The organism is Mesorhizobium sp. M0088, assembly GCF_040322895.1.
GTDB lineage: Bacteria > Pseudomonadota > Alphaproteobacteria > Rhizobiales > Rhizobiaceae > Mesorhizobium.
Genome location: NZ_JAMYUI010000012.1, coordinates 1 through 215,302, shown reverse-complemented (window position 1 = coordinate 215,302; position 215,302 = coordinate 1). Strand labels below are relative to the sequence as shown.

210 protein-coding genes, 1 tRNA gene and 1 pseudogene are annotated in these 215,302 nt (G+C 63.9%); 123 read left to right on the top strand and 89 right to left on the bottom strand.

What is annotated here, in order from left to right; translation table 11 throughout:
- Positions 1-600 precede the first annotated feature (600 nt).
- From NKJ67_RS16685 to lpdA (NKJ67_RS16670), 4 genes are all read left to right on the top strand, one after another.
- Positions 601-1,833, top strand: a complete 1,233-nt coding sequence (locus NKJ67_RS16685; protein ID WP_128308638.1) for a 3-methyl-2-oxobutanoate dehydrogenase (2-methylpropanoyl-transferring) subunit alpha — start codon at positions 601-603, stop codon at positions 1,831-1,833.
- 3 nt (positions 1,834-1,836) lie between these two features.
- Entirely contained in the window at positions 1,837-2,850 is a 1,014-nt protein-coding gene (locus NKJ67_RS16680; protein WP_127271317.1) for an alpha-ketoacid dehydrogenase subunit beta, read from the top strand.
- 1 nt (position 2,851) lies between these two features.
- Positions 2,852-4,252 carry a dihydrolipoamide acetyltransferase family protein gene (locus tag NKJ67_RS16675; protein WP_352581978.1) on the top strand — a complete coding sequence of 467 codons (1,401 nt, stop codon included), beginning with the start codon at positions 2,852-2,854 and terminating at the stop codon, positions 4,250-4,252.
- A 250-nt stretch (positions 4,253-4,502) separates the two neighbouring features.
- Positions 4,503-5,900 (top strand): dihydrolipoyl dehydrogenase, encoded by a 1,398-nt coding sequence (lpdA, locus tag NKJ67_RS16670; protein ID WP_352581977.1) that lies wholly within the window; start codon positions 4,503-4,505, stop codon positions 5,898-5,900.
- Positions 5,901-6,131: 231 nt separating this feature from the next.
- Here the strand turns inward: lpdA (NKJ67_RS16670) and NKJ67_RS16665 are convergent, their stop codons facing one another.
- Positions 6,132-7,235 carry a saccharopine dehydrogenase family protein gene (locus tag NKJ67_RS16665; RefSeq protein WP_352581976.1) on the bottom strand — a complete coding sequence of 368 codons (1,104 nt, stop codon included), beginning with the start codon at positions 7,233-7,235 and terminating at the stop codon, positions 6,132-6,134.
- 115 nt (positions 7,236-7,350) lie between these two features.
- On the opposite strand from NKJ67_RS16665, the gene NKJ67_RS16660 reads away from it, so the two are divergent.
- Positions 7,351-7,779, top strand: a complete 429-nt coding sequence (locus NKJ67_RS16660) for an Lrp/AsnC family transcriptional regulator (RefSeq protein WP_127329250.1) — start codon at positions 7,351-7,353, stop codon at positions 7,777-7,779.
- A gap of 164 nt (positions 7,780-7,943) precedes the next feature.
- Here the strand turns inward: NKJ67_RS16660 and NKJ67_RS16655 are convergent, their stop codons facing one another.
- The 3 genes from NKJ67_RS16655 to NKJ67_RS16645 form a co-directional block, all read right to left on the bottom strand.
- Positions 7,944-9,314: a HAMP domain-containing sensor histidine kinase gene (locus tag NKJ67_RS16655; RefSeq protein ID WP_352581975.1), complete on the bottom strand. Its 1,371-nt coding sequence runs from the start codon at positions 9,312-9,314 to the stop codon at positions 7,944-7,946.
- Entirely contained in the window at positions 9,311-9,988 is a 678-nt protein-coding gene (locus NKJ67_RS16650; protein ID WP_127383177.1) for a winged helix-turn-helix domain-containing protein, read from the bottom strand. Before NKJ67_RS16650 ends, NKJ67_RS16655 begins: the two co-directional genes overlap by 4 nt.
- A 171-nt stretch (positions 9,989-10,159) precedes the next feature.
- Positions 10,160-10,957, bottom strand: coding sequence for a COG4705 family protein (locus NKJ67_RS16645; RefSeq protein WP_352581974.1), 798 nt, complete (start codon positions 10,955-10,957; stop codon positions 10,160-10,162).
- Between NKJ67_RS16645 and NKJ67_RS16640 the strand changes: the two genes are divergently transcribed.
- Positions 10,956-11,213 (top strand): hypothetical protein, encoded by a 258-nt coding sequence (locus tag NKJ67_RS16640; RefSeq protein WP_352581973.1) that lies wholly within the window; start codon positions 10,956-10,958, stop codon positions 11,211-11,213. The genes NKJ67_RS16645 and NKJ67_RS16640 overlap by 2 nt on opposite strands.
- A gap of 9 nt (positions 11,214-11,222) precedes the next feature.
- Here NKJ67_RS16640 and NKJ67_RS16635 read toward each other — a convergent pair whose 3' ends face one another.
- Positions 11,223-11,708: a hypothetical protein gene (locus NKJ67_RS16635; RefSeq protein ID WP_352581972.1), complete on the bottom strand. Its 486-nt coding sequence runs from the start codon at positions 11,706-11,708 to the stop codon at positions 11,223-11,225.
- A gap of 221 nt (positions 11,709-11,929) precedes the next feature.
- Here NKJ67_RS16635 and NKJ67_RS16630 point away from each other — a divergent pair, with 221 nt between their 5' ends.
- Complete coding sequence (locus NKJ67_RS16630) at positions 11,930-12,295, top strand: RidA family protein (protein WP_352581971.1); 366 nt, start codon at positions 11,930-11,932, stop codon at positions 12,293-12,295.
- A gap of 28 nt (positions 12,296-12,323) precedes the next feature.
- Positions 12,324-13,556 carry an amidohydrolase/deacetylase family metallohydrolase gene (locus NKJ67_RS16625; protein WP_352581970.1) on the top strand — a complete coding sequence of 411 codons (1,233 nt, stop codon included), beginning with the start codon at positions 12,324-12,326 and terminating at the stop codon, positions 13,554-13,556.
- Between the two features lie 94 nt (positions 13,557-13,650).
- Here NKJ67_RS16625 and NKJ67_RS16620 read toward each other — a convergent pair whose 3' ends face one another.
- Together NKJ67_RS16620 and NKJ67_RS16615 are read right to left on the bottom strand one after the other, a co-directional pair.
- On the bottom strand, positions 13,651-15,501 hold the full coding sequence (locus NKJ67_RS16620; protein ID WP_352581969.1) for a flavin-containing monooxygenase: 1,851 nt from the start codon (positions 15,499-15,501) through the stop codon (positions 13,651-13,653).
- A gap of 199 nt (positions 15,502-15,700) precedes the next feature.
- A complete protein-coding gene (locus NKJ67_RS16615; protein WP_352581968.1) occupies positions 15,701-16,645 on the bottom strand; it encodes a MurR/RpiR family transcriptional regulator in 945 nt (314 codons plus the stop codon).
- A 337-nt stretch (positions 16,646-16,982) separates the two neighbouring features.
- On the opposite strand from NKJ67_RS16615, the gene NKJ67_RS16610 reads away from it, so the two are divergent.
- From NKJ67_RS16610 to NKJ67_RS16590, 5 genes are all read left to right on the top strand, one after another.
- Positions 16,983-17,810: an ABC transporter ATP-binding protein gene (locus tag NKJ67_RS16610; RefSeq protein WP_352581967.1), complete on the top strand. Its 828-nt coding sequence runs from the start codon at positions 16,983-16,985 to the stop codon at positions 17,808-17,810.
- Positions 17,807-18,655, top strand: coding sequence for an ABC transporter permease (locus NKJ67_RS16605; RefSeq protein ID WP_127267335.1), 849 nt, complete (start codon positions 17,807-17,809; stop codon positions 18,653-18,655). Before NKJ67_RS16610 ends, NKJ67_RS16605 begins: the two co-directional genes overlap by 4 nt.
- A 71-nt stretch (positions 18,656-18,726) precedes the next feature.
- A complete protein-coding gene (locus tag NKJ67_RS16600; protein WP_352581965.1) occupies positions 18,727-19,890 on the top strand; it encodes an ABC transporter substrate-binding protein in 1,164 nt (387 codons plus the stop codon).
- Positions 19,891-20,153: 263 nt separating this feature from the next.
- On the top strand, positions 20,154-21,245 hold the full coding sequence (locus tag NKJ67_RS16595; protein ID WP_352581964.1) for a Gfo/Idh/MocA family protein: 1,092 nt from the start codon (positions 20,154-20,156) through the stop codon (positions 21,243-21,245).
- Positions 21,246-21,446: 201 nt separating this feature from the next.
- Positions 21,447-22,883, top strand: coding sequence for an amidase (locus NKJ67_RS16590; protein ID WP_352581963.1), 1,437 nt, complete (start codon positions 21,447-21,449; stop codon positions 22,881-22,883).
- Positions 22,884-22,928: 45 nt separating this feature from the next.
- Here the strand turns inward: NKJ67_RS16590 and NKJ67_RS16585 are convergent, their stop codons facing one another.
- Positions 22,929-24,173 (bottom strand): M24 family metallopeptidase, encoded by a 1,245-nt coding sequence (locus NKJ67_RS16585; RefSeq protein ID WP_352581962.1) that lies wholly within the window; start codon positions 24,171-24,173, stop codon positions 22,929-22,931.
- 68 nt (positions 24,174-24,241) lie between these two features.
- Positions 24,242-24,808, bottom strand: a complete 567-nt coding sequence (locus tag NKJ67_RS16580) for an invasion associated locus B family protein (protein ID WP_245481823.1) — start codon at positions 24,806-24,808, stop codon at positions 24,242-24,244.
- 258 nt (positions 24,809-25,066) lie between these two features.
- Between NKJ67_RS16580 and NKJ67_RS16575 the strand changes: the two genes are divergently transcribed.
- From NKJ67_RS16575 to NKJ67_RS16550, 6 genes are all read left to right on the top strand, one after another.
- Positions 25,067-37,438, top strand: coding sequence for a beta strand repeat-containing protein (locus NKJ67_RS16575; protein WP_352581961.1), 12,372 nt, complete (start codon positions 25,067-25,069; stop codon positions 37,436-37,438).
- A 194-nt stretch (positions 37,439-37,632) separates the two neighbouring features.
- Positions 37,633-38,133, top strand: a complete 501-nt coding sequence (locus NKJ67_RS16570) for a phage tail protein (RefSeq protein WP_127267580.1) — start codon at positions 37,633-37,635, stop codon at positions 38,131-38,133.
- A 12-nt stretch (positions 38,134-38,145) separates the two neighbouring features.
- Positions 38,146-38,652, top strand: a complete 507-nt coding sequence (locus NKJ67_RS16565; RefSeq protein ID WP_352581960.1) for a phage tail protein — start codon at positions 38,146-38,148, stop codon at positions 38,650-38,652.
- Between the two features lie 9 nt (positions 38,653-38,661).
- Positions 38,662-39,186, top strand: coding sequence for a phage tail protein (locus NKJ67_RS16560; protein WP_023810880.1), 525 nt, complete (start codon positions 38,662-38,664; stop codon positions 39,184-39,186).
- A gap of 31 nt (positions 39,187-39,217) precedes the next feature.
- Positions 39,218-40,540, top strand: a complete 1,323-nt coding sequence (locus tag NKJ67_RS16555) for a DUF8189 domain-containing protein (RefSeq protein WP_023810881.1) — start codon at positions 39,218-39,220, stop codon at positions 40,538-40,540.
- Between the two features lie 3 nt (positions 40,541-40,543).
- Positions 40,544-41,137, top strand: a complete 594-nt coding sequence (locus tag NKJ67_RS16550; protein WP_023810882.1) for a GNAT family N-acetyltransferase — start codon at positions 40,544-40,546, stop codon at positions 41,135-41,137.
- 106 nt (positions 41,138-41,243) lie between these two features.
- On the opposite strand, the gene NKJ67_RS16545 is transcribed toward NKJ67_RS16550, so the two are convergent.
- Both NKJ67_RS16545 and NKJ67_RS16540 read right to left on the bottom strand, forming a co-directional pair.
- On the bottom strand, positions 41,244-41,513 hold the full coding sequence (locus NKJ67_RS16545) for a DUF6916 family protein (RefSeq protein ID WP_352555984.1): 270 nt from the start codon (positions 41,511-41,513) through the stop codon (positions 41,244-41,246).
- A 32-nt stretch (positions 41,514-41,545) separates the two neighbouring features.
- Positions 41,546-41,821, bottom strand: a complete 276-nt coding sequence (locus NKJ67_RS16540) for a hypothetical protein (RefSeq protein ID WP_352555982.1) — start codon at positions 41,819-41,821, stop codon at positions 41,546-41,548.
- A 57-nt stretch (positions 41,822-41,878) separates the two neighbouring features.
- Here NKJ67_RS16540 and NKJ67_RS16535 point away from each other — a divergent pair, with 57 nt between their 5' ends.
- Complete coding sequence (locus NKJ67_RS16535) at positions 41,879-42,697, top strand: SapC family protein (protein WP_352581959.1); 819 nt, start codon at positions 41,879-41,881, stop codon at positions 42,695-42,697.
- Between the two features lie 33 nt (positions 42,698-42,730).
- On the opposite strand, the gene NKJ67_RS16530 is transcribed toward NKJ67_RS16535, so the two are convergent.
- Both NKJ67_RS16530 and NKJ67_RS16525 read right to left on the bottom strand, forming a co-directional pair.
- Positions 42,731-43,294, bottom strand: a complete 564-nt coding sequence (locus tag NKJ67_RS16530) for a type 1 glutamine amidotransferase domain-containing protein (RefSeq protein ID WP_352581958.1) — start codon at positions 43,292-43,294, stop codon at positions 42,731-42,733.
- Positions 43,295-43,470: 176 nt separating this feature from the next.
- A tRNA-Gly gene (locus NKJ67_RS16525) sits at positions 43,471-43,545 on the bottom strand.
- A gap of 230 nt (positions 43,546-43,775) precedes the next feature.
- Here NKJ67_RS16525 and NKJ67_RS16520 point away from each other — a divergent pair.
- From NKJ67_RS16520 to NKJ67_RS16505, 4 genes are all read left to right on the top strand, one after another.
- Entirely contained in the window at positions 43,776-44,273 is a 498-nt protein-coding gene (locus NKJ67_RS16520) for a prolyl-tRNA synthetase associated domain-containing protein (protein ID WP_128304309.1), read from the top strand.
- 84 nt (positions 44,274-44,357) lie between these two features.
- Entirely contained in the window at positions 44,358-45,359 is a 1,002-nt protein-coding gene (trxA, locus tag NKJ67_RS16515; RefSeq protein WP_352581957.1) for a thioredoxin, read from the top strand.
- Positions 45,360-45,462: 103 nt separating this feature from the next.
- Complete coding sequence (locus tag NKJ67_RS16510; RefSeq protein WP_023810888.1) at positions 45,463-46,134, top strand: LON peptidase substrate-binding domain-containing protein; 672 nt, start codon at positions 45,463-45,465, stop codon at positions 46,132-46,134.
- Positions 46,135-46,331: 197 nt separating this feature from the next.
- Positions 46,332-46,574, top strand: a complete 243-nt coding sequence (locus NKJ67_RS16505; protein WP_127261272.1) for a Trm112 family protein — start codon at positions 46,332-46,334, stop codon at positions 46,572-46,574.
- Positions 46,575-46,799: 225 nt separating this feature from the next.
- Here the strand turns inward: NKJ67_RS16505 and NKJ67_RS16500 are convergent, their stop codons facing one another.
- The 3 genes from NKJ67_RS16500 to NKJ67_RS16490 are packed head-to-tail and all read right to left on the bottom strand — an operon-like array spanning position 46,800 to position 52,613.
- Entirely contained in the window at positions 46,800-50,147 is a 3,348-nt protein-coding gene (locus NKJ67_RS16500) for an error-prone DNA polymerase (RefSeq protein ID WP_352581956.1), read from the bottom strand.
- On the bottom strand, positions 50,144-51,619 hold the full coding sequence (locus tag NKJ67_RS16495) for a DUF6504 family protein (protein WP_352581955.1): 1,476 nt from the start codon (positions 51,617-51,619) through the stop codon (positions 50,144-50,146). The genes NKJ67_RS16500 and NKJ67_RS16495 overlap by 4 nt, the downstream gene beginning before the upstream one ends.
- A complete protein-coding gene (locus tag NKJ67_RS16490) occupies positions 51,561-52,613 on the bottom strand; it encodes an ImuA family protein (RefSeq protein ID WP_023810892.1) in 1,053 nt (350 codons plus the stop codon). Before NKJ67_RS16490 ends, NKJ67_RS16495 begins: the two co-directional genes overlap by 59 nt.
- A gap of 183 nt (positions 52,614-52,796) precedes the next feature.
- Here NKJ67_RS16490 and NKJ67_RS16485 point away from each other — a divergent pair, with 183 nt between their 5' ends.
- From NKJ67_RS16485 to NKJ67_RS16475, 3 genes and pseudogenes are all read left to right on the top strand, one after another.
- Complete coding sequence (locus NKJ67_RS16485) at positions 52,797-53,219, top strand: metallopeptidase family protein (RefSeq protein ID WP_023763026.1); 423 nt, start codon at positions 52,797-52,799, stop codon at positions 53,217-53,219.
- Positions 53,220-53,226: 7 nt separating this feature from the next.
- A complete protein-coding gene (locus NKJ67_RS16480; protein WP_127267292.1) occupies positions 53,227-53,652 on the top strand; it encodes a hypothetical protein in 426 nt (141 codons plus the stop codon).
- Between the two features lie 53 nt (positions 53,653-53,705).
- Positions 53,706-53,818, top strand: a pseudogene (locus NKJ67_RS16475) (metallopeptidase family protein); the annotation flags it as partial.
- A gap of 115 nt (positions 53,819-53,933) precedes the next feature.
- On the opposite strand, the gene NKJ67_RS16470 reads toward NKJ67_RS16475, so the two are convergent.
- The 3 genes from NKJ67_RS16470 to NKJ67_RS16460 form a co-directional block, all read right to left on the bottom strand.
- Positions 53,934-54,203, bottom strand: coding sequence for a GIY-YIG nuclease family protein (locus NKJ67_RS16470; protein WP_127267291.1), 270 nt, complete (start codon positions 54,201-54,203; stop codon positions 53,934-53,936).
- Positions 54,204-54,383: 180 nt separating this feature from the next.
- Positions 54,384-54,590 carry a DUF1737 domain-containing protein gene (locus NKJ67_RS16465; RefSeq protein WP_127267290.1) on the bottom strand — a complete coding sequence of 69 codons (207 nt, stop codon included), beginning with the start codon at positions 54,588-54,590 and terminating at the stop codon, positions 54,384-54,386.
- 50 nt (positions 54,591-54,640) lie between these two features.
- Positions 54,641-55,516: an HpcH/HpaI aldolase/citrate lyase family protein gene (locus NKJ67_RS16460; RefSeq protein ID WP_352581954.1), complete on the bottom strand. Its 876-nt coding sequence runs from the start codon at positions 55,514-55,516 to the stop codon at positions 54,641-54,643.
- A 529-nt stretch (positions 55,517-56,045) separates the two neighbouring features.
- Between NKJ67_RS16460 and NKJ67_RS16455 the strand changes: the two genes are divergently transcribed.
- Genes NKJ67_RS16455 through NKJ67_RS16440 form a run of 4 tightly spaced genes read left to right on the top strand, consistent with a single transcriptional unit; the run spans position 56,046 to position 61,068 of the window.
- Positions 56,046-57,584 carry a DUF4153 domain-containing protein gene (locus NKJ67_RS16455; RefSeq protein ID WP_352581953.1) on the top strand — a complete coding sequence of 513 codons (1,539 nt, stop codon included), beginning with the start codon at positions 56,046-56,048 and terminating at the stop codon, positions 57,582-57,584.
- Positions 57,585-57,587: 3 nt separating this feature from the next.
- Entirely contained in the window at positions 57,588-58,280 is a 693-nt protein-coding gene (locus tag NKJ67_RS16450; protein WP_127271328.1) for a response regulator transcription factor, read from the top strand.
- Complete coding sequence (locus NKJ67_RS16445; RefSeq protein WP_352581952.1) at positions 58,271-59,872, top strand: ATP-binding protein; 1,602 nt, start codon at positions 58,271-58,273, stop codon at positions 59,870-59,872. The genes NKJ67_RS16450 and NKJ67_RS16445 overlap by 10 nt, the downstream gene beginning before the upstream one ends.
- Before the next feature lie 29 nt (positions 59,873-59,901).
- Positions 59,902-61,068, top strand: a complete 1,167-nt coding sequence (locus NKJ67_RS16440) for an NAD(P)/FAD-dependent oxidoreductase (protein ID WP_352581951.1) — start codon at positions 59,902-59,904, stop codon at positions 61,066-61,068.
- Between the two features lie 193 nt (positions 61,069-61,261).
- Here the strand turns inward: NKJ67_RS16440 and NKJ67_RS16435 are convergent, their stop codons facing one another.
- On the bottom strand, positions 61,262-61,687 hold the full coding sequence (locus NKJ67_RS16435; RefSeq protein ID WP_127271072.1) for a GNAT family N-acetyltransferase: 426 nt from the start codon (positions 61,685-61,687) through the stop codon (positions 61,262-61,264).
- 127 nt (positions 61,688-61,814) lie between these two features.
- On the opposite strand from NKJ67_RS16435, the gene leuD reads away from it, so the two are divergent.
- The 6 genes from leuD to NKJ67_RS16405 all read left to right on the top strand — a co-directional run bounded on the left by leuD (position 61,815) and on the right by NKJ67_RS16405 (position 66,188).
- Positions 61,815-62,420, top strand: coding sequence for a 3-isopropylmalate dehydratase small subunit (leuD, locus tag NKJ67_RS16430; protein WP_023810900.1), 606 nt, complete (start codon positions 61,815-61,817; stop codon positions 62,418-62,420).
- A gap of 61 nt (positions 62,421-62,481) precedes the next feature.
- On the top strand, positions 62,482-63,411 hold the full coding sequence (locus tag NKJ67_RS16425; RefSeq protein ID WP_352581950.1) for an Ivy family c-type lysozyme inhibitor: 930 nt from the start codon (positions 62,482-62,484) through the stop codon (positions 63,409-63,411).
- Between the two features lie 283 nt (positions 63,412-63,694).
- Positions 63,695-64,078 (top strand): RidA family protein, encoded by a 384-nt coding sequence (locus NKJ67_RS16420; RefSeq protein ID WP_352581949.1) that lies wholly within the window; start codon positions 63,695-63,697, stop codon positions 64,076-64,078.
- Between the two features lie 13 nt (positions 64,079-64,091).
- The gene (locus NKJ67_RS16415; protein WP_127271319.1) at positions 64,092-64,442 is read left to right on the top strand and encodes a VOC family protein; all 351 of its coding nucleotides are present in this window, start codon (positions 64,092-64,094) and stop codon (positions 64,440-64,442) included.
- Positions 64,443-64,603: 161 nt separating this feature from the next.
- Positions 64,604-65,707: a 3-isopropylmalate dehydrogenase gene (leuB, locus tag NKJ67_RS16410; protein WP_352581948.1), complete on the top strand. Its 1,104-nt coding sequence runs from the start codon at positions 64,604-64,606 to the stop codon at positions 65,705-65,707.
- Between the two features lie 4 nt (positions 65,708-65,711).
- Entirely contained in the window at positions 65,712-66,188 is a 477-nt protein-coding gene (locus NKJ67_RS16405; RefSeq protein ID WP_352581947.1) for a GNAT family N-acetyltransferase, read from the top strand.
- Here NKJ67_RS16405 and NKJ67_RS16400 read toward each other — a convergent pair.
- Positions 66,185-66,847: a DUF805 domain-containing protein gene (locus NKJ67_RS16400; protein WP_352581946.1), complete on the bottom strand. Its 663-nt coding sequence runs from the start codon at positions 66,845-66,847 to the stop codon at positions 66,185-66,187. The genes NKJ67_RS16405 and NKJ67_RS16400 overlap by 4 nt on opposite strands.
- Positions 66,848-66,910: 63 nt before the next feature.
- Positions 66,911-67,624: a DUF805 domain-containing protein gene (locus NKJ67_RS16395; RefSeq protein ID WP_352581945.1), complete on the bottom strand. Its 714-nt coding sequence runs from the start codon at positions 67,622-67,624 to the stop codon at positions 66,911-66,913.
- Positions 67,625-67,759: 135 nt separating this feature from the next.
- Between NKJ67_RS16395 and NKJ67_RS16390 the strand changes: the two genes are divergently transcribed.
- Positions 67,760-69,175, top strand: a complete 1,416-nt coding sequence (locus NKJ67_RS16390) for a glycosyltransferase (RefSeq protein WP_352581944.1) — start codon at positions 67,760-67,762, stop codon at positions 69,173-69,175.
- 121 nt (positions 69,176-69,296) lie between these two features.
- Here NKJ67_RS16390 and NKJ67_RS16385 read toward each other — a convergent pair whose 3' ends face one another.
- Entirely contained in the window at positions 69,297-71,171 is a 1,875-nt protein-coding gene (locus tag NKJ67_RS16385; RefSeq protein ID WP_128289598.1) for a DEAD/DEAH box helicase, read from the bottom strand.
- Positions 71,172-71,367: 196 nt separating this feature from the next.
- Between NKJ67_RS16385 and NKJ67_RS16380 the strand changes: the two genes are divergently transcribed.
- A complete protein-coding gene (locus NKJ67_RS16380) occupies positions 71,368-71,499 on the top strand; it encodes a hypothetical protein (RefSeq protein ID WP_281040148.1) in 132 nt (43 codons plus the stop codon).
- Between the two features lie 107 nt (positions 71,500-71,606).
- On the top strand, positions 71,607-72,641 hold the full coding sequence (locus NKJ67_RS16375; RefSeq protein WP_256747762.1) for an aspartate-semialdehyde dehydrogenase: 1,035 nt from the start codon (positions 71,607-71,609) through the stop codon (positions 72,639-72,641).
- A 162-nt stretch (positions 72,642-72,803) separates the two neighbouring features.
- Here NKJ67_RS16375 and NKJ67_RS16370 read toward each other — a convergent pair whose 3' ends face one another.
- Positions 72,804-73,211 (bottom strand): ACT domain-containing protein, encoded by a 408-nt coding sequence (locus NKJ67_RS16370; RefSeq protein WP_352581943.1) that lies wholly within the window; start codon positions 73,209-73,211, stop codon positions 72,804-72,806.
- A 162-nt stretch (positions 73,212-73,373) separates the two neighbouring features.
- Here NKJ67_RS16370 and NKJ67_RS16365 point away from each other — a divergent pair, with 162 nt between their 5' ends.
- The 3 genes from NKJ67_RS16365 to NKJ67_RS16355 all read left to right on the top strand — a co-directional run bounded on the left by NKJ67_RS16365 (position 73,374) and on the right by NKJ67_RS16355 (position 75,223).
- Positions 73,374-74,303, top strand: coding sequence for a bestrophin family protein (locus NKJ67_RS16365; protein ID WP_245482884.1), 930 nt, complete (start codon positions 73,374-73,376; stop codon positions 74,301-74,303).
- A gap of 111 nt (positions 74,304-74,414) precedes the next feature.
- The gene (locus NKJ67_RS16360; RefSeq protein WP_127329323.1) at positions 74,415-74,825 is read left to right on the top strand and encodes a DoxX family protein; all 411 of its coding nucleotides are present in this window, start codon (positions 74,415-74,417) and stop codon (positions 74,823-74,825) included.
- A gap of 134 nt (positions 74,826-74,959) precedes the next feature.
- Positions 74,960-75,223: a YMGG-like glycine zipper-containing protein gene (locus NKJ67_RS16355; RefSeq protein ID WP_127382303.1), complete on the top strand. Its 264-nt coding sequence runs from the start codon at positions 74,960-74,962 to the stop codon at positions 75,221-75,223.
- Positions 75,224-75,302: 79 nt separating this feature from the next.
- On the opposite strand, the gene rpsP is transcribed toward NKJ67_RS16355, so the two are convergent.
- The 7 genes from rpsP to NKJ67_RS16320 all read right to left on the bottom strand — a co-directional run bounded on the left by rpsP (position 75,303) and on the right by NKJ67_RS16320 (position 82,199).
- Entirely contained in the window at positions 75,303-75,704 is a 402-nt protein-coding gene (gene rpsP / locus NKJ67_RS16350) for a 30S ribosomal protein S16 (RefSeq protein ID WP_013528800.1), read from the bottom strand.
- 51 nt (positions 75,705-75,755) lie between these two features.
- Positions 75,756-76,082, bottom strand: coding sequence for a chorismate mutase (locus tag NKJ67_RS16345; RefSeq protein WP_023811329.1), 327 nt, complete (start codon positions 76,080-76,082; stop codon positions 75,756-75,758).
- A gap of 7 nt (positions 76,083-76,089) precedes the next feature.
- Positions 76,090-77,700 carry a signal recognition particle protein gene (ffh, locus tag NKJ67_RS16340; RefSeq protein WP_128289594.1) on the bottom strand — a complete coding sequence of 537 codons (1,611 nt, stop codon included), beginning with the start codon at positions 77,698-77,700 and terminating at the stop codon, positions 76,090-76,092.
- A gap of 277 nt (positions 77,701-77,977) precedes the next feature.
- On the bottom strand, positions 77,978-78,928 hold the full coding sequence (locus NKJ67_RS16335; protein WP_352581942.1) for a CPBP family intramembrane glutamic endopeptidase: 951 nt from the start codon (positions 78,926-78,928) through the stop codon (positions 77,978-77,980).
- A 172-nt stretch (positions 78,929-79,100) separates the two neighbouring features.
- Positions 79,101-79,700, bottom strand: a complete 600-nt coding sequence (locus NKJ67_RS16330; RefSeq protein WP_127269501.1) for a DUF1236 domain-containing protein — start codon at positions 79,698-79,700, stop codon at positions 79,101-79,103.
- A gap of 63 nt (positions 79,701-79,763) precedes the next feature.
- Entirely contained in the window at positions 79,764-80,861 is a 1,098-nt protein-coding gene (locus tag NKJ67_RS16325) for a zinc-binding metallopeptidase family protein (RefSeq protein ID WP_352581941.1), read from the bottom strand.
- A 90-nt stretch (positions 80,862-80,951) separates the two neighbouring features.
- Positions 80,952-82,199, bottom strand: coding sequence for a flavin monoamine oxidase family protein (locus tag NKJ67_RS16320; RefSeq protein WP_127271188.1), 1,248 nt, complete (start codon positions 82,197-82,199; stop codon positions 80,952-80,954).
- Between the two features lie 141 nt (positions 82,200-82,340).
- On the opposite strand from NKJ67_RS16320, the gene NKJ67_RS16315 reads away from it, so the two are divergent.
- Positions 82,341-83,138: a lytic murein transglycosylase gene (locus NKJ67_RS16315; protein WP_127329335.1), complete on the top strand. Its 798-nt coding sequence runs from the start codon at positions 82,341-82,343 to the stop codon at positions 83,136-83,138.
- 72 nt (positions 83,139-83,210) lie between these two features.
- On the opposite strand, the gene NKJ67_RS16310 is transcribed toward NKJ67_RS16315, so the two are convergent.
- Positions 83,211-83,732, bottom strand: a complete 522-nt coding sequence (locus tag NKJ67_RS16310) for a hypothetical protein (protein ID WP_352581940.1) — start codon at positions 83,730-83,732, stop codon at positions 83,211-83,213.
- Positions 83,733-83,737: 5 nt separating this feature from the next.
- Positions 83,738-84,961, bottom strand: a complete 1,224-nt coding sequence (locus tag NKJ67_RS16305; RefSeq protein ID WP_127271182.1) for an argininosuccinate synthase — start codon at positions 84,959-84,961, stop codon at positions 83,738-83,740.
- 298 nt (positions 84,962-85,259) lie between these two features.
- On the opposite strand from NKJ67_RS16305, the gene NKJ67_RS16300 reads away from it, so the two are divergent.
- Both NKJ67_RS16300 and NKJ67_RS16295 read left to right on the top strand, forming a co-directional pair.
- The gene (locus tag NKJ67_RS16300; RefSeq protein WP_352581939.1) at positions 85,260-87,335 is read left to right on the top strand and encodes a putative bifunctional diguanylate cyclase/phosphodiesterase; all 2,076 of its coding nucleotides are present in this window, start codon (positions 85,260-85,262) and stop codon (positions 87,333-87,335) included.
- A gap of 125 nt (positions 87,336-87,460) precedes the next feature.
- Positions 87,461-88,102 carry a LysE family translocator gene (locus tag NKJ67_RS16295; RefSeq protein WP_352581938.1) on the top strand — a complete coding sequence of 214 codons (642 nt, stop codon included), beginning with the start codon at positions 87,461-87,463 and terminating at the stop codon, positions 88,100-88,102.
- Positions 88,103-88,108: 6 nt separating this feature from the next.
- Here NKJ67_RS16295 and NKJ67_RS16290 read toward each other — a convergent pair whose 3' ends face one another.
- From NKJ67_RS16290 to rlmN, 3 genes are read right to left on the bottom strand one after another with little or no spacing between them, the layout of a single operon-like run.
- The gene (locus NKJ67_RS16290; RefSeq protein WP_352581937.1) at positions 88,109-88,588 is read right to left on the bottom strand and encodes a hypothetical protein; all 480 of its coding nucleotides are present in this window, start codon (positions 88,586-88,588) and stop codon (positions 88,109-88,111) included.
- On the bottom strand, positions 88,585-89,001 hold the full coding sequence (locus tag NKJ67_RS16285; protein ID WP_236382957.1) for a hypothetical protein: 417 nt from the start codon (positions 88,999-89,001) through the stop codon (positions 88,585-88,587). The genes NKJ67_RS16290 and NKJ67_RS16285 overlap by 4 nt, the downstream gene beginning before the upstream one ends.
- A gap of 35 nt (positions 89,002-89,036) precedes the next feature.
- Positions 89,037-90,272, bottom strand: a complete 1,236-nt coding sequence (gene rlmN, locus NKJ67_RS16280) for a dual-specificity RNA methyltransferase RlmN (protein ID WP_127271171.1) — start codon at positions 90,270-90,272, stop codon at positions 89,037-89,039.
- Between the two features lie 158 nt (positions 90,273-90,430).
- On the opposite strand from rlmN, the gene NKJ67_RS16275 reads away from it, so the two are divergent.
- On the top strand, positions 90,431-91,786 hold the full coding sequence (locus tag NKJ67_RS16275; RefSeq protein WP_127271175.1) for a chloride channel protein: 1,356 nt from the start codon (positions 90,431-90,433) through the stop codon (positions 91,784-91,786).
- A 68-nt stretch (positions 91,787-91,854) separates the two neighbouring features.
- Here NKJ67_RS16275 and NKJ67_RS16270 read toward each other — a convergent pair whose 3' ends face one another.
- The 3 genes from NKJ67_RS16270 to NKJ67_RS16260 form a co-directional block, all read right to left on the bottom strand.
- Positions 91,855-92,358, bottom strand: a complete 504-nt coding sequence (locus NKJ67_RS16270; protein WP_127268363.1) for an invasion associated locus B family protein — start codon at positions 92,356-92,358, stop codon at positions 91,855-91,857.
- A gap of 269 nt (positions 92,359-92,627) precedes the next feature.
- Positions 92,628-92,990: a YkvA family protein gene (locus NKJ67_RS16265; RefSeq protein WP_128307367.1), complete on the bottom strand. Its 363-nt coding sequence runs from the start codon at positions 92,988-92,990 to the stop codon at positions 92,628-92,630.
- A gap of 123 nt (positions 92,991-93,113) precedes the next feature.
- Entirely contained in the window at positions 93,114-93,410 is a 297-nt protein-coding gene (locus NKJ67_RS16260; RefSeq protein ID WP_023811314.1) for a 4a-hydroxytetrahydrobiopterin dehydratase, read from the bottom strand.
- 50 nt (positions 93,411-93,460) lie between these two features.
- On the opposite strand from NKJ67_RS16260, the gene NKJ67_RS16255 reads away from it, so the two are divergent.
- Positions 93,461-93,979: a low molecular weight protein-tyrosine-phosphatase gene (locus NKJ67_RS16255; protein ID WP_256747776.1), complete on the top strand. Its 519-nt coding sequence runs from the start codon at positions 93,461-93,463 to the stop codon at positions 93,977-93,979.
- Here the strand turns inward: NKJ67_RS16255 and thpR are convergent.
- Both thpR and NKJ67_RS16245 read right to left on the bottom strand, forming a co-directional pair.
- Positions 93,883-94,479, bottom strand: coding sequence for an RNA 2',3'-cyclic phosphodiesterase (thpR, locus tag NKJ67_RS16250; protein ID WP_127268359.1), 597 nt, complete (start codon positions 94,477-94,479; stop codon positions 93,883-93,885). The two genes, NKJ67_RS16255 and thpR, sit on opposite strands and share 97 nt — an antisense overlap.
- A 125-nt stretch (positions 94,480-94,604) precedes the next feature.
- Positions 94,605-95,249: an arylesterase gene (locus NKJ67_RS16245; RefSeq protein ID WP_127268358.1), complete on the bottom strand. Its 645-nt coding sequence runs from the start codon at positions 95,247-95,249 to the stop codon at positions 94,605-94,607.
- Between the two features lie 85 nt (positions 95,250-95,334).
- On the opposite strand from NKJ67_RS16245, the gene NKJ67_RS16240 reads away from it, so the two are divergent.
- The 4 genes from NKJ67_RS16240 (at position 95,335) to NKJ67_RS16225 (ending at position 100,266) form a co-directional block, all read left to right on the top strand.
- Positions 95,335-96,030 (top strand): ABC transporter ATP-binding protein, encoded by a 696-nt coding sequence (locus NKJ67_RS16240; RefSeq protein WP_127296344.1) that lies wholly within the window; start codon positions 95,335-95,337, stop codon positions 96,028-96,030.
- Positions 96,030-98,579 carry an ABC transporter permease gene (locus tag NKJ67_RS16235; RefSeq protein ID WP_352581936.1) on the top strand — a complete coding sequence of 850 codons (2,550 nt, stop codon included), beginning with the start codon at positions 96,030-96,032 and terminating at the stop codon, positions 98,577-98,579. Before NKJ67_RS16240 ends, NKJ67_RS16235 begins: the two co-directional genes overlap by 1 nt.
- 228 nt (positions 98,580-98,807) lie before the next feature.
- A complete protein-coding gene (locus tag NKJ67_RS16230; protein ID WP_127271172.1) occupies positions 98,808-99,587 on the top strand; it encodes a Bax inhibitor-1/YccA family protein in 780 nt (259 codons plus the stop codon).
- 106 nt (positions 99,588-99,693) lie between these two features.
- Positions 99,694-100,266, top strand: coding sequence for a GNAT family N-acetyltransferase (locus NKJ67_RS16225; RefSeq protein ID WP_352581935.1), 573 nt, complete (start codon positions 99,694-99,696; stop codon positions 100,264-100,266).
- A gap of 122 nt (positions 100,267-100,388) precedes the next feature.
- On the opposite strand, the gene NKJ67_RS16220 is transcribed toward NKJ67_RS16225, so the two are convergent.
- Positions 100,389-100,775 (bottom strand): DUF2794 domain-containing protein, encoded by a 387-nt coding sequence (locus tag NKJ67_RS16220; protein ID WP_023811306.1) that lies wholly within the window; start codon positions 100,773-100,775, stop codon positions 100,389-100,391.
- 606 nt (positions 100,776-101,381) lie between these two features.
- Entirely contained in the window at positions 101,382-102,182 is an 801-nt protein-coding gene (locus NKJ67_RS16215) for a DUF1223 domain-containing protein (protein WP_352581934.1), read from the bottom strand.
- Between the two features lie 172 nt (positions 102,183-102,354).
- Between NKJ67_RS16215 and NKJ67_RS16210 the strand changes: the two genes are divergently transcribed.
- Positions 102,355-103,032, top strand: a complete 678-nt coding sequence (locus NKJ67_RS16210; protein WP_256747778.1) for a ceramidase domain-containing protein — start codon at positions 102,355-102,357, stop codon at positions 103,030-103,032.
- Between the two features lie 42 nt (positions 103,033-103,074).
- Here NKJ67_RS16210 and acnA read toward each other — a convergent pair whose 3' ends face one another.
- Positions 103,075-105,765, bottom strand: coding sequence for an aconitate hydratase AcnA (gene acnA / locus NKJ67_RS16205; protein ID WP_127273510.1), 2,691 nt, complete (start codon positions 105,763-105,765; stop codon positions 103,075-103,077).
- A gap of 280 nt (positions 105,766-106,045) precedes the next feature.
- Between acnA and ccmA the strand changes: the two genes are divergently transcribed.
- The 5 genes from ccmA to NKJ67_RS16180 all read left to right on the top strand — a co-directional run bounded on the left by ccmA (position 106,046) and on the right by NKJ67_RS16180 (position 108,586).
- Positions 106,046-106,669, top strand: a complete 624-nt coding sequence (ccmA, locus tag NKJ67_RS16200; protein WP_352581933.1) for a heme ABC exporter ATP-binding protein CcmA — start codon at positions 106,046-106,048, stop codon at positions 106,667-106,669.
- A gap of 25 nt (positions 106,670-106,694) precedes the next feature.
- A complete protein-coding gene (ccmB, locus tag NKJ67_RS16195) occupies positions 106,695-107,360 on the top strand; it encodes a heme exporter protein CcmB (RefSeq protein ID WP_127330149.1) in 666 nt (221 codons plus the stop codon).
- On the top strand, positions 107,360-107,737 hold the full coding sequence (locus NKJ67_RS16190; RefSeq protein WP_292458583.1) for an Imm50 family immunity protein: 378 nt from the start codon (positions 107,360-107,362) through the stop codon (positions 107,735-107,737). The genes ccmB and NKJ67_RS16190 overlap by 1 nt, the downstream gene beginning before the upstream one ends.
- A 106-nt stretch (positions 107,738-107,843) precedes the next feature.
- Positions 107,844-108,011, top strand: a complete 168-nt coding sequence (ccmD, locus tag NKJ67_RS16185; protein WP_127268184.1) for a heme exporter protein CcmD — start codon at positions 107,844-107,846, stop codon at positions 108,009-108,011.
- Complete coding sequence (locus NKJ67_RS16180) at positions 108,008-108,586, top strand: DsbE family thiol:disulfide interchange protein (RefSeq protein ID WP_127320938.1); 579 nt, start codon at positions 108,008-108,010, stop codon at positions 108,584-108,586. The genes ccmD and NKJ67_RS16180 overlap by 4 nt, the downstream gene beginning before the upstream one ends.
- A 157-nt stretch (positions 108,587-108,743) precedes the next feature.
- Here the strand turns inward: NKJ67_RS16180 and NKJ67_RS16175 are convergent, their stop codons facing one another.
- Entirely contained in the window at positions 108,744-108,911 is a 168-nt protein-coding gene (locus NKJ67_RS16175; RefSeq protein WP_013528833.1) for a hypothetical protein, read from the bottom strand.
- 261 nt (positions 108,912-109,172) lie between these two features.
- Here NKJ67_RS16175 and NKJ67_RS16170 point away from each other — a divergent pair, with 261 nt between their 5' ends.
- A complete protein-coding gene (locus tag NKJ67_RS16170) occupies positions 109,173-110,093 on the top strand; it encodes an SMP-30/gluconolactonase/LRE family protein (protein WP_352581932.1) in 921 nt (306 codons plus the stop codon).
- A 91-nt stretch (positions 110,094-110,184) separates the two neighbouring features.
- Positions 110,185-110,391 carry a tautomerase family protein gene (locus NKJ67_RS16165; protein WP_023811297.1) on the top strand — a complete coding sequence of 69 codons (207 nt, stop codon included), beginning with the start codon at positions 110,185-110,187 and terminating at the stop codon, positions 110,389-110,391.
- Positions 110,392-110,416: 25 nt separating this feature from the next.
- Here NKJ67_RS16165 and NKJ67_RS16160 read toward each other — a convergent pair whose 3' ends face one another.
- The 8 genes from NKJ67_RS16160 to NKJ67_RS16125 form a co-directional block, all read right to left on the bottom strand.
- The gene (locus NKJ67_RS16160; protein WP_256747783.1) at positions 110,417-110,947 is read right to left on the bottom strand and encodes an NADPH-dependent FMN reductase; all 531 of its coding nucleotides are present in this window, start codon (positions 110,945-110,947) and stop codon (positions 110,417-110,419) included.
- Positions 110,948-110,986: 39 nt separating this feature from the next.
- Entirely contained in the window at positions 110,987-111,607 is a 621-nt protein-coding gene (locus NKJ67_RS16155) for a pyridoxamine 5'-phosphate oxidase family protein (RefSeq protein ID WP_127320935.1), read from the bottom strand.
- Positions 111,608-111,702: 95 nt separating this feature from the next.
- Positions 111,703-112,377, bottom strand: coding sequence for a septation protein A (locus NKJ67_RS16150; protein WP_127268190.1), 675 nt, complete (start codon positions 112,375-112,377; stop codon positions 111,703-111,705).
- 61 nt (positions 112,378-112,438) lie between these two features.
- Positions 112,439-114,394 (bottom strand): signal recognition particle-docking protein FtsY, encoded by a 1,956-nt coding sequence (ftsY, locus tag NKJ67_RS16145; protein ID WP_352581931.1) that lies wholly within the window; start codon positions 114,392-114,394, stop codon positions 112,439-112,441.
- Positions 114,395-114,405: 11 nt separating this feature from the next.
- Positions 114,406-115,719: a tRNA (N(6)-L-threonylcarbamoyladenosine(37)-C(2))-methylthiotransferase MtaB gene (gene mtaB, locus NKJ67_RS16140; protein ID WP_352581930.1), complete on the bottom strand. Its 1,314-nt coding sequence runs from the start codon at positions 115,717-115,719 to the stop codon at positions 114,406-114,408.
- The gene (gene dapF / locus NKJ67_RS16135) at positions 115,719-116,603 is read right to left on the bottom strand and encodes a diaminopimelate epimerase (RefSeq protein ID WP_352581929.1); all 885 of its coding nucleotides are present in this window, start codon (positions 116,601-116,603) and stop codon (positions 115,719-115,721) included. The genes mtaB and dapF overlap by 1 nt, the downstream gene beginning before the upstream one ends.
- Positions 116,604-116,698: 95 nt before the next feature.
- Entirely contained in the window at positions 116,699-116,860 is a 162-nt protein-coding gene (locus NKJ67_RS16130) for a DUF1328 family protein (RefSeq protein WP_013528842.1), read from the bottom strand.
- Positions 116,861-116,943: 83 nt separating this feature from the next.
- Positions 116,944-117,963 carry an MBL fold metallo-hydrolase gene (locus NKJ67_RS16125; RefSeq protein WP_352581928.1) on the bottom strand — a complete coding sequence of 340 codons (1,020 nt, stop codon included), beginning with the start codon at positions 117,961-117,963 and terminating at the stop codon, positions 116,944-116,946.
- A 262-nt stretch (positions 117,964-118,225) separates the two neighbouring features.
- On the opposite strand from NKJ67_RS16125, the gene NKJ67_RS16120 reads away from it, so the two are divergent.
- From NKJ67_RS16120 to lpdA (NKJ67_RS16065), 12 genes are all read left to right on the top strand, one after another.
- Positions 118,226-118,765 (top strand): protease inhibitor Inh/omp19 family protein, encoded by a 540-nt coding sequence (locus tag NKJ67_RS16120; protein ID WP_127296327.1) that lies wholly within the window; start codon positions 118,226-118,228, stop codon positions 118,763-118,765.
- A gap of 53 nt (positions 118,766-118,818) precedes the next feature.
- Entirely contained in the window at positions 118,819-120,018 is a 1,200-nt protein-coding gene (gene zapE, locus NKJ67_RS16115; RefSeq protein WP_292337413.1) for a cell division protein ZapE, read from the top strand.
- Between the two features lie 406 nt (positions 120,019-120,424).
- Positions 120,425-121,393, top strand: coding sequence for a malate dehydrogenase (gene mdh / locus NKJ67_RS16110; protein ID WP_013528846.1), 969 nt, complete (start codon positions 120,425-120,427; stop codon positions 121,391-121,393).
- Between the two features lie 43 nt (positions 121,394-121,436).
- Entirely contained in the window at positions 121,437-122,630 is a 1,194-nt protein-coding gene (sucC, locus tag NKJ67_RS16105) for an ADP-forming succinate--CoA ligase subunit beta (protein WP_352581927.1), read from the top strand.
- A gap of 4 nt (positions 122,631-122,634) precedes the next feature.
- Entirely contained in the window at positions 122,635-123,006 is a 372-nt protein-coding gene (locus NKJ67_RS16100) for a cupin domain-containing protein (RefSeq protein ID WP_023811285.1), read from the top strand.
- 41 nt (positions 123,007-123,047) lie between these two features.
- On the top strand, positions 123,048-123,950 hold the full coding sequence (gene sucD / locus NKJ67_RS16095) for a succinate--CoA ligase subunit alpha (RefSeq protein WP_256747791.1): 903 nt from the start codon (positions 123,048-123,050) through the stop codon (positions 123,948-123,950).
- A 125-nt stretch (positions 123,951-124,075) separates the two neighbouring features.
- Positions 124,076-127,063, top strand: coding sequence for a 2-oxoglutarate dehydrogenase E1 component (locus NKJ67_RS16090; RefSeq protein ID WP_127267775.1), 2,988 nt, complete (start codon positions 124,076-124,078; stop codon positions 127,061-127,063).
- Positions 127,064-127,110: 47 nt separating this feature from the next.
- Entirely contained in the window at positions 127,111-128,391 is a 1,281-nt protein-coding gene (gene odhB / locus NKJ67_RS16085) for a 2-oxoglutarate dehydrogenase complex dihydrolipoyllysine-residue succinyltransferase (RefSeq protein ID WP_292458572.1), read from the top strand.
- A gap of 95 nt (positions 128,392-128,486) precedes the next feature.
- Complete coding sequence (locus NKJ67_RS16080) at positions 128,487-129,185, top strand: DUF4241 domain-containing protein (RefSeq protein ID WP_352581981.1); 699 nt, start codon at positions 128,487-128,489, stop codon at positions 129,183-129,185.
- 51 nt (positions 129,186-129,236) lie between these two features.
- On the top strand, positions 129,237-129,704 hold the full coding sequence (locus NKJ67_RS16075) for a hypothetical protein (RefSeq protein WP_352581926.1): 468 nt from the start codon (positions 129,237-129,239) through the stop codon (positions 129,702-129,704).
- Entirely contained in the window at positions 129,701-130,456 is a 756-nt protein-coding gene (locus NKJ67_RS16070; protein ID WP_352581925.1) for an SDR family oxidoreductase, read from the top strand. The genes NKJ67_RS16075 and NKJ67_RS16070 overlap by 4 nt, the downstream gene beginning before the upstream one ends.
- A 55-nt stretch (positions 130,457-130,511) precedes the next feature.
- On the top strand, positions 130,512-131,942 hold the full coding sequence (lpdA, locus tag NKJ67_RS16065) for a dihydrolipoyl dehydrogenase (protein WP_352581924.1): 1,431 nt from the start codon (positions 130,512-130,514) through the stop codon (positions 131,940-131,942).
- A 98-nt stretch (positions 131,943-132,040) separates the two neighbouring features.
- On the opposite strand, the gene NKJ67_RS16060 is transcribed toward lpdA (NKJ67_RS16065), so the two are convergent.
- Positions 132,041-132,382: a hypothetical protein gene (locus tag NKJ67_RS16060; RefSeq protein WP_352581923.1), complete on the bottom strand. Its 342-nt coding sequence runs from the start codon at positions 132,380-132,382 to the stop codon at positions 132,041-132,043.
- A gap of 77 nt (positions 132,383-132,459) precedes the next feature.
- Between NKJ67_RS16060 and NKJ67_RS16055 the strand changes: the two genes are divergently transcribed.
- Entirely contained in the window at positions 132,460-133,053 is a 594-nt protein-coding gene (locus tag NKJ67_RS16055) for a DUF2867 domain-containing protein (RefSeq protein WP_352581922.1), read from the top strand.
- A 10-nt stretch (positions 133,054-133,063) separates the two neighbouring features.
- On the opposite strand, the gene NKJ67_RS16050 is transcribed toward NKJ67_RS16055, so the two are convergent.
- Positions 133,064-134,134: a TraB/GumN family protein gene (locus tag NKJ67_RS16050; protein WP_352581921.1), complete on the bottom strand. Its 1,071-nt coding sequence runs from the start codon at positions 134,132-134,134 to the stop codon at positions 133,064-133,066.
- Between the two features lie 380 nt (positions 134,135-134,514).
- Positions 134,515-135,453 (bottom strand): tyrosine recombinase XerC, encoded by a 939-nt coding sequence (locus NKJ67_RS16045; RefSeq protein ID WP_352581920.1) that lies wholly within the window; start codon positions 135,451-135,453, stop codon positions 134,515-134,517.
- 400 nt (positions 135,454-135,853) lie between these two features.
- On the opposite strand from NKJ67_RS16045, the gene rimM reads away from it, so the two are divergent.
- On the top strand, positions 135,854-136,453 hold the full coding sequence (gene rimM, locus NKJ67_RS16040) for a ribosome maturation factor RimM (RefSeq protein ID WP_352581919.1): 600 nt from the start codon (positions 135,854-135,856) through the stop codon (positions 136,451-136,453).
- A complete protein-coding gene (gene trmD, locus NKJ67_RS16035) occupies positions 136,450-137,154 on the top strand; it encodes a tRNA (guanosine(37)-N1)-methyltransferase TrmD (protein ID WP_352581918.1) in 705 nt (234 codons plus the stop codon). The genes rimM and trmD overlap by 4 nt, the downstream gene beginning before the upstream one ends.
- On the opposite strand, the gene NKJ67_RS16030 is transcribed toward trmD, so the two are convergent.
- A complete protein-coding gene (locus NKJ67_RS16030; RefSeq protein ID WP_127267362.1) occupies positions 137,136-137,888 on the bottom strand; it encodes a sulfite exporter TauE/SafE family protein in 753 nt (250 codons plus the stop codon). The genes trmD and NKJ67_RS16030 overlap by 19 nt on opposite strands.
- A gap of 328 nt (positions 137,889-138,216) precedes the next feature.
- Here NKJ67_RS16030 and rplS point away from each other — a divergent pair, with 328 nt between their 5' ends.
- The 7 genes from rplS (at position 138,217) to leuC (ending at position 144,086) form a co-directional block, all read left to right on the top strand.
- Positions 138,217-138,768 (top strand): 50S ribosomal protein L19, encoded by a 552-nt coding sequence (rplS, locus tag NKJ67_RS16025; RefSeq protein ID WP_013528861.1) that lies wholly within the window; start codon positions 138,217-138,219, stop codon positions 138,766-138,768.
- A gap of 156 nt (positions 138,769-138,924) precedes the next feature.
- A complete protein-coding gene (locus tag NKJ67_RS16020) occupies positions 138,925-139,338 on the top strand; it encodes an organic hydroperoxide resistance protein (RefSeq protein WP_127267363.1) in 414 nt (137 codons plus the stop codon).
- Positions 139,335-139,844 carry a MarR family winged helix-turn-helix transcriptional regulator gene (locus NKJ67_RS16015; protein WP_352581917.1) on the top strand — a complete coding sequence of 170 codons (510 nt, stop codon included), beginning with the start codon at positions 139,335-139,337 and terminating at the stop codon, positions 139,842-139,844. The genes NKJ67_RS16020 and NKJ67_RS16015 overlap by 4 nt, the downstream gene beginning before the upstream one ends.
- A 177-nt stretch (positions 139,845-140,021) precedes the next feature.
- Positions 140,022-140,819 (top strand): basic amino acid ABC transporter substrate-binding protein, encoded by a 798-nt coding sequence (locus NKJ67_RS16010; protein ID WP_127382870.1) that lies wholly within the window; start codon positions 140,022-140,024, stop codon positions 140,817-140,819.
- A gap of 66 nt (positions 140,820-140,885) precedes the next feature.
- The gene (locus tag NKJ67_RS16005; RefSeq protein ID WP_352581916.1) at positions 140,886-141,698 is read left to right on the top strand and encodes an amino acid ABC transporter permease; all 813 of its coding nucleotides are present in this window, start codon (positions 140,886-140,888) and stop codon (positions 141,696-141,698) included.
- A gap of 55 nt (positions 141,699-141,753) precedes the next feature.
- Positions 141,754-142,389: a class I SAM-dependent DNA methyltransferase gene (locus tag NKJ67_RS16000; RefSeq protein WP_256747804.1), complete on the top strand. Its 636-nt coding sequence runs from the start codon at positions 141,754-141,756 to the stop codon at positions 142,387-142,389.
- Positions 142,390-142,676: 287 nt separating this feature from the next.
- Positions 142,677-144,086, top strand: a complete 1,410-nt coding sequence (gene leuC / locus NKJ67_RS15995; protein ID WP_127267368.1) for a 3-isopropylmalate dehydratase large subunit — start codon at positions 142,677-142,679, stop codon at positions 144,084-144,086.
- Between the two features lie 40 nt (positions 144,087-144,126).
- Here leuC and NKJ67_RS15990 read toward each other — a convergent pair whose 3' ends face one another.
- Positions 144,127-144,444: a hypothetical protein gene (locus NKJ67_RS15990; RefSeq protein ID WP_127267369.1), complete on the bottom strand. Its 318-nt coding sequence runs from the start codon at positions 144,442-144,444 to the stop codon at positions 144,127-144,129.
- Positions 144,445-144,604: 160 nt separating this feature from the next.
- Here NKJ67_RS15990 and NKJ67_RS15985 point away from each other — a divergent pair, with 160 nt between their 5' ends.
- Both NKJ67_RS15985 and NKJ67_RS15980 read left to right on the top strand, forming a co-directional pair.
- Entirely contained in the window at positions 144,605-145,801 is a 1,197-nt protein-coding gene (locus NKJ67_RS15985) for a GGDEF domain-containing protein (RefSeq protein ID WP_352581915.1), read from the top strand.
- Positions 145,802-145,876: 75 nt separating this feature from the next.
- Entirely contained in the window at positions 145,877-147,085 is a 1,209-nt protein-coding gene (locus NKJ67_RS15980) for a GGDEF domain-containing protein (RefSeq protein WP_352581914.1), read from the top strand.
- Here the strand turns inward: NKJ67_RS15980 and NKJ67_RS15975 are convergent.
- Complete coding sequence (locus tag NKJ67_RS15975) at positions 147,069-147,431, bottom strand: hypothetical protein (protein WP_352581913.1); 363 nt, start codon at positions 147,429-147,431, stop codon at positions 147,069-147,071. The genes NKJ67_RS15980 and NKJ67_RS15975 overlap by 17 nt on opposite strands.
- A gap of 263 nt (positions 147,432-147,694) precedes the next feature.
- Here NKJ67_RS15975 and NKJ67_RS15970 point away from each other — a divergent pair, with 263 nt between their 5' ends.
- The 6 genes from NKJ67_RS15970 (at position 147,695) to NKJ67_RS15945 (ending at position 152,690) form a co-directional block, all read left to right on the top strand.
- On the top strand, positions 147,695-148,123 hold the full coding sequence (locus NKJ67_RS15970; protein ID WP_352581912.1) for a hypothetical protein: 429 nt from the start codon (positions 147,695-147,697) through the stop codon (positions 148,121-148,123).
- Between the two features lie 260 nt (positions 148,124-148,383).
- A complete protein-coding gene (sdhC, locus tag NKJ67_RS15965) occupies positions 148,384-148,803 on the top strand; it encodes a succinate dehydrogenase, cytochrome b556 subunit (RefSeq protein ID WP_032900823.1) in 420 nt (139 codons plus the stop codon).
- Between the two features lie 2 nt (positions 148,804-148,805).
- A complete protein-coding gene (sdhD, locus tag NKJ67_RS15960; RefSeq protein WP_352581911.1) occupies positions 148,806-149,201 on the top strand; it encodes a succinate dehydrogenase, hydrophobic membrane anchor protein in 396 nt (131 codons plus the stop codon).
- Between the two features lies 1 nt (position 149,202).
- The gene (sdhA, locus tag NKJ67_RS15955) at positions 149,203-151,038 is read left to right on the top strand and encodes a succinate dehydrogenase flavoprotein subunit (RefSeq protein WP_127382862.1); all 1,836 of its coding nucleotides are present in this window, start codon (positions 149,203-149,205) and stop codon (positions 151,036-151,038) included.
- A 9-nt stretch (positions 151,039-151,047) separates the two neighbouring features.
- Positions 151,048-151,827, top strand: coding sequence for a succinate dehydrogenase iron-sulfur subunit (locus NKJ67_RS15950; RefSeq protein WP_127382861.1), 780 nt, complete (start codon positions 151,048-151,050; stop codon positions 151,825-151,827).
- Positions 151,828-152,060: 233 nt separating this feature from the next.
- Positions 152,061-152,690 carry a YceH family protein gene (locus NKJ67_RS15945; protein WP_352581910.1) on the top strand — a complete coding sequence of 210 codons (630 nt, stop codon included), beginning with the start codon at positions 152,061-152,063 and terminating at the stop codon, positions 152,688-152,690.
- A gap of 51 nt (positions 152,691-152,741) precedes the next feature.
- Here NKJ67_RS15945 and NKJ67_RS15940 read toward each other — a convergent pair whose 3' ends face one another.
- Entirely contained in the window at positions 152,742-153,167 is a 426-nt protein-coding gene (locus NKJ67_RS15940) for an OsmC family protein (protein ID WP_127322672.1), read from the bottom strand.
- A 230-nt stretch (positions 153,168-153,397) separates the two neighbouring features.
- Here NKJ67_RS15940 and NKJ67_RS15935 point away from each other — a divergent pair, with 230 nt between their 5' ends.
- The 3 genes from NKJ67_RS15935 to NKJ67_RS15925 all read left to right on the top strand — a co-directional run bounded on the left by NKJ67_RS15935 (position 153,398) and on the right by NKJ67_RS15925 (position 154,648).
- Complete coding sequence (locus tag NKJ67_RS15935; RefSeq protein WP_352581909.1) at positions 153,398-153,628, top strand: hypothetical protein; 231 nt, start codon at positions 153,398-153,400, stop codon at positions 153,626-153,628.
- Complete coding sequence (locus tag NKJ67_RS15930; RefSeq protein WP_127322673.1) at positions 153,625-153,981, top strand: YciI family protein; 357 nt, start codon at positions 153,625-153,627, stop codon at positions 153,979-153,981. The genes NKJ67_RS15935 and NKJ67_RS15930 overlap by 4 nt, the downstream gene beginning before the upstream one ends.
- A gap of 139 nt (positions 153,982-154,120) precedes the next feature.
- Positions 154,121-154,648, top strand: coding sequence for a hypothetical protein (locus tag NKJ67_RS15925; RefSeq protein WP_352581908.1), 528 nt, complete (start codon positions 154,121-154,123; stop codon positions 154,646-154,648).
- 114 nt (positions 154,649-154,762) lie between these two features.
- On the opposite strand, the gene NKJ67_RS15920 is transcribed toward NKJ67_RS15925, so the two are convergent.
- Complete coding sequence (locus tag NKJ67_RS15920) at positions 154,763-156,040, bottom strand: ubiquinone biosynthesis hydroxylase (RefSeq protein ID WP_352581980.1); 1,278 nt, start codon at positions 156,038-156,040, stop codon at positions 154,763-154,765.
- Between the two features lie 97 nt (positions 156,041-156,137).
- Here NKJ67_RS15920 and tesB point away from each other — a divergent pair, with 97 nt between their 5' ends.
- From tesB to NKJ67_RS15885, 7 genes are all read left to right on the top strand, one after another.
- Entirely contained in the window at positions 156,138-157,013 is an 876-nt protein-coding gene (tesB, locus tag NKJ67_RS15915) for an acyl-CoA thioesterase II (RefSeq protein ID WP_352442082.1), read from the top strand.
- A 217-nt stretch (positions 157,014-157,230) separates the two neighbouring features.
- Complete coding sequence (locus NKJ67_RS15910) at positions 157,231-157,569, top strand: P-II family nitrogen regulator (protein ID WP_013528889.1); 339 nt, start codon at positions 157,231-157,233, stop codon at positions 157,567-157,569.
- A 31-nt stretch (positions 157,570-157,600) separates the two neighbouring features.
- On the top strand, positions 157,601-159,022 hold the full coding sequence (locus NKJ67_RS15905) for an ammonium transporter (RefSeq protein ID WP_352581907.1): 1,422 nt from the start codon (positions 157,601-157,603) through the stop codon (positions 159,020-159,022).
- A gap of 255 nt (positions 159,023-159,277) precedes the next feature.
- The gene (locus NKJ67_RS15900; RefSeq protein ID WP_013528891.1) at positions 159,278-159,553 is read left to right on the top strand and encodes a hypothetical protein; all 276 of its coding nucleotides are present in this window, start codon (positions 159,278-159,280) and stop codon (positions 159,551-159,553) included.
- A gap of 261 nt (positions 159,554-159,814) precedes the next feature.
- Positions 159,815-162,472, top strand: a complete 2,658-nt coding sequence (locus NKJ67_RS15895; protein ID WP_352581906.1) for a DNA translocase FtsK — start codon at positions 159,815-159,817, stop codon at positions 162,470-162,472.
- Positions 162,473-162,623: 151 nt separating this feature from the next.
- The gene (locus NKJ67_RS15890) at positions 162,624-163,307 is read left to right on the top strand and encodes an outer-membrane lipoprotein carrier protein LolA (protein WP_127260135.1); all 684 of its coding nucleotides are present in this window, start codon (positions 162,624-162,626) and stop codon (positions 163,305-163,307) included.
- Positions 163,308-163,474: 167 nt separating this feature from the next.
- Positions 163,475-164,281, top strand: coding sequence for an exodeoxyribonuclease III (locus NKJ67_RS15885; protein ID WP_352581905.1), 807 nt, complete (start codon positions 163,475-163,477; stop codon positions 164,279-164,281).
- 29 nt (positions 164,282-164,310) lie between these two features.
- On the opposite strand, the gene NKJ67_RS15880 is transcribed toward NKJ67_RS15885, so the two are convergent.
- The 4 genes from NKJ67_RS15880 to NKJ67_RS15865 form a co-directional block, all read right to left on the bottom strand.
- On the bottom strand, positions 164,311-164,985 hold the full coding sequence (locus NKJ67_RS15880) for a DUF8692 domain-containing protein (protein WP_352581904.1): 675 nt from the start codon (positions 164,983-164,985) through the stop codon (positions 164,311-164,313).
- Between the two features lie 183 nt (positions 164,986-165,168).
- Complete coding sequence (locus NKJ67_RS15875; protein ID WP_352581903.1) at positions 165,169-166,251, bottom strand: glycosyltransferase family 9 protein; 1,083 nt, start codon at positions 166,249-166,251, stop codon at positions 165,169-165,171.
- 254 nt (positions 166,252-166,505) lie between these two features.
- On the bottom strand, positions 166,506-166,961 hold the full coding sequence (locus NKJ67_RS15870) for a cyclic nucleotide-binding domain-containing protein (protein ID WP_023811239.1): 456 nt from the start codon (positions 166,959-166,961) through the stop codon (positions 166,506-166,508).
- Positions 166,962-167,081: 120 nt separating this feature from the next.
- Positions 167,082-167,765, bottom strand: coding sequence for a response regulator transcription factor (locus NKJ67_RS15865; RefSeq protein WP_013528898.1), 684 nt, complete (start codon positions 167,763-167,765; stop codon positions 167,082-167,084).
- 144 nt (positions 167,766-167,909) lie between these two features.
- Between NKJ67_RS15865 and NKJ67_RS15860 the strand changes: the two genes are divergently transcribed.
- Positions 167,910-168,446: a L,D-transpeptidase family protein gene (locus NKJ67_RS15860; RefSeq protein WP_206638052.1), complete on the top strand. Its 537-nt coding sequence runs from the start codon at positions 167,910-167,912 to the stop codon at positions 168,444-168,446.
- A gap of 72 nt (positions 168,447-168,518) precedes the next feature.
- Here the strand turns inward: NKJ67_RS15860 and NKJ67_RS15855 are convergent, their stop codons facing one another.
- Entirely contained in the window at positions 168,519-168,785 is a 267-nt protein-coding gene (locus NKJ67_RS15855; RefSeq protein WP_023811237.1) for a hypothetical protein, read from the bottom strand.
- Positions 168,786-168,916: 131 nt separating this feature from the next.
- Here NKJ67_RS15855 and gcvA point away from each other — a divergent pair, with 131 nt between their 5' ends.
- On the top strand, positions 168,917-169,852 hold the full coding sequence (gene gcvA, locus NKJ67_RS15850; protein ID WP_023811236.1) for a transcriptional regulator GcvA: 936 nt from the start codon (positions 168,917-168,919) through the stop codon (positions 169,850-169,852).
- 143 nt (positions 169,853-169,995) lie between these two features.
- Here the strand turns inward: gcvA and NKJ67_RS15845 are convergent, their stop codons facing one another.
- From NKJ67_RS15845 to tsaD, 6 genes are read right to left on the bottom strand one after another with little or no spacing between them, the layout of a single operon-like run.
- Entirely contained in the window at positions 169,996-170,412 is a 417-nt protein-coding gene (locus NKJ67_RS15845; protein ID WP_352581902.1) for a DUF1761 domain-containing protein, read from the bottom strand.
- Between the two features lie 52 nt (positions 170,413-170,464).
- The gene (locus tag NKJ67_RS15840) at positions 170,465-171,121 is read right to left on the bottom strand and encodes a class I SAM-dependent methyltransferase (protein WP_128306098.1); all 657 of its coding nucleotides are present in this window, start codon (positions 171,119-171,121) and stop codon (positions 170,465-170,467) included.
- Positions 171,118-171,543 carry an EVE domain-containing protein gene (locus NKJ67_RS15835; protein WP_128306097.1) on the bottom strand — a complete coding sequence of 142 codons (426 nt, stop codon included), beginning with the start codon at positions 171,541-171,543 and terminating at the stop codon, positions 171,118-171,120. The genes NKJ67_RS15840 and NKJ67_RS15835 overlap by 4 nt, the downstream gene beginning before the upstream one ends.
- A gap of 37 nt (positions 171,544-171,580) precedes the next feature.
- Positions 171,581-171,877, bottom strand: a complete 297-nt coding sequence (locus NKJ67_RS15830) for a YciI-like protein (RefSeq protein WP_128306096.1) — start codon at positions 171,875-171,877, stop codon at positions 171,581-171,583.
- 34 nt (positions 171,878-171,911) lie between these two features.
- On the bottom strand, positions 171,912-172,934 hold the full coding sequence (locus tag NKJ67_RS15825) for an NAD(P)H-dependent glycerol-3-phosphate dehydrogenase (protein WP_352581901.1): 1,023 nt from the start codon (positions 172,932-172,934) through the stop codon (positions 171,912-171,914).
- Entirely contained in the window at positions 172,931-174,016 is a 1,086-nt protein-coding gene (tsaD, locus tag NKJ67_RS15820; protein WP_352581979.1) for a tRNA (adenosine(37)-N6)-threonylcarbamoyltransferase complex transferase subunit TsaD, read from the bottom strand. Before tsaD ends, NKJ67_RS15825 begins: the two co-directional genes overlap by 4 nt.
- 101 nt (positions 174,017-174,117) lie before the next feature.
- On the opposite strand from tsaD, the gene hemC reads away from it, so the two are divergent.
- The 6 genes from hemC to NKJ67_RS15790 all read left to right on the top strand — a co-directional run bounded on the left by hemC (position 174,118) and on the right by NKJ67_RS15790 (position 180,247).
- The gene (gene hemC, locus NKJ67_RS15815) at positions 174,118-175,044 is read left to right on the top strand and encodes a hydroxymethylbilane synthase (RefSeq protein WP_127397168.1); all 927 of its coding nucleotides are present in this window, start codon (positions 174,118-174,120) and stop codon (positions 175,042-175,044) included.
- 1 nt (position 175,045) lies between these two features.
- Entirely contained in the window at positions 175,046-175,762 is a 717-nt protein-coding gene (locus NKJ67_RS15810; RefSeq protein WP_352581900.1) for a uroporphyrinogen-III synthase, read from the top strand.
- A 110-nt stretch (positions 175,763-175,872) separates the two neighbouring features.
- Positions 175,873-177,387 (top strand): COG4223 family protein, encoded by a 1,515-nt coding sequence (locus NKJ67_RS15805; protein ID WP_352581899.1) that lies wholly within the window; start codon positions 175,873-175,875, stop codon positions 177,385-177,387.
- 10 nt (positions 177,388-177,397) lie between these two features.
- Entirely contained in the window at positions 177,398-179,002 is a 1,605-nt protein-coding gene (locus NKJ67_RS15800) for a heme biosynthesis protein HemY (protein WP_352581898.1), read from the top strand.
- 36 nt (positions 179,003-179,038) lie between these two features.
- A complete protein-coding gene (locus tag NKJ67_RS15795) occupies positions 179,039-179,518 on the top strand; it encodes a tellurite resistance TerB family protein (RefSeq protein ID WP_127268697.1) in 480 nt (159 codons plus the stop codon).
- A gap of 15 nt (positions 179,519-179,533) precedes the next feature.
- Positions 179,534-180,247: a glutamine amidotransferase gene (locus NKJ67_RS15790; protein WP_127268698.1), complete on the top strand. Its 714-nt coding sequence runs from the start codon at positions 179,534-179,536 to the stop codon at positions 180,245-180,247.
- Between the two features lie 103 nt (positions 180,248-180,350).
- Here NKJ67_RS15790 and NKJ67_RS15785 read toward each other — a convergent pair whose 3' ends face one another.
- The 8 genes from NKJ67_RS15785 to NKJ67_RS15750 form a co-directional block, all read right to left on the bottom strand.
- Positions 180,351-180,659 carry an NIPSNAP family protein gene (locus tag NKJ67_RS15785; protein WP_027037386.1) on the bottom strand — a complete coding sequence of 103 codons (309 nt, stop codon included), beginning with the start codon at positions 180,657-180,659 and terminating at the stop codon, positions 180,351-180,353.
- A 51-nt stretch (positions 180,660-180,710) separates the two neighbouring features.
- Positions 180,711-181,949 (bottom strand): MFS transporter, encoded by a 1,239-nt coding sequence (locus NKJ67_RS15780; protein ID WP_027037385.1) that lies wholly within the window; start codon positions 181,947-181,949, stop codon positions 180,711-180,713.
- A gap of 161 nt (positions 181,950-182,110) precedes the next feature.
- Complete coding sequence (locus NKJ67_RS15775) at positions 182,111-183,211, bottom strand: pyridoxal phosphate-dependent aminotransferase (protein WP_352581897.1); 1,101 nt, start codon at positions 183,209-183,211, stop codon at positions 182,111-182,113.
- 120 nt (positions 183,212-183,331) lie between these two features.
- Positions 183,332-183,793, bottom strand: a complete 462-nt coding sequence (locus NKJ67_RS15770) for a Ros/MucR family transcriptional regulator (protein ID WP_352581896.1) — start codon at positions 183,791-183,793, stop codon at positions 183,332-183,334.
- Positions 183,794-184,008: 215 nt separating this feature from the next.
- The gene (locus NKJ67_RS15765; RefSeq protein WP_352581895.1) at positions 184,009-184,728 is read right to left on the bottom strand and encodes an ROK family protein; all 720 of its coding nucleotides are present in this window, start codon (positions 184,726-184,728) and stop codon (positions 184,009-184,011) included.
- Positions 184,729-184,740: 12 nt separating this feature from the next.
- Positions 184,741-186,117, bottom strand: coding sequence for a glucose-6-phosphate dehydrogenase (zwf, locus tag NKJ67_RS15760; RefSeq protein WP_352581894.1), 1,377 nt, complete (start codon positions 186,115-186,117; stop codon positions 184,741-184,743).
- A gap of 22 nt (positions 186,118-186,139) precedes the next feature.
- Positions 186,140-187,153, bottom strand: a complete 1,014-nt coding sequence (gene gnd, locus NKJ67_RS15755; RefSeq protein WP_352581893.1) for a phosphogluconate dehydrogenase (NAD(+)-dependent, decarboxylating) — start codon at positions 187,151-187,153, stop codon at positions 186,140-186,142.
- Positions 187,154-187,218: 65 nt separating this feature from the next.
- On the bottom strand, positions 187,219-189,639 hold the full coding sequence (locus NKJ67_RS15750) for a glucan 1,4-alpha-glucosidase (RefSeq protein ID WP_352581892.1): 2,421 nt from the start codon (positions 189,637-189,639) through the stop codon (positions 187,219-187,221).
- A 331-nt stretch (positions 189,640-189,970) separates the two neighbouring features.
- Between NKJ67_RS15750 and NKJ67_RS15745 the strand changes: the two genes are divergently transcribed.
- From NKJ67_RS15745 to NKJ67_RS15705, 9 genes are all read left to right on the top strand, one after another.
- Positions 189,971-191,245: a GAF domain-containing sensor histidine kinase gene (locus tag NKJ67_RS15745; RefSeq protein WP_352581891.1), complete on the top strand. Its 1,275-nt coding sequence runs from the start codon at positions 189,971-189,973 to the stop codon at positions 191,243-191,245.
- Positions 191,245-191,967, top strand: coding sequence for a response regulator transcription factor (locus tag NKJ67_RS15740; RefSeq protein WP_127412272.1), 723 nt, complete (start codon positions 191,245-191,247; stop codon positions 191,965-191,967). Before NKJ67_RS15745 ends, NKJ67_RS15740 begins: the two co-directional genes overlap by 1 nt.
- Positions 191,968-192,081: 114 nt before the next feature.
- A complete protein-coding gene (locus tag NKJ67_RS15735; protein ID WP_352581890.1) occupies positions 192,082-193,050 on the top strand; it encodes a YihY/virulence factor BrkB family protein in 969 nt (322 codons plus the stop codon).
- 196 nt (positions 193,051-193,246) lie between these two features.
- A complete protein-coding gene (locus NKJ67_RS15730; RefSeq protein ID WP_352581889.1) occupies positions 193,247-194,137 on the top strand; it encodes an SMP-30/gluconolactonase/LRE family protein in 891 nt (296 codons plus the stop codon).
- A gap of 96 nt (positions 194,138-194,233) precedes the next feature.
- The gene (locus tag NKJ67_RS15725) at positions 194,234-195,247 is read left to right on the top strand and encodes an ABC transporter substrate-binding protein (protein ID WP_027037375.1); all 1,014 of its coding nucleotides are present in this window, start codon (positions 194,234-194,236) and stop codon (positions 195,245-195,247) included.
- A 49-nt stretch (positions 195,248-195,296) separates the two neighbouring features.
- Positions 195,297-196,766: a sugar ABC transporter ATP-binding protein gene (locus NKJ67_RS15720; RefSeq protein ID WP_352581888.1), complete on the top strand. Its 1,470-nt coding sequence runs from the start codon at positions 195,297-195,299 to the stop codon at positions 196,764-196,766.
- A gap of 1 nt (position 196,767) precedes the next feature.
- Positions 196,768-197,748 (top strand): ABC transporter permease, encoded by a 981-nt coding sequence (locus NKJ67_RS15715; RefSeq protein ID WP_164761591.1) that lies wholly within the window; start codon positions 196,768-196,770, stop codon positions 197,746-197,748.
- Positions 197,749-197,751: 3 nt separating this feature from the next.
- On the top strand, positions 197,752-198,699 hold the full coding sequence (locus NKJ67_RS15710) for an ABC transporter permease (RefSeq protein WP_127383038.1): 948 nt from the start codon (positions 197,752-197,754) through the stop codon (positions 198,697-198,699).
- A gap of 126 nt (positions 198,700-198,825) precedes the next feature.
- Positions 198,826-200,898 carry a 3-hydroxyacyl-CoA dehydrogenase NAD-binding domain-containing protein gene (locus tag NKJ67_RS15705; RefSeq protein ID WP_352581887.1) on the top strand — a complete coding sequence of 691 codons (2,073 nt, stop codon included), beginning with the start codon at positions 198,826-198,828 and terminating at the stop codon, positions 200,896-200,898.
- Positions 200,899-201,244: 346 nt separating this feature from the next.
- Here NKJ67_RS15705 and NKJ67_RS15700 read toward each other — a convergent pair whose 3' ends face one another.
- Positions 201,245-202,048, bottom strand: a complete 804-nt coding sequence (locus tag NKJ67_RS15700) for a helix-turn-helix transcriptional regulator (protein ID WP_352581886.1) — start codon at positions 202,046-202,048, stop codon at positions 201,245-201,247.
- A 114-nt stretch (positions 202,049-202,162) separates the two neighbouring features.
- On the opposite strand from NKJ67_RS15700, the gene NKJ67_RS15695 reads away from it, so the two are divergent.
- From NKJ67_RS15695 to NKJ67_RS15670, 6 genes are all read left to right on the top strand, one after another.
- Positions 202,163-203,299, top strand: a complete 1,137-nt coding sequence (locus NKJ67_RS15695; protein ID WP_292337376.1) for an ABC transporter ATP-binding protein — start codon at positions 202,163-202,165, stop codon at positions 203,297-203,299.
- Complete coding sequence (locus NKJ67_RS15690) at positions 203,280-204,443, top strand: ABC transporter substrate-binding protein (protein ID WP_352581885.1); 1,164 nt, start codon at positions 203,280-203,282, stop codon at positions 204,441-204,443. Before NKJ67_RS15695 ends, NKJ67_RS15690 begins: the two co-directional genes overlap by 20 nt.
- A gap of 64 nt (positions 204,444-204,507) precedes the next feature.
- Positions 204,508-205,371 carry an ABC transporter permease gene (locus NKJ67_RS15685; protein ID WP_127266978.1) on the top strand — a complete coding sequence of 288 codons (864 nt, stop codon included), beginning with the start codon at positions 204,508-204,510 and terminating at the stop codon, positions 205,369-205,371.
- Complete coding sequence (locus NKJ67_RS15680; RefSeq protein WP_127266977.1) at positions 205,371-206,183, top strand: ABC transporter permease; 813 nt, start codon at positions 205,371-205,373, stop codon at positions 206,181-206,183. Before NKJ67_RS15685 ends, NKJ67_RS15680 begins: the two co-directional genes overlap by 1 nt.
- Positions 206,184-206,193: 10 nt before the next feature.
- Entirely contained in the window at positions 206,194-206,955 is a 762-nt protein-coding gene (locus tag NKJ67_RS15675; protein ID WP_127266976.1) for an SDR family NAD(P)-dependent oxidoreductase, read from the top strand.
- A gap of 298 nt (positions 206,956-207,253) precedes the next feature.
- On the top strand, positions 207,254-208,018 hold the full coding sequence (locus tag NKJ67_RS15670; RefSeq protein WP_128308501.1) for a hypothetical protein: 765 nt from the start codon (positions 207,254-207,256) through the stop codon (positions 208,016-208,018).
- 146 nt (positions 208,019-208,164) lie between these two features.
- Here the strand turns inward: NKJ67_RS15670 and NKJ67_RS15665 are convergent, their stop codons facing one another.
- The 8 genes from NKJ67_RS15665 to NKJ67_RS15630 form a co-directional block, all read right to left on the bottom strand.
- The gene (locus NKJ67_RS15665) at positions 208,165-209,673 is read right to left on the bottom strand and encodes an aldehyde dehydrogenase family protein (protein ID WP_352581884.1); all 1,509 of its coding nucleotides are present in this window, start codon (positions 209,671-209,673) and stop codon (positions 208,165-208,167) included.
- Positions 209,674-209,693: 20 nt separating this feature from the next.
- Positions 209,694-210,038 carry a cupin domain-containing protein gene (locus NKJ67_RS15660; protein WP_013528939.1) on the bottom strand — a complete coding sequence of 115 codons (345 nt, stop codon included), beginning with the start codon at positions 210,036-210,038 and terminating at the stop codon, positions 209,694-209,696.
- A gap of 23 nt (positions 210,039-210,061) precedes the next feature.
- On the bottom strand, positions 210,062-210,403 hold the full coding sequence (locus tag NKJ67_RS15655; RefSeq protein WP_127266973.1) for a cupin domain-containing protein: 342 nt from the start codon (positions 210,401-210,403) through the stop codon (positions 210,062-210,064).
- 17 nt (positions 210,404-210,420) lie between these two features.
- Positions 210,421-210,771 (bottom strand): cupin domain-containing protein, encoded by a 351-nt coding sequence (locus tag NKJ67_RS15650; RefSeq protein ID WP_352581883.1) that lies wholly within the window; start codon positions 210,769-210,771, stop codon positions 210,421-210,423.
- Positions 210,772-210,997: 226 nt separating this feature from the next.
- Positions 210,998-212,272: a glycosyltransferase gene (locus NKJ67_RS15645; protein ID WP_352581882.1), complete on the bottom strand. Its 1,275-nt coding sequence runs from the start codon at positions 212,270-212,272 to the stop codon at positions 210,998-211,000.
- A gap of 13 nt (positions 212,273-212,285) precedes the next feature.
- Positions 212,286-213,359: an ABC transporter ATP-binding protein gene (locus NKJ67_RS15640; RefSeq protein ID WP_352581881.1), complete on the bottom strand. Its 1,074-nt coding sequence runs from the start codon at positions 213,357-213,359 to the stop codon at positions 212,286-212,288.
- Complete coding sequence (locus NKJ67_RS15635) at positions 213,356-214,150, bottom strand: ABC transporter permease (RefSeq protein ID WP_352581880.1); 795 nt, start codon at positions 214,148-214,150, stop codon at positions 213,356-213,358. Before NKJ67_RS15635 ends, NKJ67_RS15640 begins: the two co-directional genes overlap by 4 nt.
- On the bottom strand, positions 214,143-214,985 hold the full coding sequence (locus tag NKJ67_RS15630; RefSeq protein ID WP_127811298.1) for an ABC transporter permease: 843 nt from the start codon (positions 214,983-214,985) through the stop codon (positions 214,143-214,145). Before NKJ67_RS15630 ends, NKJ67_RS15635 begins: the two co-directional genes overlap by 8 nt.
- Between the last annotated feature and the right edge of the window lie 317 nt (positions 214,986-215,302).

Here is a 215,302-nt window from a genome sequence, read left to right as displayed (position 1 = left end):
CCTGGTCATCCTCAATGCAAAAGCACGCGATGCGCGCAACGAGTTCGTAATTGCAACTTGACACCCCAGATAGTCGCTCTCCCCCGATCGACGGGGGAGAGGAAAGGCGCGAGTTGGCCAGCCTTGGCTCCCTTCCTCTCCCTCCGGAGGGGGGAGAGGTGGCGCTGCGAAGCAGCGACGGAGTGGGGGAAGCCATCAGCCAAACGCGCCGTCGTCGCAGGACAGGCACAAGCCGGCGAGCAGGCAAGGCGGCAATCAGCGGGAGCATTGCGTTGACGAAGATCGAGCTTCGCTCTGTCGAGCCGATAGATGGGTAGCAGTTCGAACCGGATAGATGGGTAACACTTCTCCCTGATCGACGGGACAGGCGCGAGTTCGTCGACCAATCACCTTATCTGCCAGAAAACCCGGCCCAACCTTCTCTCTAATTGCGCATCCTCGCCCAACATCGACAAGAAATTTCGCGGACATATCTTCATCTTGGTGCGTGGGAGGCTGGATCGGCCGGCGCGACCGGGTCCGTGGGCTTGCCCGACGAATTCGCACTGGCCTGGCGGCGCAGATATGCAAATATCCAGGCAACATTGGAGGACAAAGGTCATGGCCGATGCTGGGATGTTGCGTTTCCACGTTCCGGAACCGGAAGTGCGGCCGGGCGGAACGCCTGATTTTTCCAATGTGCCGATCCCCAAGGCCGGCTCGGTGCCGCGCCCCGAAATCGATGTCGATCCGCGCACCATCCGCGATCATGCCTTCTCGATCATCCGCGTGCTGAACCGCACGGGCGAGGCCGTCGGTCCCTGGGCCGGACTGCTTTCCGATGAGGAACTTCTGGCCGGCCTGCGCCACATGATGACGCTGCGGACCTTCGATGCGCGCATGCAGATGGCGCAGCGGCAGGGCAAGACCTCGTTCTACATGCAGCATCTGGGCGAAGAGGCGGTGGCTTGTGCCTTCCGCAAGGCGCTGGCGCCGGGCGACATGAATTTCCCGACCTATCGCCAGGCAGGGCTGCTCATCGCCGACGGCTATCCGATGGTCACGATGATGAACCAGATCTATTCCAACGAGGCGGATCCGCTGAAGGGCCGGCAACTACCGGTCATGTATTCGTCGAAGGAGCACGGCTTCTTCTCGATCTCCGGCAATCTGGCGACGCAGTACATCCAGGCGGTCGGCTGGGCGATGGCCTCGGCGATCTCGAACGATTCGCGCATCGCAGCCGCCTGGATCGGCGACGGCTCGACGGCCGAATCCGATTTCCACTCGGCGCTGGTGTTCGCCTCGACCTACAAGGCGCCGGTCGTGCTCAATGTGGTCAACAACCAGTGGGCGATCTCGACCTTTCAGGGCATTGCGCGCGGCGGCTCGGGCACATTCGCGGCAAGGGGCCTCGGCTTCGGCATCCCGTCGCTGCGCGTCGACGGCAACGACTATCTCGCCGTCCATGCGGTGGCCAAATGGGCGGCGGAGCGGGCGCGCAGCAATCTCGGGCCGACGCTCGTCGAATATGTCACCTACCGTGCCGGGGCGCATTCGAGCTCGGACGACCCGTCCGCTTACCGGCCGAAGACCGAATCCGACGCCTGGCCGCTCGGGGATCCGATCGTGCGGCTGAAAAACCATCTCATTCAGCTTGGCGTCTGGTCGGACGAGCGGCACGCGCAGGCCGAGGCGGAAATCCTCGACACGGTCATCGCGGCGCAGAAGGAAGCCGAAAGCCACGGCACGCTGCATGCCGGCGGCAAGCCGTCGACGCGCGACATGTTCGAGGGCCTCTACGCCGAGATGCCGCCGCATCTCAGACGCCAGCGCCAGCAGGCGGGAGTCTGAGCCATGCCGAGACGGACCATGATCGAGGCCATTCGCGATGCCATGGATGTATCGATGGGGCGCGACGACAAAGTCGTCGTGTTCGGCGAGGATGTCGGCTTCTTCGGCGGCGTCTTCCGCTGCACGCAGGGCCTGCAGGCCAAATACGGCAAGAGCCGCTGCTTCGACGCGCCGATCAACGAATCCGGCATTGTCGGCTCGGCCATCGGCATGGCCGCCTATGGGCTGAAGCCGTGCGTGGAGATTCAGTTTGCCGACTACATGTATCCGGCCTACGACCAGCTGACCCAGGAAGCAGCTAGGCTGCGCTATCGCTCGAACGGCGATTTCACCTGCCCGATCGTGGTGCGCATGCCGACCGGCGGCGGCATTTTTGGCGGCCAGACGCACAGCCAGAGCCCGGAAGCGTTGTTCACACATGTGTCGGGGCTGAAGACCGTGGTGCCGTCCAACCCACACGACGCCAAGGGGCTCTTGATCGCGGCGATCGAAGACCCCGATCCGGTGATCTTCCTTGAGCCGAAGCGGCTCTACAATGGTCCGTTCGACGGCCATCACGACCGGCCGGTGACGCCGTGGTCGAAACATGAGCTCGGCGAGGTCGCCGACGGCCACTACACTGTGCCGCTCGGCAAGGCGGCGATCCGCCGGCCGGGTTCCGCCATCACGGTGCTCGCCTACGGCACCATGGTCTATGTCGCGCAGGCCGCGGCCGAGGAAACCGGCATCGATGCCGAGATCATCGATCTCAGGACGCTGCTGCCGCTTGATCTCGATACGATCGTCGCTTCGGTGAAAAAGACCGGGCGCTGCGTCATCGTGCATGAGGCGACGCTGACGTCCGGCTTCGGCGCCGAACTGTCGGCGCTGGTGCAGGAAAACTGTTTTTATCACCTCGAAGCGCCGGTTGCTCGCGTTGCCGGCTGGGACACGCCCTATCCGCATGCGCAGGAGTGGGATTATTTCCCCGGCCCCGCCCGTGTCGGCCGTGCCTTGCTTGAAACCATGGGGGCCTGAGATGGGCGAACACATCATCAAGCTGCCCGATGTCGGCGAAGGTGTCGCCGAGGCCGAGCTGGTCGAGTGGCACGTCAAGATCGGCGACATGGTACGCGAGGACACGGTGCTCGCCGCCGTGATGACCGACAAGGCGACAGTCGAAATCCCGTCGCCGGTCGACGGCGAGATCCTGTGGCTGGGCGCCGAGATCGGCGACACGGTGGCGATCGGTTCGCCCATCGTGCGGCTGAAGGTGGCGGGCGAGGGGAATGTTGTCGCAGACACGAAATCGCCAGAGGTCACAGCGGCATCTACCCCCACCCCTAACCCCTCCCCACAAGGGGGAGGGGGAGGCGCCACAGCCTCCAAGGGCGGAGCAAAACCCACCTCATCGTCATCAGCAAATTCCAAAGGAATCGAAGGCGGGGAAGCGGCGGCGACCGAATCCCCCTCCCCCTTGTGGGGAGGGGCTAGGGGTGGGGGTACGGCGTCGACATCTCAAGTTGCCACGCCCGCCGGCGCACCGCGTCCCGAGGGCGAAAGACCGCTGGCTTCGCCTGCCGTGCGTCTGCGGGCAAAGGAAGCCGGCATCGATCTCAGGCAGGTTGCGGGATCCGGCCCTGCCGGCCGCATCGGCCATGAGGACATCGAAGCGTTCCTGGCGCGCGGGCCGCAGGTTGCCAGGACATCCGGCCTCGCCCGCAACGATGCGATCCAGGATATCAAGGTGGTGGGCTTGCGGCGCAAGATCGCCGAGAAGATGTCGCTGTCGAAATCGCGCATCCCGCACATCACCTATGTCGAGGAGATCGATGTTACAGCACTCGAGGAATTGCGCGCCGCGCTCAACAAGGAGAAGCGCCCAGGTAGGGGTGGCGTGGAGCGGCCGAAGCTGACGCTGCTACCGTTCCTGATGCGGGCCATGGTCAAGGCGATCGCGGACCAGCCCAACCTCAATTCGCTGTTCGACGACGAGGCCGGCATCATCCACCAGCATGGCGGCATCCATATCGGCATTGCCGCGCAGACGCCGACGGGGCTGGTGGTGCCTGTGGTCAAGCATGCCGAGGCGCACGATATCTGGGAGTGCGGCGCAGAAATCATCAGGCTGGCCGAGGCGGCCAAGTCCGGCACGGCGACACGCGACGAGCTGTCTGGCTCGACCATCACCATCACCTCGCTCGGCGCCATGGGTGGCGTGGCGACGACACCGGTCATCAATCATCCCGAAGTGGCGATCATCGGCGTCAACAAGATGATGGTGCGGCCGGTGTGGGACGGCACCCAGTTCATCCCGCGCAAGATGATGAACCTGTCGTCGAGCTTCGACCATCGGGTGATCGATGGGTGGGATGCGGCGGTGTTCATCCAGCGGATCAAGACGCTGCTGGAAACGCCGGCGCTGATTTTCGTGGATTGAGGGGCGGGACAATCGAGATGCCGGCGGGACAGCGCCCCCCTCTGCCTTGCCAGGCATCTCCCCCTCAAGGGGGGAGATCGGCAGCTTCGCCATCCCCGCCTCTCTTTAAGTTTTGGAGATTGGCGAAAGCCGAGGTGACATCCAATCTCCCCACTAGAGGGGGAGATGTCCGGCAGGACAGAGGGGGGCGCGAAGGATCGCTACAGAGGGCTCTTCTTGAGCGGACGCGACAACGAGCTAGGATGCCAACATGAAAGAAATCTCCTGCAAGCTGCTCGTCATCGGCGCCGGTCCCGGGGGCTATGTCTGCGCCATCCGTGCCGGGCAGCTCGGCGTCGATACGGTGATCGTGGAAGCCGGCAAGCCGGGCGGCACTTGTCTCAATGTCGGCTGCATCCCGTCCAAGGCGCTGATCCATGCGGCGGAGGAGTTCGAGAAGGTGTCGCACATGGAAGGCGGCAAGAGCCCGCTTGGCATCTCGCTCACCGCACCGGCGCTCGACCTGGCGAAGACGATCGCCTGGAAGGACGGCATCGTCAGCCGGCTCAACAGCGGCGTCGCCGGCCTGCTCAAGAAGGCAGGCGTCAAGACCGTGCATGGCTGGGCGAGCTTTCGCGACGGCAAGACCGTCGCGGTCGAGACCGAGACGGGAAGCCAAGTCATCCGCGCCGAGACGATCGTCATTGCCACCGGCTCGGCGCCGGTGGAGCTGCCGTTCCTGCCCTTTGGCGGTCCGGTGATTTCGTCCACCGAGGCGTTGGCGCTGAGCGACGTGCCGAAAAAACTCGCTGTCGTCGGTGGCGGCTATATCGGGCTGGAACTCGGCATGGCCTTCGCCAAGATGGGCGCCAAAGTGACCGTTGTGGAAGCCCTGCCGCGGGTGCTGGCGCAATATGACGCGGAGCTGACCCGGCCAGTGGTCAAGCGGCTCACTGCACTGGGCGTCGAGGTGATGCTGGGCGCCAAGGCCAAGGGGCTGTCGACCAAGGGTGATGCGCTGCTGGTCGAGACGGCGGATGGCAAGAGCGCCAAGGTCGCCGCCGAAAAAATCCTGGTCACGGTCGGCCGCAAGCCGGTGACCGAAGGCTGGGGGCTCGACCAGATCGACCTCGACAGGGCAGGCAAATTCATCCGCATCGACGACCAGTGCCGCACCTCCATGCGCGGCATCTTCGCCATCGGCGACGTCACCGGCGAGCCGATGCTGGCGCACCGGGCGATGGCCCAGGGCGAGATGGTCGCCGAGATCGCCGCCGGTCACAAGCGCAACTGGGACAAGCGCTCGATACCCGCCGTCTGCTTCACCGATCCGGAACTTGTGACGGCAGGCCTGTCGCCGGAAGAGGCCAAGGCGCTCGGCGGCGAGATCAAGATCGGCATGTTCCCGTTCGCTGCCAACGGCCGGGCGATGACCAAGCTCGGCGAGGACGGCTTCGTCCGCGTGGTGGCGCGGGCGGACAACCATCTGGTGCTCGGCATCCAGGCGGTCGGGCAGGGCGTGTCGGAACTGGCGGCGGCTTTTGGCCTGGCGCTGGAGATGGGCGCCAGGCTGGAGGACATTGCCGGCACCATCCATGCCCATCCGACGCAAGGCGAGGGATTCCAGGAAGCGGCGCTCAAGGCGCTGGGGCACGCGCTGCATGTTTGATTCGTGACAGTGCAAAGGCGGTGATGCCGGCGGGACACTCGCCCCCCTCTGTCCTGCCGGACATCTCCCCCTCAAGGGGGAGATCAGCAGTTTCGGGCAACCCGCCTCTTCCAAGACTTTGAAAATTGGCGAAATCTAAGATGACAGCCTATCTCCCCCCTAGGGGGGAGATGCCCGGCAGGGCAGAGGGGGGCACTGTCCCGCCAGCCTCTCACAAGAGAGAGACGCTGATCACCCCGCCAGCCGGCTCACCATCTCATGCTGCGCATAGGCGCGGCCGAAGCGGTTGGCCAGAAACGCGTCGAGCGCGATGTCTTCCTGCTTGATGAAGCCCGTGGCCGGCAGGCTGCCGTCGGCGAGCATGTCGAGCACGGCGCAGATGCCGGAGGCGGTGGTGATCTGGATGGCGCTGCGCACCTGATCGCCGATGCGCCTGGAGTAGATCTTGTTGGCGTAGGTCTCCTGCAGCAGGCGGCCGTTCTTGCGGCCGGAGACGGTGACGAAGACGATGACCACGTCCTGCAGCGTCGCCGGCAGCGCGCTCTCGAAAATGTCTTTCAGCACGTCACGGCGGTGGCGCAGGCCGAGATCGTTGAGCAGCGCCTTCATGATCGCGGCGTGGCCGGGATAGCGGATGGTGCGGTAGTTCAGCGTGCGCACTCTGCCCTTCAGCGTCTCGGCCAGCGTGCCGAGCCCACCGGAGGTGTTGAAGGCCTCGTAGGTGACGCCGTCGAGCGAGAACTCCTCGCGCTCTTCCAGTGGCGGCACCTCGACCAGCTCGCCTTCGACGATCGCCTCGCAGGGCTCGCAATATTCGTTGATGACGCCGTCGGTGCTCCAGGTCAGATTGTAGTTCAGCGCATTGGAGGGATATTGCGGCAAAGCGCCGACGCGCATGCGCACGCTCTCCAGCGAATCGAAACGGCTGGCGAGATCGTTGGCGACGATCGAGATGAAGCCCGGCGCCAGGCCGCATTGCGGAATGAAGGCGTTCCTGGCCGAAACCGCCAGTTCCTTGACGCGGCGGGTCGAGACGACATCCTCGGTCAGGTCGAGATAGTGCACGCCGGCACAGGCCGCCGCTTCGGCGATGCGGGTGGTCAGATGGAAGGGAGCGGCGCTGAGCACCGCGAATTTGCCGGCGAGTGCGGCTTCAAGCGTGCCGGATGCTTCGATGTCGAGCTCAAGCGTCGCAACCGTGGCCGGCAGTTCGGCAGCAGCGAGCTGTGCTGCCGAGCGGTCGACGAGCGTGACCTGATAATCCCCCGTGGCGGCGAGCATCTCGGCAATGGTCGAGCCGATCTTTCCGGCGCCGACAACTACAATTTTTTTCATGACCGATCCCTCAATGATTGTGAGCTCAGATTCGCAGCTTGCCCGTCGAATGGAAGCGTGGTTTTGTTCGAAACGAAACCGTTGATTGGACAGTCTGCCGAGAAGAATCGTCGAAATGCTCAGTGACGCCGAACAGGCCCTGCTGTCCCTGCTGCGCGAGAATGCGCGCGCCTCGACCGCCGAGCTGGCGCGGCGGCTTGGCGTCTCGCGGACCACGGTACAGAGCCGGATCGAACGGCTGGAGCAGCGCGGCATCATCTCAGGTTATGGTGTGCGACTGGCGCCGGACTACGAGCAGGGGCTGGTGCGGGCGCATGTACTGCTCACCGTGACGCCCAAGCTCGCCGACAAGGTGGTGCGCGGCCTGCGCGCCCTGACGACGGTCCGGACGCTGCATTCGGTCAGCGGCAATTTCGACATGATCGTCATCGTCGACGCACCATCGATCCGCGACCTCGACATGCTGCTCGACCAGATCGGCGCCATGGATGGGGTCGAGCGGACCCTGTCGTCAATCATCCTGTCGACGCGGATTGATCGGTGAAGCTGCTGGTCTCCCCCCTCGAGGGGGAGATGGCCGGCAGGCCAGAGGGGGTCGGTCCGACCGGATGCGACCTCCTTGCGACAGATGGAGGCTGGCGCTTCACGCGAGGCGACCCCCTCTGTCGCCTTCGGCGACATCTCCCCCTCAAGGGGGGAGATCGGCCTCTAACCCGTCGCCAGCGGAAAACTCACCGCCACCGCAAGCCCGGGCTGCCCATCGCCCAGCGTGATCGATGCGCCATGCAGATCGGCAATCGCTCGCACAAGGCTGAGACCCAGCCCGCTGCCCGATGTCGACCGGCTATGGTCCAGCCGATAAAGCCGCTGAAACACTTTTTCATGTTCGTCGGCCGGAATGCCGGGACCGTTGTCGGCGACGCCGGCAACGACGCGTTCGTCCTGGCGCGCCGCCGACAGCTTTATCGTCGTGCCCGATGGACAATGGCGCAGCGCGTTCTCGACCAGATTGGCGAACATTTGCGTCAACAGCTCGCGATCGCCATGGATCCGGTCCGTCGTTTCCTGTGGTTGCGCCAACGACAGCGACTTTCCGTCGTCTTCGGCAACATCGGCATAGATCTCGGCGATGGTCTGCAGCACCTCGCCCAGATCGACATCGGTGAACCGCGCCCGGCGCGCGCCGGCTTCGATCTGCGCGATGCGCAGCAGGGCATCGAAGGTCTCGTTGATCTGCAGGCTTTCGGCATGCGCGTCGGCCAGTTCGCGGGCGACCTTTTGACCTGACAGGTTCTTTTCGGACGCGGTGTCGAGGATCATCTGCAGCCGGTTGAGCGGCGTCTTCAGGTCGTGGGCGATGTTGGCGCTGACCTGTTTCATGCCTTCGACCAGTGCCGACAGGCGGTCGAGCGCGGCATTGACCTGGCTGGAGACGATGTCGATGTCGTCGCCCTTGCCGGTCAGCGGAATGCGGGTGTCCAGCCGTCCGTGCGAGACATCCACCATGGTGGCGGCGATGCCGTCGAGACGGCGCTGGACCCGCGAGGCCAGCAGGGCGCCGCCGGCGACCGCCAGCCCGGTGATGATCAGGGTTCCCCAGCCAAAGCTCATCAGCACGATCCTCTCCAGCTCCTCCGTCTCGGAAAGGCTGAAGGCGACGGTCAGGGTGTTGCCGCCGACCGGGCCGGAATAGGCGCGGTACTCGGCGCCGGGCGGCACGCCGGGCATTTCGGTGTCGAACATCGAGAAGCCGTCGGGAAGCCCTGCCGCGGTGAAGTTGCCGGCCAGGCGATTGCCCGTCGCGTCGGTCAGCGAAAACAGCTGCTCCTTTTTGAGGCTGCGCAGGGAGTGGCTGCCGACGGTCTCAACCAGCTCCTTGAGATCGTTCTCGGCATAGGTCGCGGCGACGACCGCGTAAGTCTCCTTGATGGTGTCGTCGAGCCGCTCGGCAAGATCGGCGCTCATCATCTGGTAGACGATGGCGCCAGACAGGACGAAGGCCAGCACGAACAGGAAGGCGAAGGTCAGGGCCAGCCGGAACGGCGTGCTGCGCAGCAGGCGGGACCATGTTCCGGTCATGACGGCGCGTGCAGGCTGTAGCCGGTGTTGCGGACGGTGTGGATGAGCTGGGTTTCGAAGGGCTTGTCGACCTTGGCCCGCAGCCGGCTGATATGGGTCTCGACGACGCTGGTCCTGGGATCGAAATGAAAATCCCAGACACGCTCCAGAAGCATGGTGCGGGTGATGACGCGGCCCTCGCCGCGCATCAGCACTTCCAGCAGGCTGAATTCCCTGGGCTGCAGGTCGATCGGCTGGCCCCGCCTCGTGACCCGCCGCATGATCAGGTCCATTTCGAGATCGGCGACCCGCAGGACGGTTTTCTGCTCCTGCGCCGCCGGCCGCCGGCCAAGCGCGTTGATGCGGGCGAGAAGTTCGGAAAAGGCGAAGGGCTTGACCAGATAGTCGTCGCCGCCGGCCTCCAGCCCCTCGACGCGATCGTCGATGCCGCCGACGGAGGTGAGAAAGATCGCGGGCGTCCGTACGCCCGCGGCGCGCACCGCCTTGATCATCGACAGGCCGTCGAGGCCGGGGATCATCCGGTCGGCGACGATCACGTCGTAATTGCCCCGGGTCGCCGCGAACAGCGCGTCATGTCCGTTGCGAAGGAGGTCGCAGACATGGCCGGCCTCGGTCAGTCCCCTGACGATATAGTCGGCCGTCCTGTGGTCGTCCTCGACGAGAAGCAGTCGCATGAAAGGTCCGGTCCGTTGCCGAGATGGAGAGGCTATCACCGGCACGGGCTTGTTCCTAGGATGTCACGAAGGCGCAGGCATTCGGAGCGGCTTCTCCCAACTTCGTCATCGTCGGGTCCGCGCTGCGTCGCTACGCTCCTTGCTCCGCGCGCGGATGACGAGGCCAAGGCTTCAGTCCAGGTCCAGCAACAGTTCATCGGCCTCGTCGGTTGCCTCCTTCAGGGTCATGTGCAGGACAAGCGCAAAGATACAGCCAAGGAAGAGCAGGCTGGTGAAGATGGTGCCGAGACCCAGGCCGCCATGCCTGGCCGACCGCGACAGCAGGTCGCCGAACGAAGCGCCAAGCGGTCGCGTCAGGATATAGGCGAGCCAGAAGGCCAGGATGCCGTCGAGACTGAGCAGCCAGTAGGCGAGCGCTATCAGCGCGATGACGCCGCCGAACAGCAGCCCCGATGTGAGATAGCCCATGTCGAAGCTTTCGGCGACGAGGTCGCCGGCAGCGGTGCCGAGCGCGAAGGTCAAGAGGATCGCCAGCCAGTAGAAGATCTCGCGCCTGGTGGTGAAGATGGTGTGGATCGACAGCGTCCTTTCGCTGGCGTACCAGACCGCGAATGTCGCGGCGAGCGCGACCGAGAAGGCGATGGTTGCCGTCTGCAGGCGCACGCCGAAACTGTCGACGAGGCTGTCCGTCACCAGCGTGCCGACGATGCTGATCAGCACTACCGCCGGCCAATAAGCCCACGGCACGTAACGCTTCTGCGCAAACTGCAGGACAAGGGCCGCGATCAGGATGCCGGTCATGATCAGCGAGGTGACGGTCAGCCCAAGCCCGATCGTGTCGGCAAGATAATCCGCCGCGGTCTCGCCCGTGGTGACCGCCATCAGCTTGACCAGCCAGAAGTCGAGGGTGACGTCGGGAACCCTGTTGTGGCTCGGTGCGGCGGGTTGCTGCCTGTTGGGCGCGAGCATGGTTGAAGTCCAGAGGTCGACGGTTGCGGCGGGGCGGTTGCGATCCGCTCCGTGCATCGTAAGCAAACGAGTTCACACCGGCCTGTCCGGCGGCATACAAATTCGTAAGAATGGGCGCAAAAGGCATTGCCAATGTCTGGCGATGCGTTTGATGGAATGCGGCGCCTTGCATCCGCCATCGCTGTTCAACGGCGCGCCGATGGCGGCCGCGGTGCCGGGCCGCACGTTCGGCCCGACCCATCCTGCGCTCTGGTGATCGGTGGTTCTAGCTGCCGAGCGGATGCGGCATGTAGCCGACGAAGCCTGATATCTTCCAGCTGCCGCCGACCTTGCTGCAGAAATACAGCGTCTGCCATTTCAAGCGGTCGACGCTGCCGTCCGCCTTGGCAACCGAGCCGTCGAATTTCTTGTGCAGCACGGCGCGGTCGCCGTCGACATCGATGTCGCGCATGTTGGTGACGCGAAACAGCGCCTCGCGCAGCGGCTCGGCGAATTTGGTCGCCGCCGTCTCCCTGGCCTGGCGCAGCCATTCGTCGCGGTAGATGTCCAGCCTTGGAAACTGCAGCCGCCAGGCATCGGCATTGCTGAGGAAATGCGCGTGCATGCCGAAGAAGCTCTCGGCGACGAAATCCTCCTCGACCATGGCCCAGTCCTGGCCGATGAAAGCGTCGATGTCGCGCCGCACCAGCATTTCCCAGAGCGCGTGGCGATCGGCATCGCCTGATGGAAACGGGTTCTTGTCGTAAGTCATCGCTGGGTGTCTCCGCTCTGGCAAATGCGTCTGTACGTTGCGGCTTCCAAGCCGCCCGTCAGCGCGTACGATGCAAGCGCTCTTGTAATAAAGCAACACGGATTTCGAAGAATGTTGCTTTCCAACAAGGCCCCTATGAGGATCGCCCCGATCGGCGTAAATGTCGATCGAAGCGGGCGCTGCCATGGCACCCCGTCCTGTCATCAGAGGAGGCTTGTCCCTTGCCGAAACAGTGTTTTGGAACATCGCATGTGCCGTTGTCGCCAGCCGTGCGGGCCGGCGATCTCGTCTATGTCTCGGGCCAGGTTCCCGTCGGCAGCGACGGCATCGTGGTCAAGGGCGGCATATCGGAACAGACCGAGCAGGTGCTCGCCAACATCAAGGCCGCGCTGGCGCTGGCCGGCTGCACCATGGACGATGTGGTGAAGACCACGGTCTGGCTGGAAGATGCGCGCGATTTCGGCGCCTTCAACGCGGTCTATGCCCGGCATTTCTCCAAAAACCCGCCGGCCCGCACCACGGTCGAATCGCGGCTGATGATCGATATCAAGATCGAGGTCGAGGCGGTCGCTTACCGGCCTCTGTAGGCAAAGCAACGAAGCGGAGGTGACCGCAATGCAATTCGACCTCCTGCTGAAGGGCGGACGGCTGATCGATCCGGCCGCTGGCCTCGACGCGCCGCGCGATGTCGCCATCGCCAATGGCCGCGTTGCCGCAGTCGATGCCGATATCCCGGCGGACAGCGCAGCGCAGATCGTCGATGCCGGCGGCTGCATCGTCACGCCGGGCCTGGTCGACCTGCACAGCCACGTCTATTGGGGCGGCACGTCGCTTGGCGTCGATGCCGACCGGCTGGCCGCCAAGAGCGGCACCACCACCTTCATCGATGCGGGCAGTGCCGGCGCCGGCAATTTTCTCGGCTTCCGCCGCCATGTCATGGAGCGGTCGAAGGTCCGCATCCTGGCCTATGTCAACATTTCCTTTGCCGGCATTTTCGGCTTCTCGCAGACAGTGTCGGTCGGCGAGTGCAGCGACCTCAGGCTGTGCGAGCCGCGCGAGGTGGTCGCGGCGGTGCGTGAACACCGCGATGTCGTGGTCGGCGTAAAAGTCCGCTCCGGCAAACATGCCGGCGGCACCAGCGGCATCGCCCCGGTGGATCTGGCGCTGGAGGCCGCCGACCAGGCCGGCCTGCCGCTGATGGCGCATATCGACGAGCCGCCGCCCGGCCGCTCGGAAGTGCTGCCGCGCCTGCGCAGGGGCGACATCCTCACCCATTGCTTCCGGCCGTTTCCCAATGCGCCGGTATTTGCTTCCGGCGCGGTGCGGCCGGACATGCGGCTGGCGCGCGAGCGCGGCGTCATCTTCGACATCGGCCACGGCATGGGCTCGTTCGATTTCGCCGTTGCCCGCGCCATGCTCGAGGAAGGACTGGCGCCGGACGTGATCTCGAGCGACGTGCATCTCTACTGTATCGACGGTCCCGCCTTCGACATACTGGTCTGCATGTCGAAGCTGCTGGCGCTCGGCATGCCGCTGGTCGAGGTCCTGCGCGCCGCGACGCAAGCGCCGGCGCGGGCGATCGCCAGGCCTGACCTGGGCACGCTGGCGGTCGGCACCGTCGGCGATGTCGCCGTGCTCCGGCAGCGCCCGGGCCGCTTCACCTTCGTCGATGCGGTCGGCGCGTCATTGGTCGCCGACCAGCGGCTGGTGTCGGAAGGCATCGCCATCGGCGGCACCTGGTGGCCGAACGAGGCGGCTGATCACAACGAGACCGGGCGTTTCGTGGCGCAGGCGTCGCATACGCATGTCGAGGTGGCGGCGAGGCACTTCGGGCACCGGCACGATTAGCTGATCTCCCCCCTTGAGGGGGAGATGGCCGGCAGGCCAGAGGGGGTCGGTTCGACTGGATGCGACCTCCTTGCGGCAGATGGAGGCTGGCGCTCTACGCACGGCGACCCCCTCTGTCGCCTTCGGCGACATCTCCCCCTCGAGGGGGGAGATCAGCAGCGCCTGAATTGCTCGGCTTCCCGTAAACCGGCGTCTCAATGCCTTCCATCCGCGCCTTGATCTGCAGCGCCACATATTTCGAATAGAAGCGCGACAGCGCCAGATTGCCGCCGTGGAACCAAAGCGCTTCCTGCGCGGTCGGCTTCCACATGTTGCGCAGCTCGCCTTGCCAGGGTCCGGGATCGCCCTTGACGCCCGAGCCAAGCCCCCAGCAGGGGCCGACCTTGTCGGCGACTTCGCGCGAGACGATCGAAGCCACCGTCTCGTTCATCGACTGATAGCCGGTGCAGGCGATGATGGCGTCGGCGGCGAGTTCACTGCCGTCCTCGAACAGGATGCCGCTCGGGGTCAGCGACTTGATGGCGACGCCGCTGCGGATGCCGATCTTGCCGCCGATGATCAGGTCGGAAGCGCCGACATCGATATAGTAGCCGGAGCCGGTGCGGTAGGCCTTCATCAGAAGGCCGGTCTCGTCGTCGCCGAAATCGATGGCGAAGCCGGCGGCGCGCAAGCGGTCGTAAAAGGCCGCGTCGCGCGCCTTGATCACCTCGTAAAGCGCCCGCTGGCCCTTGGGCACCAGCGCGAACGGCGTCGAGGCGACGATCATGTCGGCCTTCTCGGTGGTGATGCCGCGCGCCAGTGCGTCTTCCGAGAAGATCTCGAAGCCGACTTCCATCAGCGTGTCCGATTTGACCACCGTCGTCGGCGAACGCTGGATCATGGTGACCTCGGCGCCGCTTTCCCAGAGGTCGACGCAGACATCGTGGCCGGAGCTTGCCGCGCCGATGACCGCGACTCGTCTGCCGCGGAATTTGTCGCCGCTGGCATACTGGCTGGAGTGCAGCAACTCGCCCTTGAACCGGTCGGCGCCCGGCAGATCGATCCGCCGTGGCGGACCGTAGGCGCCGGTGGCAAAGACGATGTGCTTGGGCTTCAGCGTGATCTGGCGGCCGACGCGGTCGACCACCACGGTCCAGACTTTTTCGGCCTCATCATAGGACGCGCTGAGACATTTGGTGGCGACCCAATAGTTGAGTTCCATGACGCGCGTGTACATTTCCAGCCAGTCGCCCATCTTGTCCTTGGGCGTGAACACCGGCCAGTTTTCGGGGAAGGGAATGTAGGGCAGATGGTCGTACCAGACCGGGTCGTGCAGCACGAGCGTGCGGTAGCGGTTGCGCCAGGAATCGCCCGGCCGCGCATTCTTCTCGATGACGATGGTGGGCACGCCGAGCTGGCGCAGCCGCGCCCCCAGCATGATGCCGCCCTGGCCGCCGCCGATGACCAGGCAGTAGGGCTGTTCATCGGAGCCGAGCTCGCGCGTCTCGCGCGCCCGCGCCTCCGACCATGTCTCACGCTGGGGATCGGCCTTGTGGCGCACGCCGAGCGGCCGCCCCGCCCCCTTGCGCTCCTCGAAGCCTTTCAGGTCCGTCATTGCCGTGAACAGCGTGCGGCAGCGCCCGTCGCGCAGCCGTATGATGCCCTCTCCCCTGGCCACCGCGGTTTCGAAGCTGAACCAGGCCTCGATGATGCCCTCGTCCGAGGTCGCCTCGCCGGTCAGGTGCCACGCGCTGGGCTTGGCCGTCGCCAGCGTCGCCGCCAGCATACCGGCGATCGCCTCGCGGCCTTCCATGGTGGTGATGTTCCAGGTGAAGGTCAGGAGATCGCGCCAGTAGCAATCGTCGACGAACAGGTTGCTCGCCGCCGCAGCGTCGCCGGCTGCGAGCGCCTGCGCCAGGGATTCGAGCCATGCGGCTGCCTTTTTCGTCGGTGCTATTTCGAGCATTTCTTTCCTCTTTCGTTTCACATTGGCGCTGTCCGGTCTTCCCTTCTCCCCCTGTGGGAGAAGGTGGCCTCACGAAGTGAGGTCGGATGAGGGGTGCTCCAGCTTGGCGCCGACGGCACTCCGTCACCCACCCCTCAACCGTCTCGGCGCTACGCGCCGATCCACCTTCTCCCACAAGGGGAGAAGGAAAAGCGCAGCCCTAATCTCCGAGCGGCTCCATCTCCTTGCCGGTGCGGTGGATCTGGGCGTTGTATTTGATGCGGCGCACGGTCTCGCGGGCCGAACCGTCGAGCTTGTAGGCCGAGGCCACCGCCAGAAGGTCGATCGCCGCCAGGAAGGCGAAGCGCGAGGCCGTCGGCTTCAGCGTGTCGGGATATTCCGGGACCGCCACCGTCAACCTGACGTCGCAGGCGCGGGCGAGTTCGGTGTCGGGCGCGGTTACGGCGATGGCGTTGGCGCGGTAGTGCTTGGCGAGATCGACGGCCTCGATCACCTCGCGGGTGCGTCCGGTCGCCGAAATGGCGATCACCAGATCGCCCGGCTTGAGCGTCGAGGCGGTCATGCGCATCAGATAGGGGTCGCACTGGGCGCTGACGGTGATGCCGTAGCGGAACAGCCGGTATTGGGTTTCCTGCGCCAGCGCCGAGGAGCTGCCGCCGAGGCCGAACACGGTGACCTGGCGCGCCTTGGCGATCAGATCGGCGGCTTTCTGCAGCTGCGCCGGGTCGAGCTGCCGCTCGGCCTCCTGCAGCGCCCGGCGCGCCTCGCCGAAGACGGCGTTCCAGAACGGCATGCCATTGTCATTGCTGACGGAGGGCGACTTGGCCAGATAGAGCGCACCGACGACGAGGCTCTGCGCCAGCTTCAGCTTGAAGTCGCGCACGCCCTCGCAGCCGATAGCGCGGCAGAACCGGGTCACCGTCGGTTCGCTGACCCCGGCGCGCTGGGCAAGGGCGGCGTTGGACGCGTCGACGGCATATTTGACGTCGTCGAGCACGACATCGGCGACACGCCGTTCGGCCGGGCGCAATTCGCTGTAGGAATCCTTGACCAGCGAGATGATGTCGGGAATGCGCCGGACAGGATCGCGCCCCTCGGTATCCTGGCCTGGAACAGGCTCGTCCTGGCTGCCAGCTTCGTTCATGGGGTCCTGGTCTTTCCCTGGGTTGCGAGGCTGCCGTCTTAGCATGTTTGCACGCCCTGGCTCCACGCGCCCGACCGCATCGCAACCGCAGCGTGTCGTAGGGTAAAGATCACCTTCCTCCGGTCCTCTCCGATCCGTGTCAGTTCCGAAGTATGTAGGAAAGCAACATGCATTTCAAGGCCGCAAAACCGATATTAAAACAATCAGATAGGCATACTAATCGATTTTCCTGATACGGTGGCCATCGTCGGTGCTTGACAGGAAAGTAGGATAGTTACAGACTGATTTTCGCTGGGGATGAGCCAATGGATCATCGCGCAATCTTCCCGGGGGGCAGATGAATACGGGCGATGCAAAAAAGCCGAAGCTTGGCGTGCAGGCAGCGACCAAGATCTATCACACCGCCTCCGGCGACCTGCTGGCGCTGGACCGCTGCAGCCTCGATGTCAGCGCCAATGAAATCGTCTCGATCGTCGGCCCTTCCGGCTGCGGCAAGACCACGCTCTTGTGGTCGATGTCGGGCCTGCACAGCCTGACCAGCGGCGAGATCCGGCTCGACGGCAAGGCGATCACCGGTCCGCATCCCGATATCGGCATCGTCTTCCAGGAGGCGAACCTCCTGCCGTGGCGCAATCTCGACGCCAACATCCGCTTTCCCTTCGAGATCAAGGGCGAGAAGCCGGACCGGGCGTGGATCGCGCATCTGCTCAACCGCGTCGGTCTCGACGGCTTCGGCGGCAAGTTTCCGCGCGAGCTTTCCGGCGGCATGCAGCAGCGCGCGGCGATCGTGCGGGCGCTGGCGCTGAAGCCCTCGGTGCTTTTGATGGACGAGCCGTTCGGCGCGCTCGACAGCTTCACCCGCGAGGAGATGAACCGGCTGGTCGAGGAGATCTGGCTCGACACCAAGACAACGATCGTCTTCATCACCCACTCGATCGAGGAGGCGATCTTCCTCTCCGACCGGGTCGTGGTGCTGAGCGCCCGGCCGGGCCGCGTCGCCAAGGAATACCGCGTGCCGTTTGCGCGGCCACGCTCGCTGGAGATCATGGCGACGAAGGAGGTCTTCGACCTCACCAACCGTATCAAGATGGACATTGTCGGCGAACGCATGCGGCCAAAAGCGCCGGAGCGCGCGAGCGCCGAGATCGTGAGGATCAGGCCGTGAGCGGAGGCGACGCCATTCCGGAATTCTCCAAATCCAAGTCTGCCGACGGCCACGAGGTCAGCCTGACCAATCTGTCGGCCTTCGCCAGCGGCCCCGGCATCAAGTCGGGCAAGGAGGTGGCGGCCATTCTTGCCGTGGCGGTGATCATCATCGGCGGCATCGAACTGGCGCTGCGGCTGTTCCACGTGCCGCTCTACATCATGCCGCCGCCGAGCTCGATCGCCTATGCGCTGTTCGACGAGTTCCCGCTGATCGCGCCGCATCTCGGCTACACGCTGGTCGAGCTGGTGTCCGGCTTCACCATCGGCGCCATCATCGGCCTGGTGCTGGCCGCCGTCATCACCCAGTTCCCCTTCGCCGAGAAGATCGTCGCGCCCTACATCCTGCTGCTGGTCACCACGCCGATGCTGGCACTGGTGCCGCTTCTGATCCTGCGCTTCGGCTTCGGCTACACGCCGCGCATCATCGCGGTGGCGCTGGCCGCCGGGCCGATGGTGATGATCAACGCCGCCACAGGCTTTCGCCGCGTCGACAGCGCCAAGATCGCGCTGGCACGCTCCTATGGCGCCAGCACCCTGCAGATCTTCTGGAAGATCCGTGCGCCGATGGCGCTGCCGATGATCCTGGTCGGGCTGATGATCGGCGCCATCTTCGGCCTGTTGACCGCGGTCGGCGCGGAGATGGTCGGCGGCGGCTTCGGCCTCGGCAACCGGCTGACGACCTATTCGTCGATGATCCAGATGCCGCAGTTCTTCGCCGTGGTGCTGATCCTGTCGACGCTCGGCATCCTGATCTACGTGCTGTTCTTCCTGATCGGCAAGAAATGGGCGAGCTGGGAGGCTTGAACACAAAAGTACAGACGGCGCCCGGGAGGCGGGCGGCAAGAGATTGACATCAAACAAAAAAGGGGAATGCCATGACCAAAGAAAACTCCATCAGCCCGGCGGGGATCAGCCGCCGCACTTTCCTGCAGGTGACCGGCGCCGGGCTGGTGACCGCGACGGCGCTTGGCGCCACCGGGCTGAAGGCCAGGGCCGAACCCTACGGAAAATTCACCTGGATCTCGCCGCGCGGCACGCTCGAAGTGCTCGACGACTATCCCTACTGGGCAGCCAAGAAGGCCGGCTATTTCGATGGGCTGGACACCGACATGCAGCCGGGGCCGTCGGACGGCACCGCGACGGTGAAGTTCGTCGATGTCGGCCAGGCCGATATGGGCTTCCCGTCGCCCGGCGTGTTCTCTTTCGCCATCCAGAACGGCATGAAGCTGAAGTCGGTGTTCCATATGGGCGCCCGCGACACGTTCAGCATCGCCTTCCGCAAGGGCGAGGGATCGAACGATCTGAAGAAGCTGGAAGGCAAGACCATACTGCTCGGCTCCGCCGCCTGGCAGTCGATCACCGACCCGCTGCTGGCGGCGCAGGGCGTCGACATCAAGAAGGTCAAATATGTCGAAGCCGGCTGGCCGACATGGGGCACGGCTCTTGCCGGCGGCCAGGGCGACGCTGCCCTGTCGTGGGAAGGCCTGCGCGCCGAATGGATCGCCAAGGGGCTCGACTTCGAATACTGGCTCGGCGTGCAGAACTCAAAGCTGCCGGCCAATACTTTCGTCGTGCGCGCCGCCGATCTGGAGGACGCCGACAAGAAGGCGTTGCTGGAAAAGTACCTGCGCGGCTGGGCGATGGGCCTCGAATTCGGCTACCAGAATCCCCGCGCGGCGGTCGAAGCGGTGTTCGAGCAGTTCCCGACGCTGGCCAAGAATCTCGGGCCGGAGCTCGGCACCACGTCGATCCTGCAGCAGATCAACGTCTTCCGCGGCGACATGGACAAGCGCGGCGGCTGGGGCTCGCACGACATGGCGAGCTGGCAGGGCTTCTTCGACGAGATCCACAAGATCGGCCAGATCACCGCTCCGGTGAAGGCCGAGGATGTCTGCACCAACGATTTGATCGGCCCGGCCAATGATTTCGACAAGGCCAAGGTCAAGGCCGATGCCGACGGCGTCAAGCTGTCGGAAGGTTTTGCCGCGCTCGATGTCGAGAAGATCAAGGCGCATCTGTTCGATTCGGCGGTGAAGTAGGGCTGGCAATTGTCCAGGTCAGCGCCGCCCCTCACCTGCCTGCCGGCATCCTCTCCCCGTAAACGGGGCGAGGGGACGCTGTCGTTGATGATTTCGCCAATCGCCAACATTGCGGCCAGCCCTTTCTCCCCGTCACTATACGGGGAGAAATGCCCGGCAGGGCAATGAGGGGCGGCGCCAACCTAAGGTGATTGTCCTGGATAAACATGCGGGCGACGGCAACAGCGCCGCCCAAGATTCAATGAAGAATTTGGGAGGCAGCGGTGTCCGACAGAGTAAAAGTGCTGGTGGTGGGTCTCGGCAATATGGGTGCGTCGCATGCCAGCGCGTATCACCGGCTCGACGGTTTTGAGATCGTCGGCATTATGAGCCGCTCGATCAAGAGCAACACGAAGATTCCGGGAGAGTTAGCCGGCTACCCACTCTACGAGGATTTCGACCAGGCGCTGAAGGAAACAAAACCGGACGCGGTGTCGATCAACAGCTGGCCGAACACCCACGCCGAATATGCGCTGAAGGCAATCGCCGCCAACTGCCATGTGTTCATGGAAAAGCCGCTCGCCACCAACAATGAGGATGCCGAGAAGGTTGTCGCGGCGGCGCGGGCGAAGAACCGCAAGCTGGTGCTCGGCTATATCCTGCGCGTCCACCCGTCATGGATCAAGTTCATCGAGGTCGGCAAGACGCTCGGCAAGCCGCTTGTGATGCGGCTCAACCTCAACCAGCAGAGCAGCGGCAGCGCCTGGCACTGGCACAAGAACCTGATCGATTCGCTGATCCCGATCGTCGATTGCGGCGTCCACTATGTCGACGTCATGTGCCAGCTGACCGGCGCCAAGCCGGTGCGCGTGCATGGCATCGGCGCCAAGCTGTGGGCGGAAGCCGACAAGCAGAATTACGGCCACCTGCACGTCACCTTCGATGACGGTTCGGTCGGCTGGTACGAAGCGGGCTGGGGCCCGATGATGAGCGAGACGGCCTATTTCGTGAAGGACGTGGTCGGCCCCAAGGGCGCGGTGTCGATCGTCGCCGGCCAGCAGGCGAACAGTGCTGCCGAACTGGCAGAGGTTTCGAGCTCCGCCGACATCGACCGCCACACCAAGACCGATGCGCTGAAGATCCATTATGCTCAGGTCGACGGCGACAAGAATTTCTCGAAGCTCGACGAGATCGTCAGCATGGAGGACGAGCCCGGCCACCAGGAGCTCTGCGACCGCGAGCAGGCCTTCTTCCTGCGCGCCATCCGCGAGGATCTCGATTTGACCGAGCAGATGGATGCGGCAGTCAACAGCCTGCGCATCGTGCTGGCCGCCGAACAGAGCATCGCACTGGGGCGGACCATCGACCTGGCCTGACGCAATCCGGCTGCTGGCGGCAATCGTTTCAGGCCGGCGCTGCCCCTCACCCTTACCCTCTCCCCGTGAAGAACGGGGAGAGGGGGTCGTCAGCGTTGGAGCGTCTCCCTTCTCCCCGTCACTATACGGGGAGAAGGTGCCGGCAGGCGGATGAGGGGCGGCGCCAACGTTGGCAAGATCAACGAACGACGGGAGAGAGACATGGTCACCGACAGTCTGCTGAAAACCTATGCCGAGTCCGACGCGCTCGACCTTGCGGCACTTGTGAAGCGGGGCGACGTTTCACCGGGGGAACTGGTGGAGGCGGCGATCACGCTGGTCGAGCGGCTCAACCCGACGCTCAATGCGGTCATCCATCGCCTCTACGACATGGCGCGCGCCCAGGCCGAGACAATCGACACATCAGCGCCCTTCGCCGGCGTGCCGTTCCTGCTCAAGGAGCTGGCCTCGTCCTGGACCGGGGCACCGAACACCAACTCCTCATTCTACCTCAGGGATGTCGTTGCCGATTTCGACACCGAGGTCGTTCGCCGCATGAAGGCGGCCGGGCTGGTTCTGGTCGGCAAGTCGAACGCGCCGGAAAATGGCTGGTCGATCACGACGGAGCCGAAGCTCTATGGCGTCACCAAGAACCCGTGGAAGGAAGGCATCACGCCCGGCGGCTCGAGCGGCGGCGCTGCCGCGGCCATCGCTTCGCGCATGGTGCCGATCGCCGAGGCCAGCGATGGCGCCGGCTCGATCCGCATCCCGGCCTCCTGCTGCGGTATCGTCGGCCTGAAGCCGTCGCGCGGCCGTGTCAGTCTCGCGCCGTTCGGCGACTATTGGTATGGCGGCGCGTACTTCCTGTGCTGCTCGCGCACCGTGCGCGACACGGCAGCCTATCTCGATGCGGTGGCTGGCGCGCTGCCCGGCGACCCCTATACGCCGCCGGTTCCTGATGGCAGCTGGCTCAGCCTCTCAGCGCGGGCGCCAAAGAAGCTGCGCATCGGCTTTTCCGTCACGCCACCCAACGGCACGGCGATCGATGCGGAGGTGAAGGCGGCGGTGCTGGCAACCGTGGCTGCGCTCGAGCGGCTCGGCCACGACGTCGAGGAGCACGATATGCCGCTCGACGCGAACGCTGTGTGGAAGACCTACACCAACATGACCTGCGTGCAGACGGCGGCGACGTTCGACTACCTTGAGACGGTGATCGGCCGGCCGGTGACGCCAGGCGATGTCGAGGCGGTGACTTGGGCAATCATCGAGCGCGGCCGCTCGACCAGCGGCACCAGGCACATCTCCGATGTCGAGCAGCTCAGGCAGGTCGGCCGCGACATCGTCGGCGACCTCGGCGCCTACGATATCTTCATCACCCCGACCCTGACGCAGCTGCCGCGTCCGTTCGGCTATTACGACATGTCGGAGACGGACATCGACCGCTACAACGCCAAGTGGGCGGATTCGGTGTTTGCGTTCCCCTTCAACATCTCCGGCCAGCCGGCGATCTCGCTGCCGCTCGGCTGGTCGAAAGACGGCGTGCCGATCGGCGTGCAACTGGTCGGCCGCTACGGTGACGAGGCAACGGTGCTGGCCGCGTCGGCGCAGCTGGAGCAGGAGATGCCGTGGAGCGATCGGCGGCCACCGGTGAGTGGTTAGGTGCTGGCGGATGGCGCGCGGCCTGCGTTGCAGACTTGAAGCCGGCTACCCAATCCTCTCCAGCCGCCTCGGCAGGCGGTTCATGGCGACAGGCCCGTCCGGCGTGATCAGGAACTGGTCCTCGAGATTGAAGCTGGCGAGGCCGTCTATGTAGAGCGGGATCTCGAAGGCCAGCACCATGCCGGCTTCGATGACGACATCGCTATCGGCGGCGATGAACGGCCATTGCTCCGAGAAGACCGACTGGCCGACGCCATGGCCGAAATGACCGCGGCGGTAGGTGCGCAGCCCTTGCCGCGCCAGGCTGTCGGTGGCGACGCGATGCACGTGGGCGAGCGTGGCTCCCGGAACAAGCGCGGCCAGCCCGTCGTCAAAGGCCCGCTCGGCGATCGCGTGCAGTTCGGCCTGCTCGGCGGATGGCGATCCGAAGGTGAAGTTGCGCGACATGTCGGAGGCGTAGCCGCCGACCGTGCAGACCATGTCGCACTTCAGCGGATCGCCAGGCATGGCTTTCGCATCGGTGCTTTTGGCCTTCGCGCCAAGCGTCACATATTCGGCTGTGGCGACCGGATGGGACAGGCCGGACGCGGCCGTGGCGACGCCTTGCCGATAGAGGGCAATGAGATCGCCCTGACGCATGCCGGCCATGGCATCGACCTGCAGCCGCTCCAGCCCGGCTTCCGACAGGATGATGCCTTGCTGGAGCAGATCGATCTCGCGCGGCGACTTGATGGCCCGCAACCTGTCGAGCACGGCCGAGCCGTCGACCATCGTGCAGCCCGGCAGCAGCGCCTGGATGACCGAGAGATCGGCGGCGGGAATAAAATCGAGATCGACGCCGATCCTTGCGCGCTCAAGTCCGAACCCGCTCAGGATCTCCTTCAGTTCGCGGACGGAACGGGCAAGTTCGAATGTTGCCGGCCGGGAAAAGCCAGGCGCCCGGCCAGACGAGGCAAGGCCGGCCTCGACGCGTTGCGCCAGCCCTTGCCCTGCGGTCGAGGCGTCAAGCGTGGCGGTTTCGATCCAGATCGGGTGGCTGCGGATGACGGCATCCGACAGAGCCAGTTGCAGCTGTCCCGCATTGAAATCCGCCACCACGACGCCCATCGGCAGGTCTCGGCCAGCCGGGATGACGACGAAGCCGGCGCCGGCGCGCCGGAACAGTCCCGACGGCCCGATCGCGGCTCCGGTCGCATAGTGGAAGGCCTCAGGCGCGCACAGCACCAGCGCCGCGATGCCGGCGCGGTCCATCAGTTGCGCCGCGCGCTGGCGATCGACAAAGCCTGTCATGGGTTTCTCCACTGTCCGAAGCGGCAACGGAGCATTCCGGGCATCGACAATCAAGCCGCTGGCAGCAGCTACTTGATCGATTCCAGCTTGGCCACGGCGGCGGTGAAGCCGGCCAGCGACACCGGGATGGTGACCGGCTTGCGGGTGACCGATTCCATGCCGATGTTCAGATTGGTCCCGGACTTCATGGCCTTGATGAGATCCGCCGACAGCGGCGTGGCGGCATAGGCGCCGTTCTGGTCGCTGGTCTGGATGGCAATCGTCGTCTTCTGGCCCTGGTCGATCTGGAAGGAGGCGCCGGACGGCAGGAACAGGCCGTGCGGCAGGGCAAGCAGCATGGCGAGGCTGCCATTGCCGTTGTCGCGGCGCACGGTCACGGTCAGCACGCGCTGCCCGGTCTTGGCCTCGGTCAGGTTCTGCGACACCTGGCACTGAAGCTCGGTGGTCGCCGAACCGCTGGAGCAGTTCACCGCCCACGGATTGGCATCGGCCGGTTTTGCATTGCTTTCAGCCGGCTTTGGCTGGGCCGGCTTGGCATCTTCGGCAAGGGCTGGGCCGGCGGCCAGACCAAGCCACAGGGCGGCCAGCCCCGCGGCCATGCCAAGTAAATTAGACTTGTCTAAAGTAAGTGCCATGTTGTTTTGCCGGATGCCTTGCATGTTTCCTCGCCGCGCCCCGGTATTCTCCCGAGCATGGCTTGATACAACACACGCGACTGTTCCGAAAGCCGAGCCGGAGGCAAGCAAGCCGGCGAAATTACTGTGGCCTTTCAGACACAGCGAGCAATTTTGCAGGAAAGCTCTAGAAATCGGATCGGCCAGGACTCGCTATACAATAGAATTCGAGTAAGAATCTACACGGGGCGCGTGTAGTCCCCGAAGGACTCGCCAGGGATGGGAACTACCGAGACTTCTCGGCAAGTTGGTGAGATAGCGGCGCGTGGGGAGGATTTCCACGTTCGCGCTGGCTATCGCCGTTCGCAAATCGCCAGGCATCTTTGGAAGACGACGGCGCTGACGACGCTGGCGCTCGGCCTTTCCGGTCTGACGGCCCATGCCGATCCGAACGGCCTGTGGCAGCCGCAGATCCGCGCCATCATCGGCGCCGACAACAATGGCGGCAACGCCGCGCTCGAAGGTTTCATCCCGCTCAAGCAGACGGCCGAATCCGTGCTGTTCCTGGATGTCCGGGCCAAGCATGATTTCAAGGATGGTTCCGGCCAGGATGTCGGCCTCGGCATTCGCCGCATCGTCAACCCGGACCTGATGATCGGCGGCTACGCCTATCTCAACCTCGAGAACTACAACTCCACCCAGTTCACCGCCGCCACGCTGGGCGCCGAGGCGATCACGCCACATTTCGATGCGCATGTGAACGTCTATCTGCCGATCAAGGGCGATTCGACGGATCACTCGACCAGTTCGACCCTGTCGATGGTCAGCAACCAGCTGATCGAGCAGATCTCGGTCCTTGACCACCGCGACTACGCCGCGTGGGGCATCGAGGGCGAGATCGGTGCGCAGGTGCCGGTCGCCCTGCCCGACAAGCATTCGCTGCGGCTCGACATCGGCGGCTATCATTTCGAGGACCCGCACGGCGACGACGGCAGCGTCACCGGCGCCAAGGCCGGGTTCGAGTATACGATCGGAGATGTCTTCGGCAGCAAGACGGAACTGGTCTTCGCCGGCGAGGTCCGCAACGACAATCGCGACGACACCCAGTTCGCCGGCAGTGTGCGGCTGAACATCCCGTTCAATCCCGGCAGCGGCTCGGACAATGGAGCCGAAAATGGGGCCGATAGCGGGCCGGAGCCGGTCTATCCGGTCAGCGAAGGCCTGCGCAAGCGCGTCAACGAACGCGTGCGTGGCGATATCGGCGTCCGCGTCCAGTCGCAGACGCTGACCGGCGGCTCGACGACGCGTGTCGCGATCAACGCCGCCACCAATGCCGCCTTCGGCAAGTTCTATTTCGCCGATGGCGACCTCGCCGGCGCCGGCACGCTGGCCGACCCGACGACTCTGGACGACGCCGTGACCAAGTCGGGTGCGAACGGCTTTGTCGTCGCGCTTGGCGGCAACGGCAATCTGACGACCGGCGGCGTGACGCTTGCCAATGGACAGACCGTCATCGGCGGCGGCGAAAGCGTCACCGCCAGGCTTTTCGGCGGCGGCACCAGCACCTTCAACCTGGGCGGCAGCGATGGCACGATCCAGGGCACCAACGTCGCCAACCCCGTCATCACGCTCGGCAACGGCAACACGCTCAACGGCATCACCATCACCGGCGGCGCCGACGGCATCTTCGGCAACAACATCACCGGCGCGACGCTGACCAATGTGACGGTCACCGGTGCGGGCGGCAACGGCGCCGACTTCACCGGCAGCTCGACCGGCATCACCGGCTCCAACTTCACCGCCACGGGCAACGGCCTCGATGGCCTGCATATCGACGGCGACGGCACCTACAATTTCACCGGCACGACGCTGCTGCAGGGCAATCTCGACGACGGTCTCGATATCACCGGCAAGGGCACCTACACCTTCGCCACCGTCAATGCGCAGGACAATGCCGATCGCGGCATCACCGTGCAGGGCACGTCGACCGGCGGGACGTTCACAACCACCGGCGGCACAATATCGGGCAATGGCGGCACCGCCGTCTTCATCGATCCGATCACCGCTCATGTGGTGCTGGACTCGATCAGCCAGAGCGGCGGCACGTCGGGTGTCGTGCTCGAGAATGTCGCCGGCAGCTTCACCGTCAACGGTGCGACGACGATCTCCGACACGACCGGACCGGCGATCGCCATTTCGGATTCGCCGGCGGCGATCCGCTTCGGCGACATCAACATCACCAATCCCGGCGCCGATGGCATCTCGTTTGCCGGCGTCAATGCGGCGGTGGTCGCCGGCAACATCGTCATCTCCGGACTGGGTGTCGGCACCGGCCTCGACTTCGCCGGCAGCAAAACCAATTTCACCGCGCAGTCGCTCAACATCACCGGCACCGGTGCGGCCGGCTCGATCGGCATCGACCTGACCTCGCCGAGCGTCGGCGGCGCGGTGATCACCATCACCGCTGGTGGCGTCATCGCCAATGTCGATACCGGCGTGCGGCTGGGCATTGCCGGCACGCCGGGGGCCACGGCCAACGCCGAGTTTACCTTCGGCGGCGGTTCCAGCTCCATCTCCGGCATCACCGCCTCGCTCGATGCGCGCGGGCTCAATGAGGGCAGCGGCCACTACGCCTTCGGCACGACGCAGTTTACCGGCCCGCAACTCTACGATATGCGCAATTACATCTTCGTCGCGGCCGGGGCTTCGGGCGGCGGCACGTCGATCACCGATCTCGCCTCGATCGATTATGCCGACAGCATTACCGCCAGCGACGCCATCATTGTCCTGGTCAACCGCGGGACGATCGACGACGCCACCGGCTTCTCGCTGAGCGACGGACAGGAACTGGCGTCGTTCGGCAACGGCCGTGAGTTTTCGCTCGGCGGGGTGCCGTTGAATGTCACCGGCACCAACGTCCATCATGACGAATCCATCTCGGATTCCGCGGGCGCGGCAACGCTGACCAGTTCCGGCGGCGGCGATATCGTGACGCTGGGCAACGGCAACACGTTGCTCGATTTCAATATTTCCGGGGGCGCCGCCGCCGGCATCCACGGCGTGGGCATCAATGACCTGACCGTCCAGGGCGTGACGGTCAGCAATGTCGCCACCGGCCTCTTACTCGATGGAGTGACCGGTACGGTCTCGGTCGACGACCTGACCGTCCAGACCGCATCTGAAATCGGCATCGTGCTTGTCGGTTCGAGCGCGACCGTCAATTTCACCGGCAACACCAAGATCACCAACGCCACCAGTGCGGCGCTGTCCGCCAACAATTTCGACGGCATCGCCACCTTCGACGATCTCGACATCACCGGCGGCGGCGTAGGCATAGGCATCGTCGGCAGCTCCAGCGGAACCTTGACCTTCGGGGTCGGGAGTTCCATCGCCAACACGAGCAGCAACGCCTTCTCCATCAGCAACTCGACGCCCAACGTCACCTACAACGGCACCATCAACCAGACCGCTGCTACCAGCGCGGTGGGGATCTCCGGCATGAGCGGCGGCAGCGCCACGTTCGGTGGAGCGATCACCGCCAGCACCGCCACCGCCTTTGCCATCAACCTGAGCGGCAACACCGGCGGCACAATCAAGTTCACCGGCGGGCTGGATCTGACCACGACCACCGGCACCGGCTTCAGCGCCACCGGGGGCGGCACGATCACAGTCGCGGCCGCAGGCACGGAGCAGATCACCACCGGCACCGGCCACACGATCAATCTCGACGGCGTCACCATCGGCACCGGCGGCATGGCGTTCGACAGCATCACGACAGGCGTTGCGCAAGCCACGGCGCTCAACTTCAATGCCGTCTCGGGCGGCCCCTTCCTGGGTGGCAATGTCACCATCGGCGGCACCGGTGGCGGCATCAACGGCCTTGCAATCAACGCTTCGTCATCGACCTTCACCATCACCAATCTGGTGACGACCAATGTCGCGGGCACCGATGTCAGCCTGACCAACAACACCGGCTCGATCGCGATCCTCGGTGGCGCCATCGCCAATTCGGGCACTGGCGACGGTGTCGTTGTTTCCGGCGGCAGCGCGACAATCGGTGTGGCGGCCAACATCTCCAGCTCGGCAACCGTGCCAGGCATAGCGGTCAAGGTCGACGGCACCACCGGCGGCTCGGTGACCTTCAGCGGCAGCGTCACCTCGACCGGCACCGGCAATCTTTTCGCGATCGGCTCGACGCTGCCCCCGGTCGGCGGCGCGATCAGCTTCATCGGCTCGACGCTGTCTGCGACGGGCGGCGGTGGCGCCGTCGTCACCGGCCTTGCCGGAACCGCGACGCTGAACGTCACAGCTCCGCTGTCGATCACCGGCGCCACTGCCACCGGCCTGGCCGTCGCCAATGTCGCCAGCACCGCATCGGCGACCTTCGGGGCGGTGACCGTGTCGGGCGCCACGGGCAATGGCATCGACATCACCAACAATGCCGGCGCCGTCACCTTCGGCACCACCAGCGTGACGATGGGTTCGACCGTCGGTCCAGCCGGCATCAACTTCGCCCTGACCAATGCCGATGTCACATTTGGAACAACCAATGTGACGATGGGCTCCGGCGCCAACCAGACCGGCATCGACTTCAGCGGTTCATCGACCACGGCCGATTTCGGCGTGACAACGATCACCGGCACCGGCGACCTCACCTCGCGCGGCATCGACCTGTCATCGACGACGGGCAACAAGACCATCACCTTTCTGCAGGGCTCCAGCATTTCCAATGCTGGTGTCGGCGTCGAACTGTCGTCGGGCGGCACGACGGCAACGTCGGCCAACGCCAACTTCACCTTCGGCGACGGCGACGCGACTGTGCTGCAATCCTCGATCACAGCGGCCAGTGGCGGCTACACGGTCAACACGATCGGGCTCGATCCGACGCTCGGCAATTATGATTTCGACGATGTCGCCTTCACCGGCAGCGCCAATCTGGCCAGCGCGGTCGGCGGGGTCGTCATGATTTCCCAGGACGGTGGCGTGATCGCTGCCGGCACCAACGGGCTCAGCGCCGCGGTGACCACGGTCACGGCCGCTCAGGCCGATGCCATGACCGGCACACTGACCTTCGCCTTTGTCGGCACGGTCGATCTGAGCGCCACGCCGTTCACGCTCGATTCGGGCCAGTCGATCACCGGCTTCGGCAACGGCAGTTCGATCATCACCTCCGGCACCATCCAGCCGATCAATGTCCAGGGCAATCTCGGCGCCACCGGTGGCAACGTCACCGGCAATGAGGGCGTGGTCAAGAGCACGGGCGGCGATACGTTGCAGCTGCTCGGCAGCAACCAGGTGCGCGACACCGCGTTCGACTTCACCGGCGGCAGCGGTTCGGTCTTCACCATCGACCAGAATGCTGCCGGCTTCAGCAATGTCGGCGGCATCGTCATCCAGGGCGTCACCGTCAGCAATGTCGCCACCGGCCAGACGGCGTTCAAGGTCGCCGGTCTCGACAGCAATTTGTCGATCACGGACAACAACGTCAACGTCGCCGGCACGCTGCTCGACGTCGATGGCGGCGCCGGCAACATCACGGTCACGCGCGGCACCTTGCCCAACAGCGGACCGGCGGGCACGCTGACCGGCGGCGGCATCTCGATCGCCAACCGCACCGGCGGCACGATCAACTTCACCGACAAGGTCACAGTCAACGGCAATGGCGCCTCGCTCACCAACAACGCTGGCTCTACGGTCACCTTCGCCGATCTGGACATCACCACATCGGGCGTGACAGCGTTCAGCGCCATCGGCGGCGGCACGGTCAATGTCGTGACCGGCACGATCAACGCCACCAACGCGCAGGCGGTGGCGCTCGATGGCATCACGGCCGGTATCAACTTCGCCTCGACAAGTGCCACATTCGCTTCCGGCAGCGGCATCGACCTGCAGAACCTGGCCGGCACGGCAAGCTTCGGCACCGGTACGCTGACCAACACCGGTTCGGGCACGTCGTTCAATGTCGGCTCGGGGACCGCAGCCAGCGGCGGCAACGCGACGACTTCCTATGGCGGCACGATTGCCAGCAACGGCACGGGCGCCGCGGCGTCGATCCAGAGCATGACCGGTGGCTCGGTGACGCTGTCGGGCAATCTCACCGATGCCAATGCTGCGGCCGGCGGCAACATTTTCGTTGCCGGCAACGACGCAGCCGCGATCACCTTCTCGGGCACCAGCAAGGTGATCAGCTCGGGCGCGACGGACGGCGTGAGCTTGGGCATCATTGGCAATTACGGCTCAGGCGCCCCGGCACTCAATACCAACAGCACGATCGACTTCACCCATGGCGGCCTTGATATATCGACAATGGCCGGGGCGGGCTTCGTCGCAATTGGCGATTTAGGCCCGGCTGGCGCAACCTCCACCATTATTACCGTCACCGGCGCGGGCAACAAGATCAATGCCGGCAGCGACGGGCTTGCTGTGTATGGTGCCAATGTCGGCAGCGCCGGCATTACCTTCGACAGCATCTCGGCGGACTCCACGATCCCCCTTCCCGGCGACCCCGGCGGTGCCGGAGTGACACTGTTGGGCGCCAATCTCGTCGGGGATGTCAACATCGGCGGCCTGAGGGATACTGGATACACCGGCGCCTGGCTGTACGCCCTGAGTGGCACCGGAGAGGTCAATTTCACCGGGACGATCGATCTCGACGTCCAATATGCCGGGTTCAATATCGGCGGTCCCGAGGTTGGTACCGTCAACATCGCCAATGTCGCCGGATCCACCCTGACCATCGATGGCGGCCAGTTCGGCATCATACAGAGCTCGCAGGGCGGGACCGTCAACGTCGGCATCAACGGCAGCGCCAGCATCACGAACACCACCCTCTCGGCTATCAGCCTCGGCGGCGGCAATGACCTGGCCTTCACCACGCTGACCTACAAAGGTTCGATCACGGTCGGTGTGGGCGCGGTGTTAAGCGCCACGGGCGATGCGACCCGTCTGAACATGAGCGGTTCCGTCGTTTCCACCACGTCATCGACGGCCTTCGACTTCTTTGGCCATGCCGAAGGCATATACGATATTTCGAGCACCATCGATCACAGCGGTGGCGAGGGTGTCGCCATCGGCGGCTCGGCCAACGGCACGGTCACCTTCTCCGGCACGTCGAAGATATTCAACACCGGCGCCAACGATGCCATCGTCAAGGCACCGTCGTACGTGATGGACCCGCAGACCAAGGGCACGCTCGCCTTCACCAATGGCGGCCTTGTCATCACCACCAGCAGCGGCGCCGGCTTCACCGCCAGCACCTTCGGTTCGGGAACAGTCAGCGTCACCGGCGCCGGCAACACCATCACGACCACGAACGGCGGCACGGCGCTGAAGCTTGGCGACGCGACGGCGGTCGTCGCCGGGGCGAAAGGCGCGACGGTTGGTGCCGGTGGTATCAAGTTCGATACGATTTCGGTCAATGGCGCGGCGACCGGCATATCGCTCAACAATGTCAGCGGCGGCGTAATCGATCTCGGCACGGTCAACCTGCTAGGCATCACCGGTGCCAATGCGCGCGGTGTCGACATTTCCGACACGCTCGGCTCGACGTTGAATTTCGCCAGCCTGAACATCGGGCTTGGCGCGGCGAACACCATCGGTCTCGACCTCAACGGCGCGTCGCTCGGCGCGAGCAACATCACCGCTGGCGATTTCGACGTCGACGGCGGCGGTTTTGCCGGCACGATCGGCATCGACATGGCCGACACGACCGGCACCGGCACGATCCAGCTCGGCGACACGGTCAACAACAATCCGGCGGGACAGACCTCCAAGATCGAAAATGTAGGCTATGGGGTCCAGTTCTCCAGCGCCACCAACGCCCAGCTCGTGTTCGGCGACGGCGCCGGCCCGGCCGAATCGTCGATCAAGACCACAGGCGGCCAGGTCATCCACGCCACCGACACTTTGCCGACCAACGGCGACTACAATTTCAACGACGTCAATTTCGATGGCGACATTTCGAACCTGTCCTCCTACAAGGTCTACTATGTCACGGCCGATGCCACCGCCCTTGGCGACGGCAGTCTGCTCAATCCAGGCACCTACGCCAACGCCCAGACGTCTTCGGCCAATGTCATTGTGCTGATCGACAAGACCGTCGACGGCGGCCAGGCGACGATCGACCTCGGCGCGACGTCGTTCCAACTCGATGACGGACAGGTGCTGCTCGCCTTCAAGAGCAACGACGCGGCGATCGATGTCTCCCAGCTCGGGGTCGACACCAGCGCCGGCGCGTCGCCGGCGTTCCACTTCACCACGGTGCAGAATTCGCCCATCATCGCGGCGCCGGCGGGCATCGACACGCTGCGGCCGGTCCTGCAGAGCAATAACGCCACGCAGGTCATCAATCTGGCGACATCAGGCAGCGGCATCTTCACGGGCGGCATCCAGAACCTGATCGTCAGCAATCTCGGTTCCGGTGCGGGCGTTGCCGCCAACGCGACCGGCGCCTCCAGTTTCTTCGTCAGGAACAACACCATCACCGCCGGCGGCAACGCGCTCGATTTCTCCACCACGGGAGCTCCGGCCAATACGCTTCTGCTTTCGATCGACGGCAACACGCTCAGGTCGACCGCGTCCGGACTGGCGGCGTCGTTCACCGGCCAGAACATCGATGCCGACCTGAATTCAATTGCGATCAGCTCGTTTGCCGGCAATACGGTGACCGGGGGCGCCGGCAGTGGCGGCATCGCCTTCAGCAATGTCCGCTTCGATTCCGACGGCGCCGGCGGCACCGTCAGCGCCGGCACGCTCGGCATCGGTAACCCAGGCGCTCGCGTCCAGGGCAATGGCCTCAGTTTCACCAACACCAGCGGTACCCTTAATCTGGGCACGCTCAGCCTTGCCAACAATGGCGGCACCGGTGTCATCGCCAACACCAAAACCACCACCTTCACGCTGAACAACACCGGTGGCGTGGTCACCACCACCAACGGCGCGGCGTTCGATCTCGATCCGCTGACCGTCAACATGACGTTTGCCACCGTAAACGCCAGTGGCGGCGCGAGCGGCATCATCTTCGACGGCGTCGCTGGTACCTTCACCGTTACTGGCGCGACCGCCATCGGCAACACGACAGGCTTTGGCATCGATGCCGTCAACACCAACACCAACACCGGCACCTTCAACTTCAACACGGTGACGGTGAACAATGCCACCGTCCCCAACACAGGCGGCGGCATCCGAGTCCAGACCGGCACGCTCAACGTCACCGGCCTCGCCAACATCGACACGACCAGCGGCGTTGGCCTCTCGCAGGCCGGCGGCACAACCAGCTTCACCAACGGCTTGACCATCGACACCACCGCCGGCACCGGCATTCTCGCCACCGGCGGCACGATGGGCATCACCGCTACGGCTGCCGCCCAGACGGTGAACGCAACCGGCGGCACAGCGATCAATCTCTCCGGTGTCGCCGCCACCATCGCGCTCGATTCGACCTCGTCGGCCGGTGGCATCAACAATGTCAGCCTGACCGATGTCACGGGCATTGTTGGACTTGGAACTGGTGCGCTGAGCGGCGCAACGGGCGCGTCGTTCAATGTCGTCGGCGGCACGGCTGCCGTGAGCTATTCGGGCACGGTCAACAATTCGGGCGCATTCAGTCCGGCGCTGAATGTCCAGAGCCGGCTTGCCGGCGCCGGCATCGTCGCCCTGAGTGGTAATCTGACGGCCAGCGGGCTGGGCGTATCGCTGAACAACAATGCAGGCGGTACGGTGACGGTGTCCGGCGCCTCGAACAGCTTTACCGGTGGAGGCACCGGCATATCGATCACCGCCAACACCGGCGGCACCTACAACATCAGCGGCGCCAGCTACGCCATCGGCATGAGCAGCGGCGGGCTTGGCGTCGATATTGCCGGCAACAGCGCCCCGGTGACGGTCAATTTCAACGGCGGCGGGCTGGCGATCGTGACCTCGGCAGGCGCCGGCTTCAATGCCACGGGCTCCGGCACGATCAGCGTCACCGGCGTGGGCAACTCCATCGCCACGGGCACCGGTGTGGCGATGAACCTGAGCGGCGTCACCGTCGCGGCCACCGGCATGAATTTTTCCTCGACCAGCAACGGCGCCGGCGGCAACAGCGCCGTCGTCCTCACCAACGTGATCGGGTTGGGGACGATCAATCTCGGCGCCGGCACGCTGGTCGGCGGCAGCGCGGCAACCATCGCTGTCAGCGGCGGCACCGCCAACCTCAACTATACCGGCAATGTCAGCCAGTCGAACAATGCCACCCTCGTCAGCGTCACGGGCGGGCACAGCGGCTCGCTCAACTTCGCTACCGGTACGCTGTCGGCGACGAACGGTACCGGCCTGCAGTTCGACAATGCGGACGGCATCTACAGTTTCGTCGGCACGACGACGCTCAATGGCGGCAATGCCAGCGTCGACATCCTCAACGGCTCGGGCGGCACGTTCAATTTCGGCACCGGCACCTCGATCATCAGCCCCAGCGGCACGGCGTTCAACGTCAATGGCGGCACCGCCACCGTCACCTATGCCGGCACGATCACGCAAGCCACCGCCGGCCAGCGCATGATCGTCGTCGCCGACACCGCCGGCGGTTCGGTGAATTTCACCACTGCCGTGGCGAACGGGCTCAACGACACCGGCGGCACCGGCATTGTGATCGACGGCGCGGCGGGCAGCGTCACCGTCAACAATGCCAGCCTGACGGGCACGGCCGGCATCACCATTCTCGGCGATTCGACCAACAATGCGACCGGCACCTACACTTTCAACAATGTCGCCATCCAGACCGACGCGGGGGCTGCGAACAATGCCTTCGTCGTCGATGGCGACCAGGGCACGCCAGGCAATGACGACGTCAGCGCGGTCGTCAACCTGAACAATGTCGACATCACCAACCCTGGCGGCAATGTCGCCAACATCCGCGGCATGGCCGGCGGCTCGGTCAATTTCGACAGCGCCAGTTCGATCACTCGCAACGACGGCGGGCTGGGCATTGCCGTGCTCAGCAACGTCGGCGGCACGATCAACTTCGGCGGCGCGGTCAAGACGCTCTCGACCGGTGTCAACGCCGCCGTCATCATGACCAGCAACCCCGGCGCCACCATCAACTTCACCAATGGCGGGCTGGTTATCACCACAACGAGCGGCGACGGCTTCAACGCGACCGGCGGCGGCACGGTGACGGTGCAGGGCACCGGCAACACGATCACCTCCGGCACAGGCACGGCGCTCAACGTCGTCAACACGACGATCGGCGCCAGCGGGCTGAATTTCCAGAGCATTTCGGCGAATGGCGGCACCAACGGCATCGTGCTCAACAATACGGGCTCGGGTGGATTGACCGTTACAGGTGTCGGCACCACCGCCGGCTCGGGCGGCACAATTCAGAACACAACCGGGCGCGGCGCCAGTTTCATCAGCGCGAGCAACATCACGTTGAAGAACATGAATTTCACCAATGCCGGCACCGACGATCTCGATGCCGACAATTCGGGGCTTTCGACTGGTGACAACCTCACGACCAACGCGGCCATCCATCTTCAAAACGTCTCTACGGCGACGCTGGACCGGATCGCCATTTCGGGCGGCGCCGAGCAAGGCATCAACGGCAATACGGTTTCGAACTTCACGCTCAGCAACAGCAGCATATCGAATGCGGGCAATGGAGCGGACGAAGATGGCATCCATTTCTACAACATGTCCGGCACCAGCGCGGTCACCAACACCACGATCACAGGCAGCGGCGACGACAACTTCCAGCTGCAGACCCAGTCCGGCACGCTCGCGCTGACGATTTCAGGCGGCAGCTCGACTGGCGCCGTGCTTGGCAGCGGGTATCTGTTCGGCATCCGTGGAACGTCGAACGCCACGATCAACTTCTCGGGTGCCAATTCGAGCAACAACTTCAGCGGTGGCATCGTCGCCGATGCATTCGACAACTCCACAATGAACCTGAACGTCATCAACAGCACTTCGAGCAGCAACAACGATCAGCTGTCCGTCAGCGCCGGGGACAACAGCGATGTGAGCCTCGTCGCCACCGGCAACACGCTGAGCAGCACGGCGGCGGGCGACTTCGTCGTGGTGAGCCTGCTCGGGTCGGCGTTCGACAACGGCTTTACTTTTGACGCTCGACTTGAAAGCAATACCATCACGGTCGCAAACGGGCTGACAGCGGATGGCATATCCGTATTCAATGCCGGCGGCGGCGCCATGCGGGTCGGAATCAAAAACAACTCCATCGACTATGCCGGCACGCAACGCGCCATCCTTGTCCAGACCGGACAGGACGGCGCCGGCAGCATCCTGGCCCAGATAACCGGCAACGCGATTGACATCAAACTGGATGGGACCGGAGATGCGGCTGCTGGCATTCTCGTCCAGTCAGCCGTCACGGACCCGGAGGGAAATGGTGCATCTGTCGATCTGAGCATAGGCGGCGCCGGCGCGCTCGCGAACATCTTTACGCATTCGCTTGGCGGCACCATGGCGGCTGGTGACATCCGGGTACGTCAGCGCAACAACGGGACGATCAACCTTAGCGGCTATGCTGGGGGCGCCATGGATACTGCTGCCGTGATCGCTTATCTGAACGGCCGCAATACAGTTGTTTCTGCATCTACCGCGACGGCGCAAACGAGCGGATTTACCGGGCTTGCCACGCCGCCGTTCCCATGATGGCTACGTTGATGAGGTAGAAAGGCCACCATTTGGTGCGACGATCTACAACCCTGGGTATACACTGCCTTCCTGCGCCTCTCGTTATTTAAATACTGTCTATTATTTTATAATAGTACTTGGTTTGTTAGAAACCCAAGTAGACTTCTATGTCGTTCCGTGTATTCTTCTGGTATCTAATGAGGGCGCGAGACATGGCCGAGCCATTTCTATCGGAAATCAGGATTATGTCCTTTGTCTTCCCGCCCAAGGGTTGGGCGCTCTGTAACGGGCAGCTTTTGCCGATCAACCAGAACCAGGCGCTATTTTCACTGCTCGGAACCACTTTCGGCGGTGACGGCCAAGTCAATTTCGCGCTGCCCGATTATAGGGGGCGTATCCCGATCCACGTTGGGAGCGGTCACACACTAGGCGAGCGCGGTGGCGAGCAAAGCCATACGCTGTCGATTTCCGAAATACCGACACACGTTCACTTTGCGCAGGCAAGCACAAACACCGGTAGCAGCCAGGATGGTGCGGGGAACGTTTTGGGGGTGGTTCCGGGGCGGCTGTATAGCGATTTCGCGAACGTGACGACGCTGAGCCCGAGCACAATTACCAGTGTCGGCGGCAGTCAGGCACATCTCAACATGCAGCCGTTCCTGACGCTGAGCTTCTGCATTGCCCTGCAGGGCATTTTCCCTTCGCCGAATTAAGGAGGCGCGATCATGGCACAGCCTTATATTGGTGAGATACGCATGTTTGCCGGCAATTTCGCCCCGGCCGGCTGGATGTTCTGCGAGGGACAGCTTCTGCCGATCTCGGAGAACGAGACACTGTTCCAGCTGATTGGCACGACCTATGGCGGCGATGGCCAGAGCACCTTCGCGCTGCCCGACCTGCGAGGCCGTGTTCCGCTCCATCAGGGCAGCGGCTTCATCCTTGCGGAGACGGGAGGCATAGAGGAAGTCAATCTGACAATTTCCCAGATTCCTTCACACAGCCATCCAATGGTCGCGTCCCTGAATATTGGTCAAGATACCAGTCCCAGCGGGAAGGTCGTTGCACAGATTGGCGGTGGCGCCTTGCCCTACATCCAGGACACGACCGATACCAACATGGCCCAGCAGGCTGTAACAGCCGTTGGCGGCAGCCAGCCGCACAACAATTTCCAGCCGTATCTTTGCATCAGCTTTATCATTTCACTTTTCGGCATCTTTCCGTCGCCCACCTGAGAGGACATCATGGCTGACCCGTTCGTCGCCGAAATCCGGATCTTTCCGTTCAATTTCGCGCCCAGGGGCTGGGCGTGGTGCGACGGGCAGTTGCTGCCGCTGTCGCAGAACACGGCGCTGTTTTCGCTGCTAGGCACCACTTATGGCGGCGACGGCAAGTCCAATTTCGCTTTGCCCGATCTGCAAGGCCGTGCGCCGATGTTCTGGGGTCAGGGGCCGGGCTTGTCCCTGCACGATCTTGGCGAGCCTGGCGGTACGGAAACGGTAACCCTGCTCGAATCGGAAATTCCTAACCACACTCACGCAATGCGCGACCATGACATTGATCTGGGCGAGCTCAATGCGCCGTCATCGACGCGAAGCCTGGCCAAATCCACCAACGCAACAATCTATACCCCGGCGGCCAACCTGACGCAGATGAGTCCTCAATCGCTCCCCCCCGCCGGCGGCGACCTGCCACACAACAATCTGCAGCCCTATCTGACGCTCTATTTCTGCATCGCACTGCAAGGCGTCTTCCCACCAAGAACCTGAATTCCGAGCCAACAGGGCAGGGACCAATACGATGGCCAAGAAAGCAGCATCAGAGTCGAAAGCCCCCGCCGCGAAGACGCCAGCGCCAAGGGCGGCTTCCAAGGCCAGGGATGGCGGGCGTCCGGTGCGCTCCGGTCCCGCGCCCGTCTACCAGCACAAGCCGGCCGGCACGTCGTTTTTCGAACTGTCGCGGCTGATGGTGGTGGGGATCGATTCCGCCAAGGGGCAGTTGATCCAGAAGGCGCAGCTTTCGCCGAACGGGCCATGGCCTTCGGCCTGGTCGTTCATCGCGCCCGGCGCCTGGGTGATCATGACGGCGGGCCTCACCAAGGACGGCCGTGTCGCCGTGGTCGCGCAGCCATCGGGAACCACCAATCTGTCCTTCATCACCGAAGACGCCAACCAGATCGGCCCGGTCGAGAAATGGACCGCGCCGATGGGCATCGGCACGCCGCCCGGCGCCACCTCCTATCAGAAGCTTTCGATGGCGCGCGATGCCGACGGCCGCATCGAGGTCTTCGTCACTGACAATCAGGGCCGCATCTGGTGGATCTACCAGAATCCGGACCAGATCGTGCAGGTGCAGAAAACCATCACGCCGCCGGGCACGACGACACCGATCGTCGTCACCGTCGACGTGCTGACGCCGCCGGCCAAACCGTGGAGCGACTGGATCCAGATCCCCGGCGGGCTGGTGACGGTTTCGGCGATACGCCAGGGCGACGGCCGCATCGCCCTGTTCGGCATCAATTCGAACCTGCATCTCTATCGCTGCCAGCAGGCGAAGGCGCAGGCCCTGAAGGCCGCCGACTGGACGGGTTGGGTGCAGATCGACACGACCCAGACAGGTGGCTTCATCGAGATGGCGCCGGTCGTCGGCCCGCTGGGCGCCACCAATCTGTTCGCCCTGACCCAGAACGGCCAGGTGCTGCACACGCGCCAGATGCCCGCCGGATCGGATACGTGGACGCAGTGGGCGACACCCGGCTACTCCAGGGCGCCCAACCTTGCGCTTGCCGCCGGCATCCAGGGCGACGGCGATATCGTGCTGGTCGCCGCCGACCAGCAGCACTTCCTCCAATTCAACGCGCAATGGGATGCCTATACCCAGAACTGGTCGGGATGGCGCGATTTCGGCGCATCCCTTCGCTCGACGCGCCTGACGCTCAACTACAATGCCGACGGCCGGCTCGCTTTGTTCAGCCTGGCGCTCATGCCGGACGGCACCAACGGCCTGTGGACGATCAACCAGATGGGCATCGACAGTTCCGAATGGGAGTATAACTGGACGTCGCTGACCGACAACAATCTCAAGCAGATCGTCGTCGTGCGCGACCTGACGCCGCCGGTCTGACGGTTGATTTACGCCAGCGTGGCGCAAGCGAAGCAGGCCCGTCCGGTCTGGCCCCGGTCTGACACGGCCGGGCTCGGCTTCCGCGCTGCGACGGAAGCGGATTTGCCGTTCCTGTCGCGGCTCTATGCCTCGACCCGCTTCGAAGAACTCGCAGTGACGTCGTGGAGCGAGGCGCAGAAGGCCGAATTCCTCGGCATGCAGTTCCAGGCCCAGCATGCGCATTACCGAAAACACTATCCCGAGGCCGACTGGCTGGTGGTGGAACGCGATAGCGAAGACATCGGCCGCCTCTATGTCGAGCGCTGGCCAAGCCAGCACCGCATCATCGACATTGCCTTCCTGCCGCATCATCGCCGCAAGGGCTACGGCACCGCACTGCTCTGTGACCTCATCGACGAGGCATGGTTAGCCGGCAAATCAGCATCGATCCATGTCGAGAAGCACAATCCGGCGAGACGGCTTTATGCCGCGCTGGGCTTCGCGGTCGTCGAGGACAAGGGCGTTTATGACCTGATGGACTGTGCGCCGGGGGCGGCGGGGCTGGTATGTGACGGCGAGCATCGCAAGCGGCGGCTCTCACCAGCTTCGTCATCCTAGGGCGGAGCAAGGAGCGGAGCGACGCGGCGCAGACCCTAGGATGACGAACGAAGAGGAGAGGCTTCAGCTAATTTCGAAGCGATCAGACCCTCCCTGCGTCAAGCCTCTAATTGAACACCGCTTCGTAAAGCCGCCCGGTCGCATCGGCGGCGACCGGCACGATGAAGATCTCGTGGCTGCCGCTTTCCCCCGTGAAAAGATAGGTCGCCTGCGGCAATGCGATTTCGCGCGGGCCTTTGAACAGCAGCGAGAAACCGCCACCCGGGCGCGGGCTGGCGGCGATGGGCTTGACCGCGCTCAGTTCGAGCGGGATCTGCCGGCCCCCGGCTTCGACGGTGAAGGTTTGTCCCTGCTCGAAATCCGACACCGACGCCATTCCGTTTCCCTCAATCTGTCCGCTGGAGCGGTTCAGCGTTCGGATCGCTGATCCGGCTTTTGTTTCTTCGCAATTGCCAAGGGAAAACCGCTCCACACTTTTCCTGGAATTTGCTCCAGCGGAGGCACTGTCGCCGCTTCGCCGCAAGCTGTCCAGAGGCGGGCAGGCCGGCGGTCGCGCTCCCCAAGACAATCGGCCGCCGCAAAACCCCAAAATACAGCACCGCCTGTCCTTTTATGCGCGCAAGAGACGCTGTAGTACTTTGTTCCTGCGCGGGATTCCTTTCGATCCAAGATCAGCGCAAACAAGCATAGATCCCGGCTTCGGGACCATTGGCAGCCTGATGGGCGTGCGGGAGACGGATGATGGCGGATGCAAAGACGAACGGGACGGGCGATGCGTTGCCGCTGTTCTATTCGAGGCCCGAGGCGCTCAATCCGGCGCGGCACGGCTCGCTTGGCCTGACCGCGCGCAGCGACTTCGGCTTCGCCCGCTCTGCGCACGCCATTCCGGTGGTCGCGTCGGAAATGCCGGCGGCGATGCGCTCCTACCCGATCGTCTTTATCGGCCCGGCCAAGTCGCCGGTGATCATCACCGGTGTGCGCCAGAACGAGAACCTGTTCGTCGATGCCGACGGCAAATGGACCGCGCCGCACTACATCCCCGCCTATGTCCGCCGCTATCCCTTCATCCTGGCCGAAGACCCGACATCGGCCGGCCGGCTGACGCTGTGCGTCGAACGGGCCAGCGACCGGGTCGTCGACCAGTTGCCGGCGCCGTCCCGCGATGACAAGATCCTGCCGTTCTTCACCGGCAACGAGCCGACCGAAGCGACCAAACAGGCGCTCGCCTTCTGCAACCAGTTCCAGATCGACTTCAGAGCCACCCGCGAGATGGTCGAAAAGATCGATGCACACAGCCTGTTTTCACCGCGCCAGAGCAAGGTGACGCTGGAAGGCGGCGAGGTGCTCAACCTCACCGATTTCCAGGTGATCGACGAGCCGGCCTTCAACAGATTGAGCGACGAGGCGTTTCTCGACCTGCGCAAATCAGGCGCGCTCGGCCTGCTCTATTGCCACCTCGCCTCGACCAACAGCTGGACCTCGCTGGTGCATCAGGCGTCGCTGCGGAAGGCGGATGGGCGAAGAGCGCCTGAGGAAAACGGTGCGGTTTTCTCGGCGTAACCTTCCACTCGATGCGTCCGGGCGGACAGCCGGCTAGGCAGCAACCCTTCTGTCGTGCCGCCCTTCGCTGATCTCCTCGGCGAGCTTGTCGCAGAACGCCTCGAGATCGCCGGGGTTGCGGCTGGTGACAAGTCCCTGGTCGGTAACGACCTTGCTGTCCTCCCACAGACCGCCGGCGTTGATCACATCGGTCTTGATCGATTTGTAAGATGTGACCCGGCGACCCCTTACGATGCCGGTCTCGATGAGAAGCCAGGGCGCATGAAAGATCGCGCCGACGACCTTCTTGGCCGACCAGAACGATTCGATGAAGCCCAGGGCCTTTCGCTCGACACGCAGCAGATCGGGATTGATGACCCCGCCGGGCAGGACGATCGCGTCATAGGCGTCCGCTCGCGCCTCATCCAAAGTCTTGTCGACGGGAACTTCTCGGCCCCAGTCCTTGAGATCCCAGCCTCTGATCTTGCCGCTTGCGAGCGACACGACATCGACCTTGGCGCCCGCCTCGCGCAGCTTCTTCAGCGGCACCTCAAGTTCGGATTGCTCGAACCCGTTCGTCGCCAGGATAGCGACGTGCTTGCCGGAAATGTCCTGCATGGCTTTCTCCATCGTTGCGTTGATGGAGCGCTAACGAGGCGAGGCGGGAACCGTTCCTCGCTGTAATTTTATGTGACTCCTGGGGAATTCCGCCGAAACTCTTAGCCAGGCAAGCCCAAAAACGAAAAAGCCGCGGAGTTCCGCGGCTTTTCGATGCTTAGTCCCCTGGAGGAAACTGGAGCGGGTGAAGCGATTCGAACGCTCGACCCCAACCTTGGCAAGGTTGTGCTCTACCCCTGAGCTACACCCGCTCGCACGGCGTCTTGGCCGCAAGCCGGGCCTATATGGCTGAAGAGCGCGGCGATTGCAACAGGGAAATCGCAGGCTTTTTGTGACACGCCGCGCCGGGCCGGCAAGCCGCCGGCGGGCGGCGGGGCGCCAGCGCGAAGGGCGGTGCCGCTCCCCATGATGTCGCATGACGGTCTTGTGTCGGCTGCCCCATTGGCCGTAAACGGCTGGCTTGAGAAACGGAACGAAACCGATGCCGAAGACCGAAGCCGATTTGATGGCCTTTCTCGCTGAACTCGGGATTGCCGCCTCGACGAAGCGCCATCCGCCGCTCTACACGGTCGCGGATTCGCAGGCGTTGCGCGGCGAAATCGCCGGCTCGCACACGAAGAACCTGTTCCTGAAGGACAAGAAGGATAATTTCTTCCTGGTCACCGTCGGCGAGGACGCGGTCGTCGACCTGAAGCAGATCCACCAGGTGATCGGCGCCGCCAGCCGGGTCTCCTTCGGCAAGCCGGAGATGCTGATGGAGCTGCTCGGCGTCACACCGGGCGCCGTGACGGTCTTTGGCGTCATCAACGACACGGCAAACAGGGTCAAGCTCGTGCTCGACAAGGATTTGATGGAGCATGCGGTGATCAATGGGCATCCGCTGACCAATGAGGCGACGACATCGATCGCGGCGCGGGACCTGATCAGATTCGTCGAGGCAACCGGGCACGATGCTGCTATCTTGAAAGTCTCCGTGTGATCGCCACATGGATGGCTTGAGTCAGATGGTCTGAAGCATAGGGCGCCTGGCCGCCGGCCGGCGGCGCCACGGAAGGGTAAAGAGATGAGCGACAACAATCCGTTCGGCGGCTCCTTTGGCGGTAATGGCGGCCAGTACACCACCTCGGTGCAGTATGGTGGAGCGGCGCCGGCGCCGGCGAAAGTCGCGCTTGGCGATGCGCCCGCCGCTCCCGCCGATGTGATCAAGGACACGACGACGGCTGCCTTTGCCGCCGATGTCATCCAGGAATCGCGCCGCCAGCCGGTGCTGGTCGATTTCTGGGCGCCCTGGTGCGGGCCTTGCAAGCAGCTGACGCCGCAGTTGGAGAAGGCGGTCAAGGCCGCCGGCGGCAGGGTCAAGCTGGTCAAGATGAACATCGACGACCATCCCTCGATCGCCGGCCAGCTCGGCATCCAGTCTATCCCGGCGGTCATCGCCTTCAAGGACGGCCAGCCGGTCGATGGCTTCATGGGCGCCATCCCGGAGAGCCAGATCAACGAATTCATCACCAAGGTCGGCGGCAAGGGCAATGGCGCGCCGCCGGTGGCGGAAGCCCTGGCCGCGGCGACCGAAGCGCGCGAGGCCGGCGACATGCAGACCGCGGCCGACATTTATGACGCCATCCTGGCGCAGGCGCCGGAGACGATCGAGGCGATCGCCGGACTGGGCGAACTGTTGTTCGACGCCGGCGACACGGAAGGCGCCGAGGCGCTTTTGGCAACAGCCCCGGAGGCCAAGAAGGATGCGCCGCCGCTGGCAGCCCTGCGCGCCAGGATGGCGGTTGCGGCGCAAGCGGCGGCTCTCGGCAATCCAGCCGAGTTCGAGCGCCGGCTGGCGGAAAATCCTGGGGATCATCAGGCGCGCTTCGATCTGGCCATGATCCAGAACGCCAACGGCGACCGCACTGCGACCGCAGACAATCTGCTGGCCATCATCAAGGCCGACCGAAGCTGGAACGAGGATGGCGCCAGGACGCAATTGCTGCAGCTGTTCGAGGCATGGGGCATGACCGACGAGGCAACGCTTGCCGCGCGCCGCAAATTGTCGGCATTGCTGTTTTCCTGAGCCGTTTGCCGGTTGTTTTGCCGCACGGGCTTGGCGTCGGCCATGACTGCGCCAGATTAGAACTGCCATGACGCGCTTCTGGTGAAGCGATCGGAGGAATATGGTGCAAGCGGGAAACGCGCATTACCGGCTCGCCAAGGATTTGCCGTCGACGATCCCGATCTTTCCGCTCGAGGGTGCGCTTTTGCTGCCGGGAGGGCGCATGCCGCTCAACATCTTCGAGCCGCGCTATCTGCAGATGGTGGACGAGGCGATTGCCGGCTCGCGGCTCATCGGCGTCATCCAGCCCAGTCTCGACGGCGCCTTGCGCGGCGATGGCGAGCCGGAACTCTGCAATGTCGGTTGCGCCGGGCGCATCATCGCCTTTTCCGAGAGTGGCGACGGCCGCTACCTGATTTCGCTGCAGGGCGTGTGCCGGTTCCGCATCGCCCACGAATTGACCGTCAAGACGCCGTTTCGCCAGTGCAAGCCCGCGCCTTTCCTTGCCGATCTCGACGAGGATCAGGCGGACAACGAGATCGACCGGCCATCGCTGCTCAAGGCGTTTCGCGCCTATCTGCAGGCCAACGATTTGGAGGCCGACTGGGAAAGCGTCAGCCGCGCCGAAAATGCCATGCTGGTCAATGCGCTGTCGATGATGGCGCCCTACGGGCCGGCCGAGAAACAGGCGCTGCTCGAAGCAGCCGACCTGAAGACCCGGGCGGAGACGCTGATCGCCATCACCGAAATGGCGCTGGCGCGCGAGAATGAGGACTTTGGCTCGAGTTTGCAGTAAGATGTGTCGATATTCAGGTGAGACCGGCCTGCAAGTGGCGGCTTCCTGCGCTTCCCCGTTCTACCGCGTTGCGGTAGAACTGAGCTCACGTACGAAAAGTACGCTCCGCTCCGGTTCTCGGTATCAGCCATTTTCGACTCGGCCTGACCTGAATCTCGGCACATCTTAGGCCCGCAACTGGCTGGGAAGAGAATCTTATGGCGGCGGACGGACGTGACGAGAGGAAGGTCGATCCCAAGCTGCTGGAGCTGCTGGCCTGCCCGCTGACCAAGGGGCCGCTGGCCTGGGATCCAGAGCGCGGCGAACTGATTTCCAGGGTCGCCAAGATTGCCTATCCGGTGCGTGACGGCATCCCGATCATGCTGCCCTCCGAGGCGCGGACGCTTTCGGTGGAGGACGTGCTCGCCCCGCCGCCGCCACGCTTGGGTGGGCCGGGCTGAGTTCTTGCACCACAGGCTGGTGAGGTGGGCGGGACAGCACCCCCCTCTGGCCTACCGGCCATCTCCCCCGCAAGGGGGGAGATTGGATGTAGTCTCGGCTTTCGCTAATCTCCACGGTTGCTGGAATGTGCGAAAGCGCCAAAGCTGCCAATCTCCCTCCTTGCGGGGGAGATGTCCGGCAGGACAGAGGGGGGTGCTGTCCCGCTGCCATCGAAGTTTTTGACACTACTGAAAATTCCGCCCCTTGGGCATGACCCTTTCCGCTTCTTCGGACAGCGTTGCGAGATCCTGCCGGATCGGTGCGCTTTGTTTGGCGGGGCTGGAGTGATCCGAACGCTCCTTGGCGAGGTCTCCCGGAGGAGCCGCTGGTGCGGCTTCGCTGACCTTCTCCAGAAGCACGGTCAGCCAGGGCGTCAGATCCTCGATCCTCTCGGCGACGATGTGGACCACGCCCGATTCCGACTGCAATTTTCCGGTGACCTTGACGAACCGGGCGCCCATGACGATGGGTCGGTAACGGTCGAAGGTTCTTTGCCAGAAGATGACGTTGGCCACCGCCTTGTCGTCCTCCAGTGTCAGGAAGATCGCATTGCCCTTGCCGGGGCGCTGCCGCACCAGCACGAGGCCGGCGACGGAGACGCGCCTGCCGTCACGCACGGAAGGCAGGTTCGCATTGGGAATGACGCCGGCGCGGTCGAGCCGCTCGCGCAGGAAGGCGACCGGATGCGCCTTCAGCGACAGGCCGAGCGCGCGGTAATCATGGATGACATGCTCGCCGAGCGGCATTTTCGGCAGCTTCGTCTCGGGCTCCAGCTCGCGCAGGCGAAGCGCCGGCTGGTCGAACAGCGGCAGCCTTTCGGCGGCGCTCTTGCCGTCGAGCGCGCGCACCGCCCACAACGCTTCGCGACGATCAAGGCCGAGCGAGCGGAAGGCATCGGCCTGCGCCAGTTTTTCGATCTCGCCGACATCAAGGCCGGAGCGCAGCCAGACATCCCGGACGGATCCGTAGCCTGAGCCGCGCCGTTCGACGAAGGCCGCCATGCGCTCCTTCGACAGGCCCTTGATCTGGCGGAAGCCGAGCCGGACGGCATGCTTCGTCTCGATGACGCCGCGCATTTCGGCATGGCGCGGGAGGATACGGGCCGGATCGAACGGCGCCTTTTCCAGCGTACAATCCCACACCGAAAAATTGACGTCGACGTCGCGAATGTCGACGCCATGGTCGCTTGCGTCGCGCACCAACTGGGCCGGCTGGTAAAACCCCATCGGCTGTGAATTCAGGATCGCGGCGCAGAACACGTCGGGATAGAAGGTCTTGAACCAGCAGGAGGCATAGACGAGCAGGGCGAAGGAAGCGGCATGGCTTTCGGGAAAGCCATATTCGCCAAAGCCCTCGATCTGCTTGAAGCAGCGCTCGGCGAAGTCCTTCGTGTAGCCTTTGTCGACCATGCCTTCGATCATGCGGCGACGATAATTGCCGATGGTGCCGGTGCGCTTGAAGGTGGCCATGGCACGGCGCAGTTCATCGGCCTCGCCCGGCTTGAAGCCGCCGGCAACGATGGCGATCTTCATCGCCTGTTCCTGGAACAGCGGCACACCAAGCGTCTTGCTGAGGATCGCCTCCAGCTCCGGCTTTTGATACTCGGCCTGCTCCTTGCCTTGCCGGCGGCGCAGATAGGGGTGGACCATGTCGCCCTGGATCGGGCCCGGCCGCACGATCGCCACCTCGATGACAAGGTCATAAAAGGTTTTCGGCTCAAGGCGCGGCAGCATCGACATCTGGGCGCGCGATTCGATCTGGAAGACGCCGAGCGTGTCGGCGCGGCAGATCATCTTGTAGACCTGCTTGTCCTCCGGCGGCAGGGTGGCCAGCACATAGGGCTGCCCATACGGGTCCCTCGCCTTTGGATAATGCTCAGTGAGCAAGGTGAAGGCGCGTTGCAGGCAGGTCAGCATGCCGAGCGCCAGCACGTCCACTTTCAGGATTTTCACTGCGTCGAGATCATCCTTGTCCCACTCCACCATCTTGCGCTGGTCCATCGCCGTCTTGACGATGGGCACGATCTCATCGAGCCGGTCCCTTGTGATGACGAAGCCGCCGACATGCTGCGACAAATGGCGGGGAAACCCCATGATCTCGTTGGCGCGTTCCATCACATGCCGAGACACCGGATCGGTGCGGTCGAGGCCGCCGGCGCGGGCTTCCTTCTCGCCGAGCTCCGAGGTCGACCAGCCCCAGATCGAGCCGGAAAGGGACGTCCTGATATCCTCGGACAGGCCCATTGCCTTCGACACTTCGCGCAGCGCCGACCGGCCGCGATAGCTGATGACGGCGGCGGCAAGTGCTGTGCGCTTGCCGCTGTATTTCGTATAGATGTATTGCATCACCTCTTCGCGTCGCTCATGCTCGAAGTCGACGTCGATATCCGGCGGCTCGTTCCTCTCCTCGGAAATGAAGCGCTCGAAGAGCGTATCGATCTTGTCGGGTCCGACTTCGGTGATGCCGATGCAGAAGCAGATGATCGAATTGGCGGCCGAACCACGTCCTTGGCAGAGAATGCCCTGGCCACGGGCGAATTTGATGATGTCGTAGACGGTCAGGAAATAGCGGGCGTAGTTGAGGCGCTCGATGAGAGTGAGCTCTTCCTGGATGCGCTTGATCACCGAATCCGGCACACCCGCCGGATAGCGGTTGGCCGCTCCCTCCCGAGCCAGCCGCTCCAGTTCAGCCTGTGGGCCAAGACCCGATTCCGTCGGCTCGTTCGGATAATTGTACTGAAGGTCGCTCAACGAAAAGGTCAATTCTTCCGCAAACCGCAAGGTCTCGGCCAATGCTTGCGGATGCCTGCGGAACAGGCGCGCCATCTCCATTGGCGGCTTCAGATGACGCTCGGCATTGGCGGTGAGTTGCAGCCCGACCTCGGCGACGGGCGTGTTGAGGCGGATCGCGGTCAGCACGTCCTGCAGCGGGCGCCGTTCGGCCGTGTGGTAGAGAACGTCGTTGGTCGCCATCAGCGGAATACCGACGCTCTCGGCAAGAGCCGCGGCCTGCTCGATGCGGAAACGGTCATTGCCGGCGTAGTCGGGCGAAACGCCAAGCCGCAGGTTCCTGCCGAAGCGGCCTTTGAGGCCTCGAAGCAGGGGAAGACTATCTTCCGCGCCCGCCGACAGACCGGGCAGGACTGCGAGTGACATCAGGTCACCCCATTCGAGGAGGTCGCCGCGCTGGAGAAGGGTGGCGCCTTTTTCGTTCTCGTCGCGCAGATTGGCTTGGGTGAGCATGCGGCACAGATGCCCCCAGCCCTTGCGGTCCTGGGGATAGGCGAGGATGTCCGGCGTGCCGTCGCCAAAAACCAGCCGGCAGCCGGGATGATAGGAGAGTTTTTCGACCTTGGCCTGCTGCCAGGCGCGCACCACGCCGGCCACCGTGTTGCGGTCGGCAAGCCCGATCGCCGAGAAGCCCAGGAGCTTGGCCGCGACCACCAGCTCCTCCGGCTTGGAGGCGCCGCGCAGGAAGGAGAAATTCGACTGGATGCCGAACTCGGCAAAGGGAATGACGGTCAGCGCGTTCATGCGAAGACACCATGCATGAACCAGCGCGGCGGCACCTGCGTGTTGCCGTAAAGACCTTGCCGGTAAAGCCAATAGCGGCGACCATCGGCGTCCTCAATACGGAAATAGTCGCGGGTTGACGTGATCGGATCGCTCGCTGCCTCGCGCCACCATTCGGCGGCGATGCGTTCCGGCCCTTCGGCGCGCGTGACCCGGTAGAGCGCGCGCCGCCAGCGGAAGTTCAGCGGTGGTCCTTCCGGCATTTCAGTGGCCGGCACATCGATGGGTTCGGGCGAGCGGAACAGCCGGATCGGCCGTTCCGGCGGAAAAATGGTTTTTGGTGCCTGCAGCCTGTCCGGCTTCTTCGGCGGCGTGGTCCGGCGCGGCGCTTCGGTGAAGGGGATCGTGGCGACGGCACGCTCCGGCAGATGGCTTTCGACCGCGACCGGCCGGAGAACCGCCCCCTCGCCGAGCCGGGCGCGGATGCGGTCGGCGAACAGCGCGATATCGGCACCGTCGTCGGTCGTTTCGCCAGTCAGATCGGCCTGCTGCATGCCGAAGGTGGCTGCCGCCAACACCGAGAGCCGCACCAGATCGAAACCATAGCCGGCATCGATATCCTGTTCGAGCGCGGCCAACCTTTCATGGAACAGTTTCTGGATCAGCATGGGTTCGCGCATCGGCCGCGAGGTGCCGAGGGCGATGCGGCTGACGGCGCCGTCGACGCGAAAGAGCAGCAGCGCCAGTGTCCTGGCACCCTCGCCGCGGCGCTCGAGATCGGTTTTCAAGGTCGCCGCCAGCATGCCCACCAGCCGTTCGATGTCCTCGGTCAGGGTGATGGGTTCGGCGAGGTGGCGTTCGACCGAAAGCGGCGCGACGGGAAGGCGCGGCGACACCGCTTCGTCGAGACGGCCAAGCGCCTGATCGAGGCGCAGGAGCAGCAAGGCGCCAAAGCGGCGGGCGAGCGGCGCGCGCGGTGCCGCCATGACGGCGCCCGCCGTGCGCAGGCCGACGCTTTCCAGGCTGGTGCGGGTCGCCGGTTCGATGCGCAATGCGGCCAGCGGCAGGGGTGCCAGCAGCGCTTCCTCCTCGCCTGACACAACGATGCGGTCGCCGCAAAACCGTGCCGCCGCCCAGGCCGCGCCCGGCGTCGCGGCAAGCCCGGCACGGACATCGAAACCCTGATGGAAGAAGCGCGACAGGATGTCGTCCAGCATGGCACGTTCGCCGCCGAACAGATGGGTGCAGCCGGTGACGTCGAGAAACAGGCCGTCCGCGCCATCCAGCGCCACCAGCGGGGTGTAGCGGTCGCACCAGTCGGCAAGGCCTTCGAGCAGGCGGCGGTCGGCTTCCGGATCGGCCTCGACGATGTCGATCGACGGATGCATGGCGCGCGCATCGGCGATGCCCATGTCGCGCTTCAGGTGCAGCGCCTCAGCCCGCTCGTCGAGGGCCGAGATGCGCTGTGCGTTGCGGTCGCGATGGCTGATCACGAGCGGCGGGTGAGATGGGTGATCCGACGGCCGGGAACGCCAGGACCGCCCCAGACGCTGGCGCAGGACCCTTTCCGCCGCCAGATAGGGAAACCACAGGGACAGGATTCTTTGGCCGGTTTCTTCCCCCACCTGCTCCTTCGTCGCCCGCTCTTTCGTCGCCCGCTCTTTCGTCGAATGCGCATTCATCGGGGTTCCACTCCAGTGTGAATTGTCCAGGCAGGGCCGTGCGGCTCTTGCCGATGGTGAGGGTGAAGGCCGGGCGGCCGATCGAGCCGGCCAGCGGCCCGGCGATGGTGTCGCGCGGCACCGCCGGTGCCGACGTGACGATGAGGCGGACGGGTGCCGCCGTCGGTTCGGGCTCGGCCGCCTGCCGCAGCAGGAACACCGGGCGGCCGGCCGCTTGCGCCCTTGCATGCAGCCGGCGTGTCGCGGTCAGGTCAAGCCGCTGCGGATTGCCGCGAATTTCGAGGATGACCGCGGCGAGCGCCGTCATCCGGGCCGCCTCCTCGGCGACCCACAGCGCATCGACAAGTCTCGGTGCCTCGGAAAACAGCAATTGCTCCGGCTCGATGCCGAACGAGGCGTGAAGCCCCCTGGCATAGGGAAAGCCGGCCTCGCGAAAGATCTCCGATGTGCCGATCCACAGCACCGGCAGCCCCGGCGTTTGCTTGAGGATCAGGCTTGTGAGCGACAAAGCGAAGCCGGCGACGGCCCCGGCATCGCGGGTTTGCGTGCCATGGATTTCGCTCAGGGCGGCCTTCGGCAGGCCGCCGCTCAGGGCGGCGTCGAGGCGCTCGACGCCAATAGGCAGGAACGCATCCGGCAACGCCGCGGCAATGCCACGCCGGACGATTGTGAGATCGGTGTTGACGTCGGCATCAAAGGGCGCGGCGGCCGGCGCAGCCAAGCGCTCGGGCAGCGTTCCCTCGATTTTCGCGATCTGGCGGCGCAGGGCAAAAACAGTCTCCCGCGCCACGGCGGTCATCGCCATGACGGTCAGCTTCCACTCACATTGTTCCTGTTATGTTCCCTATAGATTCCAGAGCGCATCTCAAGAGTCAAGCAGACACATGGGGAATTTATTCCTCTCCGCGCGGATGGCGCAGGCGCATCGGCCCGTGTCATTTGCCGATTACGGTGCGAAAGCCTATATGCCGGGATCAAAGGACAAAGCATGGCCCGCATCTACAAGACCCGCACCTGGCACGACGAACTCTCGCCCTCGATGGACGAAATGGAGTTCCTGGCGCTGGAGGCGTACGCCCATCTGCCGGAGGATTTTCGCAAGCTGACCGGCGAGATCGTCATCCAGATCGCCGAGTTCCCGACCGACGAGATCATGGACGATCTGTCGTTGGAGACGCCGTTCGACCTGCTCGGCCTGTTTGAGGGACGCGGCATCGCCGAGCGCTGGAACCCGCAGACCGGCGAAGGCCCGAACCGGATCACGCTCTACCGCCGCGCCATCCTCGACTACTGGTCCGAGAACGAAGAGACGCTGGGCGACATCGTCACCCACGTGCTGATCCACGAGATCGGCCACCATTTCGGCCTGTCGGACGATGATATGGAGAAGATCGAAGAGGCGGCCGAGTAGCACTCAGATGACGGAAGCAGAATTTGCCGACCTGATCGATTGCAATTGGCCGTACCACGACATTTCACAAAGCCGGGAACTGATCGCAACCGCCATCGGGATTTCGCCGAATGCCGCTTTCCTCGCACTTAGTGAGCTTTGCCATCTGCCCGCAAGTGCTGCCATCGAACCGGCCACTCTCGTTGCCCTGGTCGATTTCTGGCTATCCGAATTCGACCACCCGATGGCACCTATGACAGCGGAATGCGCGATCTCCATGATTGAACGCAAGCGGTTGCCGGTTCCTGAAATCCTTACGAGAATGGATTCCGTCTCCGGCTATCCCGGTCTCCTTGCAGCGCTATCGATCCTCTATTTCGGCTGCGATGACGTCGAGGGCCGCGCAGACGCACGGTTCAACGAAATCAGAGCCGCCTGGGAAAATCTGGCGTAGCTGGTTACTGATCGACCAAGCGCTGTATTCGGCCCTCATTCCTGACCGTCGATATCCTTGACTACTGGTCCGAGAACGAAGAGACGCTGGGCGACATCCACGAGATCGGTCACCATTCGGCCTGTCGGACGATGATATGGAGAAGTTCGAAGAAGCGGCCGAGTAGCCCCACACCTTCGTCATCCTAGGGCGGAGCAAGGAGCGAAGCGACGCGGCGCAGACCCTAGGATCCATGCCGTGACGGCGATGCTATGCTCCGGCGGTGCAAGAAACCCGAGCGGCTACCAGCCGGTTCCACGAAAGAGCTCGAACCACTCCGGATTGGCCGTTTCGATCAGCTCGATCTTCCATTGTCGAGGCCAGCGCTTCAATGACTTCTCGCGCTGGATGGCATCGGTAATGTCGAAATATTCCTCGTACCACACCAGCCGCTGTACGCTGTAGCGACTCGTGAAGCGCGAGCCCTGGCCGGCCTTGTGCTCAGGCATTCGACGGCCGAGATCGTTGGTGACGCCGATATAGATGGTGCCGCGGTTCTGACTCGCGGTCATATAGACGTAGCCGGTCGTGGTTTCAGGGTAGCGAGCGTTGATGCGCGCACAAGCGCCATTTTGATCCGCCGCATTCTACGGCCAATGTCACGGCATGGATCCTAGGGTCTGCGCCGCGTCGCTTCGCTCCTTGCTCCGCCCTAGGATGACGAAGAAAGAGAGAGTCCTCAGCGCTGTCCCCTACCAGTCACTCAGCTTGGTATCGGGCCCGTATTCCTGGCCGTCGACATCCTTGACCACGGCCTGGCCGCAACGCATCGTCTTGGCCTTCTTGTCGTAGGCATAGGTCGGCGAGCCGAACAGGTGCCAGCCCTTGTTCAGCGCCGCCGTCACCTTGTGGCAGAAGCTGGCATCGTCCGGGCCGGACAGAAAGCGGTAGAGTTTCATTGTTCAGTCCTGTCGTGAGTAGCCATAGCCCGCTCGCATCCATCGAGCATTTATGCCCCGATGGCGGCTGCCTTCGCCAGCAGTTTTTCGGCCTGCGCCAGATGCAGGCGCTCGACCATCCTGCCGTTCAGCGCGATCACGCCCTTGCCGGCATTCTCGGCGAGCGCGAAGGCTTCCTTCACCGAGCGCGCCTCGGCCACGGCTTCCGCGGAAGGTGCGAAGGCACGGTTGGCGGCTTCGATCTGGGCCGGGTGGATGAGGCTCTTGCCGTCGAACCCCATGGCCGCGGCTTCCGCGCATTCACGGGCAAAAGCGTCGAGGTTGCGAAAATCGTTGGAGACCCCGTCGAGCATATCGATGCCGCCGGCGCGCGCGGCCAGCACCATCTGCATCAGCCATGGCACGAGGTAACGTCGGTCAGGCATTGCCAGAATGCCGGTCTCCTTGACCAGATCATTCGTTCCGGCAACGAAACAATTGAGCCGCGAGGCCGGATCGCGGCCAAGCTCGGCGATGGCGCCGATGTTGAGCAGCGCCTTGGGCGTCTCGATCATCGCCCATAGTTTCACGCTGTCGGGAGCAAAATTGTCGTCAAGCACATCGCCGGCCTCGAGCAGGTCGCGCGGCGTGTCGACCTTGGGCAACAGGATGCCGTCGGGCTCGCAGCCTGCGGCAGCCAGCAAATCGTCGGCGCCCCATTCGGTTGCCAGCGCATTGATGCGCACGATCATCTCGCAGCGTTCGTTGGGGCGGTTGGCGAAAATGCCGGCCAGTTTTTCGCGAGCGCCGATCTTGTCGGCCGGGGCGACGGCATCCTCGAGGTCGATGATGACTGCATCGCAGGCAAGCTGCGCGATCTTAGCCAGCGCCTTGTCGTTGGAAGCCGGGATGTAGAGCACGGAGCGGCGCGGGCGATAGGTTTCCATGGGTGATCTATGCCGCTTGTGGGTGGGTGAGGCAAGCGCGCAGGGCTGTGCCTGAGGCGAGCCAATCGCGAAAGCTGGTGCTGCCCCTCACTGTCCTGCCGGACATCTCTCCCCGTAAACGGGGCGAGAGGAGCTGGCGGCAACGCCGGCGCCTTTCTTGCGACGCTGGAGATTGGCGAAACCGGCGACAAGAGCGTTCCTCGCCCCGTTTACGGGGAGAGGATGCCGGCAGGCAGGTGAGGGGCAGCGCCGACGTTAGAAAGATGGCGAATTCGACCTCAACAATTGCCTGCACGAAAACTGCACACGCTTGCGGAAAACCTCCTCCGATCCGCCGTGCTGCCTCCCCGCCGGCCTGACAAACAGGTGGCATGCAAAAGCGAGCAAAACCCCGTCTGCCTTACCGGCTGCGCCGCGAAGACTGGTGGCTGGTCGATGCGCCGCGCGTGTGTCCCGTCGCAACCCTCATTCCCTTTGTCCGCAAGAGCCCGCCGGCAACTCGGCGGGACGCCATCAGGAAAGCCCGATCATGACAGCGTTGCTCTCCGCCGCGCCGAGCTATTGCAGCCGCTTCGGTGTCGCCATCCTGCTGGCGGCACTTGCGGATTTCCTGTTCTACGGCCAGCCCGCCGGGATCACGGTTTTCCTGTTCGCCCTGCTGATTGCCGCCGCGGTTGTCGCCGTGCATCCGGCGGCTTTCAGCGACGGTCGGGTGTGGCTCAAGCCCATCGCCTTGCTTGTCGCGCTGCTGCCGCTGGCTGAAAACGTCAGCACCCTGTCGGTTTCGATCGCGCTGGCGGCGCTGACCGTCTTTGCGCTTTCGCTGAGCGGGCGGCTGCGGCACAGCATCGCCCGTATTGCCGGGCAGATCGTGCTGTTCGGGCTGGCGACGCCGTTCCGCTTCGCCAATGATTTCGTCCGCTGGCGCAGGACGGCGCGGCGGTTCGGCCGGCGGCGCATCCGGCTGGCGGCGATCGCTGTCTGGGTGATGCCGCTGACGCTGGGCACGGTCTTCCTGGCGCTGTTCGGCGCCGCCAATCCGGTGATCGACTACTGGCTGTCGCTGATCGACCTCGTGAGGCTGCTCGATCTTATCCAGCTGGCGCGGATTGCCTTCTGGCTGTTCGTGCTGGCTGCTGTCTGGGCTTTTCTGCGGCCGCGCCTGCCGCGCCTGGTTCGCCGCATCCCGCGCGCGGCGCCGGCGGTCAGCGCCCAAGCCGACAAAACCGCCACCACCATCGAAGACATCCTGTTCGGCAAGGCCGCCATCCTGCGCGCCCTGATCGTCTTCAACATCCTGTTTGCGCTGCAGACGGCGCTCGACGCCACCTATCTGTGGGGCGGGGCCGCCCTTCCCGACGGGCTGAGCTACGCCTCCTACGCGCATCGTGGCGCCTATCCCCTGATCGTCACCGCGCTGCTTGCCGCCGGCTTCGTGCTGGCGGCGCTGCGGCCAGGCAGCGAGACATCGGCCGATCCGCTTATCCGCCGGCTGGTCTATGCCTGGGTGGCGCAGAACATCATGCTGGTCATTTCGTCGATCCTGCGGCTCGACCTCTATGTCGGCATCTATGCATTGACCTACTGGCGCGTCGCCGCCTTTGTCTGGATGGGGCTGGTCGCAGCAGGCCTTGCCCTGATCATTGCCCGCATCGCGCTGAGAAAATCCAACGAATGGCTGCTGTCCGCCAATCTTCTGACGTTATCTCTGACGCTTTATGCCGGCTGTTTCATCAATTTTGCAGCGACGATCGCCAACTACAATGTCGACCATTCCCTCGAAATGACCGGCCAGGGCATTCCCCTAGACGCCTGGTATCTTCACTCGCTCGGTCCGGGCGCGTTTCCCGCACTTGATCGCTTCCTCGAGCAACAGGGCAAGACGGCGGCGGCCGGCACTGTCCGCGAACTGGCTGGCGTGCGCGGCAGCGATGAAATCTGGTATCGAACTATCCAGCAGAACTGGCGGGCCTGGAGCTTTCGCGACTGGCGGCTGCTGCGATATCTCGACACCAAGGGGCCGTTCGTGATTCCCTCCGCTATCGAACCTTCCATGCCGGGCCGCTGATCCATGCCGCATCACATCCTCGTCGCCGACGATGACCCGCACATCCGCGAGGTGATCTGCTTTGCGCTGGAAAAGGCCGGCATGAAAACGACAGGGGTGGCCGACGGTGCCGCCGCCCTGCAGGCGATCGGCCGCCGGGCGCCGGATCTTGTCGTGCTCGACATCGGCATGCCGGAGATGGACGGGCTGGAGGTCTGCCGGCGACTGCGGCACACATCCGATGTGCCGGTGCTGTTCCTGTCCGCGCGCGACGAGGAGATCGATCGCATCCTTGGGCTCGAAATGGGCGGCGACGACTATGTGACGAAACCATTCAGCCCGCGCGAGTTGGTCGCCCGCGTCAACGTCATCCTGCGGCGCGCCCGCCCGGCGGCGGCCGAACCGGTCGACAACAGGCAGTTTTCGCATGGCAAACTGGCTCTGGCGCCGGCCAGTCACGCTGCCAGCTTCGACGGCAAGGCGCTTGCCCTGACGGGGATCGAATTCTCGATCCTGAAGGGATTCCTGGCGCGGCCCGCGCATGTGCTCGACCGCGACGCGGTGATGGCCAGCGCCTATGCCGCAAACATCCATGTCGCCGGCCGCACCGTCGACAGCCATATCCGCAACATCCGCGCCAAGCTGGCAGCAGTGGGTTGCCTGGATGCCATCGAGACCGTGCATGGCGTCGGCTTCCGGCTTGGCCGATGCGGCTGACGACTTCCGGCAAATGGATCGGCCGCAAGTGGCGGCCACGGCTTGCCACGGTCGTCGTCGCCATCCTGATCATGGTGATGGCCCTGCCATTGGTCGGCTTGTTCTTCTTCCGCCTCTACGAGAACCAGCTGATCCGCCAGACCGAAGCGGAGCTGATCGCGCAAGGGGCGGCCATCGCCGCCATCTATGCGCAGGATGTGCGCGACGCCGGCATTGCGGCGGACAAGCTCGGTGCGCCGATGCCGGGGCCAGGCGGGGATTCAAGCCGAAGCGTCAATCCGGGCCCGCTGTACAAGCCGATCGAGCCGCAACTCGATCTCGCCTCCGACTATGTGCTGCCGACCCGGCCGGCGGCGATGCCGGCGATCGTCGATCCCGCCTTTGCCGCGATCGGCACCCGTCTGTCCGGTATTCTCGACGCCACCCAGAAAACCACGCTGGCCGGCTTCCGGCTGCTCGACCCCCGGGGCGTCGTCATTGCCGGACGGGGCGAGGTCGGCCAGTCGCTCAGCGAGGTCGAAGAGGTGCGCACAGCACTTGCCGGTCACTATGCCAGCGCGCTCAGGCTGCGCATTCCCGACCAGCCGACGCCACCGCTCTATTCGGTCAGCCGCGGCACCAAGGTGCGTGTCTTCGTCGCCCTGCCGGTCGCTGTCGGCGGCCAGGTCGCCGGCGTCGTCTATGTGTCGCGAACGCCCAACAACATCATCAAGCATCTCTATGGCGAACGCGGCAAGGTGACGTTGGCGGCGATCGCCATTCTCGGCGGCACGCTGCTCATCGGCCTCATCTTCCTGCGCACCGTCAGCCGACCGATCTATGCGCTGATCGACCGCACCGAGCGCATCGCCGCCGGCGACCGCGCGGCGATCAGGCCGCTCGACCATCACGGCACGCGAGAGATGGCGGAGCTTTCCGCCGCCTTCCTCGACATGGCCGAAAAACTGCAGGCGCGTTCCGACAGCATCCAGACGTTCGCCACCCATGTGTCGCATGAGCTCAAATCGCCGTTGACGGCGATCCAGGGCGCGGCCGAACTGCTGCGCGATTCCGGTGGCGCGATGGACGATACGGAGCGGCGGCGCTTTTCAGACAATATCGTCACCGATGCGGGACGGCTCAATCTGCTGGTTCGCCGCCTGCTCGACCTGGCGCGTGCCGAAAACCTGGCGCCGAGCGGCGAAAGCACATCGATCGGTGCGGCGCTGGCGCTGCTTCCCGTCGACAACAGGCTGGCGGTTAGCATCGGAGCCGGCAGCGAAATCGGCTTGCGCATATCGGCCGAGAACGCGGCTATCGTGCTGGCCAATCTCATCGACAATTCGGCCAGGCACGGCGCGACGGCGGTTTCTGTCTCGGCTACGAGCGCCGGCGGCAAGGCGAGCATCCTGGTCAGCGACGACGGCGCCGGCATTTCGCCGAGCAACCGGGCGCGCATCTTCGAACCGTTCTTCACCACGCGGCGCGAGCAGGGCGGCACCGGCATGGGGCTCGGCATCGTGCTGGCCCTCCTGAAAGCGCATGATGGTATGATCGCGCTGGTTGACAGCGAACGCGGCACGCGCTTCGAGATCATTCTGCCGATGGCGTGAAGGACACCATCGGCCGGATCGGAGAGAACATGCGCTACGACATCGTCATCATCGGTGGAGCCATAGTCGGCTCCTCGGTCGCCTACTATCTGCGCGAGCAAGGGTTTTCCGGCACGATCGCGCTGGTCGAGCGTGATCCGCAATTCGCGCATGCGGCAACGACGCTGTCCATGGCCTCGATCCGCCAGCAATTCTCGATCCCGGAAAACATCCGCCTGTCGCAGTTCACGCTAAAGCTGTTCCGGCGGCTGAAGGAAGAGTTTGGCGCCGACGCCGATATCGGCTTTCGCGAAGGCGGCTACCTCATCCTTGCCGGCGAGGACGGCTTGCCGATCCTCAAGAGCAATCACGAGGCGCAGATGGCCGAGGGCGCCGACATCGTGCTCGAGGATGCCGACCAGCTTACGCGCCGGTTCCCGTGGCTGTCGACCGAGGGCATTTCAGCCGGCGCCTATGGCCGCACCGGCGAAGGCTGGTTCGACGCGCATGCGATGCTGACGCTGTTCCGCAAGGCGCTGCGGCAGAAGAAAGTCGATTTCATCACCGCCGATGTCACCGCCATCGCGCGCGATGGCAATCGCGTCACCGGCGTGAGCCTCGGCAATGGCGAGACGCTGGAGGCTGGCATCGTCGTCAACGCCGCCGGCCCAAACGCCGGCAAGGTGGCTGCCATGGCCGGGCTTGAACTGCCGGTCGAACCGCGCAAGCGCAATGTCTTCGTCTTCGAGGCGCGCGAGAAATATGCCGACATGCCGCTGCTGGTCGATCCCTCGGGCATCTATGTCCGTCCGGAAGGCTCGGTCTACCTCACCGGCGGCGCCGAACCGGAGGAAGGCGACCGCGCACCCGATCCCGGTGACTTCGAGGTAAACTGGCCGCTGTTCGAAGAGGTGATCTGGCCGGTGCTGGCGACCCGCATTCCCGCCTTCGAGGCGATCAAGCCGACCCGCGCCTGGGCCGGCCACTACGACTACAACACGCTCGACCAGAACGCGGTGATCGGTCCGCATCCCGAAGTCGGCAATTTCCTGTTCGCCAACGGATTCTCCGGCCATGGCCTGCAGCAGGCGCCGGCGGTCGGCAAGGCGCTGGCCGAACTGATCGTGCATGGCGGCTATCGCACGGTGGATTGTTCGGCGTTCGGGTATGGTCGAGTCGCGGAAGGGCGGGCGTTCCGGGAATTGAACGTGATTTGAGCGTTGGCGTTTCCTTCTCCCCCTGTGGGAGAAGGTGTCGCCGAAGGCGACGGATGAGGGGTGTTCCAGGGAACGCCAACGCCTCACTCCGCTGGAACACCCCTCATCCGTCTCGGCGCTGCGCGCCGATCCACCTTCTCCCACAGGGGGAGAAGGCAAGGCGCGCTTCTCTCGTTCCCCAACCAGAGAGACCTCAGCCCTTGCGGTCGAACCAGAAGGCGTCGGCCATGCGCTTCATGCCGATACGTTCGTAGAAGCCGACGGCGTCGGGCATGGAGATCAGGCTGATGGCGACCGACGGTCCAAGCTGCCGGCGCGCCTCGTCCATCAGGCCCTTGCCGATGCCGAGCCCCTGTGCCGATCGGGAAACGGCGAGTTCGGAGATGTAGCAGACCCAGGAGAAGTCGGTGATGCCTCTGATCACGCCGACCAGCGGCTTGCCTTCGACGTCGAGACGCGCGGTCAGCACCAGATTGGCGCCCGACAGCATCGCCCGCAGGCGTGCTTCATCATCGACCGGCCGTGTCTCGCCGAGGCCGGATTCGACCAGCACACGCCGGAATTCGGCGATGTCGAGCGCGGGTTCACGCGCATAGAGGACGTGTGCGTTTTCTGCCATGGCCGCCAGACTGCACCATCGGGCTGGCTTGTGCCACCGTGCACGAACAGTTGCCTTTTATTTGCTGCCGGCTTTGTGTAAACCGTGCCTCAGCAATCCCCCCGCAACGAAAACACGGGCAAAAGCCATGGAAAAGTTCACCAAGCTCACCGGCGTCGCCGCTCCGATGCCGATCGTCAATGTCGACACCGACATGATCATCCCGAAGGATTACCTCAAGACGATCAAGCGCACCGGGCTCGGCACCGGCCTGTTCGCCGAAATGCGCTACAAGGATGACGGCTCGGAAAATCCGGATTTCGTGCTCAACAAGCCGGCCTACCGCAAGGCGCAGATCCTGGTTGCCGGCGACAATTTCGGCTGCGGTTCCAGCCGCGAGCACGCACCATGGGCGCTGCTCGACTTCGGCATTCGCTGCGTCATCTCGACCTCGTTCGCCGACATTTTCTACAACAACTGCTTCAAGAACGGCATTTTGCCGATCACCGTCAGCCCCGAGGATCTCGAGAAGCTGATGGATGACGCCTCGCGCGGTTCCAATGCCACAGTGTCGGTCGACCTCGAAGCCAAGGAAATCCGCGGTCCCGACGGCGGTGTCGTCACCTTCGACCTCGACGACTTCAAGCGGCACTGCCTGCTCAACGGTCTCGACGACATCGGCCTGACCATGGAGAAGGCCGGCGCCATCGCGTCGTTCGAGAAGCGGAACGCCGAACAGCGCCCCTGGGCCTGAGTCGCAGGATCTGACCCGGCCGCCACAGGCCGGGTTCGTGGCGGCGAACGGAGGGACAGTCATGACACGTTTGCTTCTTGCCGGCGTTTGCGGGCTGGCCTTGTTGCTAGGGCAGACCGTGAGCGCGTTCGCGCAGACACAGGCACCCGCCACCCAGCCGGCCCCGGCGACGGACCAGCCGTCCGCCGATCAGGGGACGAACGCCGCCGACGCTGCCGATGACGACAAGCAGGCGCCCGTCCCTTTCGAAGGCGGCACGCTGACCATCACCCAGAAGGAACAGTATGGTGAGAAGGTGCTTGCCTATGACGGCAAGCAGCTGGCCACCAACTATGACGTCTTCTTCGACAAAATAGTCGAGGTCGGCGGCGTCAAGGTGGCGCTGTTCGATGTCGGCGACGGCGGCAACCAATGCGGGCCGGCGACGGTGATCGTCTGGAAACCGGAAGGCGGCACCATCCAGAGCACCACGGTCGAGCAGGACCAGTGCGGCGCGCCGCCCTCGGCGGTGTCCGACAACGCCATCTATTTCGTGCCCTATCTGCTGCCGGGGGATGAGAAGCCGGCTTTGCAATGGTCGCCGACCGATGGGCTGACGATTTCGGGCAATCTGACCTACATGCCGGAACCCGGCACGGACTGGAAAGACATCGATCCGGAAAAGTACCAGAACATCACCGACGCCTTCCACAACGAGGCCGTCTACAAGGAAGCCGAAAAGCTGCTCGGCAAGGACATGCCCGACATGGCGACCAGCCTGCTGGTCGGCGGCGGTACCGAAAAGGCCGCTTCGGGCGTCTTCTACGCCAGCGGCTGCGTGCCGCATGATTGCGGCGGCAATGACGGCTTCATGGCGGTCGACCCGGCCCAGCACAAGCTGTACTTCGCCCGCCGCGGCGACAATGGCCAGCCGAACGCCTGGCCTGATATGGCGACATGGCCGGCGGATGTGAAGGCGGCGCTGGACAAGGCGCTGGGGGCGGGGAATTAGGATTTTGTGGGCGACCGCCGCACCCCCCTCTGTCCTGCCGGACATCTCCCCCTCAAGGGGGGAGATCGGCTCTTCTCTCCTTTTGCCAATCTGCAATGCAGAAAAGAGTGCTGAATGGCGAAGCTGCTAATCTCCCCACTTGAGGGGGAGATGGCCGGCAGGCCAGAGGGGGGTGCTGTCCCGCCGGCATCGAAGGTTTGCACCGCCAATCCACCTGCGTTGGCCCATGACCCGCCCTACCCTTTTCCGGCAAAATGGCCACCAAATCCTGCGAGAACCTCCCATGCGCACACTCATCTCCACCGGTTCGCCCTTCGAAAAGACCGCCGGCTATTCGCGCGCCGTGGTGCAGGGCGACTGGTGTTTCGTGTCCGGTACGACCGGCTACGACTATACGACGATGACGATGCCGGAGACGGTGGAGGCGCAGACGCGCAATTGCCTGGCGACGATCGGCAAGGCGCTTCAGGACGGCGGCTTCGAGATGGCCGACGTGGTGCGGGCGCATTACTACATCACTGACCAGGCCTTCGTGGACGTGGTCTTCCCGATCCTCGGCGAGACGTTCGGCGACATCAGGCCGGCGGCGACGATGATCGTCTGCCAGCTCAACAGATCGGAAATGAAGATCGAGATCGAGGTGACGGCGCTGCGGCGCACGGCTTGAAAGGCGACCGACGATGAAAGTCCGGCGCATCGTTGCCAATATCGAGACATCGGATGCCACTGCGGCCAAGCGTTTCTATCAGGATGTCCTCGGCCTCGATGTGCTTATGGACCTTGGCTGGATCGCCACCTACGGCTCGCAGGCAAAGATGGATGTCCAGGTCAGTTTCATGGCGCAAGGCGGCTCCGAAACGCCGGTGCCGGATCTTTCGATCGAGGTCGATGATGTCGATGCGGCGCTCGACGCTATGAAGGCGGCCGGCTTCGCCATCGAATACGGACCGGCCGACGAGCCCTGGGGCGTGCGCCGCTTCTATGTCCGCGATCCGTTCGGCCGGCTGGTCAACATTCTCTCGCATCGGTGAAGGCAAGGCGCTGCAATTTGCGGGAGGCTGGCGGGGCAGAGGGGAGCGCGAAGGATCGCAAACGAACGAGGTTGTTCTTGATCGCTGCGTTACTCCTTGCGCACAACCGGCTTGGCGTTTAGCAAGGCCGCGGTTCAAATTCTTTCCAGGACGGTTCCTCCATGGCAACGAAGCATCTTTTCCTGCTCCCCGGTGACGGCATCGGTCCCGAGGCCATGGCCGAGGTCAAGAAACTGATCGCGGTCATGAACGACAAGCTCGGCAGCGGTTTTGCCACCGATGAGGGGCTGGTCGGCGGCTGCGCCTATGACGCGCATGGCGCGGCGATCTCCGATGCCGACATGGAAAAGGCGATGGCGGCCGACGCAGTGCTGTTCGGCGCCGTCGGCGGTCCCAAATGGGATGCGGTGCCCTACGAGGTGCGCCCTGAGGCCGGCCTGCTGCGCCTGCGCAAGGACATGGAGCTGTTTGCCAACCTTCGCCCGGCCATCTGCTACCCGGCGCTGGCGGCGTCCTCCTCGCTCAAGCAGGAGGTGGTCGAAGGCCTCGACATATTGATCGTGCGCGAGTTGACCGGCGGCGTCTATTTCGGCGAGCCCAAGCAGATCATCGATCTCGGCAACGGCCAGAAGCGCGGCATCGACACGCAGGTCTACGACACGTTCGAGATCGAGCGCATTTCGGGCGTCGCTTTCGAACTGGCGCGCACGCGCAAGAACCATGTCACCTCGATGGAAAAGCGCAATGTGATGAAGTCGGGCGTGTTGTGGAACGAGGTCGTCACCCAGACCCACAAGGCGCGTTATTCCGACGTCAAGCTCGACCACATGCTGGCCGATGCCGGCGGCATGCAGCTGGTGCGCTGGCCAAAACAGTTCGACGTTATCGTCACCGACAATCTGTTCGGCGACATGCTGTCCGACATCGCCGCCATGCTGACCGGATCGATCGGCATGCTGCCGTCGGCCTCGCTCGGCGCGCCTGATGTGAAGACCAAGAAGCGCAAGGCGCTCTACGAGCCGGTGCACGGCTCGGCCCCCGACATCGCCGGCAAGGGCATCGCCAACCCGATCGCCATGATCGCTTCCTTCGCCATGTGCCTGCGCTATTCCTTCGGCATGGTCGATGAAGCCGACCGTGTCGAAAGCGCGATCGCCGCCGCGCTCGACGCAGGCCTGCGGACGAAAGACATCATGTCCGATGGCATGACCGAGGTCGGTACGGTTCAGATGGGCGACGCGATCATCGCCAAATTCCTGGGCTGATTCCGTGACGGTCGACGTCCGCTGGGCGACGATCGAGGACGCGACGGCACTCGCGGCCATATTGTGCGAGATGGCGGAGCATTACCGGCAGCCGCCTCTCGATGCTGACCGGGCCCTGTCTACTGCACGCAAATGGCTTGGCGAGGAAAGCCCGGCCTATCCGCATTTCGCGCTCGCCTTCGTCGACGGCGAGGTCAGCGGCCTGGCGTCGGTGGCGATCGCGCATCCCGGCATCGATCTTGAGCGGCTGCTGTTCCTCAAGGATCTGTTCGTGCGCGACAAAGCCCGCAACGCCGGCGTCGGCCGAGCAATGATCGGCTTTCTCGCCGATCATTGCCTGCGCGAAGGCATCGGCCGCATCGACCTGACCACCGAGGACTGGAACGAGGGCGCACTGCGCTTCTACGACCGGCTTGGCGCCGAACGCCACGGCCAGAAGGTCTTTCTCAGGCTTTCGGGCGAGGCGCTGAAAAGCGGCTAGATCCTGACGCCTGCCGGCACTGGTCCCCAAGGGTTTTCGCCCACCTGGGACGGCAGAAGTCCGAAGACCAGCAAGGCAATGCTGCCAATGGGAGTGATGAAGCCCAGCAGTGCAAACCAGCCGCTCAGACCCGCGTCATGCACACGCCGCACGACGAGGGCAATCGACGGCAGGATCAATCCCGAAAAGAAGACCAGGAAGGGTATGAGCCCTATGGCCCTCATCGGCGTCCTGTCCGCATTGGTTTTGAAGCCATTGAACGCCAGGTCAACGAGTATTCCGAAGCCTAGAAGCGCCAATATCCCGAGGGTGTAGAATAGCCAGAAGGCCCAGAATTCCTTGCGGCGGGCGCGACCTTTGAAATTGCTATAGTCCGCAATTATCGCGCGCCAGAAGTAAGCCCACAGACCCGTGGAATAGGCGGGCCTGCTCTCGGCCGAACGGCGTGGCTGGCCCGTGCTTGGCGATGGCGCTGTCGGGGTGACGGCGACTATATCGTGCGCCGTACCGTCATCCGGTTGAAACTCGACAAGGGTGCCCCTGGCGAGGGTCACTTCATGGCTCACATCGTCACGGGCAAAGATATAACGCTTGCTGTCGATTCCGTCGATGTAGCCGTAGTCCTGATCCTGATCGTAGTGGAATATCGTGCCACGCATGTTTCTCCCCCGCGTTGCGCAAATACTACCCAGGGTTGTTTGTAATTGCAATACACGTGGCGGCTAAATCCTGACGCCCGCAGGCACCGGCCCCCACTGGTTTTCCCTGGCCTGCGTCGGGATCAGCGCGAAGACCAGGATGATCAGGCTGCCGATGGTCGGGATCAGGATCAGCAGGCAGAGCCAGCCCGACAGGCCGATGTCGTGCAGCCGGCGCACGATCATGCCGAGGCTGGGAAGGAGTGTAGCCAGCAGGAACGTGCCGAACAGCCCGACCGTTATCGCGCCCGAAATATCACTGTCGAAACCGCCCATATCCATATCGGTGTACAGGCCGATGCCGCCGATGATCAGCAGGCAAACCGTCCAGAACAGGCAGTAGCCCCAATATTCCTTGCGGCGGGCGCGCCCGCCGAAATTGAAATAGTTTTGCGTCACGCCGCGCCAGAAATAGCCCCAGAGATCACTGGGCTCGGCTATCTCGGAAGACCGACCGAAATGCTGCGCAGGAGGTGGGGCTTCTGCAGGTGGAACGCTGGGTTGGGCCGGTGCGGCCTTGATGCCGGGGTCGGCGGCGGTCGCAGTGGCAGTCGGAGCGGCGATCGAAAAGACGTCGCGCGCCTGGCCGCCACCCGGCTGGAACTCGACGGCCGTGCCGTTGGGCATGGCGGTCTGCCGGCGCAGGTTCTCGCGGGTGAAGGTGTAACGGTTGCCGTCGGCCCCGGATATGAAGCCGAAGCCCTGGATCTCGTCATAGTGAAGCACTTCGCCGCGCATTTGCCACCCCCGCTCGCCACGTCCCGGCCGAAGGTGGCACAGGGCCGAGCCGATGGGCAAGCCGGCATGGCTACCGTCTTCGCGGCAAATGAAGCATAAGGCATCGAGTGCAACCGCCTTCGACAGAAGCAGAACATGACAGTCGAGAGTCCTGACAGTAAAACCGTGATTGAAGATGGAGGGGAAAGAAGACCTCCCAGGCTGGCCATCGACGCCACCGGCCTGACGTTCTGGCCGTCCGGCCAGGGACTTGTCGGCATCCCACGGGTGGAAAGCTTTCTCGTCAGCGCAGCCCTGGCCGATCCCGACGCTAGCGTGGAGGTGGTGGCGTTCCGACCGTGGGAAGGCCGGTTTCGCCCCCTCGCTCCTTTCGAGCAGGACCATGTCGCGACGGGCGAGATTTCACCCTGGCGCCTCAAACGATGGCCTGGGAGACGCACGGCGATGTCGCAGGCCTTCGAAGCGGTGAGGCAGCAGCCATGGGGCAAGCGCGACGCCGACCGCCATCTCGCCAAGACGGTGACCCATGGCCGCAAAGGGATTGCCTATCAGGCGACGAGGCTGCTGATCAGGGCCTATCGTCTGTACCAGCGGGCGCGGATCCAGTCGGCCCCGCGTCAGGTTCCAAGCCAACCGAACGAGACCGAACGCGGCTTTGTCCTGATCAGCCATCACATTCTGACCGGGGATGACCGAACCGCCGTCTCCGGGCGCGCCGGCGGCCTCGCGTTTCTTTGCCACGACCTCATCCCGACACTGCGCCCCGACATGGTTGGTATGAGCCCTGGCGAGGCTCGCTACGGGTCATATCTCGAGCACCTCGTGCGTTCCGGCGCGCCGGCATTTTGTGCATCCGACGAAGTTGGTGCGACGCTGACCGATCATATGCAACAGGCAGGCGTCACGCAGCCGGTGGTATACCGGTTTCCGATGCCGTCCATCCTGTACGAGACGGCTTCGCGCATCGGCCAGACTTCGCGCATCGAGGCCGACGAGCCGTTCGTGCTCTATTGCTCGACCATCGAAGTGCGCAAGAACCACATCCTGCTGGCACGGATATGGCAGCAGGCGCTCGACGAGGACGTCAAGCTGCCGCGGCTCGTCTGCGCCGGGCGCTGGGGCTGGATGATCGATCCGCTGCGCGCCTATCTCAAGGCTCATCCGAGACTGCTCGAGCGGGTTACGTTCACCGGAGCGATCAGCGATGCGGAGCTCATCCGATATTATCGCAGCGCTTCCTTCGGCGTCTTTCCCTCGCATATCGAGGGCTGGGGCTATGGCGCCTCGGAATGTCTCGATTTCGGCATTCCCGTCATCGTCTCGACCGCGCCGTCGCTGATCGAGGCGAGCGGCGGGCTGATGCCGGCGATCGATTCCAATGACCAGGCCGGCTGGTACGCTGCGATCCGCAGGATGGGGGAGGATTCTGGCTGGCGCTCGTCGCTGACGGAACGCATCGCAAAGCAGCATCGCCCGACGCCGGCATCGGCCAGCTGGGCTGCCATCAAGGCTGGCCTGCAGGCAAGCGCGTCCCTCCGGCCAAAGTCCTAGAGCAATTCTAGGAAAAGTGTGAAGCGGTTTTCCCGGGAAAACGCATAGCGTTTTCCCTTGGGAATTGCGTCAAAACAAAGAGTTAGAGCAGATCGCCGTTTCCGTGAAACGGTGAAATGCTCTAGTCGGGCCGCTTCTTCGCCTTCTTGTGCTTAGGCGCGCCGGTGGTGTCGAATTTCGGCTTGCCCGGCTTCTTCGCCCATGGCTTTGCATCATGCGGGGCGGCCGGGCGCTGATCGACTGCTGCCGGTGCACGTTTTTCGAATTTGCGCTTCGGCGCGTTGGGGTCGAACGGCGCCTTGCCGCGATGCGGCTTCTTGTCGGGGCTTGGCGGCTGGTAGCCGGCGCGTGAAAGATCGGGCGTACCGTCGAGCCGCTTCACCAGGATGTTGCCTTGCAGCTTGCGGTCGGGACCGATCGCGGCCAGGAAGCGGTCGGCCCAGTCGGCTGATATCTGCACGTAGGTCTCTTCCGGCTGCATCTTGATGGCGCCGATCTCGCGCTTCGAGATGCTGCCGGTGCGGCACAGCATCGGGATCAGCCAACGCGGCTCGGCATTCTGCCGACGCCCGATCGACAGCGAGAACCAGACGCTGTCACCGAAATCGTCGCGGCGGCTGGGCGCCTCGTCGCGGCGCGCGAAACCTTCGCCCGCCGGTCTTTCACGCGACGGCGTGAACGGCGCGATCTCCATGAGGTCTTCGGGCGCCGAGCGACTGGCGCGGCACTGGCGCACGAAGGCAGCGGCCACCTGTTCGGCGCCATGTCTGGCGAGCAGCGCGTCGATGAAACCGCGTTCGTCGTCCTTCACCGGTTCGTCGAAAACCGGATCGGCCAGGATGCGCTCGTCGTCGCGCCGCATCACGTCGTCGGCCGAGGGCGGGCTCGCCCATGTTGCCTTGAGGCCGGCGTTCTGCAGCAGCCGCTCGGTGCGCTTGCGGGCGCTGTTGGGAACGATCAGCGCGCTGACGCCCTTGCGCCCGGCGCGACCGGTGCGGCCGCTGCGGTGTAGCAGCGTTTCCGGATTGGTCGGCAGATCGGCGTGGATGACCAGCTCGAGATTGGGCAGGTCGATGCCGCGCGCCGCGACATCGGTGGCGATGCAGACTTTTGCGCGGCCGTCGCGCATTGCCTGCAAGGCATGGCTGCGCTCGTTCTGGCTGAGCTCGCCCGAAAGCGCCACGACGGAGAAGTTGCGGTTGTTGAAGCGTGCGGTCAGATGATTGACGGCGGCACGCGTGTTGCAGAACACCAGCGCGTTCTTGGCTTCGTAATAGCGCAGCACGTTGATGATGGCGTTCTCGCGGTCGGGCTGGGCGACGCTCAGCGCCCGGTATTCGATGTCGAGATGCTGCTTCTCCTCGCCGGCCGCCGAAATGCGCACCGCATCGCGCTGGTAGCCCTGGGCTAGCGTGGCGATCGAGCGCGGCACGGTGGCCGAGAACATCAGCGTGCGGCGTTCGGCCGGAGCCGCGTCGAGGATGAATTCGAGGTCCTCGCGAAAGCCGAGATCGAGCATCTCGTCGGCCTCGTCGAGCACCACCGCCTTCAGCGCCGACATGTCGAGCGAGCGCCGGGTGATGTGGTCGCGCAGCCGGCCGGGCGTGCCGACGACGATATGGGCGCCACGCTCCAGCACACGCCGCTCCGAGCGCATGTCCATGCCGCCGACGCAGGACGCCACGGTTGCGCCGGTTAGTTCGTAGAGCCATTCCAGCTCGCGCGTCACCTGCAAGGCGAGTTCGCGCGTCGGCGCCACCGCCAGCGCCAGCGGTGCGGCGGCGTGGCCAAAGCGCTCCGCGCCCTCAAGCAGGGTCGGCGCCAGAGCGAGGCCGAAGGCCACCGTCTTGCCGGAGCCTGTCTGCGCCGAAACCAGCGCATCGGCCTCGCCGAGTTCCGGCGCCACAACCGCCTTCTGGACGGGCGTCAGCTCGGAATAGCCGCGTTTCTCCAGCGCCCTGGCAAGCGCTGGAACAAGTGCTTCGAAGTTGGACATCTCACTCTTTCGGAATTTAGGGTCCGCGCTCATCATGGAGCACATGCCGGGGCCGACCTAGCGCCAGCCAAACAATCTTGACCGTTCGTACTTCGCGCAGCCGCGATTGTACAGGGCGCAGGGGAAACCGGCGTCGCTCGCCAATTGACTCTTGACGCAAACCGCGTAAAAGCCGGCACCGAACAGGACAGTTTCGATGCGCGGCCTTTTGATGGCGCTTTATGCACTCGACTTCTCCGGCCATGGCAGCATGGTTCGCGGACGGTCGGAGCACGCGTTCCTGCGTTCAACCAAAACTATGGCCAAAACCACCACCAAAACGGTGTGACTCCCTTGGCCTAACCACCCTCTCCCGGGTTCGGCCCGGGGGACGGAACCCGCATCGGCCAGCGGGTTTCTCCAAAAACCAAGCGGAGAGGGACAGGAGATTTTTCGATGAGTTTCAAGGTAGCGATCGTCGGCGCCACGGGCAATGTGGGCCGGGAAATGCTCAACATACTGGAAGAGCGCGGCTTTCCGGTAAGCGAAGTCGTGGCGCTGGCGTCGCGGCGCAGCCAGGGCACGGAAGTGTCGTTCGGCGACCGCACGCTGAAGGTGAAGACGCTCGACCAGTATGATTTTTCCGACACCGACATCTGCATCATGTCGGCCGGCGGCAACGTCTCCAAGGAATGGTCGCCGAAGATCGGCAAGCAGGGCTGCGTCGTCATCGATAATTCGTCGGCCTTCCGCTACGATCAGGACGTGCCGCTGATCGTGCCGGAAGTGAACCCGGACGCGATCTCGCTGTTCACGCGCAAGAACATCATCGCCAATCCGAACTGCTCGACGGCGCAGCTGGTGGTGGCATTGAAGCCACTGCATGACTTCGCCACCATCAAGCGTGTCGTCGTCGCCACCTATCAATCGGTATCCGGCGCCGGCAAGGAAGGCATGGACGAACTCTTTACCCAGACCCGCGCGGTCTTCGTCGCCGATGGCGTCGAGGTCAAGAAGTTCACCAAGCGCATCGCCTTCAACGTCATCCCGCACATCGACGTCTTCCTTGATGACGGCTCCACCAAGGAAGAGTGGAAGATGGTCGCCGAGACCAAGAAGATGCTCGACCCCAAGATCAAGCTGACGGCGACCTGCGTGCGCGTGCCGGTGTTCATCGGCCATTCGGAAGCGGTCAATATCGAGTTCGAAAAGCCGATCACCGCCGACGAGGCGCGGGATATCCTGCGTGAAGCCCCAGGCTGCCAGGTCTTGGACAAGCGCGAGGACGGCGGCTACATCACGCCGCTGGAATCGGCCGGCGAGGACGCCACCTTCATCTCGCGCATCCGCGAGGATTCGACCATCGACAACGGCCTGTCGATGTGGATCGTCTCCGACAATCTGCGCAAGGGTGCCGCACTCAACGCGGTGCAGATCGCCGAGTTGCTGGTCGAGCGCGGCCTGATCCAGCCGAAGAAGAAGGCGGCTTAGTTTTCGCTCACGGGCCGTATCGCCGCTGCCGCGGCGGGCCCTCCGCGGGGGCGCCGAACGATCGGCGGCCCGCAGTCGCGTGCTCGGCCTTTGGCCGTTAGCTCCCTTCTCCCCGTTCACGGGGAGAAGGTCCCGGCAGGGGGATGAGGGGCAGCACCAGCCTCAGCTTCGATTCTCAGCCGCCAACCCAACCAGCAGCTCCAGTGCTTCCTCCGCCCTGTCGGCCGGGACGAACAGATGGTCGTGGTAGAAGGCCGAGACGGGATTGACGCCCATGCCGGCGGCGGCGAGCCGCGCGGTGATGGCGGCGAGGAAGCCGACGGCTTCCAGCGACGAATGGATGTTCAGCGTGACCATCCGGCAGCGGAATGACGCGGTCAGTGCCGCAGCGATGGCCTTCTCCTCGGTTACGATCAGCGTCACGCCCTCGCGCTCGCGAAACACCATCACCGGCTCGAGGCCCTCCGGCTGGGCGACGCCGGGCGCCAGTGTGGCGAAGACATAGGTGCCGGCGAGCAGTTCCGGCGTCATCGATGCCAGCAGTGTCTTCAGATCGGTCTCGCCGGTCATTCGTTTCTCTCGCCTGCAGAAATGGGCCGCAGCCCACGTGCTCTTCAATATCCGCGACCGGCCCGTGCCGATAGTCCTGGCGCTGCAAGGACGACATGGCGATGTCGCTGGCGGCTGGGCTTGCGGACCTGTCGCATCGCACAATAGAGGAGCTGAGGGCCGATGCCGGCCCGTGAAAGGCCTTCGATGATCGTTCGCCCGCGCCCCACATTCCTGCAGCTGTTCTTCATCATGCGCGGTTCGGTCGTGCCACGCATCCTGCCGCAGATATTGGGCTTCGCGCTCTATTCCGCGATCATCCTGGCCGTGGCGCGCCGGTTCCAGCTTGATTTCAGCGTCTTCAACATCACGCCTTTCGGCCTGGTCGGCGTGACATTGTCGATCTATCTCTCGTTCCGCAACAACGCCGCCTACGACCGTTGGTGGGAGGCGCGCAAGCTGTGGGGCGCGCTGGTCTTCGAAATGCGCAACCTGGCCCGCGCCACCACCAGCCTCATCCCGGACCAGACCGAGCAGCGCGCCTTGCTGATGGAAGCGCTCGCCTTCTGTCATTTCCTGCGCGGGCAGTTGCGCAAGATCGACAGCATGAAGGATGCCCGCGCCTTCATCGACGCCGAGGCGGACAAGGCCGCAGCCTTTTCCAATCCGGCAGATGAGATGGTCAGGCGCATGGGCCGGCGTGCCAATGCGCAGCGCCGGGCGGGCGATGTCGACTCGATCGGCTTTCGTATCCTCGATGAGAGGCTCGCGTCGATCGCCGCCATCCAGGCCGGCTGCGAGCGGATCGCCGGTACGCCGTTACCCTTCGCCTACACGCTGCTGGTGCATCGCACGGCCTACATCGTCTGCCTGCTGCTGCCGATCGGCCTGATCTCGACCACCGGTTGGGCGACGCCGCTGTTCACGGCGTTGATCGCCTATACTTTCTTCGGTCTCGACGCGCTGTCGGAAGAGCTCGAGGATCCGTTCGGCACCGAGGCCAACGACCTTGCACTCGACGGCCTCTGCCGTGTCTGCGAAATCTCGGTGTTCGAAGCGCTGGGCGAAACGCCGCCGAAGATGATCCCCGCGGAAAAGTTTTATTTTTCCTAGGCGAAGGCGCGCGGGCTTAAAACAATTCGGACCTCTGTCGGATCGCAGCCCCATGCCACGTCCTTGGTTCGACCCCAGCGAAAAGGGCTCGAACCACTAGGAGGGACCACCATGAGCATTTCCGAAATCGCGCCCGTCTCGCCGGGCGCTTTATGGACCGGCCGCGCGCTCAGCGGCGTCATCGTGCTGTTCATGATTTTCGATGGCGTCATCAAGCTGCCGCCGCTCGATGTCGTCACCCAGACGATGGTGCCGCTCGGCTGGCCGGCCGATGCCAATGTCGCGCGCATGCTGGGCGTCATCGGCCTGATCTCGACCGCTCTCTATGCACTGCCGCGCACCTCGGTGCTCGGCGCCATCCTGCTCACCGCCTATATGGGCGGCGCCATCGCCACCAATGTCCGTGTCGACAACCCGCTGTTCTCGCACATGCTGTTCGGCGTCTATCTCGGCATTATCCTGTGGGGCGGCCTGTATCTGCGCGATGCCAGGGTCCGCGCGCTGATCCCGTTCAGCCGTTAGATCCAGATCGAAGCATCGCTTTCCGCTGAAAGCCTGAACCCTTTGCCGGGCAATGTCTCAGGGATCGAATCGCGGAGTTGCGAGTTAGAGATTCGCCTGGCGGCGGAGGCGGCTCCTATCGGAGAGGAACGATGATGAAGAAAATGATGCTTTTGATGGCGCTGCTGGTGCCGCTCGCCGCTTGTTCGCAAACGGAAAAAGGCGCGGCCGTAGGCGGCCTCGGTGGCGCTGCCGTCGGTGCGGCGGTCGCTGGCGATCCGGTTGAAGGCGCCGTCGTCGGTGGTGCTGTCGGCGCCGTGGCCGGCGCGCTGATCGGCCGGGCGAGCGAGCGTGGCGAATGCCGCTACCGTGATCGTCGTGGCCGCGTCTACATCGACCGCTGCCCGAGCGGTTATTGATCGGCAGCTCTTACAGACAGAACCGGACAGCAAAACGGCGGGCCTTGGCCCGCCGTTTTCCCGGATGCGAATAGATCAATTATTCGGCGGTGGCGGCTTCCGCCTCGGCCGGTGCAGCTGCGGCCGCCGCAACAGCAGCAGCGGCATCTTCCTGCGCCTTCTTCAGAAGGGCAGCGCGTTCCTGCGCCTTCTTGCCCGGCTCGGCCTTCTTCGGGTTGGAACGGGCGTCGCGCTTGACGAGGCCGGCCTCGTCGAGGAAGCGCAGCACGCGGTCGGTCGGCTGGGCGCCATGCGCCAGCCAATGCTTGACGCGGTCGGCGTCGACCTTGACGCGTTCGCCGTCCTTGGGCAGCAGCGGGTTCCATGAGCCGATCGACTCGATGAACCGGCCGTCACGCGGTGAACGGGCGTCGGCAATGACGACGTGGTAGTAAGGACGCTTCTTCGAGCCCGCACGGGCCAGTCGGATCTTCAAGGGCATTTATTTTCTCCTAAAAAGGCTGATTTGGTTGGTCGGTTGGTGGCTGGTTTCTCAGCCGGCTTTCATCACGCCGTTGGAAGCGGCGATCTGTTCGTGGTGGCGGATCACTTCGCGGACGACGAAGTTGAGGAATTTTTCCGCGAAATCCGGGTCGAGATGGGCATCCTTCGCCAGCTGGCGAAGCCGGGCGATCTGCTGCTGCTCGCGTGCCGGGTCGGCCGGCGGCAGGCCATGCGTCGCCTTCAGTACGCCAACCGCCTTGGTGCAGCGGAAGCGCTCGGCCAGCATGTGGATGAGGGCTGCGTCGATGTTGTCGATCGACGCCCGGTAATCGGCCAGGAGGGCGCGGGCGTCGGCCATGTCCTTCTCTTCGTTCATGGCGTCCTCACTTCTTCTTGCCAAGGCCGGGCAGCCCGCCACCGCCGAGGCCGGGAAGCCCGGGGAGTTTCATGCCGCCGGGCAGACCTGGCATGCCGCTGGGCAGGCCACCGCCGCCGGGAAGGCCTTTCATGCCGCCGCCAAGGCCGGCTGCCTGTGCCTGCTTCTGCAAGGCCTCGAGCTGCTTGGGGTCCATCTTCGACAGGTCCGGCATGCCGCCGCCCATCATGCCGCCCATACCGCCGGGCATCATGCCGCCGAGGCCCATCTTGGAGGCGAGGCCGCCCATCATGCCGCGCATCAGGCCGCCGCCTTTGCCCTTGCCGCCCATCGCCTTCATCATGTCGGCCATGCCGCGATGCATCTTGAGCAGCTTGTTGATTTCGGCCGCGTCGGTGCCGGAACCGGCGGCGATGCGCTTCTTGCGCGAATGCTTGAGCAAATCGGGATTGGCGCGCTCGGCCTTGGTCATCGACGAGATGATGGCGAGCTGGCGGCCGAACATCTTGTCGTCGAGACCGGCGGCGGCCATCTGGTCCTTCATCTTGCCCATGCCGGGCATCATGCCCATGATGCCGCCCATGCCGCCCATCTTCGACATCTGCTGAAGCTGACCGGCGAGATCGTTCAGGTCGAACTTGCCCGACTGCATCTTCTTGGCCATCGCCGCCGCCTGTTCGGCGTCGATGTTCTCGGCGGCCTTTTCGACGAGCGAGACAATGTCGCCCATGCCGAGGATGCGGTCGGCGATGCGCTTTGGGTGGAATTCCTCCAGCCCGTCCATCTTTTCGCCAGTGCCGATCAGCTTGATCGGCTTGCCGGTGACGGCGCGCATCGAAAGAGCCGCACCGCCACGGCCATCGCCGTCCATGCGGGTCAGGACGAGGCCGGTGATGCCGACGCGCTCGTCGAAGCTCTTGGCCAGGTTGACGGCGTCCTGGCCGGTCAGCGAATCGGCGACCAGCAGGATTTCGTGCGGGCTCGACACCTTCTTGATGTCGGCCATCTCGACCATCAGCGGCTCGTCGATATGGGTGCGGCCGGCGGTGTCGAGGATGACGATGTCGTGGCCGCCGAGCTTGGCCGCCTGCACGGCGCGGCGGGCGATGTCGACCGGCGACTGGCCGTCGATGATCGGCAGCGTGGCGACCTTGACCTGTTCGCCGAGCTGGCGAAGCTGCTCCTGCGCAGCGGGGCGCCGCGTGTCGAGCGAGGCCATCAGGACCTTCTTGTTCTGACGCTCGGAAAGACGCTTGGCGATCTTGGCCGAAGTGGTCGTCTTGCCGGAACCCTGCAGGCCGACCATCATGATGACGATCGGCGCCGGGGCATTGAGATCGATCGCGACGCCTTCGGCGCCGAGCATGTCGACCAGTTCGTCATGGACGATCTTGACGACCATCTGGCCGGGCTTGATCGACTTGACCACGGCAGCGCCGACGGCCTTCTCGCGCACCTTGTCGGTGAAGGAGCGCACCACTTCCAGCGCCACGTCCGCTTCGAGCAGCGCACGGCGCACCTCGCGCAGCGCCGCCGAGACATCAGCCTCCGACAGCGCGCCGCGGCCGGTCAGGCCGTTCAGGATCGAACCAAGACGTTCCTGTAGCGATTCAAACATTCGTTTTCCTTTTCCCTGGCATCCGGATGATGCCCGAGAGGTAATGCGTTCGCGCCCAGTGTCCAACCAAAAGCCAAAACCAAAAAGCACCCGGGGGCGCTCAGCGCTGCCGGGTGTTGGCCTCCAGGATCGATTTACAGCACTTCACCTCAAAGAGGTTTCGGCGTCCTGGTCGGCTTGCTCGGAGGGATACTCGTCGCGGAATTCGGGGCGTGTAGACAGGAAATCGGACGCGGAGTCAAGACAAGGCCGGATTGCGTCGTTCCCGGGTCTGCAATCACGCCGTGCTCGTCCGGTCCGGAAGCTCGGCGGCGAGCTTGAGCGGCGAACGCGGATGTAGAAGCAGCACGATGGTCAGCATGCTGCAGGCGATGCCGATGAAGGCGATGAGAACCGCATCCGACGTCGTCCAGCCCGGTCCTTCGAGTGGCCTGGCGTTGAACAGGGCGAAGGAATTGTAGCTTTCCTGATGCGAAATCAGCAGGAAGCCGGTCAGGTTGTTGCCGAGATGAGCACCCAGGGCGGCGCCGAGATTGCCGGTTGCGTAGACGACAAGCGTCAGCAGCAGCGCAAAAGCGGCGATCGAAGCCAGCACGCAAGCATTGATGGCTGGCGACGAACTCGCGCTCCAATGCAGCGAGGTGAACAGCAGGGCCGGCGGCAGGGCCCAGACGAACGGGCTCGTGAACCGGTTGGCGAGACCGCGCAGCAGATAGCCGCGAAACAGCACCTCTTCAGAGGATGTCTGCAGCAAAGTGAGCGCGGCGATCGGGATCGCAAACAGCAGCCAAGACGACAGGCCGATCGGGCCACGCGTGATCTGCGGCTGCAGCAGATAGAGCAGGACCTCGGATATGAACGACGTGATCAGCACCGCGATCAGCCCTTTGAGGAAGCCGGACCATGAAACTCGTCGGCTGTTGCCGAGCAGCGCCGACAGCTTCTCGCCATGCACCCAGCGCATCGCGACCCACAGGCCGATCCAGATGCCGGCGAACGAGACGAGCGCGGTGAGGATGCCGAGGGGCGAAGCGAGGAAGCCCTGAATGCCGGATGATGGGGTCGCCTGCCAGGCGATGAAGGCATAGGTGCCGCCGACCAGCACGGCCACAGTGGTTGCTGCCCAAAAAAGGACGACGATCCCCGTTCCGAACAACTGGCGCGGCAAGGTCGTCCGGACGTTCGGCGAATGCCTGTAACGCTCGAAGGCGGCCGGATCGATGGTCACGCGGGCTCCTTTGCCAAAGTCATCGCCTATTGACTAACCGATGCCTGGAAATCGGAATCGTTTTCCGCAAAGGACAACGCTCAGAGCAGCGTCGACGCAGGAGAGGCGACGCGCGGCAGCGCCGCCTGCTGGCGGCCGCTGCTGTCGCAGCGGCCGCTTGTGCCAATTGTCGTCAGCGCACGACGTACATGATGCGCCGGGTCTGCGGATCGATCAGCGCCCGCTGGCCGTTCACATAGACATAGCGGTAGTTGTAGTCCGGAATCTCGCGCAGCTCGACGGTGTCGGGCAGGGTCGCGCCGGTTACCACTTCGCCTTCGAGATAGATGGGATCGAGGCGATGCGTGTCGACATAGGTGCGGACTTCAGCCGGAGGCGGGGGGAAGTCATCCACGACCGGATCGCTGGCGATGATCGCGCCGGTATAATCGGTCGAGTAGTTGCCGATGTCCTCCGGCGGCGAGACGACAGCAACGCTGGAGCGCCGTTCCGTCAGCACCACGCGGCTGCCGCCGATATCGGCCGTCACATAGTCGGAATAGACCCAGCCCTGGCCGCCAGCCTCGGCTATGGTGCACCATTTGCTGTTTTCGATGCAGCCATTGAGCGTTGCCGACTGGCCGGCGGCGAGCACGCCGATCACAGGATATTGCGGGCCGGGTCCGGCGCGCACGTTAAGATCGGTGACGGCTGAGACGGCGGTATCGGCAAACGCGGCGCCCGACATCACGGTCAGCATTCCGGCTACCGCAGGAAACAACAGGGATTTCATGGTTTCTCTCCGTTTTCATGGTCCCTCGCCAGCGAAAACGGGGCAGCAGCTCATGCGTTCCCGCTAAAGCGCCTGCGCCAACTCACGATTTGTTCCGTGTTCTCCAGGCAAATCGGTCAGAAGTTCGTGAACGAATTCCAATTTCCGTGCCGTGACGTCCGAAATGACAAAGGGGTAGAGGTCGGGCAGGCCCATGCAGCGGTTGATCGAATTGGAGGCTTCCGACAGCACCAGCCAGCGGGCAAGGATCTTCTCGAAAGGCTCGGGCGCGGTCGCCGGCTCCGAGGGTGCGGCCTGCAACCCGCCGCCTGTGTCGCCGCGCGGCAAGTCGTTGGCCTCCACCGTCTCCAGCCGGCCGAGCGGAAAGTTCAGCGCGTGCACCATTTCCAGCGTGTCGGTGATGTGCAGGTGATGAGCCCAGGTCTCGGCCCAGTCCTCCCATGGATGCGAGGTCGCATAGGCCGAGATGTGGCCTTGCTGCCAGTCGGGCGGCGCACCATTGGCATAATAGGCCTTCAGCGCCTGTTCGTAATCGGCGCGGTCGTCGCCGAACAGTGCGCGGAAAGCTTCGAGCCTGTGCGGATCGTCGCGGATGAGGCGGTCCCAGTAATAGTGCCCGAGCTCGTGGCGGAAATGACCGAGCAAGGTGCGGTAGTTCTCGCCCATCTCGACGCGCCGCTTCTCGCGCTCGGCCGAATCCGCCTCGGCGACGTTGAGCGTGATCAGGCCATTGTCGTGGCCGGTAAGAATCCGCTCGCCGCCGGGGCCGCCGCCGATCGGATCGGCGAGGAAGTCGAATGCCAGGCCGATCTCGTCGGCCGGGTTCTGCTTGGGCGCCACCGGCAGCCCGAAGGCCAGCAGCGAGTAGATGGCGCGCTTCTTCGCCGCTTCGACACGGATCCAGCGGCGGCGGTTGCCGTCGACGGAGAGATCCGGGATCAGCTGATTCAGCACGCAGGCGCGGCAAAAAGCGTGACCCGGTTCCGCCATCCAGTTGCAGGCGCATTCATCGGCGTTGGTGCACTGGAAGACGCCATCGACGCCCGCCAGCGCAAAACAGGCGTGCTCGGGATCGTAGAGCACGGGGTTCCCGCAGTTCAGGCACTGGGCGTTCTCGAAATAGATGCGATGGCCGCAATGCGGGCAGTCGAAGAGTTTCATGTTGGTCTCAATTCACCGGAGGTGACACAAATGTTCACGGCGGCCCGTGCCCAACGCGAACAGCCGCGCGGTGTTCCACATTACCTGAAGCTATTTGGCCGCAAGCTGGGCGACAACCTGCCTTGCCACCGCCTCGCCCGACAGCCGTGCGCCGCCGCAGGTCTGGACCAGCGAGCCGGCCAGATGCTCGCCGGCGAAGAAGATCTTGTCGGCCACCGGCTGCATGAGTGCGGCGCGCGCCAGTGAACGGCCGGGGCGGGCCGCGGCATATGCGCCGCGCACGAAGCGCTCGCCGCCCCAATTGGTCATCATTGCGCGTCCGACATGCTTGCGCGTATCGCCGCCGAAGATGCCACACAGCCGGTCGACGACGAAGTCGATGCCGGCCGCCTCGCCGGCCGCCGACATTTCCCAGGCGAAATCGCCGCCGACGAAGCCGACCATCAAGTCAAGGTCGAACGGGAAGCAGAGGAAGTAGATGTCGTGCCTGGCCATCCGTTCGATCAGCAGGTCGTCGAAGGGCTGCAGCCCGAGCCTGGTGCCCGATATTTCGACTGGCAATTTGGTCAGCATGCCCATCGGCAGGTCGAAGAAGGCGCCGAAATGCGTGTCGGGCAGGGCCGGCGAGAACGCGATCTCCTCGAAGGCGAGCACCGCCGGCGAAGCGGTCACGATCACCGCTTTGGCGCGGACGGTGCCGCGATCGGTGACGCAGGCGACGCCGGGCACGTCCCACAGGATCTTGCGCACCGGCGTCGACAGTTCGACCGGCACGCCGGCGCCGAAACGCGCCACCAGCGCGCCAAGGCCCTCCTTGCTGAAGTAGTTCGGGTCGAGATCGGCCGCGGCCTGGAAGTCCAGGATCGAGATTTCGTCCTCGTCGGCACCGAAATCCATCGGCCCGGCGAAGGTGGCGGCGGCGCGCGGCGCATGGCCTTTTGCCAAAAGCGCCGAAAGACGATCGTCATCTCCGTCCTTCACTTCATGCCTGGCCAGCAGTTCGAACAGCTTTGCGTCGGCGGCCTTCATGTCGGCTTCTTCCGCTTCGCTCGCCTTGCGCTCGCGGTAGTAGAGATGATCAACGTTCATGTCGTGATGATGCAACGTCCAGCCTGCCGCCTGGGCTTCGGGAAAATAGGGATTGCGGTCGGCGGCATGCAGCCAGGCGCAGCCGATGTCGAAAGGCACGCCGAAATGCTGGTCGCTGGTCCAGGCTCGCCCGCCGATTCGGTCCATCGCTTCGAGCAGCGTGAAGGAAAGCCCCGCGGCCTGCAGGGTCCTGGCGGCGGCAAGACCCGCCGAGCCGGCACCGATGATGACGACATCAACGTCTTGCATGCAGCCCCCTTGCCACAATAATCACTTGATCCTAGGCAAATTCCACGGCATTCGCCAGCATTGCAGCGGTGACAGTGACAAGTGCGCGTTTCGCTGGCAAGTTCGCAATTGGGACGTGATTCAGGCAACCAGGAGATCAACATGGCAATTCTTGCCAAGGGAAAGATGTTTGCAGCGGCCGTGGTAGCGGTGCTTGCGCTGGCGACGGGCGCACAGGCAGCGGCCAGCTGCGGCAAGACCGGCGCCGGCTTCGAGGCCTGGAAGCAGGATTTTGCCGCGCAGGCCAGGTCGGAAGGTGTGGGCGCCAAGGGGCTGGCCGCTCTGGCCGGGGCGAACTACGCGACTAAGACGATCTCCGTCGACCGCGGCATTCACAAGGCTTTCAGCGGCTCGGTGGACGATTTCATGCGGCGGCGCGGCGGCGCGGCGATTATTTCCAAGGGCCGGTCGCTGAAAAAGTCGAATGCGGCGCTGTTCGCCAAGATCGAAGCGAATTACGGCGTGTCGCCGGGCGTGTTGCTCGCCATCTGGGGTATGGAAACCGGCTTCGGTTCGGCCATGGGCAACCAGAACACCGTCTCTGCCATTTTGACGCTTGCCTATGATTGCCGCCGCCCAGGGTTCTTCTACCCGCATGCCATCGCAGCCCTGAAGCTGGTTGATCGCGGGGTGCTGTCAGCCTCGTCGGTCGGCGCCGCGCATGGCGAGATCGGACACACGCAGTTCCTGCCAGGAAACGTCCTGAAATATGGCGTCGGCGGCGGAAACCTGCGCGACAAGGGCACGGCGCTGGCTTCCACCGCCAACTTCCTCAAGGGCCATGGCTGGCGGGCGGGCGCGAGCGCGAGTGCGAATATGGGCGCGATTGCCGGCTGGAATTCCGCGAGCGTCTATCAGCAGGCCATCGCCCGCATCGCCACGGCGATCGACGGCGATTGACGGACCATGCACCGGGCAGAAGGCCCCGGCCATTTCTGACTTGATCAAAAACCCGGCGCGAATGCCGGGTTTTTATTTGATTTCGAGCGTGTAGGAGCAGCCGGCCAGGGTCTTGCCGGGGTGGGATTCGACGGTCGAGACGTTGAGCTTGACGTCCGTTGAGAAGGTCAATCCTTCCGACTCTTCGGTGCTTTGGACAACGACTTTCTCGCCAAGGAATTTTTGCGGCGTGGAAAAAGCGGCCATGACGTTGAGTTCTTTGGCAAGCTCCGGCGCGGCAACGCCGTCGAGCACGGCCATCGGCCCCGCAGCGGTAAACACGATCGATCCTGTCTCGCGGTTGAACACGCGGATTTTGGCCGGCAGTTCGTATTGGCTGAGAAACGGATTGCCCGAGGCAACCTCCTTCCAGCCAAGCGTTTCAACGGCACCCGGTGCGCTGGACAGCCACAGGGCAAAGTCGTTGTAGGTCGGAACGTCCGCCCTGCACTCGATCAGCGCCGGAAGGTCGAGAGAGGCGGGGTCGAACTCCTGGCCCGCCGCCGGCGTCGCCAGAACAACCAGGGGCGCCAGGCAGCGACCGAAACCGCGCATCCGCCCTACTTGGCGCGGTTGCGCGCGGCCAGCGTCCTCAGCCGCAGCGCATTGAGACGGATGAAGCCGGCGGCGTCCTTCTGGTCGTAGGCGCCGCGGTCGTCCTCGAAGGTGACCAGCGCATCCGAATAGAGCGTCTTCTTCGACTTGCGGCCGGTGACCATGACGTTGCCCTTGTAGAGCTTGAGGCGCACCGTGCCCTCGACCTCTTCCTGGCTCTTGTCGATCATCGCCTGCAGCATCAGCCGTTCGGGCGCGAACCAGAAGCCGTTGTAGATCAGCTCAGCGTAACGCGGCATGAACTCGTCCTTGAGATGGGCGGCCCCACGGTCGAGCGTGATCGATTCGATGGCGCGGTGGGCGGCAATCAGGATCGTGCCGCCTGGTGTTTCGTAGACGCCACGCGATTTCATGCCGACGAAGCGGTTCTCGACCAGGTCGAGCCGGCCGATGCCATTGTCGCGGCCAAGATCGTTGAGTGCCGCCAGCATGGTCGCCGGCGACAGCTTCTTGCCGTTCAGCGCGATCGGATCGCCCTTCAGGAACTCGATCTCGATCTCGGTGACGGTATCAGGTGCGTCCATCGGCGAAACGGTGCGCTGGTGGACGAATTCGGGCGGCTCCACCCACGGGTCTTCCAGCACCTTGCCCTCGGAGGACGAATGCAAAAGGTTGGCGTCGACCGAGAACGGTGCGTCGCCCTTCTTGTCCTTCGGCACCGGGATCTGGTGCTGCTCGGCGAAATTCATCAGGTCGGTGCGCGACTTGAATGACCAGTCGCGCCACGGCGCGATGACCTTGATGTCGGGGTTCAATGCGTAAGCCGAAAGCTCGAAGCGCACCTGATCGTTGCCCTTGCCGGTGGCGCCATGCGCGATCGCGTCGGCGCCGGTTTCCCGCGCTATATCGACCAGATGCTTGGAGATCAGCGGCCGCGCGATCGAGGTGCCAAGCAGATAGGTGCCTTCATAGACGGTGTTGGCGCGGAACATCGGGAAGACGAAGTCGGACACGAATTCCTCGCGCACGTCGACGACGCGGATGTCCTTGATGCCCATCATCTCGGCCTTGCGACGGGCCGGCTCGAGTTCGCCGCCCTGGCCGAGATCGGCGGTGAAAGTCACGACTTCGGCGCCGAGTTCAGTCTGCAGCCATTTCAGGATGATGGATGTGTCGAGACCGCCTGAATAGGCAAGCACGACTTTTTTGACGTCTTTGGCCTTGGACATTTCTACTCCGTCGATGGCGGACGCCCCAGCCTGGGCGTCACGGATTGTCGCAGCGCCTTTTAGCAGGAACGGCAGAGCGAGCAAGCACGCGTGCATGCACGGCTTCTGGTCCAGCGCATGGCCGGGGGCGGCCGGCAGCGAAAACAATCTGCTGCAATCAAAGGCTGCATTTGCTGGAGGGACTTAATCAAGTTTTCACGCCGTGCCGCTAACACTTACGACAAAGCCGCCTTGACCACGTTCCGGGCGGCTTCTTGCCTGCTTTGTCGTGGGTGTCCTCGGACTCGGGCCGTTCTTGATGCGCGTTATATCATGCATCGCCATGGAGCATAATCTGTGGCTTGTCCTGCTGGCGGCGCTGATGTGCGTCACCGGCTGCTGGGTGACCATCGGCCTCTTCGACCGTTCGAGGAAAACCGCCGGCGTGCAGATGAAGGGCTGGCTGTTCCTGACCGCGGTCGCCGCCGGCTCGTCGATCTGGTGCACCCATTTCATCGCCATGCTGGCCTACCAGCCCGGCGCGCCGATCACCTTCGATCCGGTCCTGACCATGGCATCCCTGGTCATCGCCATCATCGGCACCGGGCTGGGCTTCACCCTCGCATCCGGCAAGAGCCGGCGCCTGGCTCCGGAATGGGGCGGCATCGTCGTCGGCCTGGCGATTTCGGCCATGCACTACACCGGCATGATGGCTTATCATGTTGCCGGCATCGTCGAATGGGACGGCTCCTATGTCGTGGCCTCACTGGTCATCTCGGCCGTGTTCTCCGCCTTGGCCGTCGGCCATGCCGTGCGCCGGCCATACCGCTGGTCGCATTATCTCGCCATCGGGCTGCTGGTGCTGGCGATCGTCGGCCTGCATTTCACGGCTATGGCCGCGGTGGCGGTGACGCCGCTGTCCTTCATCAGCACAGGCACCAATCCCGATATTCTGGTGGCAATGGCGGTCGCCGTCGCCGTGGTGGGCCTGATCGTCGCGGCCACCGGCTTCGCCAGCTATCTGATCGATGAGCGTGGCCGTCTGGAGAGTTTCGAGCGGCTTCAGCATCTCGCCCTCAACGACGCCCTTACCGGCCTTCCCAACCGGGTCTCCTTCAACGACCGCCTCGACCATGAGATCGACCGGGCACGCGAGGGCGAGGACACAATGACGGCGGTCATCGTCATCGATCTCGACCGCTTCAAGGAGATCAACGACCTCAGGGGGCATGCGGCCGGCGACCAGGCGCTCAAGATCGTCGCCCGCAGGCTGGCGAAACTCACCGGCGAGGGCGAGTTCGTCGCCCGGCTCGGCGGTGACGAGTTCGCCGCGATCAAGCGCTTCAAGGATCAGAAGGACCTTCTCGGGCTGGTCTCGCGGCTGGAGAAGTCGCTGTTCGAGCCGTTGCGGCTCGACGATTTCGAAATCGCCGCGGGCGCCAGCATCGGCGTCGCGGTCTATCCACGCGACGGAGCCGACCGCGAGCGGCTGGTCAGCAATGCCGATCTTGCCATGTACCGGGCGAAGAACGACGTCACGCGAGCCGTCTGCTTCTACGAATCCGCCATGGACGAGACGGCGCGGGCGCGCCGTGCCTTGGCCTCCGACCTTCGCCAGGCGATCGACCGCGGCGAGCTTTCGCTGCACTATCAGGTGCAGACCTCGGTCCCGACCGGCGCCACCTGCGGCTACGAGGCGCTGCTGCGCTGGACCCATCCCGTGCACGGCATGATCCCGCCCGCTGAATTCATCCCGATTGCCGAAGAGAACGGCTCGATCATGGCGATCGGCGAATGGGTGCTGCGGACCGCGTGCCGGCAGGCGGCCTCGTGGGGCAATGGCCACAAGATTGCGGTCAATCTGTCACCGGTACAGTTCGCCCATGCCGATCTCGCCAAGCTCATCCATCAAATCCTGATCGAGACCGGACTGTCGCCGAAACGGCTGGAACTGGAGTTGACCGAATCGACGATCGTCGCCGACAAGGTGCGCACGCTGCATGTCCTGCGCCAGATCAAGGCGCTGGGGGTGACGATCGCGATCGACGATTTCGGCACCGGCTATTCATCGCTCGATACGCTGCGCTCGTTTCCCTTCGACAAGATCAAACTCGACCGCTCGTTCATGGCTGACGTCGAGCGAAGCCCGCAGGCCAAGGCCATCATCCGGGCGGTGCTGACGCTGGGCCGCAGCCTCGACATTCCGGTGCTTGCCGAAGGCGTCGAGACGCATGTCCAGCTCACCATCCTGCAGGTCGAAGGCTGCAACGAGGCGCAAGGCTATTTCCTCGGCCGGCCCAAGCCGATCGACCAGATCACCGGGGACGCCGATGTTAGCAACGATCAACTCGTCGCGGAGGAGCCGGCGAGGATGCGGCTGAGCAGGCAGGCATAGGACGCCGCGGCCGGCCGTCCAGCGAATGCCTTGCGGACGCCTTCTGGATCGACATCGGGTGGCTGCTGTGTCTGGCATCGTCATGGCGCATCCTGTATAGGCCTCCCAATTCCCTGGGGCCGCTCATGTCGTTCATTCCAGACACTGCCACGCTGATCCAGTTCGCCATCGCCACGGTCATCCTGGCGATCACGCCGGGTCCGGACATGACGCTGTTCGTCTCGCGCACGCTCAACCAGGGCCGTGCCACCGGCTTTGCCTCGATGGCCGGCGCGCTGTGCGGCGCGCTGATCCACACCACGCTGGTGGTTGTCGGTGTCTCGGCGCTGATCGTCGCCTCGCCGATGGCTTTCTTCGTGCTGAAGATCTTCGGCGCGGGCTATCTCGTCTTCCTGGCCTGGCAGGCAATCACCAGGGGCTCGGCCTTTTCGCCGGAGAAGAAGACAGGCCCCGAGATTTCGCTGTTGCGCAGCTGGGCGGCGGGCCTTGGCGTCAATCTGCTCAATCCGAAGATCATCCTGTTCTTCATGACCTTCCTGCCGCAGTTCGTCTCTGCGCATGATCCGAACGCACCGGGAAAGCTGTTTTTCCTTGGGCTGATGTTCATCGTGCTGTCGGTGCCGGTGACGGTACCGATGGTGCTGGCGGCGGAAAAGTTTTCGGCGGCGATGAAGGCCAGCCCGCGCGTCACGCGGGTGGTCGACTATCTGTTTGCCGGCGTGTTCTCCGCCTTCGCCCTCAAGATCCTGACGGCCCAGGCGAAGTAGGCGCCGTCATCCTGTCTGGCCATCTTCTTTTGAGTCTGGTTCGCCTTGCCACCAGCTTGCGGCCCAGCGCCCGGCGCTGAGCCAATAAAAGATACCACCGACCATGCCGCTGCCGATCACGGCCATGATGGCGCTGGTGTCCCTGATGACGAAGGCGGTGTCATCGCTGTGGTCGGCAAGCCCGAGGAAAACACCGGCAACCACCGCGCCCGCCAGCGCATAGAACAGCCAGTCGCGCCGGCCGAGGATTTCGGCAAGCAGGATGACGACAGAGGCCGGCATCAGGGCGAAATAGGCGACGAACAGGGCGGCGAAGGGAATTGAGAAATACAGGGAAGCCGTCGCCGTCGGATGCGCATGCTCGGGCGTGTAGCCGAGCGATGCCAGCAACAGGATATTGAGGAAGGCGCTCGCCGCCAGCGAGGCGACGGCATAGCCGAACAGGATGACGGTGAAACGGATGAGGTAGCCGACGAGACGGGTCATCCCAGATCTCGGCCCAAATCCCGGCGCATGCCCGACTTGCGTCCGGCCAGAAGCCAGTAGACCGAACCGGCGGCAATGCCGGCGGTGGCCAGGAAACCGAGAAAGCCCGGATTGAAGATAAAACTGCCGGCCGAGCGCGGCATGGACACGCCAAAGGCGATGGACGTGATCGCACCCGTGGCGGCAAAGTAGAACCATCCCCGAAGCGAAAACCATTCAGCGACAAAGAGCGCCGGGCCGACGATCAGCAGCGCGGCGATCGTCACGGTCAACACCGCGAGCGGGAAGGAACCCAGCCAGTCGAAAGCGAAAATGATGGACCAGTTGCCATCTTCCAAACCTTCCAGAAGAGCGATCAGCAGCACCGGGACCAGGATCGAGGTCAGCACGGCGGCGATATAGCCGACCGCCATCACGGCGAGGCGCTTCAGCCAGGCGACGGGGCGGCTCACGCCTCGCCGTGCCCCGCTATCATCATCGCTTCCAGCGCCAGCCGGTCGACCTTGCGCATGCGCTCGGAGTCGGACTTGAGCTGGCCGCAGGCGGCGAGGATGTCGCGGCCGCGTGGCGTGCGGATCGGCGAGGCATAGCCGGCGTTGTTGATGTAGTCGGCGAATTTCTCGATCGTCTCCCAGTCCGAGCACTGGTAGTTGGTGCCAGGCCACGGGTTGAACGGGATCAAATTGATCTTGGCCGGAATGCCCTTGAGCAGCTTGATCAGCCCCTTGGCGTCCTCGATGGAATCGTTGACATCCTTCAGCATCACATATTCGAAGGTGATGCGCTTGGCGTTCGACAGGCCGGGATAGGCGCGGCAGGCGGCGATCAGCTCCTTCAGCGGATACTTCTTGTTGATCGGCACAAGCAGGTCGCGCAGATCGTCATTGGTGGCATGCAGCGAGATCGCCAGCATGACGCCGATCTCCTCGCCGGTGCGGAAGATTTCCGGCACGACGCCGGAGGTCGACAGCGTGATGCGGCGCTTCGACAAGGAAAGGCCGTCACCGTCGGAAGCGATCAGCAGCGCCTTCTTGACCGCTTCGAAATTGTAAAGCGGTTCGCCCATTCCCATCATGACGATGTTGGACACTTTGCGGCCCTCGGCCGGCACGATGGCGCCGTCGGGCGTGTCGCGGTCGGGAAAATCGCCGAGCCGGTCGCGGGCGGTGAGCAGCTGGGCGAGGATCTCCTCAGCCGTCAGATTGCGCACCAGCTTCTGCGTGCCGGTGTGGCAAAACGAGCAGGTCAGCGTGCAGCCCACCTGCGAGGAGATGCACAGCGTGCCGCGACCCTCTTCGGGAATGTAGACAGTCTCGATCTCGACCGGCCGGCCGGCGCCGCGCGGCGGAAAGCGGAACAGCCATTTGCGCGTGCCGTCGGCGGAAATCTGCTCCTCGACGATCTCGGGCCTGGCGACGGTGAAGTGCTTGTCCAGTTCGGCGCGCAGATCCTTGGAAATGTTGAACATGCCGGCGAAATCGGAGACGCCGCGCACATACATCCAGTGCCACAGCTGCTGGGCGCGCATTTTCGCCTGGCGCTCGGGCACAGTGCCTGATGCAACCAGAGCCTCGGCGAGCTCGACCCGCGTCAGGCCGATCAGCGACGGCTTTTCGGGCTGTGCCGCGCGGGCGCGCAACGCGTCGCGGGCGCCGTCAGTGGTGAGATCGAATGAAAGGGTCATGGTTGCACTGATATAAGCGGTTTGCGGCCGATTTCACGCATCGTGCCGGAAAGGAAGCGCGGCGCATAGCACAGGTTGAGGGCAGAGTCATGGGTTGTGCCGGTTTAACCTCTGGCCTGCACGTGTTAGGGCTCGATACTCCCCGCTCGAGGACAGACATGGCCGGCACATCGCGAAGATATCCCATGCTGCGGCGTTCGCGCGCGATGTGGGGCTCACGGCGGGTGTGGCAGCCGCGCCTGGTGTTCTGGGCCGGAGCGCTTGGCATCGGTGTGATCAGCGTGCTGTTCGCGGTGCTGGCGGACAGGGCGCAGGAACTGTTTCACCTGATGACAGGAGACGGAGGCGGCTGGCGTTTCTATCTGCCGCTTGCCGTTACGCCGTTGGGTTTCGTGCTGTGCGCCTGGCTTGCCCACACCTTCGTTCCCGGCTCGCAAGGCAGCGGCATTCCGCAGGCGATCGCCGCCCGCCATCTTCGCGACGACGAGGACCGAAGTCATATCCTGTCCCTCAAGCTGGTGGTCGGCAAAATCATGCTCACCATCGTCGGCCTGTTCTGCGGCGCCTCGATCGGCCGCGAGGGTCCGACCGTGCAGGTCGGCGCGTCGCTGATGCTGCAGGCGGCGCGCTGGGGCGGCATGGTGCAGGCGCGGGGCCTGATCCTGGCCGGGTCGGCCGCCGGTATCGCCGCCGCCTTCAACACGCCGCTGGCCGGCATCGTCTTCGCCATCGAGGAGATGGGCCGCACCTACGAGGCGCGTACCAACGGGCTGGTGCTGACGGCGGTGATCCTGGCCGGCCTCGCCTCGCTCGGCCTGCTCGGCAACTACACCTATTTCGGCGTCGCCAAGGACACGATCTCGTTTGCCGCCGAGTGGCCGCTGGTGATCGCCTGCGGCGTCATCGGCGGCGGGCTCGGCGCGCTGTTTTCGCTGCTGGCGTTGAAGGCGACACGCCGGATCCGGCGCTGGAACACTGGGCAGCCTTTGCAGCGCGCTTTGCTGGTCGCGGCCGTCTGCGGGCTGCTGGTTGCAGTGATCGGCATCGCCTCGGGCGGGCTGACCTTCGGCACCGGTTACGTGCAGGCACGGGGCGCCGTCGAAGGCACGCCGCTGCCATGGTTCTTCTTTGCCGAAAAGTTCCTGGCGGGACTGCTGTCGATGATCTCGGGCATTCCGGGCGGCATCTTCGCGCCCTCGCTGGCGGTCGGCGCCGGCATCGGCAGTTCGCTCGGCCTCCTCTTCGGCGCCAGCACGGGGGCTGCGGCACTGCTCGGCATGGCCGGCTATTTCGCCGGGGTGGTGCAGGCGCCGATGACGGCCTTCGTCATCATCCTGGAGATGACCGGCAATCACGACAATGTCATCGCGCTGATGCTGGCCTCGATGCTGGGCTACGGTACGGCGCGGATGATCTCGCACGAGCCGCTCTACCACGCGCTGTCGCGTGTTTTCATCGCCGAGGCGATCCGGCGGCGGCGGGCGGAGGCCGGGCCGGGATCGGCGCAAGGCTGAAAGCAAAAAGGCCGGGCTTCGCGGCCCGGCCTTTCATTCAAAGCGAAGTGCGTGCCTGCACTCCTTGCCTATTTGCACTTGGCAATCGACGTCAGCGCCGCCGAAATACCTTTCAGCGAGAAGACATAGGAGGTGGGATTGCCGCGGCCGGACTTCGCCGTCACCTTCATGTCGGTGCCGGTCTTCATGGCGGCGATCAGCACCGGCTCCTCGGCGGCATTCTCGACCCAGGCCGATTTTCCGCGGGTGAACATCGAAAACGTCTTCTTGTCGATGGTCACGGTGGCCTTGGAGCCGTCCTGGAAGTTGTAGCCGGCAATGAATTGCGGCTCGTAGGACACTTGCTGGCCGGGCCGCTGGCTGACGAAGAAGAACATGTCGCCATGATCGAGCGTAGGCGGCTGCTTGTCGGTCGGCACGGTCAGGACATAGCAGACCTTGCCGCCCGATGCCTGGTAACTGTAGGTGCCCCAGGCATTGTGCTGGCCGATCTTGGTCGCCGACTGCGCCAGCGCCGGCGCTGCCACGGCCACCAGGACCAGGCTCGAAACTAGTGCAATTAATCCGCGCATCGCTTTTCCCGTATTCCAAATGGTGCGGAGGCAGGCCGGCTTGGCGTCCTGCCCGTCGCTTCATTTTGATTTAATCTGGGTTACCAAACGGTGAATTTCCGAAGAGAAAAGGATCCTTACCCGAGGAAACCGCCGCCATTCCCGCGCCGCCGCCTTGCGAGCGGCTGGCGCGACATCCCTTTGGCGACTTGGAGGCCACGAAAGCGGCAAGAGTTTGACTTTTTACGCTGCCGCAGAAAGCCGGCTTCAACGGCGTTCCGTGCGTGAGTTCAGCCCTTGTCGGCCATGGCGTCCCTGGCGGCTTGCCGGTGCGCAGTGGTGATGTGGGCACTGACGGCGGTGATCGCGGCGGTGAGCACGGCGATGTCGTCGGTGAAGCCAAGCCCGAAGACGAAGTCGGGGATGACATCCACCGGCAGCACGAAATAACCGAGCGCCGCGAGCAGAATGCCTTTGGCGCGCAGCGGGGTGTTCTTGTCCATGGCGCAGTAGTAGGCGGCCACGACCTCTTCCATGTAGGGGATCTGCCGCGCGGCCTTCTTGGCTGTGCGCCAGAATTTCTCGCGCACTTCGCTCTCGTTTGCCAGCTTGCCGCCAAAGCCGAAGAAATCAAAACCGGATTGTTGCGCCATCAGTGTCTCCTTGCGAGCGCCCATGCGCATCCGGCGCATGCCCGCGGGGGAAAATGTGGTGAAACCCGACCCCGGCTACAAGATGCCGGTGCCGATTTGGGCTTGTCGAGGCGATACCAGGCCTCAGGCGCCGGCAAAACGGTTCATTTTCTTGGCCAGATCGATATCGAGCGCGGTGACGCCGCCGGCGTCGTGAGTGTTCAGCGTCACATCGACGGTCTTGTAGACATTCGACCAGTCGGGATGATGGTCCATCGTCTCGGCGGCAAGCGCGACGCGGGTCATGAAGGCGAAAGCCTCGGAGAAATTCGCGAAGGTGAATGTGCGCTTGATGGAAGCGCCGTCTTCCGCCAGCGCCCAGCCGTCAAGACCGGTCAATGCGGCTTCAGCGGCTTGCCTGCCCAGTTTCTCTCTCGCCATGTCCATATCCTGTGATATTCGAAAACGACCCTTACCATAGCGACGGATCGATGAGCGCGAAGCCCATAAACTCCATTCTCTTCGTCTGCCTCGGCAATATCTGCCGGTCGCCGCTGGCGGAAGGTGTCTTCCGCGCGGTTTGGGCCGAGCGCGGGTCGGCCCGGGATATCCTGCTCGATTCAGCGGGAACCAGTGACTGGGAGGCCGGCTCTGCCCCCGATCGACGCGCGATCGCGGTCGCGGTGCGGCACGGCGTTGACATTTCCGGGCAAAGGGCGCGCAAGGTCACGCCGCAGGACCTCCACCGTTTCGACCTGATCCTCGGCATGGACCGGTCGAATGTCGCCGACCTGAAGGCGCTGGCGCCGGCAGCCGTGCAGGACCGCATCCATCTGTTCCTGGAGTTCGCGCAGGGAAAGGCACGCGACGTGCCGGATCCTTATCATGACGAGGCAGAAGCCTTCGCTTCCGCCTATCGCATGATCCGCGAGGCGTCGGAGGCGCTGGCGACAAGGCTGGACGCGCGGGCGTCCGTGCCTGACAGCGGCCAGGCTTCCTCGACGATGTAGGGTCCACCGCCGACCGAATCGCGCGACGACATCAGCACGAAACGGCCGACGCGGAACGGCAGCGTCGAGAAATTGCCGCGCGCCGACAGATATTGGGCGACGTCCAGCGGGGTCGAATTGCGTAAGCGTGCCAGCGTGACATGCGGCATGAACTTGCGGGGATCGGCCGGGATGCCGAGCCGCTGGCAGATGCGGTCGATCTCGCCCTGAAGGGCGGCCAGACCGGGCGAGGCGGAAGCGCCTGCCCACACCGCATGTGGCTTCTTCTGGCCGAAAGCGCCGACGCCGGACAGCGCCAGCGAGAAGGAAGGGCGGTGGACGCGGTCGAGCGCGTTGGCGATCTCGTCGGCGACATGGCCGGGGACATCGCCGATGAAGCGCAGCGTCAGATGGTAGTTTTCGACATCGATCCAGCGGGCTCCCGGCAAGCCGCCCCGCAGCAGGGACAGCGAAAGGGCAGCGTCACGCGGAATTTCGAGGGCGGTGAAAAGACGCGGCATGAAGAGCCTCCCTTCCTCGAATCGAACTGTCATCCCCAACGAATCATCGATAGTCAAACGGAGCAAGAGGTTTGTTGGTCACAGTCCCTGTTAAAAGCCCCCTGCGCGGAAACAGTTCCAATCCGCTAGGAATCGCCCGGCACTGCCGCGATCACCTTCTCGACCGTCGGCAGGATGCGTTCGACTATCTGGTCGACGCCTTCAACGCTCGGATGCAGGCCGTCCTCGAGTTGCATGCCGGGCTGGCCGGCGACGCCGTCGAGAAAGAACGGGTAGAGTACGACGTCGTATTTCTTCGCCAGGTCCGGAAAAATGGCGTCGAACGCATTCTGGTAGTCGGGGCCAAGATTGGGTGCGGCACGCATGCCGGCCAGAAGCACGGCAATCTTGCGCTGCTTCAGCTTGCTCAGCATCTCGTCGAGGTTCTTCCTGGTGATGTCGGGCGAAACGCCGCGCAGCATGTCGTTGGCGCCGAGTTCGAGGATGACCAGTTGCGTGCCGTCGGGCACCGACCAGTCGAGCCGCGCCAGGCCACCGCTCGTCGTGTCGCCGGAAACGCCGGCATTGGCGACGCTCACATCATGGCCTTTGGCGCGAAGGGCAGCTTGCAGCCTGTCGGTAAAGCCCTGGTCAGGCCCAAGGCCATAGCCCGCCGTCAGGCTGTCGCCGAAGCCGACGATTTTGAACGGCTCGGCACGCGCTGACGGCATGGCGCCGCAAATGGCGAGGAAAACCATGAGGCCTGCGGCAATACTGCGTTTGAAAGACATGCGGCAGGCCCCATATGAGCTAGGAATTCTTCAGTCGACGGCTTCCGGCAAGCAGAGCCTTCCCAGATTATAGGACGATTTCATTTTGACAGAAGCCGTCATCGCGCTGAAAGATGTATCCCTGACCCTTGGCGAGGGCGCTTCATCGGTCCATGTGCTGAAGGGTGTCAGCCTTGATGTGGCGACCGGGGAGGCGACCGGCATCGTCGGGCCTTCGGGCTCCGGCAAGTCGACATTGCTGATGGTCCTGGCAGGCCTGGAAAGGGTCGATTCGGGTACGGTCCGAATCGCTGGTGAGTTGCTCAACGGCAAAAGCGAGGACCAGATTGCTTCGTTTCGTGGCCGAAACATTGGCATCGTGTTCCAGTCCTTCCATCTCATTCCCAACATGACGGCGCTCGAAAATGTCGCGGTGCCGCTGGAGCTGGCCGGCCATGCCGATCCGTTTTCGGTGGCGGCGCGCGAGCTGGAGGCGGTTGGCCTCAGCGACCGCGTCACCCACTATCCCGGCGAATTGTCGGGTGGCGAGCAGCAGCGCGTGGCGATCGCCCGCGCATTGGCGCCGTCGCCGCGCATCTTGATCGCCGACGAGCCGACCGGCAATCTCGACCAGGCGACCGGGCGGCAGGTCGCCGACCTCCTGTTTGCCAAGGCGGCCGAGCGCGGCATGACGCTGGTGCTGGTGACCCATGATCCGGCGCTCGCGGCACGCTGTTCGCGCCAGGTATCGATGCGCTCGGGCCGGATCGAGGCGCCGGCTCCTGTCAAGGTGACGGCCTGATGCCGCTGTCCCGGACGTTGAGGCTCGCGGTCCGCTTCTCGTTGCGCGAGATGCGCGGCGGCCTGTCCGGCTTCCTGATCTTTCTCGCCTGCATCGCGCTCGGCGTCGCGGCCATCGGCGGCGTCAACTCGGTGGCGCGTTCGATCACCGCCGGTGTCGCCAATCAGGGCCAGACGCTGCTGGGCGGCGACCTTCGCTTCGAGATCAACCAGCGTGACGCCAGCCAGGCGGAGCGCAGCTTCCTTGACGGGCTCGGCACAGTTTCCCGGACCGCCAGCATGCGTTCGATGGCGCGTCTGGCCGACGGATCCGACCAGGCGCTGGTCGAGGCCAAGGCGGTCGACCATGCCTATCCTCTCTATGGCACGCTGGAGACCGAGCCGGCACTGTCGAAACAGGAACTGTTCGGCGAAGAGTTCGGCGTCTTCGGTGCGGCGGCACCCGACCTTCTGTTCGAGCGGCTGCACGTCAAGATCGGCGACCGGCTGAAGCTCGGCACCGCCACTTTCGAACTGCGCGCCAGGCTTGTCGCCGAACCGGACGCCGTGTCCGACGGTTTCGGCTTCGCGCCAAGGCTGATGATCTCGACGGACGGGCTGGCGGCCACTGGACTGATCCAGCCGGGCAGCCTGGTCGAGAATGCCTACAAGATCCGCCTACCGGCAGACGCCGACGAGGCGCGACTGAAGGGCGTCCAGGACCAGGCGGCCACGGATTTCCCCGAAGCAGGCTGGTCGATCCGCACACGCAGCAACGCGGCGCCCGCGCTGTCGTCGAACATTGAACGTTTCTCTCAGTTTCTGACCCTGGTCGGGCTGACGGCGCTGGTGGTCGGCGGTGTGGGCGTCGCCAATGCGGTGCGCGCCTATCTCGACGGCAAGCGCGGCGTGATCGCCACCTTCAAGAGCCTGGGCGCTTCGGGCGGCTTCGTCTTTGCCGTCTATCTGGTGCAGATCCTGATCATTGCCGCATTGGGTATCGTGCTGGGCCTTGTGCTCGGCGCGCTGATGCCGTTCGCAGCGAGTGCGGCCTTGCAATCCGTCATTCCGGTGCCGGCCGCAGGCGGCTTCTATCCCGGCGCGCTCGGCATGGCGGCGCTGTTCGGCCTGCTGGTGACGTTGGCTTTCGCGCTGCTGCCGCTCGGCCGCGCCCGCGACGTGCCGGCAACCGCGCTGTTTCGAGAGATGGGGCTGGAAGGCCGCGGCTTGCCGCGCCCCGCCTATGTCGCGGCGGTCATAGGCATCGCGCTGTTGCTGGCGGCGCTGGCCATTCTGTTTTCCGGCGACCAGCGCATCGCCTCGATCTTTGTCGGCGCTACCGTCTTCGCCTTCCTGGTGCTGCGCGTGGTCGGCGCACTGGTGCAATGGGCGGCCAGGAAAAGCCCGCGCGTGCGCTTCGTGGCGCTCAGGCTCGCCATCGGCAACATCCATCGGCCAGGCGCCCTGACGCCATCGGTGGTGCTGTCCTTGGGGCTCGGCCTGACGCTGCTGGTGACCCTGGCGCTGATCGACGGCAATCTCAGGCGGCAGATCTCCGGCAGCCTGCCGGAACGGGCGCCGAACTTCTTCTTCGTCGACATCCAGAGCGCCGATGTCGCGTCTTTCTCGGCGCTGATCGGCAAGGAGGCGCCGCAGGGCGTGCTGGCCAAGGTGCCGATGCTGCGCGGCCGGGTGATGGCGCTGAACGGTATCGATGTCGACAAGGTGAAGGTGCCGGCGGAAGGCGCCTGGGTGCTGAGGGGCGACCGCGGCCTGACCTATGACACCAGGCAGCCGCAGAACGCGACGTTGACCGAGGGCAGTTGGTGGCCCGAAGATTACAGCGGCGAGCCGCTGGTTTCGTTTTCGGCGCAAGAAGGCAAGGAGATCGGGCTGAAGCTCGGCGATACCATCACCGTCAACGTGCTCGGACGCAATGTCACCGCCAGGATCGCCAATTTCCGCCAGGTCGAGTGGGAGACGATGGGCATCAATTTCGTCATGGTGTTCTCGCCCAACACATTCGCGGGCGCCCCGCATGGCTGGATGGCGACGCTGACCGAAAAGAGTACCTCGACGGCCGACGACGTCCGCATCCTCAACGCCGTCACCCGCGCCTTCCCGGCGGTGACGACGGTGCGGGTCAAGGACGCGCTCAATGTCGTCAACCGGCTGGTCGGACAGCTCGGCTCGGCGATCCGAGCCGCGGCCGGCGTGGCGCTGATCGCTTCGGTGCTGGTGCTGGCCGGCGCGCTCGCCGCCGGCAACCGGGCGCGCATCCATGATGCGGTGGTGCTGAAGACGCTGGGGGCGACACGCACGACGCTGATATCGGCCTTCTCGCTCGAATACATGCTGATCGGACTGGCCACCGCCATCTTCGCGCTGGCGGCGGGCAGTGCGGCGGCCTGGTTCGTCGTCGCGCGCATCATGACATTGCCGTCGCATTTCATGCCCGAGGTGGCAGTGGCGACCATTCTGTTTTCGCTGGTGATCACGGTCGGCATTGGTCTGGCCGGCACCTGGCGGGTGCTCGGCCACAAGGCAGCACCGGTGCTGCGCAATTTGTGACGACAGGCCCGGAAATGGGCATCCTGGATTAAATCTTGGTAAGAAAGCCCTCCGAAAAGCCGAGGAATCGGCACTTCGCCCTCTCACGAACCGTTACATCCGGTTACGGACTTGTTCTTGACGCGAATAACCATCATATTTCGCCACAGGCATGCTGGAGCCCTGCCAGCGGCGCCTGGGTCCGGAAGGACCTGACACCCGACGGGGCAGAAGCAATAGAGGACTACAATGGCTGATCCCATTCGCAACTACCAGACGCGCGCCGTGCCCGGCGTCAGCGTCGGTGCCGACATCGATCAGGGCCTGCGCGCCTATATGATCAGGGTCTACAATCTGATGGGGCTTGGCCTCCTCATCACTGGTCTTGCCGCGATCGGCACGATCATGCTGGCCACCACCACCGATCCGGCTTCGGCTGTCGCGACGCTGCCAAGCGGCGAGATGCTGACCTCCTTCGGCTACGCGATCTTCGGCTCGCCGCTGCGCTGGGTGGTGATGCTGGCGCCGCTGGCTGCCGTGCTGTTCCTGTCGTTCCGCGTTCAGTCGATGAGCGTTTCGGCGGCGCAGACGACGTTCTGGGTCTATGCTGGTCTCGTCGGCCTGTCGCTGTCTTCGATCTTCCTGGTCTACACCACGGCCAGCATCTCACAGACCTTCTTCGCCACGGCCGCCGCCTTCGGTGCGCTGTCGCTGTTCGGCTACACCACCAAGCGCGACCTGACGGCGATGGGCTCGTTCCTGATCATGGGCGTGTTCGGCATCATCATCGCGTCGGTGATCAATATCTTCCTGCAGTCGTCGGCGCTGTCCTTTGCCGTGTCGGCGATCGGCGTGCTGGTCTTCGCGGGCCTGACCGCCTATGACACGCAGAAGATCAAGGAGATGTATTTCGAGGGCGACACTTCCGACGTCGCCGGCCGCAAGGCGATCATGGGCGCTCTGACGCTCTATCTCGACTTCATCAACCTGTTCATGTTCCTGCTGCAGTTCATGGGCGACCGCCGCTAAAGCGGCATTGCACCATCAACTTCCGGAAGGGCGGCCCAACGGCCGCCCTTTTCTTTTGTCTTGGCCCTTGCTGTTATTGCGAGCAGAGAAACGGCATGCATAAACAATGAGCAATATTGCGATCCGGCCCGCCACGGTGGCCGACCTCGACAGCGTCACGGACATCTATGCCGATGCGGTGACCCAAGGCACGGCGAGCTATGAGCTGGAGCCGCCGAGCCGTGCGGAGATGGGTGTTCGATTCGACAGCCTGACGGCCGGCGGCTTTCCTTACCTGGTGGCGGAGAAGGACGGCACCGTTCTCGGCTACGCCTATGCCGGCGCCTTCCGGCCACGCCCGGCCTATCGCTTCATCGTCGAGGATTCGGTCTATGTCGCGCCCGAGGCCAAGGGCCAGGGCGTCGGGCTCAAGCTGATGCAAAGCCTGATCGAGGCAGTGACGACGGCGGGCTTTCGCCAGATCATCGCGGTGATCGGCGATGGCCGTCCCGACAGCGCCTCGGTGCGGTTGCACGAAAAGCTCGGCTTTCGCCATTCGGGACGCCTTGAAGGTTCCGGCTACAAGCATGGGCGCTGGCTGGACACGGTGTTCATGCAGCTGTCGCTGAATGGCGGTGCGACGCTGCCGCCGGATCCCGAATCGCTGCCGGAGCGGAAGTTTCGCCTTGGAGGGGATTGAAGAAGGAACTGAAGAATTGGGGAACTGGAGAACTGGAGAACTGGAGAAGAAGGCGGTCACATCAGGTGTAGAGTGCCCTTTTCATCAATTCTTCAATTCTCCAGTTTCTTCAATTCCGTAGCTCAAGCCTCTACAACCTTGAGCTTGCTGTCGAACACACCAAGCACGCGGCCGAGTTCCTGGCCGCGCTTCAGGATGCGGCCGCCGGCGGCGATGACGGCAAAAGCGCCCTGCTTGCGGGCCAGTTTCGGATCCTTGACGATCTGGAACAGCGGCACTTCGCTGGTGCGGCGGAATACGGAAAACACAGCGCGGTCCGCAAGATGGTCGATGGCGTAGTCGCGCCATTCATTGGCGGCGACCATGCGGCCGTAGAGCCTGAGGATCTGGTCCAACTCGCGGCGGTCGAACCGCACCGGCTGATCGAGACGTTCGCGTCGCGCCTCGTGCAGCGGGATCAATATCGCGGATGCGTCCCCATCCCCCGTCCCGCCGCTGTCATCGGTCATGCCTCGATCCTTCAAAATGAATCTTTGCCAACCAAAGTTGGCGTGTTCGCGACTGAATTGCAAGCCCAGCGAACCGAGCCCCGCGCCGCGCTGTTTCCGTTACGTCCAGTCACTTTTATGAAACGCCGTGTTGGAATTGGTGATGTTCCGCCACATTTCTGCCTTTTTTTATCCGCGCTCATGCCCCAATGTCCGACGAATTTACCGGTGTTGCCTGAGACGGTTCGGTCCGGCACCGGCTCGTAAACCCCAAGCCCCCCGCCCACGGGTCTGCGTCGGATCGAACCAACCTCGGTTCTTCTTCGGAAGAATCGGGTGCGACGATCCCAAAACCTAAATGACCGACGTCAGAAGCAAGCTGACGTCGGTTTTTTATTGGGTGAGAAGCGGTTCGCGCAGCGAACGAAAAGCCAATTGCTTGGCTTTTCGAGCTTCGAACGCCCTGAGCCTGCGAAGGGCCGGGCGTGGTTAGTCGATCCACCCTGCCGGGTCCGCGCTGCTTCGCAGCGTCCCGGCGTTCGCCGGCCTTCATCGTGCCACCGGCACGATGAATTCGCCTTCGACGAACCGGCTGCTCGCCCCACAAGGGGAGAAGGAAAGAAGGCCTTAAGGCTTGTGGATGAACGCGGCGCCGAGAATGGGACCGGGCATGCCGTCCTTGCCGACCGACTGCAGCAGCACGGCGCAGCCGCCCTTTTTGGCAATCTCGCTCATCGGCAGTTCGTAGCGTTGTGCCTTGCCATGCCACATGCCGGCGGTCTGTATCCCGGTGACGGCGTTCCAGTAGGTCATCTTGCGGCCGGTGTTCTCGCCCTCGCCGACCTTGACCGTCTGCGGCGGGTCGAAATAGACGATGACGACATGGGCGTCGCTGGGGCCGTTGCCGGCATCGCCGGCGTCGATCGTCACACGGTCGCTGGTGCGGCTGACCTTGACGGCGACGCCCATGCCTTCGCCGCTCTTGGCCATGCGGGCGAGCGCGCCATCGACCTCGCCGCGGCTGGCGCCGTTGACGTGGACACGGCCATTGATAACGGCCTGCGGCGTGTAGACGGAGCGGCTGCCGAAGGCGCGCATGTAGTCGTATTGCCGCTCGGTGTTCTCCTTGCGGCCCAGCGTATCCTGCCAGCCGAGATAGTCCCAATAGTCGACGTGATAGGCGAGCGCGACGATATCTTCCTTGGCGGCAAGTTCGGAGAACAGCGTATCGGCCGGCGGGCAGGAACTGCAGCCCTGGCTGGTGAACAGTTCGACCACGCCCAATGGCCTGTCGATCTGGGGCCTGTCGATCTGGACCCGGTCGGCATGGGCGCGATCAGATTCGCCGGCATGCCCGGCGCCGGCAGACGCCGAGAAGGCCAGCGCAAGAGCTGCCAGCCACAATGATTTTCGCGAGGCCATGGCCATTCCGATTCCCGCCGGTGGTGCCGGCTTTATCTTGATTGCTAAAATATGTGGCAGAACCGGAAGTCAACGGGAAGTCACGTTGCGGTGAAATTTTGCCATTGCAGCCGACCGCAACCCCGCAATAGGAAGGATCTGCGCTTCAGGATAGAAACCGATTCGGGCGACAATCACGATGTGGCAAACGTTTTTGGCGCCAGTCGACCTCTATTGCGAGCGGACCGGCCCGGAATTCTGGTCCGAACCGGTAAACGCCCTGACCAACCTCGCCTTCATCGCCGCCGGCCTGTGGGGCGTGCGCGAGGTGCGAAGGCTGGGCACCGGCGCCTTCGCCGAGGTGCTGGCCTGGTGGGTGGTGGCGATCGGCATCGGCTCGACGATCTTCCACACCTTTGCCACCAAGGGCACGGTCTGGGCCGACGTGCTGCCGATCGCCGGCTTCACGCTGGCCTACACGCTGTTCAATCTGCGTCGCTTCCTCGGCATGCGATGGGGCAAAGCCATCGCCATCTTCATCGCCTTCTATGTGATTGCCGGGGCGATAACCCTTGCCGTGCCTGACTGGCTGCGCCAGGCGTCGAACGGTACGACGGGCTATCTGCCGCCGTTCCTGGCGCTCGCCTTCTTCGGTGTCTGGGTGACGGTGAGCGGCAATCGCGCCGGCTGGTATAATCTGGCGGGATCGGCGATCTTCGTCGTGTCCGTCATCTGCCGGATGATCGACCCGGTGATCTGCGGCAGCTTTCCGCTCGGAACGCACTTCCTCTGGCACATCCTCAACGGCGTGATGCTCGGCGTGCTTTTGGCGGCAGCGGCGCGGTTTGGGAAGCCTAAGGTAGGCAGTAGGCAGTAGGCAGTAGGGGTCTCTATTCCCTACTGCCTAGTCCCCTATTCCCTAAGCTGCAAGATCGCGCAGCACGTATTGCAGGATGCCGCCGTTCTTGAAGTAATCGAGCTCATCCAGCGTATCGATGCGGCAGATGATCGGCACGTTCTTCACCGTGCCGTCGCCATAGGTGACCTTGGCGATCATCGTCTGGCGCGGTTTGATGGTGCTCAAGCCGTCGATCTCGACCAGCTCGTCTCCCTTGAGGTTGAGCGATGCCCATGAGGTGCCTTCCTCGAAGACGAAGGGAATGACGCCCATGCCGACCAGGTTCGAGCGATGGATGCGCTCGAAGGACTGGGCGATGACCGCGCGGACACCAAGGAGATTGGTTCCCTTGGCCGCCCAGTCGCGCGACGAGCCGTTGCCGTATTCGACGCCGGCGAAGACAACCAGCGGCACGCCTTCCCTTTTGTATTCCATCGCCGCGTCGTAGATCGATTCCTCTTCCTTGGACGGGTAGTGGATGGTGTAGCCGCCCTCGCGGCCATTCTCGCCCAGCATGTGGTTGCGGATACGGATGTTGGCGAAGGTGCCGCGCATCATCACCTCGTGGTTGCCGCGCCGCGTGCCGTACTGGTTGAAGTCGGCGACGCCGACGCCGTGGTCGGTGAGGTATTTGCCGGCCGGCGAGGCCGCCTTGATCGATCCGGCCGGCGAAATGTGGTCGGTGGTGATCTTGTCGCCGAACAGGCCGAGCACGCGGGCGCCCTTGATATCGCCGATCTTGCCGAAACCTGACGTCATGCCGGCGAAATAGGGCGGGTTCTGCACATAGGTCGAGTTGTCGTCCCACGCATAGGTCTGGCCTTCCGGCGCCTTGACGTTCTGCCAGTACTCGTCGCCTTTGAAGACATCGGCATATTTGCGGGCGAACAGCTCGCGGGTGACGTTCTTCTCGATGAACTCCTGGATTTCGGCCGAGCTCGGCCAGATATCCTTGAGGTAGACCGGCTCGCCGTTCTTGTCCTCGCCTAGCGGCTCGGTGGTCAGGTCCTTTGTGACGGTGCCGGCCAGCGCATGCGCGACGACCAGCGGCGGCGACGCCAGATAGTTGGCCTGCACGTCGGGCGAGACGCGGCCTTCGAAGTTGCGGTTGCCGGACAAGACCGCGGCAGCGATCAGGCCCTTGTCGTTGATGGTCTTCGAGATCGGCGCCGGCAGCGGCCCGGAATTGCCGATGCAGGTGGTGCAGCCGAAGCCGACCAGGTTGAAGCCGATCTGATCGAGTTCCTTCTGCAGGCCGGATTTCTCCAGATACTCGGCCACCACCTGGCTGCCCGGCGCCAGCGAGGTCTTCACCCACGGCTTCTGCTTCAAACCGAGGCGGTTGGCGTTGCGGGCCAGGAGGCCGGCGCCGATCAGCACGCTCGGGTTCGAGGTGTTGGTGCACGAAGTGATGGCGGCAATGACGACATCGCCGTGACCGAGATCATGGTCGGTGCCTTCGACTGCGTAGCGCTTGGAGATTTCGGCGGCCTTCTTGTATTCGGTCTCCATCGCCTTGGCGAAACCTTCCGGAATGCCTTCAAGGGCGACGCGGCCCTCGGGCCGCTTGGGTCCGGCCATCGACGGCACGACGGAGCCAAGTTCCAGCTCGAGCAGATCGGTGAACACCGGATCGGTCGAGCCGGTCTCACGCCACATTCCTTGAGCTTTGGCATAGGCCTCGACCAGCGCGATGCGGTCCTCGCTGCGGCCGGACATTGTGAGGTAGCGGATGGTTTCCGAGTCGACGGGGAAGAAGCCGCAGGTGGCGCCATATTCGGGCGCCATGTTGCCGATGGTGGCGCGGTCGGCCAGCGTCATGTTGGAGAGGCCCGGCCCGAAGAACTCGACGAACTTGCCGACGACGCCCTTCTTGCGCAGCATCTGGGTGACGGTGAGCACGAGGTCGGTGGCGGTGACGCCCTCTTTGAGCTTGCCGGTGAGGCGGAAGCCGATCACCTCAGGCAAAAGCATGGAGACAGGCTGGCCGAGCATGGCCGCCTCGGCCTCGATGCCGCCGACGCCCCAGCCGAGCACGCCAAGGCCATTGATCATGGTGGTGTGCGAATCGGTGCCGACGCAGGTGTCGGGATAGGCTGTCGTTTCGCCGTCCTCGGTGTTGGTCCACACCACCTGGCCGAGATATTCGAGGTTGACCTGATGGCAGATGCCGGTGCCGGGCGGCACGACGCGGAAGTTGCGGAATGCCTGCTGGCCCCATTTCAGGAATTTGTAGCGCTCCTCGTTGCGCTCATATTCCAGCTCGACATTGCGGGCGAAGGCCATCGGCGTGCCGAATTCGTCGACGATGACGGAATGGTCGATGACGAGGTCGACCGGCACCAGCGGGTTGATCTTCTGCGGATCGCCGCCGAGCGAGGCCATGGCGTCGCGCATCGCGGCAAGGTCGACCACGGCCGGAACGCCGGTGAAATCCTGCATCAGCACGCGGGCCGGGCGATAGGCGATCTCGACGCCGGCGGTGCCCTTGTCGGTCAGCCAGCCGGCCACCGCCTGGATCGATTCCTTGGTGACGGAGCGGCCGTCTTCGTTGCGCAGCAGGTTTTCCAGCAGCACCTTCATCGAATAGGGCAGCTGCGAGATGCCGGTGAGACCGTTCTTCTCGGCCTCTATGAGGTCGAAATAGGCATACTCCGCGCCGCCTGCGGTCAGCGTGCGGCGGCAATTGAAACTGTCGAGGGATTTTGACACGTGCGATCCTTGTCTGTTCAGCCTGAAAGGGAACGGACGCCGATGGCATGCAATCACGCGCAAAGGTGCGGGTACGGCCATTTCCGCTGTCCGTTCCCAAGCAACCCGAGCCGTTCAAGGCGGCGCGTGCGCTGGTTCGGCGCTAATTCTGTTCCCGTGCCGACCGCTGGCACGGATGCACCGCATATAGAGAATTTTCTGGAATAGTTCTAGACAGTTGGAAAGCAAATTTGTGCGATGCGGCAGCGGCCGCGACACATGGTTTCAGGGCAGGCGAGGAATGCGGCTGATCGCCGAAAATCTGGGCGGCGAGCGAGGCGGCGAGGCGGTGTTTTCCGGCATCGATTTTGTTCTGGAGGAGCGTCAGGCGCTCATCGTCACCGGGCCGAACGGATCGGGCAAGTCGACCTTGCTGCGGGTCATCGCCGGGCTGCTGCCGGCGGCGCAAGGCAGCGTGAGGATCGAGGGTGCCATGGAGATTGAAGACGGGGACGAAGGGTTCCCGTCTGTTGCCTCGGCCTGTCACTACCTTGGCCACCAGAACGCAATGAAGCCGGCGCTCAGCGTGGCGGAGAATTTGCGCTTCTGGCGCGACTTCAACGGCGACGGACAGCTCGGCGTCGAAGAGGCGCTGGAAACGGTCGGGCTCGGTGGCATCGGCCACCTGCCGTTCGGCTATCTATCGACCGGGCAGAGGCGGCGCGCGGCGATCGCGAAACTGCTGGTCAGCCACCGGCCATTGTGGTTGCTGGATGAGCCGACAGCAGGGCTGGACAAGGCGTCGGAGGCACGGTTTGCGGGGTTGATGGCCAAGCATTGCACGGATGGCGGGATGATTGTCGCGGCGACGCATCTGCCGCTGGGGATCGAGGGGATGGAGTTGAGGATGGGGGAAACGGGTTGATGATGGCGCGCGAGCATCTCATACCATGCTAGCCCTCTTCGCCCGCGACATCCGCCTCAACATCCGTGCCGGCGGCGGGGCGCTGACCGGGGTCATCTTCTTCCTCGCCGTCATCGCCACCATCCCGTTCGGAGTAGGGCCAGACCTGAAGCTGCTGGCCCGCATCGGACCGGCCATCCTTTGGATCGGCGCGCTGCTGTCTTGCCTGCTCGGCCTCGACCGGCTGTTCCAGGCCGACCGAGAGGACGGCTCGCTCGATCTCCTTGTGCTCGGCAATGATCGCCATATGCTGGCCGTGACGGTGCTGGTGAAATGCCTGGCGCATTGGGCGGGGAGCGTGCTGCCGCTGGTCATCGCGGCTCCTTTGCTCGGCCTGTTCATGAACATGGAGCCGCTAGGCATCGGCGCCACGGCGCTGACGCTGCTGGTCGGGACGCCGGCGATCACCTTCATCGGCGCCGCCGGTGCGGCGGTCGCGGTGGCGCTGCCGCGTGGCGGGCTGCTGATCTCGGTGCTGGTGCTGCCGCTGACCATTCCGGTGCTGATCTTCGGCGTTTCGGCAAGCTATGGAGCGACCGCCAATCCCGATCCGTTTCTGCAGCCCTTCCTCATTCTTGCCGCGCTGACCCTGTTTCTTGGCGTGCTGGGTCCGGTCTCGGCGGCGCTGGCGCTGCGCCATGGAACGGATTGATGTGGCCGCTGCGTATTGAAAATCCGATCTTTCTCCAGACCATCTACGGCAACTATCCGGATCTTTCGTCCGTCGAGGTTATTTCGGCCAAGATGGATCGCGAGGGTCCCACCATGCACCTGTCCTTTATCTCGACCATCCTTCCCTATCGGCCACCTGCCAAATGGGGCGCGTTCAACGCGGTATCCTTCGGACTTGAATTCATCGCGGTCGAGTCGGTCAGCCTGCGCAAGTTCGAGAGCCATGGCCGCAGTTCAATCAGGATGTGGGATGACGCAGGCAAAATCCTGCTCACCTGTGAGGGCGCTGTCAGACTCTCTCTGACCAGCCGGTGGATGCGTATCCATGGCATATCTGGCTATCTGCTGTCGCAGTGACGGCAATCCCAGATATCAAACCGCAAATCTGCCGCAGAAGTGGTTCATTGCGACATGCGGCCGGTACGGTTATGAAATCCGCTTTAGAAGCCTCGGAAATCGGGAAATGAGCGCACACGCCCTTTACGTGACCGCCGCCTATGGCATCACCGCCGTGGTGCTGGCCGGATTGATCGGCTGGATCCTGCTCGACCAGCGGGCGCGCAAGCGCGAACTCGCCGAACTGGAGGCATCCGGCGTGCGGCGGCGCTCCGACAAGGCCGCAAAGCCATGAGCACCGAAACGGAAACGCCGCCCCCACGCACTCGTCGCCTGTTCGTGCTGTTGCCGCTGCTGATCTTTCTCGGCCTGGCCGGACTGTTCCTGTCGCAGCTGCTGTCGGGGCGCGATGCTTCGGAAGTGCCATCGGCCCTGATCGGCCTGCCTGCGCCGCAAACCAGCCTGCCTGCGCTGGAGGGGTCAAACCTGCCGGGGCTCGATTCGAAAACCTTCGCCGGCAAGGTCACATTGGTCAACGTCTTCGCGTCGTGGTGCGCGCCATGCCGCGAAGAGCACCCGGTGCTTCTGGCGCTGTCGCAGGATAAGCGTTTCACCATGGCGGCGCTGAACTACAAGGACCGGCCGGAAAATGCACGCCGGTTCCTCGGCGATCTCGGCAATCCGTTCCAGGCGATAGGGGTCGACGAAGCGGGCCGCGCGGCGATCGACTGGGGCGTCTACGGCGTGCCGGAGACCTTCGTCATCGGCAAGGACGGCAAGATCGCCTACAAGCATGTCGGCCCGCTGACGCCCGAGACGGCGAGGGATCTCTTGCTGCCACAGATCGACAAGGCGCTGGCGGCACGTTGATATTCAGGTGATGCCGGCCTGCAAACAGCGGCTTCCTGCGCTTCCGGTGCTCACGTACTTAAGTACGCTCCGCTCCGGTTCTCGGAAACCACCGTTTTCGTCTCGGCCTGACCTGAATCTCAACGCACCTTGGCGGTGCGTCTTATCGGACTCGAGATCAGCCGTAGATCTGCTTGTGGATCTGGTAGAGCATTTCCGAGCGATCGGCGCGCATGTCGGCCAGATCGCGGCTGGAAAAGCTGTCGATTTCGGCGACAAGGCGGTTGTAGTGCTTGCGCTTGGCAATGCTGTTGCGAGCGCGGGTCATGAGACTGTCGAGGATCATAGCAAGGTTCCTTTTTTGGCGCCGCGTTTCGGCGGCGGTTTCTTCCTCCCTTGATCGATACGAAGCATGACATAGTAATGGTGCATTGCAAAAAGAAGATGTTGCAATGCACCATTGCGCTGGACGCATAGCCAGTTAATACGGCGCTAACGTCATGCGCAGAGCCGGCAAGCGATCTTTTGCATGACACTGTGCGTACCCACATTGCCTTCTGTCCCTCCGGCTGGCTTGATCCGGTGTCATTGATGCCGGGAGGAAAGCATGGCGGCCGCAGACTATTATGAAATTCTCGATCCGCGCTTCGCGCGCCTGTTTAATGGCAACGCGCAGGTCGAGAAGCTGTTCACCGGATGCCAGTGGGCGGAGGGGCCGGCCTGGTTCGCCGCCGGACGCTATGTCATCTGGTCCGACATCCCCAACAACCGCATGCTGCGTTATGACGAAACCGACGGCAATGTCAGCGTCTTCCGCGAGCCGTCCGGCAATTCGAACGGCAACAGCGTCGACCGGCAGGGCCGGCTGATCACCTGCGAGCATTCGGGCCGCCGTGTCAGCCGCACCGAGTTCGACGGCTCGGTCACCACGATCGCGTCCAAATGGAAGGGCAAGCGGCTGAATTCGCCCAACGACGCGGTGGTGAAATCCGACGGCTCGATCTGGTTCACCGATCCGAGCTACGGCATCGATACGGATTATGAGGGCGACAGGGCCGAGAGCGAAATCGGCGCCTGCCATGTCTACCGGGTCGATCCCGGCACCGGCGAGGTCGAAGCCGTCATCACCGACATGGTCCGGCCCAACGGCCTGGCTTTCTCGCTCGACGAGAGCAAGCTTTATGTCGTCGACACCGGCCGCACGCATGGCGCCCAGAATCCGGCGCATATGCGGGTGTTCAATGTCGGCAAGGGCGGCAAGAAGGTTTCGGGCGAGAAAGTCTTCGCCGACTGCACGGCCGGCCTGTTCGACGGCTTCAGGCTCGACGAGGACGGCCGCATCTGGACGAGTGCCGCCGACGGCATCCATTGCTACGATCCGGACGGCACGCTGATCGGCAAGGTCAAGGTGCCGGAAGTCACCGCCAACTGCGTGTTCGGCGGCAACAAGCTGAATTGCCTCTACATCGCCGGCACCACGTCGCTCTACATGGTGCGGCTCATGGTCAACGGCGCCAAGACATACTGAGACTGGAGCACTGGCTGAGACTGGAGCACTGGCGGCCGTTCGACGGTTTCATCGAAGCGGGTCGCGAGCACGAACATCCCGGGAGGAAAAAATGCCATTCGTCAACATCCGCATCGTCAAGGAAGTGATATCAGCCGATCCGGCAGGCAAGAAGGCGGACATCGCCAAAAAGGTGACGGCGGCCATCATGGACGCCACCGGGCTGAGCAACGACGATGTCTGGGTGGTTTTTGAAGAGGTCAACGCGCGCGATTGGTACGTTGGGAAGACTGATGTGGAGACGCTGCGAAAGGGCTAGCTCGAAGGTCTGGGGTGGCCGCCGCTCAACGCGAGCGGATAAACTCCGCGAAGGCATTCAGCGCATCATGCATCGCCTGCCGGTTCCCCGGCTCGTCGAGGATGCCCGCCACCTCCGGCGGCTTCTTGCCGAGCAGGGCAATCTCCAGCACGTCGTCGCAAAGTGCGAACGACATGGTGCGCATGATCTCGGCCAGTGCGGCGCGGGCGAACAGCGAGCGCGGCGAGGCGTGTGCCAGCATGGCGGGCTTGGCGACAGCGGCATCGCGCGAGACCAGCCAGTCGAGCGCGTTCTTCAGCCCGCCCGGCACGCCATGGGCATATTCCGGACAGGAAACGATCAGGCCGTCGGCTCGGCTGACGGCATCGATCAGCTTGGAGGCTTCGAGCGGTGTCCGCTCGCCTTCATCGTCGGGATTGAAGATCGGTAGACGGCCGAGCCCGTCACGGACGGTGACGCGGCAGCCGGACGGCGCTTCGCGCGCCAGTGCGGCGATCAGCGCCGAATTTGTGGAGGCCGCGCGCAGGCTGCCGGAAATGGCAAGGATGTTCAGCAATGTATGGAATCGGTCCAGACGCGAATCGCGTTCGGAAACCTACCACATCGTCTTCCTGTATTCCTCGTCGAGCCAGCGATCGGTCGCCTCGGCGGAATCGGCAACCGCCAGCTGATCGCGCATGATCTGGCCGAGCGTCGGCAGCGTCGCGCGGTCGTACCAGGTTTCCGGCTTCCACAAATCCGAGCGCATGAAGGCTTTTGCGCAGTGCATGTAGGCGGCCTTGACGCTGACCACGACGACGCTTTGCGGCTCCCTGCCGTCGACGGCGAGCCGTTCGCGCAAATTTGCGTCGACGGTGATGCGGGCATCGCCGTTGACGCGCAGCGTCTCGTTCATGCCGGGAATGAGGAAGAGCAGCCCGACCGAGGGATTGAGGAGGATGTTCTCCAGCGTGTCGAGCCGGTTGTTGCCGGGCCGGTCGGGAATGGCGATGGTGGTGTCGTCGAGAACGGTGGCAAAGCCCGGTTTGTCGCCCTTCGGCGTCACGTCGGCGTTGCCGGCACCGTCGGACGAGCCGATCAGCACGAACGGGCTCTTGCCGATGAAGGAGCGGCAATGGCCGTCAAGTTTTTTCAGCTCCTTGCGGATAGAACCGTCGGTCGGCCGTGGCGTCTTGTAGATCGTCCTCAACTGGTCGTGCGTGGTGATGAATTCCATGTCCCTCTCCCCAGAACGGTTCATTGTCTCACGAACGCAGAACCGCTGTTTCCCTTTGTTTTGACGCAACTCCGGACACTTTTCCTGGAGTTGCACTATTTCCCGGCCTTCTCTTCTTTGCCGGCCTTGTCCTCGAGTGAATGACGCAGGATCAGCGGCATCTGGCTGAAGGTGAATAGAAGCGTGATCGGCATGATGCCCCAGACCTTGAAAGTAACCCAGGCGTCGGTGGAAAAATTGCGCCACACCACCTCATTGACGATGGCCAGGAACAGGAAGAACAGGCCCCAGCGGAAGGTCAGTTTCCGCCAGCCATCGGCGTCGAGGCTGAAGGCTGAATCGAAGACATAGCCAAGCAGCGACTTGCCGAAGTAGAGGCCGCCGAGCAGCACGCCGCCGAACAGCGTGTTGACGATGGTCGGCTTCATCTTGATGAAGATGTCGTCCTGCAGATAGAGCGTCAGCGCGCCGAAGATGAAGACGACGACGCCCGACACCATCGGCATGATCGGCAAGGTGCGGGTGAGCAGCCACGAGGCGATCAGCGCGATTGCCGTGGCGGCCATGAACAGCCCGGTGGCGACGAAGATCGGCCCGCCGAACTCGGCCAGAACAGGGAATTTCTGCACCAGCCATCCGCTGCGCGCATTGGCGAAGAAGAACACCATCAACGGCCCAAGCTCCAGCACCAGCTTGAGCAGCGGATTGACGCCTTCCTTCTTCTGCTTCTGCGGGTCCGACGGATCGCGTTCGAGAATGGGTGGGTTCATGGAATCTCTTTCTTGCGCATGATCTGATCCAAAAAGTCTGCACCTTTTTGGGACATGCTTGTTAGGCTACTCCAGCGATCGCCCTGGCGAATTCGCTTGCTGAGAACGGTTCGAGGTCGTCGACCTGTTCGCCGACGCCGATGAAATAAACCGGCAATTTGTGCTTTGCCGCGATCGCCACCAGAATACCGCCGCGTGCCGTGCCGTCCAGCTTGGTCATCACCAGGCCGTTGACACCGGCGATATTGCGGAAGATCTCGACCTGGTTGAGCGCGTTCTGGCCGGTGGTGGCGTCGACTGTCTGCAGCACGGTGTGCGGCGCTTCCGGGTCGAGTTTGCCCAGCACGCGAACGATCTTTTCGAGCTCGGCCATCAGTTCGGTCTTGTTCTGCAGGCGGCCGGCGGTGTCGATGATCAGCACGTCGGAACCGGCTTCCCTGGCCTTCTCGAAGGCGTCATAGGCGAGCCCTGCGGCATCGGCGCCGATCTTGGAGGCGATGACCGGCGATTTCGTCCGCTCGCCCCAGATCTTCAGTTGCTCGATCGCGGCGGCGCGGAAGGTGTCGCCGGCGGCGAGCATGACCGATAGGCCGCCATCGGTGAGCTTGGCGGCGAGCTTACCGATCGTGGTGGTCTTGCCGGTGCCGTTGACGCCGACCACCAGAATGACATGCGGTTTGTGGGAGAGGTCGAGCTCCAGCGGCATGGCGACGTGGGTCAGCACCTTTTCCACCTCGGCCGCCATGATGGCGCGGACCTCGGTGTCGGAGACGTCCTTGCCGTAGCGGCTGGCGGCCAGCGCGTCGGTAACGCGCAAGGCCGTCTCCATGCCGAGATCGGCACGGATCAGCACATCCTCAAGGTCCTGCAAAGTCTCTTCGTCCAGCTTGCGCTTGGTGAAGACGCCGGCAATGTTGCCGGTGAGCTCCTTCGAGGAGCGGGCAAGCCCGTCCTTCATGCGCTGGAACCAGGAGCGCCTCGGCGCCGGCTCCGGCGCCTTCTGCGGCTCGGCCTTCTGCTCGACCTTTTTGGTGACGGTCACCTTGCCGGGAGCGGGCTTAGGCTCCGGCGCGGGTTGTGGAAGAGACTGCGGCTCGGGCGCGATTTCCGCAATGACTGGCTGCGATTCGATCGGCGCAGGCTGGCGAATGGGAGGTGCGATTTCGGCGGCGGGCGCTTCGGCCACGAGAGCAGCCGGCATGGCTTCCACGGGTGGCGCCGAATCTTTCGCAAGTTCGTGCCGCCCCTCACCCCTACCCTCTCCCCGTGAAGGACGGGGAGAGGGGGGCGTCAGCGTTGAGGCTTCGTCTTCGATGTTTGCAAGAGGAGGCGCAGCTTCACCGCTAGCCCCCTCCTCCCCGTCTCTATACGGGGAGAAGGTGCCGGCAGGCGGATGAGGGGCGGTGCCGGCCTCTGAAGACGGCTGAAGAGGGGACGGCGCCGGTGTCGGCACCTCGATCGGCGCTGGTGTTTCTGCCGGAACCTCGACAGGCGTCGGCACTTCGACCGGGGCCGGCTCCGGCTGCTTTTCCGGCCGCGACGGGACGATCTCCGGCTCGGCCGGCGCCGGAGCAGGGACTTCTTGCGGCTGCGGTTCGGGAGCAGGTTCCGGAACGGCGGGAGGTGTTGGTACCTCCTCGGGCGCCGGCGGCTCGGCTGGCGTCTCGGGCGCTGGTTCTTCTTCCGGCTCGGGCTCCGGCAGAGGTTCTGGCTCTGAGGGAACAGCCGGCTCCGGTACTGGCGGGATGGTTGGCTCCGGCTCGGGCGCCGGTTCCTCGACAGGCGCCGGTTGCGGCGCAGGAATTACCTCCGGCTCGACTACCGGCGCCGGCGTCGTTTCCGCCTCGGGCAGCGGCTCGTCGCGCTTCAAGAACTCCGGAACGACCTGTTCGGCCGCCGGCTTCAGCGCATCGAGTGCTTCCCATTTGATCGGCGGCAGCGGGGCGGTCTCGTCGATCCGCTCCTCGACAACCTCTTTCTTGCCGAACGAAAATATCTTCTTGAAAAAACCAGCCATGCTTTGCGTTCTCAGGCGGCGCGGGCGGCAAGGGGCGCCGCGATCAGCCTGCTACCATCGTGGCCTGATATCTCAGCCTCGACGATCTCACCCGGTGCGCCCGTGCCGAGTGCGGCAAGCGTAAAACCCTCGGTGCGGCCAAGGCCGTCGCGCTCGATCAGGATCGACTGGCGCGTTCCGGTGAGCGACGACAGATGCCTGAAATAGGCAGCTTCACCGGCGGCACGCAGCCGGGCGGCGCGCTGCTTGACGACCTCGCGGCGGAGCTGCGGCATGCGCGCGGCGGGCGTGCCTTCGCGTGGGCTGAAGGGGAAGACGTGGAGATGGGTCAGGCCACACTCCTCGACAATTTTTTCCGAGTTCTCGAACATTTCGTCGGTCTCGGTCGGGAAGCCGGCGATGATGTCGGCGCCAAAGACGATACCGGGGCGCAGCTTGCGCACATCCTCGCAGAAGCGGATCGACTGATCGCGTAGGTGCCTTCGCTTCATCCGCTTCAGGATCATGTCGTCGCCCGATTGCAGCGACAGATGCAGATGCGGCATCAGCCTGGGCTCGGTGGCGATGGCATCGAGCAAATCGTCGTCAGCTTCGATCGAATCGATCGACGACAGCCGCAGCCGCTTCACGTCGGGCACCTGTTTCAGGATTGTTTTCACCAGTTTGCCGAGCTTCGGCGCCCCCGGCAGATCGGCGCCGAATGATGTCATGTCGACGCCGGTCAGCACGATCTCGGCATAGCCGTTGCCGGCGAGCCGCTTGACCTGCTCGACCACGGCGCCCATCGGCACCGAGCGCGAATTGCCGCGGCCGTAGGGAATGATGCAGAAGGTGCAGCGGTGGTCGCAGCCATTCTGCACCTGGACGAAAGCGCGTGCCCGGCCCTCGATGGCGTCGACCATGTGGCCTGCGGTCTCACGCACCGAAAAGATATCGTTGACGCGCGCCTTCTCGGTGTCGTTGACGCCGAAATCCGGCAGCGCGCGATAGGAATGCGCCTTCAGCTTCTCTTCATTGCCAAGCACGAGATCGACCTCGTCCATGGCAGCGAATTTTTCAGGCTCGGTCTGCGCGGCGCAGCCGGTGACGATGATGCGTGCCCGTGGGTTGTCGCGGCGGGCCTTGCGGATCGCCTGCTTGGCCTGGCGCACTGCTTCGCCTGTCACGGCGCAGGTGTTGAAGATCAAAGCGCCGCCTTCCAGCGCGCCCAGACCGGCACTTTCAGCCTCGCGCCGCATCACCTGCGATTCATAGGTGTTGAGCCGGCAGCCGAAGGTGACGACATCGATGCCCTTGGACACCGGGCTCTTGGGCAGAGCGGACATCAGGCCGTGCTTTCGGTGTCGCGGGCCCATGTGCCGTTCGACGGGTCGAAGCTGCCGGAAAATTCCCATTCGGCGGCGCCGGTCAGCACCACATGGTCATCGTCGCGCCATTCGACATGCAGCGTACCGCCGCCTGGCGTCAACAGACCGACGCTGCGGCCGGTCCGGTTGGTGCGGGCCGCGGCCACCACGGCCGCGCAGGCGGCCGAGCCGCAGGCCTTGGTCAGTCCGGCGCCGCGCTCCCAGGTGCGGATGATCATGGTTTCGGGCGAAGTAACCTGAGCGATGGTGATGTTGGCGCGCTCGGGGAACATCGGATGGTTCTCGAGCAGCGGGCCGAAGCGGTCGAGCTCATAGGACCAGACGTCATTGTCGACCCAGAAGATGGCGTGCGGATTGCCCATCGAGACGACCGAGGGGGAATGCAGCACCGGCGCGTCGATCGGGCCGATCTGCAGCTCGATCATGCGGGTGTCGCGGAATTCCTCGGCCAGCGGGATATCCTGCCAGCCGAAGCGTGGCGTGCCCATATCGACCGAGATCGAGCCGTCGGCATGTTCGCGCGCATTGAGGATGCCCGCCACGGTTTCGAAGGTGAAGATCTTCTGGCCGGTCTCGGCGGCGAGCGCCTGGACGACGCAGCGCATGCCATTGCCGCAGGCCTGCGCGCCAGTTCCGTCGGAATTCAATATGTCGATGAAAAAGGCGGTGCCCGGCGTCCTTGCGTCGTGGATCGCCATGATCTGGTCGAAGCTGGTCGCGGCATCGGCGTTCAGCGCAATCGCCGCCGCCCCCGTCACTCGATCGGCACGGCCGCGCATATCGGCAACGATGATCTCGTTGCCGATGCCGTTCATCTTGGCGAAAGGGGCAGTGCTGGCCATTGCTCCGGAAATTCCGTGTCCGTTTGGCGCTATATGGCGGAAACGGGCAGGAATTACCAGTGCGCAGCCGCTTGGTCACGGCGAAAGCGCCGGACTCACGTGACGGCGAAAATGCCCAGCACCACCAGCAGGAAGATGATCAGAACGATGCCGATAAGGATGCGCGCGCCGGTGGCGGCAGCACCTGCCAGCGCCGGCATGCCGAGCAGGCTCGCCGCCGCGGCGACGATCAGGAGGATGATGATCCATTTGAGCATGGCGATGCCTCGCAACCCGACAGATTTTTCAACCGCATGAAAACGCTGTTGCCGCGCTGGGGTTCCGTCGAAACCGATGCGGATCAGGGCACTATGTGCTCCGGTACATTCCAGACCTCGCCCGGCCGCAAGGCGCGAAAGCGCTGCCGTGGGATGCCTTGATCGTCAAGCGCCTCGGTCAATTTGCGCGCCGGCTCGTCGATCGGCTCGTCAGTGAGCTGGAAAGTTCCCCAATGACAGCCGGCGGCATGGGCGGCATTGCACAGCGTCATGCCTTGCACCGCTTCCCAGGGGTTCTGGTGCTGCGGCGCCATGAACCAGCGCGGTTCATAGGCGCCGATCGGCAGGATGGCGAAGCGGAAACCGCCATGTTTCTCGGCCATCCGCCGGTAGTTGATGCCATTGTGAAAGCCGGTATCGCCGGCGAAATAGAGCTTGCTGTCAGGTGTTTCGACGACGAAGCCGGCCCAAAGCGCCATGCGCCGGTCGCGGGCGCCACGCGCCGACCAGTGATGCACCGGCTCGACATGGACGGCGGCGCCATCGCCGATCTCGACCCTGTCGCCCCAGTCATGCGCCGACAGTCGCATGCCGGGCACGGCAGCTTCGATGATGGCGTCGTTGCCGAGCGGAGTGAGCACCAGCGGGTCGTGGCCAGCCTTCAGCCGCTTCAACGTGGCGAGGTCGAGATGGTCGTAATGGTTGTGGCTGACCAGCACGAAGTCGATCGGCGGCAGGTCGGCAAAGGCGATGCCTGGCGCATTGATGCGTTTTGGTCCGGCGAAGGAAAGCGGCGATGCGCGCAGCGACCACACCGGATCGGTGAGGATGTTCAGACCTGCCGTCTGGACCAGCAAGGTGGAATGACCAATCATGGTCACTTCCAGCGCGGCGCCCTCGACCCTTGTCGCCGGCTTTGCCTGCGGAAAGGGGCTTGCATCGCTCGCCGGCCATTTCGAGCGCTGGCCATTCAACTGCCATTTCAGCAGGTCGGCGAAACGGCCGGGTGGCTGGCCGTCGGGATTGAAGAACAATGCGCCGTCGAAATGGTCGCTGGGCGGGCCGCTGTAATAGCGATTGGCGGCAGTCTTTCTCGCGGCCAATTTGCGGCTCCAGCAGGGTTTCGTTTTCCAGACATAGGCGCTAAGGCGGTTCGCGCAAGCGTCCACCGACGAAGTGTTGACCGGAATTCCCAAGCGACACGCGACAAACGGTCAGCCGTCGCGATTGCGATAAATTTGCAACAATTCCTGCTGCAAACGGTATTTTAACCATATCGGGTTGAAATTTCGCCACCTTCTCCATCTTGGTGGGGGTGAGATTGTGCGGACGGCTTCCCCCCAGCCGGATCCGACGGAGGTTGGAATGACTTTTTCGAAAACCGGTCTGGTGGCCATATCGCTGGCGGCGCTCGTTGCGAGCGGCTGTTCGACCTCACGTTTTTCCTCGATGGATGACCAGCAACCGGCACCGCTGGAGGCCGCGCCCGCCGGCAAGGTGACGGCGAACCAATTGCCGCCGCCGGCATCGCCCGGCACCACCGACCCGTCGCAATTCCCGACCGCTCCGGCGAACACGCAGGTCGCCGCGCTGCCTTCGGACGGCTCGGCGCCGGCCGGCGCTTCGGACGTGACCGCCGCCAGCGTCGCCGGTGTCTGGAACGCCAGCGTTGCGGGCCAGAGCTGCAAGGTGGCGACACCGCAGACCAAATTTGGCGCCGGCTTCCGCGCCGGGCCGCTGCACTGCCCGGCACCGATGGACGGCATCAAGTCGTGGAACGTCGCCGGCAAACAGCTGACGCTCTATGACGAGAGCGGCGGTGCGCTGGCGCGGCTCTATTCCTCGGGCGGCTCGAAATTCGACGGCCAGACTTCCAACGGCCAGCCGATTTCGCTTACGAGATAGTTTTTGTTTTACGCAATTCCGGTTCCCGGAATTGCTCCAGAACGACGTGACCGATGCATCTGCGTGACGGCCTCCAGACCCATGCGACCGTCAGGCAGCGCTACGACCATCTGGTGGAAACCGGTACGATCGACCGCGATCCGGCGCAGGAACGGATCGTTGCGGCACTCGACCGGCTGACCGATGAGATTTCGGCCAAGCGGCTGGCGCATAAGTCGAGCGCGCTGGGCTGGCTGTTCGCCCGCAAGCGCGAGACGCATGAGGCCGTCAAAGGCCTCTACATCCATGGCGGCGTCGGTCGCGGCAAGACCATGCTGATGGACATGTTCTTCGACTTGCTGCCGGTGCGGCGCAAGCGCCGCGTCCACTTCAACGACTTCATGGCCGACGTGCAGGACCGTATCCAGAAGCACCGGCAGGCGCGCAAGAATGGCGACGTCAGGGAAGACGATCCGATCCCGCCGGTGGCCAAGGCCCTTGCCGAGCAAGCCTGGGTGCTGTGCTTCGACGAGTTCTCGGTCACCGACATTGCCGACGCGATGATCCTGTCCAGGTTGTTTTCGGCGCTGTTTGCCAGCGGCGTGGTGCTGGTCGCCACCTCGAATGTGGCGCCGGAAAACCTCTACAGCGACGGGCTGAACCGCCAGCTTTTCCTGCCCTTCATAGGCATTCTGGAGCGGCACACACAGGTGCTGGCGCTCGATGCCGACAAAGACTACCGGCTGGAAAAGCTCGCCCGGACACCGGTCTATGTCACGCCGGCCGATGCGGCCGCGGACCAGCTACTCGACGAGGCCTGGCAAGCCATGACGCGGGGCGCGCCGACCGCCGAGACATCGATCGCCCTCAAAGGACGGCAGGTGATCGTGCCGCGCGCGGCGGGCGATGCGGCGCGGTTCTCCTTTGCCGATCTCTGCGAAAAGCCGCTTGGCGCGCGAGATTTCCTGGCGATCGCCGGTCGCTTCTCAACCATTTTTATCGACCATGTCCCGGTGCTCGGCGAAGGCAAGCGCAACGAGGCCAAGCGCTTCATCCTTCTGATCGACACGCTCTACGACCATCATGTGCGGATGGTGGTGAGCGCCGATGCGCCGCCGCAAGCGCTTTATGCAGCCAAGCGCGGCGTCGAAGTCTTCGAGTTCGAGCGCACCGCATCGCGGCTGATCGAGATGCAAAGCCGCGACTGGCTGGAGGATTGGGCGGCGCGGCAGAAGGGAAAGGCGGTGTTGGAAGCGTCGCAGGCAAAGGCGTAGAAATCGGATCTGCAGCCTTCCTTCGCGCGCCTCTATCTCGCCAGCACGATCAACGGCTCTGTTGTTGCGAGCCAGCCAATCCGGCCTGACCTGCTCGTCGAACATATCCTTGGCGACCGCCATCACAAGGGCGTCATCGCCCGCATCCGGCCTTACGATCTCCATCTTCATCGGCTACTTCTTCCCAAGTCGGCTTACAAAATTTGACGTTTACGTAAATCCCAAGCGATCTAACCGATTGAAAATACTGACACCAAAATAATCGTTTGAATTTTTTCCGTGCCGGGGCTATTGGGTGCGGCGAAAATTCGCGGTTCCCCGCAGCATTCCGGCCTCTTCTTCGACGCCGCCATCAAGTCACCAGAGATTTGAGACGTCGTCACCGACAAAGGGAAAACATCCTCACATGGCACGCAACAAGATAGCGCTTATCGGCTCTGGCATGATCGGCGGCACGCTCGCTCACATGATCGGCCTCAAGGACCTCGGCGACGTGGTGCTGTTCGATATTGCCGAAGGTATCCCGCAGGGCAAGGGGCTCGATATCGCGCAGTCGTCGCCGGTCGATGGCTTCGACTCCAGGCTCACCGGCATCAACGACTATGCCGGCATCGAAGGCGCCGATGTCTGCATCGTCACCGCCGGCGTGCCGCGCAAGCCCGGCATGAGCCGCGACGACCTTTTGGGCATCAATCTCAAGGTCATGGAACAGGTCGGCGCCGGGCTGAAGAAGTATGCGCCGAAGGCCTTCGTCATCTGCATCACAAACCCGCTCGACGCCATGGTCTGGGCGCTGCAGAAGTTCTCAGGACTGCCCAACAGCCATGTCGTCGGCATGGCCGGCGTGCTCGACAGCGCGCGCTTCCGCTATTTCCTGGCGGAGGAATTCAAGGTCTCGGTCGAGGACGTCACCGCGTTCGTGCTCGGCGGCCACGGCGATTCCATGGTGCCGATGATCCGCTATTCGACGGTATCGGGCATTCCGCTGCCCGATCTCATCAAGATGGGCTGGACCTCGAAGGAAAAGCTCGACCAGATCGTGCAGCGCACCCGCGACGGCGGCGCCGAGATCGTCGGCCTGCTCAAGACCGGTTCGGCCTATTACGCGCCGGCGGCTTCGGCGATCTCGATGGCCGAAGCCTATCTCAAGGACAAGAAGCGCGTGCTGCCCTGCGCGGCGTATCTCTCCGGCCAGTATGGCGTCAAGAACACCTATGTCGGCGTTCCCGTGGTGATCGGCGCCGGCGGCGTCGAGCGTATCATCGAGATCGAACTCAACAAGAGCGAGCAGAAGATGTTCGACTCCTCTGTGGCGACGGTGCAGGGCCTGACCGAGGCCTGCGTCAAGATCGCGCCGCAACTCGCCTCCAAATGAATCTCCAGCAAGTGAACCCCCAGTCGATCCGGAGACCATCCAGATGAACATCCATGAGTATCAGGGCAAGGCGCTGCTGAAGAGCTTTGGCGCGCCGGTGGCCGAAGGCGTGCCGGTGTTCAAGGCGAGCGAAGCCGAAGCCGCCGCCAAGGCGCTGCCGGGCCCGCTCTATGTGGTGAAGAGCCAGATCCATGCCGGCGGCCGCGGCAAGGGCAAATTCACCGAGCTCGGCCCGGACGCCAAGGGCGGCGTGCGGCTGGCCAAGTCGGTGGCCGATGTCGTCGCCAACGCCAACGAGATGCTGGGCAACACACTGGTGACCAAGCAGACCGGCCCGGCCGGCAAGCAGGTCAACCGCCTCTATATCGAAGACGGCGCCGACATCGAACGCGAGCTCTATCTGTCGATCCTGGTCGACCGTTCGGTCGGCCGCATCGCCTACGTCGTCTCGACCGAGGGCGGCATGGACATCGAGGCGGTCGCCCATGACACGCCCGAAAAGATCATCACCGTTGCCATCGATCCGGAAAAAGGCGTCACAGCAACCGACCTGAAGGCGCTCAACGGCGCGCTCAAGCTCGACGGCGATGCGGCCAAGGACGGTGATACGCTGTTCCCGATCCTCTACAAGGCCTTCGTCGAAAAGGACATGAGCCTGCTCGAGGTCAACCCGCTGATCGTGATGAAGAACGGCCGGCTGCGCGTGCTCGACGCGAAAGTGTCGTTCGACAACAACGCGCTGTTCCGCCACCCCGACGTGCTCGAACTGCGCGACACCACCGAAGAGGACGAGAAGGAGATCGAGGCGTCGAAATACGACCTCGCCTATGTCGCGCTCGACGGCAATATCGGCTGCATGGTCAACGGCGCCGGCCTCGCCATGGCGACGATGGACATCATCAAGCTCTACGGTGCCGAACCGGCCAACTTCCTCGATGTCGGCGGTGGCGCGTCGAAGGAGAAGGTGACGGCGGCGTTCAAGATCATCACCCGGGATCCGGCGGTCAAGGGCATCCTGATCAACATCTTCGGCGGCATCATGAAGTGCGACATCATTGCCGAGGGCGTCATTGCCGCGGTCAAGGAAGTCGGCCTGGAAGTGCCGCTGGTGGTGCGCCTGGAAGGCACCAATGCCGAGCTCGGCAAGAAGATCATCAACGACAGCGGCCTCAACGTCGTGTCGGCCGACGATCTCGACGATGCAGCCAAGAAGATCGTGGCGGCGGTAAAGGGCTGAGCGGATGCCTCCGCGCAAGATAAACCTCGTCGAGGCGGCGGATCGGACCATCACCAAGGTTTTCGATCCGCATATCGCCGGCGACGTCAACGACAGCCAGGCGAAGGTCGCCAAGTTCGGCGAGATGTTCGACTGGCATGCGCATGACAATGAGGATGAAGCCTTCCTCGTGCTGCGCGGGCGTATCGCCATCGATTTCCGTGACGGTCCGGTCGAGCTCGGCGAGGGCGACTTCATCGTCGTACCGCGCGGTGTCGAGCACCGGCCGCGTTCGCTCACCGCGGAACCGGTCGTGCTGATGTTCGAGCCGGCGACGACGCTCAACACCGGCAATGCCAAGAGCGACCTCACGGTCGCTGACCTGAAGCGGCTCTGACCATGTTTTCCTCGATCAACAGTTTTTAGAAAAGGGCTCCCATGTCCATTCTCGTCGACAAGAACACCAAGGTGCTGGTGCAGGGCCTGACCGGCAAGACCGGTACGTTCCACACCGAGCAGGCGCTGGCCTATCACGGCACGAAAATGGTTGGCGGCATCCATCCCAAGAAGGGCGGCGAGACGTGGACCGGCGCCAAGGGCGAAAGCCTGCCGATCTTCGCCACCGTCGCCGAGGGCAAGGAAAAGACCGGTGCCAATGCCTCGGTCGTCTACGTGCCGCCGGCGGGTGCCGCCGAGGCCATCCTCGAAGCGATCGAGGCCGAGATCCCGCTGATCATCTGCATCACCGAAGGCATCCCGGTGATGGACATGATCAGGGTCAAGGCGCGGCTCGACCGCTCGACGTCGCGGCTGATCGGGCCGAACTGCCCGGGGGTGCTGACGCCCAACGAATGCAAGATCGGCATCATGCCCGGAAACATCTTCCGCAAGGGCTCGGTCGGCGTTGTTTCGCGGTCGGGAACGCTTACCTATGAGGCAGTGTTCCAGACCACCAATGTCGGACTCGGCCAGACCACCGCCGTCGGTATCGGCGGCGACCCCGTCAAGGGCACCGAGTTCATCGACGTGCTCGAGATGTTCCTTGCCGACGAGGAGACCAAGTCGATCATCATGATCGGCGAGATCGGCGGTTCGGCCGAGGAAGACGCCGCGCAGTTCCTCAAGGACGAAGCCAAGCGTGGCCGCAAGAAACCGATGGCCGGCTTCATCGCCGGGCGCACGGCGCCGGCCGGCCGCACCATGGGCCACGCCGGCGCGGTCATCTCCGGCGGCAAGGGTGGCGCCGAAGACAAGATCGCGGCGATGGAATCCGCCGGCATCAGGGTATCGCCCTCGCCGGCAAGGCTGGGCACGACGCTGGTCGAGGCGATCAAAGGTTAAGGAATAGGGGAGTAAGGGAGTAGGGCAGTAGGGAAATAGCAGCGGCAAAAAGCCCTACTCCCCTATTCCCTTATTCCCCTACTCCCTCCAAAAACAGGAGACGGAGCCGGGCTCCGCGGACAAAAATGGCAAGACAAGATCAGGCCAACGACCAATTTTCGCTCACCTCTTTCCTTTACGGCGGCAACGCCGACTATATCGACGCGCTATACGCCGCCTATGAGGACGATCCAGCCTCGGTCAATCCCGAATGGCAGGAGTTCTTTGCCGGGCTGAAGGACGATGCTGGCGATGTGCGCAGGAATGCCAAGGGCGCCTCCTGGGCCAAGCCCTCCTGGCCGCTGCAGGCCAATGGCGAACTGGTGTCGGCGCTCGACGGCAATTGGGGTATCGTCGAGAAGACGATCGAAAAGAAAGTCAAGGACAAGGCGGTCACCAACGGCGTCGTCCTGTCCGACGCCGACGTGCATCAGGCGACGCGCGATTCGGTGCGCGCCATCATGATGATCCGCGCCTACCGCATGCGCGGCCATCTGCATGCCAATCTCGACCCGCTCGGCATCGCCAAGCCGCTCGAGGACTACAACGAGCTGTCGCCGGAAAATTACGGCTTCACCGCTGCCGACTATGACCGGCCGATCTTCCTCGACAATGTGCTCGGGCTCGAATTCGGCACCATCCGGCAGATGCTGGAAATCCTGACGCGCACCTATTGCTCGACGCTCGGCGTCGAGTTCATGCATATTTCCGACCCCGAGGAAAAGGCCTGGATCCAGGCCCGCATCGAAGGTGCCGACAAGGAGATCACCTTCACCGCCACCGGCAAGAAGGCGATCCTGCAGAAGCTGGTCGAGGCCGAAGGTTTTGAGCAGTTCATCGACGTCAAGTACAAGGGCACCAAGCGCTTCGGCCTCGATGGCAGTGAAGCGCTGATCCCGGCGCTGGAGCAGATCGTCAAGCGCGGCGGCCAGCTCGGCATGAAAGAGATCGTGCTCGGCATGGCGCATCGCGGAAGGCTGAACGTGCTTTCCCAGGTGATGGCCAAGCCGCACCGCGCCATCTTCCACGAGTTCAAGGGCGGCTCGGCCGCACCCGACGAGGTCGAGGGTTCGGGCGACGTCAAGTACCATCTCGGCGCCTCGTCGGACCGCGAGTTCGACGGCAACAAGGTGCATCTGTCCCTGACCGCCAATCCCTCGCATCTGGAAATCGTCGATCCGGTGGTGATGGGCAAGGCGCGCGCCAAGCAGGATTATCTGTTCGGCCGCAGCCGCGAGGAAATCGTGCCGCTGGAAGAGCGCGCCAAGGTGCTGCCGCTCTTGCTGCATGGCGATGCCGCCTTTGCCGGCCAGGGCGTGATCGCGGAAATCCTCGGCCTGTCCGGCCTGCGCGGCCACCGCGTCGCCGGCACGTTGCATTTCATCATCAACAACCAGATCGGCTTCACAACCAATCCGCGCTTCTCGCGCTCGTCGCCCTATCCGTCCGACGTCGCCAAGATGATTGAAGCACCGATCTTCCACGTCAATGGCGACGATCCGGAAGCCGTGGTGCACGCCACCAAGGTGGCGATCGAATTCCGCATGAAGTTCCACAAGCCTGTTGTGGTCGACATGTTCTGCTACCGCCGCTTCGGCCACAATGAGGGCGACGAGCCGGCCTTCACCCAGCCGATCATGTACCGCAACATCCGCACCCACAAGACGACCGTGCAGATCTACGGCGACCGGCTGATCGCCGAGGGTCACCTCACCCAGGCCGAGCTCGACCAGCTCAAGGCCGACTGGCGGGCGCATCTGGAATCCGAGTGGGAAGTCGGCCAGCACTACAAGCCCAACAAGGCCGATTGGCTCGACGGCGCCTGGTCTGGCCTGCGCACCGCCGACAACCAGGACGAACAAAGGCGCGGCAAGACCGCCGTGCCGGTGAAGACGCTGAAGGAAATCGGCAAGAAGCTGACCGAGGTGCCGAAGGATTTCGAGGCGCACAAGACGATCATCCGCTTCCTCGAAAACCGCCGCCAGGCGATCGAGTCCGGCGAAGGCATCGACTGGTCGACGGCCGAGGCGCTGGCCTTCGGCGCCATCCTGCTCGACGGCAATCCGATCCGCCTGTCGGGGCAGGATTCCGAACGCGGCACCTTCTCGCAGCGTCACTCGGTCCTTTACGACCAGCGCGACGAGACCCGCTACATCCCGCTCAACAATCTGTCGGCGGCTCAAGCCGGCTACGAAGTCATCAACTCGATGCTGTCGGAAGAGGCGGTGCTGGGCTTCGAATATGGCTACAGCCTGGCCGAGCCCAAGGCGCTGACCTTGTGGGAAGCGCAGTTCGGCGATTTCGCCAACGGTGCCCAGGTGGTGTTCGACCAGTTCATCTCTTCGGGTGAACGCAAGTGGCTCAGAATGTCGGGCCTCGTCTGCCTGCTGCCGCATGGCTATGAAGGCCAGGGCCCGGAACATTCTTCGGCCCGGCTCGAACGCTTCCTGCAGCTTTGCGCCGAAGATAACATGCAAGTGGCCAACTGTACGACGCCGGCCAACTACTTCCACATATTGCGCCGGCAGCTGAAGCGCGACTTCCGTAAGCCGCTGATCCTGATGACGCCGAAGTCGCTGCTGCGCCATAAGCGGGCGGTGTCGACGCTGCCGGAAATTTCGGGTGAAAGCTCGTTCCACCGATTGCTGTGGGACGATGCGCAGCTGCTTTCCGGCCAGGCGATCAAGCTCACCAAGGATTCGAAGATCCGCCGCGTCGTGCTGTGTTCGGGCAAGGTCTATTACGACCTCTACGAGGAGCGCGAGAAGCGCGGCATCAACGACATCTATCTGCTGCGCGTCGAACAGCTCTATCCGTTCCCGGCCAAGGCGCTGATCACCGAACTGTCGCGGTTCCGCAATGCCGAGATGGTGTGGTGCCAGGAGGAGCCCAAGAACATGGGCGCCTGGTCGTTCATCGACCCCTATCTGGAATGGGTGCTGGCGCATATCGATGCCAAGCATCAGCGGGTGCGCTACACCGGCCGTCCGGCCGCCGCCTCGCCGGCGACCGGACTGATGTCGAAGCATCTCGCCCAGCTCGCCGCCTTGCTCGAAGACGCGCTCGGCGAATAGAGAAGATCTGGGCGAATAACAGAACCGAAAGAAAACGGACAGGCACAATGGCTACCGAAATCCGCGTTCCCACTCTCGGCGAATCCGTCACCGAAGCGACCATCGGCAAATGGTTCAAGAAGGTCGGCGACGCGATCGTCGCCGACGAGCCGCTGGTCGAGCTCGAGACCGACAAGGTGACGGTGGAGGTGCCTGCCGCCGCCGCTGGAACCTTAAGCGAAATCACCGCCAAGGAAGGCGAGACGGTCGGTGTCGGTGCGCTGCTCGGTTCGATTTCGGCAGGTGGCGCTGCCGCCGCACCAGCGACCAAGCCGCAGGCGGTGTCGCAGGCCTCGTCGCCGGATGCGGCATCGACCGGCAAGCAGGCCGCGGCCGAGACCGCCAAGATCGCCGGCGATGCCGGCCCGGTCGAGCCGCGCACCATGCCACCGGCACCGGCCGCGGCGAAACTGATCGCCGAAAGCAATCTCTCGGTCGACCAGATCTCCGGTTCGGGAAAGCGTGGCCAGGTGCTGAAAGGCGACGTGCTCGACGCCATCTCCAAGGGTGCGCCGTCGCAGCCGGCGGAGACGCCGAAGGCGGCACCTGCACCGGTTGCCGTGCGCGCGCCGTCCTCGGGCGACGACGCTTCGCGCGAGGAGCGCGTGCGCATGACCAAGCTGCGCCAGACCATCGCGCGCCGCCTCAAGGAAGCGCAGTCGACCGCAGCCATGCTGACCACCTTCAACGAGGTCGACATGTCAGCGGTGATGGCACTGCGCACCAAGTACAAGGATGTGTTCGAAAAGAAGCACGGCGTGAAGCTCGGTTTCATGGGCTTCTTCACCAAGGCCGTCACCCACGCGCTGAAGGAAATCCCCTCGGTCAACGCCGAGATCGATGCCACCGACATCATCTTCAAGAATTATGCCCATATCGGCGTCGCCGTCGGCACCGAGAAGGGTCTTGTCGTGCCGGTCGTGCGCAATGCCGACCAGATGTCGATCGCCGAGATCGAAAAGGACATCGGCCGGCTGGGCATCGCCGCGCGCGACGGCAAGCTGTCGGTCGCCGACATGCAAGGCGGGACGTTTACGATTTCCAACGGCGGCGTTTACGGGTCGCTGATGTCGACGCCGATCCTCAACGCACCGCAGTCGGGCATCCTCGGCATGCACAAGATCCAGGATCGGCCTGTCGTGGTCGGCGGCCAGATCGTGATCCGGCCGATGATGTATCTGGCGCTCAGCTACGATCACCGCATCGTCGACGGCAAGGAAGCGGTGACCTTCCTGGTCCGCGTCAAGGAAAGCCTGGAGGATCCGGAACGGCTGGTGCTCGATCTGTGAGCAAGGCCAACCGCCCCGTGAGCGGCTGGCTGGAACGGTTCGGGTTCAAACTGGGCCGGGCCGCGGGCGGCGCGCAGCGGACTTTTCGGCGCAGTATTTTCTGGCTTGGCTTGTCCACTGCTGTTCCTTCGCTGGCAATCGCCGCCGGATGGAATCCGGCAAAGGTGAGCAGCAACCTCGGCATCTTTGCCCTTAGTGACGTGCAATTGGCGGAGCGGAAGATAACGGTCACCCCGATCGGCCAACTCGAATTGCCGACGGGCGAGATTATGGCCTGCGATCCTCTGGTCACAGGCGATGACTGGCCAGCATTGAGCCGCAAGGTCAAACCTGGAAGTTATCCGGTTTCTCTGTTCGAGGCCCAGGGACGTGTGGCAGCAGCGTTCCTTCGGCTCCGCCCAGGCACGCCGGTCCGCTGGGAACTGGCGACCTTGCCAGACCAGGACGTGTCGACCCTGAAGGACGACGAAATGTTCGGCTACCCCGTCGATGCCGGCCTTGGCTCTTTCATGGACAAGACGGCGATGGCGCTGATGTCGGCCGAACAGGACAAGCTCAAGGCCGACGAGAATTACTATGACGACGTGCTGGCCGCCGAATTCGCACCCAACCAGGACAGGTTCGTCATGCATCATCCGGTTGCCGGCAACCCGCTCAACATCGCGATGTTCTGGAGCGGCTGGGGTGATGGATTTTATCCGTCATTCTGGGGACTGGACGCAGCCGGCGAGCCGTTGTTGCTGCTGACCGATTTCGGCGTGCTGGAACACGCCGATGGCCGCGAGAGCAAGTAGGTCGCGCTGATGCAAAGCGTCCTATCGCCCACTATCCGATGTGCAGCCGGGATGCTGGCCGTGTTGTTCACCGACTCTGCTGCAAATGCCGCCTGTCCGATCGAGCTCGCTGTCTATGGCGACACCCAGAGCGGCAGCGAAATCGATTTCACGCCGACCGGCACCTCGGCGACCGTCACCAATACGTTCCGCATGATCCTCGACAACAATGTGGTGCTCAACGGCATCGTCATGTGGAACGAGGGCGTGTCGCGGCCGAACGGCGCGCTGATGTACAAATGCCCCGAGGGTGACGTCACCGGCGAGGAGCTTGCGGCATGCACGCCTTGGCATGGCGTCATCTACACGGCGGACGACAAGGGCAACGTCGGACTGCTGCCGGCCGAAGGGGTCGAGGCGCCGAAGATGCTGATCCTGCCGGACCTCGGGCCGTCGCTGCGCCAATCCAGCGCCTATGGCGGCAGCGGGTTTTCGAAAGTGCCGTGGGATGTGTTTGCCTTGAAGGGATGCCAGGAATGAGCGGGACGCAAAAGGTGCTGCTGGTCACCGGGGGCAGCCGCGGCATCGGCGCGGCGATCTGCCGGTTTGGATCGAAGGCCGGCTACAGGGTCGCGGTCAACTACGCTGCGAATCAGGGCGCCGCCGATGCACTGGTCGCGGAGATCGAGGCTGCCGGCGGCGAGGCTTTTGCGGTCAAGGGCGATGTCGGCAGCGAGGCCGATATCGTGGCCATGTTCGAGGCCGTCGACCGCGCCTATGGGCGGCTCGATGCTTTCGTCAACAACGCCGGCATCGTCGACGTCAGGGCGCGCGTCGACGAGATGGATGTTTCGCGGCTGGAGCGCATGATGCGCATCAATGTCGTCGGCTCGTTCCTCTGCGCCCGTGAGGCGGTCAAGCGCATGTCGACCCGCCATGGCGGGTCGGGCGGGTCCATAGTCAACATCTCGTCGGCGGCAGCGACATTGGGCTCGCCGGGCGAGTATGTCGATTATGCCGCCTCCAAGGGCGCCATCGACACCTTCACCATCGGGCTCGCCCGCGAGGTGGCGCTGGAAGGCATCCGCGTCAATGCGGTGCGCCCTGGCATCATCGACACGGATATCCACGCTTCCGGCGGGCAGCCGGACAGGGTGGAGCGGTTCCGCGACCTGCTGCCGATGAAAAGAGCCGGTACAGTGGCTGAAGTCGCCGGCGCGGTTCTCTATCTTCTCTCCGACGCCGCGTCCTATACGACAGGCGCGATCCTGAATGTAAGCGGCGGCCGCTGAGCGCTCTCAAGCAGATCGAGCAGGATGTTATCCGAAAACCGCGTCACACGGCATCATGCTCAAACAGAAGGACAGTATCATGGCTTATGACGTCGTTATCATCGGATCGGGACCGGGCGGCTATGTCTGCGCCATCAAGGCGGCGCAGCTCGGGCTCAGGGTCGCGGTGGTCGAGAAGAACGCGACCTTCGGCGGTACCTGCCTCAACATCGGCTGCATCCCTTCCAAGGCGCTGCTCCATGCCTCCGAGATGTTCGCCGAGGCCGGTCACTCCTTCGACACGCTCGGCGTCGAGATATCAGCGCCGAAATTGAACCTGAAGAAGATGATGGCGCACAAGGATGCGACGGTGTCGTCGAACGTCAACGGCGTCGCCTTTCTGTTCAAGAAGAATAAGATCGATAGTTTCCGCGGCACCGGCAAGGTGCTCGCCGCCGGCAAGGTCTCTGTCACCTCCGAGGACGGCAAGGTCGAGGAGATCGAGACCAGGAACATCGTCATCGCCACCGGCTCGGATGTCGCCGGCATTCCCGGCGTCAAGGTCGACATCGACGAGAAGGTGATCGTGTCGTCGACCGGCGCATTGTCGCTTGATAAGGTTCCCGGCCATCTGGTGGTGGTCGGCGGCGGTGTCATCGGGCTCGAGCTCGGCTCGGTGTGGGCACGGCTCGGCGCCAAGGTCACCGTGGTCGAGTTCCTCGACACCATCCTCGGCGGCATGGACGGCGAGGTTTCCAAGCAGTTCCAGCGCTTGCTTTCAAAGCAGGGCTTCGAGTTCAAGCTCGGCGCCAAGGTCACCGGTGTCGCCAAGGCCAAGAAGGGTGCGACCGTCACCTTCGAGCCGGTCAAGGGCGGCGCCGCCGAGACGATCGAGGCCGATGCCGTGCTGATCGCCACCGGCCGCCGCGCCTATGCCGACAGGCTCGGGCTCGGGGAAGCCGGCGTCGAGGTCGACGAGCGCGGCCGGGTCAAGACCGATGGCCATCTCAAGACCAATGTCTCGGGCATCTATGCCATCGGCGATGTCATCGCCGGGCCGATGCTGGCACACAAGGCCGAGGACGAGGGCGTGGCGGTGGCCGAAACCATTGCCGGCCAGGCCGGCCACGTGAACTATGACGTCATTCCGAGCGTCGTCTACACCAGCCCGGAAATCGCCTCGGTCGGCAAGACCGAGGAAGAGTTGAAGAAGGCCGGCATCGACTACAAGGCCGGAAAATTCCCGTTCAGCGCCAATGGCCGGGCGCGCGCCATGCTGCACACCGACGGTTTTGTGAAGATCCTCGCCGACAAGACGAGCGACCGCGTACTCGGCGTGCATATTGTCGGCTTCGGCGCAGGCGAGATGATCCACGAGGCGGCGGTGCTGATGGAATTCGGGGGCTCGTCTGAGGATCTCGCCCGCACCTGCCACGCGCATCCGACGATGTCGGAGGCGATCAAGGAGGCGGCGCTGGCAACGTTCTTCAAGCCGATCCACATCTAAAGGCACTATCCTCGGTCAAGCCCGAGGGTGACGAACGTAGCGATCCCTACAAAACGGCCCGCCTTTCGGCGGGCCGTTCGTATTTGATATCGAGCCGATCAGTTGGCCGGTGCAGGCGCTGGGGCCGGTGCCGGGGCAGGAGCCGGTGCAGGCGCTGGTGCCGGGGCAGGCGCCGGTTCTGCAGGCGCCGGAGCAGGCGCAGGTTCGGCCGGCTTCATCGGTTCCGCCGGTGCCGGTGCGGGCGCCGGTGTGCTGGCCGCCGGCGGCTCGGCGGGTGCCGGGTGCTCACCGCTTCTTCCGAAAATATAATACGCGACAACCGCCAGAATAACGACGACCAGCGCAATCAGCCAGCCACTACCGCCGCCACCGCTCTGCTTGATGGTGGTGTTGGTGGTGTTGGGATTGAACGGGTCGTTTGGATTCGGTGCGTTCGCCATAAAAGTGTCCTCCGTGGATGAAAAATATCAATCAACACCATATAACGCGCAATCATTGAACTGGTTTCACGCTAGGGTTGGAAAACGCCAAAAACAAGGACAATCCCGCCGTTCCGGCGCCGGAATGGCGTCGTTTCGCCACGCAACGCGCCAAGTTGGTGCCTATTATGATCTTTTCGGAGGATTTTGCCGTGACGAACCCCCTGGCAGAGTTTGTCCCGAATCACTGCAATGCCCTCGCCGGAGCCCAGTTCGCCGACCGCTTTGTGCTGATCACCCAGGGTCTTTCTTTAACGGCACTCGGCGCGGCGGAACGCGCCCTGGGGCGAACGCCGCCCTGGGTCGGCAGGCTCATGGCGCTGCGCAATCTTGCCGTCAGGCCATTCCGGCTGAAGACGGGCCTGGAACCTGCCGTGTTGCCGGGCGGCAAGATCGGGATCTTTCCGCTTATCAGCCAGTCTCCCGGCAAGGTCGTGCTTGGCCTCGACGACCGGCATCTCGATTTCCGTGTCCTGGTCGAAGTCAGGGATCTTGGCGTGGGCCGGCAAGAGGTGGCCGCGACGACGATAGTCAAGACGCACAATCTGCTCGGGCGCGCCTATCTCGCGATCATCATGCCGTTTCACCGGATCGTCGTTCCGGCGATGCTGGCCCAGATCCTGGCGAAGTAAGCTGAAGCAGCTAAAGTCCAACGGGCGTGACGGTGTAACCGGCCTTGCGGAAATCCTCGACGAGGCCTTCGGGGCCGGGGAGGTGGAGGGCGCCGACCGCCATGAAGACGTTGCCCCTGGCAAGGATCGGTTCGGCATGCTCGACCATCACCTTGTTGCGGCTGGTGATCATGGTTTCCTCGAATGCCGCATAGCCCGCGGGGTCGTCCGTGCCTTCCGGCATGGCCGCGCGAAACAGCGGCCAGAACATTCCGGTGTCGCCGCGCTGGTAGAGCACGATCATGGTTTCGTTGATGTCGTTGATCTTATCGCCGAGCTTCAGCGTGTCGACGAGGCCCTTCATGTGAAACGCCAGCGGCAGCGAGGCCATGGCGCGCAACTGGCTTTCAGCAGTCTCCAATCCTTCCACCGGCTTGCCGGAAGCCTTTGCACCTTCCGCCAGCCTGACATCGAGCACCGGGGCGCCGCCTGACTGGCGGGCCAGCTCGCAGGCCGGCAGTGCCATCATGGCAGAGAGCATCCACGGCTTCATCTTGGCAACCGTTGCCGGAGGAATGCCGCGTGCGTCGAGCGCGGCGTTCATGGCCGCCGCATCGTCGGGCGACAGCAGCGACGCCAGCGTCGTCGAATCAGTGAACATCATCAGGTCCGGCTCCTTGAGCATCGCGACCATCATCTTCTGCTTGTCGAGCACGTCCGTGGTTTCGATGATGATGGTGCCGGCGGCGTCATAGGCTTTCTGCGCGTCGGGAGGCAGCGTGGTGACGCGCGGGTCGGTCATATGCATGGTGCCGAACAGGAAGGACGGCTTCTCGCCGGGCTTTTCCAGCTTCCACAACAGGCCCTTGCCGTTCGGTGTCGCGGCGGCTTCCGCTTCGATCTTGCGGTAGGTCGCCGGATCGTTCTTCTGCAAGGCCGACAGCATGTCGGCGCCGGTGCAGGTCGGGATTTCGGCATGCGCCTTGCCGGCCGCGAACAGCAGCGCGGCGAGAAACGACAGGAAGAACAGAACGTTGAGCGCGACGAGCAGCTTCAGCGACACGGAAGCTGCACGGTCGGCGATGGCGATGACTCGTTTCATGATCCCATTCCTAGAACCGAAAAGCGGCAAAACGGTTAATTGGTACTGCGAAATTGTCTTCGACCGGCTATCGCCCTCAGCGGACGTCGATGGTGCTCATGACTCAATGATTAGCGGAAACGCCCATTCCTTCGTCATCCACGGGCGGAGCAAGGAGCGTAGCGACGCGGCGCAGACCCGAGGATCCATGCCGGGACTCTGGAACGCTGCAACAGTGCAGAATTCCGCTCCGCAGCACTCCATGGCAAAGGTCGCGGCATGGATCCCAGGGTCTCCGCGACGGAGCTTCGCTCCTGCTTCGCCCAGGGATGACGACGTTGGGGAGGCTTTCGGCCAATGGTGAACGTTTGGCCACCGATACTATGCGACGCTACTGGCGTTCATGCCCGTGGATGGGCCTGCTCGTAAATCTCGAGCAGCCTCGCAGTGTCGACGCCGGTGTAGATCTGTGTCGTCGACAGGCTGGCGTGGCCGAGCAGTTCCTGGATGGTGCGCAAATCGCCGCCGCGGCCGAGCAGATGCGTGGCGAAGGAATGGCGCAGCGCATGCGGCGTCGCGGTATCGGGCAGGTTGAGCGCCGAGCGCAGCTTGGCCATGTCGCGCTGGACGATGGCCGGGTTGAGCGGACCGCCGCGGGCGCCGCGAAACAACAGGCCCTTGGGGTCGAGATGGTAGGGGCAGAGCCGGCGATATTCGGCGATCGCCCTGAGCGCCACCGGCAGCACCGGCACCAGGCGCGTCTTGCCGCCCTTGCCGGTGACGCGAAGCACCGTGTCGGCCGCCGACGCCAGATCGGCGCCGGCGAGGCCAAGCGCCTCGGAAATGCGCAGGCCGGAGCCGTAGAGCAGTGTCAGCACGGCGGCGTTGCGGGCAGCAATCCAGGGTTCCTCCGCCAGTTGGCCTTCAATGGAAACAACATGCTTGGCATCGCTCGCTGTCAGCGGCTTGGGCAGCGATTTGGGCTGGCGCGGCGCGCGCAGTGCTGCCGCCCCGGCCGCATTGGCGAGGCCGCGCCGCTCGAGGAAACGCAGCAGCGAGCGGATGCCGGCGAGACCCCGGCCCAGCGTGCGGGCACCGGCACCGGCATTGCGCCGCGCCGCGAGAAAGCCGCGCAGGTCGGCCGGGCGCAGATCGGCGATGTCCGAAATGCCGGGCGAGCCGCCGCAATGGCCGGTGAGGAAATGCAGGAACTGGCGCGTGTCGCGCTCATAGGCTTCCACCGTCTTGGGCGACAGCCGGCGTTCTCGCGCCAGCATCTTCAGCCAGCTTTCGCGCGCCGCCTGGAGATCGGGTTTGGCCGGGATCAGGAATTCCTGCATGGCGGCATTTTCGGGTATTCGGGTTAGGAAGCGGTGAAGAGCCGTCATTGAAATGACAGCCGGCTGAGGTTAGGAGACCATCGATTGGTGGCAGGTGACTACCTTGGTGATTGGCTGAAATGCCCGCCCCCTTCGTCATCCTGCGGCGGAGCAGGAGCGAAGCGACGTCGCGGAGACCCCAGGATCCATGCCGTGACCTGCGAGCGTTGCTGCGTTACAAGTCTGATAGCTTTGCGGTGGAGACCACGCGAAGTGTTTGCAAATAGAGACTTGGCAGGAACGAGACTCGTGACCCTTTCTGAACTGCCGTGCTTTTTGGTCGCCGTAACGGAATGGATCCTCGGGTCTGCGCAGTCGCTTCGCGCCTGCTCCGCCCGTGGATGACGAAGGTAAAAGCGCCATGAGCAAGCTCCAGAACCCTGTCCAGATGGCCGTGATCGGCGCCGCCCATGGCATCAAGGGCGAGTTGCGGGTGAAGACCTTCACAGGTGAGCCGCTGGCGCTGGCCGATTACGGGCCGCTCTACGCCAGGGACGGGCGCGCCTTCCAGATCGTCGACATCAGGCCTGCCAACACCGTCGTCGTGGTCCGCTTCAAGGGCATTGCCGACCGCAATGCGGCCGAGGCGCTGGCAGGCACGGAGCTGTTCGTCGACCGTTCGATGCTGCCGGACGACGGCGAGGAAGACGAATTCTACCATGCCGACCTCGTCGGCCTCGAAGTCCGCGACGACACGGCTGCCGTGCTTGGCAAGGTGGTCGCGGTGCACAATTTCGGCGGCGGCGATATTCTCGACGTGACGCTGGGCGGGCGCAAGGGCGTGCTGATTCCGTTCACACAGGCCGCCGTGCCGCAAGTGTCGATCGCCGAGGGTTTTGTCCGTGTCGATCCGGCGGCTGCCGGGCTGGTCGACGACGAGGATGGCGATGGCCCGCGCGAGGAAGACTTCGATCCGAAGGGCCGGCCGCGCGGACCGAGCGATGCCGGGGGCAACCGGTGAGTTTTTCCGCTTCGGTGCTGACGCTTTACCCCGAGATGTTTCCCGGCGCGCTCGGCCTCTCGTTGGCCGGCCGGGCGCTGGAGGCCGGGACGTGGTCGCTGGAGGCGATCCAGATCCGCGACTTCGCCACCGACCGCCATCGCACCGTCGACGACACGCCCGCCGGCGGCGGCGCCGGCATGGTGATGCGCGCCGACGTGCTGGCGAAAGCCATCGACCATGCTTCGCCGGAAGGCGATGCGCGGCCTCGGCTGCTGATGAGCCCGCGCGGCAAGCCGCTGACCCAGGCGCGTGTGCGCGAGCTGGCCGCTGGGCCGGGTGCCGTCATCCTGTGCGGCCGCTTCGAAGGCGTCGACCAGCGGGTGATCGACGCGCGGGGATTGGAGGAAGTCTCCATCGGTGATTTCATCCTCTCGGGTGGTGAGCCGGCAGCGCTCGTTCTGCTCGATGCGGTGGTGCGGCTGTTGCCCGGCGTGATGGGCAACGCGGTGTCGGGCGAGGAGGAGAGTTTCGAAAACGGCCTGCTCGAACATCCGCACTATACGCGGCCGCAGGAGTTTGAAGGCCGCGAGATACCCGAGGTGCTGGTCTCGGGCAATCACAAGAAGATCGCCGCGTGGCGTCGGGCGGAGTCAGAGGCGTTGACGAAAGAGCGGCGTCCGGATTTGTTGGGCGCCGCCGCTCACCCTTTCCAAAAGTAATAGAAAGCCAGAAACAGACCGACAGCGACGACGAAGCCGCGCACCGCGTTTTGTGGCACGCGCTTGGCGATCCAGACGCCGGCATAGCCGCCGAGCGCGCCGCCCGGGATCATGATGATCGCCTGCGGCCAGGCGACGACGCCGCCCGAGACGAAGACGACGATAGCGACCGCCGCGATGACCATGGCCAGCATGTTCTTCAGCGCGTTCAGCCGGTGATAGTCGCCGGCCTGGGTGAGGCCGAGCGTCGCCAGCATCATCACGCCCATGCCGGCGCCGAAGAAGCCGCCATAGATGGCGGTGAGAAACTGCGCCAGGGAGCCGGCGAGCGAGCCCACCGCCGCTTCATGACCGGGCTTCGGCACTGGTTTCAGCCAGGGGCCGGCTGCGAACAGGGCTGTCGCGGCCAAGAGCAGCCACGGCACCAGAGCGCGAAATGACGGATTGTCGAGCGCCAAAAGGATCAGCGCGCCGGCCAGTGCACCCACGGCCGAAATCAGGCACAGCAGCAGCGCGCCGCGCCAGAAGTGCCTGATATCGGCCGAGTAGGCGAGGGTCGAGGTGATGTAGCCTGGAAATTGCGTCACCGAGGAGGTGGCGTTGGCGACGATCGGCGGCAGGCCGACCAACGTCATGGCGCCGAAGGTGATGAAGGTGCCGCCACCGGCGACCGCATTGGCGGCGCCTGACAGGAAGCCCGCCAGAAACAGCAGGATGGCATCGAAGACAGACATGAATTGCGGCCGCTCAAAACTGTGTTATTTCAGGCTTAGAAAGCCTGAACGACCGGCGCAACCCGGCACGGCAGGATTACGATGGTGCCATGCGAGCAGAAAATGCGCTGCCAAGGCGTGACAAAGCGGCGAAATAGCTGTATGTGCCCGCCCGTACCGGCCAGAAAGAATCTGCCGGACCCGTCAACAATGACGGTGTAGTCGCCCCTGCCTGATGTTTCAAAGACAAATGTCTTGGAGACAAAAGGCATAGCCAAGCGGTCAATGGAACTGCAAGGCGAGTGTCGGACGCTCTGACTGTCGGAAGAACAAGAAGTGGACTTTTGAGATGGATATCCTCCGTCAGCTCGAGGCCGAACAGGCCGCCAAGATCGAAGCCAAGCGCAAGCTTCCCGAATTCCAGCCCGGCGACACCGTGCGCGTCCAGGTCCGCGTGACCGAAGGCACCCGCACCCGCGTCCAGGCCTATGAGGGCGTCGTCATCGCCCGCGCAGGCGCCGGCTTCCAGGAGAACTTCACGGTTCGCAAGATTTCCTACGGCGAAGGCGTCGAGCGCGTGTTCCCGGTCTACTCGCCGATGGTTGAAGGCGTCGAGATCGTTCGCCGCGGCAAGGTGCGTCGCGCCAAGCTCTACTACCTGCGCGATCGTCGCGGCAAATCGGCCCGTATTTCGGAAAACACCGGCGTGCGCGCCCGCAAGCTGAACGACGAGGAGCGCGATGCGCTGAACGCCGAGAAGGCCCGCATCGAGGCCGAGAAGGTGGCAGCAGCCGAGGCCCTGGCCGTCGAGAAGGCAGCCCAGGACGCCGCCGAGAAGAAGGCCGCCGCCGAAGCCGAAGCAGCAGCCAAGGCCGCCGCGGAAGCGACCCCCGCCGAATAAGGTTTTCGGAAATCCCATTCAAAAAGGCGGCTTCGGCCGCCTTTTTTCGTTTCACCAGACTGTGAACGCTTTCAGCGTCAGAAACAGGATCCGGCTGTTGACGGCATATTATCTTGTGTACTAAATAATCGCGCACAAGATAATTGGAGATTTGATATGGCACTCTACACCACACAGGCTCACGTCACCGGCGGCCGCGCCGGCCATGGCGAGACCAGCGACGGTCTGCTCAAGGTCGATCTGGCAATGCCCAAGGAGCTCGGCGGGCCGGGGGGCGCCACCAATCCCGAGCAACTGTTCGCAATCGGCTATGCCGCCTGCTTCGAAAGCGCCATCCGCTTCGTCGCACGCAAACAGAAGCTGTCGCTGACGGATGCCGGGGTAACCTCCACCGTCAGCCTGCTTCCCAATGGCGAAGGCTTTAAGCTCGGCGTCGCGCTCGCGGCGGAAACGAAAGGCCTTGATCAGGCGGCGGCGGAAGCGCTTGTATCGGAGGCGCACAAGATCTGCCCCTATTCCAACGCCATCAGGGGCAATGTCGACGTAGCGCTTTCGGTAAAGGCGGCATGACGGAAAAGACGACAAAGAGCACCAGCGACGCCCCGGCCGAGGCCGCCGGGACGTTTCACGTTCCGCGGCTCGACCAGCAGCTGTGCTTCGCGCTCTATTCGGCAAGCGGGCTGATGACGAAGCTCTACCGCCCGCTGCTCGATCCGCTCGGCCTGACCTATCCGCAATATCTGGCCATGTTGGCGCTGTGGGAACGAGCTCCAAGCACGGTTGGCGAGCTTGGCGAAGCGCTTGGGCTGGATTCGGCGACGCTGACGCCGCTGCTCAAGCGGATGGAGGCTGGCGGACTGGTCACACGCCGGCGCGACCCCGCCGACGAGCGCCGGGTTATGGTCGAGCCGACAGCGAAGGGCCAAGCGTTGCGTGAGCAGGCTAAAAGCGTGCCGGCGGCGATGCTTTGCAACCTGCCGCTGGATGCCGACGAGTTGAAATCCCTGCACCGCACGCTGACGCGGTTCGTCTCCGGCTTGCGCAAGGCAGATGCCGGCATCGCGAAGCGGAGCTGATCGCTGCCGCAACACCGTTCATTCCTGAATCCCGGAAATGAAGGCACTGGAATCCCTTTTCGCGCGCGCTGACGCAGCGGACCGTCTTGCATGACGCTTGCGGAAAGCTAAAGTCGGCGCCGTATTTTCCTGCAAGCCCGGCCATGTCCGGGTCCGTCAATTTCCGGGGAGTGTGTCATGACCAAATCGAAACTGCTGCTGGCAGGCCTGCTTGCCCTCGTCCTGACGCCCGTTGCCGCCTTTGCGCAGGCGCTGCCCGACCTCGGCGGCAAAAAGGTGGTGGTTGTGACCGAAAACGCCTATCCGCCGCTGCAGTTCATCGATGCCAAGACCGGCAAACAGATCGGCTGGGAATATGATGCGATGAACGAGATCGCCAAGCGGCTCAATTTCACGGTCGAGTACCAGAACACTTCCTGGGACGCGATGATCCAGGCGGTTTCCGACAACCAGTACAACATTGGCATGACCGGCATCACCATCAAGGACGACCGCAAGGAGAAGGTCGATTTCTCCGACCCCTATATGCGCTCGGAACAGTTCATGCTGGTGCGCGGCGATGAGAGCCGCTTCACTGACGCCAAGACCTTCGGCGACTTCAAGGACGGGCTGATCGGCGCGCAGGCCGGCACCACGCCCTTCTACACCGCCGTCTATAGCGTGCTCGACGGCAATGAGCAGAACCCGCGCATCAAACTGTTTGAAACCTTCGGCGCGACCGTGCAGGCACTGAAGTCCGGTGACGTCGATGTCGTTTTGACCGATGGCACCGCTGGCAAAGGCTATGTCGACGCCTCCGAGGGCAAACTGAAACTGATCGGCGGGCCGCTCGGCACCGAGGATTTCGGTTTCATTTTCCCCAAGGGTTCCGACCTGGTGAAGCCGATCAACGCGGCAATCGCTGCGTTGAAGGCGGACGGGACGTTCGATGCGCTAAACAAGAAATGGTTTCTTGATTACAAGATGGGGCAGTGATTTCCCGCTGACTTCGCGCTTGAACGCCCCCCTCTGCCCCCACGTCTGCTTGGCCGGCATCGCCTGATGGCAACGCCTTCCTCTTCGTCCAAAGCCGACTTCCCCTGGTGGCTTGTCGTTGCCGCAGCCCTCGCGATCGCGGTGGCCGTCTTCGTCGCCACCAGCAACCTCTATGCCCAGGTGTTCGCCACGGTCGCCAAGGGCATCGGCGTCACCATCTTCGTCACCGTGATCGCCTTCGTGCTGGCGTCGGCCATTGGGCTCGGCATCGCGCTGATGGGAATGTCCGGTTCGCGCTGGCTGCGCCAGATCGCGCGCTTCTATGTCGAGATCGTCCGCGGCGTGCCGATCCTGGTGCTGTTGTTCTGGATCGCCTTTGCCGGCGCGCCGGCCTTCGTCGCGGCCTGGAACGCGCTGACCGCGCCGCTGCAAAACGCCGGCCTGTTCGGCGAGCTTTTGGTGCGCGACGTGTCGCTGCTCTGGCGCGCCATCATGGCGCTGACCATCGGCTATTCGGCTTTCATCTCGGAGGTTTTCCGGGCCGGCATCCAGGCGGTGGAGAAGGGTCAGATCGAAGCGGCGAAGGCGCTTGGGCTGACACGCGCGCAGCGTTTCCGGCTGATCGTGTTCCCACAGGCAATCCGCACCATCCTGCCGCCGCTCGGCAATGATTTCGTCGCTTTGGTCAAGGATTCCTCGCTGGTCTCGGTGCTCGGCGTTGCCGACATCACGCAGATGGGCAAGGTCTACGCCGCCGGCTCCTTTCGCTTCTTCGAGACCTATTCGATAACGGCCTACATCTATCTCATCCTGACCGTCGGCCTGTCGCTGGCGCTCAGGGCGCTGGAGCGGCGGCTGCGCCGCCAGCACGAGGAATAGTTTTTCGGCCAAGGCAGCGCTACGATCCCCGAGCATTCCCCTTGAGGAGGTCCCCATGATCGTCGACAAAGCCAATGCGGCGCTGGATTCCGTCTACACGGCCGACACGCCGGAAGCGCTTGAGGAGGCCTACGCCGCGTGGGCTGCGACCTATGACAGCGAGACCGCCTCGCTCGGCTACCTCCTGCCTTTCCTGATCACCGCCTGGGTGGCGCGTCATGTGCCGGCGGGCGATGGCCCCTTGCTCGATGCCGGCTGCGGCACTGGCCTGTCGGGACCCTCGCTGAAGGCGCTCGGTTACCGCTACATTGCGGGGCTCGACCTCTCGCACGATATGCTGAAGATCGCCGGCAGCCGCAATGCCTACAGCGACCTGAAGCAGGCAATGCTGGGCGAAACGCTGCCATGGCCTGACGGCCACTTCCGCGCCTTCTTCTCGACCGGCGTGTTCACCATCAGCCATGCGCCGGCATCCGGCCTGCACGAACTGGTGCGCATCACCCGCCAGGGCGGCCATGCGATCTTCACCGTGCGCGACCAGGTGTTTGAGAGCGGCGGCTTCCAGGCGGTGTTCGATGAGCTGGAGCAAGCTGGGAAATGGCGGGCGGTCGAGGAGAGCCCGTGGTTCCGCTGCTATGCGATCGCCGAGCCGGACGCGTTGGTGAAGACGTTTGTGTTTGAAGTGTTGTGACCCCACTTCCCTTCTCCCACAAGGGAGGAGGTAAAGGCGCTGAACGCCGCAATTGCCGAAAACCCAAAACATTGGTATGAGCCACGCCATGGAAGAGCTTTTTGGCGATCCGGCCTACAAGGGGTTCGTGCTGCAGGACAGGAAACGCCTGCCGTCGCGTTTTTCCGCGCGCGTGTCCGGGGCGCTGACCAGCCGACTACCCTAGGCCGACCTGTTCGGGTCCCTTTCGCCGGGCCTGAGGTCCGGTACCTGCTCTTTCCCATTCTCATATCGACGGATTTACGCACATGAGCGCACCGCGCACCCTCTACGACAAGATTTTCGACGACCATGTCGTCGATCGCCAGGACGACGGCACCTGCCTGCTCTACATCGACCGCCACCTGGTCCATGAAGTGACCAGCCCGCAGGCCTTCGAAGGCCTGCGCATGACCGGCCGTAAAGTCCGGCATCCGGAAAAGACGCTGGCCGTGGTCGATCACAATGTCTCGACCTCGCCCGAGCGCAAGTTCGGCATCAAGAACGAGGAAAGCCGCATCCAGGTCGAGGCGCTGGCCAAGAACGCCAGGGATTTCGGAGTCGAATATTATTCCGAGAACGATATCCGCCAGGGTATCGTCCACATCATCGGACCCGAGCAGGGCTTTACTCTGCCCGGCATGACCATCGTCTGCGGCGACAGCCACACCTCGACGCATGGCGCTTTCGGCGCGCTGGCGCATGGCATCGGCACGTCCGAGGTCGAGCATGTGCTGGCGACGCAGACGCTGATCCAGCGCAAGGCCAAGAACATGCTGGTGCGTGTCGACGGCCAGTTGCCGGAGGGCGTCACCGCCAAGGACATCATCCTCGCCATCATCGGCGAGATCGGCACCGCCGGCGGCACCGGCTATGTCATCGAATATGCCGGCGAAGCGATCCGTGCGCTGTCGATGGAAGGCCGCATGACGATCTGCAACATGTCGATCGAAGGCGGCGCGCGCGCCGGCCTGATCGCCGCCGACGAGACGACCTTCGCCTATGTCAAGGACAAGCCGCGCGCGCCGAAGGGCGCGTCCTGGGATGCGGCACTCGAATATTGGAAGACGCTGCAGTCCGACGAAGGCGCGCATTTCGACAAGGTGATCGTGCTCGACGCGGCCAAGCTGCCGCCGATCGTCTCCTGGGGCTCCTCGCCCGAGGATGTCGTGTCGGTGCAGGGCATCGTGCCGAACCCGGACGACATCGCCGATGAAAACAAGCGCACCTCCAAGCAGCGCGCGCTCGACTATATGGGTCTGACGCCGGGCACCAAGATCACCGACATCACGCTCGACCGCGTCTTCATCGGTTCGTGCACCAACGGCCGCATCGAGGATCTGCGCGCCGTCGCCAAGGTGGTCGAAGGCAAGACGGTCAGCCCGCATGTCGATGCGATGATTGTGCCCGGCTCCGGCCTGGTCAAGGAACAGGCGGAAGCCGAAGGTCTCGACAAGATCTTTGTCGCCGCCGGCTTCGACTGGCGCGAGCCGGGCTGCTCGATGTGCCTTGCCATGAACGACGACCGGCTAAAGCCGCATGAACGCTGCGCCTCGACCTCGAACCGCAATTTCGAGGGCCGGCAAGGCTTCAAGGGCCGCACCCATCTCGTGTCGCCGGCGATGGCGGCCGCGGCGGCGATCGCCGGCCACTTCGTCGACATCCGCGAGTGGAAGTAACCCGGATTTGAACCAGAACCCGAGCCGCGCCCGGCTCGGGTCAGCTCTTTCCGTCGCGGCGGACGAGCTCGTGGAACTCCTCGCGGCGTCCCGGCTGTTCGGCCGCGACCACAAGCGCAAGCTGTTGTTCCTCGAAGAGCTTGAACCATTCGTCCCATTCGACGAGTTCATAGCCTCCCGCATTGAGCGGCCGTTCAGGCTGGTCCTGATCCTGATAGGCGTGCTGGCCGAAGACCAGCCTCAACATGGGCTGCGTCCCCGCTTCCGGCGATATGTCGACGATTGCGGGAAAGCCGGCGCGCCCGGCAGCCCATGAGCGGATCGCATCGTGGTCGGTCAGTGTGATTGTGTCGGCCATGGGTCGCTCCAGATTGTGAACGGAGGAACGCTGACTGGGGACTGCGGTTCCGTGACATTATTTTGAGACGGCGGTCCTGCTTATCGCTTTCGCTTAACCGCTTGTTTGGGCTTGCCCTCTAAGCTCTTCCCTGACGTAAGCCAGGGGAAGTCACAGTCGGTTGGACACGGGTCTGCTCATTGCGCTGCTCAACCCGACGATCGCGCTGGCGCTCGGCGCGGCGTTCCTTGTGCTATGGTCCTATCAGCGCCACCGCCCCTATCTGGCCGTTTTGGCGATCAGCTACAGTCTCTCGGCGGCTGGCTTCCTGCTGCAGTATTTCACCTTGCCCATCGGGATGCCGCTGACCAAGCTTACGTCGAACATCTGCTTCACCATCGCCGCGTGCTGCCTGGCCAGCGCTGTCATCCACCGCTATGGCCGCAAGGTGCCCTATGTGGGGATCGCCCTGCTGGCCGGCGGCGGCCTGGCGTCGTTGTGCTGGTTCCTGTTCGTCGCGCCGGATCTCACCTGGCGCATCCTGGCGATGAATTTCGCATTCGGCGGCATCAGCCTTCTGGTTGCTGCCGAACTGCGCCCGGTGCGCAACAACGGCCCGACCGAAAAAATCCTGTTCGTGCTGTCGCTGCTGTCGGGCGTCAATTTCTTCGTGCGCACCCTTGCCGTCGTCATCGCGCATGGGTCCTTCGCCAGCTATGACGGGTTCTATGGCTCGTCCTACTGGACGACGGCGCTGCTGTCGCACGCGCTGCTCTCGCTGCTCATCGCGCTGTGCCTGTTTTCCGCCGCGGCACTCGACGTGTTGAAGGCATTGAAGACCGAGACCTATACCGACCCCCTGTCGGGCCTGCTCAACCGGCGTGGCTTCGAGGAACGCGGCATGCTGCTCTTGCAGCACTGCGCCTCGGCCCGGTTCCCGGTCGCGCTGGTGCTGGCTGACCTCGATCACTTCAAGGCGCTCAACGATGTGCATGGACATGGCGCGGGCGATCGGGTGATCGCCGACTTCGCCGCCAAGCTTCGGTCGGCGGCCGGCGCGCGCGGTGTTGCCGGGCGTATCGGCGGCGAGGAATTCGCGGTGCTGCTGCCACTCAGCGATCTTGCCGCGGCCCGGCTGTTCGCCGAGGCGGTGCGCACCGTCTATTCGGCCGGCCATGTCGACGGACTTCCCCAGGGAACGAGGGTGACGGCAAGCTTCGGCGTGGCGGCCCGCAGCGGGGGCGAGGCGCTGGAGCCGCTGATGCGCCGTGCCGACGATGCGCTCTACAAAGCCAAGAAGAACGGCCGCGACAGTGTACGCCTGTCCTATGAGCGGCCGGAAACGGCGTTCCTGCCGGAGCCGTTCAAGACCGGCTGAATCTGCCCGGACGGGACAGCGTTAACGTCTTCTTCGCCCGTCGATGATTAGCTGTCGGCGCGGGTGCGGGAGAACATGAGCGGCGCTAACTTCATCCTGTTGATCAATCTGTCGGTTGCCGGCCTGCTGGCGGCATCCTTCATGGCGGTCGCCTTCCATGATGTCGGCCGCGCGCCGGCGCGCTGGCTGGCATTTGGCTATCTGCTGGGCATGGCCTATTCGGCCATCGAATTCTCCATTCCCGCTTTCTCCGACGCGCGGCTCCCGGTCGTGGCCGCCTTCGCGGTTTTCCTTGCCGCCACCATTGCGTTCAATGGCGGGCTTGCCCGCAAATACGGCGTGGCACTGCCCTGGAAGCCGATGCTGTTGTTCCTGTTGACCACCACCATAGCTGTGTATTTCGTGCAGGATCTGCCCCGCCAGTCGCTGATCCGCATCATGGCTTACCAGCTTCCCTATGCGGTCATGCAGTTTGTCGGGCTGGCCATTGTCTGGTCATCGAGGCAAAAGCTTGCCCGTCTCGATCGCATGTTGATGGCCGTGCTGGCGGCGAGCGGTCTGCAGTTTGCCTCCAAACCGTTCATCGCGCATGCGCTTGGTGGCTGGGGCGCCAATCCGCAGGCCTACCTGCAAAGCAACTACGCGCTGGTGTCGCAATCGCTCGGCACTGTCTTTGCGCTGGCGCTGGCGCTGCTGATGCTGGCCATCCTGGTTCGCGACGTGCTTGCCGAAGTGACGTCGAAGTCGGAGACGGACACGCTTTCGCGCCTGCTCAACCGCGGCGGCTTCACCCGGCATGCCGAGCTGGCGGTGCTTGGCGCGATGCGGCAAGGCGTGCCGGTCGCACTGGTCATCGCCGATCTCGATCATTTCAAGAGCGTCAACGACAGCTTCGGCCATGCGTCAGGCGACCGGGTGATCGAGACTTTTGCAGGCTTCCTGCGCGAAGCTGCAGCCGCGCATCACGTTGCCGGCCGGATTGGCGGCGAGGAGTTCGCCATCATCCTGCCGGGAACCAACCTTGCCGCGGCGCGGCTGTTCGCCGAGGGCACGCGCAGTGCCTTCGGCGCGCTGCCCATCGACGGGCTGCCGGCCGACAACCGCTGCACCGCGAGCTTCGGCGTCGCCGAACTTCATCCAAGCGAAGACTTTGCCGATCTGATGCGGCGCGCCGACCAGGCGCTCTATCAGGCGAAGAATGCCGGGCGCGATTGCGTGCGCGTCTCCGCCGGACCGGCTGGCAACTGGTTGTCAGCCGGTATCGAGGCTAGCGGCAGGGGCTGAGTTCGGGCATCTCGCCGTCGGAGAGACCGTACATATAGGAGCGGCCCTTCACCAGCACCGGCGGCCGATAGCAATCGCTGTATCCGGTGATTTCGTCGGCTTCGTTCTCGTAGATCACCTTGGGCTGGCCGGCGCTGGTGTAGTCGGAGAGCTGCTTGGCCAGCCTGCCTTCGCCAACGATGATGCGCTTGTAGCCGGCGGCGCTGTCGATAACGAGATTGCCGAAGGAATCAGCGTAGACACGATCCTGATGCCGGGCGCCTGCGAGCGCGGGCGCTGCAAGGCCAACGACCGAGGCCGCTACGATGAGCACCGCAAGGCGCGATCTGCCTGAATTCGAACGCATGGCGTCCTCCGTGTCTTGAGGGAAAGCCTCCTCGAATCAGAAATTAACGTTTTCTTAACCTTTGTTAAGAGGCCGGCGCGTTTGGCGGCGACGTCTCGGTAAACATGGTTAATATTCGTTAATATCCGACTGGATGGAAAACCCGGTGGTCATCATTCGGCCATGCTTGGCCGCACCATCGCGGCTGGTGTCCGTCTCGGCGTCGGGATGACCTTGATCTTGGCAGAGCATCGCGGCTGGTTTGCTGCGCGGGAGGACAGCATATGGCACTACGCCGGCCGATTTGGGCGTCCGTTTTCCCGTTGCTCGGTGTCGTCGCTGGCTGTGTGCCACAGGACGGCGCGCCGAAGGCGGCCAATATCGTCGTCGTCTCACCTGCGCCGGCTCAGCAGTCCGTCGCAGCCGCGGCGCCTCCGGCAGCTTCAACCAAGATCATCACCGACCTTACCGCGCCGCGATCCGGCATAGGCACGGCCACTTACAGATGCGGCAACAACGGTATGATCTCCATCCAAAATCTAGGCACGTCGTTGCGTGTGGTCGGGTCCGACGGCGCGACGGAGGAGTTTGCGGCGTCGCCCGCCAACCAGAGCAGCCGCTACCAGGCGGCCACGCATGACGCAATCGTGATCGACGGACGCGAGGCGCTGGTGATGAAGAAGGGGTCGACGCCGCAGACCTGCAAACGCTAGGGCTAATCTCAACACCGCCGGGCCCTTGGGCCAGACATGTTGCACTGCAGCGATATCGAGCCGGCTTCGGGCCTCCCGGCCTAATCGATTGAAGCCTAAGCCGGCCTTTTAGTCAGACTAAATTACGTTTTCGAAACGGTTTTCTGGCTTTGACGCGGTGCAAAAAGAGCATTAGAAACCGGCTGTCCGAAGTCGCAACCGGAAGCGGCAATGCCGCATTTCCACCTGAGGCTCCAGAGAGACGCCGAACTGGGGGAGCCATGAGCAAATCACCAGCCACCCGCGAATTTGCCAGACGTGAACGGCCGATTTCGCCGCACCTCACCGTGTACCGGCCGCCGATCACCATGACGATGTCGATCATTCACCGCATCACCGGTGGGGCGCTGTATTTCGGCACGCTGCTGGTCGCCCTGTGGCTGATGGCGGCGGCCAGCTCGCAGGCGACTTTCGATTGGGCCAATTGGGCCTTCGGCACCTGGCTCGGCCGGCTCATCCTGTTCGGCTACACCTGGGCGCTGATGCACCATATGCTGGGTGGCGTGCGCCATCTGGTCTGGGACACCGGCGCCGGCCTCGAGAAGCATACCGCCTCGAAGATCGCCTGGGCGACGCTGGCCGGCTCGATCCTGCTCACGCTGCTGATCTGGATCGCCGGCTATATGGCGCGGGGAGCCTGACCATGAGCGGCAAAAACACCGACATGCGCACGCCGCTGGCGAGGGTCCGCGGCCTCGGCTCCGCCCGCGAGGGCACCGGGCATTTCTGGCGCCAGCGCCTGACCGCGATCGCCAACATCCCGCTGATCCTGTTCTTCGTCGGCTTCCTGATCGCGCTCAACGGCGCCGACTACGCACGTGTGCGGGCAGCTCTTGCCAACCCGTTCGTCGCGCTGGTGATGGCCCTGGTGCTTATTTCCGGGCTTACCCATATGCGGCTCGGCATGCAGGTGATCATCGAGGATTACGTGCATGGCGAAGGCATGAAGCTGGCGCTGATCGCGCTCAATACATTTTTCACCATAGCGGTCGGCGTCGCCTCGATCTTCGCCCTGCTCAAGCTGGCATTCGGAGGCTGAGTTGGCCAAGGACGCGAAACAAGCCAACACGGCAGGCTATACCTTTGTCGACCACAAGTTCGACGTGGTGGTCGTTGGCGCCGGCGGCGCCGGCCTGCGCGCCACGCTCGGCATGGCCGAACAGGGCCTGCGCACCGCCTGCATCAGCAAGGTGTTCCCGACCCGCTCGCACACGGTGGCGGCGCAAGGCGGCATTGCCGCCTCGCTGTCCAACATGGGTCCCGATTCCTGGCAGTGGCACATGTACGACACCGTCAAGGGCTCGGACTGGCTGGGCGATGTCGACGCCATGGAATATCTGGTGCGCGAAGCGCCGGCCGCGGTCTACGAGCTCGAACATTATGGCGTGCCGTTTTCGCGCACCGAAGAGGGCAAGATCTACCAGCGGCCGTTCGGCGGCCACATGATGAACTATGGCGAAGGCCCGCCGGTGCAGCGCACCTGTGCCGCCGCCGACCGCACCGGCCATGCCATCCTGCACACGCTTTACGGCCAGTCGCTGAAGAACAACGCGCAGTTCTTCATCGAGTATTTCGCGCTCGACCTGATCATGGAGCCGGACGGCACCTGCACCGGCGTTCTCGCCTGGAACCTGGATGACGGCACCATCCACCGCTTCTCGGCCAAGATGGTGGTGCTGGCGACCGGCGGCTATGGCCGCACCTATTTCTCGGCCACCTCGGCGCACACCTGCACCGGCGACGGCGGCGGCATGGCCGCGCGTGCCGGCTTTCCGCTGCAGGACATGGAGTTCGTGCAATTCCACCCGACCGGCATCTATGGCGCCGGCTGCCTGATCACCGAGGGTGCGCGCGGCGAGGGCGGTTATCTCGTCAATTCCGAGGGCGAGCGCTTCATGGAGCGCTATGCGCCGTCAGCCAAGGACCTTGCCTCGCGCGACGTCGTCTCGCGCTGCATGACGCTGGAAATCCGTGAGGGTCGCGGCGTCGGCAAGAACAAGGACCACATCTTCCTGCATCTCGACCATCTCGATCCCGCCGTCCTGCATGAGCGGCTGCCGGGCATTTCGGAATCGGCCAAGATCTTTGCCGGTGTCGACCTGACCAAGGAGCCGATTCCGGTGCTGCCCACGGTCCACTACAATATGGGCGGCGTGCCGACCAATTACTGGGGCGAGGTGCTCAATCCGACGGCGATCAATCCAGACCAGGTGTCGCCCGGATTGATGGCTGTCGGCGAAGCCGGCTGCGCCTCAGTGCATGGTGCCAATCGGCTCGGTTCGAATTCGCTGATCGATCTTGTGGTGTTCGGCCGCGCGGCCGCGATCCGCGCCGGCCAGGTCATCGACCGCAAGTCGGCGATCCCTTCGCCCAACGAAGCCTCGGTCGAAAAGATCATGGACCGCTTCGACCGGCTGCGCCACGCCAATGGCTCGACGCCGACGGCCAGCTTGCGTGAAAAGATGCAGAAGGCGATGCAGGAAGACGCGGCCGTATTCCGCACGCAGGAGTCCCTCGAAAGCGGCTGCAAGCGCGTTTCGCAGATCTGGGGCGAGTTGAAGGACATCAAAGTGTCCGACCGCTCGATGATCTGGAACTCCGATCTGGTCGAGACGCTGGAGCTGGAAAACCTGATGGCCAATGCCATCACCACGGTCTACAGCGCCGAGGCGCGCAAGGAGAGCCGTGGCGCACACGCACGCGAGGACTTTTCGGCGCGCGACGACGCTGTCTGGCGCAAGCACACGCTGGCCAGGCTCAGCGAAGACGGCAAGGTGACGCTCTCCTACCGGCCGGTGCACACCGAGCCGCAGCTGGCTGAAAAGGACGGCGGCATCAGCCTCGCCAAGATCGCGCCCAAGGCCCGGGTGTATTGAGGATCGAACATGGTTGAACTCACGCTCCCCAAGAACTCGAAGATCCAGCAGGGCAAGACCTGGCCGAAGCCGGAGGGCGCCACCAATCTGCGGGAATACCGCATCTACCGCTGGTCGCCGGACGATGACGAGAACCCGCGCATCGACACCTATTTCGTCGACATGGACGATTGCGGGCCGATGGTGCTCGACGCGCTGCTGTGGATCAAGAACAAGATCGACCCGACGCTGACCTTGCGGCGTTCCTGCCGCGAAGGCATTTGCGGCTCCTGCGCCATGAACATCGACGGTTCCAACACGCTCGCCTGCACCAAGGGCTGCGACGACATTTCCGGCGCGGTAAAAGTCTACCCGCTGCCGCATATGCAGGTGGTAAAGGATCTTGTGCCCGACCTCACCAATTTCTATGCCCAGCATGCCTCGATCCAGCCTTGGCTGAAGACGGTGTCGCCGGAGCCGGCCAAGGAGTGGCTGCAGAGCCATGAGGACCGCGAGAAACTCGACGGGCTCTACGAATGCATATTGTGCGCCTGCTGCTCGACCTCGTGCCCGAGCTACTGGTGGAACGGCGACCGCTATCTCGGCCCGGCAACGCTTCTGCAGGCCTATCGCTGGCTGATCGATAGCCGCGACGAGGCCACCGGCGAGCGGCTCGACAACCTCGAAGACCCGTTCCGGCTCTATCGCTGCCACACCATCATGAACTGCGCGCAGACCTGCCCCAAGGGCCTCAACCCGGCCAAGGCGATCGCCGAGATCAAGAAGATGATGGTGGAGAGAAGGGTCTAGGCGGAGCGGATTTGCTGCAAACCTCGGATGTAGCGATCCGTAGCGCCCCCTCTGCCTGCCGGACATCTCCCCCACGTGGGGGGAGATTGGCTGTCATCGCGGCTTTAGCCAATCTCAAAGGTTGAAGGATGACGCGCGCTCGGCGAAGCTGGCGATCTCCCCCCACGTGGGGGAGATGTCCCGCAGGACAGAGGGGGGCGCTGTCCCGCCGGCCTCAGAAAGGATTTAGTCCAATGAGCGACGATCTTCCCATCCTCTCTCCCAGCGAAGCCCGGATCCTCGGCTGCCTGATCGAGAAGAAAGAGCTGACGCCGGATGTCTATCCGCTGACGCTCAACGCAGCACTGGCCGCCGCCAACCAGAAGACGGCGCGCGAGCCGGTGATGGCACTGGAGCAGACCGAGGTGCACCGGGGGCTGAAGCTGCTTGAACAAAAGGGACTGGTGCGGCAGATGTTCGGCTCGCGCGTCGAGCGCTACGAGCACCAGATGGCGCAGCGCTTCTCGCTGACCACGCCGCAGACTGCTTTGATCGGCCTGCTGTTGCTGCGCGGGCCGCAGACGGCCCATGAACTGCTGGCGCGCGGCGAGCGCATGGCGCGGTTCTCGTCGATCGAAGATCTGCGCGCCGAACTCGACATGCTGATCGGACGTCGGCCGCCACTCATCCAGGAAATCCCGCGCGGACCAGGCCAGCGCGAGGACCGCTACGTTCATCTCCTCAGCGGCCCGGTGGACGTTGCCGCCCTTTCGGTGCAGCGAAGTGCATCGGCCCTGCCTGCTTCCGACCTGGAGGCGCGGTTGGAGGCATTGGAGCAGGAAATCGCCGCACTGCGCGCTCGCCTGGACGCGCTGGGAGCATAGGCCGGCGCGCGCCTGGGTGTTCGCGCCGGGTCTTACACGGATGCAGCGCTTTCAGCCGAGCCGGGCATCAAGCGATACGTTTATGGCGCCGAGCGCCTTCGAGACCGGGCATCCGGCCTTGGCCTTCTCGGCCAGCTCGGTGAATTTCGCCGCATCGATGCCGGGCACCTTGCCGACCACGGTGAGGGCGCTGCCGGTGATCCCGGTGCCTGGAACCAGCGTCACCACGGCCTTGGCGTCGAGTTCGGTGGCAGGCGTGCCGTTCTCGGCCAGGAAATGCGAGAACTGCATGGCAAAGCAGCCCGCATGCGCCGCGGCGATCAGTTCTTCCGGGTTGGTGCCGGATTTGCCGCTCTCGTCCTCGAAGCGCGCCTTGAACGAATAGGGCGTGCCCTTCAAGGTTCCGCTCTGGGTGTCGAGCGTGCCCGTGCCCTCTTTCAGATTGCCTTTCCAGACGGCGTTTGCGGTGCGGTCCATGAATTCCTCCTTGGTTGTCGTGGTTGGGGTTCGTTGTCGAGGCCGAGCCGGCGTCCGGTCAACTATAGCGCGCTCGGACGCGAAGGCCACTGCGCTCTTTGAACCACCGCACCGTGCCGGCACCGGTGGCCAGATTTTTCCGAAAATGCCGGTTCAGAAATGTCGACTTTGATCTGCTTCGCCCGTCCTGCGGATGGCCACCACGGATTTGTGGCCGGATGGAGGTCCACATGGACAATATGTTTTTTGCATCGTGGAAAGGTGCAGGCTGCGGGGCCGGGCGACGAGAAGAAGACTTCTGGCTGCGTCCGCCGGCGTCCGGCTTTGGCCGGCTTCTGGCGGCGGTTGCCGTCATCGGCATCGCGGCATGCCTGCTCGATCATGCGGCGGCGGTCAGTGGCAACACCGATGCCGTCGTCGGCGCATCCTATGGTTCACAGCGGCAAGGGGGCTGGAAATGAAATATGTCTGCCTGGTTTATGGTGAGGAAAAGGATCTTCATGCGCTGACCCCGGCAAGGTCGGCCAAGCTCGACGCCGATTCGCTGGCCTACGACCGGGCGCTGGAGGAGAGCGGCCTGCTGATCGTCGCGCAGGCGCTGCAATCGGTGAAAACAGCCAAAACCGTGCGGCGGCGTCAGGGCAAGCGGCTGGTTATCGACGGGCCGTTCGCCGAGACCAAGGAGCAATTGCTTGGTTTCGTCATGATCGAGGCCGGAGATCTCGAAGCGGCGCTGGACATTGCCGCTGGTATTCCACTGGCCGAACTCGGCACGATCGAGGTCCGGGCGATCTACGACATACCGGGGTCATAGAGCCCTGCCAGCGTTGTGGCTGCTTCGAAAACCAGAGCGTCGGGCTGAGCGTTCGGGCTTCGGTTCCGTGCGCAACTTTTGCGTGTTGAAGCAAGGCGAGAGTTCTCCTATCGTCGCCGGGGTTCTTGGGGATTTCGACATGCCTTTCCTGATTGCTATCCTTGGCGTGTTAGGCGCGGCGGCGTTCTGGTGGTACCGGATGAAGGCCATGAACGAGGCCGCGCGTGACGTTGCCGATGTCATTGGCCGGGTTCAGGGCTCGGTACGCCGCAAGAAGCTGCGCAAGCAGGCGGCGCTGTCGCCGCTGACGGCGATCGATGATCCAGTCGTAGCGGCGGCTACGCTGATCACATCAATCGTCTCCGAGGATGGGCCCATCCTGCCGCAGCGCGAGGCCGTCATCCGCGCGGTGATTTCCGAGATCGCCGACAAGAAGAAGACCGACGAGGCGGTGATCTATGCCAAATGGGCGGCGGCGCAAGTCGACGACGCCACCGTTGTCATCGACAAGCTGGCGCCGTTTCTACGCGAACGTCTCGATGTCGCCGAGCGAAACGATCTGCTGCAGATGGTCAACCGCGCCGCCCAGGGCGGCGAGAAACGCCTCGAAATATCCGACCAGAGGATATTGCGGCTGCGGCAGAAGCTGGGTTTCGAGGTCAACTGAGCGCCTACCTTGGGCGATTGGCGGAAACGCCATCGCTTTCGTCATCCTGGGGTCTTCGCTCCGCTTCGCGTCGCTGCGCCCAAGGATGACGACGTTGGGGGGGCGCTGAATCGATCAGATCGCCTCGCCCTTCAATAGCCGCGGCGTGCTGGCGGACAGTCCCGACGCCTGCCGGATAAAAAAATCCTTCAGGCGCGGCATGCGTTCGACGAGACCGAGGCCGATGTCGCGGACGGTGCGCAGCGGGCCGATATCGTTGGAAAACAGCCGGTTCAGCGCGTCCGTGGTGACACCCATCTGCACCGTGTCGAAGCGGCGCCACTGCTGGTAGCGCTCGAGCACGTCGAGCGCGCCGATGTCCCGGCCGAGCCGGTCGGCCTCGACGATCACCTCGGCAAGGGCCGCGACATCCTTGAAGCCGAGATTGAGGCCCTGGCCGGCGATCGGGTGGATGCCGTGGGCGGCATCGCCGGCGAGCGCGATGCGGGGTGCGACGAAGGCGCGCGCAATGGTCAGGCCGAGCGGCCAGGCGCGCGGCTTGTCGGCAACGCGGATCTCGCCAAGCTTCAGGCCAAAGCGCTGTTCGAGTTCGTGTTCGAAGAGGAGATCGTCACCGGCCACCAGCTTCTCGGCGTCGGGCGTACGCTCGACCCAGACGATCGACGATCGGTTGGTGCCGTCCTCGCCGGGCTTGAGCGGCAATGTGGCGAAGGGGCCGGCCGGCAGGAAATGCTCTTCGGCGCGACCGTTATGCGGGCGTTCATGCGCCACGGTGCAGACGATGCCCGACTGGCCATATTCCCACTTCACCGTCTTGATGCCGGCCATGTCGCGCAGCTTCGAGTTGACGCCGTCGGCGGCGACCAGCAACCGGGCCTTCAGGGTCGCGCCGTCGGCAAGGTGAACGGTGATGCCGGCGCCGTTGGTCTCGAACCCCTGCACGGCGACGCCTTCGATGATGTCGATGCCGAGTTTTTCGGCACGGGCCCGCAAGGCGCCGTTCAGCACCCTGTTGGCGACCATATGCGCAAAAGGCTCGCCCGGCGCCACTTCGCCGTCGAAGGTCAGGAAGACCGGACGCACCGGATCGGCGGTGCGCGAATCGGTGATGATCATCTCGGTGATCGCCTGCGCCTGGGGCACGATCTCGGCCCACACGCCGAGCTGGTCGAGCATGCGGCAGGCGGCGGCGGCAATGGCCGAGGCGCGGCCATCCCTTTGCCAGGCGCCAGCAGGTGCGGCATCGACGAGAGCGATGGCGAGACCCGGTCGCGCCTGCTTCAGCGATACGGCGGCGGCCAGGCCGACATAGCCGGCGCCGGCGACCAGGACATCGAGCCCAGATCTTGTTTTCGCGTTTGCCCCGGTTTTCGTGTCCGCCTTGCGTTCCATCATCTTCGCTCCTGCGCGCCGCCGGGTCCTGCACCCTTGACTGCCTGTCCGTCCTGTCGGAAACCGCCATAACACTTCTGCGGTGAGGGCGCGAAATATGACGGCAGCTATGGACGAGCTTCTCGGCATTCTCGACCTCGAGAAGCTGGAACACAATCTGTATCGTGGTCGCAGCCCGCTGCTCGACTGGCAGCGCGTGTTCGGCGGCCAGACCATCGCCCAGGCGCTCGTGGCGGCGCAGCGGACAGTGGATCCCGATCGGTACGTGCATTCGCTGCACGGCTATTTCATGCGGCCCGGCGACACCAAGGTGCCGATCGTCTACGAGGTCGACCGTATTCGCGACGGCGGCTCCTTCACCACGCGGCGCGTGGTGGCGGTCCAGCACGGCCAGGCGATCTTTTCGCTCGAAGCCTCGTTCCAGCAGGACGAGGTCGGTCTCGAGCACCAGGTGCCGATGCCGCAGGACGTTCCGGGGCCGGACACATTGCTGTCGCAACGCGAATTGCTGGGCAAATTCGGCGAGGCGGTGCCCGATGGCATCAAACGCTACTGGGAGCGCGACCGGCCGATCGAGATGAAACCGGTGATGCTGAAGCATTACACCAGCCGCGAAAAGCTGGAGCCGAAGCAGAATATCTGGATCCGCACCACCGGTCCGGTGCCGGCGGACCGCGCCATCCAGGCGGCGGTGCTCGCCTATCTCTCCGACATGACGCTGCTCGACACATCGACCTTCGCGCATGGCCGCGCCATTTTCGATCGCGATATCCAGGCGGCGAGCCTCGACCACGCCATGTGGTTTCATCGCAGCCATGCGCTCGACGACTGGATGCTCTATACGCAGGACAGCCCGTCGACACAGGGGTCGCGCGGCTTTACACGCGGGTCGCTATTTGCCCGCGACGGCACGCTGATCGCCTCGGTTGCGCAGGAAGGGCTGATCCGGCTTAAGCGACCGCCTGCAGAGTAGGCATTTTCCAAAAATTGCCTAACTTTTAAGCAGATGCACCGCCGCAGCTGTGGGCAGGTTGCGTCGGTGCGCTCCCGAAACTGTTTGCTTACAATGGGTTAACACCCTGCTTCGGCACTTGGCACGGAGCTTGAATCCTTGTGGGCACTCTCCGGCTCTTTGGGATCGGTGAAGGTGTGCAAACGCGGGGGACCGCAACAGCAAAGGGTGAAACCTTATGAAAATCGTGATGGCAATCATCAAGCCGTTCAAGCTCGACGAGGTACGCGAAGCGCTTACCGCCGTCGGCATCCAGGGCCTGACCGTCACCGAAGTCAAAGGCTACGGGCGTCAGAAAGGGCATACGGAGATCTATCGCGGGGCGGAATACGCGGTCAGCTTCCTGCCGAAGATCAAGATCGAAGTCGCGGTCAGCGCCGACATGGTCGACAAGGCCGTCGAAGCCATCACCGCCGCCGCCAAGACCGGCCAGATCGGCGACGGCAAGATCTTCGTTTTCGGCATCGATCAGGCGGTGCGCATCCGCACCGGCGAAACAGACACCGACGCGCTCTGAGCGGCGATCACGTATTCCAATGGAGAGTTCAATGAATATTCCTTCCACCTTGAAGTCAGTGGCGCGCTCCGCGCTGCTGGGCTCGTTCGCACTCGGAGCATTGGGCACGGTCGCCGCATTCGCGCAGGAAGCGGCTCCCGCCGCGGCTGCAGCAGCGCCAGCTTTCACCGTCGACAAGGGCGACACCACGTGGATGATGATTTCCACCGTTCTGGTGCTGTTGATGACGGTTCCCGGCCTTGCGCTTTTCTACGGCGGCCTGGTTCGCAGCAAGAACATGCTGTCGGTGCTGATGCAGGTCTTTACCATCACCAGCGTGGTCATGATCATCTGGGTTTTCTACGGCTACAGCCTCGCCTTCACCCCGGGCAACGCCTTCGTCGGCGGCCTTTCCAAGATGTTTCTCTCCGGCGTCGATGTGACGACCCTGTCGGAAACCTTTACCAAGGGTGTCGCCATTCCTGAACTGGTGTTCGTCGTCTTCCAGATGACCTTCGCCTGCATCACGCCGGCCCTGATCGTCGGCGCCTTCGCCGAACGCGTCAAATTCTCCGCTTTGATCCTTTTCGTGATCCTGTGGGTCACTTTCATCTACTTCCCGATCGCTCATATGGTCTGGTTCTGGGGCGGCCCGAGCGCTTATAGCGATCCGACCGGCCTCATCTTCAGCTTCGGCGCCATCGACTTCGCCGGCGGCACGGTCGTTCACATCAATGCGGGCATTGCCGGCCTCGTCGGCGCGCTCATGATCGGCAAGCGCAGCGGCTACAAGAAGGACCTCATGGCGCCGCACTCGATGACGCTGACCATGGTCGGTGCTTCGCTGCTGTGGGTCGGCTGGTTTGGCTTCAACGCCGGTTCGAACCTTGAAGCGAACGCCTATGCGGTGCTGGCCATGATCAATACCTTCGTCGCCACGGCGGCGGCGGCGGTCACCTGGATCGTGCTTGAATCGCTGCTGCGCGGCAAAGCCTCCATGCTTGGTGCTGTTTCGGGTGCGGTGACCGGCCTCGTCGCCGTCACGCCCGCTGCCGGCTTTGCCGGCCCGATGGGCGCCATCGTGCTCGGCATCGTCGCCACCTTCGTCTGCTACTTCTTCGTCTCGGTGGTGAAGAACGCGTTCGACTACGACGACAGCCTTGATGTCTTCGGCGTCCACTGCATCGGCGGCATCATCGGCGCGCTCGGCACAGGCATCCTGGTCAATCCTGCCCTCGGTGGCGCCGGCATTGTCGACTATTCGACGGCCGACTTTGCTGCCGGCTATGCCGGCACGGCCACCCAGCTCCTGGCGCAGGCCAAGGGTGTCCTGGTGACCCTGCTGTGGTCGGGTATCGGCAGCGCCATCCTCTACAAGATCGTCGACCTGATCATCGGCCTGCGTCCGACAGCCGACGCAGAGCGCGAAGGCCTCGACCTCACCTCGCATGGCGAAGCGGCCTATCACTCGTAAGCCCTGTGCGAGGCGGCCTCGGCCGCCTCGTATTCTCCCATCCCGTCGTGACGCTCCCGAAAGGAGTTCACGCATTGAGGCCCGGATCACCTCCGGGCCTCTTTTTTTGGCAAGCCATTCCGGCAATGGGCGGCTTCACGCAATCACGTTCGGGTGATCAGGTTTTTTGAGGAAACAAAGACCGCTCTGGTTCCGAACAGTGGAGGCGATCGTCGTTCTGACGCTCGTGCCAACAACAGGGAAGGAAACCATCTCATGAACCTCAAGAACATCTGCCTCGGAGCGCTTGCGCTTTCCATGATAGGCGGCGTGGCTTTTGCCGGTGCTCTGGATGAGCCCGACAACATGGCGCCGTTCTTCACGGACTCCGGCATGAAAACCATGAAGCCGATGGCGGATTTCAAGACAGCCTTCATGGCCATGCCGATGGAAAAGCAGGAAGCGATGAAGAAGGAATGCCAGGATGCGGCGATGAGCAAGCCGCATGCGGAATTCTGCGCCAATGTGCAGGCGCTCGGCGGCGCCAACTGATTTGCCGCGATCGGGCCGAGACCCGATCTTTGTTCCAGACGACCAATGGCGGGCTGCCAGCCCGCCATTGTGTCGTTCGATGGAAGCTCCATCGGCCCGTCGTCCATCATTGCCTCGAGCGGCTCAACCGGCAGTAACGAGGTTTGATCATCTCAACCTCTTATAGTTAATGCGCCCTTAACCTTCCCACCGATAGTCTGAGACCCGAATCTGCCGGAGTGCGCCACGCACCCGGCGAGACCATGACAGACGGGGAAGAGCATGCGTTCAGGGGCTTCAGCACCGCTCGCGCTGACCGATACGGGGCACGGCATCCAGGCGTTCGCGCGGCGTCAGGTCGGGCGGCTGGTCGGCGTCGGCCTGTTCGCGCTGGCCGCCTTTGGCGTTGCCAGCCTTGCCACCTGGAATGTCGCCGATCCGAGTTTCTCCCACGCGACGAACAACACCGTCACCAACGCCATGGGCTATGCGGGTGCCGTGTTCTCCGACCTCGCCATGCAGTTCTTCGGCCTCGCCGCCGTCGCCGCCCTGGTTCCGACGGTCATCTGGGGCTTCCTGCTGTTTTCCGCGCGCGGTGTCGACAGGCTGCCCAAACGCGGGCTGTCCTGGTTCGGCTTCGCGCTGCTGGCCGCTGCGATGGTCGGCTGCGTTGTGCCGCCCAAGACCTGGCCGCTGCCCACGGGCCTCGGCGGTGTGTTTGGCGACATGGTGCTGAAGATCCCCGGCGTCGTCATCGGCGGCTATCCGACCGGGCTGATCGCCAGCATCATCGCCATCCTGCTGGCCGCACCCGCGCTGTGGCTCTTTGCCCATGGCTCGGCGCTGATCGGACGCAAGAACGGCTTCGCCGTCATGGAGGACGAGCCCGCCGTTGATCCGCGCGAGGACGACCTTTTGTTCGACAATGACGAGGACGAAGGCGACGAGGGTATCCTGGCGCTCGGCGCCATCACCCATTGGTGGCTGTCGCTGCGCGCGTGGATGCACCGCCGTGCCTTGCGCCGCAGGCAGGAGCGGGACGAGTACGAGCCGGAGATGGAGCAGCGCTCCACAGCCTGGCGGCGCGCCGCCGAACGGGTCGAATCGGCGGAGTTTGCCGAGCAGCGGATGAGCCAGGATGGCCGCGCCCGCGTCGAACCCGAATTCTTCGCCGCCATGGTCAATGACCGCAGCGCCTCGCTCGACCCCGACGATGCCGATATCTTCGAAACCGACGACGACATGGATTTCGAGCAGGACGAGCCCGTCAGCCAGCGGCGCGGCGCGCCGACCGCCAAGGTGCAGCCGTTCCGCTCCGATGCCGCCACCCGCGTCGAGGCGCCGGCGGCGCGCCCCGTGCCCGGCGCCCGTGTGCAGCGCGAGGCGCAAACATCGCTGATCGGCTCGGAAAAATTCGAAATGCCGTCGCTGCACTTCCTCTCCGAACCGAAGAACGTGGTGCGCGACGCCAGCCTGTCCAAGGACGCGCTGGAACAGAACGCCCGCCTGCTCGAAGGCGTGCTGGAGGATTTCGGCGTCAAGGGCGAGATCATCGCCGTCCGTCCGGGCCCGGTGGTCACCCTCTATGAGCTCGAACCGGCGCCCGGCATCAAATCGTCACGCGTCATCGGCCTGTCCGACGACATCGCCCGCTCGATGAGCGCCATCGCCTGCCGCGTCGCGGTGGTGCCAGGCCGCAACGCCATCGGCATCGAACTGCCGAACGCCAAGCGCGAGACCGTATATCTGCGCGAGATTCTGGCCAGCCGCGATTTCGAGACGACGAAGGCCAAGCTGGCGCTGGCGCTGGGCAAGACCATCAATGGCGAGGCGGTCATCGTCGACATTGCCAAGATGCCGCACGTGCTTGTCGCCGGCACCACCGGCTCGGGCAAGTCGGTCGCCATCAACACCATGATCCTGTCGCTGCTCTACCGGCTGACGCCGCAGGACTGCCGGCTGATCATGATCGACCCGAAAATGCTGGAACTCTCGGTCTATGACGGCATCCCGCATCTGCTCACGCCCGTCGTCACCGATCCGAAAAAGGCCGTGGTGGCGCTGAAATGGACCGTGCGCGAGATGGAGGACCGCTACCGCAAGATGTCCAAGGTCGGCGTGCGCAACATCGACGGCTTCAACGCCCGCGTCAGCCAGGCGGACAAGAAGGGCGAGAAGATCTCACGCACCGTGCAGACCGGCTTCGACCGCCAGACCGGCGAGGCGATCTACGAGACCGAGAACCTCGATCTCGAGCCGATGCCCTATATCGTCGTCATCATCGACGAGATGGCCGACCTGATGATGGTCGCCGGCAAGGACATCGAAGGCGCCGTGCAGCGCCTGGCGCAGATGGCGCGCGCCGCCGGCATCCATGTCATCATGGCGACGCAGCGGCCGTCGGTCGACGTCATCACCGGCACCATCAAGGCCAATTTCCCGACCCGCATCTCCTTCCAGGTGACGTCCAAGATCGACAGCCGCACCATTCTGGGCGAGCAGGGCGCCGAGCAGCTGCTCGGCATGGGCGACATGCTCTACATGGCCGGCGGCGGCCGCATCCAGCGCGTGCACGGCCCGTTCGTCGCCGATGAAGAGGTCGAGAAGATCGTCGCGCATCTGAAGCTGCAGGGCGTGCCGGAATATCTCGACGCCATCACCGAGGATGACGGCGAGGACGACGACGAGCCGTCGGGCAAGGGTGGGTCCGGCGGCGGCAACAGCAATTTCGAGGATTCCGACGATCCTTACGATCAGGCGGTCTCCGTGGTGCTGCGCGACGGCAAGGCCTCGACCAGCTATATCCAGCGCCGGCTGGGCATCGGCTACAACCGCGCCGCCTCGATCATCGAGAAGATGGAAAAGGAAGGTATCGTCGGCCCGGCCAACCATGCCGGCAAGCGCGAGATCCTGGTGCCGACCGAAGAGGACAAGTTCTGACTGGAAAGCCTGACCCTTGTGACATCCCGGTCCGGCAACCTTGAACCTTTCAAGGCGTTGAAGCGACCAAGGGACGCCTGACCCGCCAAATTTCAGCCTAACTGGGGGTCCAAGCACAGAACAACTCAGGAATCAGATGAGAGTGACCGACATGAAAAATGATCTTTCAGCGCTCAGCACATTTGCTCCATCCCGGCGTCAGTTGCTGGGCCTCGGCCTGGCGTTTGCGGGGGCGGCAGCCTTCAACGCGGTGCCCGGCTTCCAGGTGCTGGCTTCGGCGCAGGCGGCTGTGCCGGCTGCGGCGCAGAAGATCGCCGACCACTTTTCCTCGGTCAAATCGATGAGCGGCGAATTCGTGCAGTTCGGCCCCAAGGGCGAGCAGACCGGCGGCAAGTTCTTCCTCGAACGGCCAGGCAAGATCCGCTTCAACTATGACGGCTCTTCAAACTTCCGGGTGATTTCAGACGGCAAGTCGGTGGTCATCCTGAACAAGAGGCTCAACACGTCCGATCTCTATCCGCTGTCTAAGACGCCTCTGAAGCTGTTGCTCGACACCAGGATCGACCTCTCCGGCGACCGCGTCAAAAGCGTCAAGCAGGAGGATGACCTCACCACCATCCAGCTCGCCGACAAATCGGTGTTCGGCAATTCGAAGATCACCATGATGTTCGATCCGAAAACCTTCGATTTGCGGCAGTGGACGATCACCGACGCGCAGGGGAAGGATACGACGGTGATGATCTTCAACACCAAGGAAGGCGTCAGCTTCGCGCCGGATACTTTCGCCATCGACTACACGGCGAACCGCGAGCTCAACACCAACAAGGCGCGCTAACCCAGTTGTTATAGCTGTGGAAAGCACCGGGCCGCGCCTCGTCGGGCGTGGCCCGGCTTGTCTTTGCGGCCCGCGGCTGGCAATTTCTTGGACTGACTCCGTCAAAAGGCGTCTTCCCCGCCGGAACCCATCGGTTCTGGCCGGCTGCACGCTGTCCTGGATTGCCAATGCCCTTCTCCATCGCCACCTGGAACATCAACTCCGTTCGCCTGCGCATGCCGATCGTCGAGCGCCTGCTCGTCGAGCATGCGCCCGACGTGCTGTGCCTGCAGGAAACCAAGGTTCCCGACGAACTGTTTCCCGAAAAGGCTTTCCGCAAGCTCGGCTACGAGCACACCGCATTCCATGGCCAGAAGGGCTACCACGGCGTCGCGACGGTGGCGCGGCGGCCGATCGAGGTGGTCGAAAAGCGACGCTTTTGCGAAATCGAGGACAGCCGGCACCTCTCGGTCACGGTGCGGGCCGGCGGCAAGGCGATCCTGCTCCACAATTTCTACGTTCCGGCGGGCGGCGACGAACCGGATCCCGTCATCAACAGGAAGTTCAAGCACAAGCTCGACTTCGTTGCCGAGATGAATGCCATCCGGGCAGAACATGACGAGGTGTCCGGCTCGGTGCTGGTCGGCGACCTCAACATCGCCCCGCTCGAGCATGACGTCTGGTCGCACAAGCAATTGCTCAACGTGGTCAGCCACACGCCGGTCGAGACAGAAAATTTCGAGGCGATGCGGCGCGCCGGCAACTGGGTCGACCTGATGCGGCTCAACGTGCCGGATGAGCAGAAGCTCTACACTTGGTGGAGCTATCGCGCGCAGGATTGGGAGCTGTCCAATCGCGGCCGCCGCCTCGACCATGTCTGGTCGTCGCCGAACCTGGTGCCCAGCTTTTCCGGCTACGAGATCCTGCGTCCGGCGCGCGGCTGGGAGCGCCCGTCGGACCATGTGCCTGTGATCGCGCGGTTCGATCTGGACTAGCCTGCTCGAAGATGCGGGGCCTGCGGCAGTCAGTCGGTAGAGGTGGAGTCGGCTGGATCCACCCACGGACGGCCCAATCGTGTCACCATCGCCGCGTACCCAACGGCACCTGCCGCCCAAAGGAAGATGCCAAGCTCTTTGACGACGTCTTCGGCGATGGCGGCCGCAGAACCAGGGGTAGGAAACAGCTCTCCGAGCTGGTCGATGGATGCTGACATCGCGAGCAGGAAGCCTGCGGCCACAAAGACGATCGTGCCGTCGAATGTCTTTCGTCGCAGCCGAAAGAACCAGAACAACCCGGCGGCGGCGTAGACAATCATCGGAACGATCTCCGGTATCCCTACAATGGGCAGCACGTCCTCATGGATCAACAACAGGTCATCGAGGCCCAAGAACAGGGTAAGGCCGCCGAGAAACGTGCAATCCGATCGATGCGTGAGCAGGCCAGCAAACAGGGTCGCAGCGCCGGTGCCGATCCATAGCGAAGCACCCAGGGACGAAATCCACCCCGTATAGAAGCCGACTTCGGCGGCTGCAGATGGATCTCGATAAAAGATCCAGGCGTCCAGGCCACGAATTTGCGCGATGAACAGCGCGGCTAAGAGCATCGCAACATTAATCGCCGTCGCCGCCAGTACGACCAAGCGCCAGGCTATCGTCCATTCGCCGCCATGCTTGGTGCGCGACGCGTTGTTCTCTGGCATTTGTCTATTCTCATTGAGGCCTGAGAGGAACTCCATTCGAAAAGATTACGAGTGCTGACCTATGCCGAAGCCAGTGACCCGAGTACGATGGCCATTGTACCATGGCGTCGGTGTTCAGGTGAGGCCGGCCTGCAAGTGGCCGACCTGAATCCCAGTACACTTCGAAGCGCGATGAACTCAAATTCAAACGGCGCGCTTCAAGTCGTCATGCATGTCGTTGTCGCGAAATTGCTGCGCTGACAGGCCTGCGAGATACGGCAGATGGGGATGGTCGCGGTGGCGCGTCGCCAGCATCCGTTGCGCCGCTTCGATGATTGTCGACGCAGGCACATTGGCGACCAGGCCGGTCGGGCTTGCAAGACGGGATTCGATCACGTCCACGCAGTTCGAAAGCGGCCTCCAACGGGCCATGTTGGCGCCGCCACTGAGGATAACCATCGGCGTCATCACGGTTGCCATGAGATGTGCGGTACCGCCTTCGGCGCCGATGTAAAGATCGGCAAACTCGCCGAGCGCCAGCAAGATGTCGCCGATATCGACACCCTCGATCGCGGCGGAATCAACAAGCCGCAGCTTCGGTACGCGCTGAGCCAGTTCAGCCATATCGGGACCATCGCCGGGGGTTTTCACATAGAGAAGGTCCGCCCCGTCGGCGATCAGGCCGTCGGCGATCGCGGCAACCTGATCCGCCGACATGCGCTTGCTGGCGCTGCCGTGCGCCGCGATAATGATCAACGGAGCATGCTTGCCATGCGCAAGGCCCCTGGCCGCCGCTCGTGCGGCCGGGCCAGGCTCCAGCCGATGATCGAAAGGCAGCCGCTTGCCGGCAAGGCGTTCGATGAGACGGTGGTAGCGCCAGGCATTGTGCCCGGGTCGTGCTTCAGGCCTTTGGCCCAGGCGCCAGGAAAGGGCGAAAGCCGGAAAGTTTGCCTCATAGGCGATGCCGCGGCCGAGCAGTGATGCCGAGGCTTGAAGCAGCCAACGCGCCGAGATGCGGAAATCGACCACGGCCAACCGCCCCTTGCCGTTGCAGTGACCGGCGATCAGGCACGCCAGGGACGTCCGCACATTGATCGCATCGACCAAATGGCCGGCATGGCGATTGAGGCTATGTTCAAGGGACGACGATCGGGTGGTTCCGTAGACGATGAAACTATCAGGGAATGCCGTTCTGGCGGCGCGCAAAGCCGGAATCCGGATTAATCCGTCGCCGAACGCGTCATTGCGGGAATACAAGATAATCGTCTCGTACCGCCCTGACGGCATGGCTCGCTCCCCCCAGGAGCCTGGTGGTGGTGGCGCCTGCTGTGCCGGCCGCCTTCGAGGTGCTTTAGGATTTCACCTCATGCCTGTCAACGGACCCTTGCCTCTGGATCCGGGCGTCCGGATGAACGAGCCATTGGCGATTCCCGCTCCGGCCGCAGTGCGCCACGATCAGTTCATCGCGGCCAATGTCGTTGAAAACGCTGCCGCGCTTCCGCCTTTGGCCGCGAAACAACAGCTTCGCAGGCGGGCAGCCTTTAGCCGGAGAAGCGCGGCGCCAGTTCCTCGATGCGGCGGATCATCGCCTGAAATTCCTCCGAGATGCGCTGGTGGAGCTTGACCGCGATCTCGGGATATTCCTCCAGGATGCGGCGGAACATCTTGCGGCTGAGCCGCATCACTTCCGAATCGATCTCGGCCGAGGCGCTGGTCAACCGATTGGTGTCGGCGATCAATGCCAGTTCGCTCAGGATCGTGCCGGGGCCTGCCGTGCCAATCGGGATGCGTTCACCACCCTGCTCCCGGTAGAGCACGATGCGCCCGCTGACGACGATATAGGCGGAATCGGCCTCGTCGTCCTCGCGATAAAGCTTGTGGTTGGCAATCAGCCTGGTGTTCTCGGCGCCAAAGGCGAGCAGGCGCAATTGTTCCTGCGTGAAGCCCTCGAAGAGCCTCACGGCGGACAGGACGCGGATGTCGTCATCCAGCGCCATCTAGCTATGTCCCCGAACCGACAGTCCGACTCCTCCTCTGCGAGTTCGATCCAAACCACCCTCCAACTGGATCGTACCCGAAAGCGGCCCCGCCCGACCGCTCATTGGATAATGAAATGTTTAAGGAACCAGCTTGTAGCCGCCGCTTTCTGTCACAAGAATTTCCGCATTGGAAGGATCGCGCTCGATCTTCTGGCGCAGCCGGTAGACATGGGTTTCCAGCGTGTGCGTGGTGACACCGGAATTGTAGCCCCATACTTCCTCGAGCAGCACGTCGCGCGTCACCACCTTCTGGTCGGCGCGATAAAGATATTTGATGATCGAGGCTTCCTTCTCCGTCAGCCGCACCTTGCCGCCGCGCGGGTCAAGCAGCAGTTTCTGGCTGGGCTTGAAAGTATAGGGCCCGACCGAGAAGGTGGCGTCCTCGCTCTGCTCATGCTGGCGCAGCTGCGCCCGAATGCGTGCCAGCAGCACGGCAAAGCGGAACGGCTTCGTCACATAGTCGTTGGCGCCGGCCTCGAGACCAAGAATCGTATCCGAATCGGTGTCGTGACCGGTCAGCATGATGATGGGCGCCTTGTAACCGCCCTTGCGCAGGATCTTCACCGCTTCGCGGCCATCCATGTCGGGCAGCCCGACGTCCATGATGAGCAGATCAATGAGGCCGCCGCGCGCTGCGGCGACACCTTTTGCCGCAGTCGATTCCTGCAGCACGTCGAATTCCTCATAAAGGGATAATTGCTCGACCAGTGTGCCGCGCAGGTCATCATCATCGTCGACGATCAGTATGGTGCGTGAAGTCATGGATCAATCCGTTGTTTTGAAAAGAAAATTCAGTTGACCGCTGCCTGTTTATGCGGAAGCTGACCGGCGCAACAGCCGTTCACAGTGATTTGTTCCGTGGCACGATCATACAAGAAAAAACACGATCGCAATGCAGCCGGCGCAATTTTGCGAAAAGGGCTGCGTGTGCTGACCGTGCGGGCCAGGCCTGGGCATTCAAGCCAGGGCCTGCTGCAGGCCGGGAAAACGGTGTTTGCCTGTGCGTTGGGGCGCGGTGGCATCTCGGCCGGCAAGCGCGAAGGCGATGGCGCCACGCCGCTGGCCGCGATGCGGATACTGTCGGGGTATTTCCGGGGAGATCAGTTCTCCAGCGGCCGCAGGACCCGTCTGGCGATGACGCCGATCGGGCCCGATCTGGGCTGGTGCGAAGTGCCTGACGACCGCAACTACAACAGGCCCGTCAAGATACCCTATGGCGCCAGCCACGAACGCATGCGGCGCGACGACCGGCTCTACGACGCCTGTCTTGTGCTCGACTGGAACCTGTCGCCGCGCCGGCGCGGGCGCGGCAGCGCCATCTTCTTCCATCTGGCGCGCCCCGGCTTCACGCCGACGCAAGGCTGTGTGGCTGTCACGGCTCGTACGATGGCGCGACTGCTGCCGCTGCTGTCGGATCGGACGGTGGTGAGGGTGGTAAGATAGTAGGGGAGTAGGGGAGTAGGGGAGTAGGGACAGTCCCGGCGCAGCCTTAATTTTTCCTATTCCCCTATTCCCCTATTCCCCTATTCCCCTACGACCAGGTTTCTGCCAACCGATGTCGAGCAGGCCCAGCCGGCCAAGTTCTCTGTCCATTGCGCGAGCGACGTCACGGCGCTCGCCGCCGATATCGCGCAGTTGGCGATCGGAGAGATCCTCGACGTCCTGGTAGGCAATGTCGCGGCGGGCGAGGCGTATCGCGACCCGGGCGTGGCGCAGCCAGTCGAGGGTTTCGGCCAGCCAGGCCGGGCGGGGTGTCGATGAATTCAAAACGATGATGGACATGGTTATGATCCGTTGTCTCCGGATATCAAATCCGGCTTGATGATGTGTCGATGATGGGATCATGCCAGATTGAAATCCCTGCGAGAAACGAGTAGTTTTCTCTGGATCATCAAGTTTTATTTGAGGATAGGATGGCTCGTCTTCTGCCCGGGACTCGTGCCTTGAGGACGCTGGAAGCAGCGGCCCGGCACCTCAATTTCACCCGCGCCGCCGACGAGCTCGGCCTGACACCGGCCGCCGTCAGCCATCAGATCAAGGAAATCGAGGATCAACTCGGGCTGGTGCTGTTCACACGCACCAGCCGCACCATCCGGCTCACCGAGGCGGGGACGGTGCTGTTCGATGCCTCGGCCGACGCGCTCGACCTGCTTGGCCGGGCCGTTTCGCGGGCGCAAAAGCTGGCGCGCGGCACCGCCCTTTTGAAGGTAACGCTCGACGCGCAGTTCGCGTCAAAATGGCTGATGCGACGCGTCGACGATTTTCGCAAGCATCACCCCGATATCGAATTGCGATTCGACATTGCCTATGAAGTGCGGGATTTCGAACTCGATGACATCGATGTCGGCATCCGTTTCGGCGCCGGCAAATATCCGGGTCTTCGCACCCACCGGCTGTTCGACAACATCCTCATTCCGGTGTGCAGCCCGAGCCTCTTGACGTCCGGTCCGCCGCTGCGTGAGCCGCGCGACCTCTTCAATCACACGCTTGCGCATATCGAATGGTCGCGGCAAGGCGTGACATGGCCCAACTGGCGGATGTGGATGGCGGCGGCCGGCATCAATGATTTCGACGACAGCCGGACCGTCGTCTTCGGAAACTCCACGGATGCCGTCCAGGCAGCGCTCGACGGCAATGCCGTTGCGCTCGCCGATTTCGCCATGGTGGCGAACGACCTTTCCCTGGGCAGGCTGGTGCAGCCTTTCGAACTCGGCCTGCGGGTGGCGCCCGAGTTCGCCTACTTCCTGGTCTATCCCGAAAATACCGGCGACGATCCGCGCATCGTCGCCTTTCGCGAATGGATGCTCGAGGAAGTCGCCAAGACGCGGACCACGGACAAAGGGCAGTAGGCAGTAGGGCAGTAGGGCAGTAGGGCAGTAGGGCAGTAGGGCAGTAGGGCAGTAGGGCAGTAGGGCAGTAGGGCAGTAGGGATAGGCGTCGGTGCCGTCTGCCCCCTATTCCCCTACTGCCTTACTGCCCTACTGCCTTTGATTCAGCTTGCCGCCGCGCCGAACCAGCCGATCACGGCGCCGATGATCAGCAGCACGCCGAGCCAGTGGCCGCCGTCGATGAGGGTCAGGCCCCAGCCGAAATTCTCGTAGCGATGGTTGACCGAGAGCGTCGTGGCGACGAAACCCAGCCAGAGCACGAAGCCGAAGACCAGGCCGGCAATCCATGTCGGCTCGCCGCCGGTCATCGCGCCGACGACCAGCGCCAATATGTACGCCATGACCAGTTCGGCGATGAAGCTGATGACGAAGGGCAGCGGCGATTTCTTCATCGTCGCCGGATCGAGCTTGGCGGCTTTCAGCCACGGCTTGCTCAGGCCCATGTACCAAGCGGCGCCGAACAGCCATGCCAGAATTGCGGCGGCGATCACCGCCAGCCAGTTCACTGCTGAAAAATCCATGAGCTTCCCCCTCCAGATGCGAACTTGATGGAACGCCTGTTCGGCGTTGGCGTCAAGCAAACCGCCAGACAGTAGTATGCTTGACGAGCGCATCCTCCAGTGCCCGCGTGACGGCCACCTCATAGACCGCAAGCGGCTCCAGCCCTGCCTTCGGCAGATACGACCGTCCGGGATCGCCGACGAGGATCTCGGCGCCGCGGGCCTTCAGCGTTGCGAACCATGGCATCAGCCGGTCCGCGAAAGATTTGTCGTAGAAAACATCACCGGCCAGGACCACGTCCCAACCTGCATCGGTGCCGATGCAATCCGTGCCGAGGAATTCGGTCCCGACACCGTTGATCTCGCTGTTGAGCCGGATCGCGGTGGCACAGAACGGATCGATGTCGGTTGCGATCACCTTGGCGGCACCTGCCTTGGCGGCAGCGATGGCGACGAGGCCGGAGCCGGAAGCGAAGTCGAGCACGCGCTTGCCCCGCACCGTGCCGGGATTGTCCAGGACATAGCGGGCAAGGCCCTGGCCGCCGGCCCAGGCAAAGGCCCAGAAAGGCGGTGGCAGGCCGATCTCGACCAGCTCATCCTCGGTCCGCTGCCACAAATCATGCGCTTCGTCGGCAAGATGAAGCAGGATCTCCGGCACGTGCGGCGGCGCCATCAGCGCCGTGTTGTCGAGAATGAATTGCCTCGCGCTGTTGGGCGTCAGCGCCGTCACGGAGCCGGCGTCAAGCCGCCCATGTGGCAGACTTCCTTCCACTCGGCCGGCGTCACCGGCTGCACGGAAAGCCGGCCGAGCCGCACCAGCGCCATGTCGGCAAGCTTCGGATTGGCCTTGACCTGTTCCAGCGTCGGCGGGTTCGGCACATCCCTTACGGCGCGGATGTCGACACATTCCCAGCGCGGATCGTCCGATGTGGTGTCGGGATGGGCAAGCGCGCAGACTTCAGCGATGCCGACGACGTTCAGCCCCTCGTTGGAATGGTAGAAGAAGCCGAGATCGCCGATCTGCATGGCCTTCATGTTGTTGCGCGCGGCGTAGTTGCGCACGCCGTCCCATTGCGTGCCGGCCTTGCCCTTGGCCTTCAGCATCTCGAAGGAGAACTTGAATGGCTCGGATTTGAACAGCCAGTAGTTCATGTCTTTCTCCTCCTTGGCGTCGCGCGGGCGACCGGGATTAACTAGCCGCCGGCTTGTTGAACGTCCAGTTCCACGGGCGGATTTCGACGCTTTCGAACAGCCCCGCCTTGGCGTAGGGGTCGGCGGCCGACAGAGCCTGGGCGCCAGCCAGGTCGGACGCTTCGACGACCACGAGGCTGCCATTGGGCTTGCCCTCGGCATCAAGGAACGGACCGGCGAATGCCAGCTTCTTGTCGCCGTTCAACCCTTCGAGAAAGGCGATATGCTCGGGCCGCGAGTCGAGGCGCACCTGCAGGCTTCCGGGCTTGTCCTTGCAAATCACAGCAAACAGCATCTTTTTTTCTCCTGATCGTTCAAAGTCGTGGGGATCAATCGTTGGTTTCGGTCTTCAGCGGCCGGGTCATCAAGGCCGTCACAGCCTGCCGGACGGTGATGGCACCCTCCAGTATGGCGGCGACGGCGGCAATGATCGGCGCGTCGATGTTGCGCTCGGTGGCGATGCGGGCAGCGATCGCCGCCGTCGGCACGCCTTCGGCCAGCGGCAATCCGGCAAGCGGCCTGCCTTGGCCGAGCGCCAGGCCATAGGCGAAATTGCGCGACTGGGTGGACGAGCAGGTCAGCAGCAGGTCGCCAAGGCCGGAAAGCCCCATCAGCGTTTCGGGCCTGGCGCCGAAGGCAGCGCCGATGCGGCGCAATTCGACAAAGCCGCGCGTCACCATGGCAGCCTGGGCGCTGGCACCGAGACCCGCGCCAGTGACAGCACCTGCGGCAATGGCGAAGACGTTCTTCAAGGCGCCGCCGATCTCGACGCCGATCAGGTCGTCGTTCGAATAGCAGCGCAGGTTTTCGGCGGAAAAGCGGGCGGCGAGATCGGCGGCCAATGCCTCGTCGCGGGCAGCGACCACAACGGCCGTCGGCAGGCCGCGGGCGACGTCGGTGGCGAAGCTCGGACCCGACAGAGCGGCAACGGGATTTAGCGGCAGGATTTCTTCGACGATCGCCGACAGCAAGGCGCCGGTCTCGCTTTCGATGCCCTTGGCACACAGAACCAGCGGGACACCGGCCGGCATATGGTCCTTCGCTGCCGCCAGTGTAGTCCGCAGCGACTGGGCCGGCGTCACCGCCAGCACGCAGTCGGCACCGTCGAGCGCGGCCTGAATGTTGCTCGTCGCCACGATGCCGGGCTGGAGCGTAATGCCCGGCAGGTAGCGTGGATTTTCGCCACGGTCGATCGCGGCGACGGTCTCCGGGTCGCGCGCGTAAAGGCGAACGAAATGCCCGGCGCGCAGCATGGCCAAGGCCAAGGCAGTGCCCCAGGCCCCGCCGCCGACCACGGCAACGCGCCAGCCGGTCGGCGCGGTGTCGTTGCCGCTCATTGCCCGCTCGTTCATGCCTTGGCTCCGCGCCGGCCGGAGCCGACCATTGGCGCCGAGATGCTATCCAGCGGCCAGCGCGAGCGCGGCACGAAATCGAAGCCGTTCTCATGCTCCATGCCGGCGCGCAGCCGCTCGACACCGGCCCAGGCGATCATCGCCGCATTGTCGGTGCAGAGCTTCAGCGGTGGTGCAATGAAGGTGAAGCCGGTCTCGGCACAGAGCCGCTCCAGCATGATCTTGATCGTGCGGTTGGCGGCGACACCACCGGCAACGACGAGGGCCGGGTTTTTCGTGCCGGGAAATGTCTCGCGAAAGCGCGTCAGCGCGCGGGAGACGCGGTCGGCCAGCGCATCGGCCACCGCTGCCTGGAACGAAGCGCAGATGTCGGCGACGTCCTGGTCGCTCAGCGGCGCAATGGCGCTCGCCGCCTGGCGCACGGCGGTCTTGAGGCCGGAGAAGGAGAAGTCGGGCTGCGCCGAGCCCTTCATCGGGCGCGGAAAGGCAAAGCGCGAGGCACTGCCGGCCTGTGCCGCTTTCTCGACATTCGGCCCGCCGGGATAGGGCAGGCCAAGCATCTTGGCCGTCTTGTCGAAGGCTTCGCCGAGCGCGTCGTCGATGGTCGTTGCCCAGCGCTGGTAATCGCCGACGCCGCGCACGGCGACGATTTGCGTATGGCCGCCGGAGACCAGCAGCAAGAGATAGGGAAAGTCGAGCCCGTCGGTCAGCCTTGCGGTCAGGGCATGGCCTTCGAGGTGGTTGATGGCGATCAGCGGCTTGTTCGCCGCAGCGGCAATCGCCTTGGCCGTCATCAGCCCGACGATCAGCCCGCCGACCAGGCCGGGACCGGCGGTGGCGGCAATCGCGTCGATATCGGCGAGTGCTGTGCCCGAATCGGCAAGCGCCGCCTCGATGATGCCGTCCAGCGCCTCGACATGGGCACGCGCGGCGATTTCCGGCACGACGCCGCCGAACGCGGCATGCTCCTCGATCTGGCTGAGCACGATGTTGGACAGGATTTTTGGCGCGGCGTCGCCGTCGATGGCCACCACGCTGGCGGCGGTCTCGTCACAACTCGTCTCTATGCCCAGCACGCGGATCAATTCGTCGCTGTCCCTAAAGATTGTATCATGGGGCTTTCCCCGTTAGGAGAACCCCGGAAAAGCCTCGCTTGCCGGGGGGTTATCACGGACTGCGCGCCATGCAAACAATCTTGAGAATCGGAACACGCGGCAGCCCGCTGGCGCTGGCACAGGCGCATGAAGCGCAGGCGCGGCTGATGGCCGCGCATGGCATGCCGGCGGAGGCGTTCGAGGTGGTCGTCATCTCGACCAGCGGCGACCGCATCCAGGACCGGCCGCTGTCGGAAGCTGGCGGCAAGGGCCTGTTCACCAAGGAGATCGAGGAGGCGCTGCTGGCGGGCCGGATCGATATCGCCGTGCATTCGTCGAAGGACATGCCGACGCAACTGCCCGACGGTCTCGAACTCTCGGCCTTCCTGCCGCGCGAGGATGCACGCGACGCCTTTGTCGGCAAGGCGGCGAAGACGATCGCCGAACTGCCGCGCGGGGCGAAAGTCGGGTCGTCGTCGCTGCGGCGGCAAGCGCTGATCCGCCGGATGCGGCCGGATCTCGACGTGGTGATGTTCCGCGGCAATGTGCAGACGCGGCTGCGCAAACTCGAAGAAGGCGTCGCCGCGGGCACGATCCTGGCCTATGCCGGGCTGAAGCGGCTTGGGCTCGAGCATGTCGTCACCGATCTGATACCGCTCGATGTCTTCCCGCCGGCGCCGGGGCAAGGTGCGATCGGTATCGAAACCCGTATCGGCGACCGCGATGTCGAAAAAATGCTGGCAGCCGTCCATGATGTGCCGACCGGCCAGGCGCTGGCCTGCGAGCGTGCCTTCCTGGCGGCGCTCGATGGCTCCTGCCGCACGCCGATCGCCGGCTATGCGGCGATCGAGGCCGGAAAACTGTCATTCGCCGGGCTGATCATCTCGCCCGACGGCACGCAGTCGCACACGGTCGAGCTGCAGGGGCCGGCGCAAGACGCCGCCCGCATTGGCGGTGAAGCGGCCCGGAGTGTGCGCGCCAAGGCCGGCGAAAAGTTCTTCGACGGCTGGCTCTGAAATGCTTCGCGTCCTGGTGACCAGGCCGGAACCAGGTGCTTCGCGCACGGCGCATCGGCTTGAGGAGGCAGGTTTTCAGCCGGTTCTTTTACCCCTGACCGAAACAAAGGCGTTGCCTGCCGCCGCCGGACTGATCCCGGACGATGCCGTCGCGGTGGCCGTCACCAGCGCCAATGCCATGCGTCATGCGCCGGAAGAAATCATCGCGACGCTCGCCGCCTTGCCTTGTCATGCGGTCGGCAAAAGGACGGCGCAAGCGGCGCGTCGAGCGGGGTTTTTGTCGGTCAGTGAAGGCCCGGGCGATGCGGAGGCGCTGGCCGACAGTCTCGCCGTCGATTTTTCTGGAAAGACGATTGTCTACCTCTGCGGACGCGTGCGTTTTCCGGCGTTCGAACAGAGGCTCGGGACGGCGGGCGTTCGGGTCCAGGCCGTCGAGACCTATGACACGCTGGCAGTGGGGTATTCGGACGAAGTCATCCTCGAACGCCTGTCGGGGCAACCTGCCGACGCGGTGTTGCTCTATTCAGCCAAGGCGGCGGCGGCGATGCAGACCTTGGCAAGACAGCCCGCTCTGCGCGGTCTCTTCGAAAAAACGTGGGTTTTTGCGCTTTCCACGCGCATCGCGGCAGCCTTCGACGGTGTCGCCAGCGAAAGAATCCGCATCGCCGCGCAGCCCGACGAGGAGGCACTGCTGGCGCTTTTGCAGGCGCCGCGCTGAGCCGCGTCATCACACCGCCCCTTTTCACCGCTTGGTGATGTGCTAGACCCTTTCTGAACCATCATGCGCCGCCAGGCGTTGAGACGAAGCGAATTGTGCGGAGCCCAGGCATGGTCAAGACGCCGAAGATGCGACACTCGAAAAGCCGCCGCGAGCCGGTGACCATCGATCTCGAGCCGGGCGCCGTCTCACGCATCGCCGACGAGGACGCCGCCACGCAGGAGGCCCGGACAGACGAGGCGAAGGCCGAGGAAGCAGCGAACGCTTCGCAACCCGAGGTTCCCGAAGAGCCGGTTCATGCCGACCAGACCGATCTCGAGCCCTGGGAGCATACCGACGCCCGGGCCGAACCGGAGCAGCCGCCGGCAGCGGCGACAAAGCCCGCTAGCGAGGCCGAGATCCCCTATCCCGGATCGTCCGACGAGCCCGGATCGTCCCACGGTCCCGGATCGTCCGATGCGCCGGCCGGCAAGACCAAAGCCTACGACTACAGTTTCGAGGACGCATTGGCGAAGCGCACGCAGACCGACGGCAACAAGGCGAAACCCGAGACACGGGACGAGAAAATGGCGCCACCCCCTGAAAAGCGCGGCGGCCTCAACGGCGTCGCCGCCGGCATCATCGGCGGCGTCATCGCGCTGGTCGGCGCCGGCGGGCTGCAATTTGCCGGTCTGCTTGGCGCGCCGGGTTCCGGTGCCGGCGTCTCGCTCGATGGCGTCAACGGCGACATCGCCTCGCTGAAGACCGAAATCGCCGGTTTGAAGGACGCCGGCGTCAACGGTGATGGAGCGGCCAAGATGGTCGGCCTGTCCTCGGGCCTTGAACAGGTCAAGGCCGATGTGGCGGCGCTGAAATCGGCTGTCGAGAAAGGTGGAGCAGGCGACGCGGCCGGGGTCGCCGCACTGGGCGACAAGGTCGCGCAGATCGAGACGGCGGTCGCCGCCCTCGGCAAGGCCGGCAGCTCGGCGCCGGTCGATCTCGGTCCGCTCAACGAGAAACTGGCTGGCCTCGACGCGCTGGTGAAGTCGGCCGGCGAGGCTACGACGGCGCAGGAGGGCCGGCTGACAGCGCTGGAGCAGTCTGTGTCGCAGCTGTCCGGCAAGGTCGAGGCGGCGGCGGGGCAGCCGAAGGTCGCGCTTGCCATCGCGGCGTCGGCCTTGAAGGCGGCGCTCGAGCGTGGCGGGCCGTTTTCGGCCGAACTCGAAACCCTCGCGGCGATTTCGCCCGATGCGCCGCAGCTTGCGGCACTGCGCCCCTATGCTGAAAAGGGCGTTCCGACCCGCGCCGAGATCGCATCGCAGGCTGATGCCGCCGCCAATGCCATGGTCACTGCCGCGACGCCCGTCGATGAGAATGCCGGCTTCCTGCAGAATCTGATGTCGAGCGCCGAATCGCTGGTCAAGGTCAGGCCGATCGGCGCCGTCGAAGGCGCCGGCGCACCGGAAACCGTCGCGCGCATGGAGGCGGCGGTCAACCAGGGCGACTACGCGAAGGCACTCAGCGAGTATGAAACGCTGCCCGAGGCCGCCAAGGCCGCTGGCGCGGACTTTGCCGGCAAGCTGAAGGCACGCATCGAGGTCGAAACCCAGGTTGATGCGCTGATTTCGGGCGCGATGAAGGCATGAGGGCAACACAATGATCCGCCTGCTCGCCTTCCTCATCGTCGTTTTCGCGCTCGGGCTGGGCTTTGCCTGGCTGGCCGACCGGCCGGGCGACATGGTCGTCACTTTTAACGGCTATCAATACCAGGTCAGCCTGATGGTGGCGGCGGTGGCCGTCGTTGCCGTGGTCGCCGCGGTGATGATCCTGTGGTGGCTGCTCAAGTCGCTGTGGAACAGCCCCTACACCATCTCGCGCTATTTCCGTGTCCGCCGCCGCGATCGTGGCTATCAGGCGCTGTCGACCGGCATGATTGCCGCCGGCGCCGGTGATGGCGCGCTGGCCCGCAAGAAGACCAAGGAAGCCGCCAAGCTGATCCGTTCCGACCAGGAGCCGCTGATCCACCTGCTGGAAGCGCAGGCGTCGCTGCTCGAAGGCGATCATGAAGGCGCGCGACAGAAATTCGAGAGCATGCTCGACGATCCCGAGATGCGGCTGCTGGGCTTGCGCGGGCTTTATCTGGAAGCCGAACGGCTCGGCGACCGCAACGCCGCCAGGCATTATGCCGGCCGCGCCGCGGTGATGGCGCCGCAGCTGGCCTGGGCGGCGGAATCGACGCTGGAAGAGCTGACCGCGCGCGGCGACTGGGACGGCGCCCTGAAACTGGTCGACGCGCAGAAATCGACACGGCAGATCGAGCGCGATGCCGCCAACCGCCGCCGCGCCGTGCTGCTGACCGCCAAGGCGCAGGCGCTTGCCGACAGCGACCCCGCCGCTGCCAGGACGGCGGCGATCGAGGCCAACAAGCTGCGGCCGGACTTCGCGCCCGCCGCCGTTGCCGCCGCGGCCGCATTGTTCAAGCAGAACGATGTGCGCAAGGGCTCGAAGATACTCGAGGCAGCCTGGAAGGCCGAGCCGCATCCGGAGGTCGCCGAGCTTTATACCCATGCAAGGCCGGGCGACGCCGTGCTCGACCGCCTCAACCGGGCGAAGAAGCTGCAGGAAATGAAGAAGAACCACGCCGAATCGTCGATGACGGTGGCGCGCGCCGCGCTCGACGCACAGGATTTCTCGACCGCCCGCCGCGAGGCCGAGGCGGCGATCCGGATGGACCGCCGCGAGGGCGCCTATCTGCTGCTCGCAGACATCGAGGAGGCTGAAACCGGCGATCAGGGCAAGGTGCGGCAGCTGCTGTCCAGGGCGGTGCGGGCGCCGCGCGATCCGGCCTGGGTCGCAGACGGCGTGGTGTCGGAACGCTGGGCGCCGGTGTCGCCGATCACCGGCCGGCTCGACGCCTTCGAGTGGCGTGCGCCGATGGAGCGTCTTGGCCAGTTGATCGACAGCCATGATGATATGCCAGCCGATGCGGCGCCGGTCATCGAAGCATTGCCAAAGCCGACGAGCGAAAAAAGGCCGGCCGAGATGATCGATGACGCCGGTGGCGAGACGTCGGCGGGCAAGCAAGCTGAAAGTCGCGAAGAAGATCATGTCAGGCCGATCACGGCAGCGGCCTTCGCCGCAGTGCCGAGCGATGCCGAAGGCGTCGATCCGGCCGAGGAGCTTGCGCGGTTGCCGGACGATCCCGGCGTCGATCCGGACGAGGAAGCGGAGAAATCGCCGCGCCGGTTTCGGTTGTTTTGAGTTGGGCAGGCCGTCAGGCCGTTGGGGTATGGATCTATGTTTGAACGCGTTCTGTCGTTTCTCAGGGATTTGCCGGCCGGCGCCGGCACTCGTGCCAGCACGGACGATCCGCGCATCGCCGCCTCGGCGCTGCTCTACCATGTGATGAATGCCGATGGCGTGCGCCAGGATGTCGAGTGGGAGCGGTTCAAGGCGGTGCTGGCGGAGAGCTATTCGATCAGCGGCACGGAACTTGAGGCGCTTGCCGCCGCCGGCGAGCGGGCCGACAATGAGGCGATCGATCTCTATGCCTTCACCAGTGTCCTGAAGCGGCATCTCGATGCCGATGCGCGCAAGGCCTTCATCGGCCTGATGTGGGAAATCGTCTATGCCGACGGCGAGTTGCACGAGCTCGAGGACAATACCGTCTGGCGCGTCGCCGAGCTGATCGGCGTCGAACGCCATGATCGCGTCGAGGCGCGCCGCAAGGCGGCGGCGCACGCGCCCGGCGCCACCGGAACATCGAGCGACGAATAGGATCTTCGCCTTCCCATGCCGCGCCAAACGAGTTCGAAGCCAAAGATACTGATCGTGCTGCATCAGGAGAGTTCGAGCCCGGGGCGTGTCGGCCACATGTTGCTGGAAGAAGGGTTCGACCTCGATATCCGCCGGCCGCCACTTGGCGACGCCTTGCCCGAAACACTGGACGGCCACGCCGGCACGGTGGTGTTCGGCGGTCCGATGAGCGCCAATGACGAGGACGAGTTCGTTCGCCGCGAGACCAACTGGCTGGAAATACCGCTGAGGGAGAACCGGCCATGTCTCGGCATCTGTCTCGGCGCACAGATGCTGGTCAACTATCTCGGCGGCAAGGTCGAAGGACACGGCGAAGGGCTGGTCGAGGTTGGCTGGTATCCCCTGAAAGCGACCGAAGCCGGCAAGCAACTGATGCACTGGCCGGAGATGGTCTATCAGTTCCACCGCGAGGGTTTCTCGCTGCCCAGGGACGCGACGCTGCTGGCGACGGCCGAGACCTATCCCAACCAGGCCTTCCGCTACGGCGACAATGCCTGGGGCATCCAGTTCCATGGCGAACTGACCAGGGTGATGATGCAGCGCTGGGTGGTGCGCGGCGCGCATCGCTTCGAATTGCCGGGCGCACAGCCCGGCCGCGATCATCTCGGCGGCAGGCTGATCTGGGACATGCATCTCAAGCGCTGGCTGGACGAGTTCCTGCGGATGATTTTCGGCAAGCCGAGCAGATAGCTAAAGCGCGTCGCGTTTGAACGGATTCAGGCGCCGCGCTTTAGGTCTTTGTCTTTATGCATGTCGGTCTCCCAAAACCGGGGCCACTTCTAGGCGACATGCATCAAGGTTCGAGCACCGGCCGCAGGAAGCTGCGCTCGTAGCTGAGAATGCTGCGATTGCGTTTTTCCATTTCAAACACTTCCTGGCATTCAGGGTCGGCAGCCATACGCTTACGATAGACCTCGTAGTCGGCGAGGCTCGGGAAGCTGAACATGGCAAAAGCGATATTGCTCGCCCCCTCGCTTGGAAGGAAATAGCCGTGATGGTTTCCGCCGAGGCGATTGACCAGAGCTATCCAGCGACGGCCATAGTCTTCGAATTCGGCAAGCTTGTAGGGGTCAATGACATATTTCAGGTAGCAAGTGATCATGAGAGCTCCTGTGGCATGGGCGAGGCATGTCGGCTGTCAACCGTGGGAAGATCAGTTTCGCCCGTTGAGGTGGCGAACTTTTCGCAATTGCGGGAAGAGGTAAGCCCACAGGCCCGCAACGGCGATGGCGCCGATGCCGCCGATCACCACGGCCGGCACCGTGCCGATCAGCGCGGCCATCGTGCCGGCGCGGAATTCGCCGACCTCGTTGGAGGCGCCGACAAAGACCTGGTTGACGGCGTTGACGCGGCCGCGCACCTCGTCGGGTGTCCACAGCTGGATCAGCGTTTCCCTGATGTAGACGCTGAACATGTCGGTGGCGCCGAGGCCAGCGAGGGCGACGATCGACAGCCAGGTGATGGTCGACAGACCGAACAGCACCGTGAAGGCGCCAAACGCGGCGACGAAACCGAGCATGATCTTGCCGGCATTGTCCCGCAGCGGGTGGCCGGCAAGCCAGACCGCGACGCAGATGGCACCGATGCCGGGCGCCGAGCGCAGCAGACCGAGGCCCCATGGGCCGAGTTCCAGAATGTCGCGGGCATAGACCGGCAGCAGCGCCGACGCACCGGAGAGGAGCACGGCAAAGAGGTCGAGTGAGATGGCGCCGAGCACGATCTTCTCGCTCCAGATGTAGCGAAAGCCGGCAAACAGCGTTTCCATCGTCGGCTTGTCGGTGGTGCCCTGCTGCGCGGGCTTGGGGATGGTGAAGATCAGCAGGCCGGCCACAAGCATCAACACAGCGGCGACGGCATATGCGATCTCGGCCGAGACTCCGTAGAGAAGGCCGCCGGCAACCGGGCCGACGATAGTCGCCGTCTGCCAGGCGGATGAGTTCCAGGCAATCGCGTTGCCGAAATCCTCCGGCGGTACCAGATTCGCGAATAGCGACGACGAGGCCGGTCCGTAAAAGGCGCGCGCCATGCCGAACAGCGCCAGCACAACGAAGATTGGCAGCGGGCTGACGAGGCCACGCAGCGTGAAGTACAGGAGAACAAGGGCACAGCCGGCTTCGACTACCGTCGCCAGTGCCATGATCAGCCGGCGGCCGAAGCGATCGGCGACGACGCCGGTGACCAGCACCAGGAGCAGCGACGGCAGGAACTGGACGATGCCGACAATGCCGAGATCGAAGGGATCACGCGTCAAATCATAGATCTGCCAGCCGACCGCGACAGACACGATCATGGTGGCGAATGTAGTGAGGAAACGCGCCGCCCAATAGCTCAGGAAGGAGCGATGGCGGAACGCGGCATAGCGCTGGTCCGGCGATATCTGTTCTGCTGTCATGATTTAGAGGCCCCGTTGCAATGGCATCAGCTGGCGGGGCACTTCCACGGTGGGCGCTGGTCCGGCTGGCGGAACTTCTAGCTCAGTTCGCAGCGGATATGCGTCAAAATCAGTGCTGGATCAAGGAATTTTCAGCCCGTTCCATCGCCGTCACGCGGTAGTTACTGCTGCAGCGCGGCGGAGATGGCGTCGAGGCCGCTGCGCAATTCGGCTTCCGTCGGCCAGCCAAAGCCGACGCGGAAGAAGCGCTTCTCCATCTCGAACCAGTGGCCGGGTCCGACATAGGTGCCATGGTTTTCCAGCAGGTTCACATAGAACCGGTCGAGGTCGAAGCCGGGTTCGACATTGAGGCGCGGGAAGCCGACGACACCGCCTTCGGGCCTGATCCAGTCAACCAGCGGTTCGCGGTCGATCCAGGCCTGGACGATGTCGCGGCGCTTGGCCATTTCGGGCAGCAATGTCGCCAGGAAGGCGTCCCGGCGTTCGAGCATGCCGCGCGCAATGCCTTCGTCTATGACGCTGCCGCAAATGCCGATCTGCTCCTTGGCGGCGAGGAATTTCTCTTGAAGCACCGTATCCCCAGTGATCAGCCAGCCGATGCGGATGCCGGGAATGCCGAAGGCCTTGGACAAGGACGAGACGCTGATCGCCTTCGGGCTCAGTGAGGCAGCCGTCGGCAGGCGCCGGCCGTAGGAGAGATCGCGATAGGTCTCGTCGACGAGCAGATGGCAGCCGCGAGCCTCGGCAAGCGCCACCAGCGCATCGAGCTCGGCTCGGCTCATCATCGTGCCGGTCGGGTTGTGCGGGCAGGTGACGCTGATCAGCTTCGTGTCCGGCCGCAGCGCCGCCTTGACGCGTTCGACATCGATGGCGAAGCCTTCCTCGAAGGCCAGGTCGACAAAGCTGATGGCGCAGCCGATCGCCCTTGGGGTTTCGATGTTGGTGGCGTAGTTGGGCCTGATGACGACGAGATGGTCATTGGCCGACAAGAGCGAGGTCGAGATGATGAACAGCGCGCCCGCGGCTCCGGCGGTGACCAGGACATCATCCGGCGAAATGCCGGCATCCTGCGCCGATATCAATGCACGCAACTGCTTGTCGCCGCGATGCTCGCCATAGAAAAGCGTGAGGTCAGGCAGCGACAGGCCGATGTCGGAGAGCTTCTGATCGGCGATCGAACTTTCCGAAAGATTGTAGCGGATACGGTCGTAGCCGTATTCTTCCGGCGCTTCTTTCTCGATCACCATCCTGGTGTAGTTCATGGCTTCCCCCAAAGACCTTGCCCGGTCCATCCAAGCCACAAAAACAGGAAGCCTGCCAAGGCGGATTCGCCGGCAGGCTTCTGTTCCAGTCGTCCTAACTGTTGGCTCAGGAACGAATGATCAGGCCGAGGCCTTCGCCTTCCTGCCCTTGGCGGGCGCCTTCACGGGGGCGGCCTTGCGGCCGAGGCCGATCGACTTCGCCAGCAGTGAACGCGAGGCCGCGTAGTTGGGAGCGACCATTGGATAATCCGACGGCAAGCCCCATTTGGCGCGATAGGCGTCCGGCGTCAGGCCGAAATGCACGCCCAGGTGACGCTTCAGCGATTTGAACTTCTTGCCGTCCTCGAGGCAAATGATGAAATCGGGCGTCACCGACTTCTTGGGGTTGACCGCCGGGACCAGCGGGGCAGCCACCGGGACCGCAGGCTTGCCGAGCCCACCGATCGAGGTGGCGACGCTTGCGATGAGGTCGGCCAGGCCGGAGGCGGGCAGGCGGTTCTTCTCGACGTAAGCGGACACGATGTGGGCGGTCAGCTCGAGCAGATCGATGTCTTTACGGGCACTGTTGCTATCGTCGGTCACTCTATTTCTCCGTCTACAGCGAATGACCTGAAAATCGGTTTCGACTTCCGGAAAGGATCATGCGCGAAATCAAAATGCTATGGCGTCCTTCGTGCGTCCACGGGACGAATGGCGTTGTTGTAGCGCGGAATTCCTAGTCGGCAAATCTGCGTATTGCAACGACTTGATGTCAGGTCGCACGTTATTTTGAACAACTATATTAGACAATAACAGTATCAGACTATCAGCGCCTTGTCGCGCCACAAACGAAACCCGCCTTCGAAGGCGCGTGTGTTGTCGCCGCGCCTGGAGTCGGCGGGCAATTCATCGAGCTTGTCGACGTTGCCGCCGCCAATCACGACATAGTCCGGCTGCATGGCGGCACGGAGCCGGTCGACGACGTCGAAGACGTATTTGCGCCATTTCTTCTTGCCGCGCTTTTCCAGGCCGCGTTCGCCGACATAATCCTCGAAACTCCTGCCCTTCCTGTAGGGCAGATGCGCGAGTTCCATCGGTTGGGCGACGTTGTCGGCAATCATCGCCGCACCGAGACCGGTGCCGAGCCCGAGGAACAGCATGCGCCCGCCCTCGTAGCTGCCGATGGCCTGCATCAGCGCGTCATTGACCACTTTCACCGGTTTGCCGAACGCAGCCGCGAAGTCGAATCCAGCCCAGCCCTTGCCGAGATTGGCGGGGTCGGCGAGCGGCCTGTTGTGGTTGACCGGGCCGGGATAGCCCATCGAGACGACGTCATAGGACAGGCCTTCGGCGAGCTTCTTCACCGCGTCGATCATCTGCTGCGGTGTCAGGCCCGGTCCGGAGTCGGCGCGGCGCTCCTCGCCGCCGGCACTGGTGAGGATCTTGACGTGCGAGCCGCCGATGTCGATCGTCAGCACGATCTTTTCAGTATCCGGCTTCTCGGTGCCCGATGCTGGTTGCTTCACTGCCTTGGCCATCGTGTGGTCCTCTCACTTCACCGGATCGATCCAGCCATTGGGCGGCCCGAACCCGGCCATGACGTCCGCGGGTCCCCATGTGAGCGGCTCGTAGAGGTGCGGCGGCGTGGTGTCGCCAAGCACAGGACCGACGATGCGCCAGGCCAGCTCGCTGGCATCCTGGCGGGTGAAGAGCTGACCGTTGCCGTTCATGGCGTCGCCGATCAAACGCTCATAGGGCGGCATGTCGCCCTTTGAATCGTCGAGCGCCGTCAGTTCGACCTGCTCGCCGATCATGTCGTCGCCCGGCGCCTTGCGCTGTGCTCCGATGGCGATCACCACCTGTGGGTCGATGCGGAAGCGGACGTAGTTCTGGTCGGCGGGCTTGATCGGGTCGAAGACATCGAGCGGCGGCCGCTTCAGCCGCACCACCACTTCGGTAACGTGCACCGGCATGTTCTTGCCGGCGCGGATGAAAAACGGCACGTCCTGCCAGCGCCAGGTGTCGACGAAGAAACGCACCGCCGCGAAGGTCTCGACCGGCGAGTTCGGCGCCACGCCCGGTTCGGCGAGATAGCCGGTGAACTGGCCACGCACGACATCGTCTTTGGTCAGCGTCCTGATCGCGCGCAGCACTTGCACCTTCTCATCGATCAGATCGTCGGCGGACCGGCCGACAGGCGGCTCCATGGCAAGCAGCAACAGGATGTTGAGCAGATGGTTCTCGATGACATCCCTGATGCAGCCGACATCGTCATAGAAGCGGCCACGTCCCTCGACGCCGAAATCCTCGGCCATGGTGATCTGCACGCTCTCGACGAAATTGCGGTTCCAGATCGGCTCCAGGAAGGAATTGGCGAAGCGGAAATAGAGCAGGTTCTGAATCGCTTCCTTGCCCAGATAATGGTCGATACGGAAGATCGACTGTTCGTCGAACACCAGATGCAGGACGCGGTTCAGCCAGCGCGCCGATTGCAGATCGTGACCGAAGGGCTTTTCCACCATCAGCCGCGCGCCATGCGCGGTGCCTGATTGCTCCAGCCCCTGGACGACGGTCTCGAACATGGTCGGCGGCACCGCCATGTAGTGCAGCGGCCGCTGCGCGGTGCCGAGGGCGTTTTTCAGTTTCTCGAACGTCGCTCCATCGCGGTAGTCGCCGCTGACGTAGCGCAGCAGCGAAGCGAACTTGGCGAACGCTTTCTCGTCGATCTTGCCGAGCGCATTGACGATGCCGTCGCGGGCGCGCGCCTGCAACTGCTTGAGGTCCCAGGCGTCGAAGGCGACGCCGATCACCGGCTCGGTGAGCGTGCCCTTGGCGACCATCTGGTAAAGGGCTGGAAATATCTTCTTGTGGGCGAGGTCGCCGGTGGCCCCGAAGAGCACCAGCGTGTCGGACCGTTCCTGGCTCATGCGCGTGTCTCCCCCCGTGTCGTCACTTGCCGGCCTTCGGCTTCTCGACATGGCCGCCAAAGGCATAGCGCATGGCGGAGAGCAGCTTATCGGCGAATTCGGATTCGCCCTGCGAGGAGAAGCGGTCGAACAGCGCCGAGGACAGCACCGGAGCCGGCACGCCGGTGTCGATAGCCGCCTTCAGCGTCCAGCGGCCTTCGCCGGAATCCGAGACGCGGCCGCCGAAATTCACCAGGCCCGGATCGCTTTTCAAGGCGCCGGCCGTCAGGTCGAGCAGCCAGGAGCCGATAACGCTGCCATGCCGCCAGACCTCGGCAACCTGGGGAAGGTCGATGTCGAACTGGTAGTATTGCGGGTTTTCCAGCGGACTGGTCTCGGCGTCCGCCGTCCGTTGCCGCTTGCCGGCATTGGCCGACTTCAGGATGTTCATGCCTTCGGCATAGGCGGCCATGACGCCATATTCGATGCCGTTGTGCACCATCTTGACGAAGTGGCCGGCACCGCTCGGTCCGCAATGCAGATAGCCGAAGGGTGCGCTGCCGGCATCCCTGGGCGGATTGGAGCCGGCATCGGCGCCCGGCGCCAGCGTGGCGAAGATCGAATCGAGGTGCTGCACCGCCACGTCGGGGCCGCCAATCATCAGGCAGTAGCCACGGTCCAGGCCCCAGACGCCGCCACTGGTGCCGACATCGACAAGATGGATACCCTTGCCGGCCAGTTTCGCCGCCTGGTCGACGGCGTCGTGGTAATAGGAATTGCCGCCGTCGATGACGATGTCGCCGGGCTCCATCAAGGCCGCCACCTGGTCGATAATCCTGCCGGTGATCGCGGCCGGCAGCATCAGCCACACGCAGCGCGGCTTGGCCAGCTTGCCGACGAATTCTTCCAGCGAGGCCGCCCCTGACGCGCCGTCGGTCACCAGGGCCGCGACGCTGGCCGGGTTGATATCGTAGACGACGCATTCGTGGCCGTCGCGCATCAGGCGCCGGACCATGTTGGCGCCCATCCGGCCCAGTCCCATCATTCCGATCTGCATGGTTTCGTCCCTGTTTTGCTTGGAGATTTGCGGGGTTTATCGAGGGAAGGTCTACTGGCTATGATCTACTGGCCATCTTGGTCGCCCGATATGACGGAGAAGTCGACATTCTCCCAATCGCCGGTCCCGGGCCAGAAAAAAGTGAAAGTCAGCGTGCTTCCCTCGGGGAGGCCTGCCGCGGGCAGATCCGCAAGATGGATGCCGAAGGCGTTCTCTACCGTATGGCTGTCGTGGGCGGTCGCCCAGTTGTCGGTGCTCCAGTGGACTGTAGCCGGGTCCAACACTTCGACGCGCAACGTCTTGCCGGCTGGGACCGTGCGGATCTTGTTGTTGAACCGCCAGGTTCTGAACGGGGATACGGTCTTGTCCTCGATATAGCGCTTGACGCCTTGCGGCGGCATGTCGAAGACCGCGCCGTCGCGCAACGAGCGCAGCAGCTTGATATGCTCCGAATGCGCCCAGACCAGCGGCATGGCGCTGCCCGAGGGGCGGCCGTGGCGCAGTTCGCGTTCCGGCAGATCGGCGCCGTCCCAGACCTGCTCCGGCAACAGGCCGCCCGATCCGGCCGAGCCTTCCAGCGCTGCCAGCAGGCTGGCCGCCTTTTCCTTGCGCCCCGCCGCCAGCTCATAGTGGGCGCGTTCGCCGGCCAGCAGTGGCCAGGGGCGACCCTGGCCGGTGCCATCGAAAGGTGCGCCGTCTTCGTGCTCGCCATAGCCGTCGCTGTTGTAGCGATACCAGAGCGGCCCTTGCGGCAGATCGCAGCGCAATTGCGCGTCGATGACCTTGACCGTGTTGACGATGCGTGGGTCGTCGGCCGCCCGCAGGCCGAAGCGCACCAGCGCCAGTGCATCCGGGCTGACGATCTCTTCGGCGGGTCGGTCGGTATCGCCCGGCGGCCGGTTCTTGATCGGCACAAAACCGTCCTTCGGTGAACTGGCCTCGGCGCTGTCGGGCGGCGCTATGCGGACATAGTAGCCGTCGACACCGACTTGACTGCAGATCGCCGTGCCGGTGACGTAGGTCCAGCGCTCGACCTGGTCGTTCCAGACGTCCGATGTCTCGCGCAGATAGGTCGCGGCGTCTGTCTTGCCGCAGGCGTCGAGCAGGTCTGCCGCGGCAAGCAGTGCGGCGATTTCGACCGCCAGCGTGAACGGGCTGTAGCCGGCGTCCTCTTCCCAGCGGTCCTCGCCGGTGACCGGCCCGTTGCGCACGACATAGCCGGCGGCGTTCTCGATCATCGGCAGGAAGGTCATGAGTCTGGCGCGGGGCAAATGGCCGGCGCGGCGCAAAGCATCGGCCAGCAGCAGCGGAAAGGCGCATTCGTCCATCTGGATGCCGGGCCAATAGGCCGATCCGTCGAGCCAGGCGTTCTGCGGCCAATGGCCGTCCGGCTGCTGGATGGAGCTGAGGTAATCGAGGATTTGCAGGGCCGAGGCAGCATCGCCGGCAGCAAGAAAGCCGCCGGCCGTCTCGACCAGATCGCGCGGCCAGACCAGATGGTAGCCGCCGAGGTCGTCATCACCCTTGTTGAAGCCCCACGGGATCGACAGGCTGGCGACCGCGGCGCCCGGCGTCGCGATCGACCGGTGCGTCGCCAGCACCGCCGTCGAGACGCGATAGAAGTTGATCCCGGGCACCGCGTGCCGGTCGTCCAGCGGCAGCAAGCCCTTTTGCCAATTGCGCCAGTTCTGGAGGTAGGATTTCGCCGCGGGTTCAAAACCCTGCTTCAGGCTGGCGAAAGCATGTTCTGCCGCTTCCTCTGGCGTCGAGCCAAATCCCAGCGCCAGCAAGGCCTTGGTCTCGGTGGCGGAAAAGCCGATCTCGCCCGTCAGCGCGACATTGCCCTCCTCGGCCCGCTGGTATGCCGCATCGAGCTCACCTGTATTGTGGAGTTGCTGCCAACCGTCGGAAAAGCCGACATAGCCGGCCGAACCGGTTCGCCAGGGCAGCGACGAGGCCAGAGCCAGGCAAGAGCCGCGCCCCGAGGCGAACAGCACCGGCTTTCCTTCGTGCTCACCGACCCAGGCGGTGTTGCCCATGCCGGCATTGACCAGATGCGGCGCCAGAAGCGCGTAGACGCGGTAGTCACCGGACACCCCTTTCAGCGCCGTGAAGGTGATTTCCTGCAGCAGCGCCGGGCGCGCCGGGTCGGCGAGGATGCGCTTTTCGATCCGCCAGGCGCCGTCATCAGCCGTGTTGACCAACCTGTAGGCGGGCACGCCGTCCTCGAACGGTTCGATCGTATGCGCGGCATCGCGTTTCTCTTCCGAGAAATAGCCGCCAGGGCCGGTGACGATCAAACCGAGGTCGCGGGTGCAGGCGCTGTCGACGCGCGGATAGTAGATTTCGTTGAGGATGCCGTGACTGATCGTGAACCAGATCCGGCCGGCCGGCGAAAGCGACGTTCCGACGCCACTCTTGGCGCTTGATGTCCAGCGCGCCGGGATTCCCGGGGCGCCCGGAGCAACGTTTTGCGTCACTGGCATTCTGTTTCGGTCTCCTGGCCTCCTCCCTAGACCAGGACGCGAACCCTTTACAATCATTGCACCGCAAGTTGATCGGGCGGGCCAATGGCAGGGCAACGAATTCGGGCTGACGGGTTTCGTCGGAGCCTTTGCCCGCGCATTGGATGACGGAGCATCAAACGAAAAACCCGCCTGTGCGGCGGGTCACTGGCGCAAATCAGCACCATAGGCAAAAATGTATCATAGCTGAGGGCAGGGAGTCAAGAAAAAATTCCTATGGCAACGGCTCCGTCGTTGACAGCGGCGGCGGCATGCGTCCACTATTTCGCGGCACGGGAGGATCGTGAAAGCAATGGCGGAAGTGTCCCTGGTCCTGATCGACCGGCTGCTGGCGATATCGCGGGCGCTTGCCGGCCATATCGATCCCGGCACGGCGTTCCGCGCGACCGCCATCGAGATCGGCACGCTCATTCCGCACGACCATATCGATCTGGCTGTGCTGTCTCACGATGGGCGCATGCATGCCTGCTACGAAGCCGGTTTCCACACCAGCTGGAGCGAGCTCGCCCAGCATCCGGTGGAAGGCAGTCCGATTCGCTTCGTGTTGTGGGGCAAGACGCCTTACCTGTTGTCGGACAACGCGCTTGTCGACGACCGTTTTCATTTTGCCGGCGCTTTCGACGAGCCGATTTTCGCGGCCAAGCTGCGCAGCCGCATCATCGTGCCGCTCAGGGCGCGCGGTAGCGTCATCGGCGCGCTCAATATCAGTCGGCACGAAATCGGCTGCTACACGCTTGCCGATGTCGCGGTCGCGCAGCAATGCGCCGACCTGATCGCGCCCTACATCTTCGCGCTGATCCAGACCGAGGAGGCGCGCCGCGCCATGCTGGCCGAGAGCGAGGCGCGCAACCGCGTCGAACTGCTGCGGGTCGGCGCCTCGCAATTGACCGAGGGCATGGAGCGCGAACGCCGGCGCATGGCCATGGACCTGCACGACCAGACGCTTGCCGATCTCGCCCGCATCGCGCGCCAGCTTTCGGCCTTGCGCGGCCAGGGCGTGGCGCGGGCCGCGCAGCTTGCCGACCTCGAGCAGGAGGTGGCCGGCTGTCTGACGGAACTGCGCCACATCGTCGACGCCATGCGGCCGAGCGTGCTCGAACTGTTCGGCCTGCGCGATGCGGTCGAAGCGCATCTCAACCGCAGTGTCAGCAAGGCCAAGCCGCCGATCGCCGTGCGCATCGCCGACACCAGCGACGGCGGCGCCGACAGTTTGCCGGAGCCTGTCCGCACCGCGCTCTACCGGATCGTGCAGGAAGCGATCAACAATGCCGTTCGACACGCCGCGCCGCACCGCATCGACGTGCTGCTGGCGTCGACCGCGAGCGTGCTGCGGGTGATCGTGACGGATGACGGCCAGGGCTGCGGCGCTGTCGATCCGGCCGCGTATGGCGGCATCGGCCATATGCACACGCGGGCAGCCCTTATCGGGGCGCGGCTGCGCATCGGCCAGGCCGGCCGCAAGAACGGCGGCACCCGTGTCGTCGTCGAGATCGACCGCCAGCCGTCGCGAGAACTGGCGGCGGCTGCAGCGGTGCCTGGCGAGTTCGCCGTATCGGAGGCCATGTGATGCTTGTGATGATCGCCGAGAATGACGGGCTGCACCGTAGCTTCGCGCGGCGAACGGTGGAGCAGCTGTGGCCCGGCGACGTCGAGGTGATCGAAGCGAGCGACGGCGAGGACGCCATCAACCTGGCGACTGAGCGCGAGCCATTGCATGTCGTGCTCGATTTGCAGATGCCGAAGGCGACGGGAATCGAAGTTGCCAAGGCGATCTGGAACCGCCGCGCCGGCACACACATCCTGTTCTGGTCGAATTTCGCCGACGAAGCCTATGTGCGCGGCGTGGCGCGCATCGTGCCGCCCGGCTCGGTCTATGGCTATGTGTTGAAGTCAGCGACGGAGGAGGGTATGCGGTCCGCCTTGCGCGGCGTTTTCCGCGATGGCCATTGCATCATCGACCGCGAGATCCGCGGCATCCAGCACCGCGTGCAGGACAAGTTCGAGGGCATCACCGACGGCGAATATGAGAGCCTGATCGACATCGCGCTCGGCCTCACCGACCGGGCGATCGCGGCACGTCGCGGCCTGTCGATCCGTGGTGCGCAGAGCCGCATCAAGCATGTCTATGACAAGCTCGGCATCATGCCGGCGGAGGACGGCGCCGGCGATGCTTCCGTGTTCAACTCGCGGACGCGGGCGATCTATCTCGCCATGGCGCGTGGCCTGATCAACATCGACGCACTGCGCCGCGAACAGGACCGGCTCGATGCCTGGCTGGCGGAACACTGAAACAGCGGCGGCCCCAACCCGGAACATCGGAAGGTCCGGTGCATTGCTAGTGAACGCCAACTCAATGCCTGCGGTTTCGAAGTGCGACCCTTATTTGCAGATTTATGGCACCTGGTGCGTGAAAGCGTCGTCGGCTTCATCAACGACAATGCTCTTAGTCATGGTGCGGCGATGGCTTTCTATGCCGCCACCTCACTGGCGCCGATCTTGCTGATCGTGGTTGCGATTGCTGGTCTCGTCTTCGGCCACGATGCCGCACAATTGGCCTTGTCCGCGCAGATATCAGGGCTGATGGGACCGGAAAGCGCCGATCTCCTCAAGACCGCGCTGGAAAATGCATCCGGCAGGCTGTACGGCACCTGGGCCGCGATCATAGGGCTGGTCACCTTGCTGGTGGCCGCGTCTGGCGTCTTCGGCGAGATGCAGCAGTCGTTGAACACAATCTGGAAGATCGAACCGCAAGGCAACTCCCTGTCGCGTCTGGTGCGGGCACGGGCCGCCAGTCTGGGGCTGGTGGCCGCACTCGGCTTCCTGTTGCTGGTCTCTCTCATCGCAAGCGCCGCGATTTCGGCACTGGGCGCTTTCATCAACGCCCATCTGCCGTTCGGAACGATCATACTCAGCGCGATCAATGGCGTCGTTTCGTTTGCGCTTATCTCCGTGATGTTTGCCGCCATCTACAAGGTTTTGCCCGATCGAACCCTGGAATGGCGCGATGTGGGGATTGGCGCTGTCGGGACCGCAGCCCTGTTCACACTGGGAAAATCGCTTATCGGCTGGTATATCGGCACCAGCGCGATTGCGTCTTCGTATGGCGCCGCCGGCGGCCTGCTCGTCATACTGCTCTGGGTTTACTACTCGTCGGAAATTTTCCTCCTCGGTGCCGAGTTCACGCGGGCCTATTCCGTTCGGCACGGCAGCCGGTCCGATCTGAACAGGTTGGTTCACAGCCCTTCATCGGCGCAGCACGGCTCGGCTCGAACACAACAGGAGTCCAACGCTGCCGGCGTGGTCGTGCTTGTGGCGGTGGCTTGCGCGAGCGCAACCCTGACCGCGCTTTTGCGGAGCGTCCGCCGGCCGTAATCCGAAACCGTCGTCACTCTGCCCCGATTGGCCATTGCGCGACTGTGCAAACGCACAGTCGGCCCTGCGCTTTGACCCGTATCGGCTCGTCGGCACCGCGCCTACGCTCTGCCCCAACAAGAAGACTGTATCGGGAAGCGCTCATGCCATTCGTCACCATGCGGAGTAGCACGGCTGTTCGCGCCGGGAGCCGATGATGTCGGTGTCGGCGCGTGCGCGCCATTCCGGCTTCGACGACGTCGTCGGCAATGCGACCATCGAGACGCTGGCGAGCGGCTTCGGCTTTCTCGAAGGGCCGGTCTGGCATCCCTACGAGAAATGGCTGGTCTTCTCCGACATTCCGGAAAGCCGGATGTATCGCCGCAGTGCCGAAGGCGAGATCGAGCTGTTCCGCGAGCCGAGCCACAAGGCCAATGGCAACACGCTGGACCGCCAGGGGCGGCTGGTCACCTGCGAGCACGCAACAAGCCGCGTGACCCGCGCCGAGCCCAACGGCAGCGCAACGGTGCTTGCCACGCACCATCAGGGCAAGCAGCTCAACAGCCCGAACGACATCGTCGTCGCCACCGGCGGATCTATCTACTTCACCGATCCGGGCTATGGCCGGAAGGAATTCTATGGCGTGCCACGCCCGCAGGACCTGCCGCTCCAAGGCGTCTACCGCATCGATGGCGATGGCGCCCGGCTGACATTGCTGGCCGACGATTTCGGGCAGCCGAACGGGCTTTGCTTTTCGCTGGACGAGTCGCGGATGTTCATCAACGACACCGAACGCGGGCACATCAGGGTGTTCGGTGTCGAAGCCAATGGCGACCTCAATGGCGGCGCGGTGTGGGCAGTGACCGAGGGCGAGGGACCGGGAGCGCCCGACGGCATGAAGATCGACAGCCGCGGCAATCTTTACTGCACAGGACCCGGCGGCATCCACATTTTCGACGCGTCGGGCGCCCTTCTTGGCGTCACCCGGACGCCCGAAGATTGCGCGAATTTCACCTTCGGCGACGACGATTTGCAAAGCCTCTACATTACCGCGTCGACGTCGCTGTACCGGCTGAGGGTTCGCGTGCCGGGATTGAGACTGTTTTGAGCTCGCGACAATCCGTGCTCAAATCAGAGTTGGGAGTGAGGCCGGGGTCAAAGCCGGTGGGAATGCAGCAGTCAACACATCTGGGAGGATAACGACATGAAGAAACTGTTCGTTCTGGGGGCTCTGGCGGCAATGCTCGCCTCGGGCACGGCGCTGGCCGACACCAGTGGCAAGAAGATCGCTTTTTCCAACAATTATGCCGGCAATTCCTGGCGGCAGGCGATGCTCGACAGCTATGGCATCGTCACCAAGAAGGCGGTCGCCGACAAGGTGGTCGGCGCGGCCGACATCTTCACCACCGCCGACAAGGAAGTGCCGACGCAGGCTGCACAGGTGCAGAACCTGATCCTGCAGGGCTATGACGCGATCGTCATCAACGCAGCCTCGCCAGATGCGCTCAACGGCGCCATCAAACAGGCTTGCGATGCCGGCATCGTCGTCGTCTCCTTCGACGGCACCGTAACCGAACCTTGCGCCTACCGCGTCGTCGTCGACTTCAAGGACATGGGCAAGCAGGAAATCGAGCAGATGGCCAAATTCCAGCCCAAGGGCGGCAATCTGCTTGAAATCCGCGGCCTTGCCGGGACCTCGATCGACGATGCCATCCATGCCGGCATCCTCGAGGGGGTCGCCGCCCATCCCGAGTTCAAGATCGTCGGTTCGGTGACCGGCGACTGGGACCAGACGACGGCGCAAAAGGCGGTGGCGACCATCCTGCCGTCGCTGCCCGACATCGTCGGCGTGGTCGACCAGGGCGGTGACGGTTACGGCGCGGCCCAGGCCTTCGCCGCCGCCGGCAAGCCGCGCCCGACCATCATCATGGGCAACCGCCAGGACGAGCTGCAGTGGTGGAAGGAGCAGAAGGACAAGGACGGCTACCAGACCTGGTCGGCTTCGATCGCGCCCGGCGTGTCGTCGCTCGCCTTCTGGGTGGCGCAGCAGGTGCTCGACGGCCGCACCGACATTCCGCACGATCTGCTGGTGCCGTATCTGGCCTTCACACAGGACGATTTCGAGGCCGAGCTGCCGAAGATCCCCAAGGGCGGCGTCGCCAGCCACGAATACACGCAGGAAGATGCGATCGCGGCCATCAAAGCCAACATCAAGTGAGCCTTGAACAAGCGTTGCCCTCCGGATCATCGAGCGGATATCGTTGAGCATGCCTGAAGGGAACGCTGACATCATCAGACTGAACGGCGCCGAAAAGCATTTCGGCGCCGTTCGCGCGCTGGGCGGCGTCGATTTTCACGTCGGCCCCGGCGAGTGCGTTGGTCTCGTCGGCCACAATGGCGCCGGCAAATCGACACTGATGCACATGGTGGCGGGCACGCTGGTGCCCGACAGCGGGCAGATCGGCGTGCATGGCGAAACCGAGGACAACTACTCGGTGTCGCGCGCGCAGCAGCTCGGCATACGCTGCGTGTTCCAGGAACTGTCGCTGTGCCCCAACCTCAGCGTCGCCGAGAACACGCGCATCAACCACGCGTCGCTGCGCGGCTTTGGCTGGCGTCGCAAGGCGGCCGAGCTGATCGCTGCCAAGCTCGACGAGATCTTTCCGGGCCACAGCATTTCGGCGTCCGATATTGTCGGCGACCTGTCGATCGGTCGGCGCCAGATGGTGGAAGTGGCGCGCGCCTTCACCGTCACCCAGGATCGTCTCGACCTCGTCATCCTCGACGAGCCGACATCGTCGCTCGATGCGCATACGGCGGGCCAATTGCTGGCCTTCGTCCGCCGCTTCGTCGCCGGTGGCAAAAGCTGCATCCTGATCTCTCATGTGCTGGGCGAGGTGCTGCGCAATGCCGATCGCATCGTGGTGATGCGCGACGGCAAGGTGGTTGTCGCCGACGCCGCCAGTGCCTTCGACCGCGACCGGCTGGTGACGGCGATGGGCGGAGCGGAGGCGCGCCAGAAGATCGCGGCGCAAATAGCGGCTGCCAAGCCCGCCGCCAGTCCGCTACGGGTCCGGGCGCGGCCCGCCGCGCAGAAGGACGGCACCGACCTTGTCGCCTGCGCCGGGGAGATCATCGGCCTTGCCGGTCTGGCGGGACACGGCCAGACCGACCTGCTGCTGGCGATCTTTAGCGCGGCATCGCGCGCCAAGGCAGGCATCGAGGTGACGGCGCCGGTGGCGCTGGTCGCCGGCGACCGCCAGTCGGACGGCATTTTTCCGCAATGGTCGATCGCGCAGAATATAGGCATCCGCTCGCTGGCGCGGCTGCGCAGCGGGCTGTTGATCTCGCCGCAGCGCGAGGTCGAACTCGCTGCACTATGGCAGAAGAAGATCGGCATCCGCACGCCCGATATGAACAACAACATTTTCTCGCTGTCGGGCGGCAACCAGCAGAAGGCGCTGTTTGCCCGCGCGCTCGGCTCGGATGCGCAGATCGTGCTGATGGATGATCCGATGCGCGGCGTCGATATCGGCACCAAGCTGGAGGTCTATGACCTCGTGCGCGAAGAGGCTGCCCGAGGCCGCACCTTCCTCTGGTACACCACGGAAACCGAAGAGCTCGACAATTGCGATCACATCTATGTCTTCAAGAACGGCCGCATCGTCGCCAATCTGCGCCGCGACGAGTTGACCGAAGAGAAGATCATCCAGTCCTCCTTCGGCGATGCGGCCTGAGATGACGGCCGCCAGCCTCGACACCGCCGCCAGGACGTCCGCCGAGCGAGGCGCACTGGCCCGTGCCCGTCTGTTGCGCGGGCTGCTGCCGGCGCTGTCGCTGGCGCTGGTGCTGCTCGCCATCGCCTGGCTCAACCCGCGCGCCATCAGCTATTTCGGCTTCAGCCTGATGCTCAATTTGGCGATCCCGATCGCGTTGGCGACCATCGCGCAGATGTTCGTTATCGCCGGAAACGAGCTCGACCTGTCGATCGGCACCTTCGTCGGCTTCGTCGGCTGCGTCACGGCGACCTGGCTGAAGGACGCGCCGCTCATCGGTGCCGTCATCCTGCTTGGATCGATCGGCGTATATGCGCTGCTCGGCGCGCTGATCCATCTGCGCAATCTGCCGTCCATCGTGGTGACGCTCGGCATGAGTTTCGTCTGGCAGGGGCTGGCGATTCTCGTCTTGCCCAAACCGGGCGGCAAGGCGCCGGACTGGCTGCTCGGGCTGATGGCGTTCAAGCCGCCCTTCATTCCGTTCCCGATCATCGCCGCGCTGCTGATCGGCCTCATCGTTCATTTCGGCCTGATGCGCACTTCCTATGGCGTGATCCTGCGCGGCTCCGGCGGCAATCCGGCGGCACTCGGCCGCGCCGGCTGGTCGCTACTCAAGACCAAGATCGTGCTGTTTGCGCTGGCCGGTCTGTTCGGCGTGCTGTCCGGCATGGCGCTGATCGGCATCACCACCTCGGCCGACGCCAATATCGGCAATGGCTACACGCTGCTGGCGATCGCCGGCGTCATCCTCGGCGGCGGCGAATTCGTCGGCGGCCGGGTGTCGCCGATAGGTGCTGTGATCGGCGCGCTGACGCTGGCGCTGGCGGCCTCGCCGCTGCTCACCTTCATGCACATTCCACCCGATTGGCAGGTTGCCGCCAACGGCGCCATCCTCATCATCGTGCTGGCGGCGCGGGTGCTGATCAGCCGCAAGGAGAGGTGAGCGATGACATCGGTGAAATCGCTGCTCGCCAAACCCTGGATCTGGTCGTTCATTGGCGCGCTTCTGGTGTGGCTGGCGACCATCGCCTTCACCGGCGGTTATGGCGCCGGCGGCATGGTCACCGCGGCCCTGTCGCTGGCGGTGTTCACGGTCATTGTCGGCGTCGGCCAGATGTTCGTCATCACTCTGGGACCGGGCAATGTCGACCTGTCGCTGCCGGCCAATATCGGCCTTGCCAGCGCCGTCGCGATGAAAGTGATGGACGGCAACGATTCCATGATCGCGGTCGGGTTGCTGGCGGCGCTTGCCTGCGGGGCGGCGATCGGCGCCGCCAACTACCTGCTGATCTGGGCGCTGCGCATCCCACCGATCATAGCCACTTTGTCGGCCAGCTTCATCATCCAGTCGATCGACATCAGCTACGGCCGCGGCCTGCAGATCAAGCCGCCGCCGGGCTTCGCCGATTTCGCCAACAGGCAAATCCTCGGCATTCCGGTGCTGGCCATCCTCACCGTGCTGTTCACCATCGGTGCGGCGGTCGCCCTGCAGCGCATGATCTATGGCCGCTCGGTGCTGGCGATCGGCCAGAATATCCGCGCCGCTTGGCTCGCCGGCGTCAATGTCGGCCGCATCCGCTTCCTCACCTACACGCTGTCGGGCGCGCTCGGCGGCATCGACGGCGCGCTGCTCGCCGGCTATTTCCGCGGCGCCAATGTCGATATCGGCAATGAATATTTGCTGGCCTCGATCGCCGTCGTCGTCATCGGCGGCACGTCGGTGGCCGGCGGCAAGGCCAATGTGCCTGGCGTGTGGGGCGCGGCGCTGTTCCTGGTGCTGCTTTTGACCATGCTCAACACGTTTGGGGTGAGTGCCGGGGTGCGATTGCTGCTGACGGGGCTGATCATTGTCGGGGTGATCACAGCGGCGGGCGGGCAGAAGGCGCCGCGGTAGGCTCCGCCTTCGTCGTCCCAGGGCTGTAATCATTGTGCCAGGCCGACACCCGGTTCCCTTCGACGTCATGGCGCTGTAAATCCCGTTCGCGCGGCCACGGTCGCTGAAAAGAGCTGGGAGGTGTGCGTGTCCGATTTCGTGAAGATCCACCGTGACGGCGACGTCGCCATCGTCACCATCGACAATCCTCCGGTCAACGCGCTGAGCTTCCATGTTCGCGAACCGCTGATGCAGGCGCTGGTTGAGTTGCGCGACGATGCTTCGGTTGCCGCCATCGTCATTGCATGCGCCGGCCGGACCTTTGTCGCTGGCGCCGACATCACCGAATTCGGCAAGCCGATGCAGCAGCCGGAGCTGCGCGCCATCGTGGCTATGCTGGAGACCATCGCCAAGCCGACGGTGGCCGCCATCCACGGCACCGCGCTCGGCGGCGGGCTGGAGCTGGCGCTCGGCTGCCATTTCCGCGTCGCCGATGCCGGCGCCAAGCTCGGCCTGCCGGAAGTCAGGCTCGGCCTGCTGCCGGGGGGCGGCGGCACGGTGCGGCTGCCGCGCCTGGTCGGCGCGGTGAAGGCGCTCAGGATGATCGTCTCCGGTACGCCGATCGGTGCGACCGAGGCGCATGCCGCCGGTCTCGTCGATGCCGTCTTCGAAGGCGATCTGACGACGCATGCCGTGAACTTCGCCAGGGAAATTGCCCGCAAGGGTGGCCCCTTCACGCCGGTGCGCGATCGCAATGAGGGGCTCAAGGAGACCGACCTCGTGGCTTTAGACGCCGAGGCTGCGGACCTCGCTAGGAAGGCGCGCGGGCTCGAGGCGCCGATCGCCTGTGCGCTGTCGGTGCGCAATGCCGTCACGCTGCCCTTCGATGCGGCGCTGGCGGCGGAACGTGCGTTGTTCGTGAAACTGGTCGGCAGCGACCAGTCGCGGGCGCAGCGGCATTTGTTCTTCGCCGAACGTGAGGCGGCAAAGGTTTCGGGAAAAGACATCGTCAAGCGCAGGATTGCCCGCGTCGGCGTCATCGGCGCCGGCACGATGGGCGGCGGCATCGCCATGGCCTTCGCCAATGGCGGCTATCCCGTGACCTTGCTGGAAACCAGCCATGAGGCATTGCAGCGCGGCTTGGCGACGATCGACAGAAACTACTCGGTGTCCGTCACGCGCGGTTCGCTAAGCGAAGTCGCCAAGCGAGAGCGGCTCGCCCAGTTCAAGGGCTCCACCGATTATGCCGATCTCGCCGATTGCGACCTGATCGTAGAGGCGGTGTTCGAGGACATGGCGGTCAAGAAGGAGGTGTTCGGCAAGCTCGAAGCGGTGGCCAAACCGGGCGCGATCCTCGCCACCAACACCTCCTATCTCGACATCAACGAAATCGCCGCCTCGACCTCGCGGCCGCAGGATGTACTCGGCCTGCATTTCTTCTCGCCGGCCAATGTCATGAAGCTCCTGGAGATCGTGCGCGCCGACAAGACCGCGCCCGATGCGCTGGCGACCGTCGTCGACCTGGCGCGGCGGATCGGCAAGGTGGCCGTTGTCGTCGGCGTCTGCCACGGCTTCGTCGGCAACCGCATGCTGGCCGCGCGCGGCTCGGAATCGGAAGCGCTTCTTCTGGAAGGCGCGACGCCCAGCCAGATCGACCAGGTCTTCACCGATTTCGGCTGGCCGATGGGGCCTTTCCAGATGGGCGATCTCGCCGGTCTCGACATTGGCTGGCGCAACCGCAAGGCGCGTGGCCTGTCGGCCGTGATCGCCGACACGCTGTGCGAACAGGGGCGTTTCGGCCAGAAGACCGGCCGGGGTTTTTACCTTTACGAGGCTGGCGCGCGTACACCAGTGCCGGATCCCGAGGTTGAAGCGCTGATCTGCGACAAGGCCGCGGAGAAGGGCATCGTGCCGCGCGCGATCAGTGCGGAGGAAATCATCGAGCGCACGCTTTACCCCCTGGTCAACGAGGGCGCCAAGATCCTTGAGGAAGGCATAGCGGCCCGTGCGTCCGACATCGATGTCGTCTGGGTCAATGGCTACGGCTTTCCCATCGGCAAGGGCGGGCCGATGTTCTGGGCTGGCCTCGAAGGCCCGGCCAGGATCATCGAGCGGCTCGAGTACTGGCATCAACGGACAGGCAAGGACGTGTTCAAGCCGGCGCCGCTGCTGAAGCGGATGGTCGAGACCGGGTCGTGGAACGGCGACGCGATAGCCTGATCAATCGTCATGGGCAATCCACCCAATTGTCGAGGTCTGCGCTGCCCCTCATCGCCCTGCCGGGCGTTCGTTGTTCGAAAAGCCAAGCAGTTGGCTTTTCGTCCGCTGCGCGGACCACGCCTCGACTCCCCGTATAGTGACGGGGAGAAGGGGCTCGCGGTAACCTCGTCGCCTGTCTTGCAACGTTGGAGATTGGCGAAACCGGTAATTACTGCGCCCCTCTCCCCGTCCCTATACGGGAGAGGATGCCGGCAGGCAGGTGAGGGGCAGCGCCGGCGTTCGCAAAAAAGTGACGCGAATTCGAAATCCGAAGCGATTGCCCAGGTAAGCGGCGGGGGCGAAGTAGCTACCTTATCCGCGCGTCGATGATCTCGACGAAACGTGCGAACAGGCCGGCCTGCGACTTGATCTTGAGCTTGCGGTAGATGTTGCGCCGATGGACCTTCACGGTGCCCGGCACGATGCGCATGGCCCTGGCGATCGACTCCGTCGAATGCCCCTGCAGCACCAGGTCGACGACATCTTTTTCGCGCGGCGTCAGCGACAGGCTCTGCCAGATGTGGGCGCGGTCGAACTCGTTGACCGGAGTGGTCTCGTCCTGCTGCGCCTCTGCCGGTTCGTCGGCCGGAAGGGCGGGCCAGCGCAGCCTGGCGAAGCTGATCACCGCCGGCGCCATGTCGCGCAGCAATCTGGCATCGGCGGTGCCGAACGGGCCTGAAGCGCGCAGCCGCATCAGTGAGAGCACCAGCGCATCCTTGCCCGGCAGAGGCACGAAGAAGCCGACCTCCTCGGCCAGCCTGGTCTGGCTGTAGTAGGAGCGGAAATACTCGCTGGCATAGAAACGGTCCGGCGCCAGTTCGCGCATGCGCCAGAAGCCTTCCTTGCGCTCGACCGCAGCATGATGGAACGGGTCGAGCAGATACGGCCCCTCCTGGTAGAGCGCGACGAAGACGTGGCTTTCGGCCGGCGAGAAGGTCTCGAACAGCAGCGGCGGGCGCGCGGCGCCGCGATAGCCGAACACCACGCAGTGGTCGAAGCTGACATGGAGCCGCAGCCAATCGACCAGCGCATTGCCGAACAGGTCGCCACTGGTCTCCCGCGTCGCCGCGACGAGCGTGGCGAGCTGGCTGTATTCGTCGCTGCGGGACAATCCATACCCCCTTAAACGAGAAAATATATCAGATATACCACCTAGGAGGTATATACTAGCCGCCATTGGCTCTGGTAGCGTCCCGATATTGCCCTGTTGCTGGAGCCATCAGCCTTGACCGCAGTGCCCGACATCGAGTTTCGCGGCGTCACCAAGCGCTATGGCGCGGTGACCGCGGTCAGCGGCATCGATCTCGCTGTCCCGCCCTCCGCCTTTGTCGCGTTGCTCGGGCCGTCCGGCTGCGGCAAGACCACCTGCCTGCGCATGATCGGCGGCTTCGAACAGCCGAGCGAAGGCCGGGTGTTCATTCGCGGCCAGGATATGGCAGGCACGCCGCCCTACCGGCGGCCGGTCAACATGGTGTTCCAGCAATACGCGCTGTTTCCGCATCTCGATGTCGAGGACAACGTCGCCTACGGGCTGCGCCAGGCGCGGCCAAGGCTGTCTTCGCGCGAGATCGCCTCAAGAGCGGGCGAGGCGCTCGAAATGGTGCGGCTCGCCGGCTATGGCCGCCGCAAGATCCACGAACTGTCGGGCGGCCAGCAGCAGCGTGTGGCGCTGGCACGAGCCCTGGTCAACAAGCCGGCGGTGCTCTTGCTCGACGAGCCGCTGGCTGCGCTCGACAAGAAGCTGCGCACCGACATGCAGATCGAGCTGCAGAACCTGCAGCGCGAGATCGGCATCACCTTCGTGCTGGTCACGCACGACCAGGAGGAAGCGCTGTCGATGAGCGATTTCGTCTGCGTCATGAACGGCGGCCGCATCGTCCAGCTCGGGCAGCCGAGCGAGATCTATGACGAACCGGCCGATTTGTTCGTCGCCGATTTCGTCGGCAAGACCAACCTCTTGAGCGGTACCGTCGCCGGACATTCGGGCGAGCTGGTGGAGGTGGCGCTTGCCGACGGCACCGTCATTGCAGCGCGCAAACGAACCGCCCTGCAGCAAGGCGAGGCCGTTTCGGTCAGCCTGCGTCCTGAATCGCTCAGCCTTGGCGCCCAGACGGGCGGCCCCTTCAAAGGCGTCGTCCGCAACCGGATCTTCCTCGGCTCGACGGCGGAATACGCGATCGAGGTCCAGGGCATCGGAACGCTGCTGGCCAAGGCCGATCACCTGATCGGCCACGGCAATCTCTTCAAGCCGGGTGAACCCGTCGCCATCGGCTTTGCCTCCGGAACGCCGCTGGCGTTTGCGGAGACCAAGAACAACGGGGCCAACCAGAGGGTAGATAAACATGTCGAGATCATATCGTGACGGACTGCCGATAAGCCCCAAGAATTTTGTCGATCAGCTGATGCGTTTGAAGCGCGGCTCGATCGGCCGCCGCGACTTCCTCGGCCTCACCGGCCTTGGCATTGCCACGGCGGTGATGGCGCGCGAGATCGGCATCATGCCGACACCGGCCTTTGCCGCCGAAAGCCTTGGCGACCGCATGTCGATCGCCACCTGGCCGAACTACCATGACCCGGCGACGTTCGAGAATTTCAAGAAGGACACCGGCGTCGCCGTCGAGGTCAACGTGTTCGGCTCCAACGAGGAGATGCTGGCCAAGCTGCAGGCCGGCGCCTCGGGCTGGAGCCTGTTCGTGCCGACCAACTACACGATCTCGACTTACAAGAAACTCGGCATCATCGAGCCGCTGGAGATGGCGAAGCTGCCGAATTTCGACGGCTCGCAGCAAGATCCCCGCTTCACTGGGGAAGGCACGATCGATGCGGTGACCTATGCGGTGCCGAAGAACTGGGGCACCACCGGCTTTGCCGTCAACACGAAGAAGCTGACCAAGCCGATGACCACCTGGAAGGAGTTCTGGGATACCGCCATGGCCGAAGGTGACAGCCGCACCATGGTGCACGACTACCAGCTGACCACGATCGGCAATGCGCTGAAATATTACGGCTATTCGTTCAACTCGTTGAAGCAAGACGAGCTCGCCAAGGCGGAGGAACTGCTGCTCAAGGTCAAGCCGCATCTGTTCGCGGTCTCCTCCGACTACCAGCCGGGCATGCGCGCCGGCGACGCCTGGATGACGATGTGCTGGACGAACGATGGCGCGCAGTTGCATCGCGACATTCCCGAGATCGCCTATGTGCTGGGCAAGGAAGGCGGCGAGATCTGGACCGATTTCTACGCCATTCCGAAAGATGCGCCGAACAAGCCGGCCGGCTACGCCCTGCTCAACTACCTGATGAACCCGCAGGTGGCGGTGAAGGAGCATCTGGCCAATGGTGCGCCGTCGACCGATGCGCGGGTCAACAAGCTGCTGCCCAAGGAAGTGCTCGACAATCCGATCCTCTATCCGGCGGCCGACCTGTTGACGCCGCTGGAATTCGGCGCGGCGGCAACGCTGACAGATCCCGGCCGCGCAGAGCTGATGGCGCGCTTCAAGTCGGCCTGAGGGGCGGTCTGGCGCGGACAATTGACCGGCGGGCATATGTCCGCCGGTATCGGGGCGGTTTTCAATGCGCGGCAATAGATTTCGTCACAACCTCACGACCGCCATGCTGCTCGGTCCGGCGACCGCGTGGCTGGTGGTGTTTCTGGTGCTGCCATTCATTGCCATCGCGGTGTTCAGCGTCGGCGAACGGGCGCCGGAAGGCGGCTATCAAGCGGCTTTCACCTTCGCGCAATATGCCAATCTTCCGGCGCGGGCGGCTGCCTTCTGGAACACGATGGTGCTGGCGCCGATAGGGGCGCTCGCCTGTCTGCTCGTCGCTTATCCCGTTGCTTATTATCTTGCTCTGCGCGCACCGCAGCGCTGGCGGCTGATCCTGCTGGCGCTAGTCGTCATTCCGTTCTGGACCAGCCTTTTGATGCGGACCTATGCCTGGATGTATATCCTGGGCGGGCGCGGCATCCCGGCTCTGCTGTCCTATATCGGTTTCGAGGATATCAGGCTGATCAACACGCCGGGCGCGGTGCTGCTCGGCATCGTCTATGGCTACCTGCCGCTGATGATCCTGCCGATCTATGTCAGCCTTGAGCGGCTCGACCGCCGGCTGCTGGAAGCCTCCGCCGATCTCGGCGCGACGCCGCTCTCGACCTTCCTCGGCGTGACCCTGAAACTGTCGCTGCCGGGCGTGATGACCGGCTTCTCGCTGGTCATGATCCTGCTGCTGGGCGAATATCTGATCCCGACGCTGCTTGGCGGCGGCAAGGTGTTCTTTATCGGCAATGCGCTGGTCGACCTGTTCCTGCAATCGCGCAACTGGCCGTTCGGTTCGGCCATCGCGATCACGCTGGTGCTGGTTTCGGTGGTGGTGCTGATTGCCGCCAATCGCATTTCGACCCGGGTTTCGGGCGCCCGCCGGGTGGATTTGATCTGATGCGCGCCTTCGTCATTGTGGTGTTCGCCTTCCTCTATCTGCCGATCGCACTGGTCGTGCTGTTCTCCTTCAACGCCGGCCACCATGCCAGCGAGTTCACCGGCTTTTCGGTGCAATGGTACGGCAAGGCGCTGGCGAACCCGTTCCTGGTCGAAGCGCTGAAGAACAGCCTGTTCATCGCCACCACCAGCGCCTTGCTGGCGGCGTTGTGCGGCACTGCGGCGGCACTCGGCCTGGCGCGCGTCGGCATCAGAACACGCGCGGTCTTCGATGCGCTTCTGGGCGCCGCGATCGTCGTTCCGGGCGTCGTCATCGGCATTTCGACACTGGTCGCGCTCGTCCAGCTGTTCACGGTCGTCAATCCGTTCCTCGCCTCGATCTGGCCCGACGACCAGCCGCCGCGCCTGGCGCTCGGCTACGGCTCGATCATCGCGGCGCACGGCCTGTTCTCCATGGCGCTGGTGACGATGATCGTCGGCACGCGTCTCGGCAGCCTCGACCGCAATCTGGTCGAGGCGTCGAGCGATCTCTACGCCACGCCATTGACGACGTTCCGCTCGATCGTGCTGCCGCAGATCATGCCGGCCGTCGTTGCCGGTTTCCTGCTCGCCTTCACCTTCTCCTTCGACGATTTCATTGTGGCCTTCTTCGTCGCCGGGGCGCAGACGACGCTGCCGATCTATGTCTTCGCGTCGATCCGGCGCGGCGTGACGCCGGAGATCAACGCCATCGCGACGATCGTGCTCGTCGCTTCCGTGCTGCTTGTGGTGCTTGCCCAATGGCAATTGCGCCAGCGCAAGCCGTCGAACTGAAAGTCGCATCATGATCCTCAAAGACCGCATCGCCGTCGTGACCGGCGCCGGCTCCGGCATCGGGCGCGCCGGCGCCATGATCATGGGCAGGGAAGGCGCGGTGGTCGTCATCGCCGACAGGGATCAGGCCGCCGGCGAAGCAACGGCTTCGGACATAAGGGCAGTGGGCGGGCAGGCCGAGGCGATCGCCACTGACGTCGCGGACGATGGGGCGCTGGAAAAGCTCATTGCCGGCACGATCGAGAGGCACAGGCGCATCGACATCCTGCACAATCACGCCGGCATCCAGGTCGGCGGAACGCTGACCGAGGTCGAGGTCGGCGGCATGGACGCGTCATGGCGGGTCAATGTGCGGGCGCAGTTCCTGGCGGCCAGGATGGTCATGCCGTCGATGGTCGCACGAGGCGGTGGTGTCATCCTCAACACCGCCTCCAATTCGGGCGTGTTCTACGACCGCGAGATGATCGCTTACGCCACTTCCAAACACGCGGTAGTGGCAATGACGCGGCAGATGTCGCTCGACTATGCCCGGCACAATGTCCGCGTCAACGCGCTCTGCCCGGGCTGGGTCGACACGCCGTTCAACGAACCGTTCATCGCCCAGATGGGCGGACGCGAGGCGATCGAAACCTATGTCCGCACCAAGATTCCGATGGGACGCTGGGCCAGCGCCGATGAGATCGCGGAAGCGATCCTGTTCCTCGTCTCCGACCGCTCATCCTTCATGACCGGCCAGGCGCTGGTAATCGACGGCGGTGAAAGTATCGGCTGAGACTTGTGCTTTCTTTATCAATTGCCCTGTTTCAAAGCCTTTCCGATATACCACGTCACGACTTTCACCCATGCCGCTGGATGCCGGCAGGACTATAGTCCTGCCGGCATGGGACTTCAGTGCCATCGCCGTTCGAGAGCGCTGATTCGTGTTTAATTTCAAATGGTTATGCTTCGGGCTGATCGGCAGATCGCGTATTGAGACAGCATTTGTCTAAAGTTTACTCTGTACAATTAGCGATTTCTCATAGGACGGTCGCTAGCGGTCGGGCCAGGTGACGATTCCCGAGGAGATTACCATGACAAACCGGAAAACTCTGTTCGCGGCGCTTGCCGCATTGGCGCTTCTGGCGTCTCCGGCGCTCGCCGGAGCCGGCGGCAACGGGCACGGCGGCGGCAATGGCGGTGGCAACGGCAACGGCGGGGGCAATGCCGGCGGTAACGGCGGCAATAGCAATGGCAAGAGCGGCGCTTCGCACGGCAAGTCTTCGTCGGCTCGGGGGCAGGTGGCAAAGGCCAAAACGGACGACACCACGGTCGACAAGACCACAAAGGTCTCGTCGGTTCCCAAGGAGAAGAACATCCACGCCAAGCTCGGCCGGCTGAACTCGCTTCAGCGCAACATCAACGCCTATATGAACTCGAAGAGCAAGAAGTTCGCTGCCATCCAGGCCTTCGTGACGCAGTCCGCCAAAGCCAAGGTTGCTCAGGCCGCCGCTGAAGCGGCCCAGGAGAAGCTGGATGCGCTGAATTCTCAGTTGACCGCGCTGACATCGCTGACGCCCGAGCAGATTGCGGCCATGACGCCCGAAGATCAGGCGGCCTTGCCTGGGAAGATAACGGATCTGGAGGCCGAAATCACTGCCCAGGAGGCAGAGGTCACCGCCGCCAATGAGGCGGCTGCCGCGGCAGAGGTCGGCACCGATGATGCATCGCTCGACGCGGCACTGGCGGATATGGCCAACAAGCCGGTCGACGCTGCGGTCACGTCCTGGGCTCAGGGCGTCCTTGCCGACAAGATCGACCAGACGGCCGCCGCGATGCAGGCGGAAACGACGCCGTAACGACTTGCCGTTGAATCGGCAGTAGCCAATCGAAGAAAGATGCCGCCGGGCCTTCGCCCGGCGGCATTGCTTTTTCCCGGTCATGGACTGGCTATCCCAGGATAGCCACCGAGCTGGCTATCCGGAGCTGGCGAGGTTCGAAACACTCAGACGTGCTTGCGGCCACCGGTCTCGCGGAACCAGCTGTCGGGGTACGGATACCACCATTCCTGGATTGCAGGCTTGTGGTCGATGATCACCATTTTGGAGCGGCGGAAGGCGTCGAGCCCCTGGCGTCCGAGCTCGCGGCCGAGGCCCGAGGCCTTCCAGCCGCCGAAGGGCAGGGCATCATTGTCGATCAGCGGGTTGTTGACCCAGACCATTCCGGCTTCGAGCCGTTCAGCCGCCTCGTGGGCTTCGGCCAGATCGGTGGTGAAGACAGAGGCGCCGAGCCCGAACGGGCTGTCATTGGCAAGCCGGATCGCCTCGTCGAAATCCCTGACCCGGCAGATGGCGGCGACCGGTCCAAAGCATTCTTCGCGCACGATTGCCATGTCCGGGGTGACGCCGGTCAGGATCGTCGGCTCGTAGAACCAGCCGGTGTTGTGTGCCGGAGGGATGCGTCCGCCGGTCACCGCCTTGGCGCCGTGGGCGATGGCATCGTCGACAAGACGCATGACTTTGGTCCGCGCGCTTTCGCTGACCAGCGGTCCGATCTCGGTCTTGTCCATGCCGTTGCCGATGCGCAGCGCTTGGGTCCTTTCGACGAACAGCGCGACGAAGCGGTCATGAACGGCATCGACGACGAAGAAACGCTCGGCGGAGGTGCAGACCTGGCCGGTGAGATGGAAGGCCGCGGTGACGCTGCCGGCCGCCGCGATCTCAAGCGGCGCGTGTTGGCTGATGATTAGCGGATCGCTGCCGCCGGCCTCGATGACGCAAGGTTTCATGCGTTCGGCGCAGGCCACCGCCACCGCCTTGCCGGCGGCGACCGAGCCGGTGAAGGCAACCGCATGGGTGCGTTCGGAGGCGATCAGCGCCTGCGCCGTGGCCGCTCCACCAGGCAGGCAGGAGACCAGCCCTTCCGGCAGCGAGCGGAACACGGTCATGTAGTCCAGCGTCGACAGGGTCGTCGCCTCGGCCGGCTTGATGACGCAGGCATTGCCGGCGGCGAGCGATGCGGCGACCGTCCAGCACATCAGCAGGATCGGGAAGTTGTAGGGCATGATGTGGACGGATACGCCATAGGGCTCGTAGCGCGCATACTGGAACGAACCGGCCTGCGTCGTGCCGGCGATCTTGCCGGCATCGTCGCGCGCCATCTCGGCGTAGTAGCGGAAGATCGGCGCGCAGTTGGCGATCTCGCCGATCGCTTCGGGGTAGGGCTTGCCCATCTCGCGCACCATCAGCTCGGCGCAGCGGGTGAAGTTGGCCACCTCGATGGCGTTGGCGACGGCATGCAGGTGCTTGGCGCGGCTCTTGGCGTCGAGCTTTTTCCAGGCGGCCTGCGCCCTGGTCGCGGTGGTGAGCACGGCATCGATCTCGCTATCGCTGGCTGCAGCGATGGCGCCGACTGTTTCGATCGTCGCCGGATCGATCACCGGCTTTGCCGTGCCTGCCATCGGCCGGTAGTCCGGGTTGACGAAGAAGGTCGGCCGGTCAGGGGAGAAATCCATGGACATCCTCTCGGATCCGCTCAGCGGATCATGTAGACCTTCTTGATCGTCTCATGGACGGTGCAGACGCCCTTCCAGTCCTGCGGGAAGAAAGCTGCGGTGTCCGGTTCGATCTCGATGACCTCGCCGGATTCGTGGACGTAGGTGCAGCGTCCTTCGAGGAAGTGGCAGAACTCGTCGCGGGTGACATGGCAGTGCCATTTCCCTGGTGTGCAGACCCAAAGCCCGCATTCGGAGCGGCCTTCCGGCCCCTTGTACAGCAGCTTGCCCGAGGTGTGGGATTGCCCCTCGATCATGGTCGGGATGACGCCCCAGTCGACGAGGTCGGTAATGGTGAGCGGGGATTTCATGATGGGTGTGGTCATGTCGATTTCCTTGAAAAGAGTGCTCAGCGGCACATGAAGGCCTTGGTCAGCGTTTGCCTGATGATGGAGATGCCGGTCCAGCCGGCGGGGAAGAACACCAGCGTGCCGGCCTCGACCGGGATCTCTTCGCCGTCGTCATGGACATAGCTGCCACGGCCTGAGAGGAAATGGCAGAACTCGTCGGCGCCAAAGGTGACCTTGCGCGTACCCGGCGTGCATGACCACAGGCCGCATTCGCTCGATCCGTCCGGGTTCCGGGACAGGACCCTGCCCGAGGCGCGCGGCGAACCGGCGAGCGTGTTGCTGCCCGCGCCCCAGTCCTCCAGTTCCACGCTCGAGGCCTTCGGCCAGTACGGTGTCGGCATGTCGTCAAGCTCCGTGGTCAGGCCAGCATGTAGACGTTGCGCATGGTCTCATGCACGGTGCATTCACCCGTCCAGCCGGCAGGGAACATGACCACGGTCCCGGCGGAGATTTCTATCAGCTCAGCGACATCGGACCGGTAGGTCGCGCGGCCGGCGACGAAATGGCACAATTCATCGCGCGGGATGCTCAGGCGCCAGCGGCCTGGCGTGCACACCCAGATGCCGGATTCCGGCTGGTTGTTCGGGCCTTTGTGCACGAGCCTGCCGGTGGAGTGCGAAGCGCCTGACAGTGCGTCGGGTTGAGCGCCCCAGTCGGTGAGGTCGGTGCGGGTGGTGGCCTGGTAGAGGTGTGGGGCGGAGGAGGTCATGCGGACGCTCCTTTGCACGTGTCGAAGCAGTGCTCTACGGCGCCCCCCTCTGTCCTGCCGGCAATCTCCCCCTCAAGGGGGGAGATTGGCAGTTCCTGCGGCGGCGTTTTCCTTACGACCCTTGCGGTTGGCGAAAGCGGTGATGACAGCCAATCTCCCCCCTTGAGGGGGAGATTGCCGGCAGGCCAGAGGGGGGTGCCTTGGCTAGCCATTTCAAGCACCTCACTCACAGCAACCCCTCCAACAACCCGGCTGCTTTCTCCGGCCCGTTCTGCCCCTGCATCTGCGCCGATGTCTTCGCCAGCTTGGCTTTCATCGCCGGGTCGGTCAGGCAGGTTTCGATCTTGGCGATCAGCTCGGCATCGGTCCAGTCGTAGCGCGGCATGCCGAAGCCGTGGCCGGTTTCCTCGACGCGGGTGGCGTTGTCGTGGCCGTCCCAGACATAGGGCATGATGATCGCCGGCTTGCCGAAATAGAGGCACTCGGTGAAGGAGTTGTTGCCGCCATGGTGGATCACCGCATCGACCTGCGGGATGACCGAAGGCTGCGGGAACCAGCTCTCGACGATCACATTGCCGGGCACGTCCGTGTACTGGTCCTTGTAGCCGCCGACATTGACCAGAGCCCGGTAGCGCGTCTTGCCCAGCGTCGCGATAATGCGCTTCAACAGGTCGACATCGCCGGCGCCGAGGCTGCCGAAGGAGACATAGAGCAGCGGCCCGTCATTGTTTTTGGCGAATGTCGGCACCGTGTAGGGTTTCTCCTGCCGCACGCAGCCTTCCAGATACTGGAACTTTGCCGGGTCGAGCGGATGGCGGCGCTTGAACTTTGCCGCTTCGGGATAGAGCAGCAGGTTCAAATAGGGCGAGGCCTCGAAGAACTGGCCGATCGGATAAGGCGCCTCGTTGTTGGCGGCGAGGAAGGCGTTGAAGTCGTCATGGATCGGCTTGATCACCGCGTTGAAATGATCGCGGTAGCGCTGGTGACCGGCATGGTCGTTCTCGCCGCAGCCGGAGAGATGGGGCGGGATGTCCTCGTCGTCGATCTCGTTTTCCGAGCAGGAGATGACGCGCACCCAGGGTTTGCCGAACTGCTTGATGGCCGGAAACAGGATGACGTTGTCGACGCAGATCACATCCGGCTTGATGGCTGAGAGAACGCGCGGCAGATCCTTCTGCGCCCATTTGGCGCTGTCGACGATCGCCGTCCAGCAATCCTTGACGTAATTGTCGACCTGATCGTAAGGCGATTTGCGGAAGTTCGGGATGTGGCCGTTGATGAAATCCTCCCAGAATTTCGCCATCTGTTCGGGCGGCATCGGCTCCGACAGGTTCACCGGATGCGCCTCGAAACCGTAGCCCTTGTAGACATCGACAAAGCCGGGGTCGGACAGGAAAACGGCTTTGTGGCCGCGCGCCTCGACCGCCTGGGCGATGCCGACGGAATTGAGCGCCGGGCCGTAGGCCGCTTCTGGAAAAAACGCGATCGTCTTCTGCGCCATCAGGCTTCTCCTGTCATTCTGCGAAAATTCTGACATCGGCGGCGTCCCAGCCGAGTTCGACCTGGTCGCCCGACGCGACCGGCCGGCGGTCGGCGGCATCAGCGGTGACGCGCACCAGGAACGGCTTTGGCGACATGGGTGTGCGGACATGCAGCTGCAGGTCGAGCCCCTGATAGGCCAGCGCCTCGACCGTGCCGGTGGTGCGGTTGGCGGTCTGAGCCACCGGGAACAGCCGGATGCGCTCCGGCCGCACCGACGCGACAGCAGACGCACCGGGCGAGAGCTTTGCTGGAACCTTGCCTAGTACTCGAACGCCATTCGCGGCTACAACCCCATCGGCGGCGGCCTTGCCCGGCACGAAATTCATCACGCCGATGAAGTCGGCGACGAAACGGTCGGCCGGATGCTCATAGATCGCGTGCGGCGTGTCGCATTGCAGCAGTCTGCCGTCCTTGAGCACCGCCATGCGGTCGGCCATCACAAGGGATTCTTCCTGGTCGTGGGTGACGATGACGAAGGTGATGCCGACCTCGTGCTGCAGGCGCTTCAATTCCAGCTGCATGGCGCCGCGCAGTTTCTTGTCGAGCGCGCCAAGCGGCTCGTCGAGCAGCAGCAGGCGCGGCCGCTTGATCAGCGCGCGGGCGAGCGCGACGCGCTGCTTCTGGCCGCCCGACAGTTGCTCCGGCTTGCGGTCGGCGAAGGGGACCAGCTCGGTTGTCGCCAGGATGGCGTCGACGCGGGAGCGGATTTCCGACGCCGGCAAGCGCTCCATCTCCAAGCCGTAGGAGACGTTGGCGCGGACGCTCATATGCGGAAACAGCGCGTAGGACTGGAACATCAGATTGACCGGCCGCTTGTTGGGCGGGGTTTTGGCAATGTCGCGGCCGTCGAGCAGGATGCGCCCGTCATTGGGCGTCTCGAATCCGGCCAGCATCCGCAGCAGCGTGGTCTTGCCACAGCCGGACGGCCCGAGCAGCGCGAAGAACTCATTCTCGCGGATATCGAGCGAGATGCCGTCGACGGCCGTCACCCGGCCGAAATTCTTCGACACATGATCGATGGCCAGAAGCGTGCGGGGTTCGCTCATTGGCCTATGATCCCACGGTTGAGCCGCTGCGACAGGGTCAGCGCGGTGATCGAGACCGCCATGACGATGGTCGCCAGCGCGTTGATCTCCGGCGTGATGCCGAAGCGGATCATGGCGTAGATCTGCATCGGCAGCGTCGTCGAGGCGCGGCCGGCGCCGGCGGTGAAGAAGGCGATGATGAATTCGTCGACCGAGAGCGTGAAGGCGAGCAGGGCGCGGGCTATCCCCGAGGGCGCGATGACCGGCAATGTCACCCGCCGGAAGGTGGTGAGCGCGGAGGCGCCGAGATCGGCCGAGGCCTCGACGATCGACCAGTCGAAACTCTTCAGCCGGGCACGCACCACCGAGCAGACAAAGGCGAGGTTGAAGACGACATGGGCGAGGATGATCGTGTGCAGGCCCATGGTCAGGTTGAGCATGGAGAAGAACGACAGCAAAGCGATCGCCAGCACGATGTCGGGGATGATCATCGGCGCGAAGATCAGCGCTTCGAGGCCCTTGCCGTATTGCCGGCGCATCTCGATGCCGATCGCCAGCAGCGTGCCGAGCAATGTTGCGATTGCGGTCGACACCAGCGCCACGATCAGCGTGTTGAGCGCAGCGGAGAGGATCGCCGAATTGCCGGCCAGCGAGGCATACCATTTCAGCGAAAAGCCCGACCATGCCGTCGGCAGCCCGCCTTCGTTGAAGGACAGCGCGACCAGCACGGCTATCGGGATGTAGAGGAAGGCGAAGACCAGGCTCAGCACGAGCCAGAGCGTGCGCCGCGTGGCGGGGGAGCGCTCAGCCATCGGTGTCTCCGCCGGCTTGCGCGGCGTGGCCCGAGGCGCGATTGGCGGCCAGCGCCTGCGCCATCAGCACCAGAAGCATGATGGCGATCAGCGCCATCGCGAGCGCGGCGCCGAACGGCCAGTCGTTTGCGGTCAGGAACTGGTCGTAGACGAGGTTGCCGATCATCTGGAAGCGGCCGCCGCCGAGCAGGGCCGGGGTGACGAAATTGCCGATCGACAGCACGAAGACAAACACCGCGCCAGCGGCGATGCCGGGCACGGTCAGCGGCAGGATGACACGGCGGAATGTGGTGGCGGCGGAGGCGCCGAGGTCACGCGAGGCTTCGGCCAGTTCCGGGTTGAGGCGCGACAGTGGCGCGTAGCAGGCAAGGATGACGAAGGGGAGATAGTTGTAGACCAGACCGGCGATAACCGCGCCTTCCGTATAGAGCATCGATGGCGGCTCGCCGGTGTAGCCGAACCAGCGCAACAACTGCGTGATCAGGCCTTCGCGGTTGAGCAGCACGATCCACGCATAGGTGCGGATCAGGTAATTGGACCAGAACGGCAGCACGGCGAAGAACAGGAACACCGGCTGCCACCGGCGCGGGGCCGCTGCGATGGCGTAGGCGGCGGCATAGCCGATCACCACCGCGATCAGGGTGGCGGTGCCGGCGATGCGCGCCGAATTGAGGAAGATGCCGGCATAGAGCGGATCGAAGACCAGCCCGAAATTCTCCAGCGTGAAGGTGTATTCGATGCCGCCATAGATGCCGCGCCGGAAGAAGGCGAGCGCCAGCACCAGCGCGCATGGCACCACCATCAAGGCCGCGAGCCAGGCCAGTGCCGGGGCCATCAGGAGGGAGGAGCGGGAGGGGGTGTACTTCACGGAGGAGTGCCCCCCTCTGCCCTGCCAGCCTCTTCAAGGGCATCGAAATGATGTTCGGGCAGTTGCCCCCTCCCCCGGATTGCCAACCGAATTGCGAAGGGCAATTCGGGGCAATCCGACCTCTCCCCGAGGGGAGAGGTGGCCGTTGGCGCTACCGCCTTCCTCTTCTCCCCAGCGGGGAGAAGGTGGCCGCGACGCGGCCGGATGTGGGGGTGCTGCGCTGGAGATTGGCGACCGGCCACAACCCAGCCAATCTCCCCCCTTGCGGGGGATTTTGGCTGGGT

Bases quoted from the DNA above. Each gene is read 5' to 3' on its own strand.
- NKJ67_RS16685 (WP_128308638.1), top strand. From the start codon at position 601: ATGGCCGATGCTGGGATGTTGCGTTTCCACGTTCCGGAACCGGAAGTG.
- NKJ67_RS16680 (WP_127271317.1), top strand. From the start codon at position 1,837: ATGCCGAGACGGACCATGATCGAGGCCATTCGCGATGCCATGGATGTA.
- NKJ67_RS16675 (WP_352581978.1), top strand. From the start codon at position 2,852: ATGGGCGAACACATCATCAAGCTGCCCGATGTCGGCGAAGGTGTCGCC.
- lpdA (WP_352581977.1), top strand. From the start codon at position 4,503: ATGAAAGAAATCTCCTGCAAGCTGCTCGTCATCGGCGCCGGTCCCGGG.
- NKJ67_RS16665 (WP_352581976.1), bottom strand. From the start codon at position 7,235: ATGAAAAAAATTGTAGTTGTCGGCGCCGGAAAGATCGGCTCGACCATT.
- NKJ67_RS16660 (WP_127329250.1), top strand. From the start codon at position 7,351: ATGCTCAGTGACGCCGAACAGGCCCTGCTGTCCCTGCTGCGCGAGAAT.
- NKJ67_RS16655 (WP_352581975.1), bottom strand. From the start codon at position 9,314: ATGACCGGAACATGGTCCCGCCTGCTGCGCAGCACGCCGTTCCGGCTG.
- NKJ67_RS16650 (WP_127383177.1), bottom strand. From the start codon at position 9,988: ATGCGACTGCTTCTCGTCGAGGACGACCACAGGACGGCCGACTATATC.
- NKJ67_RS16640 (WP_352581973.1), top strand. From the start codon at position 10,956: ATGGTTGAAGTCCAGAGGTCGACGGTTGCGGCGGGGCGGTTGCGATCC.
- NKJ67_RS16645 (WP_352581974.1), bottom strand. From the start codon at position 10,957: ATGCTCGCGCCCAACAGGCAGCAACCCGCCGCACCGAGCCACAACAGG.
- NKJ67_RS16635 (WP_352581972.1), bottom strand. From the start codon at position 11,708: ATGACTTACGACAAGAACCCGTTTCCATCAGGCGATGCCGATCGCCAC.
- NKJ67_RS16625 (WP_352581970.1), top strand. From the start codon at position 12,324: ATGCAATTCGACCTCCTGCTGAAGGGCGGACGGCTGATCGATCCGGCC.
- NKJ67_RS16620 (WP_352581969.1), bottom strand. From the start codon at position 15,501: ATGCTCGAAATAGCACCGACGAAAAAGGCAGCCGCATGGCTCGAATCC.
- NKJ67_RS16615 (WP_352581968.1), bottom strand. From the start codon at position 16,645: ATGAACGAAGCTGGCAGCCAGGACGAGCCTGTTCCAGGCCAGGATACC.
- NKJ67_RS16610 (WP_352581967.1), top strand. From the start codon at position 16,983: ATGAATACGGGCGATGCAAAAAAGCCGAAGCTTGGCGTGCAGGCAGCG.
- NKJ67_RS16600 (WP_352581965.1), top strand. From the start codon at position 18,727: ATGACCAAAGAAAACTCCATCAGCCCGGCGGGGATCAGCCGCCGCACT.
- NKJ67_RS16590 (WP_352581963.1), top strand. From the start codon at position 21,447: ATGGTCACCGACAGTCTGCTGAAAACCTATGCCGAGTCCGACGCGCTC.
- NKJ67_RS16585 (WP_352581962.1), bottom strand. From the start codon at position 24,173: ATGACAGGCTTTGTCGATCGCCAGCGCGCGGCGCAACTGATGGACCGC.
- NKJ67_RS16580 (WP_245481823.1), bottom strand. From the start codon at position 24,808: ATGGCACTTACTTTAGACAAGTCTAATTTACTTGGCATGGCCGCGGGG.
- NKJ67_RS16575 (WP_352581961.1), top strand. From the start codon at position 25,067: ATGGGAACTACCGAGACTTCTCGGCAAGTTGGTGAGATAGCGGCGCGT.
- NKJ67_RS16570 (WP_127267580.1), top strand. From the start codon at position 37,633: ATGGCCGAGCCATTTCTATCGGAAATCAGGATTATGTCCTTTGTCTTC.
- NKJ67_RS16565 (WP_352581960.1), top strand. From the start codon at position 38,146: ATGGCACAGCCTTATATTGGTGAGATACGCATGTTTGCCGGCAATTTC.
- NKJ67_RS16560 (WP_023810880.1), top strand. From the start codon at position 38,662: ATGGCTGACCCGTTCGTCGCCGAAATCCGGATCTTTCCGTTCAATTTC.
- NKJ67_RS16555 (WP_023810881.1), top strand. From the start codon at position 39,218: ATGGCCAAGAAAGCAGCATCAGAGTCGAAAGCCCCCGCCGCGAAGACG.
- NKJ67_RS16545 (WP_352555984.1), bottom strand. From the start codon at position 41,513: ATGGCGTCGGTGTCGGATTTCGAGCAGGGACAAACCTTCACCGTCGAA.
- NKJ67_RS16535 (WP_352581959.1), top strand. From the start codon at position 41,879: ATGGCGGATGCAAAGACGAACGGGACGGGCGATGCGTTGCCGCTGTTC.
- NKJ67_RS16530 (WP_352581958.1), bottom strand. From the start codon at position 43,294: ATGCAGGACATTTCCGGCAAGCACGTCGCTATCCTGGCGACGAACGGG.
- NKJ67_RS16520 (WP_128304309.1), top strand. From the start codon at position 43,776: ATGCCGAAGACCGAAGCCGATTTGATGGCCTTTCTCGCTGAACTCGGG.
- trxA (WP_352581957.1), top strand. From the start codon at position 44,358: ATGAGCGACAACAATCCGTTCGGCGGCTCCTTTGGCGGTAATGGCGGC.
- NKJ67_RS16505 (WP_127261272.1), top strand. From the start codon at position 46,332: ATGGCGGCGGACGGACGTGACGAGAGGAAGGTCGATCCCAAGCTGCTG.
- NKJ67_RS16500 (WP_352581956.1), bottom strand. From the start codon at position 50,147: ATGAACGCGCTGACCGTCATTCCCTTTGCCGAGTTCGGCATCCAGTCG.
- NKJ67_RS16490 (WP_023810892.1), bottom strand. From the start codon at position 52,613: ATGGCGATGACCGCCGTGGCGCGGGAGACTGTTTTTGCCCTGCGCCGC.
- NKJ67_RS16485 (WP_023763026.1), top strand. From the start codon at position 52,797: ATGGCCCGCATCTACAAGACCCGCACCTGGCACGACGAACTCTCGCCC.
- NKJ67_RS16480 (WP_127267292.1), top strand. From the start codon at position 53,227: ATGACGGAAGCAGAATTTGCCGACCTGATCGATTGCAATTGGCCGTAC.
- NKJ67_RS16470 (WP_127267291.1), bottom strand. From the start codon at position 54,203: ATGACCGCGAGTCAGAACCGCGGCACCATCTATATCGGCGTCACCAAC.
- NKJ67_RS16465 (WP_127267290.1), bottom strand. From the start codon at position 54,590: ATGAAACTCTACCGCTTTCTGTCCGGCCCGGACGATGCCAGCTTCTGC.
- NKJ67_RS16460 (WP_352581954.1), bottom strand. From the start codon at position 55,516: ATGGAAACCTATCGCCCGCGCCGCTCCGTGCTCTACATCCCGGCTTCC.
- NKJ67_RS16455 (WP_352581953.1), top strand. From the start codon at position 56,046: ATGACAGCGTTGCTCTCCGCCGCGCCGAGCTATTGCAGCCGCTTCGGT.
- NKJ67_RS16450 (WP_127271328.1), top strand. From the start codon at position 57,588: ATGCCGCATCACATCCTCGTCGCCGACGATGACCCGCACATCCGCGAG.
- NKJ67_RS16445 (WP_352581952.1), top strand. From the start codon at position 58,271: ATGCGGCTGACGACTTCCGGCAAATGGATCGGCCGCAAGTGGCGGCCA.
- NKJ67_RS16440 (WP_352581951.1), top strand. From the start codon at position 59,902: ATGCGCTACGACATCGTCATCATCGGTGGAGCCATAGTCGGCTCCTCG.
- NKJ67_RS16435 (WP_127271072.1), bottom strand. From the start codon at position 61,687: ATGGCAGAAAACGCACACGTCCTCTATGCGCGTGAACCCGCGCTCGAC.
- leuD (WP_023810900.1), top strand. From the start codon at position 61,815: ATGGAAAAGTTCACCAAGCTCACCGGCGTCGCCGCTCCGATGCCGATC.
- NKJ67_RS16425 (WP_352581950.1), top strand. From the start codon at position 62,482: ATGACACGTTTGCTTCTTGCCGGCGTTTGCGGGCTGGCCTTGTTGCTA.
- NKJ67_RS16420 (WP_352581949.1), top strand. From the start codon at position 63,695: ATGCGCACACTCATCTCCACCGGTTCGCCCTTCGAAAAGACCGCCGGC.
- NKJ67_RS16415 (WP_127271319.1), top strand. From the start codon at position 64,092: ATGAAAGTCCGGCGCATCGTTGCCAATATCGAGACATCGGATGCCACT.
- leuB (WP_352581948.1), top strand. From the start codon at position 64,604: ATGGCAACGAAGCATCTTTTCCTGCTCCCCGGTGACGGCATCGGTCCC.
- NKJ67_RS16400 (WP_352581946.1), bottom strand. From the start codon at position 66,847: ATGCGTGGCACGATATTCCACTACGATCAGGATCAGGACTACGGCTAC.
- NKJ67_RS16395 (WP_352581945.1), bottom strand. From the start codon at position 67,624: ATGCGCGGCGAAGTGCTTCACTATGACGAGATCCAGGGCTTCGGCTTC.
- NKJ67_RS16390 (WP_352581944.1), top strand. From the start codon at position 67,760: ATGACAGTCGAGAGTCCTGACAGTAAAACCGTGATTGAAGATGGAGGG.
- NKJ67_RS16385 (WP_128289598.1), bottom strand. From the start codon at position 71,171: ATGTCCAACTTCGAAGCACTTGTTCCAGCGCTTGCCAGGGCGCTGGAG.
- NKJ67_RS16380 (WP_281040148.1), top strand. From the start codon at position 71,368: ATGCGCGGCCTTTTGATGGCGCTTTATGCACTCGACTTCTCCGGCCAT.
- NKJ67_RS16375 (WP_256747762.1), top strand. From the start codon at position 71,607: ATGAGTTTCAAGGTAGCGATCGTCGGCGCCACGGGCAATGTGGGCCGG.
- NKJ67_RS16370 (WP_352581943.1), bottom strand. From the start codon at position 73,211: ATGACCGGCGAGACCGATCTGAAGACACTGCTGGCATCGATGACGCCG.
- NKJ67_RS16365 (WP_245482884.1), top strand. From the start codon at position 73,374: ATGCCGGCCCGTGAAAGGCCTTCGATGATCGTTCGCCCGCGCCCCACA.
- NKJ67_RS16360 (WP_127329323.1), top strand. From the start codon at position 74,415: ATGAGCATTTCCGAAATCGCGCCCGTCTCGCCGGGCGCTTTATGGACC.
- NKJ67_RS16355 (WP_127382303.1), top strand. From the start codon at position 74,960: ATGAAGAAAATGATGCTTTTGATGGCGCTGCTGGTGCCGCTCGCCGCT.
- rpsP (WP_013528800.1), bottom strand. From the start codon at position 75,704: ATGCCCTTGAAGATCCGACTGGCCCGTGCGGGCTCGAAGAAGCGTCCT.
- NKJ67_RS16345 (WP_023811329.1), bottom strand. From the start codon at position 76,082: ATGAACGAAGAGAAGGACATGGCCGACGCCCGCGCCCTCCTGGCCGAT.
- ffh (WP_128289594.1), bottom strand. From the start codon at position 77,700: ATGTTTGAATCGCTACAGGAACGTCTTGGTTCGATCCTGAACGGCCTG.
- NKJ67_RS16330 (WP_127269501.1), bottom strand. From the start codon at position 79,700: ATGAAATCCCTGTTGTTTCCTGCGGTAGCCGGAATGCTGACCGTGATG.
- NKJ67_RS16325 (WP_352581941.1), bottom strand. From the start codon at position 80,861: ATGAAACTCTTCGACTGCCCGCATTGCGGCCATCGCATCTATTTCGAG.
- NKJ67_RS16320 (WP_127271188.1), bottom strand. From the start codon at position 82,199: ATGCAAGACGTTGATGTCGTCATCATCGGTGCCGGCTCGGCGGGTCTT.
- NKJ67_RS16315 (WP_127329335.1), top strand. From the start codon at position 82,341: ATGGCAATTCTTGCCAAGGGAAAGATGTTTGCAGCGGCCGTGGTAGCG.
- NKJ67_RS16310 (WP_352581940.1), bottom strand. From the start codon at position 83,732: ATGCGCGGTTTCGGTCGCTGCCTGGCGCCCCTGGTTGTTCTGGCGACG.
- NKJ67_RS16305 (WP_127271182.1), bottom strand. From the start codon at position 84,961: ATGTCCAAGGCCAAAGACGTCAAAAAAGTCGTGCTTGCCTATTCAGGC.
- NKJ67_RS16300 (WP_352581939.1), top strand. From the start codon at position 85,260: ATGCGCGTTATATCATGCATCGCCATGGAGCATAATCTGTGGCTTGTC.
- NKJ67_RS16295 (WP_352581938.1), top strand. From the start codon at position 87,461: ATGTCGTTCATTCCAGACACTGCCACGCTGATCCAGTTCGCCATCGCC.
- NKJ67_RS16290 (WP_352581937.1), bottom strand. From the start codon at position 88,588: ATGACCCGTCTCGTCGGCTACCTCATCCGTTTCACCGTCATCCTGTTC.
- NKJ67_RS16285 (WP_236382957.1), bottom strand. From the start codon at position 89,001: ATGGCGGTCGGCTATATCGCCGCCGTGCTGACCTCGATCCTGGTCCCG.
- rlmN (WP_127271171.1), bottom strand. From the start codon at position 90,272: ATGACCCTTTCATTCGATCTCACCACTGACGGCGCCCGCGACGCGTTG.
- NKJ67_RS16275 (WP_127271175.1), top strand. From the start codon at position 90,431: ATGGCCGGCACATCGCGAAGATATCCCATGCTGCGGCGTTCGCGCGCG.
- NKJ67_RS16270 (WP_127268363.1), bottom strand. From the start codon at position 92,358: ATGCGCGGATTAATTGCACTAGTTTCGAGCCTGGTCCTGGTGGCCGTG.
- NKJ67_RS16265 (WP_128307367.1), bottom strand. From the start codon at position 92,990: ATGGCGCAACAATCCGGTTTTGATTTCTTCGGCTTTGGCGGCAAGCTG.
- NKJ67_RS16260 (WP_023811314.1), bottom strand. From the start codon at position 93,410: ATGGCGAGAGAGAAACTGGGCAGGCAAGCCGCTGAAGCCGCATTGACC.
- NKJ67_RS16255 (WP_256747776.1), top strand. From the start codon at position 93,461: ATGAGCGCGAAGCCCATAAACTCCATTCTCTTCGTCTGCCTCGGCAAT.
- thpR (WP_127268359.1), bottom strand. From the start codon at position 94,479: ATGCCGCGTCTTTTCACCGCCCTCGAAATTCCGCGTGACGCTGCCCTT.
- NKJ67_RS16245 (WP_127268358.1), bottom strand. From the start codon at position 95,249: ATGTCTTTCAAACGCAGTATTGCCGCAGGCCTCATGGTTTTCCTCGCC.
- NKJ67_RS16235 (WP_352581936.1), top strand. From the start codon at position 96,030: ATGCCGCTGTCCCGGACGTTGAGGCTCGCGGTCCGCTTCTCGTTGCGC.
- NKJ67_RS16230 (WP_127271172.1), top strand. From the start codon at position 98,808: ATGGCTGATCCCATTCGCAACTACCAGACGCGCGCCGTGCCCGGCGTC.
- NKJ67_RS16225 (WP_352581935.1), top strand. From the start codon at position 99,694: ATGAGCAATATTGCGATCCGGCCCGCCACGGTGGCCGACCTCGACAGC.
- NKJ67_RS16220 (WP_023811306.1), bottom strand. From the start codon at position 100,775: ATGACCGATGACAGCGGCGGGACGGGGGATGGGGACGCATCCGCGATA.
- NKJ67_RS16215 (WP_352581934.1), bottom strand. From the start codon at position 102,182: ATGGCCATGGCCTCGCGAAAATCATTGTGGCTGGCAGCTCTTGCGCTG.
- NKJ67_RS16210 (WP_256747778.1), top strand. From the start codon at position 102,355: ATGTGGCAAACGTTTTTGGCGCCAGTCGACCTCTATTGCGAGCGGACC.
- ccmA (WP_352581933.1), top strand. From the start codon at position 106,046: ATGCGGCTGATCGCCGAAAATCTGGGCGGCGAGCGAGGCGGCGAGGCG.
- ccmB (WP_127330149.1), top strand. From the start codon at position 106,695: ATGCTAGCCCTCTTCGCCCGCGACATCCGCCTCAACATCCGTGCCGGC.
- NKJ67_RS16190 (WP_292458583.1), top strand. From the start codon at position 107,360: ATGTGGCCGCTGCGTATTGAAAATCCGATCTTTCTCCAGACCATCTAC.
- ccmD (WP_127268184.1), top strand. From the start codon at position 107,844: ATGAGCGCACACGCCCTTTACGTGACCGCCGCCTATGGCATCACCGCC.
- NKJ67_RS16180 (WP_127320938.1), top strand. From the start codon at position 108,008: ATGAGCACCGAAACGGAAACGCCGCCCCCACGCACTCGTCGCCTGTTC.
- NKJ67_RS16175 (WP_013528833.1), bottom strand. From the start codon at position 108,911: ATGATCCTCGACAGTCTCATGACCCGCGCTCGCAACAGCATTGCCAAG.
- NKJ67_RS16170 (WP_352581932.1), top strand. From the start codon at position 109,173: ATGGCGGCCGCAGACTATTATGAAATTCTCGATCCGCGCTTCGCGCGC.
- NKJ67_RS16165 (WP_023811297.1), top strand. From the start codon at position 110,185: ATGCCATTCGTCAACATCCGCATCGTCAAGGAAGTGATATCAGCCGAT.
- NKJ67_RS16155 (WP_127320935.1), bottom strand. From the start codon at position 111,607: ATGGAATTCATCACCACGCACGACCAGTTGAGGACGATCTACAAGACG.
- NKJ67_RS16150 (WP_127268190.1), bottom strand. From the start codon at position 112,377: ATGAACCCACCCATTCTCGAACGCGATCCGTCGGACCCGCAGAAGCAG.
- ftsY (WP_352581931.1), bottom strand. From the start codon at position 114,394: ATGGCTGGTTTTTTCAAGAAGATATTTTCGTTCGGCAAGAAAGAGGTT.
- mtaB (WP_352581930.1), bottom strand. From the start codon at position 115,719: ATGTCCGCTCTGCCCAAGAGCCCGGTGTCCAAGGGCATCGATGTCGTC.
- dapF (WP_352581929.1), bottom strand. From the start codon at position 116,603: ATGGCCAGCACTGCCCCTTTCGCCAAGATGAACGGCATCGGCAACGAG.
- NKJ67_RS16130 (WP_013528842.1), bottom strand. From the start codon at position 116,860: ATGCTCAAATGGATCATCATCCTCCTGATCGTCGCCGCGGCGGCGAGC.
- NKJ67_RS16120 (WP_127296327.1), top strand. From the start codon at position 118,226: ATGACTTTTTCGAAAACCGGTCTGGTGGCCATATCGCTGGCGGCGCTC.
- zapE (WP_292337413.1), top strand. From the start codon at position 118,819: ATGCATCTGCGTGACGGCCTCCAGACCCATGCGACCGTCAGGCAGCGC.
- mdh (WP_013528846.1), top strand. From the start codon at position 120,425: ATGGCACGCAACAAGATAGCGCTTATCGGCTCTGGCATGATCGGCGGC.
- sucC (WP_352581927.1), top strand. From the start codon at position 121,437: ATGAACATCCATGAGTATCAGGGCAAGGCGCTGCTGAAGAGCTTTGGC.
- NKJ67_RS16100 (WP_023811285.1), top strand. From the start codon at position 122,635: ATGCCTCCGCGCAAGATAAACCTCGTCGAGGCGGCGGATCGGACCATC.
- sucD (WP_256747791.1), top strand. From the start codon at position 123,048: ATGTCCATTCTCGTCGACAAGAACACCAAGGTGCTGGTGCAGGGCCTG.
- NKJ67_RS16090 (WP_127267775.1), top strand. From the start codon at position 124,076: ATGGCAAGACAAGATCAGGCCAACGACCAATTTTCGCTCACCTCTTTC.
- odhB (WP_292458572.1), top strand. From the start codon at position 127,111: ATGGCTACCGAAATCCGCGTTCCCACTCTCGGCGAATCCGTCACCGAA.
- NKJ67_RS16075 (WP_352581926.1), top strand. From the start codon at position 129,237: ATGCTGGCCGTGTTGTTCACCGACTCTGCTGCAAATGCCGCCTGTCCG.
- NKJ67_RS16070 (WP_352581925.1), top strand. From the start codon at position 129,701: ATGAGCGGGACGCAAAAGGTGCTGCTGGTCACCGGGGGCAGCCGCGGC.
- lpdA (WP_352581924.1), top strand. From the start codon at position 130,512: ATGCTCAAACAGAAGGACAGTATCATGGCTTATGACGTCGTTATCATC.
- NKJ67_RS16060 (WP_352581923.1), bottom strand. From the start codon at position 132,382: ATGGCGAACGCACCGAATCCAAACGACCCGTTCAATCCCAACACCACC.
- NKJ67_RS16050 (WP_352581921.1), bottom strand. From the start codon at position 134,134: ATGAAACGAGTCATCGCCATCGCCGACCGTGCAGCTTCCGTGTCGCTG.
- NKJ67_RS16045 (WP_352581920.1), bottom strand. From the start codon at position 135,453: ATGCAGGAATTCCTGATCCCGGCCAAACCCGATCTCCAGGCGGCGCGC.
- rimM (WP_352581919.1), top strand. From the start codon at position 135,854: ATGAGCAAGCTCCAGAACCCTGTCCAGATGGCCGTGATCGGCGCCGCC.
- NKJ67_RS16030 (WP_127267362.1), bottom strand. From the start codon at position 137,888: ATGTCTGTCTTCGATGCCATCCTGCTGTTTCTGGCGGGCTTCCTGTCA.
- rplS (WP_013528861.1), top strand. From the start codon at position 138,217: ATGGATATCCTCCGTCAGCTCGAGGCCGAACAGGCCGCCAAGATCGAA.
- NKJ67_RS16020 (WP_127267363.1), top strand. From the start codon at position 138,925: ATGGCACTCTACACCACACAGGCTCACGTCACCGGCGGCCGCGCCGGC.
- NKJ67_RS16015 (WP_352581917.1), top strand. From the start codon at position 139,335: ATGACGGAAAAGACGACAAAGAGCACCAGCGACGCCCCGGCCGAGGCC.
- NKJ67_RS16010 (WP_127382870.1), top strand. From the start codon at position 140,022: ATGACCAAATCGAAACTGCTGCTGGCAGGCCTGCTTGCCCTCGTCCTG.
- NKJ67_RS16005 (WP_352581916.1), top strand. From the start codon at position 140,886: ATGGCAACGCCTTCCTCTTCGTCCAAAGCCGACTTCCCCTGGTGGCTT.
- NKJ67_RS16000 (WP_256747804.1), top strand. From the start codon at position 141,754: ATGATCGTCGACAAAGCCAATGCGGCGCTGGATTCCGTCTACACGGCC.
- leuC (WP_127267368.1), top strand. From the start codon at position 142,677: ATGAGCGCACCGCGCACCCTCTACGACAAGATTTTCGACGACCATGTC.
- NKJ67_RS15990 (WP_127267369.1), bottom strand. From the start codon at position 144,444: ATGGCCGACACAATCACACTGACCGACCACGATGCGATCCGCTCATGG.
- NKJ67_RS15980 (WP_352581914.1), top strand. From the start codon at position 145,877: ATGAGCGGCGCTAACTTCATCCTGTTGATCAATCTGTCGGTTGCCGGC.
- NKJ67_RS15975 (WP_352581913.1), bottom strand. From the start codon at position 147,431: ATGCGTTCGAATTCAGGCAGATCGCGCCTTGCGGTGCTCATCGTAGCG.
- NKJ67_RS15970 (WP_352581912.1), top strand. From the start codon at position 147,695: ATGGCACTACGCCGGCCGATTTGGGCGTCCGTTTTCCCGTTGCTCGGT.
- sdhC (WP_032900823.1), top strand. From the start codon at position 148,384: ATGAGCAAATCACCAGCCACCCGCGAATTTGCCAGACGTGAACGGCCG.
- sdhD (WP_352581911.1), top strand. From the start codon at position 148,806: ATGAGCGGCAAAAACACCGACATGCGCACGCCGCTGGCGAGGGTCCGC.
- NKJ67_RS15950 (WP_127382861.1), top strand. From the start codon at position 151,048: ATGGTTGAACTCACGCTCCCCAAGAACTCGAAGATCCAGCAGGGCAAG.
- NKJ67_RS15945 (WP_352581910.1), top strand. From the start codon at position 152,061: ATGAGCGACGATCTTCCCATCCTCTCTCCCAGCGAAGCCCGGATCCTC.
- NKJ67_RS15940 (WP_127322672.1), bottom strand. From the start codon at position 153,167: ATGGACCGCACCGCAAACGCCGTCTGGAAAGGCAATCTGAAAGAGGGC.
- NKJ67_RS15935 (WP_352581909.1), top strand. From the start codon at position 153,398: ATGGACAATATGTTTTTTGCATCGTGGAAAGGTGCAGGCTGCGGGGCC.
- NKJ67_RS15930 (WP_127322673.1), top strand. From the start codon at position 153,625: ATGAAATATGTCTGCCTGGTTTATGGTGAGGAAAAGGATCTTCATGCG.
- NKJ67_RS15925 (WP_352581908.1), top strand. From the start codon at position 154,121: ATGCCTTTCCTGATTGCTATCCTTGGCGTGTTAGGCGCGGCGGCGTTC.
- NKJ67_RS15920 (WP_352581980.1), bottom strand. From the start codon at position 156,040: ATGGAACGCAAGGCGGACACGAAAACCGGGGCAAACGCGAAAACAAGA.
- tesB (WP_352442082.1), top strand. From the start codon at position 156,138: ATGACGGCAGCTATGGACGAGCTTCTCGGCATTCTCGACCTCGAGAAG.
- NKJ67_RS15910 (WP_013528889.1), top strand. From the start codon at position 157,231: ATGAAAATCGTGATGGCAATCATCAAGCCGTTCAAGCTCGACGAGGTA.
- NKJ67_RS15905 (WP_352581907.1), top strand. From the start codon at position 157,601: ATGAATATTCCTTCCACCTTGAAGTCAGTGGCGCGCTCCGCGCTGCTG.
- NKJ67_RS15900 (WP_013528891.1), top strand. From the start codon at position 159,278: ATGAACCTCAAGAACATCTGCCTCGGAGCGCTTGCGCTTTCCATGATA.
- NKJ67_RS15895 (WP_352581906.1), top strand. From the start codon at position 159,815: ATGCGTTCAGGGGCTTCAGCACCGCTCGCGCTGACCGATACGGGGCAC.
- NKJ67_RS15890 (WP_127260135.1), top strand. From the start codon at position 162,624: ATGAAAAATGATCTTTCAGCGCTCAGCACATTTGCTCCATCCCGGCGT.
- NKJ67_RS15885 (WP_352581905.1), top strand. From the start codon at position 163,475: ATGCCCTTCTCCATCGCCACCTGGAACATCAACTCCGTTCGCCTGCGC.
- NKJ67_RS15880 (WP_352581904.1), bottom strand. From the start codon at position 164,985: ATGCCAGAGAACAACGCGTCGCGCACCAAGCATGGCGGCGAATGGACG.
- NKJ67_RS15875 (WP_352581903.1), bottom strand. From the start codon at position 166,251: ATGCCGTCAGGGCGGTACGAGACGATTATCTTGTATTCCCGCAATGAC.
- NKJ67_RS15870 (WP_023811239.1), bottom strand. From the start codon at position 166,961: ATGGCGCTGGATGACGACATCCGCGTCCTGTCCGCCGTGAGGCTCTTC.
- NKJ67_RS15865 (WP_013528898.1), bottom strand. From the start codon at position 167,765: ATGACTTCACGCACCATACTGATCGTCGACGATGATGATGACCTGCGC.
- NKJ67_RS15855 (WP_023811237.1), bottom strand. From the start codon at position 168,785: ATGTCCATCATCGTTTTGAATTCATCGACACCCCGCCCGGCCTGGCTG.
- gcvA (WP_023811236.1), top strand. From the start codon at position 168,917: ATGGCTCGTCTTCTGCCCGGGACTCGTGCCTTGAGGACGCTGGAAGCA.
- NKJ67_RS15845 (WP_352581902.1), bottom strand. From the start codon at position 170,412: ATGGATTTTTCAGCAGTGAACTGGCTGGCGGTGATCGCCGCCGCAATT.
- NKJ67_RS15835 (WP_128306097.1), bottom strand. From the start codon at position 171,543: ATGAACTACTGGCTGTTCAAATCCGAGCCATTCAAGTTCTCCTTCGAG.
- NKJ67_RS15830 (WP_128306096.1), bottom strand. From the start codon at position 171,877: ATGCTGTTTGCTGTGATTTGCAAGGACAAGCCCGGAAGCCTGCAGGTG.
- NKJ67_RS15825 (WP_352581901.1), bottom strand. From the start codon at position 172,934: ATGAACGAGCGGGCAATGAGCGGCAACGACACCGCGCCGACCGGCTGG.
- hemC (WP_127397168.1), top strand. From the start codon at position 174,118: ATGCAAACAATCTTGAGAATCGGAACACGCGGCAGCCCGCTGGCGCTG.
- NKJ67_RS15810 (WP_352581900.1), top strand. From the start codon at position 175,046: ATGCTTCGCGTCCTGGTGACCAGGCCGGAACCAGGTGCTTCGCGCACG.
- NKJ67_RS15805 (WP_352581899.1), top strand. From the start codon at position 175,873: ATGGTCAAGACGCCGAAGATGCGACACTCGAAAAGCCGCCGCGAGCCG.
- NKJ67_RS15800 (WP_352581898.1), top strand. From the start codon at position 177,398: ATGATCCGCCTGCTCGCCTTCCTCATCGTCGTTTTCGCGCTCGGGCTG.
- NKJ67_RS15795 (WP_127268697.1), top strand. From the start codon at position 179,039: ATGTTTGAACGCGTTCTGTCGTTTCTCAGGGATTTGCCGGCCGGCGCC.
- NKJ67_RS15790 (WP_127268698.1), top strand. From the start codon at position 179,534: ATGCCGCGCCAAACGAGTTCGAAGCCAAAGATACTGATCGTGCTGCAT.
- NKJ67_RS15785 (WP_027037386.1), bottom strand. From the start codon at position 180,659: ATGATCACTTGCTACCTGAAATATGTCATTGACCCCTACAAGCTTGCC.
- NKJ67_RS15780 (WP_027037385.1), bottom strand. From the start codon at position 181,949: ATGACAGCAGAACAGATATCGCCGGACCAGCGCTATGCCGCGTTCCGC.
- NKJ67_RS15775 (WP_352581897.1), bottom strand. From the start codon at position 183,211: ATGAACTACACCAGGATGGTGATCGAGAAAGAAGCGCCGGAAGAATAC.
- NKJ67_RS15765 (WP_352581895.1), bottom strand. From the start codon at position 184,728: ATGGCCAAGGCAGTGAAGCAACCAGCATCGGGCACCGAGAAGCCGGAT.
- zwf (WP_352581894.1), bottom strand. From the start codon at position 186,117: ATGAGCCAGGAACGGTCCGACACGCTGGTGCTCTTCGGGGCCACCGGC.
- gnd (WP_352581893.1), bottom strand. From the start codon at position 187,153: ATGCAGATCGGAATGATGGGACTGGGCCGGATGGGCGCCAACATGGTC.
- NKJ67_RS15750 (WP_352581892.1), bottom strand. From the start codon at position 189,639: ATGCCAGTGACGCAAAACGTTGCTCCGGGCGCCCCGGGAATCCCGGCG.
- NKJ67_RS15745 (WP_352581891.1), top strand. From the start codon at position 189,971: ATGGCGGAAGTGTCCCTGGTCCTGATCGACCGGCTGCTGGCGATATCG.
- NKJ67_RS15740 (WP_127412272.1), top strand. From the start codon at position 191,245: ATGCTTGTGATGATCGCCGAGAATGACGGGCTGCACCGTAGCTTCGCG.
- NKJ67_RS15730 (WP_352581889.1), top strand. From the start codon at position 193,247: ATGTCGGTGTCGGCGCGTGCGCGCCATTCCGGCTTCGACGACGTCGTC.
- NKJ67_RS15725 (WP_027037375.1), top strand. From the start codon at position 194,234: ATGAAGAAACTGTTCGTTCTGGGGGCTCTGGCGGCAATGCTCGCCTCG.
- NKJ67_RS15720 (WP_352581888.1), top strand. From the start codon at position 195,297: ATGCCTGAAGGGAACGCTGACATCATCAGACTGAACGGCGCCGAAAAG.
- NKJ67_RS15715 (WP_164761591.1), top strand. From the start codon at position 196,768: ATGACGGCCGCCAGCCTCGACACCGCCGCCAGGACGTCCGCCGAGCGA.
- NKJ67_RS15710 (WP_127383038.1), top strand. From the start codon at position 197,752: ATGACATCGGTGAAATCGCTGCTCGCCAAACCCTGGATCTGGTCGTTC.
- NKJ67_RS15690 (WP_352581885.1), top strand. From the start codon at position 203,280: ATGTCGAGATCATATCGTGACGGACTGCCGATAAGCCCCAAGAATTTT.
- NKJ67_RS15685 (WP_127266978.1), top strand. From the start codon at position 204,508: ATGCGCGGCAATAGATTTCGTCACAACCTCACGACCGCCATGCTGCTC.
- NKJ67_RS15680 (WP_127266977.1), top strand. From the start codon at position 205,371: ATGCGCGCCTTCGTCATTGTGGTGTTCGCCTTCCTCTATCTGCCGATC.
- NKJ67_RS15675 (WP_127266976.1), top strand. From the start codon at position 206,194: ATGATCCTCAAAGACCGCATCGCCGTCGTGACCGGCGCCGGCTCCGGC.
- NKJ67_RS15670 (WP_128308501.1), top strand. From the start codon at position 207,254: ATGACAAACCGGAAAACTCTGTTCGCGGCGCTTGCCGCATTGGCGCTT.
- NKJ67_RS15665 (WP_352581884.1), bottom strand. From the start codon at position 209,673: ATGGATTTCTCCCCTGACCGGCCGACCTTCTTCGTCAACCCGGACTAC.
- NKJ67_RS15660 (WP_013528939.1), bottom strand. From the start codon at position 210,038: ATGACCACACCCATCATGAAATCCCCGCTCACCATTACCGACCTCGTC.
- NKJ67_RS15655 (WP_127266973.1), bottom strand. From the start codon at position 210,403: ATGCCGACACCGTACTGGCCGAAGGCCTCGAGCGTGGAACTGGAGGAC.
- NKJ67_RS15650 (WP_352581883.1), bottom strand. From the start codon at position 210,771: ATGACCTCCTCCGCCCCACACCTCTACCAGGCCACCACCCGCACCGAC.
- NKJ67_RS15645 (WP_352581882.1), bottom strand. From the start codon at position 212,272: ATGGCGCAGAAGACGATCGCGTTTTTTCCAGAAGCGGCCTACGGCCCG.
- NKJ67_RS15640 (WP_352581881.1), bottom strand. From the start codon at position 213,359: ATGAGCGAACCCCGCACGCTTCTGGCCATCGATCATGTGTCGAAGAAT.
- NKJ67_RS15635 (WP_352581880.1), bottom strand. From the start codon at position 214,150: ATGGCTGAGCGCTCCCCCGCCACGCGGCGCACGCTCTGGCTCGTGCTG.
- NKJ67_RS15630 (WP_127811298.1), bottom strand. From the start codon at position 214,985: ATGGCCCCGGCACTGGCCTGGCTCGCGGCCTTGATGGTGGTGCCATGC.